This window comes from Paraniabella hibiscisoli, assembly GCF_022512515.1.
GTDB lineage: Bacteria > Bacteroidota > Bacteroidia > Chitinophagales > Chitinophagaceae > Niabella > Niabella hibiscisoli.
On sequence record NZ_JAKWBK010000002.1, the window covers coordinates 227,804 to 458,489 of the forward strand.

Annotated in this window: 242 protein-coding genes and 17 pseudogenes (2 of these 259 cut by a window edge); 39 read left to right on the forward strand and 220 right to left on the reverse strand. The window is 42.4% G+C overall.

Features of this window, described 5'->3' with window-relative positions:
- The 3 genes in view from MKP07_RS29715 to MKP07_RS29725 are tightly spaced (at most 10 nt apart) and all read right to left on the reverse strand, a layout consistent with a single transcriptional unit that may run on beyond the window.
- Positions 1 to 1,190, reverse strand: partial view of a protein-disulfide reductase DsbD family protein gene (locus tag MKP07_RS29715; RefSeq protein ID WP_449589536.1) — the 5' portion only. 304 nt of this gene lie to the left of the window's left edge; 1,190 of the gene's 1,494 nt are visible here — the first part of the coding sequence; it begins with the start codon at positions 1,188 to 1,190; its stop codon lies off the left edge, out of view.
- Entirely contained in the window at positions 1,099 to 1,728 is a 630-nt protein-coding gene (locus MKP07_RS29720) for a hypothetical protein (protein ID WP_240851587.1), read from the reverse strand. The genes MKP07_RS29715 and MKP07_RS29720 overlap by 92 nt, the downstream gene beginning before the upstream one ends.
- A 10-nt stretch (positions 1,729 to 1,738) precedes the next feature.
- Positions 1,739 to 2,191 (reverse strand): protein-disulfide reductase DsbD domain-containing protein, encoded by a 453-nt coding sequence (locus MKP07_RS29725; RefSeq protein WP_240851589.1) that lies wholly within the window; start codon positions 2,189 to 2,191, stop codon positions 1,739 to 1,741.
- A gap of 224 nt (positions 2,192 to 2,415) precedes the next feature.
- Between MKP07_RS29725 and MKP07_RS29730 the strand changes: the two genes are divergently transcribed.
- Complete coding sequence (locus tag MKP07_RS29730; RefSeq protein ID WP_240851592.1) at positions 2,416 to 2,877, forward strand: Lrp/AsnC family transcriptional regulator; 462 nt, start codon at positions 2,416 to 2,418, stop codon at positions 2,875 to 2,877.
- Positions 2,878 to 2,887: 10 nt separating this feature from the next.
- Here MKP07_RS29730 and MKP07_RS29735 read toward each other — a convergent pair whose 3' ends face one another.
- The 8 genes from MKP07_RS29735 to MKP07_RS29770 form a co-directional block, all read right to left on the reverse strand.
- Positions 2,888 to 4,534, reverse strand: a complete 1,647-nt coding sequence (locus MKP07_RS29735) for a trypsin-like peptidase domain-containing protein (RefSeq protein ID WP_240851594.1) — start codon at positions 4,532 to 4,534, stop codon at positions 2,888 to 2,890.
- 156 nt (positions 4,535 to 4,690) lie between these two features.
- Entirely contained in the window at positions 4,691 to 6,064 is a 1,374-nt protein-coding gene (locus MKP07_RS29740) for a redoxin domain-containing protein (RefSeq protein ID WP_240851596.1), read from the reverse strand.
- Positions 6,065 to 6,074: 10 nt separating this feature from the next.
- Positions 6,075 to 6,851, reverse strand: a complete 777-nt coding sequence (locus MKP07_RS29745) for a hypothetical protein (protein WP_240851599.1) — start codon at positions 6,849 to 6,851, stop codon at positions 6,075 to 6,077.
- 44 nt (positions 6,852 to 6,895) lie between these two features.
- Complete coding sequence (locus MKP07_RS29750; protein WP_240851600.1) at positions 6,896 to 7,594, reverse strand: PKD-like family lipoprotein; 699 nt, start codon at positions 7,592 to 7,594, stop codon at positions 6,896 to 6,898.
- Between the two features lie 17 nt (positions 7,595 to 7,611).
- Positions 7,612 to 8,328, reverse strand: a complete 717-nt coding sequence (locus tag MKP07_RS29755; protein ID WP_240851602.1) for a DUF4843 domain-containing protein — start codon at positions 8,326 to 8,328, stop codon at positions 7,612 to 7,614.
- A 27-nt stretch (positions 8,329 to 8,355) separates the two neighbouring features.
- Positions 8,356 to 8,694: a RagB/SusD family nutrient uptake outer membrane protein gene (locus tag MKP07_RS29760; protein ID WP_240851605.1), complete on the reverse strand. Its 339-nt coding sequence runs from the start codon at positions 8,692 to 8,694 to the stop codon at positions 8,356 to 8,358.
- The gene (locus MKP07_RS29765; protein ID WP_240851607.1) at positions 8,691 to 9,863 is read right to left on the reverse strand and encodes a RagB/SusD family nutrient uptake outer membrane protein; all 1,173 of its coding nucleotides are present in this window, start codon (positions 9,861 to 9,863) and stop codon (positions 8,691 to 8,693) included. The genes MKP07_RS29760 and MKP07_RS29765 overlap by 4 nt, the downstream gene beginning before the upstream one ends.
- 20 nt (positions 9,864 to 9,883) lie before the next feature.
- A complete protein-coding gene (locus MKP07_RS29770) occupies positions 9,884 to 11,392 on the reverse strand; it encodes a SusC/RagA family TonB-linked outer membrane protein (RefSeq protein ID WP_240851608.1) in 1,509 nt (502 codons plus the stop codon).
- Positions 11,393 to 11,461: 69 nt separating this feature from the next.
- Here MKP07_RS29770 and MKP07_RS29775 point away from each other — a divergent pair, with 69 nt between their 5' ends.
- Positions 11,462 to 11,611, forward strand: a complete 150-nt coding sequence (locus tag MKP07_RS29775; protein ID WP_240851609.1) for a hypothetical protein — start codon at positions 11,462 to 11,464, stop codon at positions 11,609 to 11,611.
- Between the two features lie 218 nt (positions 11,612 to 11,829).
- Here the strand turns inward: MKP07_RS29775 and MKP07_RS29780 are convergent, their stop codons facing one another.
- From MKP07_RS29780 to MKP07_RS29795, 4 genes are all read right to left on the reverse strand, one after another.
- On the reverse strand, positions 11,830 to 13,287 hold the full coding sequence (locus MKP07_RS29780) for a SusC/RagA family TonB-linked outer membrane protein (RefSeq protein WP_240851611.1): 1,458 nt from the start codon (positions 13,285 to 13,287) through the stop codon (positions 11,830 to 11,832).
- 608 nt (positions 13,288 to 13,895) lie between these two features.
- Complete coding sequence (locus MKP07_RS29785; RefSeq protein WP_240851613.1) at positions 13,896 to 15,035, reverse strand: FecR family protein; 1,140 nt, start codon at positions 15,033 to 15,035, stop codon at positions 13,896 to 13,898.
- Positions 15,036 to 15,156: 121 nt separating this feature from the next.
- Complete coding sequence (locus MKP07_RS29790) at positions 15,157 to 15,411, reverse strand: sigma-70 family RNA polymerase sigma factor (RefSeq protein ID WP_262920007.1); 255 nt, start codon at positions 15,409 to 15,411, stop codon at positions 15,157 to 15,159.
- A gap of 56 nt (positions 15,412 to 15,467) precedes the next feature.
- Complete coding sequence (locus MKP07_RS29795) at positions 15,468 to 15,758, reverse strand: RNA polymerase sigma factor (protein ID WP_240851616.1); 291 nt, start codon at positions 15,756 to 15,758, stop codon at positions 15,468 to 15,470.
- Between the two features lie 341 nt (positions 15,759 to 16,099).
- Here MKP07_RS29795 and MKP07_RS29800 point away from each other — a divergent pair, with 341 nt between their 5' ends.
- Both MKP07_RS29800 and MKP07_RS29805 read left to right on the forward strand, forming a co-directional pair.
- Complete coding sequence (locus MKP07_RS29800) at positions 16,100 to 18,763, forward strand: glycoside hydrolase family 2 protein (RefSeq protein ID WP_240851617.1); 2,664 nt, start codon at positions 16,100 to 16,102, stop codon at positions 18,761 to 18,763.
- Between the two features lie 10 nt (positions 18,764 to 18,773).
- Complete coding sequence (locus MKP07_RS29805) at positions 18,774 to 18,968, forward strand: hypothetical protein (protein ID WP_240851619.1); 195 nt, start codon at positions 18,774 to 18,776, stop codon at positions 18,966 to 18,968.
- A 114-nt stretch (positions 18,969 to 19,082) separates the two neighbouring features.
- Here MKP07_RS29805 and MKP07_RS29810 read toward each other — a convergent pair whose 3' ends face one another.
- The 7 genes and pseudogenes from MKP07_RS29810 to MKP07_RS43165 form a co-directional block, all read right to left on the reverse strand.
- Positions 19,083 to 19,499, reverse strand: coding sequence for a hypothetical protein (locus MKP07_RS29810; RefSeq protein WP_240851620.1), 417 nt, complete (start codon positions 19,497 to 19,499; stop codon positions 19,083 to 19,085).
- A gap of 152 nt (positions 19,500 to 19,651) precedes the next feature.
- A pseudogene (locus tag MKP07_RS43160) lies at positions 19,652 to 21,558 on the reverse strand (rhamnogalacturonan lyase).
- Between the two features lie 138 nt (positions 21,559 to 21,696).
- On the reverse strand, positions 21,697 to 22,221 hold the full coding sequence (locus MKP07_RS29820) for an FKBP-type peptidyl-prolyl cis-trans isomerase (RefSeq protein WP_240851623.1): 525 nt from the start codon (positions 22,219 to 22,221) through the stop codon (positions 21,697 to 21,699).
- Positions 22,218 to 22,352 carry a hypothetical protein gene (locus MKP07_RS40025; protein WP_262920008.1) on the reverse strand — a complete coding sequence of 45 codons (135 nt, stop codon included), beginning with the start codon at positions 22,350 to 22,352 and terminating at the stop codon, positions 22,218 to 22,220. The genes MKP07_RS29820 and MKP07_RS40025 overlap by 4 nt, the downstream gene beginning before the upstream one ends.
- A gap of 26 nt (positions 22,353 to 22,378) precedes the next feature.
- The gene (locus tag MKP07_RS29825) at positions 22,379 to 22,732 is read right to left on the reverse strand and encodes a hypothetical protein (RefSeq protein WP_240851625.1); all 354 of its coding nucleotides are present in this window, start codon (positions 22,730 to 22,732) and stop codon (positions 22,379 to 22,381) included.
- 23 nt (positions 22,733 to 22,755) lie between these two features.
- Positions 22,756 to 23,670 (reverse strand): DHH family phosphoesterase, encoded by a 915-nt coding sequence (locus MKP07_RS29830; protein ID WP_240851627.1) that lies wholly within the window; start codon positions 23,668 to 23,670, stop codon positions 22,756 to 22,758.
- Positions 23,601 to 23,813 (reverse strand): DHH family phosphoesterase, encoded by a 213-nt coding sequence (locus tag MKP07_RS43165; protein WP_394803723.1) that lies wholly within the window; start codon positions 23,811 to 23,813, stop codon positions 23,601 to 23,603. Before MKP07_RS43165 ends, MKP07_RS29830 begins: the two co-directional genes overlap by 70 nt.
- Positions 23,814 to 23,859: 46 nt before the next feature.
- On the opposite strand from MKP07_RS43165, the gene MKP07_RS29835 reads away from it, so the two are divergent.
- Positions 23,860 to 24,276 (forward strand): nucleoside-diphosphate kinase, encoded by a 417-nt coding sequence (locus tag MKP07_RS29835; protein WP_240851629.1) that lies wholly within the window; start codon positions 23,860 to 23,862, stop codon positions 24,274 to 24,276.
- A gap of 76 nt (positions 24,277 to 24,352) precedes the next feature.
- Here MKP07_RS29835 and MKP07_RS43170 read toward each other — a convergent pair.
- The 5 genes and pseudogenes from MKP07_RS43170 to MKP07_RS29865 all read right to left on the reverse strand — a co-directional run bounded on the left by MKP07_RS43170 (position 24,353) and on the right by MKP07_RS29865 (position 29,864).
- A pseudogene (locus tag MKP07_RS43170) lies at positions 24,353 to 26,208 on the reverse strand (phosphoenolpyruvate carboxykinase (GTP)).
- A gap of 229 nt (positions 26,209 to 26,437) precedes the next feature.
- Positions 26,438 to 27,217 (reverse strand): GLPGLI family protein, encoded by a 780-nt coding sequence (locus MKP07_RS29850; protein WP_240851633.1) that lies wholly within the window; start codon positions 27,215 to 27,217, stop codon positions 26,438 to 26,440.
- A 47-nt stretch (positions 27,218 to 27,264) separates the two neighbouring features.
- On the reverse strand, positions 27,265 to 28,572 hold the full coding sequence (locus MKP07_RS29855; RefSeq protein ID WP_317236158.1) for an outer membrane beta-barrel protein: 1,308 nt from the start codon (positions 28,570 to 28,572) through the stop codon (positions 27,265 to 27,267).
- A 354-nt stretch (positions 28,573 to 28,926) separates the two neighbouring features.
- Complete coding sequence (locus tag MKP07_RS29860; protein ID WP_240851635.1) at positions 28,927 to 29,460, reverse strand: hypothetical protein; 534 nt, start codon at positions 29,458 to 29,460, stop codon at positions 28,927 to 28,929.
- Positions 29,451 to 29,864, reverse strand: coding sequence for a hypothetical protein (locus MKP07_RS29865; RefSeq protein WP_240851637.1), 414 nt, complete (start codon positions 29,862 to 29,864; stop codon positions 29,451 to 29,453). Before MKP07_RS29865 ends, MKP07_RS29860 begins: the two co-directional genes overlap by 10 nt.
- Before the next feature lie 494 nt (positions 29,865 to 30,358).
- Here MKP07_RS29865 and MKP07_RS29870 point away from each other — a divergent pair.
- The 3 genes and pseudogenes from MKP07_RS29870 to MKP07_RS29885 all read left to right on the forward strand — a co-directional run bounded on the left by MKP07_RS29870 (position 30,359) and on the right by MKP07_RS29885 (position 33,114).
- Positions 30,359 to 31,860 (forward strand): annotated as a pseudogene (locus MKP07_RS29870) (sulfatase-like hydrolase/transferase).
- Positions 31,861 to 31,931: 71 nt separating this feature from the next.
- A complete protein-coding gene (locus MKP07_RS29880) occupies positions 31,932 to 32,534 on the forward strand; it encodes an HD domain-containing protein (RefSeq protein ID WP_240851639.1) in 603 nt (200 codons plus the stop codon).
- Positions 32,535 to 32,736: 202 nt separating this feature from the next.
- A complete protein-coding gene (locus MKP07_RS29885; RefSeq protein ID WP_240851640.1) occupies positions 32,737 to 33,114 on the forward strand; it encodes a hypothetical protein in 378 nt (125 codons plus the stop codon).
- A gap of 13 nt (positions 33,115 to 33,127) precedes the next feature.
- On the opposite strand, the gene MKP07_RS29890 is transcribed toward MKP07_RS29885, so the two are convergent.
- Complete coding sequence (locus MKP07_RS29890) at positions 33,128 to 33,682, reverse strand: SixA phosphatase family protein (RefSeq protein WP_240851643.1); 555 nt, start codon at positions 33,680 to 33,682, stop codon at positions 33,128 to 33,130.
- A gap of 442 nt (positions 33,683 to 34,124) precedes the next feature.
- Here MKP07_RS29890 and MKP07_RS29895 point away from each other — a divergent pair, with 442 nt between their 5' ends.
- The 6 genes from MKP07_RS29895 to MKP07_RS29920 all read left to right on the forward strand — a co-directional run bounded on the left by MKP07_RS29895 (position 34,125) and on the right by MKP07_RS29920 (position 40,421).
- On the forward strand, positions 34,125 to 34,577 hold the full coding sequence (locus MKP07_RS29895; RefSeq protein WP_240851645.1) for a hypothetical protein: 453 nt from the start codon (positions 34,125 to 34,127) through the stop codon (positions 34,575 to 34,577).
- 206 nt (positions 34,578 to 34,783) lie between these two features.
- The gene (locus MKP07_RS29900; protein ID WP_240851646.1) at positions 34,784 to 35,641 is read left to right on the forward strand and encodes an FG-GAP repeat domain-containing protein; all 858 of its coding nucleotides are present in this window, start codon (positions 34,784 to 34,786) and stop codon (positions 35,639 to 35,641) included.
- An 11-nt stretch (positions 35,642 to 35,652) separates the two neighbouring features.
- Positions 35,653 to 36,726, forward strand: a complete 1,074-nt coding sequence (locus MKP07_RS29905; protein WP_317236159.1) for an Ig-like domain-containing protein — start codon at positions 35,653 to 35,655, stop codon at positions 36,724 to 36,726.
- A gap of 176 nt (positions 36,727 to 36,902) precedes the next feature.
- A complete protein-coding gene (locus tag MKP07_RS29910) occupies positions 36,903 to 37,172 on the forward strand; it encodes a carboxypeptidase-like regulatory domain-containing protein (protein WP_240851648.1) in 270 nt (89 codons plus the stop codon).
- A gap of 68 nt (positions 37,173 to 37,240) precedes the next feature.
- On the forward strand, positions 37,241 to 39,256 hold the full coding sequence (locus MKP07_RS29915; RefSeq protein WP_240851650.1) for a TonB-dependent siderophore receptor: 2,016 nt from the start codon (positions 37,241 to 37,243) through the stop codon (positions 39,254 to 39,256).
- Positions 39,237 to 40,421: a PepSY-associated TM helix domain-containing protein gene (locus tag MKP07_RS29920; protein WP_240851652.1), complete on the forward strand. Its 1,185-nt coding sequence runs from the start codon at positions 39,237 to 39,239 to the stop codon at positions 40,419 to 40,421. Before MKP07_RS29915 ends, MKP07_RS29920 begins: the two co-directional genes overlap by 20 nt.
- Before the next feature lie 369 nt (positions 40,422 to 40,790).
- Here the strand turns inward: MKP07_RS29920 and MKP07_RS29925 are convergent, their stop codons facing one another.
- The 3 genes from MKP07_RS29925 to MKP07_RS29935 form a co-directional block, all read right to left on the reverse strand.
- Complete coding sequence (locus MKP07_RS29925; RefSeq protein ID WP_240851653.1) at positions 40,791 to 41,009, reverse strand: hypothetical protein; 219 nt, start codon at positions 41,007 to 41,009, stop codon at positions 40,791 to 40,793.
- A 197-nt stretch (positions 41,010 to 41,206) separates the two neighbouring features.
- A complete protein-coding gene (locus MKP07_RS29930) occupies positions 41,207 to 42,163 on the reverse strand; it encodes an FG-GAP repeat protein (RefSeq protein ID WP_240851655.1) in 957 nt (318 codons plus the stop codon).
- Entirely contained in the window at positions 42,112 to 42,399 is a 288-nt protein-coding gene (locus MKP07_RS29935; RefSeq protein WP_240851657.1) for an FG-GAP repeat protein, read from the reverse strand. The genes MKP07_RS29930 and MKP07_RS29935 overlap by 52 nt, the downstream gene beginning before the upstream one ends.
- A gap of 372 nt (positions 42,400 to 42,771) precedes the next feature.
- Here MKP07_RS29935 and MKP07_RS29940 point away from each other — a divergent pair, with 372 nt between their 5' ends.
- The gene (locus MKP07_RS29940) at positions 42,772 to 43,224 is read left to right on the forward strand and encodes a hypothetical protein (protein ID WP_240851659.1); all 453 of its coding nucleotides are present in this window, start codon (positions 42,772 to 42,774) and stop codon (positions 43,222 to 43,224) included.
- 87 nt (positions 43,225 to 43,311) lie between these two features.
- On the opposite strand, the gene MKP07_RS29945 is transcribed toward MKP07_RS29940, so the two are convergent.
- The 4 genes from MKP07_RS29945 to MKP07_RS29955 form a co-directional block, all read right to left on the reverse strand.
- A complete protein-coding gene (locus tag MKP07_RS29945) occupies positions 43,312 to 43,617 on the reverse strand; it encodes an alpha-L-rhamnosidase C-terminal domain-containing protein (protein ID WP_317236160.1) in 306 nt (101 codons plus the stop codon).
- 108 nt (positions 43,618 to 43,725) lie between these two features.
- Complete coding sequence (locus tag MKP07_RS40035) at positions 43,726 to 44,289, reverse strand: alpha-L-rhamnosidase-related protein (RefSeq protein ID WP_317236161.1); 564 nt, start codon at positions 44,287 to 44,289, stop codon at positions 43,726 to 43,728.
- Positions 44,267 to 45,652 carry a family 78 glycoside hydrolase catalytic domain gene (locus tag MKP07_RS41545; RefSeq protein WP_317236162.1) on the reverse strand — a complete coding sequence of 462 codons (1,386 nt, stop codon included), beginning with the start codon at positions 45,650 to 45,652 and terminating at the stop codon, positions 44,267 to 44,269. The genes MKP07_RS40035 and MKP07_RS41545 overlap by 23 nt, the downstream gene beginning before the upstream one ends.
- A 26-nt stretch (positions 45,653 to 45,678) precedes the next feature.
- Positions 45,679 to 46,170, reverse strand: coding sequence for a glycoside hydrolase family 78 protein (locus MKP07_RS29955; protein ID WP_240851661.1), 492 nt, complete (start codon positions 46,168 to 46,170; stop codon positions 45,679 to 45,681).
- An 865-nt stretch (positions 46,171 to 47,035) separates the two neighbouring features.
- Here MKP07_RS29955 and MKP07_RS29960 point away from each other — a divergent pair.
- Both MKP07_RS29960 and MKP07_RS29965 read left to right on the forward strand, forming a co-directional pair.
- Positions 47,036 to 47,791, forward strand: a complete 756-nt coding sequence (locus MKP07_RS29960) for a helix-turn-helix domain-containing protein (RefSeq protein ID WP_240851663.1) — start codon at positions 47,036 to 47,038, stop codon at positions 47,789 to 47,791.
- 34 nt (positions 47,792 to 47,825) lie between these two features.
- A complete protein-coding gene (locus MKP07_RS29965) occupies positions 47,826 to 48,983 on the forward strand; it encodes an FAD-dependent oxidoreductase (protein WP_394803724.1) in 1,158 nt (385 codons plus the stop codon).
- Between the two features lie 10 nt (positions 48,984 to 48,993).
- On the opposite strand, the gene MKP07_RS29970 is transcribed toward MKP07_RS29965, so the two are convergent.
- From MKP07_RS29970 to MKP07_RS29980, 3 genes are all read right to left on the reverse strand, one after another.
- A complete protein-coding gene (locus MKP07_RS29970; protein ID WP_240851666.1) occupies positions 48,994 to 49,344 on the reverse strand; it encodes a hypothetical protein in 351 nt (116 codons plus the stop codon).
- A gap of 233 nt (positions 49,345 to 49,577) precedes the next feature.
- The gene (locus MKP07_RS29975; RefSeq protein WP_240851667.1) at positions 49,578 to 51,131 is read right to left on the reverse strand and encodes a pectate lyase family protein; all 1,554 of its coding nucleotides are present in this window, start codon (positions 51,129 to 51,131) and stop codon (positions 49,578 to 49,580) included.
- 417 nt (positions 51,132 to 51,548) lie between these two features.
- Positions 51,549 to 54,374, reverse strand: a complete 2,826-nt coding sequence (locus MKP07_RS29980) for an FAD-binding and (Fe-S)-binding domain-containing protein (protein ID WP_240851669.1) — start codon at positions 54,372 to 54,374, stop codon at positions 51,549 to 51,551.
- Positions 54,375 to 54,586: 212 nt separating this feature from the next.
- Here MKP07_RS29980 and MKP07_RS29985 point away from each other — a divergent pair, with 212 nt between their 5' ends.
- Together MKP07_RS29985 and MKP07_RS29990 are read left to right on the forward strand one after the other, a co-directional pair.
- A complete protein-coding gene (locus tag MKP07_RS29985) occupies positions 54,587 to 54,817 on the forward strand; it encodes an NAD-dependent epimerase/dehydratase family protein (RefSeq protein ID WP_240851671.1) in 231 nt (76 codons plus the stop codon).
- Entirely contained in the window at positions 54,787 to 55,230 is a 444-nt protein-coding gene (locus MKP07_RS29990; protein ID WP_240851673.1) for a Rossmann-fold NAD(P)-binding domain-containing protein, read from the forward strand. Before MKP07_RS29985 ends, MKP07_RS29990 begins: the two co-directional genes overlap by 31 nt.
- 57 nt (positions 55,231 to 55,287) lie before the next feature.
- Here the strand turns inward: MKP07_RS29990 and MKP07_RS29995 are convergent, their stop codons facing one another.
- From MKP07_RS29995 to MKP07_RS30060, 13 genes and pseudogenes are all read right to left on the reverse strand, one after another.
- Positions 55,288 to 55,545: a hypothetical protein gene (locus tag MKP07_RS29995; RefSeq protein WP_240851675.1), complete on the reverse strand. Its 258-nt coding sequence runs from the start codon at positions 55,543 to 55,545 to the stop codon at positions 55,288 to 55,290.
- Positions 55,546 to 55,621: 76 nt separating this feature from the next.
- Positions 55,622 to 55,840 (reverse strand): hypothetical protein, encoded by a 219-nt coding sequence (locus MKP07_RS30000; protein WP_240851677.1) that lies wholly within the window; start codon positions 55,838 to 55,840, stop codon positions 55,622 to 55,624.
- Between the two features lie 259 nt (positions 55,841 to 56,099).
- Entirely contained in the window at positions 56,100 to 58,562 is a 2,463-nt protein-coding gene (locus MKP07_RS30005) for a hypothetical protein (protein WP_240851679.1), read from the reverse strand.
- A gap of 187 nt (positions 58,563 to 58,749) precedes the next feature.
- Positions 58,750 to 60,481: pseudogene (locus tag MKP07_RS43175) on the reverse strand (glycoside hydrolase domain-containing protein).
- Positions 60,482 to 60,916: 435 nt separating this feature from the next.
- Complete coding sequence (locus MKP07_RS41550) at positions 60,917 to 61,435, reverse strand: helix-turn-helix domain-containing protein (protein ID WP_317236141.1); 519 nt, start codon at positions 61,433 to 61,435, stop codon at positions 60,917 to 60,919.
- The gene (locus tag MKP07_RS41555) at positions 61,426 to 61,833 is read right to left on the reverse strand and encodes a hypothetical protein (protein WP_317236142.1); all 408 of its coding nucleotides are present in this window, start codon (positions 61,831 to 61,833) and stop codon (positions 61,426 to 61,428) included. Before MKP07_RS41555 ends, MKP07_RS41550 begins: the two co-directional genes overlap by 10 nt.
- Positions 61,834 to 61,888: 55 nt before the next feature.
- The gene (locus MKP07_RS30030; protein ID WP_240851687.1) at positions 61,889 to 62,632 is read right to left on the reverse strand and encodes an SDR family oxidoreductase; all 744 of its coding nucleotides are present in this window, start codon (positions 62,630 to 62,632) and stop codon (positions 61,889 to 61,891) included.
- Positions 62,633 to 62,747: 115 nt separating this feature from the next.
- Positions 62,748 to 63,104, reverse strand: coding sequence for a hypothetical protein (locus tag MKP07_RS30035; protein WP_240851689.1), 357 nt, complete (start codon positions 63,102 to 63,104; stop codon positions 62,748 to 62,750).
- A gap of 95 nt (positions 63,105 to 63,199) precedes the next feature.
- Complete coding sequence (locus MKP07_RS30040; protein WP_240851691.1) at positions 63,200 to 63,586, reverse strand: hypothetical protein; 387 nt, start codon at positions 63,584 to 63,586, stop codon at positions 63,200 to 63,202.
- Positions 63,587 to 63,724: 138 nt separating this feature from the next.
- Complete coding sequence (locus MKP07_RS30045) at positions 63,725 to 64,330, reverse strand: glutathione peroxidase (protein ID WP_240851692.1); 606 nt, start codon at positions 64,328 to 64,330, stop codon at positions 63,725 to 63,727.
- Between the two features lie 133 nt (positions 64,331 to 64,463).
- Entirely contained in the window at positions 64,464 to 65,186 is a 723-nt protein-coding gene (locus MKP07_RS30050) for a hypothetical protein (protein WP_240851694.1), read from the reverse strand.
- The gene (locus MKP07_RS30055) at positions 65,183 to 65,698 is read right to left on the reverse strand and encodes an ATP-binding protein (protein ID WP_240851696.1); all 516 of its coding nucleotides are present in this window, start codon (positions 65,696 to 65,698) and stop codon (positions 65,183 to 65,185) included. Before MKP07_RS30055 ends, MKP07_RS30050 begins: the two co-directional genes overlap by 4 nt.
- 101 nt (positions 65,699 to 65,799) lie before the next feature.
- Positions 65,800 to 66,435 carry an alpha-ketoglutarate-dependent dioxygenase AlkB family protein gene (locus MKP07_RS30060; RefSeq protein ID WP_240851699.1) on the reverse strand — a complete coding sequence of 212 codons (636 nt, stop codon included), beginning with the start codon at positions 66,433 to 66,435 and terminating at the stop codon, positions 65,800 to 65,802.
- Positions 66,436 to 66,584: 149 nt separating this feature from the next.
- Here MKP07_RS30060 and MKP07_RS30065 point away from each other — a divergent pair, with 149 nt between their 5' ends.
- A complete protein-coding gene (locus MKP07_RS30065; protein ID WP_240851701.1) occupies positions 66,585 to 67,055 on the forward strand; it encodes a MarR family winged helix-turn-helix transcriptional regulator in 471 nt (156 codons plus the stop codon).
- 336 nt (positions 67,056 to 67,391) lie between these two features.
- On the forward strand, positions 67,392 to 67,817 hold the full coding sequence (gene arr, locus MKP07_RS43180; protein ID WP_394803733.1) for an NAD(+)--rifampin ADP-ribosyltransferase: 426 nt from the start codon (positions 67,392 to 67,394) through the stop codon (positions 67,815 to 67,817).
- Positions 67,818 to 67,906: 89 nt separating this feature from the next.
- Here the strand turns inward: arr and MKP07_RS30075 are convergent, their stop codons facing one another.
- From MKP07_RS30075 to MKP07_RS30115, 9 genes are all read right to left on the reverse strand, one after another.
- A complete protein-coding gene (locus tag MKP07_RS30075) occupies positions 67,907 to 69,253 on the reverse strand; it encodes a hypothetical protein (protein WP_240851704.1) in 1,347 nt (448 codons plus the stop codon).
- Positions 69,254 to 69,961: 708 nt separating this feature from the next.
- Positions 69,962 to 71,467 (reverse strand): SusD/RagB family nutrient-binding outer membrane lipoprotein, encoded by a 1,506-nt coding sequence (locus MKP07_RS30080; RefSeq protein ID WP_240851705.1) that lies wholly within the window; start codon positions 71,465 to 71,467, stop codon positions 69,962 to 69,964.
- 32 nt (positions 71,468 to 71,499) lie between these two features.
- Positions 71,500 to 72,219, reverse strand: coding sequence for a hypothetical protein (locus MKP07_RS30085; protein ID WP_240851707.1), 720 nt, complete (start codon positions 72,217 to 72,219; stop codon positions 71,500 to 71,502).
- Positions 72,149 to 73,138, reverse strand: coding sequence for a TonB-dependent receptor domain-containing protein (locus MKP07_RS30090; RefSeq protein ID WP_240851972.1), 990 nt, complete (start codon positions 73,136 to 73,138; stop codon positions 72,149 to 72,151). Before MKP07_RS30090 ends, MKP07_RS30085 begins: the two co-directional genes overlap by 71 nt.
- The gene (locus MKP07_RS30095) at positions 73,117 to 73,671 is read right to left on the reverse strand and encodes a TonB-dependent receptor (RefSeq protein ID WP_240851710.1); all 555 of its coding nucleotides are present in this window, start codon (positions 73,669 to 73,671) and stop codon (positions 73,117 to 73,119) included. The genes MKP07_RS30090 and MKP07_RS30095 overlap by 22 nt, the downstream gene beginning before the upstream one ends.
- Positions 73,668 to 74,855, reverse strand: coding sequence for a TonB-dependent receptor plug domain-containing protein (locus MKP07_RS30100; RefSeq protein WP_240851711.1), 1,188 nt, complete (start codon positions 74,853 to 74,855; stop codon positions 73,668 to 73,670). The genes MKP07_RS30095 and MKP07_RS30100 overlap by 4 nt, the downstream gene beginning before the upstream one ends.
- Positions 74,856 to 74,940: 85 nt before the next feature.
- Positions 74,941 to 75,333, reverse strand: a complete 393-nt coding sequence (locus MKP07_RS30105) for a DUF4974 domain-containing protein (RefSeq protein ID WP_240851714.1) — start codon at positions 75,331 to 75,333, stop codon at positions 74,941 to 74,943.
- A 255-nt stretch (positions 75,334 to 75,588) separates the two neighbouring features.
- On the reverse strand, positions 75,589 to 75,960 hold the full coding sequence (locus MKP07_RS30110; protein ID WP_240851715.1) for a hypothetical protein: 372 nt from the start codon (positions 75,958 to 75,960) through the stop codon (positions 75,589 to 75,591).
- Positions 75,961 to 76,003: 43 nt separating this feature from the next.
- Complete coding sequence (locus MKP07_RS30115) at positions 76,004 to 76,534, reverse strand: sigma-70 family RNA polymerase sigma factor (protein ID WP_240851717.1); 531 nt, start codon at positions 76,532 to 76,534, stop codon at positions 76,004 to 76,006.
- A gap of 940 nt (positions 76,535 to 77,474) precedes the next feature.
- Here MKP07_RS30115 and MKP07_RS30120 point away from each other — a divergent pair.
- Complete coding sequence (locus MKP07_RS30120) at positions 77,475 to 77,729, forward strand: hypothetical protein (RefSeq protein WP_240851719.1); 255 nt, start codon at positions 77,475 to 77,477, stop codon at positions 77,727 to 77,729.
- Positions 77,730 to 78,412: 683 nt separating this feature from the next.
- Here MKP07_RS30120 and MKP07_RS30125 read toward each other — a convergent pair.
- A complete protein-coding gene (locus tag MKP07_RS30125; RefSeq protein ID WP_240851721.1) occupies positions 78,413 to 78,610 on the reverse strand; it encodes a SymE family type I addiction module toxin in 198 nt (65 codons plus the stop codon).
- Between the two features lie 200 nt (positions 78,611 to 78,810).
- Here MKP07_RS30125 and MKP07_RS30130 point away from each other — a divergent pair, with 200 nt between their 5' ends.
- The 6 genes from MKP07_RS30130 (at position 78,811) to MKP07_RS30155 (ending at position 82,949) form a co-directional block, all read left to right on the forward strand.
- On the forward strand, positions 78,811 to 79,221 hold the full coding sequence (locus MKP07_RS30130; RefSeq protein ID WP_262920052.1) for a helix-turn-helix domain-containing protein: 411 nt from the start codon (positions 78,811 to 78,813) through the stop codon (positions 79,219 to 79,221).
- A 256-nt stretch (positions 79,222 to 79,477) separates the two neighbouring features.
- A complete protein-coding gene (locus MKP07_RS30135; RefSeq protein ID WP_240851725.1) occupies positions 79,478 to 79,903 on the forward strand; it encodes an AAA family ATPase in 426 nt (141 codons plus the stop codon).
- A gap of 136 nt (positions 79,904 to 80,039) precedes the next feature.
- Positions 80,040 to 80,843 carry an ATP-dependent nuclease gene (locus MKP07_RS30140; RefSeq protein WP_240851727.1) on the forward strand — a complete coding sequence of 268 codons (804 nt, stop codon included), beginning with the start codon at positions 80,040 to 80,042 and terminating at the stop codon, positions 80,841 to 80,843.
- A gap of 11 nt (positions 80,844 to 80,854) precedes the next feature.
- Complete coding sequence (locus MKP07_RS30145) at positions 80,855 to 81,130, forward strand: hypothetical protein (RefSeq protein WP_240851728.1); 276 nt, start codon at positions 80,855 to 80,857, stop codon at positions 81,128 to 81,130.
- Between the two features lie 258 nt (positions 81,131 to 81,388).
- Positions 81,389 to 81,796 (forward strand): hypothetical protein, encoded by a 408-nt coding sequence (locus tag MKP07_RS30150; RefSeq protein WP_240851730.1) that lies wholly within the window; start codon positions 81,389 to 81,391, stop codon positions 81,794 to 81,796.
- 43 nt (positions 81,797 to 81,839) lie between these two features.
- Positions 81,840 to 82,949, forward strand: a complete 1,110-nt coding sequence (locus tag MKP07_RS30155; protein WP_240851731.1) for an AbiH family protein — start codon at positions 81,840 to 81,842, stop codon at positions 82,947 to 82,949.
- A gap of 830 nt (positions 82,950 to 83,779) precedes the next feature.
- On the opposite strand, the gene MKP07_RS30160 is transcribed toward MKP07_RS30155, so the two are convergent.
- Both MKP07_RS30160 and MKP07_RS30165 read right to left on the reverse strand, forming a co-directional pair.
- Positions 83,780 to 84,277 (reverse strand): hypothetical protein, encoded by a 498-nt coding sequence (locus tag MKP07_RS30160; RefSeq protein WP_240851732.1) that lies wholly within the window; start codon positions 84,275 to 84,277, stop codon positions 83,780 to 83,782.
- Between the two features lie 423 nt (positions 84,278 to 84,700).
- On the reverse strand, positions 84,701 to 86,077 hold the full coding sequence (locus MKP07_RS30165) for a hypothetical protein (protein WP_240851734.1): 1,377 nt from the start codon (positions 86,075 to 86,077) through the stop codon (positions 84,701 to 84,703).
- Between the two features lie 426 nt (positions 86,078 to 86,503).
- Between MKP07_RS30165 and MKP07_RS30170 the strand changes: the two genes are divergently transcribed.
- On the forward strand, positions 86,504 to 86,815 hold the full coding sequence (locus MKP07_RS30170) for a GIY-YIG nuclease family protein (protein ID WP_240851736.1): 312 nt from the start codon (positions 86,504 to 86,506) through the stop codon (positions 86,813 to 86,815).
- A 508-nt stretch (positions 86,816 to 87,323) separates the two neighbouring features.
- On the opposite strand, the gene MKP07_RS30175 is transcribed toward MKP07_RS30170, so the two are convergent.
- From MKP07_RS30175 to MKP07_RS30715, 112 genes and pseudogenes are all read right to left on the reverse strand, one after another.
- Positions 87,324 to 88,529 (reverse strand): acetate/propionate family kinase, encoded by a 1,206-nt coding sequence (locus MKP07_RS30175; protein WP_240851738.1) that lies wholly within the window; start codon positions 88,527 to 88,529, stop codon positions 87,324 to 87,326.
- A gap of 22 nt (positions 88,530 to 88,551) precedes the next feature.
- Positions 88,552 to 89,621: pseudogene (gene pta, locus MKP07_RS30185) on the reverse strand (phosphate acetyltransferase).
- Entirely contained in the window at positions 89,579 to 90,637 is a 1,059-nt protein-coding gene (locus tag MKP07_RS30190) for a phosphotransacetylase family protein (RefSeq protein WP_240851743.1), read from the reverse strand. Before MKP07_RS30190 ends, pta begins: the two are co-directional and overlap by 43 nt.
- Positions 90,638 to 90,666: 29 nt before the next feature.
- Positions 90,667 to 91,824, reverse strand: a complete 1,158-nt coding sequence (locus MKP07_RS30195) for an alpha-hydroxy acid oxidase (protein WP_240851745.1) — start codon at positions 91,822 to 91,824, stop codon at positions 90,667 to 90,669.
- Positions 91,825 to 92,006: 182 nt separating this feature from the next.
- Positions 92,007 to 92,903, reverse strand: coding sequence for a sugar phosphate isomerase/epimerase family protein (locus MKP07_RS30200; protein WP_240851747.1), 897 nt, complete (start codon positions 92,901 to 92,903; stop codon positions 92,007 to 92,009).
- Between the two features lie 95 nt (positions 92,904 to 92,998).
- Positions 92,999 to 93,256 carry a hypothetical protein gene (locus MKP07_RS30205; RefSeq protein WP_240851749.1) on the reverse strand — a complete coding sequence of 86 codons (258 nt, stop codon included), beginning with the start codon at positions 93,254 to 93,256 and terminating at the stop codon, positions 92,999 to 93,001.
- Positions 93,253 to 94,443 (reverse strand): alpha/beta hydrolase family protein, encoded by a 1,191-nt coding sequence (locus tag MKP07_RS30210; protein ID WP_240851751.1) that lies wholly within the window; start codon positions 94,441 to 94,443, stop codon positions 93,253 to 93,255. The genes MKP07_RS30205 and MKP07_RS30210 overlap by 4 nt, the downstream gene beginning before the upstream one ends.
- A 7-nt stretch (positions 94,444 to 94,450) precedes the next feature.
- Complete coding sequence (locus MKP07_RS30215; protein ID WP_240851753.1) at positions 94,451 to 94,957, reverse strand: hypothetical protein; 507 nt, start codon at positions 94,955 to 94,957, stop codon at positions 94,451 to 94,453.
- Positions 94,932 to 96,004 (reverse strand): annotated as a pseudogene (locus MKP07_RS43185) (sodium:solute symporter family transporter). Before MKP07_RS43185 ends, MKP07_RS30215 begins: the two are co-directional and overlap by 26 nt.
- 133 nt (positions 96,005 to 96,137) lie before the next feature.
- Complete coding sequence (locus MKP07_RS30230; RefSeq protein WP_240851759.1) at positions 96,138 to 96,518, reverse strand: hypothetical protein; 381 nt, start codon at positions 96,516 to 96,518, stop codon at positions 96,138 to 96,140.
- An 8-nt stretch (positions 96,519 to 96,526) separates the two neighbouring features.
- Entirely contained in the window at positions 96,527 to 97,264 is a 738-nt protein-coding gene (locus MKP07_RS30235) for a four-carbon acid sugar kinase family protein (RefSeq protein ID WP_240851760.1), read from the reverse strand.
- A gap of 79 nt (positions 97,265 to 97,343) precedes the next feature.
- Entirely contained in the window at positions 97,344 to 98,375 is a 1,032-nt protein-coding gene (gene pdxA / locus MKP07_RS30240; RefSeq protein WP_240851761.1) for a 4-hydroxythreonine-4-phosphate dehydrogenase PdxA, read from the reverse strand.
- 54 nt (positions 98,376 to 98,429) lie between these two features.
- A complete protein-coding gene (locus tag MKP07_RS30245) occupies positions 98,430 to 99,044 on the reverse strand; it encodes a dihydrodipicolinate synthase family protein (RefSeq protein ID WP_317236163.1) in 615 nt (204 codons plus the stop codon).
- Positions 99,029 to 99,283, reverse strand: a complete 255-nt coding sequence (locus MKP07_RS40050) for a dihydrodipicolinate synthase family protein (protein ID WP_262920009.1) — start codon at positions 99,281 to 99,283, stop codon at positions 99,029 to 99,031. Before MKP07_RS40050 ends, MKP07_RS30245 begins: the two co-directional genes overlap by 16 nt.
- A 55-nt stretch (positions 99,284 to 99,338) precedes the next feature.
- Positions 99,339 to 100,494 (reverse strand): annotated as a pseudogene (locus tag MKP07_RS43190) (iron-containing alcohol dehydrogenase).
- 161 nt (positions 100,495 to 100,655) lie between these two features.
- On the reverse strand, positions 100,656 to 101,474 hold the full coding sequence (locus MKP07_RS30265) for a dihydrodipicolinate synthase family protein (RefSeq protein ID WP_240851767.1): 819 nt from the start codon (positions 101,472 to 101,474) through the stop codon (positions 100,656 to 100,658).
- Positions 101,475 to 101,633: 159 nt separating this feature from the next.
- Positions 101,634 to 102,101, reverse strand: coding sequence for a sodium:solute symporter family transporter (locus MKP07_RS30270; RefSeq protein WP_240851769.1), 468 nt, complete (start codon positions 102,099 to 102,101; stop codon positions 101,634 to 101,636).
- Between the two features lie 32 nt (positions 102,102 to 102,133).
- Entirely contained in the window at positions 102,134 to 102,802 is a 669-nt protein-coding gene (locus MKP07_RS30275; RefSeq protein ID WP_240851771.1) for a sodium:solute symporter family transporter, read from the reverse strand.
- A 21-nt stretch (positions 102,803 to 102,823) separates the two neighbouring features.
- Positions 102,824 to 103,192: a sodium:solute symporter family transporter gene (locus MKP07_RS30280; protein ID WP_240851773.1), complete on the reverse strand. Its 369-nt coding sequence runs from the start codon at positions 103,190 to 103,192 to the stop codon at positions 102,824 to 102,826.
- Between the two features lie 182 nt (positions 103,193 to 103,374).
- A pseudogene (locus tag MKP07_RS43195) lies at positions 103,375 to 103,883 on the reverse strand (exo-alpha-sialidase).
- Entirely contained in the window at positions 103,883 to 105,130 is a 1,248-nt protein-coding gene (locus tag MKP07_RS30295) for a DUF3826 domain-containing protein (RefSeq protein WP_240851778.1), read from the reverse strand. Before MKP07_RS30295 ends, MKP07_RS43195 begins: the two are co-directional and overlap by 1 nt.
- A 50-nt stretch (positions 105,131 to 105,180) precedes the next feature.
- Positions 105,181 to 107,328 carry an alpha-L-rhamnosidase gene (locus MKP07_RS30300; RefSeq protein ID WP_240851780.1) on the reverse strand — a complete coding sequence of 716 codons (2,148 nt, stop codon included), beginning with the start codon at positions 107,326 to 107,328 and terminating at the stop codon, positions 105,181 to 105,183.
- Between the two features lie 187 nt (positions 107,329 to 107,515).
- Positions 107,516 to 107,929, reverse strand: a complete 414-nt coding sequence (locus MKP07_RS30305; protein ID WP_240851782.1) for a glycoside hydrolase family 78 protein — start codon at positions 107,927 to 107,929, stop codon at positions 107,516 to 107,518.
- Positions 107,930 to 108,303, reverse strand: a pseudogene (locus tag MKP07_RS30310) (PDDEXK nuclease domain-containing protein).
- The gene (locus tag MKP07_RS30315) at positions 108,294 to 108,719 is read right to left on the reverse strand and encodes a hypothetical protein (RefSeq protein ID WP_240851784.1); all 426 of its coding nucleotides are present in this window, start codon (positions 108,717 to 108,719) and stop codon (positions 108,294 to 108,296) included. Before MKP07_RS30315 ends, MKP07_RS30310 begins: the two are co-directional and overlap by 10 nt.
- An 8-nt stretch (positions 108,720 to 108,727) precedes the next feature.
- Positions 108,728 to 109,021, reverse strand: coding sequence for a DUF1016 N-terminal domain-containing protein (locus tag MKP07_RS30320; RefSeq protein ID WP_240851786.1), 294 nt, complete (start codon positions 109,019 to 109,021; stop codon positions 108,728 to 108,730).
- 5 nt (positions 109,022 to 109,026) lie between these two features.
- Positions 109,027 to 111,783: a glycoside hydrolase family 2 protein gene (locus tag MKP07_RS30325; RefSeq protein ID WP_240851788.1), complete on the reverse strand. Its 2,757-nt coding sequence runs from the start codon at positions 111,781 to 111,783 to the stop codon at positions 109,027 to 109,029.
- Positions 111,784 to 111,898: 115 nt separating this feature from the next.
- Positions 111,899 to 112,624: a sialate O-acetylesterase gene (locus MKP07_RS30330; protein ID WP_240851790.1), complete on the reverse strand. Its 726-nt coding sequence runs from the start codon at positions 112,622 to 112,624 to the stop codon at positions 111,899 to 111,901.
- Positions 112,621 to 112,884: a sialate O-acetylesterase gene (locus MKP07_RS30335; protein ID WP_240851793.1), complete on the reverse strand. Its 264-nt coding sequence runs from the start codon at positions 112,882 to 112,884 to the stop codon at positions 112,621 to 112,623. The genes MKP07_RS30330 and MKP07_RS30335 overlap by 4 nt, the downstream gene beginning before the upstream one ends.
- A gap of 88 nt (positions 112,885 to 112,972) precedes the next feature.
- Positions 112,973 to 113,344 (reverse strand): hypothetical protein, encoded by a 372-nt coding sequence (locus tag MKP07_RS30340; RefSeq protein WP_240851795.1) that lies wholly within the window; start codon positions 113,342 to 113,344, stop codon positions 112,973 to 112,975.
- 47 nt (positions 113,345 to 113,391) lie between these two features.
- Positions 113,392 to 114,924, reverse strand: coding sequence for an MGH1-like glycoside hydrolase domain-containing protein (locus MKP07_RS30345; protein WP_240851797.1), 1,533 nt, complete (start codon positions 114,922 to 114,924; stop codon positions 113,392 to 113,394).
- A gap of 3 nt (positions 114,925 to 114,927) precedes the next feature.
- Positions 114,928 to 116,412 (reverse strand): FGGY family carbohydrate kinase, encoded by a 1,485-nt coding sequence (locus MKP07_RS30350; RefSeq protein WP_240851800.1) that lies wholly within the window; start codon positions 116,410 to 116,412, stop codon positions 114,928 to 114,930.
- 43 nt (positions 116,413 to 116,455) lie between these two features.
- Positions 116,456 to 117,427: an ABC transporter permease gene (locus MKP07_RS30355; RefSeq protein WP_240851802.1), complete on the reverse strand. Its 972-nt coding sequence runs from the start codon at positions 117,425 to 117,427 to the stop codon at positions 116,456 to 116,458.
- A gap of 4 nt (positions 117,428 to 117,431) precedes the next feature.
- Complete coding sequence (locus tag MKP07_RS30360; protein ID WP_240851804.1) at positions 117,432 to 117,995, reverse strand: ATP-binding cassette domain-containing protein; 564 nt, start codon at positions 117,993 to 117,995, stop codon at positions 117,432 to 117,434.
- Positions 117,992 to 118,168, reverse strand: coding sequence for an ATP-binding cassette domain-containing protein (locus tag MKP07_RS30365; protein WP_240851806.1), 177 nt, complete (start codon positions 118,166 to 118,168; stop codon positions 117,992 to 117,994). The genes MKP07_RS30360 and MKP07_RS30365 overlap by 4 nt, the downstream gene beginning before the upstream one ends.
- Positions 118,165 to 118,752 (reverse strand): ATP-binding cassette domain-containing protein, encoded by a 588-nt coding sequence (locus tag MKP07_RS30370; RefSeq protein ID WP_262920011.1) that lies wholly within the window; start codon positions 118,750 to 118,752, stop codon positions 118,165 to 118,167. The genes MKP07_RS30365 and MKP07_RS30370 overlap by 4 nt, the downstream gene beginning before the upstream one ends.
- Positions 118,742 to 118,930, reverse strand: coding sequence for an ATP-binding cassette domain-containing protein (locus tag MKP07_RS40055; protein ID WP_262920012.1), 189 nt, complete (start codon positions 118,928 to 118,930; stop codon positions 118,742 to 118,744). The genes MKP07_RS30370 and MKP07_RS40055 overlap by 11 nt, the downstream gene beginning before the upstream one ends.
- Complete coding sequence (locus MKP07_RS30375) at positions 118,930 to 119,556, reverse strand: DUF2291 domain-containing protein (protein ID WP_240851808.1); 627 nt, start codon at positions 119,554 to 119,556, stop codon at positions 118,930 to 118,932. Before MKP07_RS30375 ends, MKP07_RS40055 begins: the two co-directional genes overlap by 1 nt.
- A 49-nt stretch (positions 119,557 to 119,605) precedes the next feature.
- Positions 119,606 to 120,543, reverse strand: a pseudogene (locus MKP07_RS43200) (substrate-binding domain-containing protein).
- A 45-nt stretch (positions 120,544 to 120,588) separates the two neighbouring features.
- Positions 120,589 to 121,374 carry a transketolase family protein gene (locus MKP07_RS30390; protein ID WP_240851814.1) on the reverse strand — a complete coding sequence of 262 codons (786 nt, stop codon included), beginning with the start codon at positions 121,372 to 121,374 and terminating at the stop codon, positions 120,589 to 120,591.
- Between the two features lies 1 nt (position 121,375).
- Positions 121,376 to 121,543 (reverse strand): hypothetical protein, encoded by a 168-nt coding sequence (locus MKP07_RS30395; RefSeq protein WP_240851817.1) that lies wholly within the window; start codon positions 121,541 to 121,543, stop codon positions 121,376 to 121,378.
- A 29-nt stretch (positions 121,544 to 121,572) separates the two neighbouring features.
- Positions 121,573 to 122,103, reverse strand: a complete 531-nt coding sequence (locus MKP07_RS40060; protein WP_317236165.1) for a transketolase — start codon at positions 122,101 to 122,103, stop codon at positions 121,573 to 121,575.
- A gap of 29 nt (positions 122,104 to 122,132) precedes the next feature.
- A complete protein-coding gene (locus tag MKP07_RS40065; RefSeq protein ID WP_262920013.1) occupies positions 122,133 to 122,396 on the reverse strand; it encodes a hypothetical protein in 264 nt (87 codons plus the stop codon).
- A 50-nt stretch (positions 122,397 to 122,446) separates the two neighbouring features.
- Positions 122,447 to 123,931 (reverse strand): L-fucose/L-arabinose isomerase family protein, encoded by a 1,485-nt coding sequence (locus tag MKP07_RS30405; protein ID WP_240851819.1) that lies wholly within the window; start codon positions 123,929 to 123,931, stop codon positions 122,447 to 122,449.
- Positions 123,867 to 125,699: an exo-alpha-sialidase gene (locus tag MKP07_RS30410; RefSeq protein WP_240851821.1), complete on the reverse strand. Its 1,833-nt coding sequence runs from the start codon at positions 125,697 to 125,699 to the stop codon at positions 123,867 to 123,869. The genes MKP07_RS30405 and MKP07_RS30410 overlap by 65 nt, the downstream gene beginning before the upstream one ends.
- A 65-nt stretch (positions 125,700 to 125,764) precedes the next feature.
- Positions 125,765 to 126,667 carry a glycoside hydrolase family 43 protein gene (locus tag MKP07_RS30415; RefSeq protein ID WP_240851823.1) on the reverse strand — a complete coding sequence of 301 codons (903 nt, stop codon included), beginning with the start codon at positions 126,665 to 126,667 and terminating at the stop codon, positions 125,765 to 125,767.
- Between the two features lie 62 nt (positions 126,668 to 126,729).
- The gene (locus MKP07_RS40070; RefSeq protein ID WP_262920014.1) at positions 126,730 to 127,563 is read right to left on the reverse strand and encodes a glycoside hydrolase family 140 protein; all 834 of its coding nucleotides are present in this window, start codon (positions 127,561 to 127,563) and stop codon (positions 126,730 to 126,732) included.
- Entirely contained in the window at positions 127,535 to 127,957 is a 423-nt protein-coding gene (locus tag MKP07_RS40075; RefSeq protein ID WP_262920015.1) for an apiosidase-like domain-containing protein, read from the reverse strand. The genes MKP07_RS40070 and MKP07_RS40075 overlap by 29 nt, the downstream gene beginning before the upstream one ends.
- 335 nt (positions 127,958 to 128,292) lie before the next feature.
- Positions 128,293 to 129,720, reverse strand: a complete 1,428-nt coding sequence (locus MKP07_RS30430) for a RagB/SusD family nutrient uptake outer membrane protein (RefSeq protein ID WP_240851824.1) — start codon at positions 129,718 to 129,720, stop codon at positions 128,293 to 128,295.
- Between the two features lie 31 nt (positions 129,721 to 129,751).
- On the reverse strand, positions 129,752 to 130,180 hold the full coding sequence (locus MKP07_RS30435) for a hypothetical protein (protein ID WP_240851826.1): 429 nt from the start codon (positions 130,178 to 130,180) through the stop codon (positions 129,752 to 129,754).
- Between the two features lie 44 nt (positions 130,181 to 130,224).
- The gene (locus MKP07_RS30440; protein WP_394803725.1) at positions 130,225 to 131,145 is read right to left on the reverse strand and encodes a SusC/RagA family TonB-linked outer membrane protein; all 921 of its coding nucleotides are present in this window, start codon (positions 131,143 to 131,145) and stop codon (positions 130,225 to 130,227) included.
- A gap of 97 nt (positions 131,146 to 131,242) precedes the next feature.
- Positions 131,243 to 132,928 (reverse strand): SusC/RagA family TonB-linked outer membrane protein, encoded by a 1,686-nt coding sequence (locus MKP07_RS30445; RefSeq protein ID WP_240851828.1) that lies wholly within the window; start codon positions 132,926 to 132,928, stop codon positions 131,243 to 131,245.
- A gap of 68 nt (positions 132,929 to 132,996) precedes the next feature.
- The gene (locus MKP07_RS40080) at positions 132,997 to 133,377 is read right to left on the reverse strand and encodes a substrate-binding domain-containing protein (RefSeq protein ID WP_317236167.1); all 381 of its coding nucleotides are present in this window, start codon (positions 133,375 to 133,377) and stop codon (positions 132,997 to 132,999) included.
- Positions 133,374 to 134,015, reverse strand: a complete 642-nt coding sequence (locus MKP07_RS40085) for a LacI family DNA-binding transcriptional regulator (protein ID WP_262920016.1) — start codon at positions 134,013 to 134,015, stop codon at positions 133,374 to 133,376. The genes MKP07_RS40080 and MKP07_RS40085 overlap by 4 nt, the downstream gene beginning before the upstream one ends.
- Positions 134,016 to 134,178: 163 nt before the next feature.
- Positions 134,179 to 135,936, reverse strand: coding sequence for a RagB/SusD family nutrient uptake outer membrane protein (locus MKP07_RS30455; protein ID WP_240851829.1), 1,758 nt, complete (start codon positions 135,934 to 135,936; stop codon positions 134,179 to 134,181).
- Between the two features lie 199 nt (positions 135,937 to 136,135).
- Positions 136,136 to 137,770, reverse strand: a complete 1,635-nt coding sequence (locus tag MKP07_RS30460) for a SusC/RagA family TonB-linked outer membrane protein (RefSeq protein ID WP_317236168.1) — start codon at positions 137,768 to 137,770, stop codon at positions 136,136 to 136,138.
- Positions 137,683 to 138,564, reverse strand: a complete 882-nt coding sequence (locus tag MKP07_RS30465) for a SusC/RagA family TonB-linked outer membrane protein (protein ID WP_240851831.1) — start codon at positions 138,562 to 138,564, stop codon at positions 137,683 to 137,685. The genes MKP07_RS30460 and MKP07_RS30465 overlap by 88 nt, the downstream gene beginning before the upstream one ends.
- 6 nt (positions 138,565 to 138,570) lie before the next feature.
- Positions 138,571 to 139,514 (reverse strand): annotated as a pseudogene (locus tag MKP07_RS30470) (carboxypeptidase-like regulatory domain-containing protein); the annotation flags it as partial.
- 160 nt (positions 139,515 to 139,674) lie between these two features.
- Positions 139,675 to 140,154, reverse strand: coding sequence for a FecR family protein (locus MKP07_RS30475; RefSeq protein WP_240851835.1), 480 nt, complete (start codon positions 140,152 to 140,154; stop codon positions 139,675 to 139,677).
- Between the two features lie 5 nt (positions 140,155 to 140,159).
- A complete protein-coding gene (locus MKP07_RS41560; RefSeq protein ID WP_240851836.1) occupies positions 140,160 to 140,300 on the reverse strand; it encodes a FecR family protein in 141 nt (46 codons plus the stop codon).
- The gene (locus MKP07_RS30485) at positions 140,297 to 140,734 is read right to left on the reverse strand and encodes a hypothetical protein (protein ID WP_240851838.1); all 438 of its coding nucleotides are present in this window, start codon (positions 140,732 to 140,734) and stop codon (positions 140,297 to 140,299) included. Before MKP07_RS30485 ends, MKP07_RS41560 begins: the two co-directional genes overlap by 4 nt.
- Positions 140,735 to 140,814: 80 nt before the next feature.
- Positions 140,815 to 141,051, reverse strand: coding sequence for a sigma-70 family RNA polymerase sigma factor (locus tag MKP07_RS43205; protein ID WP_394803734.1), 237 nt, complete (start codon positions 141,049 to 141,051; stop codon positions 140,815 to 140,817).
- 35 nt (positions 141,052 to 141,086) lie between these two features.
- A complete protein-coding gene (locus MKP07_RS30490; RefSeq protein WP_240851841.1) occupies positions 141,087 to 141,398 on the reverse strand; it encodes a sigma factor in 312 nt (103 codons plus the stop codon).
- Between the two features lie 128 nt (positions 141,399 to 141,526).
- Positions 141,527 to 143,596: a RagB/SusD family nutrient uptake outer membrane protein gene (locus tag MKP07_RS30495; RefSeq protein WP_240851843.1), complete on the reverse strand. Its 2,070-nt coding sequence runs from the start codon at positions 143,594 to 143,596 to the stop codon at positions 141,527 to 141,529.
- A 26-nt stretch (positions 143,597 to 143,622) separates the two neighbouring features.
- Entirely contained in the window at positions 143,623 to 145,521 is a 1,899-nt protein-coding gene (locus tag MKP07_RS40095) for a SusC/RagA family TonB-linked outer membrane protein (protein WP_317236143.1), read from the reverse strand.
- Positions 145,470 to 146,885 carry a SusC/RagA family TonB-linked outer membrane protein gene (locus tag MKP07_RS40100; RefSeq protein WP_262920018.1) on the reverse strand — a complete coding sequence of 472 codons (1,416 nt, stop codon included), beginning with the start codon at positions 146,883 to 146,885 and terminating at the stop codon, positions 145,470 to 145,472. Before MKP07_RS40100 ends, MKP07_RS40095 begins: the two co-directional genes overlap by 52 nt.
- 16 nt (positions 146,886 to 146,901) lie before the next feature.
- Positions 146,902 to 147,105: a hypothetical protein gene (locus tag MKP07_RS30505; protein ID WP_240851845.1), complete on the reverse strand. Its 204-nt coding sequence runs from the start codon at positions 147,103 to 147,105 to the stop codon at positions 146,902 to 146,904.
- Between the two features lie 144 nt (positions 147,106 to 147,249).
- Positions 147,250 to 148,329, reverse strand: a complete 1,080-nt coding sequence (locus MKP07_RS30510) for a FecR family protein (RefSeq protein ID WP_240851847.1) — start codon at positions 148,327 to 148,329, stop codon at positions 147,250 to 147,252.
- Positions 148,330 to 148,391: 62 nt separating this feature from the next.
- Positions 148,392 to 148,544, reverse strand: coding sequence for a sigma factor-like helix-turn-helix DNA-binding protein (locus MKP07_RS43210; RefSeq protein WP_394803726.1), 153 nt, complete (start codon positions 148,542 to 148,544; stop codon positions 148,392 to 148,394).
- Positions 148,496 to 148,954, reverse strand: coding sequence for a sigma factor (locus MKP07_RS30515; RefSeq protein ID WP_240851848.1), 459 nt, complete (start codon positions 148,952 to 148,954; stop codon positions 148,496 to 148,498). The genes MKP07_RS43210 and MKP07_RS30515 overlap by 49 nt, the downstream gene beginning before the upstream one ends.
- A 256-nt stretch (positions 148,955 to 149,210) precedes the next feature.
- Positions 149,211 to 150,983, reverse strand: coding sequence for a DUF6298 domain-containing protein (locus tag MKP07_RS30520; protein ID WP_317236169.1), 1,773 nt, complete (start codon positions 150,981 to 150,983; stop codon positions 149,211 to 149,213).
- Entirely contained in the window at positions 150,983 to 151,168 is a 186-nt protein-coding gene (locus tag MKP07_RS30525; RefSeq protein WP_240851850.1) for a hypothetical protein, read from the reverse strand. Before MKP07_RS30525 ends, MKP07_RS30520 begins: the two co-directional genes overlap by 1 nt.
- A gap of 29 nt (positions 151,169 to 151,197) precedes the next feature.
- A complete protein-coding gene (locus MKP07_RS30530) occupies positions 151,198 to 151,812 on the reverse strand; it encodes a hypothetical protein (protein ID WP_240851852.1) in 615 nt (204 codons plus the stop codon).
- A gap of 29 nt (positions 151,813 to 151,841) precedes the next feature.
- The gene (locus MKP07_RS30535) at positions 151,842 to 152,402 is read right to left on the reverse strand and encodes a hypothetical protein (RefSeq protein WP_240851854.1); all 561 of its coding nucleotides are present in this window, start codon (positions 152,400 to 152,402) and stop codon (positions 151,842 to 151,844) included.
- Positions 152,403 to 152,422: 20 nt separating this feature from the next.
- Positions 152,423 to 152,857, reverse strand: coding sequence for a hypothetical protein (locus MKP07_RS41565; protein WP_317236144.1), 435 nt, complete (start codon positions 152,855 to 152,857; stop codon positions 152,423 to 152,425).
- A 50-nt stretch (positions 152,858 to 152,907) separates the two neighbouring features.
- Positions 152,908 to 154,065 carry a pectate lyase family protein gene (locus MKP07_RS30540; RefSeq protein WP_317236145.1) on the reverse strand — a complete coding sequence of 386 codons (1,158 nt, stop codon included), beginning with the start codon at positions 154,063 to 154,065 and terminating at the stop codon, positions 152,908 to 152,910.
- A gap of 86 nt (positions 154,066 to 154,151) precedes the next feature.
- On the reverse strand, positions 154,152 to 155,792 hold the full coding sequence (locus MKP07_RS30545; RefSeq protein WP_240851978.1) for a polysaccharide lyase: 1,641 nt from the start codon (positions 155,790 to 155,792) through the stop codon (positions 154,152 to 154,154).
- A gap of 451 nt (positions 155,793 to 156,243) precedes the next feature.
- A complete protein-coding gene (locus MKP07_RS30550; RefSeq protein ID WP_240851979.1) occupies positions 156,244 to 157,068 on the reverse strand; it encodes a RagB/SusD family nutrient uptake outer membrane protein in 825 nt (274 codons plus the stop codon).
- 500 nt (positions 157,069 to 157,568) lie between these two features.
- Positions 157,569 to 158,222 (reverse strand): annotated as a pseudogene (locus MKP07_RS41570) (RagB/SusD family nutrient uptake outer membrane protein); the annotation flags it as partial.
- A gap of 48 nt (positions 158,223 to 158,270) precedes the next feature.
- Positions 158,271 to 158,684 (reverse strand): hypothetical protein, encoded by a 414-nt coding sequence (locus tag MKP07_RS30560; protein ID WP_240851856.1) that lies wholly within the window; start codon positions 158,682 to 158,684, stop codon positions 158,271 to 158,273.
- Positions 158,681 to 158,842, reverse strand: a complete 162-nt coding sequence (locus MKP07_RS30565; RefSeq protein WP_240851858.1) for a hypothetical protein — start codon at positions 158,840 to 158,842, stop codon at positions 158,681 to 158,683. Before MKP07_RS30565 ends, MKP07_RS30560 begins: the two co-directional genes overlap by 4 nt.
- Complete coding sequence (locus MKP07_RS30570) at positions 158,827 to 159,357, reverse strand: TonB-dependent receptor (RefSeq protein ID WP_240851859.1); 531 nt, start codon at positions 159,355 to 159,357, stop codon at positions 158,827 to 158,829. Before MKP07_RS30570 ends, MKP07_RS30565 begins: the two co-directional genes overlap by 16 nt.
- Positions 159,358 to 159,401: 44 nt before the next feature.
- On the reverse strand, positions 159,402 to 159,812 hold the full coding sequence (locus MKP07_RS30575) for a TonB-dependent receptor (RefSeq protein WP_240851862.1): 411 nt from the start codon (positions 159,810 to 159,812) through the stop codon (positions 159,402 to 159,404).
- Positions 159,809 to 160,900 carry a SusC/RagA family TonB-linked outer membrane protein gene (locus tag MKP07_RS30580; RefSeq protein ID WP_240851864.1) on the reverse strand — a complete coding sequence of 364 codons (1,092 nt, stop codon included), beginning with the start codon at positions 160,898 to 160,900 and terminating at the stop codon, positions 159,809 to 159,811. The genes MKP07_RS30575 and MKP07_RS30580 overlap by 4 nt, the downstream gene beginning before the upstream one ends.
- A gap of 63 nt (positions 160,901 to 160,963) precedes the next feature.
- Positions 160,964 to 161,056: pseudogene (locus MKP07_RS41575) on the reverse strand (hypothetical protein); the annotation flags it as partial.
- Positions 161,056 to 161,616 carry a carboxypeptidase-like regulatory domain-containing protein gene (locus MKP07_RS30590; protein WP_240851865.1) on the reverse strand — a complete coding sequence of 187 codons (561 nt, stop codon included), beginning with the start codon at positions 161,614 to 161,616 and terminating at the stop codon, positions 161,056 to 161,058. The pseudogene MKP07_RS41575 and the gene MKP07_RS30590, both read right to left, overlap by 1 nt.
- 1 nt (position 161,617) lies before the next feature.
- Positions 161,618 to 162,315, reverse strand: a pseudogene (locus MKP07_RS30600) (DUF3826 domain-containing protein).
- Positions 162,316 to 162,463: 148 nt separating this feature from the next.
- Complete coding sequence (locus tag MKP07_RS30605; RefSeq protein ID WP_240851870.1) at positions 162,464 to 162,670, reverse strand: hypothetical protein; 207 nt, start codon at positions 162,668 to 162,670, stop codon at positions 162,464 to 162,466.
- A complete protein-coding gene (locus tag MKP07_RS30610; RefSeq protein WP_240851872.1) occupies positions 162,640 to 163,248 on the reverse strand; it encodes a hypothetical protein in 609 nt (202 codons plus the stop codon). The genes MKP07_RS30605 and MKP07_RS30610 overlap by 31 nt, the downstream gene beginning before the upstream one ends.
- 205 nt (positions 163,249 to 163,453) lie before the next feature.
- Positions 163,454 to 164,716, reverse strand: coding sequence for a RagB/SusD family nutrient uptake outer membrane protein (locus tag MKP07_RS30615; protein ID WP_240851873.1), 1,263 nt, complete (start codon positions 164,714 to 164,716; stop codon positions 163,454 to 163,456).
- Between the two features lie 17 nt (positions 164,717 to 164,733).
- The gene (locus MKP07_RS30620; protein WP_240851875.1) at positions 164,734 to 165,336 is read right to left on the reverse strand and encodes a hypothetical protein; all 603 of its coding nucleotides are present in this window, start codon (positions 165,334 to 165,336) and stop codon (positions 164,734 to 164,736) included.
- 25 nt (positions 165,337 to 165,361) lie between these two features.
- Positions 165,362 to 166,279 (reverse strand): SusC/RagA family TonB-linked outer membrane protein, encoded by a 918-nt coding sequence (locus MKP07_RS30625; protein ID WP_240851877.1) that lies wholly within the window; start codon positions 166,277 to 166,279, stop codon positions 165,362 to 165,364.
- Positions 166,218 to 166,691 (reverse strand): TonB-dependent receptor domain-containing protein, encoded by a 474-nt coding sequence (locus tag MKP07_RS30630; RefSeq protein ID WP_240851879.1) that lies wholly within the window; start codon positions 166,689 to 166,691, stop codon positions 166,218 to 166,220. Before MKP07_RS30630 ends, MKP07_RS30625 begins: the two co-directional genes overlap by 62 nt.
- A gap of 11 nt (positions 166,692 to 166,702) precedes the next feature.
- A complete protein-coding gene (locus MKP07_RS40105) occupies positions 166,703 to 166,828 on the reverse strand; it encodes a hypothetical protein (protein WP_262920019.1) in 126 nt (41 codons plus the stop codon).
- A gap of 44 nt (positions 166,829 to 166,872) precedes the next feature.
- Entirely contained in the window at positions 166,873 to 167,634 is a 762-nt protein-coding gene (locus MKP07_RS30635) for a hypothetical protein (RefSeq protein WP_240851880.1), read from the reverse strand.
- Entirely contained in the window at positions 167,609 to 168,472 is an 864-nt protein-coding gene (locus MKP07_RS30640; RefSeq protein WP_240851881.1) for a TonB-dependent receptor plug domain-containing protein, read from the reverse strand. The genes MKP07_RS30635 and MKP07_RS30640 overlap by 26 nt, the downstream gene beginning before the upstream one ends.
- A gap of 680 nt (positions 168,473 to 169,152) precedes the next feature.
- Positions 169,153 to 169,995 carry a hypothetical protein gene (locus tag MKP07_RS30645; protein ID WP_240851882.1) on the reverse strand — a complete coding sequence of 281 codons (843 nt, stop codon included), beginning with the start codon at positions 169,993 to 169,995 and terminating at the stop codon, positions 169,153 to 169,155.
- A gap of 214 nt (positions 169,996 to 170,209) precedes the next feature.
- Positions 170,210 to 172,063 (reverse strand): RagB/SusD family nutrient uptake outer membrane protein, encoded by a 1,854-nt coding sequence (locus MKP07_RS30650; protein WP_240851883.1) that lies wholly within the window; start codon positions 172,061 to 172,063, stop codon positions 170,210 to 170,212.
- A gap of 30 nt (positions 172,064 to 172,093) precedes the next feature.
- Positions 172,094 to 172,510: a hypothetical protein gene (locus MKP07_RS30655; protein WP_240851884.1), complete on the reverse strand. Its 417-nt coding sequence runs from the start codon at positions 172,508 to 172,510 to the stop codon at positions 172,094 to 172,096.
- Positions 172,495 to 172,965: a hypothetical protein gene (locus MKP07_RS30660; RefSeq protein WP_240851885.1), complete on the reverse strand. Its 471-nt coding sequence runs from the start codon at positions 172,963 to 172,965 to the stop codon at positions 172,495 to 172,497. Before MKP07_RS30660 ends, MKP07_RS30655 begins: the two co-directional genes overlap by 16 nt.
- Positions 172,962 to 173,951, reverse strand: coding sequence for a SusC/RagA family TonB-linked outer membrane protein (locus MKP07_RS30665; RefSeq protein WP_240851886.1), 990 nt, complete (start codon positions 173,949 to 173,951; stop codon positions 172,962 to 172,964). Before MKP07_RS30665 ends, MKP07_RS30660 begins: the two co-directional genes overlap by 4 nt.
- 17 nt (positions 173,952 to 173,968) lie before the next feature.
- Positions 173,969 to 174,184, reverse strand: coding sequence for a hypothetical protein (locus MKP07_RS30670; protein WP_240851887.1), 216 nt, complete (start codon positions 174,182 to 174,184; stop codon positions 173,969 to 173,971).
- Positions 174,185 to 174,275: 91 nt separating this feature from the next.
- Positions 174,276 to 175,235: a carboxypeptidase-like regulatory domain-containing protein gene (locus tag MKP07_RS30675; protein ID WP_317236146.1), complete on the reverse strand. Its 960-nt coding sequence runs from the start codon at positions 175,233 to 175,235 to the stop codon at positions 174,276 to 174,278.
- Between the two features lie 658 nt (positions 175,236 to 175,893).
- On the reverse strand, positions 175,894 to 176,676 hold the full coding sequence (locus MKP07_RS30680; protein WP_240851889.1) for a hypothetical protein: 783 nt from the start codon (positions 176,674 to 176,676) through the stop codon (positions 175,894 to 175,896).
- Positions 176,677 to 176,879: 203 nt separating this feature from the next.
- A complete protein-coding gene (locus tag MKP07_RS30685; RefSeq protein WP_240851890.1) occupies positions 176,880 to 177,215 on the reverse strand; it encodes a hypothetical protein in 336 nt (111 codons plus the stop codon).
- Positions 177,166 to 178,311 (reverse strand): RagB/SusD family nutrient uptake outer membrane protein, encoded by a 1,146-nt coding sequence (locus tag MKP07_RS30690; RefSeq protein WP_240851891.1) that lies wholly within the window; start codon positions 178,309 to 178,311, stop codon positions 177,166 to 177,168. The genes MKP07_RS30685 and MKP07_RS30690 overlap by 50 nt, the downstream gene beginning before the upstream one ends.
- Positions 178,230 to 178,790 (reverse strand): hypothetical protein, encoded by a 561-nt coding sequence (locus tag MKP07_RS30695; RefSeq protein ID WP_240851892.1) that lies wholly within the window; start codon positions 178,788 to 178,790, stop codon positions 178,230 to 178,232. The genes MKP07_RS30690 and MKP07_RS30695 overlap by 82 nt, the downstream gene beginning before the upstream one ends.
- A gap of 33 nt (positions 178,791 to 178,823) precedes the next feature.
- The gene (locus MKP07_RS30700; RefSeq protein ID WP_240851893.1) at positions 178,824 to 179,447 is read right to left on the reverse strand and encodes a hypothetical protein; all 624 of its coding nucleotides are present in this window, start codon (positions 179,445 to 179,447) and stop codon (positions 178,824 to 178,826) included.
- 17 nt (positions 179,448 to 179,464) lie between these two features.
- Complete coding sequence (locus MKP07_RS30705) at positions 179,465 to 180,964, reverse strand: TonB-dependent receptor (protein WP_240851894.1); 1,500 nt, start codon at positions 180,962 to 180,964, stop codon at positions 179,465 to 179,467.
- The gene (locus MKP07_RS30710; protein WP_240851895.1) at positions 180,919 to 181,194 is read right to left on the reverse strand and encodes a hypothetical protein; all 276 of its coding nucleotides are present in this window, start codon (positions 181,192 to 181,194) and stop codon (positions 180,919 to 180,921) included. Before MKP07_RS30710 ends, MKP07_RS30705 begins: the two co-directional genes overlap by 46 nt.
- A complete protein-coding gene (locus MKP07_RS43215; RefSeq protein WP_394803735.1) occupies positions 181,119 to 181,454 on the reverse strand; it encodes a TonB-dependent receptor plug domain-containing protein in 336 nt (111 codons plus the stop codon). The genes MKP07_RS30710 and MKP07_RS43215 overlap by 76 nt, the downstream gene beginning before the upstream one ends.
- On the reverse strand, positions 181,445 to 181,933 hold the full coding sequence (locus MKP07_RS30715) for a carboxypeptidase-like regulatory domain-containing protein (RefSeq protein ID WP_240851896.1): 489 nt from the start codon (positions 181,931 to 181,933) through the stop codon (positions 181,445 to 181,447). Before MKP07_RS30715 ends, MKP07_RS43215 begins: the two co-directional genes overlap by 10 nt.
- A gap of 614 nt (positions 181,934 to 182,547) precedes the next feature.
- Between MKP07_RS30715 and MKP07_RS30720 the strand changes: the two genes are divergently transcribed.
- Positions 182,548 to 182,751, forward strand: coding sequence for a hypothetical protein (locus MKP07_RS30720; RefSeq protein WP_240851897.1), 204 nt, complete (start codon positions 182,548 to 182,550; stop codon positions 182,749 to 182,751).
- Positions 182,752 to 182,830: 79 nt separating this feature from the next.
- Here the strand turns inward: MKP07_RS30720 and MKP07_RS30725 are convergent, their stop codons facing one another.
- Together MKP07_RS30725 and MKP07_RS30730 are read right to left on the reverse strand one after the other, a co-directional pair.
- The gene (locus MKP07_RS30725; protein ID WP_240851898.1) at positions 182,831 to 183,967 is read right to left on the reverse strand and encodes a hypothetical protein; all 1,137 of its coding nucleotides are present in this window, start codon (positions 183,965 to 183,967) and stop codon (positions 182,831 to 182,833) included.
- 118 nt (positions 183,968 to 184,085) lie between these two features.
- On the reverse strand, positions 184,086 to 184,589 hold the full coding sequence (locus MKP07_RS30730; RefSeq protein ID WP_240851899.1) for a hypothetical protein: 504 nt from the start codon (positions 184,587 to 184,589) through the stop codon (positions 184,086 to 184,088).
- Between the two features lie 1,138 nt (positions 184,590 to 185,727).
- Here MKP07_RS30730 and MKP07_RS30735 point away from each other — a divergent pair.
- The 4 genes and pseudogenes from MKP07_RS30735 to MKP07_RS43220 all read left to right on the forward strand — a co-directional run.
- Positions 185,728 to 186,738, forward strand: coding sequence for a tetratricopeptide repeat protein (locus tag MKP07_RS30735; RefSeq protein WP_240851900.1), 1,011 nt, complete (start codon positions 185,728 to 185,730; stop codon positions 186,736 to 186,738).
- A 121-nt stretch (positions 186,739 to 186,859) separates the two neighbouring features.
- On the forward strand, positions 186,860 to 187,255 hold the full coding sequence (locus MKP07_RS30740) for a histidine kinase (protein ID WP_240851901.1): 396 nt from the start codon (positions 186,860 to 186,862) through the stop codon (positions 187,253 to 187,255).
- Positions 187,242 to 187,646, forward strand: coding sequence for a sensor histidine kinase (locus MKP07_RS30745; protein ID WP_240851902.1), 405 nt, complete (start codon positions 187,242 to 187,244; stop codon positions 187,644 to 187,646). Before MKP07_RS30740 ends, MKP07_RS30745 begins: the two co-directional genes overlap by 14 nt.
- Positions 187,643 to 188,311 (forward strand): annotated as a pseudogene (locus MKP07_RS43220) (LytR/AlgR family response regulator transcription factor); the annotation flags it as partial. The gene MKP07_RS30745 and the pseudogene MKP07_RS43220, both read left to right, overlap by 4 nt.
- Positions 188,312 to 188,395: 84 nt before the next feature.
- Here MKP07_RS43220 and MKP07_RS30750 read toward each other — a convergent pair.
- From MKP07_RS30750 to MKP07_RS30880, 31 genes and pseudogenes are all read right to left on the reverse strand, one after another.
- A complete protein-coding gene (locus MKP07_RS30750) occupies positions 188,396 to 190,822 on the reverse strand; it encodes a hybrid sensor histidine kinase/response regulator transcription factor (protein ID WP_317236170.1) in 2,427 nt (808 codons plus the stop codon).
- A gap of 20 nt (positions 190,823 to 190,842) precedes the next feature.
- Positions 190,843 to 192,405 (reverse strand): ligand-binding sensor domain-containing protein, encoded by a 1,563-nt coding sequence (locus MKP07_RS30755; RefSeq protein ID WP_240851903.1) that lies wholly within the window; start codon positions 192,403 to 192,405, stop codon positions 190,843 to 190,845.
- The gene (locus MKP07_RS30760; RefSeq protein ID WP_240851904.1) at positions 192,345 to 192,761 is read right to left on the reverse strand and encodes a two-component regulator propeller domain-containing protein; all 417 of its coding nucleotides are present in this window, start codon (positions 192,759 to 192,761) and stop codon (positions 192,345 to 192,347) included. The genes MKP07_RS30755 and MKP07_RS30760 overlap by 61 nt, the downstream gene beginning before the upstream one ends.
- A gap of 86 nt (positions 192,762 to 192,847) precedes the next feature.
- Entirely contained in the window at positions 192,848 to 193,900 is a 1,053-nt protein-coding gene (locus MKP07_RS30765; protein ID WP_240851905.1) for a sialidase family protein, read from the reverse strand.
- A 145-nt stretch (positions 193,901 to 194,045) separates the two neighbouring features.
- Entirely contained in the window at positions 194,046 to 195,701 is a 1,656-nt protein-coding gene (locus MKP07_RS30770) for a glycoside hydrolase family 2 TIM barrel-domain containing protein (protein ID WP_317236147.1), read from the reverse strand.
- A complete protein-coding gene (locus MKP07_RS30775; RefSeq protein ID WP_240851907.1) occupies positions 195,698 to 196,417 on the reverse strand; it encodes a sugar-binding domain-containing protein in 720 nt (239 codons plus the stop codon). The genes MKP07_RS30770 and MKP07_RS30775 overlap by 4 nt, the downstream gene beginning before the upstream one ends.
- A gap of 165 nt (positions 196,418 to 196,582) precedes the next feature.
- Positions 196,583 to 197,668, reverse strand: a complete 1,086-nt coding sequence (locus tag MKP07_RS30780) for a glycoside hydrolase family protein (protein ID WP_240851908.1) — start codon at positions 197,666 to 197,668, stop codon at positions 196,583 to 196,585.
- Between the two features lie 10 nt (positions 197,669 to 197,678).
- A complete protein-coding gene (locus MKP07_RS30785; protein WP_240851909.1) occupies positions 197,679 to 199,202 on the reverse strand; it encodes a family 78 glycoside hydrolase catalytic domain in 1,524 nt (507 codons plus the stop codon).
- Positions 199,175 to 199,321: a hypothetical protein gene (locus MKP07_RS30790; RefSeq protein ID WP_240851910.1), complete on the reverse strand. Its 147-nt coding sequence runs from the start codon at positions 199,319 to 199,321 to the stop codon at positions 199,175 to 199,177. The genes MKP07_RS30785 and MKP07_RS30790 overlap by 28 nt, the downstream gene beginning before the upstream one ends.
- Positions 199,322 to 199,326: 5 nt before the next feature.
- Complete coding sequence (locus MKP07_RS30795) at positions 199,327 to 199,878, reverse strand: alpha-L-rhamnosidase N-terminal domain-containing protein (RefSeq protein ID WP_240851911.1); 552 nt, start codon at positions 199,876 to 199,878, stop codon at positions 199,327 to 199,329.
- On the reverse strand, positions 199,859 to 200,206 hold the full coding sequence (locus tag MKP07_RS30800) for a glycoside hydrolase family 78 protein (protein WP_240851913.1): 348 nt from the start codon (positions 200,204 to 200,206) through the stop codon (positions 199,859 to 199,861). Before MKP07_RS30800 ends, MKP07_RS30795 begins: the two co-directional genes overlap by 20 nt.
- Positions 200,182 to 200,304 carry a glycoside hydrolase family 78 protein gene (locus MKP07_RS43890; protein ID WP_449589537.1) on the reverse strand — a complete coding sequence of 41 codons (123 nt, stop codon included), beginning with the start codon at positions 200,302 to 200,304 and terminating at the stop codon, positions 200,182 to 200,184. Before MKP07_RS43890 ends, MKP07_RS30800 begins: the two co-directional genes overlap by 25 nt.
- Before the next feature lie 92 nt (positions 200,305 to 200,396).
- Positions 200,397 to 201,563: a malectin domain-containing carbohydrate-binding protein gene (locus MKP07_RS30805; RefSeq protein WP_240851981.1), complete on the reverse strand. Its 1,167-nt coding sequence runs from the start codon at positions 201,561 to 201,563 to the stop codon at positions 200,397 to 200,399.
- A complete protein-coding gene (locus MKP07_RS30810) occupies positions 201,560 to 202,009 on the reverse strand; it encodes a DUF4982 domain-containing protein (protein ID WP_240851914.1) in 450 nt (149 codons plus the stop codon). The genes MKP07_RS30805 and MKP07_RS30810 overlap by 4 nt, the downstream gene beginning before the upstream one ends.
- Before the next feature lie 11 nt (positions 202,010 to 202,020).
- Positions 202,021 to 203,340, reverse strand: a complete 1,320-nt coding sequence (locus tag MKP07_RS30815) for a glycoside hydrolase family 2 protein (protein WP_240851915.1) — start codon at positions 203,338 to 203,340, stop codon at positions 202,021 to 202,023.
- A gap of 214 nt (positions 203,341 to 203,554) precedes the next feature.
- Complete coding sequence (locus tag MKP07_RS30820) at positions 203,555 to 203,884, reverse strand: hypothetical protein (protein ID WP_240851916.1); 330 nt, start codon at positions 203,882 to 203,884, stop codon at positions 203,555 to 203,557.
- A 63-nt stretch (positions 203,885 to 203,947) separates the two neighbouring features.
- Positions 203,948 to 204,208 (reverse strand): glycoside hydrolase family 95-like protein, encoded by a 261-nt coding sequence (locus MKP07_RS43225; protein ID WP_394803736.1) that lies wholly within the window; start codon positions 204,206 to 204,208, stop codon positions 203,948 to 203,950.
- Between the two features lie 54 nt (positions 204,209 to 204,262).
- A pseudogene (locus tag MKP07_RS43230) lies at positions 204,263 to 205,728 on the reverse strand (glycosyl hydrolase family 95 catalytic domain-containing protein); the annotation flags it as partial.
- A complete protein-coding gene (locus MKP07_RS30835; protein ID WP_240851919.1) occupies positions 205,664 to 206,773 on the reverse strand; it encodes a glycoside hydrolase N-terminal domain-containing protein in 1,110 nt (369 codons plus the stop codon). The pseudogene MKP07_RS43230 and the gene MKP07_RS30835, both read right to left, overlap by 65 nt.
- A gap of 4 nt (positions 206,774 to 206,777) precedes the next feature.
- Positions 206,778 to 207,425: a glycosyl hydrolase family 28 protein gene (locus MKP07_RS40115; protein WP_317236171.1), complete on the reverse strand. Its 648-nt coding sequence runs from the start codon at positions 207,423 to 207,425 to the stop codon at positions 206,778 to 206,780.
- Positions 207,365 to 208,162 (reverse strand): glycoside hydrolase family 28 protein, encoded by a 798-nt coding sequence (locus MKP07_RS41580; protein WP_317236148.1) that lies wholly within the window; start codon positions 208,160 to 208,162, stop codon positions 207,365 to 207,367. Before MKP07_RS41580 ends, MKP07_RS40115 begins: the two co-directional genes overlap by 61 nt.
- 825 nt (positions 208,163 to 208,987) lie before the next feature.
- Entirely contained in the window at positions 208,988 to 209,845 is an 858-nt protein-coding gene (locus MKP07_RS30845; RefSeq protein WP_240851920.1) for a hypothetical protein, read from the reverse strand.
- A 26-nt stretch (positions 209,846 to 209,871) separates the two neighbouring features.
- Positions 209,872 to 212,781: a Gfo/Idh/MocA family protein gene (locus MKP07_RS30850; RefSeq protein WP_240851921.1), complete on the reverse strand. Its 2,910-nt coding sequence runs from the start codon at positions 212,779 to 212,781 to the stop codon at positions 209,872 to 209,874.
- Between the two features lies 1 nt (position 212,782).
- Positions 212,783 to 213,808 carry an L-rhamnose/proton symporter RhaT gene (locus tag MKP07_RS30855; protein WP_240851922.1) on the reverse strand — a complete coding sequence of 342 codons (1,026 nt, stop codon included), beginning with the start codon at positions 213,806 to 213,808 and terminating at the stop codon, positions 212,783 to 212,785.
- A gap of 33 nt (positions 213,809 to 213,841) precedes the next feature.
- Complete coding sequence (locus MKP07_RS30860; RefSeq protein WP_240851924.1) at positions 213,842 to 214,693, reverse strand: amidohydrolase family protein; 852 nt, start codon at positions 214,691 to 214,693, stop codon at positions 213,842 to 213,844.
- Positions 214,694 to 214,737: 44 nt separating this feature from the next.
- Complete coding sequence (locus MKP07_RS40125; RefSeq protein ID WP_262920021.1) at positions 214,738 to 215,244, reverse strand: CoA transferase; 507 nt, start codon at positions 215,242 to 215,244, stop codon at positions 214,738 to 214,740.
- Entirely contained in the window at positions 215,223 to 215,687 is a 465-nt protein-coding gene (locus MKP07_RS40130) for a CoA transferase (RefSeq protein ID WP_262920022.1), read from the reverse strand. The genes MKP07_RS40125 and MKP07_RS40130 overlap by 22 nt, the downstream gene beginning before the upstream one ends.
- Positions 215,684 to 215,908: a CoA transferase gene (locus MKP07_RS40135; RefSeq protein ID WP_262920023.1), complete on the reverse strand. Its 225-nt coding sequence runs from the start codon at positions 215,906 to 215,908 to the stop codon at positions 215,684 to 215,686. The genes MKP07_RS40130 and MKP07_RS40135 overlap by 4 nt, the downstream gene beginning before the upstream one ends.
- A gap of 3 nt (positions 215,909 to 215,911) precedes the next feature.
- On the reverse strand, positions 215,912 to 217,048 hold the full coding sequence (locus MKP07_RS30870) for a CaiB/BaiF CoA transferase family protein (protein ID WP_240851926.1): 1,137 nt from the start codon (positions 217,046 to 217,048) through the stop codon (positions 215,912 to 215,914).
- Positions 217,048 to 218,532, reverse strand: a complete 1,485-nt coding sequence (locus MKP07_RS30875; protein ID WP_240851928.1) for an extracellular solute-binding protein — start codon at positions 218,530 to 218,532, stop codon at positions 217,048 to 217,050. The genes MKP07_RS30870 and MKP07_RS30875 overlap by 1 nt, the downstream gene beginning before the upstream one ends.
- Positions 218,472 to 218,657, reverse strand: coding sequence for a hotdog family protein (locus MKP07_RS30880; RefSeq protein WP_240851930.1), 186 nt, complete (start codon positions 218,655 to 218,657; stop codon positions 218,472 to 218,474). The genes MKP07_RS30875 and MKP07_RS30880 overlap by 61 nt, the downstream gene beginning before the upstream one ends.
- A gap of 197 nt (positions 218,658 to 218,854) precedes the next feature.
- Here MKP07_RS30880 and MKP07_RS30885 point away from each other — a divergent pair, with 197 nt between their 5' ends.
- The 5 genes from MKP07_RS30885 to MKP07_RS30905 all read left to right on the forward strand — a co-directional run bounded on the left by MKP07_RS30885 (position 218,855) and on the right by MKP07_RS30905 (position 223,149).
- A complete protein-coding gene (locus MKP07_RS30885) occupies positions 218,855 to 220,120 on the forward strand; it encodes a sterol desaturase family protein (RefSeq protein ID WP_240851931.1) in 1,266 nt (421 codons plus the stop codon).
- Positions 220,121 to 220,143: 23 nt separating this feature from the next.
- A complete protein-coding gene (locus MKP07_RS30890; protein WP_240851932.1) occupies positions 220,144 to 220,815 on the forward strand; it encodes a hypothetical protein in 672 nt (223 codons plus the stop codon).
- On the forward strand, positions 220,698 to 221,066 hold the full coding sequence (locus MKP07_RS30895) for an outer membrane protein (RefSeq protein WP_240851933.1): 369 nt from the start codon (positions 220,698 to 220,700) through the stop codon (positions 221,064 to 221,066). The genes MKP07_RS30890 and MKP07_RS30895 overlap by 118 nt, the downstream gene beginning before the upstream one ends.
- Before the next feature lie 1,101 nt (positions 221,067 to 222,167).
- Positions 222,168 to 222,722 carry a DUF4369 domain-containing protein gene (locus MKP07_RS30900; RefSeq protein WP_240851934.1) on the forward strand — a complete coding sequence of 185 codons (555 nt, stop codon included), beginning with the start codon at positions 222,168 to 222,170 and terminating at the stop codon, positions 222,720 to 222,722.
- 124 nt (positions 222,723 to 222,846) lie between these two features.
- Positions 222,847 to 223,149 (forward strand): peroxiredoxin family protein, encoded by a 303-nt coding sequence (locus MKP07_RS30905; protein WP_262920066.1) that lies wholly within the window; start codon positions 222,847 to 222,849, stop codon positions 223,147 to 223,149.
- A 188-nt stretch (positions 223,150 to 223,337) separates the two neighbouring features.
- On the opposite strand, the pseudogene MKP07_RS30910 reads toward MKP07_RS30905, so the two are convergent.
- The 12 genes and pseudogenes from MKP07_RS30910 to MKP07_RS30965 all read right to left on the reverse strand — a co-directional run.
- Positions 223,338 to 224,386, reverse strand: a pseudogene (locus MKP07_RS30910) (IS481 family transposase).
- 454 nt (positions 224,387 to 224,840) lie between these two features.
- Entirely contained in the window at positions 224,841 to 225,521 is a 681-nt protein-coding gene (locus MKP07_RS30915; protein ID WP_240851936.1) for a YdcF family protein, read from the reverse strand.
- A gap of 58 nt (positions 225,522 to 225,579) precedes the next feature.
- Positions 225,580 to 226,050, reverse strand: coding sequence for an MFS transporter (locus MKP07_RS30920; protein WP_240851937.1), 471 nt, complete (start codon positions 226,048 to 226,050; stop codon positions 225,580 to 225,582).
- The gene (locus MKP07_RS30925; RefSeq protein ID WP_240851938.1) at positions 226,044 to 227,162 is read right to left on the reverse strand and encodes a DHA2 family efflux MFS transporter permease subunit; all 1,119 of its coding nucleotides are present in this window, start codon (positions 227,160 to 227,162) and stop codon (positions 226,044 to 226,046) included. The genes MKP07_RS30920 and MKP07_RS30925 overlap by 7 nt, the downstream gene beginning before the upstream one ends.
- 220 nt (positions 227,163 to 227,382) lie before the next feature.
- Positions 227,383 to 227,820, reverse strand: coding sequence for an HlyD family secretion protein (locus tag MKP07_RS30930; protein WP_240851939.1), 438 nt, complete (start codon positions 227,818 to 227,820; stop codon positions 227,383 to 227,385).
- Positions 227,796 to 228,509 carry an HlyD family secretion protein gene (locus tag MKP07_RS30935; RefSeq protein ID WP_240851940.1) on the reverse strand — a complete coding sequence of 238 codons (714 nt, stop codon included), beginning with the start codon at positions 228,507 to 228,509 and terminating at the stop codon, positions 227,796 to 227,798. Before MKP07_RS30935 ends, MKP07_RS30930 begins: the two co-directional genes overlap by 25 nt.
- A gap of 18 nt (positions 228,510 to 228,527) precedes the next feature.
- Positions 228,528 to 228,758, reverse strand: a complete 231-nt coding sequence (locus MKP07_RS30940; RefSeq protein WP_240851941.1) for a TolC family protein — start codon at positions 228,756 to 228,758, stop codon at positions 228,528 to 228,530.
- Entirely contained in the window at positions 228,745 to 228,924 is a 180-nt protein-coding gene (locus tag MKP07_RS30945; RefSeq protein ID WP_240851942.1) for a hypothetical protein, read from the reverse strand. The genes MKP07_RS30940 and MKP07_RS30945 overlap by 14 nt, the downstream gene beginning before the upstream one ends.
- A gap of 2 nt (positions 228,925 to 228,926) precedes the next feature.
- Positions 228,927 to 229,256 carry a TolC family protein gene (locus MKP07_RS30950; protein WP_240851943.1) on the reverse strand — a complete coding sequence of 110 codons (330 nt, stop codon included), beginning with the start codon at positions 229,254 to 229,256 and terminating at the stop codon, positions 228,927 to 228,929.
- Between the two features lie 7 nt (positions 229,257 to 229,263).
- Positions 229,264 to 229,818: a TolC family protein gene (locus MKP07_RS30955; protein ID WP_240851944.1), complete on the reverse strand. Its 555-nt coding sequence runs from the start codon at positions 229,816 to 229,818 to the stop codon at positions 229,264 to 229,266.
- Positions 229,819 to 229,845: 27 nt separating this feature from the next.
- Positions 229,846 to 230,451 carry a TetR/AcrR family transcriptional regulator gene (locus MKP07_RS30960; RefSeq protein WP_317236172.1) on the reverse strand — a complete coding sequence of 202 codons (606 nt, stop codon included), beginning with the start codon at positions 230,449 to 230,451 and terminating at the stop codon, positions 229,846 to 229,848.
- 121 nt (positions 230,452 to 230,572) lie between these two features.
- A protein-coding gene (locus MKP07_RS30965; protein ID WP_240851946.1) for an amidohydrolase family protein crosses the window boundary here: on the reverse strand, positions 230,573 to 230,686 show its 3' portion. Its footprint extends 519 nt past the window's final position; 114 of the gene's 633 nt are visible here — the last part of the coding sequence; its start codon lies off the right edge, out of view; its stop codon occupies positions 230,573 to 230,575.

Genomic DNA, 230,686 nt, shown 5'->3' on the forward strand with positions numbered 1-230,686 from the left:
CGCTGCATCACTTTGGGATCACTCCAAACCTGTCCTTCCATTTTGCGGCAGTTTACACAGTTGATTCCGGTAAAATCCAGCATCAATGGTTTTTTTAACCGACGGGATACGGCAAGAGCTTCCTGGTAGTCGAAATAAGTTACCATACCGTTATTTACCACCACATCAGGTTCATTCTTTCGCATTTCCTCGTAATATTTTGCAGGCTTGGGCAAACCGACAGCCCCATGACTGCTGTTGTTATCCTGGGAAAAAGCCGCTGATGAAAGATTAAAGCCGGAAGGCAGGTCATCCGCATTAAAGTCTTGTGTACCCATTGGCGGTACAAATGCAGATATACCTTTCAGCGGTGCTCCCCATAATCCCGGTATCATGTAAACCGCAAAGATCAGCGAGGTCATAGCAAATAATAGCCTGGTTACGGAAAGATAAGGCAGGCCAAAATCATTCTTCGGCAGCTCATCATCGTGATGAAATTTTAATTTTCCCAGGAGGTAAATGCCGAGTAAAATAAAGATCACAATCCACGCTGCAATAAATATCTCCCTGTCCAATAGCCTCCATCCTCTTGCCAGGTCTGCATTAGAAAGAAATTTGAGCGCTAAGGCCAGCTCGATAAACCCGAGAGTCACTTTGATAGAATTCATCCAGCCGCCGGGTTTGCTTAAACTATTTAACCAGGATGGGAAAAAAGCAAACAAAGCAAACGGAATAGAAAGCGCCAGTGAAAAGCCGAAGAAACCAATCAGTGGACCAGCATATCCCCCTTTAAAAATAACCGGCAGCAAAAGCCCTAGTATGGGTCCGGTACAGCTGAACGATACCACTACCAAAACCAGCGCCATAAAAAATATGCCCAGGAAACTGGATGCGTTCGCCTTTGAATCTGCTTTGTTAGACCAGGAAGAAGGCAGCGTTATTTCAAATGCGCCCAGAAAGGAGATACCAAATACAACAAAGACAAGGAAGATAAAAAGATTGAAGATCCAGTTAGTGGAAATGTCATTTAAGGCTGTAGGTCCCCAGATCAGCGTGATCAGAAATCCTATAAATGTAAAAATAAATATGATGGATAAGGAATAGATAACTGCATTCTTTCTACCCTCCAGCTTTGTTTTGCTGCGCTTGGTAAAAAAGGATACGGTTACCGGTATCATTGAATAAACACAGGGTGTTAATAACGCCAGCAAGCCCCCACCGAAGGCTGTAAGGAATATCCATATTAAAAGAGCGATCGGCAATATTGTTGTCAGTTGTTGTATCAGCTTCCGGCTCTAAATAAAACCTGCCGGTTGCTTCACCCGGCAAATATTCCTGCCCGTTTTTATACAAATAATTGAGGTACACTTTAGTTGATAAACTATCTCCTGTTGCCAGATTTATTTTTTGCTGCCATTTTACGGAGTCCGTGTAAAAATGAACATCGGCGTTCACAGATGAGTCATGCTCTGATTGCATTTTTCCATGTTCTGTTACTGCTCCTGAATAGAACTTAGCAGCAGCAGTATCAAAGAGAATATTTGAATACAATACATCCGCATCACGCTGTTGCTTTGCATACAGCTTGATACCTGGGGCAAGGTGCACCACAACTGAAAGTACCACCTCCTTTTCGCTGGTTCTCTCCTTTTTATATTCAAAACGAATATCAGTGGTATCGGCAGCAGCGGCTGTTACTACCAGGCATAGCAGCCATACAATGAAACATGTAAATAATCCTTTCTTCATAAACAAAAACTTATTGTATAGCTATAGAAAATTTTTGGCTGGTGGGCGGCAAACATTCCCTGTCATTGCAGGTCATATAGTCAATACTGCCGGTTATATTTGTTTTTACTTTTCCTTTCAATTTTACTACCTGCACAAAATCAACCTTATTGGAAAACTGTTTTACATCCACGCCAAATATCTCTTCATGCTTTTTCTCCAATTTACCAACTTCGGTAGCTGTGCCCTGTATGGTAACCAAAGGATTTGCTGCAAACTTAATTTTGGTAGGTACGGGTCCACCGTCGGGTGTTGTTTGTGAATAAATATGCCAGCCTCCTTCGAGAGATGCAGTAAAATGGATTTCGTAGGTGGTAGCATTTATTTTCTTAGCGGTAAAGCTCCATTTGGCAGGTTGCTTTACTTGTGAATAACAAATGGTGACACTTACCAGTGCCAACATGGTAAATAGAAACTGTCTCATAATGCTTCGTTTTTGTTTGTATTTTATAAAAATGAACCCGCCTGGATGACAAATAATACAGTTCAAAGATCATTTACTTATACTTCGTATTAAATTTTATAGAAAATACCGGAATAATACATATTATTTGTATAATTATCCGGAAAATAAACCAATTTTGAAAGAGATTTTACCATTACTTGTAATTTTTTTCGGAATTCAGTTTTACTTTTAAATGAACATGTATGTTTGAAATAGACGAGTTGGATAAACAAATACTCAGATTGTTACAGGTAGATGCTTCTGTTACCCATCGCCAGGTTGCCCTTACATTAAGGCGCTCCATTACTACGATACATGACCGCATATCCAGATTAAAAGAGGAAGGAGTTATTCTCCGGTCGGTTGCAGTACTCGATCGCAAAAAGATAGGAAAAGGGCTCTTAACTTTCAGTCATGTATTGTTGAATCAACACACTATTGAAGTGTTAGAGCAATTTGAAAAGGCTGTAAAAAAATTTCCTGAAGTATTAGAGTGTTTCCAGATGACCGGCTCTTTTGACTTTCTTTTACGGGTATCCACGAGGGATATGGAAGAGTACCATGAATTTTACCGCTACAAGCTGGCTAAACTCCCCAATATCACCACGGTAAACAGCTATTTTGCTTTATCTGAAACCAAGAGCGTTACCGCCTACCCTATCTAAATCAACACCTTTATATATCGATAGTATTGATAAAAGAAATTAGTTCAGAAACATTAAGCGCCACCGTAGTTGTATGACTGAACCTTGCGATATTTATTCCTGCCAGGTTACCTGATGAATCAAACAAAGGACTACCACATTCATAAGAACGTATTCTGGCGTCATGCAATATCACATGTTGAAAACCATCCCTGCGTAAAGACTTGCCTCCCTCAAAACGATTCATGGGATGAGGCTGCTCCCTGAGTATGCGTGGTGCCAGCACCAGGGCAACTGCTAATGTATCTGCTTCTCTTCGAACAGAAAAATGCAGTTTATCGCCGGGATAATATTTCGTCATCTCACTATTGAAACCCTTTGCTCCGTTTACCGGTACCTGGTTAATACTAATAACACAGTCGCCCACTTTTAGCCCGGCCTTTTCTGCAACACCACCAGAATCTATTTTAGTGATAGTAGGGCAGCCATCCTGTTCCTGCAACCAGGCGTTGAAGCCACCAGAACTCAACCTGTTAGGTAGTTCATCTACCAGTAAGCCGCCAATACTACCTTTTGATGTTTTGCCAGGCAAGGCTGTATGTAAAAAACGGCCAGTGAAATCGCGATCGTCTGCGACCAATACTTTTAGGTTCTGAGCGATTAATGGCTGCGGAAACCTGTAATCAAAACTTAATGCTACCAGATCTTTGCGAGGATCGCGGCCAATAATTTTCAAGGATATTATCCTACCCGCAATTTGGATACGGGCAGAATCGCCCACCTCGCTGCTTTTACTGATGATCATTTGCTTCCCATTCTTTAATTGAAAAACGGTACCAAGGATCGTATCCCTCGAACTATACATTTTTACAACAGCTTCGCTCTTTGTTTTTACTAATGCTGGAACCGTGGGTTCCTTTATACTTGTGGCTCCGTTTGGCTGAAGACTGGTTTTGCCAGGCAGCAGTTGATCGGCTTTATCAGGAAGGCTGTCATAATTCTTAACAACCTGCAAGGCGGTAAAATACTTTGTGTAGATGTCGATGGGAACTTCGTAATTCGCTCCTTCCGGTTTGTCGATCCGTGAATGTAGCCCGATCAGCTTTCCCTGTACATCAAACAAGGGACCGCCCGAGTCACCGGTTTCCATAATGCAGGAACTTTCTACAAAACCCCATTCATTTAAAGTATTGAGGATACGTCCCCATCTCAGCATGGGAACCATCAGGTTCTGACTTTCGGGGTAAGAAATGCCAAAACAAGTTTGATCTTTAATAAGAGAAGCACTTGTACCCGTTTCAACATAAGGCCAGGGCCCTGTTTCTATCATCCGCATCATGGCCACATCTGGTCTGAGTGTCTGCCGGTCGGTAGCTATACGACCTAATGCCCTGGCCAAACCTGTTTTGCCGCACGGGAAACTTATTCTGTATAATAGTCCAGGCTTTACCGCGTGCGCCACTGTTAAAATAACACCATCAGCACTTACGACAACGGCGCTAAATTGGGCACTATTCTGGGCGCTCGTGGTAGAATCTATCCCATAAGCTCTTACGCATGCAGGATACACTTTACGATATACTTCTTTAACCTGCTGTTCAACAGACACATTACTGTTCTGCCCCAGGCTGAACAATGGAAGCAGCAACAACATCAGGATATTCTTTCTATAGCGCATACAATATTTTTAGTGTATAAATATTCATGGGCCAGTAAAAACCGACCCATGAAAAAAGCACCAACTATTTTAATAATATATCTTATCCCTTTTTAGCCCTTTCGATCATCTGAGTTAATTCCATCAGTATATAATCAGGATAAGGAGAAGAACCTGTTAAGAAGAAACGGGTTTTACCTTTTTATCGATCACAAATTTTGCAGGAATGCCTTTGATGCCAAACTTAGGGGCGATCTCATCATCATTTTTCTTATCATCAAACAACACATTAAAAGTGTACTTGTTTTTATCAATAAATTCGTTCACTTTTTTCTCATAGTCTTCATCACGCTCCCAGGTATCAACAAATAAGAATACTACGTCCGGATCTTTTTCATATTTAGTAACTGCTTTCTGCATACCCGGGAAGGATCGGATACAGGGACCACACCAGGTTGCCCAGAAGTCGAGCACTACTACTTTACCCAGCAGAGATTTAGAGTCTACAATTTCTCCTTTCAGGTTGCGCAGCTTAAAAGAAGGTGTCTCTTTTTCGGTGATGATTTGAGCCAGGTGATTTTTGATGTCATCATTCAGCTCAGCTTTCAGTCCATCAATGTAGCCATCAAAACCTGTACGCTGCCCTTTGTTCAACTTTAGGTACAATTCTTCCAAAGGCTTTTCATAACCAAATTGTCCGTCTTTATACAAAGTAGTGTATTGGTTAAAAGCTTCAAGATCGCGACCTACCTGTTGTAACGCTTTAGCATAGCCCGGTGCAAAATCTTTTGTTCTATCCGGCACAATCTTCCTGGCTTGCTCCAGGTAATCTAATGCTTCTTTATATTGACCACGTGCCAGTAATACCGCGGCATAGGTTTGAACATAACCCGGGTAACCCACTGCGGCAAATTTTGCTTTATTGCTTTGATCTGTTCCATTAATAAAGAACAATGCGTCCTCAATGCTTTTTTGTACGAGCGGCAAGGCGGCAGTAGTATCGCCTCCTTTCAGCAGTTCTTCAGCAACAGGAATATATCCTTGCGCGCGCCAGAATTTCTCCTGCATATTATCCAATAATTTTAACCCTTGTTCTTTCTTACCCTCTTTGACCAATTGCCTCGCCAGGGCTGCTGTTACGTAGTCGTATACAATACCATCGTTGGGAAACTTGTCCATTGGATATTTTTTCAGGATCGAATTATACAGTTTCTCTTTATCCTTTAAATCTTCCAGGTCATAGAATTTCGATATCTCTTTACTTCTTGCTATTTTACCTTTGGGATGTAGTTTAATAGCTCTTGCCTGTACCGCCTCAGCTTCTGTAGCAAGTTTTCGATAATTTAAAAAATTATAGTAGAGCTGCAAATCATCCTCGTTAGTAGCAACTTTCGCATCTGCTACTATGGTTTTTACCAATGAATCTTTTTGAGCTTCGGTTCCGGTTTCAAATATCTTCCCGAAAACCTGTCCTTTTGAATTGGCTCCATCCTGCGCCTGGCTGATGGAGGCCGCCAATAGTGAGAGTGCAAGAACAAAATTCTTTTTCATTTTTTTGTTTTTAATATTTATAAGCGAAATCGATTATCTTATTGAAACCATTAAATACATGGCTATAGTTACTGCCCAGATCTCCTACCGCCGATATATTGAAGAAGTATACTTTTCCAGAGCTGCCATTCCAGGTCGCAACTACGAGTCTCTGCTGACCAGTACCCGCGACTCCTTTCAGATAATCCATTTTAGTAACAGATTCTCCAGCGGGAAGATTGAATACCTCAGTGCTCGTGTTAGAAGTGGTTTCATATTTTAATAACCTGTTTCCAACGGCATAAAAAATATGTGGAGTAAGTGTAGAGGATGCAAGGGCCGTGGCATTCGCAATATCGGGCGCATTCATCGCTACTTTAGCTACTGTAACTACGGGATCGTCGGTTGCAGCTACCGTTCTGAACTGTAGCAGATAAGGAGTTGAACCTTCCCTCATTACAGCATTATACCGGTCTGTAACATTGGCCGAGTCAAGAAGCAATAAATCCATTCCAACATTATTCATATCGAAGACAGTGCTGGCAGCGGCGGGGAAAGCACCGAGAGCATTAGCTCCAACAGAATAGAAGCGTTTATACTTTTTATCGTATACAACAACCGGGTAGGTAGCTGCAAAAGTGCTACCACCGGCAACATAGGGAGCAATATCGTAGTCATAAACTCCGGCTGGGTTTACAATGGCTTCTCCCCATTTTTTACTACCCGGAAAACCACCCACCAGATTAGTATGTAGCTGCCCGTTATTGATGGCAATACCCATGCGCTGCCATGGATTAGCTCCGGACATATAGGCTGCCCAACCTATATAAGTAGGTTTTACTATGCGTGGTTTTACAAAAAGAAAAAACCTATATCAAACTTTTTTGTCAGGGTGAGACTGCTTAACTCAATTGCATCCGTCTCTGTTTGAATATAGATACGACGGTTGGGAGTAGAAAGATCATCCGTTACATCAAACCTGGTAGTTGTAATGGATACCGGCTTGCCCAACGGTGCAGCCGGATTTAGCAGCGAATAAAGATTATGCTCAACGCTATTATCTGGTAAGATCATTGAGAGATCAGCACCTGCGCCTTTTTCCTCCAGGAACATCCAGCCCTGGGCATATTTATTGGCTACTGTGATATCATACTGCCTTACTGCAGAGATACCCGTTTTGTTGTCCGTAACCTTTAAAGTCAACCTATAATTTTCACCAAGTACAAAAAGATCGCCGGTTACCCTGAACGCAAGATTAGGTGTTCTTGCGATGGTATCGCGAGGCATCGTGTAGTCGCTATTGGGAGAATTGTTATACATAAACCAGGCGTAGGAAAGATCGCTTGATGGAATAGTTTGACTAAGTACCGGGTTCAAGCGAAGTGTATCTCCCTGGTTGATGAAAATACGCTGTGCCGCAGCTGGGTCAGCAACGCTTATTTCATTGATCTTTTTATAGTCATAATTACCCTGATCTTTATAGCAGCCGGCACATGCAAGCAGCAACAGCAGTGTTATTGCATGAATATATTTTTGATAATCAGCTTTCATTTTTAGTAGTTTTTGGGTTAAAGGAAAACAACACGTTCGCCATTTTCATCAATCAATGGCCCGTTAGCCTGTTCGTAATTGTATAAAGCCAGCTTCATCGTTTGTACCACGAAGTTGATGTCCTGAGGAAAAACTACTGCAGGCCACGCAGCACTTCCGTAGGTTTGATTAATAAACTGATGCTTGGTTCTCGAGTAAGTTCCGAAATAAGTCGCCCATCGGGTATCCCAGCTTGACGGCTTTAATAACTGATCGTTGAGAGATATACGATAATGCTGCTTGTTATAGGGATTTATAGAATTCGACTTATCAATATAACCTGGTTTAAAATCTTCAGATTCGCCAATGGTTAAATAAGCATTAACCACGCTATCCTTTAGGCCGGGTTTGCGATAAATATATACTGGTAGCGACAGTTCATAAGTATTAGCGGGAATTACCAAGGGCCCGAACTGAAAATGATAGCCTCTTTTTGCTGTAGAGCTGTCGTCTATAATAATATTAAATATCCTGTCCCTGTCAACAGCTGAGCCCATAATACGTAGGGGTATAAAAAGCGTGTCGGTGACAACGCTGGCGGGCTCTGCAGTAAATGAGTAGTCAGCAGTAACGCCTTCCCTGAAATAAATACGCGCATCCTGCTCATATATTAGCGATTGATCTTCTTTACACGACGTTAATGATAATGCCAGTAAAACAGTATAAATAAATCTTTTTAAGTATGTCTTTTTCATTAAATAATATTTGTAGAATGAATAAGATTAGTTAACACCGAATTCGATTTCTCCAAGAGGAAGCGGGAATGTATATTTTGCCTGCGTCATTGGATTTCCTACTCCATCAGGGATAGTGGTAACATTTTTTCTTTTGTACCAGAACCACAATTGACCTTCTCCATATAATTCCTTCCGATATTCTTTTTGCAGCTCTGCGTCTAATAATGCAGGAGTATTCACTACATCGGTGCCTAAAGCGGGAATCAGCCGGGCTAACCTTACCACATTGAGATAACCTACGCCAGCTGCCACCGTTGGCGCAGCCTCAGCAGCTATATAATACATTTCAGGCAGGCGAACAATGGGCACCAGACGTTGCTTCACATTGGTAGTCCTGTCAGAATAATATTTTTGGAATAAACAATAGTCGTCGTAAACTGGTTCCAGATACTTCTGGCCGCGTCAGGGTTGCGTATATCTGTACCATATCCTACCAGGGATGTTTCATATATCGCTGAAAGTTTTGCCTTGGTAGAAAACAAGTCGTCTGCATCAGAGGTTGCCGTTTGGGAGCTTTTAAAATATTGATCAGCGGCTAACTTAAGATTAGATACACTTAGAGAGAAAATATGTTCCGGAGTAAACGTAAGATCTGAAGCTTCAGTCGTAGCGTCTACTGATAACGTGCCCGGATTAATAAACGAGAATCGCCTGCTATCGATTACTTCGTTAGCATATTTTAAAGCGTTTATTTTATCACCTTTATACAAATATAACCTGGCCAGGATAGCTTTGGCTGCCCAATAGTTAATATGATTTTGACGATATATCAACAATAGATCGGATGAAGTGGATCCCTGGTTTCCGGCAATTTGATCAATCCCAGGGTATACCGACAACAACTGCTCGGCTTCTTTGAGGTCTGCCTCGCATTTCGCCAAAACCTCCCCTGCTGATAATTTTGCCTGTGGTTCGATCTTGAACTGGTCCATATAAGGTATTGACCTGGTTGTGTCATTGGCTCCATTCAGGTAAGCTGGTGCAAACATGCGTAGTAAGTCAAAATGAACAGCCCCTCTTATTGCTAATGCTTCTCCTTTTACAATATTAAGCGCCGTACCTGCAAGAACGTTTCTTTGCGCTACATTCTTAAGTATATAGTTAGCTTGTGCAATAGCCCCATAATAGCCAGACCATATAGAATTAATTGAGCTGCGTACATTTTGCTGCGCGCTTACTTCTGAAGTGTAGGCATACCTGGCAGTTTGGCCGTACCAGGTATTAGTTTGGCCCGATTTGTTCTCGTAATTCTGCGCCAGTACGTCTATAAAACGGTAGGTACCCAAACCTCCGTAAGCACTCAGATCAGCCATTTTCTGATATGCGCCAAACAAGGCATCAAAGTATCCTTGTTGCGATGAAAACTGTTCATCCTCTGATACCCTGGTAGCAGGATTTACCTCCAGCCATTTTTTACAACCGGTCAAAACCTGTATAAGCAACACTACTATCAGCAGTCCGAACAGCTTTTGGGAAATATATTTAAAAGACATGGTAATAACTTGTTTTGATGTTAGAATGAGGTTTGAATCTGAAGACTAAATGTCTTGGCAAAAGGATAATCCAGGCCACGTTCTCTCCTGATGCTGGATAAACGGAATACATCGGAAGTAAAAAAGCTGATCCTCGTATTTTCCAATCCAAGCTTTTTATTCAATGCGTTTGAAAACCGGTAGTACATGGTCAGGTTTTCCAATGCCACCAGGTTATCATTTTGCACGAAACGAGAAGTGGTATAGGTAGGCTCAGTAATAGCAAAGCCTGCATAATCTATTAACCCCTTGAAGAAAGTTACATCGCCAGGTTTTTGCCAACGATCTTCATATACTCTCCGATCTACATTATAAAAAGCCACTGCCACATTTTCTACGCGTTCTACCAGTGTTTGGTTATACGCCTGTCCGCCATAACGGAACCGGAAGAATACGTTAAAGCCGATGCCATTCAATTCCAGGTTCGTACCAAATGTTCCTTCTATTTTAGGCCTGCTGTCTCCGATAATTACCTGGTCGCGCGGGTCATAAATATTACTAAGACGGCCATCTCGTTTTACAAAAATCTCGTAACCGGTAGCGGGGTCAATACCCAGTGAAGGCACAGCCCAGATGGCAGAAGTACTTTGACCTTCGGCATAGCGTGTGATCGGCCGGCTTGATTTAGCCGTGTCCGCTCTCGCATTCATAGCTGCGATGGTGCTGGAAACCTTTTCAATCTTGTTCTTTACAGAAAACAGGTTGGCAAATACCGAAAGGTTATTACGTTTTGCATTATTATTGATAATATTATATCGCAGATATAATTCCCAGCCACGGCCAATTACATCTCCCATGTTCTCAGCATAAGACGTGAATCCTGTAGATGGTGCGGTAGAAATGGTAGCTATGCTTCCCTGTGTTTTCTCAATAAAATAGTTACCGGTTATATCCAGTTTTTTGAATAAGGTGATATCTGCACCAAAGTTACTTTTAGCCGTCTTCTGCCAGGCCAGTGCATCGTTACCAAAACCGAGCAGGTAGGTACCGATCACTCCCCTATAATCACTGGATGTATAGTATTGGCTGGTAGAGATCGCCTTATAACTTTCGAAGTTTTGAGAACCGGTATAGCCAAACGAGTAACGCAATTTCAGGCGATCCACAAACTCCAGGTCTTTAATGAATTTTTCATTATGAATATTCCAACCGGCTCCTGTTGACCAGAATGGGGCAAAACGTCTCAGTGTACCAAACTGAGAAGAGCCATCCGTCCGGAATGAGAAATCTAATAAGAATCTGTTATCAAAGGAGTAACTCACATTGCTTAGCAGGCCAAACAATCTTGTCAGGCTTTCTGTACCAATGGGCTTGCTATCCTGCGGAAAGCGATTACCCAATACCAGTTGGTCTAAGCGTGGATTAGGAAAACCTTCTACCATGAAACTCTCGGTATTATATTTCGTTTGCTGCATGTTAGTACCCAAAGTCGCAAAGAACTGGTGCTGCCCGATCAGCTTATTCATGTCAGCCGTTATCATTCCTTCCATACTTTGTCTTTTCCCGTATCCTTTTGTATAGGAACCCTTTTCAAATGTGGGTCGCGATACAAACGAAGTATGTTGAGCAGGAAGAAAAATATCACTTTCATCTGCCTGGTACTGGTAAGCAAATCTACCGGTGAAGCGGAGCCACTGCGCAGCCTGCCATTGGGTAGAAAAATTATTAACCAGGTTTTGATACGTTTTTTTATCTACTATATTCAGTGAAGCATTATATAGCGGATTGGTTGCCCTGCCAACCGGCCAGCCATCCAGGTTATTGTACTGATCAAAGTTAGTAAGCCTGTTACCTGCATTATCTCTTATGTCTTCCAGGTATACTTTTAGGTTTCCTACGCTGTCGTAGGGTGTCCAGTAAGGATTTAACCGGGTGTATTGTGTAAATGAACCATAAGGCGAATTGTTGGCGGTATTAGCATTAATAGTCAGGTCGTTCCTGAATTGAAATTTTTAACCCTGTATGAGAGGAAGGTATTACCCGATAACAGTTGCCTGTCTGAGCCTTTCATTGCACCCGTAATACGGTTATAAGTAAGATTAATACCATATAATGCATCGTTAGCGCCGCCTTCTACATAAATGGCATGTTTGGTTCCGATACCTGTTTGCACCGGCTGCGAGATCCAGTCGGTATTCACGCCCTTTTCAATAGCAGCCAGCCTTTGGTTGTAAAAGAACCCCAGTTGCTCATCCCTAAAGTTCCAGTCGTAAAAAGAATAGGCATTGATCTTATTTTCCAGGTCAAATTTTTCTCTTGCGTTGAGCAGGTTATAGCTGGAAAGATCTGGTATTTCCGCCGATATGTTTCCGATATAAGAAACCCGCAGTTTACCTTCTTTGGGGCGTACGGTTTCTATTACGATAACACCATTGGCAGCCCTGGAACCATATATTGAGGTAGCCGCGGCATCTTTCAGGATATCTACCTTTGCAATGCGGTTCATATCAAGATCATTGATACGCTGCAGCGGTACTTCAAAGCCATCTAAAATAAAGAGCGGTGTATTGGCTCCATTAGCATAATCAAAAGGTACTGTTGAGCTACCTCCCAGATCAACCAGGCTATTGCCGCTGCGTAGCACTATGTCAGGTAAAACGTTAGGGTTAGAACCGAGGTTTAAATTCTCCATCAACTGAAAAGACGGGTCGAGTGATTGCAGCGCATTCAACACATTGGAGTTGCTTACGCGTGCGATATCTTCAGCTGTAAAGGAACTGGATGCCCCGGTAAAATTAGACTTGGGTCTTACGTATACACCGGTAACAACCGTTTCATTCACAGAGTTGGGACTGGTAGCTAATTTTATCTCATAAAATTCTGATTTTCTGACTGTAATTTCTTTTTCGACAAAACCCACATAGGTGATCACTAGTATTGTACCCGGGGCAGCGCTGATAGAAAATTCACCTTTTATGTCGGTTAGGGTTGCAATTTTGGATCCTTTCACCGTTACCGTAGCGCCTACTAAAGGCTCTCCCGAATCTTCACTTTTCACCAGCCCTTTTATTTCCACGAACTGTTGTACCGGGGGCGCTATCACTGCAGGCCTCATGCTGAAGAATGATGCGGGATCAGTTGTCTTTTCCGGCTTCCTGATAACGATGGTATTGCTTCCTGCAGGCATGCTATAAGACAGGCCCTGGTTACGAAACAAGTCCTGCAAAGCCTGCTTTAACGGCAGGTTTTTCCAATCCAGGTTCACTTTTTCGGTTCCCTGTAAGGTTTTGGTCGTGTACAAAAAGCCGTAACCGGTTTGCTGTTCGATTGATTTGATTACCTGTTCGAGGGAAGCGCCCCTTACCCTTAGGTTTACATTTTGGGAAATACCATTTGCTGATACCTGCAGGAAAACAGCTGTCAGCAATAGAATTGTCAATTTCATTCGTCGCAGAACTTTGAGCGTAATGTGACCTCTTAGACATACCGGAGCCCCGGCAATATCATGCCCATTACCGCGTGTTAGAAAAATCATACTTTTACAGTTGGTTTTTAATAAATAAGTAATCAGCCGTTATTTCATTTTTTAGAAACTAATCCCAGGCCGGTATGCTCGCAACATACCGGCTACATTTTTTAATTATATTATTAGCAGCTGCTTACTTCCATTACCATCCACCAGAGGGCGCATAGTTGATAAAAGACGGTGCTGTATATTTTATTTAATTGGGTACATCCGTATCAACGGATGGTTACAAACCAGTCAATTCTTTCTAAAACCCTCCCTATGAAATAGGGCTGGTTATCAAAATTTATGTATAAGCTTTTAAGGGTTTACCCGGCTTAAAGTTTAGTTGTGTCGTTTACAATTTGACGTTGCAAATATATTGCTTTTCTTTTAGTCCACCAAAAAGGTAGACAATTTATTTTTCTCCTGTAAATTTATGATCTTTTCCTGTAACGCCCGCCAGTGGCCGGTTACAGCCAACTACCTGTATACTAATAAGCCTGAATCAAAAAGCCATATATAATGCAGGCTTTACTTTTTTACGATCACTTTTTTCCCTTTTGTTCAAAATGAACAGCATGGGTTTCAGATAAAAGCGAGAGAATTTGCGAGAGGTTTACATTTCTCGATATAGATCCCATAAACGCTTCCCCGGTTGGCGCTCCTTCATACACCACATCTACATCATACCATTGTTCCAACTGACGCATTATTTGTTGAATACTGCTATTATCGAATACGAACTTATTATTCTTCCATGCTAACACATCATCCAGGTCAACATTGTTCGAGATCCTTATCTGTTCTTTCACGCTTGCTTGTTGCCCGGGCTTCAATAAACTGTTAGCACTTTTGCTGGAAAGTTTTACCGATCCTTTTATGAGGGTTACTTTAACTGGATCTGCACCCTGGTATGCATCTACATTAAATCCCGTACCCAGCACCCGGATCGTTACATCACCGGTTTGAACAATAAAAGGTTTCGCAGCGTTATGACTCACATCTAAATAAGCCTCGCCTCTCAATTGTACTTTTCTGTCGTTGCCGGTGAACGCTACCGGGAAGGTTATGGAAGATCCGGCATTTAACCAAACATGGGTACCGTCTGCCAGTATCATATCTATTACCTTACTCCCTCTCGGGTTATCCAGGGTGTTATAAACAGGCGCATGATCTGCCGTGGCTGCATCTGTTTCATATACTAACTGACCATTGGCATTTTTTATTAATTTTCCGTCCCCCTGTACGGCCAGTGTGCCAGACATTAAGCTGTCAAGCGATATGGTTTGACCGTCAGCCAGCCGCACTGTAGCTTTACTCCTTCCCGGGGCAGCTACATCTGTAATAGTTGCTGTTGCAGGAGTTGTATCCCCGTCATTAAAGAAATAAGCTGCTATTCCTATCGTGAGAATCAAAACTGCTGCGATACCCACCCAATACCTGCTGATTCTTTTCTGGTATGACCCGGGCATCCTGTCCGCATCTTTGCCGGAATGCTGCTTACCTTCTGTTTCTTCAATATGTGTGGCCTGCTCAAATACAGCTGCGGCCGATAAACTGCTGCTATTTTCAGGAAGTTGTTGTGTGTGCCAGTACTCTTTAAAAGCATGATACAGTTTCTCTGGTTCCTGTTCAGCGAGCATCAATATCTTATCCAGGTCTTCCCTGGAACAGGTATTGTTCATATACCTTTCCACCAATTCTATAAAATATGTATCCTTATTTTGATCCATTTGTGAAATGATAGCTGCCGCCTATCATAAATAACGAAAAAATAATCCGCTACTACTACCCGGTTTAAAAAAATTATTTTTCTTTTATCAGGTAAGCCAGCAACACTAAAAGACCCGCAAGGCCATAGTGCTTTTCGAGGTAGGACTTAATGAATTGCTTTGCTTCTACAATAGTATTGGCTACCGTATTTTTAGAAATACCGAGCGTATCTGCAATCTGACTATGAGAAAGGCCTTCTTCCCTGCTCAAATCAAACACTTTCCTCCTTCGGGCCGGAAGTAAATCAATAGCTTCGCGAAGTTTATTTTCGTATTCCTGCATCAGCAATGGGGCATCCGCATAAGATTGTGCAGGAATTTCTATTCGCTCCCATATAATATCTGCTACAGTTTTGTTCCTGACAGCAGCCCGAAAAAATCGATGCTCTTGTTGTAAGCTATCTTAAATAGGAATCCATCAAAGTTTTCGATACCACCTATCATATCTCTCGAAAGCCAGAGTTTGAGAAAGACATCCATAACCAGTTCTTCCGCCACTTCGTTAGACTTTACGAGATTTACTATAAAATTAAATAGACGTGGATGGTAACGATCGAACAAAACAGTAAACGCCTGCTGATCGCCCTGCGAAACCTGATTTTGTAATAGATAGTCTTGTTCGGTATTGTAGCCCACCCGTCTAAATTACAAATTCATTTAATAAAAAGTTAATAATGATAAAATTTTGCAGCGTAATAATAAAAACTCCCTCTGAATCAAATTTTATTATATAATATTTTTTGCAAATAAATCAAGCGCCTAATTTATTTTCAAAGCAGGACGGCTCAGGATACATCAGGATGGTAGAATTATTAACCTTATCTACTTTAGCCAACAGCGGCTATTTATTAATAACGATTGTTCGCTGTAGTTAGCGCCAAACCTAATCTTCACTAAAGAAGTACGGGCTGGTAGCATATTGAATTTTAGGTAGGCAAACTGCTTTGCCAAAGCTATACTATCACTTTTATTATCTTATGATGAATTGGAATATTCGTTGGGTTTTTATATTTTTTGTAGCATTATTTATCTGCCGGGCAAGCTTCGCCCAGGAAAAACAGGTTCGTTATCTCTCTGGTACCGGAAGCGACAATACAGTGGCCTGGGACTTTTATTGTACAGGAGGTAGAAATAGCGGTTACTGGACCACTATACCCGTTCCCTCTTGCTGGGAACAACAAGGATTTGGTACTTATAATTACGGACGTGATTATAAAACCTACGGAAAAAATTTTCGTTTTGCTGATGAGAAGGGAAAGTACCGCCATTCATTTAAAGTTCCGGCTTCGTGGAAGGGAAAAGAGATATTTATTGTTTTTGAGGGGAGCATGACGGACACCGAAGTGAAGATAAACGGAAAGCCGGCCGGAACAAAACACCAGGGTGCTTTTTACCGTTTCCGTTACAATATCTCCGACAAATTAAATTATGGGGCTAATAACCTGCTGGAGGCAGAGGTAAGTAAAATGTCTTCAACCGTATCTGTCAACAACGCGGAAAGACTTGCAGACTATTGGGTGTTTGGCGGCATCTTCAGGCCCGTGTACCTGGAAGCGGTTAATAAAACGCATATTGACTATGTAGGTATTGACGCGAAGGCGGATGGTAGTTTTAAAATGATGGCCTACCTGCAAAACCAGCAACAACCGGCAACAATTATTACTGAGATCAAGGATGCAAAAGGCATCACGGTTTCACGTATTACAGCACAGGCAAATAAAGGAGATTCTACTGTGCTTTTACAGGCGGCTGTAAAGAATCCAAAATTATGGACCAGTGAAACCCCGAATCTCTACACTGCACATATTTACCTGAAACAAAACAATCAAATCGTTTACCAGTTAAAGGAAAAATTTGGTTTCAGGACTATTGAAGTGAGAAAGGGCGATGGTATTTACGTGAACAATGTGCAGGTGAAAATGAAAGGGGTTAACCGTCATTGCTTTTGGCCCGAAACGGGACGTACATTAAATGATAGCCTGCAGCTATTAGATGTTCAGCTGATCAAAGAAATGAACATGAATGCGGTAAGGTGCTCACACTATCCGCCCGATAAAAAGTTCCTGGAACTTTGTGACTCACTGGGCCTTTACGTAATCAACGAATTAGCCGGATGGCAAAAAGCTTATAACACAGAAGCCGGTACTCCCTTAATCAAGGAGATGATCACCAGGGATCTGAATCACCCGTCTATTATTTTCTGGGCTAATGGAAATGAAGGTGGCACCAATAAAGCCCTGGATGCCGTCTTTACCCGTTGGGATTTTTCAGCGCGACCCGTTATTCACCCGCATCACCGGCCGGGTAATGATTTCAATGGCATCGACTGCAATCATTATGAAGATTACTATAGCACGCAAAGCATCCTGAACGATAGCCTTATTTATATGCCGACGGAGTTTTTGCATGCGCAGGACGATGGAGGCGCCGGATCAGCTATGTATGATTTCTGGGAGCTGCACTGGAACGCTAAAAGAAGCGGTGGTGGCTTTATCTGGGCTTTTGTAGATGAAGGTATTGTTCGTACAGATATGCGTAATATCATTGATGCCAATGGTTTGAATGCGAATGATGGCATACTGGGACCACATCGTGAAAAAGAAGGCAGCTTTTATGCATTGCGGGAGATATTCAGCCCGGTACGGGTATCGATGAAAGATATTCCTGCAAATTTCAAAGGCTCTATTGAGCTGGAGAATCGTTATCACTTTACCAATCTTAACGACTGCACTTACGAATGGGCACTGGTGAATTTCCGCAATACATTTGACATGGTGTTCACCGGGTATACGATAGAAAAAACAGGTCTTGCTAAAGCCCCATCTATCCGGCCTCATAATAAAGGAAATCTCCTATTAGATTTACCGGTCAATTTTCGCAACTATGATGCTTTGCTGCTAAAAGTAAAAGACCCGTTTGGCAAAGAATTATATCAATGGAGTTGGAATTTAAAATCCAACCGCGAACTACTATCGGGTATCTGGAATTTTGCACCACAGTCAACGAGTGCCGTTGAAGCAGATTCTCTCATTAGTTTATCTAACAACGGACTTGAAATAATCATTAACAAGAAAACCGGATTACTGGAGGGTATAAAAAATCCAAAAGCAGGTATGGACAACCTTTCATTTAAGAACGGGCCTGTTTTGTTGAATGGCAATAGCAGGGTCACCTCCGCTGTTATCAGGAACACGGATAAAGAGTCCTCCGCAACCTTCACCTGTGAAGGAGAAATGCGCTCCATTAAATGGACGATGCAGGCAAATGGCTGGGTGGCGCTGGACTATGAATATCATATAGAGGGAGCATACCCTTTTGCCGGTATTAGTTTTAGTTATCCTGAGAATTTTGTATTGTCTGCAAAATGGCTGGGCAAGGGCCCGTACCGGCAATGGAAAAACAGAACCCATGGAACGCCTGTTAATGTATGGCAGAATTTTTTCAATAATACGCACACAGGGTATTCGCCTGTAGTATACCCCGAGTTTAAAGGCTATTACAGCGATATTACCTGGATGGAGTTTAATACCGTAGAAGGCCGGTTTTATGTAGCCAGCGAGGAAGAAAATTTATCGGTACGGCTTTTCAACTTTTATGGCTTAAGTGGTGCAAAGCCTTTCCCCTTCTTTGCCTGCAGGTGATATATCTTTCTTGGATGCTATTCCGGCTATGGGTACCAAGCTGGCTTTAAATATCAGTCCTAATACAAAAGCCCTTGGGCCTCAAAGTGAAAACACGGTTTTTGATAAACCTGTTAAACGGCGCTTATATTTTTATTTTGGTTTACCTAAGATAAGCGATGCACAGGAACAGTATAGCCGGCCGGAAGTAGACAATGTGTTTTAAACTTTTGGATCGGTCGACCAAGAAAAAGTAACAGCGCTGTCACAACATTTGTAATATCAAATTAACTTACTGCGAGCAACCAATAGCGTCATTACCAAAACTTATCTGATCCAATTATGGTTTAAGAATGGAACGCTTTCTCAGGTATTCCACCGTTTCTGAGGAGCGCTTCTGCTCAAGGGCAACTTCTTTCAAATAGGCTTTTCTCATAAAAGGAACTTTTTCGAGTGATAATAATGTATCAGCTTTTACTTCAAAAATAGAATACCGGATAATTTTAAGATACTCCCAATAGTTGATCATGTTGCTCCTGAGGCGTATCGAACTCAGGGGTGAAACATATTTATAGTCCATCCATTTTCCAGACAATTCCTTCTCCTGTTCAGCAATATTTTTATCAATATATGAAAGATATTCAGGAGTCGATTTTATCTTGCTGACAGCCATTAGATATTGTTTCTTTCTTACTTCCTCACTTACTTTTATATAAACCTTGTTCTCTAGTTGATGTTTGGTTTCTAAAACCTGCATAATAGCTTCACCGATATCTGATTTAAAAACCGATTCCTGAGCGAGGAGCTGTGCCGGTAACTGACAACCTAAATAGAAAGCAAAGAGGCGAGCTGCTATTTTTTCATAGAGATTAGCTTTGAAATGTGTACTCGTTATAAAAATAATCTATTTCATTTTTTCGGAAAAACAATCTCCGGTTTTGGAGGCTGGCTCATTCCTGCTCCCATAAAAAAGCCCAAGTGTGGAGGCTGGTTATAACCTACATTCTGCCAAGCTATACTTAATCGATATTGCGGATTGTGCATCAATGTATAAAACCGGTGTTCTGTAGGTATAGGGGTTGAAAAAATACGAAGCTCTTTGTTATCCGCAGTGCGATAAATCACTTCCTCTCTCCAATCGCCCAAAATATCTGCCGATAAAACAGGGTTAGATTTTGTGCCGTTGTTGCTCCTGCACTGAAAGTCAGCGGTATTCAGTATCCTGGTGGTTTTAGCATTTGGGTAATCCCATTTATCGATAGTGGTGCCATTCAACAATTCGCTTAATACGTCGCCATCCCAGTAAATACCCATATTACAGGAAGGTATTCGATCTGCTATTTTGTTGCCTTTACAGTCAAACATACCTCTTATACCTGCTCCGGCCACCCAACATTCAAAACCAGGGTATCTGGGGTCTATGTCCAGCGCCAGTCCCCGTCCGGGACCCTCCCCGTCTTCGCCTGCTTTCACCGAAGCTTTCTTCCAATATATTTCACCGGTTGCCGCTGATCTGAAACTAGCTCCCGCATCGTCAAAACGCTCCTGTATACCGAATACTTCGAGACCCGGAATGGACGGATCAAGGTCTGATACATGCAATGCATCTCCATGTCCCAATCCTGTTGAATATAGACCCTTACCATTATCATCGAGACACATAGCACCAAAAACAATCTCGTCTTTACCGTCTCCATCTACATCTGCAACAGTAAGATTGTGATTTCCTTGTCCGGCATACTTTTTATTGCCCGGTGCATCGCTGTCGAAGGTCCATTTTTTTCAAGCTTACCTTTTTTAAGATCCCAGGCAGTGATAACAGATCGGGTATAATAGCCTCTCGACATAATAAGACTGGGATGCTTTCCATCCAGGTAGGCAATGGCTGCAAGAAAACGATCCATACGGTTTCCATAACCATCTCCCCAGATGGCTTTTAAGTCTGCTGTAGTTGGATTCAATGTGGATGCACGTGGAGGAATGAAATCTGTGGTGTGTATCAATTCACCCGTCAAACCATTAAATACAGAGAGGTATTCAGGTCCCGCCAATATATAGCCTTTGTCATTTCGCCAGTCTTTAGTGGCATCTCCTATAACCCTGCCCTTAGCATCTTTAGAGCCGTCTGCTGTTTTCATGGCTATTTCCGCTTTCCCGTCTCCATCCAGGTCGTACACCATAAACTGTGTATAGTGGGCGCCTTCTCTAATATTTTTCCCCAGGTTAATGGTCCATAACAACTGACCATTTAGTTTATAAGCCTGTATCAATGGTTCATCTGTAAATCCTGCATGGCTATTGTCATTACCCTTACCGGCAATATGAACAATGATCTCATACTCGCCATCCCCATCCAGGTCTCCTACAGAGCCGTCATTTGCTGCATACCCGGGTGGGATCTGAAGCGGAATAGAAAGGTATGGTTGGGTGGCATTTTTTAAAACAAAGTGTTCTTCTGATTTTGATTCGGTATTATGTTGTACGGTTCTAACAATATAGGTGCGTTCTGAAACAGTATCCTTCCAGTCATCCAGGAAGGATGTAACTTTTGTAAGAGGCTGTTGATTGAGCTTTACCGGCGATCCTGAAGTTTTTCTATAAACATTAAACCCGATAGCGTCCGGATCTGATGCGAGCCAACGCCAGGAAACCAAAACCTTTCCATTCCCATCAGGCACGGCAATAACACCCCGGTTCAGATTTTCCATTAATCGTTGAGACAGGGCTGTAAAGCCAATACTGCACAATAAAAATATTAACGCTATATGTTTCACCAAAATAGTTTTACACATGATCCGGAACGGCATGCTTTGCATTGCCGGAATGCAATCGACTTTATCCTTTAAAAATAGCAGATGTAGTCATCGGAACTGTCATGCTGCATCCTGTATTTAAGGCATTAAAAAAGCCACCGCTTTTGCGATGGCTTTAAAGTTTATTCCTTTTCTAAAGAATTAATGATTATGTCCGTCGTTAGGACCATGTGCCTGTGGAGTTGGCATCTGCGGAGCAGCTGGTTCTTTGTCGCTTACTTCTACAATCTCAACATCAAAGTACAATGGTTCGTATGGTTTGAAAACACCGCCATTACCTTCTTTACCATAAGCCAGGTAACCAGGAATTACGATGGTTCCTTTACCACCTTGTTTAAACTGTCTTAAACCATCTTCAAAACCTTTGATGAAAGGCTGTACACCTAATTGCACGGTGAATTGGTTCGCATCAAACGTACTGTCGTTGCTTACTTTTTTACCATTATATTTAACAGTAACAAATTTACCGTCAGCAACCTGTGCACCAGCACCTGCCTGGTCAATCTTAACAAAAGTTCCAACCGGAGTTTGAGAAGCAGTCCATTTTTTAGCAGCCAGGAAGTCCTGTACAGCTTTCACTTGTTTTGCTTTTTCACCAGATTTCTCTAAAGCAATTTCGTCAGCTTTTTGTTTTTCTTCCTGCTCTTTCATCATTTTTTTCATCATCTCTTCCTGCTCTTTTTCTGGCGGGGAGCGTCTTTTTCCATTTCTTTCTGATAGTCGGCCTGGGCTAAACTGTCATTTTTAAATACTTCCAATACTTTAAAAGTCAAAAGAATTTTATCACCTTTTTTCATGAATGGAGGTAACTGAGCTTCCTGTGCTAATCCTTTTTAATTAAAGAATCTACATATAAAACGGTAACAAGGCTATCACCTTTTTTCAGTTTTTTGAAAAACTCGTCAGGACCATATGCATTAGGCATGGCAGCATCCTGGATTTTAACAAACGCAGGTAACTTTCCATAAGTATCTGTCAACACAGTGTCTTTAGCACCTTCAATTTTTTGGATGACATGCATTTTTAAAACATCTCCTACTTTAGAGCTGTCTTTGCTTCCTCCGTCGATGATTTTATACTTTACACCGCTAGCGCTGGTTTGGTAGTCAGCATTATTACAGGCAGCAAACCCTATTGTTGCAAAAGCCAATGCTCCTAAAATTTGTGAACGTTTCATTTGTTGTTATTGTTAATTATAATTTACGATTTCTTTACGTCGGCAAGCAGCTGTTCGTTTTCCCGAATCACCTGTTTGAAGTATTCGACTGTTTGTGCTAAACCGTCTTTACTGTTTCCGCCAGACGCATTGTAATGGCCGCCTCCGTTAAAATATTTACGCGCAAATGTATTGCAATCGAAATGGCGTTTACTTCTAAAACTCCACTTGCGCTCCTCATCCCGGTCTATTACGAATCCTACTAATTCAATTCCTTTAACCGAAAGCGGGTAATTGACGAGGCCTTCTGTATCTCCTGTCTTGATTTCATATTTCAACAGATCCTGTTTGCTGATGGCAATCAGCGCTGTATTATATTCGTACAGGAATTCCATCCTGTTGCTCAGTACATGACCTATAAACCTCAGGCGATTCTCTAAAAAATTATCGAAAAGGCTGCTATGCACCAGTGAATGGTCAAAATCGGTCTCCATTAACCTGGCCACCATGCGGTGTACGGATGCGTGCGTTGAAGAGAACCTGAAAGATCCTGTATCTGTAACTACTCCGGCATACAGGCATTTGGCAATATTCGCATCAATCAGCTTATCATTGCCACTGGCTTCAATAAAATCGAATACCATTTCGCAGGTAGAGCTTTTGGTAATATCGCTGATACCGTAATTAAAACTGGCAGTGTCCGGCTGCTCATGATGATCAATCAACACTTTTACACAAGTAGCGCTGGCCAATAACGGAGCAAAATTCTTGGTACGATGAAATACATTGAAATCCAGGCAAAAGAGATAGTCTGCCTTATTCAAAAGTTCAGCAGAACGATCATGATGCTTTTCATAATTCAAAACTCCGTCACAGCCGGGCATCCAGTTCAGCCAGCTCGCCCAGTTGGTGGGGAAATAACCGCAACTTCGTGACCCAGTCTCTTCAAAAAGCCGCATAAACCCAATGCAGAACCCATGGCATCGCCATCGGGTTTTTGATGCATAGTAATGACAACCCTGGCAGGTTGCTTTATCAACGGGAATATGTCATGTATAGGCTTCATACAAAAGTGCCGCAAAAATAGGCAAATTAAGGTCATGAAGAAATATTAAGTTTCTTTACCTTTGCGACCCAAAAATGAATATATGAGTAACCGTACATTTACGATGATCAAACCTGATGCTATGGAAAATGGCCATGCAGGAGCTATTTTAGATCGCATCACTAAAGAAGGATTTAAACTGGTGGCGCTGAAACTAACCCAACTTTCTGCTGAGAAAGCCGGTGAGTTTTATGCTATACATAAAGAAAGGCCTTTCTTCGGTGAATTAGTAGCATTTATGAGCCGCGGGCCGATTATTGCTGCAATTTTAGAGAAAGACAATGCCGTAGCTGCTTTCCGTGACCTGATCGGAGCAACTAATCCTGCGAATGCAGCGGAAGGAACTATCCGTAAAACATTTGCTGAGTCCATCGAAGCAAACGCTATTCACGGAAGTGACAGCGATGAAAACGCTAAAATTGAAGGAGATTTCTTTTTCAACTTTTTTGAAAGAGTTTAATCGAACTGAATTTAAAAGATAAAAAGGAGCCCATGGTTTAAACCATGGGCTCCTTTTTTAATGCTGTTCAGTATTATTATGATTGCGCTGTTTTCCTTTGCTTTTTATTCGATCTCCAGAGATTAGACAATAAAAGTTCCCTTATAAAAGTCATTTCCTTAGGTAACCGGTCATATAATTTAAAGAATAGCTCGTCTTGCGAAGCAATCTCCTTAATCCAGAGATCCCTGTTGATGCTCATCACATTGTCAAAGTCATTTTCGGTGAAATCCTCCATGCCCCGCCAGTCGATATGTTCATACTTAGGCATCCATCCCAATGGCATTTCTACGCCCTTTGACTTACCCCGCGCTCTTTCCACTACCCATTTCAGCACCCGCATATTTTCTCCAAAGCCTGGCCACAAGAAAGAGCCGTCCTCTCCTTTTCTAAACCAATTCACAGAAAAGATGCGTGGAGGTTCCGGAATCTGCCTTCCAAAATTCAGCCAGTGCCCGAAATAATCGCCCATGTGATAACCGGAGAAGGGCAACATGGCAAAGGGATCCCTGCGTACCTCGCCGATATTTCCGAAAGCGGCGGCGGTCATTTCCGATCCCATGGTGGCAGCCATATAAACACCAAAAGACCAGTTAAAAGACTGCATGATTAATGGAACAACGGCATTTCGGCGACCACCAAATATAAAGGCTGAAACAGGAACACCTTTCGGGTCATCAAATTTTTCGTCAATAGAAGGACATTGAGCCGCAGGGGCCGTAAACCTTGCATTGGGATGTGCAGCCTTGGTTTCGCTGGCAGGTGTCCAGTCGTTGCCTTGCCAATCAATTGCATGCGGCGGAGGGGCGCCATCCATTCCTCCCACCATACATCGCCATCATCGGTAAGCGCCACATTCGTAAAAATGGTATTAGCGCTGATGGTCTCCATTGCATTGGGATTGGTTTTAAAATTAGTGCCCGGCGCAACACCAAAAAATCCTGCTTCCGGGTTAATGGCATGTAATCTCCCCTGCTCATCTGGTTTGATCCAGGCAATATCATCACCAACAGTGGTCACTTTCCAGCCTTCTTCAGTAAAAGCAGCCGGCGGGATCATCATAGCAAAATTTGTTTTGCCACAGGCAGAGGGAAATGCAGCGCAAACGTAATCCTTCTTCCCGTCAGGAGACTCTACACCCACAATCAGCATGTGTTCTGCCAGCCAGTTCTGTTCGCGGGCCAGCGTAGATGCTATGCGTAAGGCCAGGCATTTCTTGCCCAGCAAAGCATTACCACCATAGCCTGATCCATAGCTCCAGATTAGCCTTTCTTCCGGAAAGTGAACAATATATTTATCTTTCGGATCAGGAGAGCAGGGCCAGGGAACATCAGGTTGACCTTCGGCCAGTGGCATACCTACCGAATGCAAACAATACACAAATTCCCGGTTGCCCATGGCCTCCAAAGCCCGGGTACCCATCCTGGTCATGAGGTTCATATTTACCACGACATAAGGAGAATCGGTGATCTGTACTCCAAACTGGGATATCGGAGAGCCTATTGGTCCCATGCAAAAAGGAATGATATACATAGTACGTCCGCGCATACTGCCATCGAGCTTTGGTTCCAATATGGCTTTCATTTCGCGTGGCGCCATCCAGTTGTTAGTGGGTCCGGCATCGCCTGGTGCGAGAGAACATATATAAGTGCGGTCTTCTACCCTTGCAACATCAGATGGGTGAGAGCGGGCCAGGAACGAATTGGGTCTCTTTTCAGGATTTAAGCGGACAAAAGTACCGCTTTCTACCATTTCATTACATAAGCGATCATACTCTTCGTCTGACCCATTACACCAGTAAACCTGCGACGGTTTACAGAGTTCGGCCATTTTACTAACCCATTTTTTTAGTTCAGCATTAGTTAGGTTTATCGGCGTGTTAACATGCTTCATATAGCTTTCAAAATAAATTTAATGAAAGCTACAAATGTATACGCTTGCCAGACATAGGGTTGCGAACCGGCTTAAAGACTATTAAATGAAAAAATGATCCTATTAAAAAATATGCAATGAAAACCATTTATACAGACAAAATAGTTGTCTAGTAGTTGAAATTCTTGCCTATTTTGAATATTTTCCAAAAAATAGAAAAATCGATACAGCAATTCAACCGTAAGTAGAGCTACAGATCCATAAAGAATTGTACCCAGGCAGAAGTGAGGTTAAAATCTTTAAGCATTTTGGAAGTAACCACATTAAATTCTTTATTGTTGGTAAGAATATTCTTACCCTGAACCGGCAATTTCCATTTGTCTGGTGCAGTATCGAATCCCGTAATGCTGGTAGCAAAAATAGTGATATGCTGATGTGGGATCGCCAGACCTAAGATCATACCCGGCAGGCCATTAAAAGACTCAGGTCCACCCCTGGTTATTATTTCATCCGTATAAAAAGCCACCACATAAATGGAGTCGAAAAATAACGCATTGGCCCTGTGACATTGATATCCCGCAATTTCCCTGGTCTCATCCACTAACTTCCATTTGATATTTTTCAAAGAATCTTTTACAAAAAATGATTTTTCAAAAGCCTGTTTTACTGTTGTTACTTCTGCAGATTCGAAATTGCTATACACCTGGTTTTTATAGGCTACAGGAATTGCAAAAGTTTTCGAAAAGTCTATATCCGGGTTTACCGGTTGGTATAAACTATGTCCCTTATCGAAAAATAGATCAAAGCTATCCTTCCAGAACTGTGGCGCTGTACTTCGGTATTGCTGCATAAAAGTAGGTATCTGGTCTGCCGGTACCTGTTTGGTCTCGCCGAGGAAAATATTCATAGCAGCAAAAGTATTTACACTACGCTCATACCGTATCTTACCGCTATTGATAAATGCAGCGTACTGTGCATGTACCAGGAGTGAAGAAAATGAAAGAAGAATATAAAAAGCAATTTTTTTCATGACATTTGAATTTAATAATGAACCTTTTAATGAAAATCCGGCAATAATTATTGTTTAAGGTTATTAAACTTTGTAAAGCTCCAGGTAGCTCCAATCATAAAGAAGCGGCGTATAGTGGTGTAACGGTTTTCGGAGAAGAAGGTATTTGTAGCCGTTCTCTCGTAACCATTGTTCTGGTTCAGAATATCATTGCAGGACAGCTTCACGGTAAGCTGGTCGTTCTTTAAGAAATTCCTGCCGATCCACGCATTCCATATTGTACGGTTAAAGTCGTTGGCAAATGCCTGTGTTTTTTCCTGCCAGAGATAAACGGCATCAGTATGCAATTGAAACTTCTTCAGGAAATACACGTCCACCGATGGGTTAACTGTAGTAAAAAGATAATTATTCTTTATATCGGGCTGTAAAGATGATTTGTTTACCGTATACCCAACCTGGCCGAGCAGGTACACCGTGTAGCTTTTGAATTTTGTCTTATGCATTTCGACTGCAAAAGCAGAAGTATTGTAATTAAGTTTATTGATCTCGTTGTTAATAGGACTGTAAGAAGTTCCGCCGCTAAAATTAAGCCCCACACCTGTTTGTATATCCACGCCTTTAATTTTCTTGGAATAGTAGGTGTTTAAGTAATAACTATTGTTGTTATAACCATCCATATTTACAAACCGGTAGGTATAAGCGCCGGAAGGACTCACCAAAATAGATTGTGTAATAGGGTTAGAGGTAAGTGTGTAATTGAAGTTGGCTCCATAATACACATTCGTTACAATTTTGCTGGCGTAAAAATAACCGTTGACACTGTTATTGAAGCTATTGTCCAGGTCTGTATTGGTTACATAAGTAACTAACTGCGAATTATTATATCTGAATGGCATCAGCTGGTTGCGTGTGGGATTTACAGAAGAGCCGTTATAGCTTATATTAATGGCTTTGTAATTACTGAACTTGTAATTAAAGCTCGCGCTTGGGTACCAATTGGTGAAGGAACGGTTTAACTGTTGCAGGGTATAATCATCCCCTATGTCCATGTTCACCAGCTTTATGTTATTACCTATTTTAACTGTCATCTTCTTTAACGCATAGTTCAATGCTGCGCCAGCCTGGTTACCCCATACGCTTGCACTCATTTTAGTACTGAATGCCGTATCAATTACATTGCCCAACGGATTATCTGCCAGATTAAAAGATCGTTTATCGTCCTGGTTCTTATCATTATTTAATGTATAGTTCAGGATCAGTGATAATTTAGAGGTCAGCGGTTCGGTGTAATTCACATTCATACTTAATGTACGCCAGTCATCGTTCATACGTCTTCTCAAATGCAGCAGGGCAGAACTATCGGGATTATTATTGATGTCGAAGAAATTACTATTGGAACGACTCTCCCTTTTGAAGCATCATTAGAGAAATTATTTCTTGAATAAATAGAAATGGTCCTTCCGTATTTTTTCAGCTTTTTCTCCCAGGACAGGTTCACATTAAATGTATTGATATCATAGTCGCTAAAACCGGAGCGGTATTATCATACAAACGGGTGCTATCTCCCCTGAGATTATTGGTACGGCTTTTACTGGAATTTTTACTGTTGCTTACATTACCATCCGCAAAAACAGTAAAAGTGGAAGTTGTATCTGATTTTAGAATGTACTTAGCATTGGCTTTATGACTAACACTCGAATTATTGAAGTTGCTGTTAGCATTGCTCAGGATTAATCCGTAGGAAGATTATTCTGCGAATTAGTTACTTCCTCTCCTTCTACATCCAGGAGATTCAATTTGTAATTACCGTTGATGGATTCTTTATCGGTATTCCATTTTTTATCATAGTGTATACCTCCCGATATCGCTTTAGGTAAGCCCTTTCCCGAATAATTTTCACCTCCCTGGTCATCATCCCCGATCTTTTCCTTATCTGCAGAACCTAGCCCAGTTCTGCCGATATTGCTCACCGTTCCGTAAGCTGACATACGCCTTTTACCCTTGAAAAGATTGGCCACTCCCTGGGCATTGTAGCGGCCATTGGTACCCGCACCAGCTTCTGCTTTGCCAAAAAGGCCGTGATTTTTATCTTCCTTAATTTTAAGATTGATGGTTTTATCTCTAACACCATCCTCTATACCCGTAAAAGCCGCAGCATCCGATTTCTTATCAAACACCTGTACCTTATCGATCATATCAGCGCGCAGGTTCCTGGTTACCAATGTGGGATCATCACTAAAAAACTCCTCGCCATCTACCAGCACTTTTTTACTTTTTGTCCCTGCGCCGTAATATTGCCAAACTGATCAATCTGCAAACCCGGCAGTTCTCTCAGCAGATCTTCCACTGATGCATTGGGCTGAACCCTGAAGCTATCTGCCAGATATTCTGTTGTATCGCCTTTTATTTTGATGGCGGCCGCCTTCGAAGAAACGATTACCTGTTCCAACAGCTTTTCTTTAGGGATCAGGCTTACATTCTCCATCGTCAACACTCCTTTAGCACTCTTTTTCATATCCACCCTGTGAGAGTAGTCCACGTAGCGCGGATAGGTGAAGAACAAAACATATTGCGCCGTATCCGACAGGTTTTTAAAGGTAAATTTGCCATCCTTCTCCACACGGGTATCTTTCAGGATAAAAGAATCTTTTCCATTCAGCAATACCACACTTGCATTGTGCAGGTTAATACCCGAGCTGGTATCCTTAACCGTACCGGTAATAGTACCATTTTGGGCAAAAACAGACAGGCCAGCGCTTAAAAAAGCACGAAACTTAGAATAATGTATTTATATAGCATCAGGTAGGATATATTTTTTCGACAATACAGTTAATTTTTAACGCGCAAAATTAAATAATATCAGGAAGGCTTTCACCATCTGGTGAAATTTCTGTCACCTTATACAACCATTCATCAATATTTGATGGTAATTGCACTTTCCCTGATGTACATCGTTTAAGTGAAGTAAAAAGTTACAAATACAGCAAAATTCAATCGTTTGCACTTGTTTGCAGCATAAAAAGCAAAGGGTTTCCCATTACATTTGTTTTTTCTGTTCGCTTTTACAGCTGCCTCAGGCGACGATTCGGAGCGATACAACCTTATTTAATTGTAAAATGCCCTGCTATGTGTAAATTAAACATGCGCGTCCTTACGCTGTTGATGGTCCTGGTAATCTCTCAATATTCGTATAGCCAAAACCCGGCGAAACCACAAAATGTTATCCTTATTATTGCCGATGATATTGGTTACGGCGATTTGAGTTGTTATGGAGCTACAGCAATCCGTACACCCCATGTTGACCAGGTGGCCAAAAGAGGATTACTTTTTCGGATGCACATACAACGGCTTCCACCTGTACTCCTTCCCGCTATTCGCTTTTTACGGGTGAATATAACTGGCGTAAAAAAGGAACAGGAATAGCAACGGGCGATGCGGGGATGGTGATAAGACCAGAACAGTTCACCATGGCCGACATGTTCCGCCAAGCTAACTATACTACCGGCGCTATTGGCAAATGGCATCTCGGCCTGGGAGACAGGCAAGGTGACCAGGATTGGAACGGGTTTATTACACCGGGACCTGCAGATATCGGATTTGACTATTCCTTTTTGATGGCTGCGACCGGCGATCGCGTGCCCTGTGTTTGGGTAGAAAATCAAAGAGTGGCGAATTATGACCCTTCTGCACCTATTGCTGTAAGCTACAAAACGCCCTTCCCCGGCGAGCCACTGGGTAAAGACCATCCCGAATTGCTTACGAAGCTAAAGCCCTCTCTTAATCATGGACATAATCAGGCGATTGTAAACGGTATCTCCCGTATCGGGTATATGAAAGGCGGCGGCAAGGCATTGTGGCAGGATGAATTTATTGCAGATACAATTGCTTCGCGGGCAACCAGCTTTATTAAAAAACATACACAGCAACCATTCTTTCTGTATGTGGGCACTAATGACATTCATGTGCCCCGGTATCCGCATCCAAGATTTGCCGGTAAAAGCGGCATGGGGTTTCGTGGCGATGCTATTCTTCAGTTTGACTGGACCGTTGGCGAAATTGTAAAAGCTTTGAAAGATGCCGGCTTGTTCGACAATACCCTCATCGTTATCAGCAGCGATAACGGGCCCGTAGTAGACGACGGCTACCAGGATGAGGCTGAAGCATTATTGGGAAAGCATCAGCCCTGGGGATCATTGCATACCCGGAGTGGCAAGTACAGCAATTTTGAAGCGGGCACCAGGGTTCCGTTTATAGTAAGCTGGCCCTCACATGTTAAAAGCGGCCGATCCAATGCACTATTTACGCAGGTAGACCTTTTAGCCTCTTTTGCAGCACTGGTGGGCCAGAAGCCATTGCCTAAACAGGTCACCGACAGCCAGGATCAATTAATGACCTTGTTAGGCAATAATAAGAAAGGCCGGCAATATATTATTGAGTCATCAACATCTCTGGCTATTTCGGACGGTGAATGGAAATATATTGCACCCAATCAATCACCGGCTTTTTATGAATTAACAAAAACCCGATCGGGTAATGCGCCGGAGGATCAATTATATCACCTGAAAAAGATCTTGCAGAAACCAGGAACCTGGCTAAAGATCAGCCTGCAAAAGTTGCAGCATTTAAAGCCCTGCTGCAACAGGAAAAAGAAAAGGGATATATGAAAGATCGGTAGAACCAGAAAATTGAGCAGTTGCTGTGCAATCTATAATGTGTAGGCCTATCTTTACCGGCTATGGATCAGCAATCGATTTTAGAAGCCGTAAGAGCATTTGTTTGCCGCGAATTTTCGGGTGAAGGAACGGGACACGATTTTTTCCACCTGGAAAGAGTAGTGAAAACAGCAGTAAGGATCGCAAACCGGGAACATGCAGACCTGTTTTTAACGGAGCTGGCCGCCTGGTTACACGATGTGGGAGATCACAAACTCAACAATGGGGTTGACAAATCAGCAGAACAAATTACCGCCATTTTAAAGGAATTGAACGTTCCCGTAGATATAATAAGCAATGTAATCACTATTGTTTCGCAGGTTTCCTTCAGTAAAGGAAAAACGGCTGAAAGTATAGAAGCTAAAATTGTACAGGATGCAGACCGCCTGGATGCCATCGGTGCCATTGGACTGGCCAGGGTTTTTGCCTTTGGAGGCAGCAAGCAACGAGAGATATACAATCCTAAACATCCAGACCAGACTACCATTCAGCATTTTTATGATAAACTCCTGAAGCTAAAAGACCTCATGCATACAGAGACCGCCAGGCAGATTGCATTGGAGCGGCATGTTTACCTGGAGTCATTCTTAAAACGCTTTTATGATGAATGGAATGGTGAAGCCTGAGGTCCGCTTTTTTCCTCTTCTATAAATTTAAAATTACCTGCAACCAAAAACATCACCGGATAAATTTGAAGCTTATAAAACATGTAAACCTCGCAAACCAAGACGAAATAGTTTTTACGACATCAAGCGTATTATTGGGCTATCTGAAAGGCTCTCAAATAATAAAATGGTTTCTCCTATTTTCGCTTTATGATAGAAAAGCATGAAGTATATCCCCAAACCGGGAATGACCGTTGTTTATCTGCTGTTACTGGGTCTGGTATTGCTGCTGTTTATGGGCAGAAGCAAAATGTCTCTACGTTCTGAAATATTGCTGTCAGTTTATCCTGATTTCTATCAACACGTATCTAACTTTTCTATTTCCTACATGCTGTTTTCAATCGTTGGCTATATGTGGCTGATCATGGGTGTGAAATTGGGTAAGATAATGATCGCAGGTGTTCTCATAGTGCTTGCTAATTTTATATACGAGTTATTCCTTCCCTTTATCAATACCAAAGATATTGTTGATGCCTATTTTGGAATGGGGGTGTTATTCTGGGTTGTTTATTCCTGTACCCGGCAAGCAAATACGGTCTGAAAGAAAAGCCAGGTCAATAAGCTAAATGAACCAAATCAACCAGTTCCGTTCCTTTTAGAGAAAGAATCCACATATTGTCAAATTCAGTTTCCGGAAGATCTTTATATTCTTTTGTTTTAGTAAGCCTGTTTAAGATCAGCGGAACCGTATTGGAATGTCCTACAAATACCAGGGTTTTTCCTCTGTTACCGCTTACCAGCGATGCGATCGTGTCCATATACATCGGGTTATAATCTGTGATGGGTATGCCACTTTGTGCGCTTAATGCAGCTACCGTCTCCCTGGTTCTTTTGTAAGGTGTGCTGTATATAGCATCTATCTTGGTTTTCGACAATATTTTTGCCAAAGCCGCGGCCCTGCTTTTTCCAATAACTGATAAAGAAGGATCTTTTGACCCCTCATCAGCTTTTTCTGCGTGACGGATAATGAATACCCTGGTGATGGAATCTTTTTGAGCGGCAACATCCTTTTGATCAACTACTATAACAAGCAGGACAGTAAGCCATCTGGCAATAGTTTTAAATCGGCTCATAGCATATAAATAAAAGTGATGAGATCTGGTTTTCATAGCCGGGCTTCAAACACCATATTCTTTTTCCGGCTGTTACGAAGATAACTTTTATGGACACAATAATGTGCCGGATTAATAAATGCTAAAATAATCTGATACCGCGCCTCATTATGCAAGGTGCTTTACATTATATAGAACCAAAAGAAACCAACTACTGGAATCAATATTATTTACCGGCATAGCGCAACTGATTTTTTCCTTCAGATTTATCCCATTTAAATATTCCTCAGCATGGGTATAGCCGTCTTCTGCGGCGTAACAATTGTAAATCCCTGTTACTATCAAGGATAGAGTTAGGTAGCAGATCTGCTTTTCACCTTTCAAAAGCCGCTGCTCACCGGTAATACAAGGGCTATTCATCCTTTTGCTATTGACAGAAGGCTACCGGCAAGTGTATGTTTGTGAAACAAATCAACAAATAATACTACAAACACATACAATGAAAAATTTAATTTTATCTGCCGTTGTTCTTCTAACTGTAAGCTTTAGTGCCAATGCTTCAACAGTTGAACCTGTTGTTAACTCAAAAGCACAGGAAACCTTTACTACAACATTTAAGGCTGCGGAGAATGTGAAATGGAGCAGTGCAGGTTCTCATTATGAAGCCTATTTTGAAAGCGATGGCGTTAAAACCCGCGCTACCATCGATGCTAAAGGCAATTTATTGCAAACAATCCGCTACTATAAAGAAGATAATTTACCTGCCAGTGTCCTTTACAATTTAAAAAATAGCTACAAAGGAAAAACTATACATGGAGTAACCGAAGTAATCAATAAAAACGGAACCAATTACCGTATAGTTTTAAAAGATAATAAATATTACAGCCATATCAACGCCAACCAGGCAGGCGATACAGAGTTAGTTGCAAAATACACCAGGGGCGACAAGTAAGCCACTAAAAGGTGATCTATATATACAAAGAGGAGATTTTGTCTCCTCTTTCTTATTTTTCAGCATGTCGTCCGGGCTTTTTCGCTTACAATATTTATCTTCGAACCCAAGTTAAAATCAGCCTTTTAACTAATATTTTGCCCTTTATTAAACCGGCTTTCTAATGCTTATAGCGTTCTGACAGTCACCCTCAAACCTAAACATGTATGCAAACAACAAAACGCGTTGTACTACCTATTCTTCTGTGCGCAATCCTGCGGGGATCTAAAATGCTAAAATCATTGATACTTTTATGGCTACTGATCATGGGTGCTCCAATCCTATCAAAAGCCCAGGTGACTTTTTCCAGTCCTGGATTGCCCCCAGGTCTGGAATTTACCGGTGGTGGTCTTGGATCAGTTCAGGTAGCTGATCTAAACGGTGACGGCTATTCCGATATCATTTACAACACTTCAATCGGAGGAGGTATTACTTATCTACAAAACAACGCAGGAGCATCTTTTAGTACACCCGCCAGTAACCCATTTGGAGCTTTTTCAGGAGCCACGCCCGCGGGAGTAGTAATAACTAACGCTATCATAGCAGATTTCGACCGTGATGGCGACAACGACATCTGGATGCCGGTAGCAGGAGTATCGAACGACTTTTACCTTCGTAATGACGGAAGTATTTTTGTATCGATATCACTACCCTCAGGAATGGAATTTACTGGCGCGGGTGCAGGTAGCATAAAAGTAGCGGATATTAATCAGGATGGATACCCTGATATTATTTATAACGCAGCGGCAGCTGGCGCCATTACCTATCTACAGAATAACGGATGGGCTTCTTTCAGCACTCCTGCAGTAAATCCTTTTTCTGCATTCACCGCCGCTAGTCCTGCGGGAACACTGTTCAATCAAAGCTGCGACATAGCAGATTATGACGGAGATGGCGATCTGGATGTATGGGTTCGTTTATCTGGCGCAGGAAATGATGTGTATTTACGCAATGATGCAGGCACTTATGTTTCAGGATCAGTCCTCTCGGGCCAGGAGTTCAGCTTGGCCGGTACGGCGCTGTAGAAGTTGCTGACATTAATGGAGACGGGCTGGTTGATATCCTGTTTTTTGCTTCTGCAGGCGGCCCTGTAACCTACTTGCAAAATAATCTGGGTTCCTTTTCAACACCCGCTTCAGACCCTTTTCTAGCTTATTCTGGAGGTACTCCGTCGGGTACCGTTGCCGGTACTGCTATGAATGTAGCAGACTTCGATGGGGATGGCGACCTGGATATCTGGGGGCGTAACACAGGCACTTCTGCTGACTTTTACTCGGTAAACAGCGGCACTCCTCCGCGGCTTATCTCCAGTACACCGGTACGCAATGCTACCAATGTAATCAGAAGCACCAACATTGCATTGGTATTTTCGAAGCCAGTTTATGCAGGCACCGGGTCCTTTCAGATCAGGCGGATTTCGGACAATTCTATCCTTGAAACTATAGCAGCTAATGGAGCTGCCGTCTCAGGGTCTGGCACAACAACCATTGTGATAAACCCACTATCTACCTTATTAAGTACTACCACTTATTACCTGACGTTTAACCGAACAGCACTTGCAGATGCACAAGGAATCATCGCTGGTAGCCTAAGTACAAACGCACGTACACCTGCGTCCTCTCCTGATTTTCTAAGCTTCACCACATCAGCGGTACTGCCCGTAACCTTTGGCAATCTTGCAGCTGTATTGAGGAATGGAGAATTGCTTGTTGATTGGAGCACGCTGACGGAATCTTCTAACGATCATTTTGAAATAGAAGCTTCTCCTAATGGTCAATCATTTACTGTTATTGGGAAAACAAGCAGCAAAGCGGTCGGAGGTAATTCTTCTACAACCATCAGCTACAATTTTACCAGGGCTGTACCGGGCGGTCTCCTTGCTGCCGGCATATTTTTAGCAGCGTTGGCCGGGTTTAAGTTAAGGTCGAGACGCAAAAACCTTGTTTCTGTTATAATGATAGCTTTGGCTGCCATAGTTATATTCTCAGCCTGCAATAAGCAAAGCAAGGACCTGGTGAATAGCGACAACAAAATCTACATCCGTGTGGCACAGGTAGATAAAGATGGTACGAAAAGCTATAGTAAGGTGGTGACTGCGCAAAGCGAGTAATTCCACTTCCGTAAAGTATTGAAGCATTGTCTGAAAAGGCAATGCTTTTTTTGTTAAACCGGGGCTATACTTCTATTCCTTCAAAACTCAGTTTCAGATTTTCCGCATTTCGTAAATGATTATTTCCAGCGCTTAATACCTTCGGAAAATTTTTCACGAATCTTTAAATCATTTTGATGAAACTATCTGGGTTGGGGTGTCAATGGATTATGCTTTTTGTTTTAATGTTATTGGGTAGCGCCGCTTTAGCACAGTCGGGAACTATAAAAGGAAGGGTAACTACAAGCGACGACCAGCCGGCGCCTTATGTAACGATTACTGCTGTAGGATCGAGCCGTAATGTGATTACGGATGAGGCTGGCTTTTATACGCTTACAAAAGTTCCTGCCGGAGACTATGAACTGGAAGCTTCTTTTGTCGGATATGAAACCCTGAAAAAAATATAACAGTTGCAGCGAACCAGACAGTAGTAGCCGATTTTAAGATCACTATTTCCAATAGTCAGCTTCAGGAAGTGATTGTAACCAATTCTAAAAATAAATTTGTATATAAGTCGAGCGAATATGTGGCACGTATGCCGCTGAAAAACCTGGAAAACCCTCAGGTGTACAACGTTGTGGGTCGGGCTTTAATACAGGATCAGTTGATCATAGAACGTACAGATCTGTATAGGAATATTCCAGGCTCGGTACCCAATTTTTCTGCAGGAGGATCAATGGGGTTGAGTATGAGGGGGTTTTCTACTACAATCGGTATGAGAAACGGTATGGCCACCAGCGCCATAGTACCTTTAAATCCGGCGATACTGGAAAGAATTGAATCTATTAAAGGTCCGTCGGGCACTTTATTTGGAAGCAATCGCAATGTTACTTTTGGCGGAGTTTATAATTATGTTACCAAACGCCCTTATGAGGAATTTGGAGGAGAGATCAGCGTTGCAGGTGGCAGTTTTGAATTTGGTCGCGTAACGGCTGATATTAATACACCTATCAATAAAGAAAAAACAGCTTTATTTCGTATTAATGCTGCGGCACAATCAGAAGGCAGTTTCCAGGACCAGGGTTTTAATAAAAACTTTACCATTGCACCCACTTTTTCTTACCAGGTTAATGACCGTTTGAAACTGATTCTTGATATGGAAATGACTCGTGGCAACTATACTGTTGTTTCCTTTGGATTGGGCAACCTGGCCAATATCACTGCCCGGAATTTTAACGACCTGCCGCTGGATTATAAAAAATCCTATATCAACAATAGTATTGATGTAAATAACGGGATCAATAATATACAGGCGCAGGTGGAATATAAAATTTCCAATAAATGGAAGTCGCAAACCAATTACCTGTACTCTGTAGGCTATTATAAAAACCTTTACTGGACTGCTTTGAATATGACCACGGACTCGACCTTTACCCGTGTAGTAAGAAACCAAACGCCTGAAACTTTTGGAAATATAGAAGTACAGCAAAATTTTATAGGTGATTTCAAGATCGGATCAATTCGTAACAGACTGGTAGCAGGTATCGATTATAATCATAATTATAATGACCTGTATAGAGCCACTGTTAATTTTGATGTAGTTAATTTACGTCAGGCTGCAACACGCGGCATAAGCCGCCCGGCTGTTGACTCTATGTCATCGAGGCAGGGATTCTCTACTACCTCAACAGTAGCAAAAAACGCCAGCATTTACGCTTCTGATGTAGTAAATATTACGGATCATTTGCTGGCGATGCTAAGCCTGAGGGTTGACCGCTATTCCACTAAAGGCACATTTAATGTTTTAACCAGTTTGTATACCGGAGCATATGAGCAAACATCTTTGTCGCCTAAGTTTGGATTGGTGTACCAGGTTATTGCCAACAAACTATCGGTATTTGGTAATTATATGAACGGGTTTGTAAACCTCGCGCCGGTGACTCAGCCGGACAATACGATCCTGGTGCTGAAACCTCAGTACGGGAACCAGTTAGAGGGAGGCATTAAATTCGACCTGTTTAATACCAGATTAGCAGGAAGTGTGAGCGTGTATGACATCAGCGTTACCAACTCGATCCGCAAAGAAACAATTGAAGGCAGAGAATTCAACTTCCAGGATGGCACCCAGCGTAGCCGGGGTGTTGAAGCCGAAGTGATTGCCAATCCTATACTGGGTATGAACATTGTGGCGGGTTATGGATTTAACGAGAACAGGTACCGAAATGCCCCGGCAGCGCAGCAGGGTAAAAATGTAATCTTTAGCCCTAAAAATATCGGTAATCTTTGGGTAAGCTATTCGATCCTGGAAAGTAAAGCCAAAGGTTTAGGTTTTGGGGCTGGTGTTAATTATGTGGGAGATTCCTGGTTTGATGCTGCCAATAGTTTTAAAGTTCCCGGTTATACTTTAATCAGCGGCTCGGTATTTTATGATGTACAACGATACCGGTTTGCGCTAAAAGGCAATAATCTTACTAATGAGCGTTACTGGAATAATAACGGAACGCCGCAAAAACCATCCAATTTTATAGCTAGTGTCTCGTTCAAACTCTAAAGGAAAGTTTAAGAAAATCATTCAATGGTTTCATCTCTGGCTCGGGTTGATATCCGGGCTGGTGTTTTTCGTTATGGGTTTAACCGGTGCTATTTATGCCTATCAGCCTGAGTTATCCAAATTAATACAACCCTACCTTAGTGTAAAGGAAGAATCCCGTGCTTATCTGCCCATCTCTCAATTAAGTGAGATCGCTGCAAAGCAATTGCCCGGTAAAAAACCCACCAGGATCATTTACTATGCAAAAGATCGTGCAGTAACCGTACATTTTATTAAGCGGGGCGATCAGCCTTATTATTGGGCCGTATACCTGAATCCGTACAGTGGCGAGGTTTTAAAAACCAGCAATACGGAGACAGAGTTTTTCCGCTTTATATTGCGCGGACACATGTATTTATGGCTGCCCCAAAAAATCGGGCATGTGGTGGTGGCTACCTGCATGATCATTTTTACGGTCATTGTCATCTCCGGGCTTGTTCTTTGGTGGCCACGGAACAAAAATGCGCGAAAGAGCAGTTATACCATCAAATTAGGTACTTCTCCTAAAAGACTCAATTACGACCTGCATAAAGTACTGGGGTTTTATGCCAGCTGGGTACTCGTATTTATTATCGCAACAGGTATGGCATGGAGTTTTGAAAGCGTAATGAAAGCGGAGTACTGGTTATTCAGCGGAGGGAAAGAACGCCCCACTCCACCAAAATTCATTTCAGAGAACCAGGGTGATAGTACCTCGCGACCCGCATTAGACCAGATACTCTATACCGCTACACAAAGCTACCCAGGTATTGAGCACTACCAGGTAAGATTACCAGATTCTGACACGGCCTCTGTTCAGGTGATTATGTACCTGAAAGAAGGCAGGTTCGCACCGGCAGATAATCTATATTTCAATCAATACACAGCGGAACGTTTTACTGCTTCGAACTGGGGATTGTATAAGGATGCTAATGCCGGGGAAAAAGCCAACCGGATGACATATGATATACATACGGGCGGCATTGCAGGACTAGCAGGTCGTACACTTGTTTTTTTTACCGGTCTAATAGCTGCCTCGCTACCCATAACCGGGTTTTATATCTGGTGGGGTAAAAAGAAGAAGAAAAGAAAGCCAGCCAGAAAAATAAATATCCTCAAAAAGAAGCAGGAAGAATGTATGGTTTAGTCTCTTGAACACTATGCATTGTGTGTAGTTTGTTTTTTTACGAAGTAAGACTACTGTATTCCTCTATCACTGCTATTCCCCTTTTGAACAACCAAAGGTTAAAAGCTCGTTAAAGAAAACAGCAACAACAACTTTTTATTTTAGTCAGCGTTATTCATTATATAGTCGCAGCATAAAATTATTATAATAAAGATTTTCTCATAAGCAGTTAGTTTTGGTTTAAGCCCCACGTATCCACGCGGGGCTTTGTTTTTTGTACTCGTTGGATCAGTATGAAAGTATTTAGGTCGTACACAATTATCCGTCCATCATGAGTTAACAAAAAAATGTCACCACTTATAGGTGACGCGATACTTTAAATGCCCTCCTTTATTGATTTACCAAAACAACTTTACTATACGATTTACTACCATCCTTATCTACCTGGGCGATGCGGATATATGTTTTCTCTAAAGTGTTAGAGAACTGATAGTCATTTTGTTTAGAGCAGCTATATAATATTATACAAGCCACTGTTAATACGATAGCGCCCCTCAGTTTTTGCTTGACGCCCGGTAAAGCAAGTCCTAATACGGACAGAAGGCCCAAGCCTGCAATTGCAGTTAAACCTGAAGCATCAAGCGAAAAATCATATTTAATTTTAACAGCAGAACTGCCTCTTGGCGCCTTCGATACAACGGTTGCTACTTTCGTGAATTCTGTGCCATTTTGTGATATTTCAATATCAAAATGATCATTATTGGTTTCAGAGACTGTAGTCCATGATACGTTTAATTTTGAATCTTTTACAGATGCATGAACTGCATCCCATATAACGGCATTGCCTGAGCCGATTCGTAAACCTGCATTAGGCCCGATGAGGTAGTACCACCCACAGATGCAAGAGCTACGCCTACTAGTAAATGGCCTCCACTGAGCGCCACCGAACTTCCAAACCATTCACCTACTACACCTTGAAAGCGTTGCTGCTGTGTGTAAGTAGCACCGGATAAACTGAAAATATAGGCAGCTCCGGGACTGGAAATGCCGACGTCACCGCCCGCGCCAGATATAGCTACGTTAGAACCGCTCATAGATATGCTATAACCTAATCCTTCATTTTGGGTGCGGCTCGATGCAATAATCTTCTGCTGTTGACTCCAGGTACTACCCGTTGTAGTAAATACATAGGCGGCTCCACGATAACTATCATCGCCATAAGCCCCTACTATCAATGTATTACCCGACATTGTTACAGATTGTCCAAAGTTATCATCTGCAGCGCCATCGCTGGCTACCAGTTTTTGTGCCTGTGTCCAGGTGCCGCCCACTAGTCCAAATACATAAGCAGCTCCTCTTCTCGACTCATCACCGGCAGAACTCACTAATACCTGGGTTCCGTTGGTAGCAACAGATGATCCAAATACATCGTCTGCAGCCACATCAGCAGCTACAATTTTTTGTTGTTGCACCCAGGTACCGCCCGATAAATTATAGATGTAGGCGGCACCACGGTATAAATTAGCGTAGGGTGCTCCAATAACCAACCTGTTTCCACTTAGCGCCAAGGAGAAACCGAAAGCTTCACCTGTGGCAGCGGTTGTTAACTTTTGTAGCTGTACCCAATTACCACCTGAAAGACCGTATATGTATACCGCTCCACTATTGCCGGCTTTTCCATAAGCACCGACTACTATATAGGTACCGTTTGTTACAACACTTGCGCCGAGGTAGTCATCCACTGCCAGGTCACTGCTAACCAATTTCTGTTTAAAATTCCAGGAGCTACCATTTTTTCATAAACATATGCGGCTCCCCTCCAGGCATTGTCGCCATTAGCGCCGGCAACAGCAAGGTTGCCGCTTACACTGACAGATGTGCCCAGGAAGGCATCGGCTCTTTTATCATTTGCTGAAATATCTACCTGCTTAGTAAACTGTGCTTGCACGCTTATGCTCAACATCAGCGAGAAAGAAATAAGTAGTGTTTTGTACATCATTGTAAATTCTAGTTAAGGTTGTTAAAGAGGGTTGTATTAATTTGGCGTAAAAGATAAAGCAGGACTATTTAAGATACCTTTTTGGTTCGCGCTAAAAATAATATCATAGTGTAGGGCAATTTAGAGGCAGCAAAGAAAAGTTATATTCTAATTAGTTCCAAAAAACTATCCCTTTAACCGTTCTATTATCTATAGTAATCAGCATTATCAAACAATCCTTCCCAAAAAAATAATATAAATGCTTTTCGCCCCTCCAAAATTGCTGTTCACCGGCAATACCAATGCCGCTTATCCTTTTGCTATTGACTGAAGGCTACCGGCAGGTGTATGTTTGTGAAACAATTGATAATAACTACTACAACAAAAAATACAATGAAAAATTTAATCTTATCTGCCGCTGTTCTTTTAACTGTAAGCTTTAACGCTGCCGCTTCCACTGTTGAGCCGGTTGTAACTGAGAAAGCTCAAAAAACTTTTGTCACCATCTTTAAAGATGCTGATGCTGTAAAATGGAGCAATACCGGCGACAACTACGAAGCTTTTTTTGATAATGGTGGTGTTAAAACCCGTGCCACAATTGACGCGAAGGGAAACTTATTACAAACAATCCGTTACTATAAACAAGATAACCTCCCTGCTAATGTACTTTACAATCTGAAAAAAGACTATAAAGGTTGCGAAATACATGGCGTAACTGAAGTAAGCAACAACAACGGCATTAACTATCGTATTGTTTTAAAAGATAACAAACACTATACTCATATCAACGCTAACCAGGCTGGCGATACAGAATTAGTTGCAAAATATACCAGAGGCGATAAATAAGCAACCATCAAGGTTTCTATATAAACAAAGAGGAGATCCAGGTCTCCTCTTTGCACATTATGTCAGTACTGAAAAAAAGCCAGTTTGTTAGTTGGGGTTAGCAAAACCAATAACTTCAAACTGGTATTTTCCAGAGCCTAGTTCGGCTTCCACCCGATTGGCATGATCCACACTCTTTTTTAACCGGAGTTGACTATCACCTTTTAACCGAACGGATGCCACAGAAGTGGAAGGTATATATACTGTTGCCTGTGAATTAACAGGCACCGCTACAGTCACTATTAACTTTCCATTTTCTTTCTTCCAGGACGATTCAATTTTCCCGTTTATAGAATGGTAAATAGCTTTTACATAGTTAATACTGCTATCCGCAATTTCCGGACGGATGATGATTTTTTGAAACCTGCAGCAACAGGCTTGATACCAGCCATGTACTCAAACATCCATTCATTAACAGAACCAAATGAGTAATGATTGAATGAATTCATTCCCGCATTATTCTCAAAACCTTTCTCCTTTGATATAGCTGTTCCATCGCTCCCAGATACTGGTAGCTCCGTTTACTACTTCAAATCCCCAGGAAGGATATTCTTTCGATAATAACAGGTGATAAGCCAGTTTTGAGTGACCCGTTGATGAGAGCGCTGGCAGCAAAGGCTTTACCCCAAGAAATCCGGTAGCCAGTTTCCTGTCATTTTGAATAAGTAAACCTGAAAGATTCTTACCTGCGGCCTCCAATATATCTGGTGGCAATAATCCCATATAGATGGCGTTAGCGTAAGCGGTTTGAGTATGACCGTGAAAGCCACTCTCCTTACTGTACTCCACATAGCCAGTCACATCTCCATAAACTTCCTGGTTCACTTTAAAAGTACCGTTTTGCTCAGTGTAATGTTTCATAAACGCAGCCTGAATTTGCTGTAATTTTTGATGTAGTTCTTGTTCATCGGCTTTAGCACCGATAGCGGCGGCCATTTCTTCCATTAGCTTACTACAATAGAAATAGTAGATAGAAGCCAGCAGGTCTGGTGATGTTTTTTGCCTACCGATAACCAGTCTCCAAATCCACCTTTGGGTGAAATTTCTTCAAAAGCCCTCTCTTTAAATAAGTGATTGCCTTCCGTCTTTTTTCCAGGAAGCTCATAAAACGCTTCATGTCCGGCCAGTGCTTTTTGATAATACCGGTATCGCCATAAGCCTGGTACATTTCATAAGCACAGATAATACCTGCTTCCATCCAACCAGGCGAATAACTGTCAGTTGATCTTATAGCAGATACGCCTTCAGCAGTAAGCGGCATAGGTGCATAGATGGGGTAAGCTCCATTGGGAAATTGTGCATCATTCAGGTCCTGGAGCCACTTTACAAAGAAAGCAGAGATATCATTGTTATAGATTGCTGATCGGGTATACACCTGCGCGTCTCCGGTCCAGCCCAGGCGCTCGTCTCTTTGCGGACAATCTGTAGGTATATCAAAATAATTAGCCCTTTGGGTCCATACTATATTTTTATATAGTTGATTAACCATGGCATTATCTGTTTCCATGGTTCCCGCATCGGGCGTAGCCGAACTCAACACCAGGCCTTTAATCGTCTCGACAGTTGGCTGATATTTTAGCCCGGTAATTTCAACAAACTGAAATCCGTGATAGGTAAATTGAGGTATCCAGGTTTCATTTTGCGTATCACCCCTGACAATATAGGTGTCGGTAGCCCTCGCTCTTCTCAGATTCTCTATCATCAACCTGCCATCAGGATGTAACATTTCTCCATAACGAATAACAATGCTATCGCCGGCTTTGCCCTTTACATTTAAACGAACAATGCCTGAGAAGTTCTGGCCGAAGTCTACAATATATTTGTCTTTGCCGATCAGTGTAATTTTCTTTCCAGTAAGAGTATCAAAAACTTTTACGGGGTTTCCGGGGTATACCTGCATTTCCCTTTCGGCTTTATCAGCGTATGTTTGAACCGGCTGCCAGCCGTTCATGTTAAAACCCGATTTATTCCATCCTTTTATTTCGCGGCGCGCATCATAGGTCTCTCCGTTCAATATATCTGTTTCACGTAATGCACCTTCGCTTGCCTTCCACGAAGCATCCGTTGCTATTACTTCTTTCTCCCCATTATTGTATTCTACCCAAATGCTTGCTTTTAATAGTGGTGTATTCCCATAAAAGCCCCTTACCTGCGGGCTACCTACCAATAAAGCATAACCCAGATAACCGGCATACCATCCCGGAGAAAGAACTGCCCCGAATACATTATCACCTGCCTTAATGTTTTTTGAAATATCATACACCTGGTAATAGAGCCTCTTATTATAGTCTGTCCAGCCGGGCAGGAAATAGTCTGTTCCTATTCGCTGGCCATTGATATAAAATTCATTCAAGCCTAATGATGTAACATATAGCCTTGCTCTCCTGATCCCGGTTTTAAACCGCGCTTCTTTTCTTAAATAAGGCGCGGTGGCAGATGATACTCTTTATTAATATTCAAACTATCCAGCTCCAAACCTATCCATTCGGCCTTCCATTCCGATTTATCGAAAAGCCCGGTTTCCCAGGAAGCTACAGCGCTCCATTGGCCTGGGTTCTGATCTTTATCCCAACTTCTCACTTTCCAGTAATATACTCTTGCGGAGATAAGTGGCTTTCCCTTATAAGCCACCTGGTTGGTTTGACTTCCTGTGATCCTGCCACTATTCCAGATATCAGGAACTCCCTTATCTAGCAACGCCTGCGAAGAAGCTACCATAACCTGGTAGGCTGTTTGAACCTGGCTATACCGGGTAGAAACCAGCTCCCAACTGAGTTTAGGACTTTGGCCATCAATAAAGGGATTTATCTTGTAGTTACACCTGAGATGCACCGGCTTTATATCTGATAATGCCCATGCGGGAATGCATAATAGAAATGCAAAAAGAATAGAGACAGTCTGTTTCAAACCTTGTTGTTATTTTAATTTTTTCGAATACCCGACGGCTCTTCATATACAAAGTGTGTTTTTCGTTTCCAGGTTTTACACTGTTGCTGTGACAGTTTTTCGGATGTGATGCCGGAATGGCCGTGCAATTGTTTACTACCTTTAATGAAATTATAAACCGCTCCGTTAAGAGATAAGATATTGTTGTATACCCATCTGAAAAGAGTTTGCTTGTATTATCTCTTTTAGAAATGATATCTGACAAAAAGACCTCTGGTATATAATATTCAAAAATGCAGAAAAACTTTATACCCGTCAACCGATTATAGCTTTATCAGGTTGTCAAGGGAAACCATTTTTGCAAGCATCATCACAAGGCAGTAGCCCGTTTAGATCATTCAAATTTAGGGATATACTTTGATAGTTTAGCAGAAGTTTTTTTACATAACTCCTTCATATCCTTGTCATTTAAAATGGAGGCTGACTCCCCCATCGCAAAAATTGTTCGTACAGTTACTGCCTGTAATCCCGCATGAATAGCAACGGTATCCTGGCTGGCCAATCAAGAAAACGCACTCCATCCATTTTTTCTCTGCCGTCATCTCCTATTCTTTTTACGATCTGGTGTAATAATGTTCTAAGTAGGCATGTTGCTCCCGATTTTGAAGGCGACCTGGTCATTTTCTCTCAGCAATTACAGTAGCTGTTGGTCTTCGTATGAGTAATATTCAGGCATCTCCGGGACTTCGTACTAAGAAAAGTAAAGATAGGCAATGGAACCATTCAATTAACCAGGTCATAACAACCAATAAGAGTTACCCTACCCTGTATTTATCTTTGCTTTAAGTATAAAATAACCCAGATCATCTGTTACTAAAAAATAATAATGAATAACGACTTTGCCTTCCGATTGATTCAACCCGGTATATCCATTGCGTCATTTGTGGAAAGCTTTTGGGAGCTGCGGAATCTATCTGCGAACGATAAGGAAATTGTTGTTTTGCCTGACGGACGTGCAGATCTCACCTTTTTTCGTTCCGCAACCGACCCTTTCTGTATTGTAAGATCGGGTATTGAAACCTATCCCCAGCAAGCTTTACTAAAAGGTAAAACCGCTATGTTCGCAGTTAGTTTTAAACTGCTTGCTGTAGAGTATATCTTCGGTACTTCAATTGCAGGTATTCTGGACTATGCTGAGTTTTTGCCAACAGGTTTTTGGAATTTTAGTGAAACTGATCTGGAAAACTTTGACCTTTTTTGCCAGAAAGCCACGCAGCAAATACAATCACGGGTGCCTGCCGATATGGATTCGAGGAAAAAGGATTTGTTTGATTTAATTTATACCCGAAAGGGAGATATCTCCGTAAAAGAACTATCAGAAAGAGTGTATTGGAGCAGCCGGCAGATCAACCGCTATTTTAATGAACAATTCGGACTTTCCTTAAAAGCTTATTGTAATATTATCAGGTTCCGGGCTTCTTTCCATCATATTAAGGAAGGTAAACTGTTCCCTCAACAAAATTTTGCCGATCAGTCTCATTTTATCCGTGAAATAAAAAAACTTTCCGGGGTATCTCCCAAAGAATTAAGCCGAAACCAAAACGGCCGATTTATACAATTTTCTGCGCTTCCGCATGAGTAATTTGCGGTCTGTTTAAAAATAATAGATCATGTTAGTGAAGAATAAACAAATAGCTATTGTTGGCGGTGGCCCGGGTGGATTGACCTTGGCAAAATTGCTGCAATTAAAAGGATGCCAGGTAAAGGTATATGAAAGAGATATAGATAAAAATTCCCGGGTTCAGGGAGCTCCACTGGATCTACATGATGACTCCGGGCTGGCAGCTTTAACAAAAGCCGGGTTACTGGAAGTGTTTAAGACGAATTTTCTACCAGGTGCCGATAAGGAAAAAATAATGAATGAGCAGGCGGAGGTTTTTTACAGCGACCATGAAACCAAGCCAGACAGCAACTTCGGGCATGAACATTTCCGACCTGAAATAGACCGGGGCACTTTAAGAAGGATATTACTGGAATCTTTAGAACCAGGTACTGTAGTATGGAATAGTCATTTTATATCCATGAATTCACAGGATGAGGGATGGCAACTGGCATTTAAAGATGGTGGCAATGTGTACGCAGATATCGTCTTAGCAGCAGATGGCGCAAATTCCAGGGTACGACCTTATGTCACTGACATCAAAGCCTTTTACTCCGGCATTACCATGCTGGAAGGGAATATTGAGGATGCAAAAAATAATGCCCCCGTTATGTACTCTTTACTGAATAGAGGAAAAATAATGGCGTTCGGAAATGAGAAAGATATATTGATGGGGCAAAAAGGTAATGGAGAAATAGGGTTCTATATAAGCTTTAAAGCAGGTGAAAACTGGGCACGGGATAGTGGGTTAAACTTCTCCGATAAAGCTCAAATGCTGGAATGGTTTAAAAAAGAATATACGGATTGGAGTCCAGTATGGCATGAGCTTTTTGACAATACTTCTCTACCGTTTACGCCAAGGCCGATCTATTGTATGCCCCTGGATCAAGCCTGGGATTCTATATCTAATTTAACTATGCTGGGCGATGCGGCGCATGTGATGCCTCCCTTTGCCGGTGAAGGCGTTAATATGGCCATGCTGGATGCGCTTGAATTGAGTGAATGTATAGCATCGGACAAATTCAGCTCTTTAAAAGAAGCTATTTTATATTATGAAATCAATATGCGCAAGAGAGCAGCCGTTATGGCTAAGGAGTCGCTTGATAATGGTGAACGAATGCATAGCAAAGATGCGCTGGCTAATATGCTGGCCTTTTTAGTGGTCATTAATTAGCAACTGCTATTTACTTAACTGCTTCCACATTTTTCGCAGTTATATAAGTAGTACTGGAATCGTCTTTCCAAAAAGGTCCTCCTGCTTTTATTTTCTGACCCACTTCAAATCGCTTAAAAGTGCCTCCTGATTTTTGCAGGTTGATGATGCTAATCGTGACTATGTGAGGTTTTCCGTTTTTGTCGTTTACAGTAGCCATATAGCCATCTTTACCATTTTCAATTTTTACAATTTCACCCGTCACTTCCATTTCTTTTTGTTCTGCGGTTTGGGTAGAGGCAGTTACATTTTTCTGATTGTTACATGAAATAACTGCGCCTATTGCCACTAATAATCCTATCGATATAAAAAGATTCTTCATTATTATTTTTTCAAAGATATTGGTTCACTTAAAATCGTTGCATGTATTTCTGTTAATAAACAATTATGCTCTACGCTCGGCCGCTTTTTATCGATGAAACAAAAGAGCTACTTCCGGGGATATCTGAAACTACATCATCAATGGTTCTATCCGCCAAAAAAATCCTCCTGCCCTTTTAAAAGAAACAGGAGGAATCAGTATCATTTTAATGTGATGCAGAACGAAAGTAATGCCTAACTGATCGTATCGATATTGTTACCTAGATTACGGTAATTGATCTTTTGTTGCGGATTGGTTCCATTCAGGTATTCCTCTATATTGGTATAGCCATCTCCATCCGCATCCAGGGCGCCGTCTTTACCATTTTTAGGATCCAGGCCGTTTTTAGTTTCCCATTCGTCGGGCATACCATCGCCATCGCTGTCTACAGGGACTTTAGCCGCATTATAGGTAAAATTGGGATAGCCGCCCACTTCAGTAACATCTTTTATAATGCCTGTTGCGGTCATTGGTTTCCCGGTACGTACCATTTCTGTTACACGGGCATCAACCGCATCCCTTTTGGGTAAGGTAGCTCCGGCTTTGGCTAATACCGCTCCGAAAACATCGCCGGCCAGCTGATGTGGCGCCACCGGCCATCCTTCGAACGGGGTATTAACACGGGCCAGGTTTTGCTGGCTATTATCACCAGTTTTAACCCGATCCTTTGAACGCATTCCCAGCCAATTGTCATTAGTTACATCTTTGTTATCGTGCATGATATTGCCGGCAACATACCATTTACCAGGACGATTGGCAGCTTTAGGATACCAACCGCCTTCAGCCCAGGCGCTACCGGGAGAATACATGCTACGTTCTTCAATGCGTGCAAAAACATCGCGCATCCCCTCATTAGTAGCCGGACCGGGCTTAAAATAATTATTGATCAGGTTGACAGTTGAGGTTTCATCTCCGCCATCAATCGAGCGATGACGCCAGTTGAAAACCACGTTGTAGCGAAAGTCGAACATACCCGACATGCCTATTGATGGATTTCTGGCAGTATTGCTGGCAAAAAGATTGTGATGGAAGGTAGAAGGATTACCACCCCAGGTGCCGCCGAAAGCGTGTCCCTTTGCGTCGAGTGCTTCGCTGGAGATCGTCCACTGAATAGTGATGTTTTCTGCAGGGTCCTTGATCTGGGTTTTGCCATCTAAGGAAGGTCGCATGTGCCTGTACAGGGAAATATTTTCATCCATACCCCAGCTGGTGGAGCAATGATCGATAATAATATGATGATGAGGATTACCTCCGATATTATCATCACCTTGCCCGCCCACCGGTACGCCACGTCTAACCCGCAGATGCCTTATAATGACATTATGTGTATTAATGTTAAGTGTTCCCGCAATACAAATACCATCGCCAGGCGCTGACTGACCCGCAATGGTAATATCAGGATTATTGATATTAAGGTCTCCATTTACCTTTAAAGTACCCGCCACGCGAAATACAACAATACGAGGTCCCTGGGCTTCCAATGCGGCACGAAGACTTCCCGGTCCGCTATCATTTAAATTGGTCACTGCAATTACTTTACCGCCTCGTCCGCCGGTAGTAAACATGCCGCCACCCCAGGCACCGGGAAATGCGGGAATAGCCCCTTCAGGCAACCTGGGAGGGTGCGGCGGTATTTGGCCGGCTTCAGGATCACCAGCCTGGCTATTTGGCGTGTTTTGTGAATTAACATCAGGCTTCAGACATAAAAGCTGAACTAATGTAAGGAGGCAAACAATAGATTTTTTCATTAAAATTATAGTTGATTGAGTAACTGTGACTGCTGAATTTAAGCGATGGATTGTTCCAATAACTGTACATTTTGCAGGCTACGAAGTAAAACTATAAAACAGGAATGAATTGGGAAATCAGTGAGGTGTTATCGAGTAAAATAAATAGAATGGGAATAGCATTCAATAGCCGAAATAACGGGCAACTGTAAAAAAGAAAGTATTTGCCAAACGTAGTAACCCGAAATCCTATCACTCAACCCAAAAATTAAATAATTTAAAATGAAATATTTGGGAGTTTTATATTCTTTAAATATTTAGATAAAATGAAATTGATCCATTGCAGCCGCTGTCTAAATGAATCACTGCTATATTCCAGGCCAATGCATCTTGCCTATATTAAAATAAATTTAATTTAATCATCATAAACAATTTTAATTAAACACTTAAGCATTCATCAGCCAGGTTAAATATCGATTGATAGTTTTTATCCGTATTATCAGACATAGCGATCTCGCAGGTTTTTGATGAGGAATAGCAGCCATCCAGCTTCTTGTCTAAAACATCGGTTGCTTCCATGGCTGTCGCAGACTTCGTTAATTCCGGGAAAAGAAACCCACGGTCGCCCGCCATTCCGCAGCAGCCAGCGAATGTGGGGATGGTTACTTTGTGCGAAAAGAACTCGGCCACTTTTTTGAACTTGTCGTCAAGACCGGGTACTTTGTAAGAAGAACACACCGGATGCAGGACAATATGATTCTTTCGTTTTATGTTTCCCGCCCGGGGCAGAATATATTCATACAGGTAATCGATACTGTCAATGATCCGCATTTTATCGAATTTATCCCGGTTCTCTTCAGACAAGGCCGGCCGGCAATTCAACAGCGTATAAGTGCAGGACGTTATATCTAAAACCACCGGATACGCGCCTTCATTGGTATGTGCCCATAACTCGCTGATAGTAGCATTAACCATATGCTCATGCGCTCCGCTGAAACCTTTGGAGGAGTAGATCTGTCCGCAACAGTTTTTGCCGCTCTTGCCGGCAAGTATCACTCCTACTCCCACTTTATGCGATACGCTGATAAAACGATCCATGATACCGACCTGGGGATTCAGCTTGTCTCCCATTACCCTGGAAATACAACTAGCTAAATACACTACTTTAGTGGTAGCATCAATACCCGATACATCCGACAGACTGATTGACCGCGCACCGGTAAGCTGCGGTGACCAAAGAGGGAATGAGGGAGCCAGCTTCCTCATCAGTTTTGTTGCTTTGGTCATGGTGCCCGCGCCAAAAGTATGATTGACCGCTGTTCCGAAACGAACGGCTGTCTTTACCGTTTTTAAAACGACTCCAAAATTTTTGCTGGTCATTAAGGCCAGCTTGTTGTTCCATGCCGAGTGGTTTTCCTGGCGAAGCCGCTTCACGAGGTCGCCGGTATTAATATCCACCGGGCATACTGTTGCACATAAACCATCTACCGCACAGGTATCCAGCCCCTGGTACTGGTACTGATCCAGCAACTTCTTATAATCGTCCTTCCCTTCCTGCTTTAACTTCACCAGCTCGCGTCTAACCACGATACGCCGTCTTGGCGTCAAAGTCAGATCCCTGCTGGGACATTTATGTTCGCAAAAACCACATTCAATACATTTATCTACTTCGTTTTCTACCGAAGGCAGCTCTTTTAAGTGCCGGATATGTGCCTGTAAATCGGGGTTAATGATCACTCCGGGGTTTAAAATACTAGCAGGATCGACCAGGTTCTTTACCGTCTTCATGATATCATAGATGGCCCCGCCCCATTCAGTTTCTACAAAAGGCGCCATATTTCTACCTGTTCCATGTTCTGCTTTTAAGGCACCATCGTATTTATTAACCACCAGCTCAACGATTTCAGCCATAAACTGCTCATAACGCAGTACTTCGGCTTCGGTATTAAACGATTGGGTGACAACGAAGTGAATATTCCCATCTTTGGCATGTCCGAAAATGATTGCCTGGTGGTACCCAAATTTTCGAAACAAGCCTTGTAAATCAACGATAGCATCGCCCAGCATAGCAACCGGGAATGCCACATCTTCCAATATAACAGTAGTTCCGCTTTTTCTTACTGCTCCCACAGAGGGAAACATACCTTTTCTTACTTTCCATAAAAGCGCCTGCTGCCCGGGAATACTTGTAAAAGCCGGAACTTCCAAGAGTGAAAAGCTGCCGGCCTGATTTTGAAAATCAGCCAGGCATTCATTAAGAGCTTCCTTAGTAGGTGCTCCGTATTCCACTAAAAGCGCGGCGGCTTCTGCGGGTAAGTCTTTGATAATGGCAGGCAGGCCCGGTACATGTTCTACCGATCTGAGAGAAGCCCGATCCATTAACTCAATAGCTACGGCCCCGGTATCACTTATGGGAACTATGGCCTGGCAGGCCGTATATATATCCGAGAAATACAGGAGGCCGGTTGCTTTTTCCGGGTAATCCGGTATGGTCTGCATTACTGCTTCGGAGATAAAACCCAGCGTACCTTCGGCCCCCACGAGCAAATGCGCCATTATATCCAGCGGCTCGGTAAAATCTATAAAAGCATTTACAGAATAACCCACTGTATTTTTAGTGCGATACTTTTTCCTGATCTTATTATAAATCTCTTCATCACCCAATACCTGCTGCCGGATCGTAGTTAGTGTAGCAGACAATTGAGGACACTCTTTTATAAAACGGGCATAATCTTCTTTTAACTCTGTACTGTAAGTTTTACCGTCAGGAAGTGTGAAACGCAGGTACTTTACAGTGTGGTAGGAATTATTAGCTACCCCGCAACACATGCCGCTGGCGTTATTGGAAATGATACCGCCCATCATTGCAGCATTGATGCTCGCCGGATCTGGACCAATTTTACGGCCAAATTTCTTTAAATAAATATTAGCAACAGCACCTATTACGCCTGGTTGCACCCGGATATAGGCGCCTTCGTTTTCTACCACCGCTCTTCTCCAATACTGGCTCAGGTCGACCAGGATACCATCGGTTACCGATTGCCCTGAAAGACTGGTGCCACCGGTTCTGAAAACTACAGGAATATTCTGTTCATGCGCTAATTGAAACAAACGAGCCACTTCCTGCTCAGAAACAGGAAGTACCACGGCCCTGGGACGCAGGTTGTAGAAACCAGCATCTGAAGCATAGGCAACCAGGTCTATCAGGTTCATTTTTATGCGGTCCGAAGGAAAAATATCTGCCAGTAATATATCCAAGCTCATAATTACAAATAGTAAAAAGTATCAATAAGAAAGTTAAAACGCTGAAAGTTATTAACCGCCATCATCAAATGCCATCAAATTTCCGACATTTCGGCTAAATGTATGAAAATTTGAAAAAGAAAAGGTTGTATATGAACGGTCCTTGACAGGTAAAAGAAATTAGTTTGCCTTGTATAGATTGTGGATTCAGGCAGATGATGTAAATTAAGGTCATGAAAATAATCATAACAGGCGCTACCGGCATGGTTGGTGAAGGTGTATTGCTGGAATGCCTGAGCAACCCAATGGTCACGGAGGTACTTATCATTAACCGGAAGCATTATGATATAACGCATTCCAAACTAAAGGAACTTATTGTAAAAGATTTCACTGAGATCGGCAATTATCCGGATACTTTAAAACAATACGACGGATGTTTTTTCTGTGCGGCTCCAGTTCGGTAGGTGAAAACGAAGAAAGCTTTACCAGGAAGACCTATGATTTTGTAGTGCCATTTGCTACCACACTTTCAAAAATCAATCCGGCAATCATTTTTATTTATGTGTCGGGCAACCGCACTGACAGTACCGAGCAGGGTAAAGTAATGTGGGCAAGAGTAAAAGGTAGAACCGAAAATGCCTTACTTCAGTTACCATTTAAGGCACAATACAATTTTCGCCCGGCAATAATGAAAGCCACTAAGGGCCAGGTTAATGTAAAACTGATTTATAAAATAATGGGACCGATCATTGCTCCTTTTGTTGCCGCAAAAACCTTAAAACTTTCGAAGGTGGGCCGGGCAATGATCCACGCTGTATCCAAAGGTTACCCGAAATCTATTTTAGAAGTGGATGATATTTTAAAGCTGGCTGAATAAAAATAACCGAAATACACTCCCCTAGTGCTGGCAGTCTTAACCGTTGTAAGAGTTTTGTCAGGAAGGCACTTTTACAGAGCAGATATCGCTAGCCGGTGCATCAGAATAGAGCGGTATGATCTCCTCCAATGCAGCATAAGCGGTAAAATGTCGTGTAAAGCTGAGTGGATTGATCCGGGCTTCAACATAAAAATCGTCCACCTTAAATAACCGGTAAGTAATGTCTTGTTGCTGGCGTTCAGCAATCAATTTTCCTCTCCAAATGGCTTTGATCCTGGCTATCTCCGGGGCTTCTAAAAATTTCTTGATTGTCATGGCTGCTTGATCCGGGAAGCAATGTACGAAGCAAGACCATTATTATGACCGGCAATTATTAAGAACTTATGCACCCTTAAAACAAGGAGTAATTAAGAGAGACCGGTTCGGGCAGATAGGGACGCATAGCGTTCTGCTCATCTTCTATAGGCCTGAAGTCCCGGGCAAAACCCAATAATGGATTAATTTTAGCTTCTACGAAAAACGCATCAACTTTAAAAAGGCGGTAGGTGATCTGATCTTCTTTACGTTCAGCAATCAATTTGCCGCGCCAGATCGCTTTGATCTTACTCATCTCAGTTGCGTTAGTAAATTGCTCGAGGGTCATCGTTCGTCTTGAATTGGAGAGCAAAATACAAATCAAAAGAATTCGTTCAACTCTTTGTTACTCAGAACTTATTAACGATTGACGTTAAACTAAAAATGCAACGATAATATTAAAAAAGATAAGTAATTGATTACAAATTAATTGTCGATTCATAGACCAACACTCCTATTACCATGTTGATGCTTGATTTATTCCTAATTAGTTTTTAGAATATTGACCTTCCGGATCATACTGTCGCCCTCAGCATCTGTAACCGTGAATTCAAATGAGGCCAATCCCCCGCAGCAGGGTAAAAGGATACTTTGCCGGATTTTAGATCAGCTTTTCCATTTGTTGCAGACGCTATCTTAAATACCGGTTGATTCGTAAAGCCACGGGTAAGCGGTGACAGGTCAATAACGATCTCCTTTTCTGTTGTTACATAATGGGGTAAGGCCATCCATTGCAAATAGTCGTCCAGTTGGGTATAACCGTCCAGGTTTTTATCCTGGTTTGCATCTGAAAAGTCTCCGGCTGGTGAGTGTATGTTTAAATTAAAGGCCTGTTCCCACCAATCAGGAAGCCCGTCACCATCTGTATCCCAGTTTTGACTGCGTTTTACCTCGGGATAGTTTTCCCAACCACCCGCATCATCCTGGTGATCAATCAAACCTGCGAAGCCTGTCTTGCTGCCTTTGTAAGTAAAGGAGCTATCCATTGTTTCCTTTATGATCCTTTGATCGTGATCGTCTAATACCGGCTGTACACAACCTACGTCTGACAACACATTTTTATACGCGCTGTAAGCACTTTGCGTAGTAACAAATGAGGGAAAGAATGGCTTATCAACAAAAGTGGTGTATTTTACTGCTTCTCTTTTACTCCAGGTCTCATTGCGGCCCTTTTCCTGGTTGCTCGCATCAAAATATCCAGGCATTACGTTGCCAGCGAAATAGCACCTTTGTGTGCCTTTGCCCACCCCCTCATGGTCTAATGTAAAAGCATAAAATTTAGCCGATGAAGGGCCTGGCTTGTAATAGTTATTGACAAAGTTCACTTCTTTCGTGCCACCATCCGTAGTTCTGTGCCGCCAGTTATACACCACATTGTTAGTGATATCCATATAACCGGCATAAAAAGCATCGCCATCCAGTGCGCCACCCAGGCTCCAGTTGCGTCCGGCACAGTGGGCCAGCAGGTTGTGGTGATAGCTTCCAACAGACCCCGAAATAGTGCCCGCAAAACCGTGCTGTTTTCCGGCTTCATATTTATTATGACCTGCTGCATTCAGCGCTTCTGATATCAGCGTGCGCTGAAGCGTGATGTTGAGCGCACCCCTCGAGCTAAAGGCCTCGTCAATGGTCCAGCTGATTGAACAATGATCCATGATAGAATAATTGGCCCCGGTCAATCCCATACCATCAAAGGTTCTGCCAGCACCCAGTCTCACACGCAGGTTTCTTATGATACAATCATTACCTGTTGATCCGAAAGGAGCTCCTTTGATACAAATTCCCTTACCAGGCGCTGTTTGCCCGGCCACCGTTACATAGGGATCATTTAAGATCAGGCGGTCTTTTAATGTAATAATACCCGACACATCAAATACAATGGTTCGCGGGCCTTTTTCATTTTCGACAGCACAACGCAAACTACCCGGTGCATTATCATCGTTCAGGTTGGTAACATGTACTATTTTACCGCCTCGTCCTCCCCTGGCATATCTTCCATAACCTTCCGCACCCGGAAAAGCCAGTTGTGCGGGCCTGAAATACCACACATTACCTTTAGTTATTCCTGTGGACGAGACCTCGTCTACACGCCAGTAATAAGTATCTCCACTATAAAGGTCTCCCATATTGTAAATCGAATCAGTCTGCCGCCCCTTGTACAAAGCTGATTGCAAACCAGCAGCGGCAACCAATGCCGAGTCTTTACCAAAATATACATCATGCTGTTTTGTGCCAGGTGCAGCCTGCCAACGCAGGCTTATTTTACGTTCATCCATTTCTACATGCTCGTCAGCATTTAACGGGAATGCTGCGTTTGCCTGGCGGCTTGGATCGGGTGTATTCATCTCAAATCCATTAATGACAATATCCCTGATAACATTTGAAGAACGATCCATCGCTCTAAAGCTAAATGTGACATCTTCCCCGGATTTGACCCGGACGTTAATGTAAGCCCGTGCAGCATCTTTTGTTTTTAATGCCCGTACAGATGGTTGAACTTTGGTGAGTAAAACACCATCACGAAAAATGCCTATAGCGCTAAACCCGCTCTCCGAGCCGCTTAGCGGCAAGTTATGATAAGTAAGCAAACTATGCGTTCCCGGTGATAGTCCGGAGATACGCAGTTCTATTGCTGCTTCCGGATTCGCACTTTTCAGTGTCAACCCATCAGAAATGAGGCGTGCAAAATGAGGGGTCTGCATGCCTACCTTATACCATGCTGTCGAGAGACTTTCGTTTCCGGAGCCAGGTTTTGAAACTGTAACACTTATACCATTTATAGTTTTCTTATCCGCAGCGCCCGGTGCTAACTGCCATGAGGTATAGCCATTCTCATTGACCTCCCGCACCTTCCTGGAGGACTCGTCAAAATCGACCCTTATAACGGGATGCTGGGCATATACGCGGCTGGCAAATAATAATATGATAGCGATAATAATTACATTATATCTGCTGATTCGGTTAAGATCGAAGATCATAGAGAAATTGTGTTTGAATAATGCACTCGTTAATTTAATAAAACAGGAAATAACAAAATGACGATGCAATACTGTAAAAAACAGGAATAATTTTAACCAGTATTTAATAATGAGTGCCCTATAACCTTAATAACAAAAGCCGGATCTTGCTGTGAATCCGGCCCTCATCTTGTTTGATCTTATATAATTAATTCAACAGCCGCTTATATTTTTCTACCATTTGCTGAGCTGATTGTTGCGAGAGTTGTTCGATTGTAAAAGTTTGTAATGCTGCTTCCAGTTCTTTCAATTTGTTCGTTTCATTTTTCTCCCTGTAAGCTTTGCGTAGCAGATTTATTTTTTCAAAATCCTGGATGCCTTCGATTAGTTTCTCAAAGCGGATAGAAGAGAAAGGCCCAGGGTAAACCTGATATGTATCACCAGCCGGCCAGGCCGTAAAACGGCTATCAGTTAAAGGCGATCGGGGCCAGCTATTATAAGCCCAGCGAAGAAAGCCATCCATTTGTGTTGCTGCTGTATACCAGCCTGCCCAAACGGCTTCATCGGGTGGCGAAAAGGTAAACATATTGGGATACTTTTCGGTACAGCAGGTATACCAGGTACTGGTTTTCCCCGATTGCTGCCGATCTTTTAAAGCTGCATCAGGAAATTTCCATTTGGATGCAACACAATAATCGTAAATATCCTTTTCAATTTCGGGATGCCACTCTCCTGCAAGGGAGATCTTCCATTCCCGGTCAACAGTTTTCAGCAGATCAATAACAGATTGCATGGCTTTCATAGGCCGCTCATCCATTGCAATAGTGGTGATATTAAACCAACCCATCTTTTTAGGTGCGCCGTAAAATCAATTAGCATAGTTCTCCAGAACTCATTGTATTCAGGACTTCCGATGGCGCCTGTAAATACGGCATCTTTCTGTAAACCCTCATCAAAATAAGTAAAGGCTATTTTCCATGGCACCATACTATAGCAATTGATCCTTTCTCTTATACCGCAACTCATCACAAAGTTGATATACTTGTCAAAAAGGCTGTAGTCATACGTCCATGTACCGTTCTTCTTCTTTGTCCAACGTATCAAACCCGGGTAGTCATCATAGGTTTGATGCCCCCAGGGCTCATCCACAATACTTGCTGTAATGATCTTTTGACCTGCGTTTGCCAGCATGGTATAGTATTCGCGCATCTTATTAAAGTGTGCGTCGCTCCAGAGTTGCAGGCTATGCACTCTTGCTATAGCTGCAGGATGTTGCCAGTAATCCAGCTTAAATTTCCAATCTTTAGGGGCAGGTAAGGTCCTGTTTATGACTGTTACAACTATTTTCAACTGGTAGGTTTTGTCGGCCTTAACTGTTATTGTTCCGGAATACTTACCTGCCGGCTGTGTTTGGGGTATATGGAGGGTGAGCCAAACGGGTTGAGTCGTATTTTTTGAACATCAACAGCGCTAAGCTCTGTATTGATCATATCAGCAACCATCGAAGAATCAAAATCGGCCGGCTTTCTATAGCCGCAACCATTACGAAATTCATCAGTCATTACATACTGCACAAAGCCAGTTGAGATGTTTTCCTTTTTCAGCACTTCTCCCTTGCTACTTTTCAAATCGCTTGCTTTAACGGTAATGCTCCCAAGATCAATTTTGGCTGAAGTTACTATTTGGGTATGCAGTTTTTCATTTCTCCATCCTGATGCCTCCCAGGTATTATTGATAATAACAACTGAAGGAAGGTCTTTTGTAAACCTGGTACCGGAAGAAGCAAAACTTACCACTACATTGCCAGGCATGGCCTTCCATTTTTGAACGCGTTGCGCTTCTGTAAACTTAGGCGCTTTCTGTAATGCAAGGCTTATATCCTGCGAAAAAGCACTTATAGAAACCCCCAGAAGCGCCAGTAATAATTTCGTTTTTAGCATAGCAACTTTTAATATTAGTAAATAGTAACTGAGTGTCGAAAGGCAAATCCTTGTCTGGTATTTTGCATTCTCCACTACCGCCTCAATTATATCGTTATAACGAAATTAGCAGAAAAGCTAAGAACCTTATGTGCTCACACCTGCGCTATCGATTGCACAGCAATGTATTAATAGAAAAAATACACTAAAAAGATGGCTTCAATGCCCCAAGAAAATAATTATGAATTGCTGTAAAACCAGGATCCAAAGCGTTAAAAACCTGTTAATGCGTTTAAACGTTTAAACATTAATCCTATATTTGTGTCATCAATACACGACAATTAATTTTTTCTCATAAGCAGTTAGTTTTGGTTTAAAATCCTGTGTTTCTACACGGGATTTTTTTGTGCTGATTTCTTTGTGGAATATTCCAGAACCCTTTAAATACTACGGTGCTTAGTTGAACGATTGCCTGAATGCCAACGGGGAGATGCTGGTTTTATTTTTAAACAGCTTATTAAATGACTGGGGGTACTCAAAACCCAACTGATACGCAATCTGGCTTACAGACAAATTGGTGGTCGTTAGTATTTCCTTAGCCTTATCAATTAGTTTCTGATGAATATGTTGCTGAGCGTTTAAACCAGTTAGCTTACGCAGCACATCACTCAGGTAATTGGGCGACACATTTAACTGACCTGCCAGGAACTGAACCGAAGGAAGTCCTTTATGCAAACTATTATTGGTGTTAAAATGTTCATCCAACAAAGTATCCATTCGACTGAAAAGATCATTATGCTGCACTTTTTGAAACAAAAACTGCCGGTTATAAAAACGGTTGCTATAATTAAGTAGCAATTCTACCAGACTGATCATAACATCCTGGCTGAAATGATCGAAACGCTGGTTGAGTTCGTCGCCGATTTGTTGAAATAAACCAAAGACCACCTGCTGCTCAGCCTCCGTTAGCTGCAAAGCTTCGTTGGCGCTGTAAGAAAAAAGCCATAGTTCCTGATATTCTTTACCAAAGCGTAACCATTTAAGAAATCAGGATGGATCAACAAAGTAAAGCCTTCACAATTCCCATTTCGCTCCTCTCCCGCGATCAATTGATGCGGTGACATAAAAGATAACCCTCCATTTTGAAAATCGTAATAATCCTGCCCGTACCTGATTTTTCCGCTCAGTGCTTTTTTATATGAAATTTTATAAAAGTCCATTACCATTCCTTTCTCCAGGTCTGATACATCGCCCGAGATATCCTTATAATCATTCACGGTAATTAACGGATGTTTAGGCTCCGGCATTCCAAGCGCTTTGTTCAGAGCTGCAATAGCATGAAACACGTAAGGGGTATGAATTTTCTTTTTCACTTTACAAATGTAGCATTAACTTAAGCTGGTTATTTCAGCAAAACTTCATTACTAGTTACATGGGCTGCGCTGTAGGACGAATGATCATTTCATTTACATCCACTTCCTGCGGTTGATCGATCACGTAGGCTACTGCCCGCGCAATACTATCGGCAGAAATGGCCATACCCGCCAGCTGGCCGATCATCGGTTTAACTTTTTCATCGGTGATCGTGTGGGTCAGCTCAGATTCTGTAACACCTGGTGAAATAATAGTGGTTCGGATATTATAAGGTTTTACCTCCTGGCGAAGCCCCTCGCTGATAGCCCTGACCGCAAACTTAGTTCCGGAATAAACTGCGCTCGAAGGTGCAACCAGGTGGCCCGCTACTGAAGATACATTGATAAAATGACCGCTTTGTTGAGCGATAAAATGCGGCAGCACGGCACCAATGCCATATAAAACGCCTTTAACATTAATATCGATCATCTGCTCCCATTCATCATAATGCAAACTTTCCAGCATAGAAATTGGCATTACCCCCGCATTGTTGAACAGCACATCTATTTTCCCGAAAGACTGTAATGTTTGATCACTTAAAGCAGATACTTCTTTACGATTGCTTACATCGGTAGCAAAGGCAATGGCTCTTCCTCCATCCGCTACAATTTCTGATACTAGTTGATCGAGCTTCTCTTTGCGCCGGGCAGCCAAACTTAGTATAGCGCCCTGTTTAGCTAATAATTTTGCGGTAGCTAGCCCTATTCCGCTACTGGCCCCGGTAATGATGATCACCTTTCCTGAAATGTTGTTGTTCATTATTTAATTTTTGTTTCACAAAGCTGATGTGATTCACAAAATAAATAGTGTCCATTACAGGGAAAACTGTATCCAATTTAAAGAAAAGGCTCAGACAGCAAGGATGCGTATATGTTTATTTATTCAATAGAGACAGTTTGTAGGCAATAACACTGTTTTGATTGAAGGTTGGGATATAGATAGTATTAGTCTTAGGATTATAACCGAGATCAGCCGTATTCATTTTGCCTTGTACATCCTGTAATTTATGCAGTTCCCCGTTTGCTTTTATATAATAAATAATACCCGACCAGCAGGTGGCAATAAAATCGCCGTTTCCCAATTGCTCCAGTCCATCTCCCGGCTTTTCCAACCCTTTAGCAAGAACGGTTACCTGCTTGTTCTGATCCATTTTCAAAAAATCACCGCCAGCCAGCACGTAAAGATGTTTATTGATCCATTTTAATCCGTTAGCACCTTTTACATCCCGCATATACACTTCTTGCTTACCATTTTTGATGCGATGGATCTTATTCGTACGCGTATCGGAAACAAAAACAACTCCTTTTGTATCTACCGTAACATCATTTAAAAAACAGCGCTGTCGATTTCCAACTTATTCAAAATCTTTCCCGTTGGAATATCCACACTAACCAGTGCGGTAAGATCTGCTACAAAAAGCACATTTTTATAACGGGCCAGTCCTTTTGGAGCATCTAAACCTTCAACCCAAAGCTTATTTTTAACGGTTCCGTCCGTATTCAGAATCGCTATACCGCCCTTACCATCTTTTTTATTTCCTTCGCCATCTATCAGACTCACAAAAAGCTGGTTCTCTTTTTCACTATAAAGTACAGATTCTGGCACCGGCAGCTCCGGAGTTTCCCATATCTTGTTTAAGACCGATTGTGCTTTTACAGAGGTGAGCGTTAAGAAAAATGTTGTAGATAAGATAATTGATTTGGGGACAAACATTGTTTAAATTTTTATGGCCGTTGCTTAATATGGCGCAATAACAGGCTTTTCAGGAATGTAGAAGTTCCGAAGATATAGATACTAGCTTAAAACCGGTAACTTATCCTTATAATTTTTAGTTAGACGTATATACCTATATCAAAAATAGGCAGCTGCATTGGGTTCATTCGCGGTCTCAATCCAGTTAATAATTTCTGCATCCTCCGGATCTGTTTTAGGAGAGAAGTGCTTTACCAGCTTGCCATTTTCGTCGAGCAGGTATTTTTGAAAATTCCAGGTAACAGCAGAACTTTCAACACCATTCAGGTTCATATTTGTCAACCATTGATAAAGGGGAGCCTGGTTCTTTCCCTTTACCTCTACTTTTGCTGCCATCGGGAACGATACACCATAATTGCGCTGGCAAAACTCAGCAATATCCGCATTGCTACCCGGCTCCTGGAAGAGGAAGTCGTTAGAAGGAAATCCGACGATAACCAACCTGTCTCCATATTTTTTGTACAATCTTTCCAGGCCTTCATATTGCGGTGTTAATCCACATTTAGACGCAGTATTTACTACTATGATCTTTTTACCTTTAAAAGCTGCAAAATCAATAGTGGAGCCATTTAAGCCGGGAACCTTGAAATTATAAATGGAACCGGATTTCAAAGCAGCATTTTCTTTTACATTACCATTAGATCTAATGTAATAAACAAAACCACCGGCAACTGCCAGTATAAGAATGATGATGGTGAGGGTCATTTTTATTCGCATTAAATGATAAGGATTATAATAGCGACAGAGATAAACAAAATTAAACAATCGATCACAATCGTGCCTAATGTAATAACAGCGCCGCAAAGTCTTGACTTCCAAAACAAAATCTCAATGGTAGTTATTGTATCACAGCCCTCTTCTTCAAACTCATACGCAGGGTATGCTGCTCTTCAACCGTGAGTTTTATAGTTTGGCTAATTAAATGAGCAATATCTTTTCTGCGGTCGCTGCTTAGCAAAAGATGAATAAAACCAATGGTCATTTTTTGCTGCTCCCTGCCCAATGCCATAAACAATCTGGGCTCAACAGTATAAATGGCTTTCAAAACATTAACAAGGTCAGTCTTAATATCTTCCTCTTCTTCACTGAATTTGGGCAAAATGCCAGTTTTTTCAAAGCTTGTTACCAAAGTATCTGCCGCCTGGAGCCTGATAAAATCCTTTTGCTTATCTCCTACTAAGTCGTGTAAGCGATTCTGTAAGATCTTGAATACCGGTGAATGTTTAGATTGCATTTCAAAAAGGCTCAGACTTTGCTCCTTATCGTTTCCATTAAAATTGTCGAAAAAGGGCGACTCAACATAAACGCTATGATAGAAGCCTATTGCATTATTATTAAATGAGGTCAGCTCTTTAACTACTTCCTTTTGTTTACTATCTAAAAAATAAAAATAGAACTTGTCGCCAATTTTATGCACCCACCGTATAAATGTAGCTTTAAAAATTGTTTCCGTATCATCTTCAATTACTGGTACCAGGAATACTTCCTGCTGCGCCATCAAATGATCGTAACCAACGGGCTCTTTATTAATATAAATTTTATAATTCTTATCCTTATTCAAAAAAGAAACCAGCCAAACTCCTGTCCTAAAAAATTAATAAACCCGGGCGATGAGAACGAATAAGCAGTCACGTCAAACAACTCATAAAAACTAACTTTAGTACCTGTGCCCGGTTCTTTGGATATGCTTATATCATCAAACTCAAATTTATCCTTAGAGCTGCTTTTTACAGCAATGGAATACTCAAGGGCCTGGCCCGATTCCGGATCCCGGTAACAGGTTTTCCAACGGGCGAGACCGCTAAATGCTACAAAAGAAAAGCGCCCCTTACCTTTATTGCCTTTTAAGCGAGATGATGTTTTTTGAAAATCCACTCTTTTCATGGAGTCCATGAAACTGCCAAAGCTTTCATCAATGGTGGACCGGTTAATGCCTTCACCATTATCAGTAACTGATAAAGAGCTGATATAATCCAATTCATTTGTGTCGAAATCAATATGAACGGATGTGGCGCCGGCATCAAAACCATTCCATATAAATTCAGCTATTGCCTGCATGTAATCTGCAGTCAAACCGGCGGAATCGATACCTGTGTTGTTTACATTGACCTTTTTTCCATTGATATCGTTTTATTGAATGATGTCAAAAAAAGCTATGCCTCCGTGGGCTTTTGTCACTCCATTACCTTTCTAAAAGTCATGTTGATCCGGGCCCTCATTGGGATACCAGATTTAGCAATCCGGTGTTCCCAATCTTTTTGCAGATCGGGTTGCATTAATAATAAAGAGCCGTGCTGCAATAGAATAGCATGTTTTTTTGTATGATCCTGCTTATGGCGAAAATCAAATAATCTCTCCTGCCCTATGCTCAGCGACGCTATGGCCGTTTTTACACCAGGAAGCGTATCTCTGTCGGCATGCCAGGCAACAGAATCGTTACCATCCCGGTAATAGTTCAATAAAACACCCTGAAAGGATTCACCCGAAAAACGTTCTATACGCCCCTTCAGGTTATACAGTTCAGGTAGCCATTTTTGAGGCTGGATTTTACCATCAGCGTTTCGGGTATCTCCGTACCATGCGGAAAGCCTCGGTGTTACTACTTCCTTGTCGTACATTATTTCTTTATGTTGCTGCCAGGGAACTGTTTGCAGCAATAACCTCAGCAGGTCATTACCTTCTTCAGGGCTAATAAAAGCCGGTATATAAGACAATAAGTCCAGGGGTAACTCAAACTGATCGGTATCATCGAATAATTTTTGCTGCATGGTAGAAACACTATAATGCAAGGTATTTCTAAAACGCCACAATCACAAATATTTTAGCAATTATTTACTAAATAAATTAGCTATCCCTTTATTCATTCCTGTACCTCGGGTTTTCCTGTCAACCAAATAAAAGAAGAAATATAACTCTTTGTAATTACCTTTGCAACTAAGATAATTACAAAGTAAGATAAATGAAAGATCAGTCAATTACGTCCATACACCAACTCAGTCAGCTGTATGCTTACACCTCTTTACAAATGCATGAGTCGATTGCGGGGCAGGCAGGCCTTTCCGGTACCGATCAGAAATACCTGGGATTTTTTATTACCAAAGGTACCATGACGGCGGGTGAACTGGCTGTCCTGACGGGTCTTACTACCGGTGCCGTTACGGGTTTAATAGACCGCTTTGAAAAGAAAAAACTGGTAAAAAGACAGTTCGATAAAGAGGATCGGCGAAAAGTGCTGATTGTACCGGATACAAAAAAGATTACAGCGTTATTGGAGCCACTATATAAAACATTCAGTACCCTATCTGTACAACTTATTGCTTCTTTTTCCGACAGAGAACAGAAAACCCTGATTACTTATTTTGAAAAGGCAATTGACCTTATGACGACCACCCGGGAGGAACTTGGCGGGAAACAAAAACCGGGATTATAAAATCTAAATAATTATTTTATGGAATTCAGTCCTGACAATCCTGTTATTCAGCGCTGTATACAGGCCATGAGCGCAGAGGCAAAAGGTGAACCGGAGGAAGCCGGCAAATTATTGATGCAGGCATGGAAAGAAGCCACAACGGATTTTGAAAAATTTACAGCGGCACACCTGGTAGGCCGGTATCAGCAAAATCCCGACGAGCAGTTAGAATGGTTTAAAAAAGCACTGGAGCACGGTAAAAAGGCAGATGCGGTTTCTGTACAGGGGGCGTTATCTACCTTATACGGGGATATCGCCCGATGCTATGAGACATTGGGAGATGCGGACAGCGCCTGCATCCATAATGAACTGGCCATTTCTGTAAAGAATCAATTGAAGGACGAAGGTCCTTTTTATCACGGAACCAGGGCCAATTTAAAAACCGGAGATCTGCTGGTAGCCGGCGGCCAGTCCAATTACCAGGCAAATATCACCATGAATCATATTTATTTTACGGCGCTGATTAATGGTGCAGGACTAGCCGCAGCCCTGGCGAAAGGAGATGGTGCAGAGCGCATCTACATAGTAGAACCAACCGGTAGTTTTGAAGATGACCCCAATGTTACCGACAAGAAATTTCCCGGAAACCCTACCCGTTCTTATCGCAGCGAGGCACCGCTGAAAATTATTGGAGAAGTAACTGGCTGGGCTAAACTTACCCCGGAAGAAAAACGGAAATGGAATGAAAAGCTGGAAAACAATAAAGGAGAGATTATCAATTAAAAACAATAGCGTAGCTGAATGGAGCTACGCTATTGCTGTGCCGTATGGTTACCTGATCCCGAAAATAACCTTTGCTTTTTAGAATAAAACTATTGAATATGGGTGGTCACTACTTTAGAAAAAGAGGTATTCCCATCTTTATCAACCTGCGCAATTCGTATAAAGATCGACTGGTCGCCATTGCCAGTCAGCTCCCTACCTTTTTTGCTGCAGGAAGAAATGGTAAGCGAAAGGAAAAACATAAAGCATATGCCCAATGGAATCATTGTTTTTCTGCTTCGCAGGCTAAAGAATACAGCCCCACCTAATATTGTTAAAACGCCAAAGCCCGACAATGCAAGCGAACTACTTCTATCTATTGAAAACTGGTAATCTATACTCTGAGCGGAATTGCCGTTATTACTTTTTGACTCAACAGTTCCTAATTTAACAAAATCTACCCCATCCAGCGAGCCCTGTATTTCAAAATAATCATTGTTATGCTCCGAAACAGTGCTCCAGTTAACTAATAACTGATCATTTTTTTGGATTGCTTTTATAGCGTTAAATACTACCGGAAGAGCTACATTACTAAAGCTGGTGAGATTTATTATAGCTGTTGTTGAATTTACATCCCAGCCGGTTGCTGCTGTATTGATCCGGTTCATGATCTGCGTACGGGAGCCACTTAAAGAGCCTGTATACCTTGCATAGTTTTCATTCGTTCCTACCGCCCCTAAAGAAATGCAGTTAACTCCATTGGTTAGTCCCGGCGGAACGGTAGACTCCTGAGCAGAAGTAATTCCGGTTACTCTTCCGTCTAGTGTACCCAGGTTCCATCCTGTAGCCGGGTTAATGGTAGTATTGTTGTAATCTGTAGTAATACCGGTGATAAAAGTAACATCAGTTAAAGGCAGATTCGTATCATTGATCTGGGTAAAGGTTTTAGATGCCGATTTCGTTTGAAAAACCAATATGGGGTCACCACCTGCGCTCATTGAGAAAGCATTGGAGGGTGCGACAGAGCCTGCAAATTCTGAGGTAATAACCGATGTTACGTTAGCGGCAGTGCGCATATTGACGAGCATGCCACTTGTTGTTTGCGGTGAAACGACGCTTACTATAGCGCCCGGTAAAAGATCCTGACCAGTACTGTTACCAACAGTCCATTTCAAATAACCTTCTGTACCTGTTCCCCATCTCGTTGTACCATCAACGCCCATGTCGGTGAAATAAATCACTGTGCCCCTGCTAATACGGTTTAAAGTAACAAAGGAAAAACCAGCATCGGTTACATTTATCCTGTAGTAACCCACAAAACAAATATCACCAGGACTGAGTGTTGTTTGCGCTATAACGCTTGAAGATCCTAATACAGAGAAAATGGAGAGGCTTAATAAAAACAGCTTTACACGCCTCGCCTTTAAAAGGCTGGCTTTAAAATTTCTTTTAATCATTTATATGGCCGGGTTAGATTTTGGCTCGGTTTAGAGGGTTAACCCGACGCAAGATAAATGTTTTAACCTTATAAAAACGAACGGGTTAGAATTAATCAGGCTGTTATTTTTTAATAAACCTCTGGCATATCACCTTTTGTCACCTTTTAGGAACATTTTCAACTTACAACTAACCTAAGGACTCAATTTTTGCGTCCAGGCCCTTACCTGCCAAAAAGTTATCTTTACCCCTTCAGAACTAACATCAACAATAATGCTGTTCCTTATACGCCAGACTTCTTTGCCTTCCAGGATGGCAGGCATGCAAGCAAGGACATCGAGTTCGACTTTACGGCTAATCCTGTTGCAGGACTTACCACTATACTTGGCTATGGCATCTGGTGGGGGCGCAGGAAGAAGCCTTCGTCAGGCTCTCCGAAGAAGTCCTTGGACAGGCTGACATATAATTTCGGATCACCAAACCCTAAAAGCAGCCGCAACCTACCTTCATCGCGACCGAAGCGGGATTGGCTCTACGTAGAGATTTCTCACCGTCTGTACCGGCCGGGCGGGCGCTTCGCTCATTTCATGAACTCCTTTCCAGGGGGAGTCCTTCATACTAAAGGAGAAGCCTCTTCCTGGTCCAAACAATTAATGTGTTCATTCATTGCAGCATCAAAAAAAGAGGGTATCCTTTTAAGATACCCCTGGTTAAATTGCCTTTGCCGATTATTGTTTTTTATCCCACCATACTTTTGACAGGAACGAATCCCCATTGGTCATTCTACTTACGGCCTCCTGGAGATGGGCCTTGTTTAATTCAGCCTCTTCACTTGAATAAATGGCTCGACGTGGTATCCGGCCATTTGTAGAGCCAGGATTGGGTCCGGGGGTTAATATGGGGTAACCCGTACGTCTCCACTCTGCAAACGCTTCCATATTGCGGCCAAATAAACTGATCCATTTTTGGGTGGCTATTTTTTCCATCTTTTGCTCATCGGTCAACCCATTTAAATTGATGACAGATTGCTCATACGAGGCGGGTATAGTGCTCAGGTTGTAAGGAGGAAGTGCAAAAGCAGCTTTTACGCCATCCGTAAAATAAGTTTGCGCATTCGCACTGGTGGCACCCCAACCCAATAAAGCCGCCTCTGCTTTATAAAAACAGATATCTGAATAGGTCATCGCATAAACGGGTATTGGTGCAAACGTAAGGCTAAACCAGGTAGAAGTGTTGGCGGTAGAGTAATTAGCGCGTATTAATTGCGACAGCTCATTATCTGTTAAGGCCACTCCAATACCCCTGTAAGTAGCCACGCCATTTACAGTAACCGGCTGAGCCAGCAAGGGCAACCGTGGGTCGTTATAGCTCTTCAATACGTCCACCAGTGTGTTCGCCAGGTAGCGCAGGTCGGCACTACCGGTGGTTACCTGGCGCAGCACAGGATTTTGATTTTCGGCCTGGGCATTGTTAAAAGTAGGCACGGCAGCATTATCGCTGTTGGCGGCTATAAGTCCCAAGGGAGAAGTCATGGCTTCGGTTACAGTTTTCTGAGCTAAGGAAGCATTAGCATACCGCATCCTCATACCCAGCTTGAGTTTTAAAGAGTTCCCGAATTTTTTCCATTTATCAATATTACCATTATAGAAAAAATCTGAAGTGCCGTAAGATGGATCCCCGACAGTAAGCCGCGCCAGGGCTCCATCCAGCTTTGTTACTAATTCAGGATAGATATCCTCCTGCTTGTCAAATTTAGGGGTGCGGTTAATTTCTTTGTCACTGGTAGTTACATCCGAATAGGGAATATCGCCATACAGATCGGTTAGGCGCTGGTACAAATACACTTCATAGATCTCTGTTATAGCTAATTTGCTCCGGCCTTCCGGCGCCACTTCTTTACCGCTTAGCTCCTTTTTGATCTGGATGATATTACGCAACAGCGTAAAATGCTGCGTCCATACCTGGTTATCCGGACCTTCGAAATAACGGGACACCGGTACCACAGGACCACCAGCCCAATGCTGGATCCACGACCCGAATTTAGTGTTAGGTAACTCGCCTGATTCCTGGAATGTACCATCTCTCAGGATCCTCGCCATCAACAACCCCGGATCTACCGTGGTTACCGAGGTGGGGGGTGTATTTATATTTTCGAAGTCTTTGGTACAGGCGCTGAATGTAGCCATTGCAATAAGGCCCGCAGCGCATATATTTTGAATGATATTTCTTGTCATGTGTATATTTTTTATTGATCATCATTAAGATATCAGAAACCAACCGTGAGGTTAATGCCTATGGTTCTCATCATCGGTAAAGACGTAGACTCAATACCTATAGAGCTGTTATTTACGTTAAATGCAGAAGCTTCGGGAGAAAAGCCATCTGTATTTCGTTGAAAATAAAACAGGTTTCTTCCATATACACCCAATTTTAATGAGTTGATGATACGATGCGGCATTAAATTTTGTGGAAACGTATAAGACAGGCTAATCTCACGCATGGCAACATAGCTCATGTCATTAATCATTTCTTCCGATACCATTACCTCTTTATCACTCGCCACCATGTTCCAATAATCCTGGGCGGTTACCTGTTTGCTGTTTTGAACGCCGGTACTTACCCAGTTACCCGAGCCATCTTTTTGGGCCACCATACCATCCGCTATATAGGTACCGTCGCGTCCCGCTAAGGTCTTTTTGCTGGTACCATAAATGATTTGCTCGCGGCTCGACTGGGAGAAGATCACACCTCCCTGGCGCATATCCACCAATGCATATAAATTAAAGCCCTTGTATTTTAACGTGTTTCCAAAACCTCCCAACCAATCGGGCTGTGCATTTCCAAGATCTGTTTCCACACGGCCCGCCGTACGCAAAGGCAGCCCGGTAGCAGGATCAATTAACCGGTTTCCATTTTCATCTTTTATCCAGGCAAACTGAGTTCCAATGAGCTGGCCAAATGGTTTCCCTACCCTCAGCAACAACATTAATGCCCCTGTCGGTTGCCAATAAGAAACTTTCTACCCCCGGGTATAAAGATTCAACTTTATTCCGGTTCCTGTTAAAGTTAAAAACGGTAGTCCACTCAAAGCCCGATGCTGTTTTAACAGGCGTTGCTCCCAATACAAATTCGATTCCTTTATTACTGATTTCACCGGCATTGATGCGATTTTTTACATAAAGGCTCGACGGCGATATAGGCACATCCAGTATCTGGTTTTTAGTGCTTGCCTGGTAATAAGTAAAAGAGAAGGAAAGCCTGTTTTTTAAAAACCTCAGATCCGCACCGGCTTCGATAGAAGTGGTCAATTCATTCTTTAAGTTGGGATCAGGGATAATGTCGGTATACGAAGCCATTGGCACACCCCCATGTGTATATTGGTTGAGGCTATAAGCGCCCACCAGCTGGTAAGGATTTCCTGAATTACCGGCCTGCGCCCATGAAGCGCGTACCTTTGCGAAAGACAAGGCATCCGACTTCCAATTAAAAGCGTCGGTTAACACCAGGCTTGAACTAACAGAGGGATAAAAAAACGAATTATTCTCTTTAGATAAAGTGGATGACCAGTCGTTACGTGCCGAAAAATCTACAAACCAGTAATCATTATAACTAAACTGTCCCGAAAGGTATGCCGAATTAATTTCGGATTCTATCAGGTCGAATATATAAGTATTGGTGGTAGTATTATTAATAACAAACAGATCAGGCACAATAAACTGGTTGCCCGAATTACCCGTCATGCGCAGGTACCTGCTTTGATGGCTGGCTCCCAGGTTGGTGCTGAGCTTTATTTTGTCTGACAGGTCAAAATTAGAACTGGCAAGGATGTCGTAATTATCTTCGCGTGAGCGAATCACTTCTTCGCGAATATCTCCCTTCCTGTTTAAGCTCTGATACGTATTGATGGGCCTGTATCGAAAGCGCTGATCCGTAAAAAGTCCGTTCCGCCTGTAGCGGCTACTTTAAGCCAGGGTGCAAAATCATAACTTAACCGAAGCAAGCCTATAATACGGTCCCGGCGATCCTGGTTATGATTTTCATGAACCGTCCAGAATGGATTGGCCGTAGAACTGTTGGTGGCATAGGTTTTTTCTACACCTTCTGTGATACCCGAAAAACCTAATTGTTTGCTTATTTCCTGCGACGTCCATTTATATTGCGACATGATGTCGTTACCCAGGCTCCTGGGTTGACTTATAAACAAATAAGCGGGGTTATCGGCAGCATCAGACAAAGTGGGCCTGTTGTTTCCGTTTTGAGCAATATAATTCACTTTTGCATCCATGTGCAGCTGATCGGTGATTTTAGCCTGTGTACGCAAACTAAAATTATTCCTCTTCAATGTATTGGTTGGAATGTATCCTTTAACATCGGTGTTGCCATACGAAAAACGATAGTTTATTTTTTCATTACCGCCGTCTACACTCAAGTTGTTCACCCATTGCTTTTCGGTTTGAAAAAAGATTCATAAGTATCTGGCTTCGGCGTTAACTGCAATACATTTCCGTAAGCATCTTCGTAGGTTTGCCCCTCCATTTTGGGTCCCCAGCTGGCACGCGTGGTACGGTCTCGCCCGGCGCTCATTTTAGGCATACCGGTAAAACTATTTTTAATCGCATCACTCATTGAAACAATGGCGCCATCGCTTTTTCTAAAATGGGTAAAATTGCCATTCAATCCCTGGCCATACTCATTTTGAAAATCGGGCAACACCAGGCCATTACCCAGCGAAAAATCGGTGCTGTAGCTAACACGGGTTTTGCCGGCTTTTCCCGATTTGGTAGTGATGAGTATAACGCCGTTACTACCTCTTTGACCATACAAAGCCGCTGCGTTAGGCCCTTTTAATATCGACATTGTCTCAATATCCTCCGAATTAATATTGCTGATACCATCTCCATAATCGGTACCACCCACCTGGTTAGGAGCCGAAATATTCTGGTTATCGATGGGTACACCATCCACTACGTAAAGCGGTTGGCTGTTACCAATAAGTGAGTTGTTACCACGAATAACCACTTTTGAAGAACCGCCCGCACCCGAGGCCGCCCTGCTTACCTGCACACCAGCCACCTTTCCGGAGAGTGCATTAGCCACGTTGGCTTCCTTACCCTGTGTAAGCTCACTGCCTTTTAACTCAGCAACGGTGTAGCCCAAGCCCTTTTTCTCCCTTTTAATACCCAGGGCCGTTACAACTACTTCCTGCAAACTCTCCGATGCAGTTTCCATACTAATATTGATGGCCAGCTTATCGCGGCCAGAGATATTATAGTCTGACAGCTCCCTGGTTTTAAACCCGATAGACGATACAGTGATCTGGTACCCCTCGCCTGCAGGAACCTCGCTAAAAGAAAAAGTACCATCTGTAGCTGTAACTGTTGTCTTCTTAAAGTTGTTACTGGGATTATTAAGCCCCACGGTTGCCGACGAGATAGGCTTACCCCCTTCGTCGCGCACCACCCCGTTAATGGCTGCGTACTGTTGCGCATAGGCTACCTGGGAGCCAGCAACCAGAAAAACCAGCAGCGCAAAACGCAGCGACCGGTTTACTGGGGTACCGATCCTGCTTTTTAGCAGAAACATCATGCGCAGGTAATGTTTGGAGAGTTGATAATTGTGCATAAATTATGGATTAAATAAGTAAATCATTCTTCATTTTGTACCGTTATAGTAATGTTGTGAAGCTGTTGTATGTCTGACAATATTTTCAGATATACGGGGAAGTATTTTCGTACACACCACTGTAATATTTATTTTCTATAGCTTCCCTGTCAAACTGCAGTTGGAGCTTGTAATTATGGCTGATAATATTGAGTATATCCTTCAAAGCCATATTTTTGAATATCAGTTTATTTTGTTTTTCCTGGTAAAAGCCTTTTCTGTTGAATGCAGAAGAGTTGGTTCTCGACTCGGCCAAAATCTGCAGCGCTTCGTGATTGATGGTCACTTCTTCATTAGGCACGAATTTCATATTTAAAGCAGGTGAGCCGGGCTTATCGCTAACACCCTCCACCTGAATGCGCCCTTCGTATAATTTTACTTTGGTAACCGATGAATGCAGTTCGTCCACACTAAAAACAGTGCCCAAAGCGGTAGTCATTAACCCGGCTGTATGTACCTAAATGGTTTTGACCGATCTTTGGCAACTGTGAATGTTGCTTTTCCTTTTAAATAGATATCGCGCTTAGCTAATGCAGCAAAGCCATCAGCAAATTTCACCTCCGAACCTGGATAGAGTTCAATTTTCGAACCATCCGGAACAGCTACCAGCATAGGCAGGTTACCCGAATTGATATAATATAAATTGCCTTTCGGCTCTGGCTTCTGTGCTGCTTTTTTTGAGGGGTCGTTGCTTTTAAAGGGGCTGCTGTAGCGGCAGCGGTTCTTTGTGCCGGGCAGTAACGGGAGCAGTTGGCGCGGGCTTTTTCCAATAGTCAAAAATACCCCAACCTAACAGCCCGGTCAGTATTAATAAGGCGGCATATTTTGATATAGCATAAACCAGGCGCTGCCGGTTCGCCCTTTCCATTTTCGTTAGGAGCAGTTGCCTGATGCTATCCCGGCGCTCAAAGGGCGTATCTTCTTCCGTATGGTGCCATTCCGTTTCCGGAAGCCAGTCATTTAAATCTATCAGGTTATTGTCCAAAGCATGCCGGACAGCCTCAACTTCTTCGGCATTCGCTTCCCCCGAAAGGTAACGGTCAATAACTTCTTTCGTAATGTGCATATATAACATTACGATTCAAAAGCGCGTATCCCCCAAAAGAAAATTAAAAAACTTGTAGCATTAGTATTATCAGCAGTAAAGCCTTTTTAATAGACTTGAGGGCAAGGGCAATATGATTCTCCACCGTTTTGGAAGATATGGAAAGCTGATCGGCAATTTGTTTATGGGATAAGTTGGAATAGCGGCTCAGCATAAACACCTGCTTCCGCTTTTCGGGTAGCTGCCCAATTACCAACTGTAGTTTCAGCTCCAGTTGCTTCGCCTGGTAATCGTCGTAGGGTGAAGATGGCTGCACCTGGAACTTTCCCGCCTGAAGCAGTTTTTTACGGTTATACTCTTCTTTTACCAGGTCGAGCATTGTTGTTCTGGCAATACAGAATATCTGTGATTCGAGGCTTGCCTCTACTGTTTTTTCGGTTATATTTTTCCAAAGTTTAATGAAAGTGCGCTGCACCGTTTCCTCCGCCAAATACGAAGACTGGGTTTTCCTAAAAGCATAGTTGTACACTTTAGTGCTCCACTCATCAAAGTATTGCTCAAACTCCCAAATATTAAGCGGCCCGTTAATTCCCATTGCATTATTTTGGACTACCTAAAAATAAGGAAACTAAATAAATCAATACCATTTTACATCAGGGCTGTTTTTTTGCTGAAAGGCTTCGCTCCTCCTGGGTTTATGCGGGGGCTAGCCGAGCGAGATTCGGCTTCATGATCGTCATCCCGACCGAACGTAGTAAAACGAAGTGAGCGGAGGATCTCACGCTACGAAGTGGGATTCGACTTTGCGTAGGGATTTCTCGACTCGTTCTCCGAAGGAGTTTTTCGAACCAGCGTCACTCGCTCGAAACGACAGGCATGGGGGCGTCCCCGACCGAATACAGTGCAACGGAATGAGCGGAGGGATCCCATGCTACGAAGCGGTATAAGCAGCACTGTCATGCTGAGCTTGCCGAAGCATTGAGCGTGGGCTTTCGATTACAATTGTTTAAATAATGCGGGCCGCCGCCTGTCCCCACGCTCTCAACCAAGACGCAACAGTGCAGCGCCAGGCTACTGCGGGGTACGCTTCGCTCCCGTGCTACGCACTGGCTCCCGTTGGTCGCCGCCCTCCGTATCCTTGCCCGAATGCGAAACAGGCGGACCTGCCGTGACATATCCCTTCAAATAAGCGTTAAGCACGCCTTACCTTCCCAAAACTTTATATTAACCACATGTTTTGATTTAACCAGCTCATTCCAGATATTTGCCTACTATATACTTATGAAACTTCCTCCCGACATAAACAAAATATTTCTCGACACAATAAGTGGCGACATACCTGTTTTGGAATTTGAGCGGTGGGTCTACAGCAACAAGCAACTCGAAACCATATTAAGCGCAGAAGATTATTTAGATTTGATTTCGTACGGTTACAAATCCAATGATTCAAAACCGGGCTGCTCAGGCTTTTAAAAAAGCACATAGATATCGGTGAACTTGAAACACAGCGTATTCATAAATTGCTTACAAAAGCATTGAAACGAGATCGCGATTTGCCGAAAACTTTGGTTAGTTTCTACGATTTATACTGCAAAGGTTACTACTTCTTCGATGGGTTAGGAATGACCTATGGCTTAACGATGGAAATTCCCGGAGTCAACAATTATGTAGAGACATGGGAAGATCTGGACGAAAAGCAGCTAGATATTTTGTTGAATAGTTTTTATCCCGGCCTTGAAATAGAAATAAAGAAGGTAATTAGCTGGTTGGATAAAGGGAAATTATTTTAACGGGTATCACAGACCAATATAACCACTTTGAGTACATAGACAACAGATCCGACTCAGAACAACTTCTCAGGATGCATACACCTGATGATGATAATTCAAGCATTAATCCGGAAAACCCACCTTCCGATAAAAGCCCGAAACCTTGGTGGAAATTTTGGTAAGCAATTATCCTGCAGCCACACATCAACAAAATAATGAATAGGATCGAAACGTCCGCCTTGCAAGCGAAAAGGAAAATTAAGCACAATGGCAATTTTCCCACATGACTGTGATGTAAACGAAATGCCAACCGACCTTGAAAAAATTGCGTAAAGAAGGCCATTGAAGTAAACCGTTAAGAAGCCGCCATTGTTTGAGCCCGCAGGGTCTATCTAATTATTTTCAGCTGGGGAGCGAGTTTGGCGGGTTTAGGTTTACAAAATGGGCTTTAGCAAATTTTTTCACAGTCTTGACCTTTTTTGTTACTTTTTTGCGTCAAGGCAAAAAAGTAAGAAACTAAAATATTGGTAACAAACCCGCTCCCTACCGGTCATCAATAAATGCCTCTTAGAGCAACCGCTATGCCATAACAAATAACCCACCGGCCAGCGGTGGGTTAAACTATAAAGGCCGGTGTTTTTCACGGGTAGCCTTCATAGGTAGCTATTTAATATAAAAACTTATACAATTGCAATGTTGTGCTGCTATAGCTGCGCCTGCAGTTCCGCATAGGTTTGTGCCCCGGCAACGGTGATGGTCAACCGGCCGGGGCCGCAGGTAATTTCCACCACCGGGCCAATACCAAAGCCGCACTCCTGCAGCCACTGGCCAGCCAGGCGTATTACCGGATGCGGCTGGCTGCGCGATTTAAAAGGAACATAACACGGGCTGCATACACTCATGCGCCTGGTGATGAGACGGCGTTTTTGTTGGGTGGCCATAGGTTTGTTTTTTGCTACTACAAAACAACACCATTACGCATGCGTAGCCTACCGCGGCCACTTGTACTTTACGCCAATGCGCTTTTAATTTACTCACCTTTACATCAATAAAATTGCTACTAATATTATAAATTTGCCCTATGACTACAACACTTAACGCTATGCCTACCAACCATAAAATACACGAGGGCCGCAACATAAAACGTTTTAGAGAAATGCTGGGTATAAAACAAGACGCCCTGGCCTTTGACCTCAACATGAGCCAGCAAGCCGTATCGCAGATAGAGCAAAAAGAAACCATTGATGCCGCCCTGCTTCAACAAATTGCCGATATATTAAAACTGCCTGTAGAAGCCATTCAGAATTTTGATGAGGAACAGGCGGTGAATGTGATTGCAAATACATTCTCTTTAGATAACGGTTCTATTTTTAATGCTCACAACACAAATCCAGTGTTCAATCCTGTCGAAGCTGTTTTGAAATTACATGAAGAGAAGATTGCTTTGTATGAAAGGATGTTGAAGGAAAAGGATGAGATGATGGCGGAACTAAAGAACTTGATTAATAAATAATCGGTGTCGAACTCTACTATTTTTCGTTTTCATCAACATCGAAATGAATTATAGTCCTTTAGTATTGAACATGCAATCTAAACTTGTATGTAATAACGTAGATTTCTGATAAGTTTAAATACTTTATATTCTATGTTGTGTCAGAATATGAGATTATCAACGTAATACGCTTCTTTACTATGGCATTAGTTAAAAAATGAATAAGCTATTCGCTGAACTATAAGCTCTACATAACTTACCTTTTTCAACAAAACAAATGAGATTAGAAACAATTGCTATCAAAAACTTCAAATCGATCACGTCCTTGGATCTCAAGTTTTCTGACAACCTTTATTGTTTAGTTGGAGAAAATGAAATAGGGAAAAGCAATATTTTACAAGCTATTAGCCAAATAGGAAAAAAGGCATTTAAAGGTAGTTTTACTGATGCCAAATATAATAATTTACTAAAAGGTGCTACTATTTCGGCTACTTTCATACTTGTTGAAGAAGAAATAAAATCTCTCGCTGGCATTGTAAACAAAATAAACGGACATAATAGTGCATTCGATATAACAAAGCTGAAAAAGTTGAAGATGATCGTCAAAAAGATCCCTCGAACTTCAACAGCTATTCGTTGCTTTTCGCAGAAGGATCTTTTGATATCCAAACCTTATCAGATGTTGGTTACAGGGAGAGGGTAATTGAAAAGATTGATAAACTTATTCCTGAGGTTGGATATTTCCAGGGCGAAGATTTTCTTCTAAAAAGCTTTAATCTTGAGACCTTTTTAGCTGATCAGAACAATCCCGCCCTAGAAGCTTTCAAAAAATATTTCACTTGGGTGGACTAACAGATTTTTCAAAATTTAAAGACTTGTCGACTGAAGATCTTGTTCAAGAACGTGAAAATGTAAGTGAAAAGGTAAATGTCCTGTTGGATAGATATTATGGATCAGAGCTAGGCGTTAAAATGAAAATAGAATCACATAATGGAGAGTTTTCCTTGCTTTTTAAAGACAAATCAAATAAAATAGATTTATTAACTGAAAGAAGTAGTGGGTTCCAGTATTTTTTCACTTTCCTTATTAACAAATTATATGCGAAACATTTCGGAAAAGAACATTCTATTTATCTGCTAGATGAACCAGCTCTTTCACTTCATCCTAAAAACCAAAAGAGGTTTGTAAAGCTTTTAGAAGACGTCGCAGAAGATAATCTAGTAATATACACTACACATTCCCCGTTCTGTATAAATAGATTAAAACCAACTCGGGTTTGGGTCGTAGAGCGTGCTCTGGTTGGAGGCACAACCATTAATCACAAGTCTTATCGTGATAACTGGCGACCGTTAAGGTCATCTTTAGGCATTGATATAGCAGATAGTTTTTTTTATTCAGACAAAACATTATTGGTTGAAGGACCTGAGGATAGAATATATATTGGCGCTTTAATAAATTATTTTGTAAATCGAGGTAAAATTAAAATACATTCAGATCTTTTTTCCATTATTGATTCTGGCTCAATTGCAAATATGCCCGCCATGGTCCAAATACTTTTAGATGAGGGCAGACCGATTTTTATCTTAATAGATAATGATGAGCCGAAAATTCAAAAGCGCCTAATCGAAAAAGAAAAAAATTAAATCGCAGCGATTTGTTTAAAGTCTGTACCATAACGGATATTTTCGAAGGTGCTATCACTATCGAGGATCTATTACCCAAAGAATTGTATATACAAGCCGTACAAAACTATCTAACATTCCTCACAGAAGAAAATACTTTAAAAATCAAAAATGATCTGGCCAGTGCTAATTTTAGTTCAATCGAAGATTCTAAAAGATATGCTGCTATTGCAGCGATAGTTGTAGAGCATTATGAGAATTTTGACGGTGAGGATTTAAATAAAAAAGTACCAATATCGAAGCTTTGAATTGCCCATGAGTTTGAAAAACTCTTAGAAAAAAGTGGAATCGAAGAAAAAGATGAACAAAATTGCTTCAATTTAGTAGAAGTTGTTGTAAAGCAACTTAAACTAAACATCTAGAACACGCTTCTTTCGCTTGGAAGTACTAAAGCAAATAAAATTCTATTTTTATTATTGCTTGCTTAGTCATTTTATTAGATCCTAGTTAAAGATTGAAATTATGACAGACAGAAACAAATTATTAACAACACTTAATTTGCAAAAGTGGAAACGATTTTAGCCATTTGTACAATTATTGGTACCATCATAGCAATTTTTCAATTCAGCAAACAACGGTCACAACCCAACGAGTTAAGGGACACTTTGCTAGCTACCTATTTGACTTCGCAGAAACTTATCTTGAAACTGATTGAGGATCTAAAAAACTATGCGGTAATAAACAATGCCCACAATGAATTCTTTACTGGAACTATAACAATTCAAGGCTATATTCAATACCTAGAAGAAATGTACTCAAAGGAGCTCTCGGATCAATTATTTAGTGAACTTAAAGCCATGACCCTAACAGATAGTAACATGCAGCTGATGCAGAGCAACCTGGATAAACAAATATCAAGCTTTAACCAATCGCAGGCATATTTCGATACATCTTTTCGTCTGCGACAGAAGTGATTATTCAATTTCATTACAGCTGCTTACCTTTTAATAATATTACATGAACAAGCTAGTTTTAATTGGGAACGGATTTGACCTTGCCCATGGCATTAAAACATCTTACAAGGATTTTATTTACAACTATTTCAGGCAAATTATTCTTAATTGCATACAAACTCACTCTCCGTTTAATAAAGATCATATTGAAATCAATATAAAGAACATTGAAACAATAATAGCTTATAGTTATAGGCTTCCATTTTCTGACGGTATCAGCGATGACGCATTAATGCAGATTTTATCGAATGAAAAAGTATTTCGTATTGGTCATGAAGACTTCTTCAATACATTTTCCTGCACAATCAAAAACTCACTTGTAAACCTTGCGATACAAAGTATTACTGAAGTAAAATGGGTGGACATAGAGGAAATCTATTATGACCAGTTGCTTCTAGGAGCCGAGACAATAGGAAAATCATCTTCAGCTAAGACAATAAACGAGCATCTTTCATTCATTATAATCGAATTAGAAAAATATCTTTTAGGCCTTAAAACACCCCGACCCAATGAGGAAATCGTCAAGCATCTTGCTAAGCCTTTTGCCGAAAACAATTTTAAAGAAAAAGTAGACTTAAGGAGCTGCAAATGGACATTGCTTTTAAACTTCAATTATACTCAGACGCTAAAGCCTTACAGAGAAGCCCTATCATCTATTGCACCGGATACTTACGCGGAAATAATTAATATTCATGGAGAGTTAAATAATAAAAACAATCCTATAATATTCGGCTTCGGAGACGAAATGGATGAGCGATATAAAATTTTAGAAAAGCAAAAAGACAATGCATTTCTGGACTATATGAAATCATTCGGATACTTCCGTACCAACAATTACAGACGTCTAACCCGATTTCTTGAACAAGAGCATTTTCAAGTTGAAATCATGGGGCATTCTTGTGGGCTATCAGACCGAGTAATGCTTAACATGATCTTCGAACATCCTAATTGCAAATCCATAAAAGTAAACTATCATCGTTGGGCAGACGGCTACGAAGGCACTAATTATAAAACACTCACCCAAAATATTTCCAGACATTTCAATAAAAAGACGTTGATGAGGGATTTAGTTGTAGATTACGACTTGTCATGTGAACTGCCACAGTCTTCTTAGTTTTTATATCTTAACAACTCTGCTGCTGCTTCGAAAATTAAAATCCTCATCCTCTCCCATTAAAAATTCGCGCAAACAATCTGGATTTAAACATCGGTGTATATCAGCCTCACAATTGGTGTGGTTCCATTCTATAATAATTTCGGTACGACCGCCACAGGTAGGGCAAGTGCTCGGCTGTTCGCAATAGAGATAAATGGAATAAAAATCGATCATTTTTAGCGGCAAAATTATCTTGTCTGCCAACCAAAGTCAACGTATTTTAAGTCACATTGCCCCAAAACACCCAAAATTTCGCTTACCCTCCACTCTCCTTCGCCCGCGTAGCAGTTTGCTTCGGCGTCGTGGTCAACACCATCGGCTGAGGGTAAAATACCTTCGCTGGTTATTTGTAAAGCTTCGGCAGCAGGATGGTGAGCTTCGCTGTCGGGACGGGTACCATCGCGCGCGCGGGTTTCAGGTAAGTCAGTTAGAGTGATAGCTTCGCCGGAGGAGAAAAAGCTTTGTAGCCGAAGGGTAACGCCCTAACAACTCTGGTCGTCACCCCTCTGGCAAAGGTAAACATCGGGAACACCTGGGACAACATCGCGCCGGCGCAGGTCTTAATACCGGCAACATTGCAAAATGCGCTGCTCGCCCGGCTTTCTCTCAGGACAGCGAAGCTGAGGGCCGGATCGGAGAAGCTAAAGGCTGTTGCTGCAAAGGTAATCCGTCAATTTACTCAGCTTGAAGCCAGACCCCCACCCTTTTAGGTACCCCCAACACCTAAAAAAGCTCCGAGAACGGAGCTTTACTGTATGCCTAAGCAACATCAACCATGAGAAACAGCGTTATTCAGCAGCAGGTGTTTCAGGCGCTACGGGTGCTGGCGCGGCCGCTCCGGCAAAGCGCTGGCGCAATTGCTCATGAACGGTTTTGCTACCCGCCACCCCTGTACCGGCCGCCGCTCCAAAAATTTTGTAGATGGTGAGCGCGCTGGCATAAGCTTCGCTGCCCGCCAGCAATTGAGTATCCGCCAGCTTTTCGGCTGTTTGCTGCACCAATAAAACCAATTCATCCAGTGCATGATAAAGATCCAGGTCTGTTTTTAGATCCTGGGGCTTAATAAACCCAGGTAAAATGTCGGGATTGTTTACAGCTGCCTGTATCGCATCTTCAGTAAATACTTTGTTACTCACGCTAATCTTAGGCAGGCTCATTCTTTCACCAGGCGTAAGGCCCACTAAAAATGGCAGGGCCTCTTGTATGCCTGCAATAGCGTTTTTCACAGTTTGTACAGCTTCGGGGGTAAGTGTGGCGTTCACACGGTTAATAGTCGTGTTACTCATTTTAATTGATTTTTATTTTAGAAAATGGGTTAACATTTCTGGCGCTTTAAGCGGGTTCATTTGGTTATATAATGGGTCAGGTTAACGGTCCATTTTTCAATTCAGTTATTAGTACTAATTTATATACTTTATTTATTTAAAACAAAAAGTTTTTATATAAAAATTAGTTAATGCGTGGGAAGCCCCCGCCCGACTGAACGTCGTTCGGGCAGGCTTCGGCAAGCTCAGGGTGACATCAATTGTCGGCTCAGCTGCGGTGTCCTTATGAGCTTGTCAGAAGGAATCTCCGAAGGAGTTCTTCGAATCTGCGTCACTCCCCTGAACGTTCGGGGAAAACAAGCGCTTTTCCTGCTCGTCAATTATACCTGTTCACCGGCATAATAAACTCACCGGATATATCTACCGATTTGTTTTTGCAGTTGGTTACATCTCCCCTGTTCCAGATGGTGCCACTGAAGCTGCCGGACACGATCCCCCGTTTTCATTGGTGTATTCGGTTAAAGTGAGTGCGCCGGTAGATGATCTTCCACTTTTACAGCTATTGCCATCTTTCAGCAGCTCATCATCTACACAATTGTAGCTATCGAGACCTGTGGTTTTCATATAAACGGCATACACATGCCCCTGTGGTGCGGCCGTGGTAGCAAATGGCAGGGTGCCTACCTGTGGCCGATCGGTATTAATCGTCATCGTTTTTTGATCACCGCCATGCGTAAAAGTGATACCGAGTTCACCGGCATCATCTACAAATATCATGGCTGCATTACCGGTTGACTGAACCGGGGCTCCGGGCTTTATGATCTCCCCTTCTGTAAACGTAGAGGTAACGCCATCTACCGTAAACCGGGCAAAATATTTATCGGTAATAGTAATGGTGCTCAGCAGGATGAGCTTGGTAGTTCTCCCGGCATTGGTAGCTTCTATATCCACCGACACGGTTACGGTATTAGGGTTAGGCACTTTGTCGGGAGCCGTATAAACAGCTTTAGAGCCCGATGCTTTTAAACTGCCCGATGCAGGCGACAATCTCCATTGCTTAAAGCTGAGCCGGTAGTGGTTGTTTTGCTCCAGCAATGTGCCCAGGTCGGTGATCTGGGGCAGCGGCGCCAGGTCGTCATCTGCGGTGTTTTTGGGGTACAGCGGCTTTAATGGCGCGAGGCCTTCGGCATCTTCCTGTGCCGTGCCCTTGCTTTTGGCAAAGCCATTTACGTAGAGTTGTACCTGTCCTTTGGTTTTTACAACGGCCTTTTCGGGCGAGAGCCTGAAATCGATCAGCTTACCCGTAACCCAATCGCTGAAATGGGTAGTTGATACCGACAGCGTTTGGGCGGTTTCATCGGTAACGGTATTGCGACAGCCCAGCCAGCTGCCATCGCTTTTTTGTGTAGTGATCCAGCTAAGGCCCGGTTGCAGGCCCTGCCCATATTTCATGGTGATAGTAACCGGCTTGGCAAAGCTTGTTCCTTCGGGTGTTAACCGGTAGCCATTGCCCGCGCCCAGCGGCGCTTCGTTGCTAATAGGTTGTATACCGATAGTGGTATTGGCAGCTAATGCCCCGGCGGGAATATCAATCGTAATCTGTCCGTCTGGCGATTGCACACGCCCGCCGCCAGCGCCCACTTGCTGGGTATACGCACTACCTTTTGCCGTTCCTTTAGGCGTAATAGCAAGGGCTACCTGCGAAAGATCAATAGGTGTTTCCTCAGCATCGGGTGTGTCTGTTTTTTGACAGGACATTGCCATGCCTAACAGTAGCAAAGCGAGGTAGAGATAGCTGGTACGGAGGGATCTGTTGGTCATGATGTTGGGTTTTATTCAATTGATCAGTATAAAAGTTTAGGGTACAAATATGGAGAGTTGGGTGTTGGTGGCCTATCCTTTAAAAGGGGGATTTTTGGGGGCCTTCGACCAGCTCTCCAAGGAGTCCTTTGGACAGGGTGACCCTTCGACATCCCGATAGCTATCGGGACAGGGTGACATTTCGGACGAGATAGGCAGCATTGTCATGGTGAGCTTGTCCGAAGCGCGCGGGCTCCGTCGTCGAAAGCCCTCCCCGGACTGACCGTCGTTTGGCAGGCTTCGTTAGCCCAATAGCTATCGAGACAGGGTGACCCTTCGGCAAGCTCAGGGTGACATTCGGGGTGAGATTGGCAGCGTTGTCATGCTGAGCTTAACGAAGCAGAGCGCGGGCATTGAGTATTAGCCTTTCAATCGTAATTTTACTTTATGAAGCGCTACTATGTTTATATACTAAAGTGTGCTGACGGCTCCTATTACACAGGCGTTACTGGTAACCTTGAACAACGACTACGTATTCATGAAAGCGGTGAGAATATTGGTTGTTACACCTATTCGAGAAGGCCTTTGACACTTTCTTATTATGATTACTTCCACGATGTCGGAAAAGCTATTGCTTTTGAAAAGCAGGTTAAGGGTTGGTCGAGACGTAAGAAGGAAGCGCTAATGCAATCTGATTGGGATAAGCTCAAGCTGTTTTCGAGGAACTACACGCAATACGGCAAACCCGATTTGGACTGATCTTCGGGAAACCCCCGCCCGACTGAACGTCGTTCGGGCGGGCTTCGTCATCCCGATAGCTATTGGGACAGGGTGAGATTTGGGACGAGATGCGCAGCGCTGTCATGCTGAGCCTGACGAAGCAGAACGCGGGCATTACGTCTTCGAAAGCCCCCGCCCGACTGAACGTCGTTCGGGCAGGCTTCGTCATCCCGATAGCTATTGGGACAGGGTGACATTTGGGACGAGATGCGCAGCGCTGTCATGCTGAGCCTGACGAAGCAGAGCGTGGCATTACGTCTTCGAAAGCCCCCGCCCGACTGAACGTCGTTCGGGCAGGCTTCGTCATCCCGATAGCTATTGGGACAGGGTGAGATTTGGGACGAGATGCGCAGCGCTGTCATGCTGAGCCCGCCCGGATGGCCGGTTCGGACGGGCCTGACGAAGCAGAGCGTGACATTACGTCTTCGAAAGCCCTTCGGCATCCCGATAGCTATCGGGACAGGGTGACATTTAACAGTAGAATCGGCTACTTTACCACTTCCCAGGTTTGCAGCGCTATCTCTAACTCCTCGTTTGTAGGTACAACCAGTATTTTCACCCTGCTATTTTCTGCCTGTATTTCCACCGGTTGTTTAGGATGATTTTTTGAAATGTTGGCTTCTTCACTTAGGATAATACCCAATGCTGATAGGTTCTGGCATGCAAGCTGCCTGGTAAGGGCATCGTTCTCCCCGATACCAGCCGTGAAAATAATAGCGTCCACACCATTTAATACAGCCGTGTATGCCCCAATATACTTTTTAATTCGATGCGTATACATTTCATAGCAAAGAATGGCATTTCTATCTCCTGCATGGTATAACTTGCTCACATCCCTGGCATCATTACTACCTGCAATACCCAGCATGCCGCTTTGCTTATTTAAAATATTCTTTACCTCATCTAACGGCATATTCATTTCTTCCGCCATGTGAAAAATAATGGAGGGATCAATATCTCCGCTACGGGTACCCATAATAAGTCCTGCCAGCGGACCAAATCCCATACTGGTTTCTACGCTCTCCCCTTTTTCATTAATGGCACACATGCTCGCACCATTGCCCAGGTGTATAGTAATGGCCTTTAGATCAGTTTTATTTAAATACTTTGATGCCTGCTCATATACATATTTATGACTGGTGCCATGAAAGCCATAGGCACGTATCCTGTCTTCCCGGTAAAACTTTTCGGGTATGGCGTAACGAAAGGCTTTCTCAGGAATGGTATGATGAAAAGCAGTATCAAACACCGCAACCTGCGTGGCATTAGGAAATGCTTTTTCTGCCGCATTAATGCCTATAAGATTGGCGGGGTTATGCAGGGGAGCTAAGGGTATCAGCTCTTCTATAGCTTTCTTTACCTCGTCGGTTATTACCTGGGTTTGAGTGTATGCTTCTGCTCCATGCACCACTCTATGACCAATAGCTTTGATATCCTCTCTTTCCCGTATAACACCGGTTTCATCACCAACAAGCAGGTCTGATATGGCGTTAAAGGCTACAGTATGATCGGGCAGATCAATGTTGATTTCTTTTTTATACTCTTTCTCGTCTTTGGTCCAGGAATGAACAATATTGCTCCCGTCCATTCCTATACGCTCGGCCAATCCCTTAGCCAAAACATTTCCTGTTTCTACGTTAATGAGCTGGTACTTTAAAGATGAGCTACCAGCATTAATTACCAATATTTCCATTGAACCCTTTTGAGTATTTTATCTAGTTATTGCCCGACTGAATGGCCGTGATCACCACGGTATTGTAAATATCATCTACAGTAGCACCGCGGCTCAGATCGTTAATAGGTTTATTTAACCCCTGCAGCATGGGTCCCACTGCCAAAGCACCGGTTTCCCGTTGCACTGCTTTGTAAGTATTATTGCCGGTATTCAGATCAGGGAATATCACACATTGGCCTGTCCGGCTACCAGAGAGTTGGGCATTTTACTGCGCCCTACAACCGGATCTACGGCTGCATCATATTGTATAGGCCCCTCAACTAAAAGGTCGGGTCTTTTTTCTTTAACGATCCCTGTGGCCGTTCTTACCTTCTCTACTTCTGCACCGCTGCCCGATGCGCCCGAAGAGTAAGAAAGCATGGCCACTTTTGGAGTAGTGATACCAAATGCTTTTGCTGAATCGGCCGAAGACATGGCTATTTCGGCCAGTTGCTCAGCAGTTGGATTAGGAACGATGGCACAGTCGCCATAAACCAGTACCCTGTCGTGCAGCAGCATGAAAAATATAGAAGAAACTGTATTGAACCCGGGACGCGTCTTCACAAACTGTAACGCCGGCTTGATCGTATGGGCTGTTGTATTTACAGCACCGGACACCATTCCATCTGCCTCGCCCTTATACACCATCATCGTTCCGTAGTAGGAAACATCTAGCATCAAATCCTCTGCAGCGGCCAGCTCCAGCCCTTTTGATTTGCGAAGCTCATATAAGGTATTGCTGTATTCTCCATATTTCTCACTATTCTCCGGATCTGTAATTTTGATCCTTTCATCATCCCAATATAAACCCAGCTGGTTCACTTTTGCTTTTATAGCTTCCGGGTTACCCAGCACCGTCAGGTATACAATTTTATCTTTGGCCAGGTTAGATGCAGCCGTTAATATACGGTCGTCCGTTCCTTCGGGCAATACGATATGTCGCTGTAATTTCTTCGCTGTCACCAGCATATTATACTGGAACATGCGCGGCGTGATACTTTCTGTTTTTACCGAGTTGATCTTCTCACTCAACGCCTCTGCATCCACCGCTCCTTCAAAAGATCCAGGCATAATTTGATCTTATACTGGTTGGCCGGGTATATGCGTGTTTTGATATTGGCCACCTTATTCGCCGTTTCAAAAGTACCGGTTGGTACCGCCAATACAGGCAAAGGTTTCTGGGTACCATCCATCAGGTTCACAATGGAACGCTCCGGTAAAATACCAGCCGACAAAACAATACCCGCTACGTTGGGATACTTTGGCGATATATTAGCTAACATGGTGCCTACGATCAGGTCTCCCCGATCGCCCGGTATCACGCATACACAATCTTCCTGCATGCGGGGCAGGTAATTGGCCAGCTGCATGCCACCAATGATTGAACTCTTTGCTACATTCTCCAGTTTATCGGCTCCAAATAAAATATGAGCCTTTAAATGATCGGCAATCTCCTGCATGGAAGGTTTGGTGAGCTCTTCTTCGTTGGGAATAACGGACACCACGATCTCATTACGCAGGTGCTTATCTATCTTTTCTTTTACTTCCTTTACATCTTTGGTGCATCGGCTTACAAATAAGCCGATAATGTTTAAATCCTTTGCCAGGAAAGAATGCACTTCGGCTATTACATTATGTACCAGGTTGGCTACCGTTGCGTAGCTATCCTTCGTAACCAGTAGTACCGGCATGGCCAAACTCTGCGCCACAGAGGCATTAAAATCCGCTTCAAATACCGATCCTTCTTCTTTAAAGTCGCTACCTTCTACTAATACAAAGTCAAACTGCTCTTCCAGCTTTTTATACTTATTGATGATGGTTTCATACACTTCGTTCAGCTTGCCTTGATTCTCCATTTCGCTAAGCTCCGACCTGGTAAATGCATAAGCATCGTCATACTCCATATTTATCTTGAAATGCGTGAGTATGGTATCAATATGATTGTCTTTAGGCTCATGGCTGTCGATCAGCGGTTTGAAATACGCCACTTTAGTGGTAGTGCGCTGCAACATCTGCATCAGTCCCAGGCTGATCAATAATTTTCCGCTCTGCGCAGTGGGCGTTATTATATAAACGGAACGGTTCATTATATTTTTTTGCAGTTATGGCGACAGTTCTATGGAATCAGCGTAGCAGGAAAATCATGTATGGATTCGCAACACACCTGCTCCATTACCTGTTTGAGCTGAACCTTTAACATCGCTATGGTATGATCGCCACCTTCTTTTCCCAGAGCGCCTACACCGTACATAAACGGGCGGCCCATAAAAGTGAAATCAGCACCGCAGGCCAATGCGCGGCCAATATCCGGACCCGAACGGAGTCCGCTGTCGATCATTACCTTGTATTTAGATTTGAATTTATCTGCCAGGCCTTTTAACGGTTTGATGGTTGACTCCCCGGCTTCGATCTGGCGACCGCCATGATTAGAAACAATGATACCATCTACACCGATATTCGCACAAATAGTAGCATCTTCTTCGCTAACCACGCCCTTGATCACTAATTTGCCCTTCCATTTGTCGCGGATAGCCTGCACTTTCTCGGCATCTACCCTTCCGGTAAATGTAGCGTTCATGAATTTACCCAGCTGCTTCATATCCATCCCCTTCTTCATGTAAGGCTTCAGCGTTGCAAAAGAAGGAATGCCGGCGCGTAAGGTTTCAATACCCCAGGTTGGGCACATGGCCGCCTGTATAAAGTTATTGATCGTTTGTTTGGGCGGCATGGAAAGCCCTGCTTTAATCTCCCGGTAACGCAACCCGAAAGAAGGCACATCAATCAGTACTACCAGTACCTCACAATTAACCGCTTCTAACCGGCGTAACAGGTCATCACGCAGCCCATTATCAGTGGGGTGATATAACTGGAACCAGAATTTACTTTCGGTAAGCTCGGCAATACGCTCAATGCTACTGGTTGATACGGTACTTAATATATAAGGTACATTATGTTTTAATGCAGCTTTAGCCAGAATTTCCGGGGCATTAGGCCACATCAGTCCCTGCAAACCTACGGGAGCAATACCAAAAGGAGCATCATAGGTATGCCCGAACAACTCCGTTCGCATATCAACACCGTTATGCTTTTTTAAATACTGCGGCATCAGGAAAACGTTCTTAAAATCTTCTTCGTTTCTCCACACATTGAGTTCATCGTTGCAACCGCCTTCCAGGTAATCAAAAGCGAACTTGGGAATTCTCTTCTTTGCTTTAATTTTCAGGTCTGCTACAGACGGATATTTGGTATTGTATTGTAACAAATTTGTGCTCATAATAATAGATCGGGCAAATTTAACTTTTATAAAACCCACAAGATTACTAAACTAATCATTTTTTTGTGTCCTGTACCGTCCGGTGCCGCAATAATATTACTTTATGAGCCTCTATCCGTCACATTAATATCATGTTTAAAGCAAACATTTACAGGAAGTCCGTTTATTCACTTAAATGCGGCTTATTTCGTTGATTTTTGTTCCTGTTCCGGCTGAAATACCTTTTTCAGGTAAGCCACGTTGGCTCCGTAATTGTATTTTACATTCGTAGGTTGACTTGCATCGCGACTACGCTCTACCACCAGCCAGCCTTTCCATTTCATTTTATCCAGCATTTTCTTTACCTTATATAAGTCAATCTGGCGGTCATTCTCCAGCCATACACTATCCTTATTAGTGGCATGAATCATGGCAATATTTTTTGCACCCAGGGTTTTCATTTCACGATACAGGTCCCTTCCGCCTTTTAAAGGATTTGAAAAGTTGAAGTAAATCTTTATTGCCGGGGAGCCAATGTCCTTAAGCAGCCGTTTTTCCTGTGCCGCGGAAAGCGCCGTTTCTATGGCTATAACTACACCTGCTTCTTTGGCCATTTTTCCTACAACTTTTAAACGACTGATAACGGAATCCCTGACACTGGTGCTGGACGCAATATCGCATTGAACACCCATTGGAAGAAATGCCGTTTTGATGCTCATCAATTGCATTGTTTTGATACAATCGGATACAGATTGCAAGTATTCTTCCCTGCCGCAGAACGATTGTGCATAATATCCTGTCATTGCCAGCGAGAAAAGCTCAATGTCATTATCTTTTGCTGCTTTTAAATATTGCTGCCGGGAAGAATCTGCCAATAACTTGTTGTCGAAAGTGGAGCGGTTACCTAAACCTCCCATATCTACCTCCAGGCCATCAGCCTTCAATTCTTTGGCGAGGGCCACCGCACTCAGTTTCTGCCGTTTCAATAACATCAGGTCTATTAAACCAATCTTGTAACGACTTTTTTGTGCCGCTGCCGGCAGCGTTAATAATGCGATGATCCCGGTTAACAAGAACAGCTTTCCAATTTGTTGCTTCATATTTAAATAAAAGAGGTCCTTGTCGGCAATGCTAAACTAGGACCGATGATGAAAAAAATTATGATCATAAACAGGTATGAGTATGAGTATACCCATTATTTCGTGGCTGCCTGGAAAACTGTCTCCAGGTTAGCAAAACCTTTTACTGCATGTGCCGGTAGTTTTTCACCTTTATCCCCAAATACATACATATCGGTCATTTTTTCAATGGTAATGCCAGACTCGTCTATTTGTCCATTCTTTTCGACAGCGGCCAGGTTCAGGTTCAGGTTTTTTGCCATGAACCGGTACACCGCTGTTCTTTTATTAATGCCAAAGTCGTGTTTCTCCTCTGGCAGATGCACGTTCGTCACATTGTCTTTTTACCATACCAGTCATACATTTTTTGCAGGTAGGGAAAATCATGTTCCGGCATTCTGTCCGTCCAGTCTCCACCATCAGACACCAGTAATTGTGGATTGGGTGCCGCCATAGCCGCCAGCTCCAGGTTATCAGTTCCGCCACCACACGTAAATACCGGCATGCCGCTTTCGCAGGGACAACCACCATACATATAAGACGATACAGAAACCACAGGAGCAGATACTTTAATACGTTCATCAATAGCCGACATTAAAACCGTATGGCTACCTCCACCCGAACCGCCGGTAATACCAACACGCGCAGGATCTACTTCTTTTAAACTCAACAGGTAATCCAGGATGCGTATGGCACCCAATGTTTGTATGGTTTGAGAAAGGCTTTTACGATGATCGGCATATTCGAATTGCAAACCAGATTCGCCCCAACCAAACAGATCGTAGCTGATGGTGATAGCACCCATTTGGGCTAAGGCCGCACAACGTATCTGGCAATCTGCGCGAAAACGATGGTCGGCCCAATGTCCATCGGGGTTTAGAATAACGGGCACTTTACCCTTTATTTTTGCCGGGCGATAAATAGAACCATTAACCCAAACGCCTTTTAATATTTCGATGGCAATATTCTCTACTGTATAACCATCATGTTTTCTTTTAGGTGTGATAATGGGTTGACTGATGGGATAGGCCGGCAATTTATCCAATTGCAATGCTTCCATGATACAGGGGCGTAACATTTTCTTACGCGATTCCCATTCTGTCAGATTTTTATATTGTGCAGCAATTCTATCCAGCTCGGCCCACCCTTCAGCCACCGGCCAGCGATAGTATTCAAACTCACTTACTTTGTACTTCTTATTCCCATCGGGTTTTACCTTCAGATCGAAAGGCGCCAATACATTTTTTAGGGTTTCATCAACATCCGTACGGTAACGCCATTTAGCATATTTCAGGTTCTTACCCGCTACCAACTTATCATCAGCCCTAACTGTAACCCCATAATGTTGTTCAATATCCTTCAACACTTCTTTTAAAGGGAGCTCATACGCTCCATCGCTGTTATTAGATTGTGCATAGGATGTGAAAGTACAGATGAGGAGAATTACACCAGGTATAAGTGTGCGGACCACAGTGGTGGACAGGCGCAGTGCCACTCTCATATATTTAAGAGATAACTTCATAATTATTTTATTTTTCAATTGCGTCCAATTTCCTGTTCTTTTTCCAGTTACTGAATAATAGATTAGGAGCTATATCCGGCTTGGGAAAGAAAAGGCTGGCTGTATATCCAACACCAATCAACACCAGGTGGCTATATACCCCCAGCATCAATTTGTTATGTGTAAAATTATAAGATCCCAAATCGAGCAGCAACTTAGGCTCTTTTAAACCGATAGGCGTAGATGTTAAAAAAGCATAAGCAGTGAACAGGATACAGGTAATGATACCAATATTAACGCCCTGACGGTTGGCACGTGCACTAAAGAGCCCGAGCAGGAATATCCCAACAATCCCCCCGAAAATATTGCGTATATCGTAAAAATAATACCCAATACGCCCTCGTCTCCAGACAATATATACAACGCGCCAATACCCACCGTCAACAAACCAGATATGACTACAAATAGCTTGCTCGCTTTTAAGTACTGCTGATCTGTTTTGCCCGGGGCTAATTTTTGTAATAATCTTCCACACCCACTGCTGCCAAAGAATTCAAATCAGCGCTGAGGCTGCAAATGGCTGCCGACAATAAGGCAGCTATAATAAATCCAATAATGCCAGGAGGCAGCTGGGTCATGATGAAATGTGGGAAAGCCGCTTCCGCCTTCATACCATCGGGTGCACCGTTCTGTTTGTAATACACAAACAAAGCCGTTCCGATCAGCATAAACATGGTCCAGATAGGTACGGTTAAAGAGATCCCCAGGAAGGAAGCCTTAATGGCATCTTTATCTGATTTTGCGGTAAGATACCTTTGTACTACTGTTTGATCCGTTGCGTATTTTTGAATGGCGTAGAAAGCCCCGTTGATGATCATTACAATCAGCGTGAGCTGCTTAAAATCAAATTCGTAAGGACCGAAACCGGTACGATTATTTTCAGTGGCAATTCTTATTGCTTCAGGAATGCCGCCTTTTATGGAACTGAGCAGTACGGTTAAGCAAACAATACCACTAAAAAACAACATGAATCCCTGGAATACATCGAGCCAGATCACCGCCTGGATACCTCCTTTTAAATTAACAATAATGAGTATAACACCTACAATAGCCAATACAACAAAAGGGTTGATGTCAATCATTTCCTTAATAGCTATCGCCACCAGGAAAAGCACGGTGCCCATGCCTGCAAACTGCCTGATCATAAAAGAGAGGGAACTGTAATACCGCGCGAAGCTTCCAAATCTTTTTCGAAATACTCATAAGTGCTCAACCCTATCGATTTTCTGAATAGGGGCACAATAAACCATATACATCCCAGGAGCACTATTGGAACCATTAGCCCCTGTACCAGTAAAATCCAGTTGCTGGTATAACCTTGTGCAGGATAACCTAAAAATGTAACGCTGCTGATCAATGTGGCCAGCAGGGACAAGCCTAATGCCCAGGAAGGTATATTTCCCTTAGATAAGAAAAAATTTTGGGTGGAGGTTTGTTTTTTTGAGAATTTGAATCCAAGGAATACGGTTATTCCCAGTACCAACGTGATAATGGCATAATCAATAAAGTGCAATCGGGTCATGTGGTTATTTATTTTTGTTGGTTCCTTACCAACTTTGATGTACTACCTGATGGATTGTTCCAATACTTTTTCTTTGGAAAGGAATGATCCAATATCAGCAATCCCTATATAAAACAATCTGCGGGGCTGTACCCTACACATCTTCGTATAACTTATACTGTTGCCTGATTGGCTCCGGCAGATTATAGCTACCCGGTTTAACAGTAACCAGCATATTGCCTGCCCTCATTTGCACCACACCCCGGTCCCATTCATATACCGGTTTAAAACAGTTGATACCAAAAGCCTGGAAGATGGCAGCTGCCGTAGATCCTCCCTCGATTAACAGCTCGTCTATTCCGAACCGATCAGCAAGCGCCTTTACGTGTTCAGCCATTTTAAGGCGAAGTTTTACAGCTTCAAAGGCAGACGGATTGACGGTTTCATCAAATGCAACAATCAAGCGCTGATGCTCTTGTAGAATTTGTATAGCTTTACCAGACCATATATCTAATCCGCTATCTTCATTTAACATACTGCTATCTATATAAGCAGTATAGCTACTTCAAAATACCTGATCAGCTCCACGCTTTTGGCGAAAGAAGTGCCGCTTACATATACATGTGCGTTGCTTAATAAGGGTTGACCTGTATTTGTATTCTTGCTATACCTGCGCTTCAGCAATGCATCAAAGAAATCTCCTGAACCGGCAGCGATGCAGGATGCGTTTACTTCAGCAGCCCAGCGATCTACCTCTTCCGTTGTAGCAGCTGATGCAATATTTAGCCCGTCCTCTAATTCTTCACCCTTCTCCAATATTTTTGCCGGGCTACCCAACATATCAACGACACCGGAAGAAAGAATAGCGAATTCCGGATCCTTGGCAAAGCTGGTTTCGCTGATTTTAATGCCATCGATAAAATACTGGCCGTTCCTGATTGTTCTACCTAAGGATGGGTTAGCTGGCAAGATTAAAGCTTTATTCACGCCCAGCAGCTCCATCTGCACATTCAATTCATCAGCTACATATCCCCTTAAAACGGAGTCGATCTTTTTAAATAACAAATGAGGCTTCTGCGAGGCCGCCGCTATAGTAGCTGACTTTACAGCCCGTAATGCCTCGTCCTTTTTCATCGATCGGCTGTCGCTTGAAATAATATATACATCGGCATCACCCTGCAGCGATCCGTCGAGGCAAAGGGATGCCTTCAGGCCGTATCCCAGGCTAATGCCTGCGAGCTCGGCAGCCCCTGTAAAATCATCTGCAATAACTACAATCATGAAAACGAGTGATGAATGATGAGTAATGAATGGCGAATAATAAATGATGAGTGCTTACTGATTACTCATTTCTAATTATTCATTTCTGGTTGCTGGCCAATTGCACGGCACTTTCTATCGCCAATACCATTGCATCCGGACTTGCAATGCCTTTACCAGCAATTTCAAAAGCTGTTCCGTGATCAACTGATGTTCTTATAATTGGCAAACCCAGGGTAATGTTTACGCCTTTTACACTTTCCATCTGCTGCTTCTCTGAGTTCCACTTAAAGCCGGCCAATTTGAAAGGAATATGTCCCTGATCGTGGTACATGGCAACCACACCGCCATAAGCACCTGTTGCTGCTTTGGCAAACATGGTATCGGGAGGCACAGGACCTTCTACATCATAACCACGGCTACGCGCTTCTTCAACAGCCGGGAGGATTTCCTGGTCATCTTCGGTACCAAAAAGCCCACTGTCGCCGGCGTGCGGATTTAAACCAGCCACCCCAATTTTCAAATTGGTCTTGCCAAGACTTGTCAGCCCCTTACGCAGCAATTCTATTACTTCCACTATACGATCCTTTTTCACCAGGTCGCAGGCTTGCCGTAGTGATACGTGTGTGCTTACGTGAATGACATTGATATGATCCTCCACCAGCAACATGGCATATTTTTTTGTATTGGTGTAGTGCGCATAAATTTCGGTATGACCAGCAAAATGATGACCGGCTTCATTGATCGATTTTTTATTGATGGGACCGGTAACCGTTGCAGCTACCTCACCGGCCAACGCCAGTTGTATCACTTTTTCCACCGACCTGAAACTGGCTTCCCCGCACATGGCATCTATTTTACCATATTCTAATTTAGAAGCATCCACGTTTTTAAGATCAACCACATCGATCGTACCGAAAACAAAACCCGCATCAGCTGGTTTTTCAATACGATTTACTTTTACGTTCAAGTTTAACTCGGCAATGATCTTTTCAAACACGCCGGCATCGCCCGCAATCAGCGGCCTGCATATTTCATAAACTTTTTTATCTTTTAAAGCTTTTACTGCAATCTCAGGACCAATACTGGCCGGATCGCCCATTGTAATAGCTATTATGGGTAAAGTATTCATTATTTCTAGTTGAAATTAATTTGCTGTAAATGTTGAATTAATTGCGCTGCCTGCTCATTGCTCTGTTGCTGCAAAGGAGGCATCACTACCGCCTGGCAAAGCCCGCGCTGCTGCATTAGTACTTTCAAAGCCCAAAGGCTCGCCCAGGGTTCTGCCCGACTGGTACAGATTGCCTCCGGTGTCGCTATGTTGCTGCATTTCGTAAGCCAGTTCCTTATTTCCGGCCTCAACAGCCTCCAGCATTTTTTGATAGATACCCGGGAACACATTACCGGTACTGGGGATCAGACCATCGCTGCCACCCAGTAATGCATCTGCCGACCTGGCTGCCCATCCGAGGAAGTGACCAAAATCGGTACGGTCTTTCCAAAGCGCCAGCGATTGCTGCAACCTTTCGTCGCTACGTTCCGAATCTTTGGTGGCGACGATGTTGGGATGATGACTCAATTCATCAATAATCGACAACGGAATGCTCATATGAGTAGTAGCCGGTATATTGTAAATGATCAGCGGCACTTTTATTGCATTGGCCAGATCTTCAAAGTATTTTTTCATCTGGCTTTCAGTCAATACATAATAGGAAGGCAAAGTAGCAGCTACTGCATCTACCCCCTGGTCTGCACAGTAATTTGCAAAGTCAATGGATTCGTTGATTATATTGGAAGAAATTCCTGCATAGAGAACGGAACCTGTTTTTTATATTTCGCGGCTGCCAGTACATAGTCTTTCTTTTGTTGTAATGAAAGCGAAGGCGCTTCTCCTGTAGTGCCTAAAATAAATGGCGATGCCTGGTGTGCATAAAAGTTATTGAAAATGCGTTCAACCGCAGGCTCGTCAATAGCAAATATTGAATTAAGTGGCGTTACAGCGGGTACAATTACTCCTTTAAATTTGTTTTCTATACTCATTGATCATGTTTTATTTGTTTCGTGCCGACACGAAACAAGGCCTGGTTTCATACTTTTATCCCATTGCTGCTTTATAAATCGCTATGGCATCCTGCTCTGAGATATCTCTTGGATTATTTTTTAGTAAACGCTGTACTTTCATAGCATCTGTGGCCATTTGAGGAATAGCACCCTCCGGCACATTCACTTCTTTTAATGTAAGCGGGATACCACATGCTTTAATGATGGCTTTGATACGCTCAACTCCGGCAGCGGCTGTAGCTGCATCATCCGCCTGCCTTTCACATCCCAGTGCTATAGCCACTTCTGCATATTTTTTGTTGCCGAAGGAATATTATATTCCATCACATAAGGCAATAGCAAAGCATTCGATAAACCGTGAGCCAAATGAAACATACTGCCTAACGGATAAGAAAGTGCGTGTACACCTGCCGTATTCACCGGTCCGAGGCAAAAGCCACCCAACAAACTACCCATAGCTACTTTCTCCCTGGCTTCCACATTATCTCCCTGCTTCACGGCTGTTTCGATATGAGCCGCAATTAACCGCATGCCTTCGTAAGCCATCATATCGATAAATGGCTGTGCAAATTTATTGGTATACGCTTCCATGCAATGCGTTAATGCATCAATGCCGGTTGCTGCTGTAATTGCCGGGGGCACGGAAATGGTCAATAAAGGATCTACATAAACAATATCGGGGACCAGGTAAGGACTAATGATCCCTTTTTTCTGATTATCTGCATCATCTACCAGTATGGCATTAGGCGAAGCCTCGCTTCCTGTACCAGATGTAGCAGGCACACAGATCAGTTTCTTTTTCCTGCCTTTTAGTAAACCAATACCTACATAGTCTCTTAACTGCTGTTCATTATCCAGTTGCGCTGCAACCAGCTTGGCAATATCAATACGCTACCACCACCAATGCCGATAACCACATCCGGATTAAATGCCTGTACTTTTTGCATCAGCTTTTCAAAGTCACTGAATGTAGGTTCCTGTACAATGCTGGTATCCGTTTGCACCGCAACGCCTGCGCTTTTTAATTGCTTTATAAATCCCTCAATTGTATTCTGCAGCGGGACAATGGTTACTATAAATACTTTAGATGGCAGCAAGGCCTGTACTTCCGCAGCCAATTGATCTAAACTCCCATTGGCAAAGACCAGTTTGCCCGGGAAAAATATTTTTAAGTTGTTCGTCAATTCCACTTTTATAATAGTTCTTTTAATCTTTAACTTATGCAAGGTTCTTTGCCGATACCGGTTCTATATTCAACCGTTCGCACCAGCCTAAAAACTTATCATGTAAGGCATCTACTTCTTTTTCTGATCCGGTGTTAAATGTAAAGCGTATGCACGACTGATCGTTCTTACCGGCAGGCCTCTTTTTGTAAAAAATATTTAGCGCTCATAGGGTAAGCAATGTGTATCATGGGATCGACAGCGGTCAACTCCTGCTGTAGCCATTGTACATCCGCCTGCTTATCAGGATTGTTGGCATTTTCTACCATCCACACCAGCAGTTCCGGATAAAAGTTACCTGATATAGAAGACATACCTACCGCACCATGCTGCATGCTATACATGGCGTTAGGCGTATGCGCATCATAAAACTCCAATTTATTAGGCAGTTCTTCCAGGATATCCAGCTTTGCTTTTACGTTCTCATGTGTTATAGAAGTATCCTTATGATATATCAAACGATCGGCCTGTAACAATTTCCGGAACACATCAGCTTCAATGATTCGCTTATAGGGAGCAGGACATTCATACATACCCAAGGGAATATCACCCGTAAGCGAAAACATTTTTTCAAAATTTTGCAACAACACATCGTTGCTATCTTCTACTTTAGCATAATGTCCTGTGATCAATATTACCGCGTCTACGCCGGTATCATAAATGCGTTTAGTAAAATCGGCTTTATCTTCAATGGTTAATCCAAATGAACCAGTTGCCACGATTGGAACACGGCCATTTACATAACTCACAATATGCTGCGTCAGTTGTAATCTTTCAGCTTCGCTGATACTGAACATCTCGCTGCTCAGGCAATTGGCAAAAATTCCTTTTACACCTGCCTGGAGATAAAAGTCTAAAAGTGTATTTACCGCATCGAAATCTATATTAGCTTTCAGATCGAAAGGCGTGATCATTACTGGCACAAATTTTCCGGCAATCGTTTGCATCGCTTTTTGGGTTAAAGTTGAAAATTTTTATCCATAAACTCATGTAGGAAACCATTATTGTAATGGAAGATTTTGCTATATAATACATCATTACAAAATAACATTTCCCCACTATTACCAGAACTTATTTGAAAGGTCGTGAACATTGATAGACTAATTTTAGGACATGGCTTTCTCCTTTCTGAAAGCCGTTAACAGCACTCCTGTAAAGAAAATAGTTATAGTACCTATTACGATAACCATATTGATATGAAGCACAGATTTAAATGAATCATAAGCCGGTGGCAACTGTGGTGAGAATGTAAGCCATAGAATCACCAATATACCTACTATTACAGCAACAATGGCTTGACCGCTCTTTGTTTTTTTGCTCATAATACCCAGCAAAAAGAGTCCTAACATGCCACCGGCAAAAATGCCCGACAATTGCCACCAGATATCCAGCACGCTTTTAATGCCCAACATAGCCAGCCCGGTGCCTAGTCCTATTACACCAAAAATGACGGTACTAATATAGAGAAGCTTTAATTCGGCCTTGCCCGCCAGACCGGGTTTAAAATAACGCTGATAGATATCTTTCGTAAATACGGTAGCGCAGGCATTCATACCCGAACTTATTGTGCTCATGCCAGCAGAAAGAATAGCCGCTATAATCAATCCTAAAAAACTTTAGGTATTTTATGCACCATAAAATGCGGCATTACTTTATCGCCATAGTCAGCCGGTTGTAAAGTTGCCGCGAGTACATTCACCTGATCACTAGTCGCTCCTGCCCCGAGCTTTTCCAATGCAACGGTATGCTTTAAACCCTCTATTAACTCAGGGTTTAACTGGTAGTAGGAAAACAGAGCTGAGCCAATTATAAAAAACAACAAGGACGCAGGTACATACATGGCCACGCAAAGCCAGATTGATTTTTTTGCCTGGGAAGTATCTGTTGCAGTATGATAGCGCTGTACATAATTCTGGTCCATACCAAAATTATTAAGATTGATGAAGAACCCATACAGGAATACTACCCAAAAACCGGATGTAGTAAAATCCAGCCGCATGGTACCCAGGCTAAATTTATTTTGCGCCATGCCTATTTCATAGGCTTTTTCTATACCACCGGGAATTTCCCTTACAATCAGATACAATATCAATAAAGCGCCGAGCGTTTTTAAAATTCCCTGCACCACTTCTGTCCAGATCACCGCTTCCATTCCACCCATAACCGTATAAACGATAATGCAAACACCCATAACAATCATGATAGATGCCATGGAGAAGCCTAGAGCGCCTGCAGGCTCAATGCCATTCCGAAAAAACTGACCCCATACGGGCAAACTGGGTCAACACAAAGCATATCACTGCATAAGTTCGCGCCCAGGGTCCGAAACGATGTTCCAGGTGGGTGTAGGCTGAAACTTCACCGGTGCTGCGATAAAAGAAACAAAATATTTAGCAGCAAAAAATGCAGCGAAAGGCATGGAAATACTGAACACGAAGGAGTTCCAGTTACTGCCAAAAGCTTTACCAGGCACTCCCAGGAATGTATTACTACTTAAGAAGGTGGCATAAATGGACAGGCCTATCGCCCAACCCGGAATACGGCCAGAGGCTTTGGTGAACTGGTCTGCATTTTTATTCTTTCGCGAGAAATAAAAACCAATCCATACCATGCCTATAAGATATAGTACGATTATGCAAACATCGATAAGTGGTATATTTTTCACATCTGTATTTTATATGACAAGATTCAATCTGATAAAGCAATCCCCGACATTAGTAGATAACAGCGCTATTGCCAAACTTAACCCCAAAGACGCCAGAGTGCAAAGGAAAACTACCCTATTTCTTCAAATGCGTTGCGCCTTTGCGAAAAAAGAAATGCATACCTGCCAACTCCGGTATTCCATTAATCATCTGTAACCACGCCTTTACCCACCTTTATCTTCCCCGGCCATTTCTGGTTTTTGATTTCGGTAAGTTTTAACTTAGACGGATCGATCTTTACATATTTGATCCGCTGCCTTCTCCAGGTATATACCACGTGCACCATTCCATCTTTACTTTGGATGATCGACGGGTAAGAATACTGGCTGATGGGCGAATCTTCTAAAACCAACGCTGCATACCATTTTTTGCCATCTTTTGATACGGAAATATTTAAAGGCGTACGCGGTCCTTTACCTTTCACCCATGATGAATCGGGTAACACATGATTGTATACCAGCAAATGCCTTCCATCTTTTAAAGTTACTGCATCCGTACCCGAATTGTTATTGGCATATCCAGCGTCGTCATTTCGGACCAGGTTTTACCGCCGTCTTTACTCCAACTTTGGTAAAGCACTGTATTCCGCGTACGTCCTAAAGTTTGCAGATCTCCATTTTTATATTTCAAAATAGAAGGCTGAATAGCCATTATTTTTTTACCATCGTTAATGGGATCCGACTTAGTCCAGGTTTTCCCCAGTCCTTTGTATATTCAAAATGGACTTTCCAGCCGTCTTTTTCAGTACTTGAAGGACAAACTAATACTCCGTTAATTAACTCCGGTTTATTTTTTACCGGTCCAAGATAGCCTGCTGGTAAAGCTTCGCGCTGGCTCCAGGTATGGCCGTTATCGGTAGAACGCTTCAGCCAGCCCGTCCAGCCCGCTACATTAGGCCCGATTTTATAAAACAGGATCAGTTCACCACCAGGCACCTGGTATAAAACGGGATTGTAACAGGCATAACGCAAAGTATCGTTCAAAACACCATTGGCAGCCATGGCAGGTTTCGACCACTTACCCTTTTTAAGATGGCTCGTATAAATACAAACATCTTTATGCCCTTCCTTTGTTCCGCCAAACCAGGCAGCTATCAACCCTTCCGGCGTCTCTGCTATGGTTGCCGAATGGCTGGATGGGAAACTCGCGGTATCAAAAATAAACTCATCAGTTACAATACCCTGCTTCCAGCGAACTTTTTGTGCACCAGATGATATGGCCAGTAACAATAAACAAAAAGAGATAAAACTGATCTTCATTGAAATATTATTTTTTTCCTGAGCTGCTTTTTCAGCGTTTCTTTTATTCACGTAATCCTTGAACAATTGCTTCCAGCTACGTCCATTACTGTTGAGGTATTGTTCGCATTTGGTTTTATAGATCTCAAAAATAGCCGAGATCTCTTTCATGCTTTTATAATCAATAGCCTGCTCCCTTGCCTGTTTCAGATTTTTAAGGATTTCCGTACGTTCCTTATCGGTAAGATCAGGAACGATAGCTTCATAGCCTTTCAAAGTAAAAGCCACTTTACCAATAGTGTATTGATCTAATACGGCTTCTACCTGCTCAGGAGTTAACGCTGCGTTTAAGGTAGTCATCAGGTTTTCGTGAACCGATTTAGGCTTTTGCGAGCAATAAATCACCTCCCAATCCAGATTGCTTAATGTATTACCTGTACCCGGGTTAATGCCTCCCGGATTATCTTTCACAGGATGTTCGTTATGCCAATCTCTAACTGCAGTAAGGTGCTGGGTAATGGCTGTTTGAACTTTTTGTTTTTTACCCTCATCAGATAATTTCAGGTCATTCACCCATTCACTGGCTTTCTTTTGTAATTCCTGGTTATCTGCAGACGCTTGTGCAATAGCCTGGCCTGATGTCATCGCAATAGATAACACTATTAAGCAGATACTTTTTTAAGGTTGATCATATATGCTTTTTATAAAGATTAATTAGTAAACTCATAACTACCACTGCCGATACGTAATGTAGCTGTCCCATTTTCCCATTTGAGTAAGGAGACGCCTTCCAGGTTGGTGATCGCCTTTCCATTTTCTTTTACAGATGCAGCACTGGTTGCCGGCATGTGAATAACTGCAGTGCTATTTGCGGGTACTTCTATTTGCCATTTTATTTGACTTCCTTCCTTTTTCCATTGGCTTTTAATATCACCGGAAGCCGACTGGTAGGTTGCTTCCACATTGTTAAGCTGATTTACAAAAGACGGTTTCATTTCAATTTCTTTAAACCCGGGCGCTGTGGCTTTTATACCACCCAGGTCTTCGAACATCCAGATCAGTAAATCGCCCAACAGCATAATATGATTTTGCGAGTTCATTTGCGGGTTGGCTGTATTTCCATTCCATAACTCCCAAATGGTAGTAGCGCCATTTTCAATCATATAACCCCAACTTGGATAGGTTTTATTAGATGCCAGGGTAAAAGCAGCATCGGCTTTTCCATATTGTGTTAGTCCACGCATCAGCCACTGCGTACCAATGACGCCTGTGCTGATATGCATATTATCATACTGAAGCTTTTTAACGATGTTGGCAAATACCTGCTGACTTTTGCCTTCGGGTATCATACCAAAATATAATGGCAACAGGTTGGCTGTAACGGTACCATTATCATATTGACTGGTTTGTTCCCTGAAAAACTTCTTATTGAAAGCGATTTTAATATTACTTCTCAATGCAGTGAAATCAGTGACATCATGCTCGTTACCAGATATTTTTGCAAATCGTTCCATGATACCTAAAAGACGATAATAGTAAGCAGTGGCTAATAGCTGACCGTTGGTGGTACGGGTACTATCCTGTGAGCGGATCATTTTTAAGTCTTCAGGCGGCACACACCAGTCGCCATACTTGTCCTTGGTTACAATGAAGCCTTTCATGTACTTAGTCTTCATGTAATTCAACCATTTCTTCATGGATGGATAATGCTTCTTGATGCTTTGCTCGTCGCCAAATTGCTGGTTCAACATATCTGCCACCAAAATATAGGTACCCGGCCAGGTTACATTATCACTGTAATAGTTCCAGTATGCCGGTGCTACATCCGGAATGGCTCCTTCTGCAGTTTGAGATTCTTCGATGTCATCCAACCATTTTGCATAGAGTGAGGCATTATTAAACAGGAAGCTTTCTCCGTAAGCACCCTGCGCACGATCACCTAACCAGGGTTGACGTTCGTTACGCTGCGGACAATCAACCGGCATGCCTTTATAGTTAGAAGCTATTCCCCACCAGGCATTTTTAACTATATTATTGATCACTTCATTTGAAGTTTTCAGTGTACCGGCGGTTGTCATTTGATCATATACCAGGTGCCCTTCAAAATCGCTAACCGTAGGCGTTCCGGGCCATCCGGTTATTTCCACATAACGAAAGCCGTGGTAGACAAAAGTTGGCTGCCAGGTTTCTTCGCCTTCACCCTTTAATGTGTATATATCTGTAACACGGGCATCACGCAGGTTGGCAATATACAGTTGCCCGTCTGGCTGCAGGCTTTCTGCAAACTTCATTTTTACCTGCTCACCTTTTTTACCTTTTACTTTCAACTGTAGCCACCCCGAAAAATTCTGGCCCATATCGAGGATATATACATTATCCTTTAGTTTATTAATTGACACAGGAGCCAGCTTTTGCATTACTTTCATTTGCTTGGTTGGTTGTGGCGTTACCTTACCTGGAGGCGCTGCTACTAATAAGGCCTTTAACCATTTACCATCGTTATACCCCACTTCTGACCAACCGCTCAATTCCTTCGTAGCATCATATTCTTCACCGTCATACTCGTTGTTGGTGGTTATAGGTCCATCTGCGGTAAACTTCCAGCTGGCATCAGAAATAATAGTTTGGGTGGACCCATCATCATAAATAAGATCCATTTGAAATAATAGTTTAGGAAAACCAAAAGTATTGATTTTTTGAGGCTTATAATTCTGCCTCATGGTAAAGAAACGGCCGTTACCCAGCACAACACCAATAGCATTCTTACCCGATTGAATATGCTCTGTTACATCAAATGTATTGCTCAAAACCGACTTCCGGTAATCCGTAGGTGCTGGAGCTAATACCTGGTCACCCATTTTTTACCATTAATACTCAGTTCATACATACCAAGGCCAACAATATTCACAAAAGCCTTTTTTAGTTTTTTTACAGATGAAAACTCCTTGCGGTAATAGCGGGCAGATAGACGCGACCACTGGGTAACGCTATCCCATGGGAACGCTTTGTCGTAGCCAATCCACTTAGCCTTCCAGTCTCCCTTATTTACAAAACCCAGTGTAAAAACATCGGCTTGCTCCAGGCTTCTTCTCCTCTATTGGTAACAGCTTTTATTTTAACATAGTAATACCGGTTAGATTTCAATGCAGTTCCTTTATAAGGAATTAGCAGTGCATTGTCGCTGCTTACTTTTCCTGAAGACCAGACATCTCCCACATTTTTTTCCAGGTTAGCTTTAGAAGTAGCTACCAGTATTTCATAAGCTACCTGCTTAACGGCTCTTTTACCAGAGCTGATCTGCCAACTGAATCGAGGCGTTGCAGTAGCTATACCTATGGGATGCGATTGCTGCTCTACCAGTATATTCTTTATTTCTAAATCTTGTGCACCAACCTCGTTTTGCAAAACGAAAAGGAATGCAACGAAAAATAGAAAAGCGTATTTAAAATTGTGTTTCATTTATAATAATTCTTTTAATGCCTTGGGATCAGGTAAAATACCTTTATACTTTGCAGGAAGCTCTTTGCTGGTTTTATAGGTAGCAACGCCCATAGATTTAGTAAAATCACGAAAGGAAAACTCCACGACTTTATCGGTTTTGCTCTTACAAAGAATAATACCTATCGAAGGATTTTCATGTGGTTGCTTTACCAGGTCGTCCAAGGCAGATAAATAGAAATTCATTTTGCCCAGGTACTCAGGTTTAAACCTTCCTTTTTTTAATTCGAATTGCAATTTTCTATTAAAAAAAGTAAGTCAATGAAAAACTCCTCATCATCAATTATAAGTCTGTTTTGATTGCCAATAAATGCAAAATCATTCCCTATTGACAATATGATTTTTTTATATTACGAACTATAGCATCTTCTAATTCGCGCTCATCTACAAGATCAGGATCTTCGATATTGATAAAATCCAGTAAGTATTCGTCTTTGAAAATTTGCAATGCCTGTTCTTGCCTGGTTTTACTTGTAATCGTCTTTGAGAAATTGTTAAGAACTTTACCATTCTTTTTATAGAGTTCACTTCTAATAAGACGCAGGAGCGTATCTACTGATAAAAATTCATTTGCTGTTTTTGTAATGTAAAATATACGTTCATCAACTGTTTTTGTCTTTATTAATATTTCATAATGATGGGTGAAGCCAATAGAATAAAAATCCTTTCTGAATTCGTCCGTTGACAACGGACTAAATTCCTTGGCCTTAGAAGTATTCTTTTTTGTTACTGACTTTGCCGATTTTTTCAATTCGTCCGTTAGTAACGGACGAATTGAAAAAAGAATTCCCACTCAGTATAGAATACGCGCATTTTCTTCAAACTGGTAGTAGAAAAGCCCCTTAAACCGGGAAGCTCTTTTTGAAGATCAGCAGCGATTTTATCCAATACACCAGATCCCCGTGTCTCAGTTTTAGATTTCTCTACAATCAATTTACCAACTGAAAAATATAACATCAACAGCTCTCTATTAGCCAATGCCGCAGCCCGATACCTGCTGGTCAGGATCATGGACTTTAATTCCTTTATGGTTTGTTTGTATTGGGATAACATAGGTTTTATTTATCTCCAAATTTAAACCATAAAACGATTTTCAGCGCCCGTGTAGGATCTTTTTCATAGTCATAATAAATATTGTCCAAACCCATAGGACCGGTAGTTTCACGGGTTTGCGTCCTGGAACCGATGGAAGGGATCGCATTCATAAATGAAATATCGCCTTTAGGAAACCAGGGCTCATAGTTATGCCACTGATCCGTTTTCCATTTAGCACTATATAAGCGCAGGAACAGGTCTTCAGTCTCTGTCGCTATGGCAAAACGCTGACCATCGGTATTAATAAAACCACCATAGAAATTGGCATGATAGCCTTTAAACTCGGGATAGTCCCATTGCTCACCAGTCTCGGTGTTATTATACTTTTTGCTCCATACACCGAACGCACCTCCTTTCAACCTATTCTTCCAAACACGGTAGGGACCTTTGCCCATATAGGTTACAGAACGCATCTTGGTCTCGGGAAGATCAAAATTAATCCCCAGCATTTTAGTATGCAATGAATCGGGAAAGTAGTTTACTTTTAATTGTACCCAGCCATTACGATGAATAATCCATTTCAACGTATTAAAGCTTTTCTTTTTATCAAAAGCTGAACTGATTACCAGATTTTTATTTTCATCATATCGGTAAGAAATATCTGCGAAATTATTAACACCCTCCTGCAATACCGGGCCATTTGATAAAGGAACAATACCTTTAGCGTTACGCACCTGCTTTAATAAGCCATTGGTTTTATCAAACAATAATTCAACATCGTTGACCTTCACTTCATAACTGTCACCCTTTTCATTAATCTGTACATCCTGTTCATCCCCACCCGATGCCACTAATTCTTTTGCTTTTTGTGCGGGACTACTAATGGTAAAGCTCCAGGTAAATATTTCCTGCTGATATTGATCCCTTATTGTGATATATAAAACGTCATAAGAATTCCAGTCAGCAGGCAACGGTATTTGTAGTTGCCCTTTTCCACCAGGAACAATATCAGGTGCCTGAATTGAGCCATCTAATACTTTCTCGTCCTTCACACCAATACGCTTTAATTTCCATGTATAAGTGCAGGTGTTCGCATTCGCAAATTGATAACGGTTTTCTATGTTAAACCTGCCGTCGAAACCATTTGCAATTTCTCTGCGTTCCAGGTATATCGGGCTCCACACTTCTTTTATGGTGAAAAAGCTACCTTCTTTTTCATGATGTGGGCCCACAATACCATCAGCTCCACGATGCTTATCTGTATCGAGTGAATCCTTTTTGTCCTTTCTTACCACGCCCTGGTCTGCAAAATCCCAGAGAAAACCTCCGGCACTCAGCGGGTTGCTCCACATTTTATTCCAGTAATCTTCCAGCCCCGCGCCATGGCCACCGTCAAACCAACCGTGCAAAAATTCAGTAGGCATCACTATTTCACGACCGTTTTCAAAATTGCCTACCCCATAATTGTATTGGCGGTAATGCTGGGTTTCAATACCGTTGTTTAACTGCCAGGGATGAATAACCACGCGGTTCTGTAAATCATACTGACCAAATAATTTATCCAATTCGGGATTACTTCCCCCTTCATTGCCATTGGCCCAAATAACAATTGAAGGATGATTACGATCATGCGCTACCATTTCTTTCACTCGTAATGAGCCTGTAGGTGTATCATACTGACCGTGCCAACCGGCTAATTCATCAATCACATAAAGTCCGAGAGAATCGCAAACATCCAGGAAATGTCCATCTGGTGGGTAATGGCTCATACGCACCGCGTTCATATTCATTTCCTTGATCAGCAATACATCTTCCACGCTATTTTTATAGCTGGTGGTTCTGCCACTTTCGGGTCTGAAAGAATGCCGGTTCACCCCTTTAAACTTCATCTTCATCCCATTTACATAAATTCCATCTCTTTGCCTAACTTCAACTGTTCTAAAGCCAAATTTCTTCTCAACCGTGTGCAAGATTTTGCCTCCGCTGGATACAGTATAGACCGCTTTATACAAATTCGGAAACTCACTGCTCCATAAAGCAGGTGCCTTTACGGTGAGCGCATACTCCTGTGTATTACCGGCAGCTGATTCCCTTTCGGCCACCAACTGGCCCTTCTTATTAAAAATTTTAATGCCAAGCATGTTTTGCTTACCATGTATAGTAGCTCTTGTACGGAAGTTACCATCCGCCCTGGCGTCGATACTGATATCGTCGATAAAAGATTGAGGCAATATCTCTAGCCATACAGGACGAAAAATACCTCCAAAGATCCAATAGTCCGCCTCACGTTCAGCCGCGTTGACGCTCTTATTGGAAGAATGCTTATCTACCTTTACTTCCAGTACATTCTGTTTTCCATAGTTCAATAGTTTTGAGATATCATATTTAAAAGCATAAAAAGCACCCTGGTGCTCGGCCCCGGCTGACCGGCCATTGATCTTTACTTCAGCATCGGTCATCACACCTTCAAAGACAATGTTGATCACTTTTCCCTTCCATGATGCGGGAACATTGAATTGCTTCTTATATAATCCGGATTCTTTTCCCCTTACACTGTCTTTTGCAAAACCATAGTCATACTTGCCAAAGCCCTGCAACTCCCAGCAAGAAGGTACACCTATTGTAGTCCACTTACCCGAATTCATTCCTGAGGTACAATAAAAGTCCCACTGTACCATGTCATCGTTACCTCTGCCACTCAGATACTGCACTTCTGTTTGCTGTGCCTGTACCTGTGCCGCGATCATCAAAAGAAAAATGTATAAAAATTTACGCATCATTATTCTCAACTCCTTGTTTCTATTAATTAACTACCTCCGATTGTACCTGTTTCATCTTACTACTGTGAAACGATTTTCTACACTTATCTAGCACCTTTAATATCCGATATCATATCTACTGAACTTTAAATTGATCCCGCAATGTATTGTCCGTTCTGAAAGGCAAAGCAGGCAATCCTTCCATGTTAAACAAATTGGGTTTAGCATCCTCTCTCCAGCCAAAACGAACGGAGCGCGGATTTTTTACACCCATAGCATTTACCCAAACTTTGTTATTTTTAATAACTGCCGACGCGGGATGATAATTACCTTTTTCATCTGCTACTTCGAAATGGCTCAGTGGAGCGCCATCCATACTTTTTAAACCCTTGCCTTTATGATCAAAATCGAGAACATAGGACTGGCCGCTCTTTACTGCGGATTTGAATAAAGGTCCCATTGCAGGGTGGTCATCAATCTGATAGGTTTTACTTAATGCTGATGCAGCGAGCCTTTGGCCTACATCCCACTTATTCACCGGATGAAGATCTGCAGGGTCTTCAATCAAATCGGTAGTTGCGATCATTATAGTATTCGGTATTTTAAGCGCTGCGGCTTGGGCTTCCCAAAACTCGGGTTCACTGTAGACTGTGTAAGGCCGGTCCTTCGATTTGGAGTAATAGTAAGGTGCTATCTGCACATAATAAAATGGCAGCCGGTTATTTCCCCATTTAGTCCTCCAATAATTGATCAGCGATTTCATTTTATAAGTATACTCCAGCCGCTCCTGCAAAAAACAATTATTCTCACCCTGGTACCATAAAAAGCCTTTTAGCGAAAAAGGGATCAGTGGTTCAATCATGGCTGTATAAAACTTAGCCGACGCATCTTTGATTCTATGGGTAGAGTCTTTTTATTATTGAAAAAGTCCTCTTTCAACATAGCTTCTTCGGGCATCCAGGGCTCTATCCCGCTTCCCGGAATAGCTGCGGAAATAACGCCTACCGGAACTTGTAATTTCTTATATAACTCTTTTGCAAAAAAATACCCGACAGCAGAAAAGCTACCCAGTGATGGCGCTGTTGCTTCATACCACCCACTATGCATAGAATCGGGGCTCATCTTTTTCTTTCTACCAAGAAAATGCGCAACGCTTTATTACTAGCTTCGGCTACTTCGTTAACCGGCCAGTTAGCACCAGCCGGCGGCTTCAACTTGCCAGCTTGCGCATTGCAAATTCCATATTCGATTGCCCCGAACATAGCCATACTTCACCAACCAGGATATGATCTAATTGCATTTGTTCTGAGCCTGCTTTAATATAAACAGATGCTTCGCTGAAAGAAGCCGTAAGCGGATCTAAATAAAGTTTCCAGGCACCTTTATTATCAGCAATTGCTTTTTTACGCTGACCCTTAAATTCTACAACCACTTCCTGTCCTACATTCGCCCAGCCCCATATTGCTACAGGCAAGCCTTGTTGCAATACCATATTATGCCCTAATATTTTAGGAAGCACTAATTTGGCATTACTGTTTAAAGCCAGGAACAGGAATAAAAATATAGGTAAAAAACGTTTCATAATAATTTTAGAAATCAACTAATTAAACGGCGCAAGTTAAAACATGCCTATAAAGTACCTGTGACTTTTGACAGTTTTTTTGAGCTGGCGACCAACTTACCATCTGCCCAAACAGACAAGCCCTTACCCTTACCGTATTTCTTACCGGCTTTGTCCCAGATAATAGTAACTATTTTTCCATGATATAAAACATTATCTAATGCAAACCAGTCCCACTTTCCTGCGGGCAGCAAAGGATTTACTTCGATAATATTATCCGCCCTTGGACGTAAACCTACAAGACCACTAATCACCAGATCATTAAAAGTTGAGTGATTGTAGTAACGTCCTCTTGTATCGTCTGTTAACCATTGGCCAGTTTTTTCATCCATATACTCACCGATGTAAGGTTTTCCATTCCTGTGCTGAGACTGCGCATATTTTTGTAACTGTGTGTAATAGTCATTTTTCGAGACGTAAGACTGCTTATAATTATTCAATAAATTAGCCATGGCCGTTAATGTTTGTGCACTCGCAAAAGGCCACACGGCACCGTCCCACTCACATTTACAACAACCATGGGTTCTAAAGCCCGGATGACTTCTATCGGCGGTAGTGATACCTACAGGTGCATTAAAATGCTTAGGATCCATCAGTTTTCTCCAGGCAACACTATATTTCGCATCCGGCAGGTTAAAATACCAGGGAATAAACCCAATTTCTTCCATCACCTGTGCTAAGGTATCACCCTGTTCTTTCCTGACTTCGAAAAAATTGCTTTTCACATTCCATAACTTTTGCTGCGCATCCACTTTAATGCTATCTGCTTTCCTTGAATATAAACCAGCACCGGTAGGATCGCCCGCTAATTTCGCTATAGCCGACAAGGCCATGGCATTGCCATACATATAGCCATTAATAGACGGCCGGGGATTCTTTTCTTTACGTCCACCACTGATCGTCTCTTCCATGGCATCCCGCACATCAAACTGCCAGAAAATCCCTCCGGGCTTACGCTTCTCAGCCTCCCATCCAGCGTAATCAGCCGTCAGGTCGGGATAATAATCTTTTATGAATGTTACATCACCGTTTACCAGGTAGCGATTGTAGATCGCATCCATATTCCAGCTGCTATAAGCCCTCAGTTTTTTCAATGGTTTTCCTTCGTTACCCCGATACCAAATACGAAGATTATCATTCAAGTATTGTTGATCGTGCAACCAACGGGATTCATAAATATGATGCCCCAACCCGCTGCTGATCAGATTATATTTATCTGCATAAGAACGCTGTACCAAAAACTCCGTTAACGCATAGCCTTGCTCTGTTTTACGGATATGCTTTCTCAATGTCCACCAACGGAAATAAAATATCTCTTCAAAGTTCTTATCAGGCGTTTCCAGGAGAGGAATATTTTGCTGCATCCATTGCCAGGACTCATTATTTGGAATGGCCTGAACAATAGGCTCATCTTCCATGGTATTAAAACGATCTGCATAATGTTTGAAATTTTCAAACTTCAATACTGCTGGTTGCGAAAAGCCTGCAGTCACCGCCAAAACACCAGCCAGGAGTAGCATGCGCTCTTTAATAAACTTCATTGTTTAGTTTTTATTATCAACAGCCTGTAACCAGCCCTGGTACCAATCAGTTACCTTAGCTGCTTCAACAGATTGTCCCAGTATAACTTTATCGCTCTTTAAATTTCTTAATGCATCAATTCCGTTATATATGCCTTGTTGCATTCCGGCCATATATGCGGCACCTAATGCCGATACATCCGGCATTGAGCTTCTCGATACCGGTTTGGCCAATACGTCTGTCAGCAACTGCATCACAAATTCATTCGCCGTTAAGCCGCCATTAGTCATTAACTGTTTTAACGATATCCCGGTATCCTTTTCCATTGCCGCGATCACATCTTTGATCTGGTAAGGAATAGACTCTAAGGCTGCACGTACTATATGATTTTTATTAGTGCCGAATGTCATCCCTGTTATAGACGCTTTTCTATTCATTTCCCAGTGGGGAGACCCCAATCCGCTAAACGCCGGTACCAGGTAAACACCTCCGTTATCTGAGACGGCATTCGCCATCCCTGTCGTTGCTTTCACGTCGTCAAAAAGCCCCAATTCATTTTTCAACCATTCGATAGTGCCGCCACAGGTAACAATCACTCCTTCCAGCGCATAATCAACCCTACCGGGAACGCTCCAGCAAATTGTTGTTACCATTCCATTTTGAGAAGCAACCGGCTTGTTGCCTATATTCATTATGATACTGGAACCCGTGCCTAATGTGGCTTTGGCAGTGCCTGTATCAAAACAACCTTCCCCAAACGCCGCCGCATGAGAATCGCCGATCAAACCAGTAATAGCAACGGGGTTGGATAACAAATCATTAATAGTAGTTTCTCCGAAATATGCCGAAGAAGATTTTACTTCCGGCAGCTGCAGGTTACCTAAACCATAAACATCCAGCAGTTCGGTATCCCACTGCAAACTTTGAATATTGAAAAACAAAGTACGGGATGCATTGGTATGGTCTGTTGCATAACTTTTACCAGCCGTTAATTTATATAATAACCAGGTATCAATAGTTCCAAAGAATGCTTTTCCTGCGGCCACGGCTTCTTTTATTGATGTATTATTTTCAACCAGCCATACTAATTTAGTAGCCGAAAAATAAGGATCAATCACCAACCCTGTTTTTGAGGCAATCAAATTACCTAACCCACGTTGCGCCAGATTTTCACATATTTTTACAGAACGCTTACATTGCCATACAATAGCAGGATGTAAAGGAGAACCTGATTCATCCCAGAGCACGAAAGTCTCTCTTTGATTGGAAATACCGATTGCAATAATCTGTTCTTTTGAAAGTCCTTTGATCTCCAGATCATTCAAGCAATTGCTAACGGCAGCAACAACATTATTGTAGATAGCTTCCGGATCCTGCTCTACAAAACCTTCCCCAAAATAATGAGTTTGCAAAGGAACCGATCCCCGGGCGATCGCCTGGCCATCCGCATCAAATACCAATGCTTTGGTGCCGCTGGTGCCCTGATCTATGGAGAGAATGAAGTTCATTTAAAGTTTAAGATTTAATATTCAAAATTGGGCATTCCGATCATCAGTCCTTCTTATCAATTTTATCAATCACCACTGCCAACAGAATTACTCCGCCCTTCACCACCTGTTGCCAAAAGGGTGATACATTCAATAGTACCAACCCATTATTTAAAACACCTATTATAATAGCTCCCATAACTGTACCCCAGATAGTACCACGACCGCCACTCAGAGATGTTCCTCCAATCACCACAGCAGCAATAGCATCCAGCTCGTAACTATTACCCGCATTAGGCTGAGCTGAATCCAGGCGGGAGGTTACTATAATCCCACCAATCGCGGCCATAGCTCCTGCCAAAGCATACACGATCATTTTGATATTGGAAATTTTTATTCCGGAAAATTTTGCCGCAGTTTCGTTGCCTCCGATCGCATAGATATAACGCCCCAGCCGGGTTTGACGGGTAATGAAAACGGCGAACAATACAACCACCAGTGCGATCCACACGGGAACAGGTATACCCAACAAAGAACCTGAGCCGATAAAAGTAAATTTTGCCCCCAGGTTACTGATGGGCTGACCTTTAGTATACAACATAGTGAAACCACGGGCAATGGTTAACATTGCCAGTGTAGCCACGAAAGGAGGCACATTAAATTTGGTTATTACAAAACCATTAAACCAGCCCAATAGTCCGCCGATAATAATGGCAGCTACTATTACCCCTAACACGGTAAAGCCTATATAGGTATCCGTAGCAGCTATCGGAATTCCATTTTTCAATAAACCAGCGGCCACCGCACCACAGAGCGCCAGTATAGAGCCAACGGACAAATCAATACCCGCAGTCAATACAACCAGTGTCATACCAGTAGCTATGCAGATATTTACCGCGGTTTGCCTGAGCACATTTAATCCATTATCGGCAGTAAAAAATTTATCCGTAAGTATCGACAATATGATGCATAACAATACCAATGCGATCAAAGACTGCAGACTTTTAATTCTTTGCTTATAATTAATGGTAGGCATCGGCTTAATTTTTATGGATAGCTTTGGTTAATAAACTGGCTTCAGTAGCATCGGCTATAGAAATATCTGCCGTTATTTCCCCTTCACACATCACCAGTACCCGGTTGGCCAGGGCCAGTATCTCAGGTATTTCTGAAGAAACAACAACAACACCTACACCACTTGCAGCCAGATCTTTGATCAATTTATAAATTTCTGATTTGGCACCTACATCGATACCTCTTGTTGGCTCATCCAGTAATAACACTTTTGGATTTTTAGCCAGCCATTTTGCAATAACAATTTTTTGCTGGTTGCCGCCACTCAGGTTTTTGGATAAGGTATTTTGCGAAGCCGTTTTTATATTTAACTGGTTAATATAATCTTTTGCCAACGCAGACTCCTTACGAGCGTTTAAGAATAACCCGTTTTCCTCCAACTGCTTCAATACGGTTACGCTAATATTTTTCTTGACGCCCAAACCCAGGCAAAGCCCCTGCAATTTCCTGTCTTCCGGAACCAACATAACGCCCGATGCGATTGCCCTTGCAGGTGAATTGATCCTTTTAGATTGGCCTTCCACTATCATTTCCCGGAGCCCAGCTTAGGATGCAGTCCGAAAATAGTTTCGATCAATTCGGTTCGTCCGGCACCCATTAAACCATAAAGCCCGAGTATCTCACCTTTGTGCAAAGTAAATGAAGCATTTTTCACCAGCAATGTGTTGGTGTCTTCTGCGTTTTTCAGATTGATGTTCTTCACTTCAAGCAATGGTTCATTGAAAATAGCATCCGATATATTTTTTCAATCACGATCTTTCTTCCCGCCATTTTCTCTACCAATTCATCCTGAGTAATGTCAGCTATATTTCCTGAAGTAATGGTAGCCCCATCCCTTAATACAGTATAAGTGTCCGCTTTCTGAAATAACTCCTTTAGCTTGTGTGAGATATAAACAATAATTTTTCCTTCGGCTTTTAGTTCATCAATAATCTCAAAAAGATTATCCACCTCTTTATCGGTAATAGCAGAAGTAGGTTCATCCATAATGATTACTTCGGCATTGGTGTGCAAAGCTTTTGCAATTTCTACCAATTGCTGCTGTCCCACTTTCAACTTAGAGATGAGTGTATCAGCATTGATATCCAGGTTGACTTTTTGGAGCAACTGTGCGGTATGTTTACGCATAGCAGTTTTATCCAGGATACCTAATGAATTGGTGATCTCTCTGCCTAAAAAATATTCTCGGCTATGCTCAAATGAGGTACAAGGTTCAGCTCCTGGTGAATAATTGCTATACCTGCATCTTCTGCATCTTTGGTTGAATTGAACTGCACTATTCCCCAAAAATAATATCGCCGCTGTATTGGGTATGCACACCTGACAGTATCTTCATCAGGGTAGATTTACCCGCTCCATTCTCCCCTACAATGGCATTCACCTTACCCGGATATAATTCCAGGTTCACATTATTTAAAGCCGTGACGCCGACGAACTTTTTGGTTATGTTTTTCGCTATCAACATCAGTGAACAATTTTTACGCTTAAGGGAATCAATTCTATGTCATCAAAATGGATATGCTCTTTGTTTAATTCAATAGCTCCGATAAACTCAATGGAGTCGCCGGTCTTTAAACCCGGTTTAAATGATGGAACTATTTTATGCCGAACCATCTTATTTAATTCTTCGGAAATACTGTTTAGATCGCTGGTGTTGGGAAACTCTTTTAATTCTACGAGACCCGAAGCATCTCTTAACGCATTTCCGTAAACGAACTCGGTAAGGAGACTGGCCTTAAAAGGCGCATCCCCATTAATCATTACGGCGACATCGTCCACCCCTACTTTATCTATTTTTGCAGTTCCTTTTACTAATGCATACCTGTAATTACCAATTGCTAATGCATTGGTATATTTATCAAATGCCCCAGCCCCATCCTTTTCTATAGACGTCTTTAGTGTATTTATATCTACCGCCGTTTGCATGCGGGCCGGCAGTTTTTCTTTCCAGAGATTAGCTACGTAGACAGCAGCATCAAATTTTTCCCCGGTTGTAGCTTTTACATCGCTCAGTTTTTTTATGTAGATCGAGTTATACCCCAACAACACAATAGCCACCAGTATAATCGCGTATTTTAAAAATTTATTCATTGGCATTGTTTTAAAAGTTCAGCAATCAACTCTTATTTCTTTCCGTAGGCTACATAATCCTGCACATTTTTTTGGTAACCATTTCCACAGCTACCGGTATTTTTTGCGGAAAGTCTCTTTTACCTTTTATATACTCATCAGCAAACACTGCCGCCGTTTGCGCCATTACCAATGGGAACTGCATACCCGTTGCATATACTTTATTATCATTAATGGCAGCAATTACGTCATCGGCTCCATCAAACCCAAATACTTTTACTTTATCGGCCTTTCCGGCGGAAAGCAATGCCTGGTAAGCACCCATCGCCATGGCGTCGTTGCCACAAAATACACCATCAATATTCGGATGTGCCTGCAGAATAGACTCCATTACTTCCATCGCCTTGTTACGATCAAAATCTGCACTTTGCTGAGCCACCATTTTCAGGTTTTTATAATTATCGACTACACTATGAAAGCCTTTAGATCTGGCCCAGGTATTATTGTCCCCCACTAATCCCAATAGCTCCACGTAGTTGCCTGTTTTATTCAGCTGTTGTACAAAATATTTACCAATGGCCACAGAGCCAGAGTAACTATCTGAAAGTATTTGTGAAGTAGCAGCATCCAGGGAATTGATCTCCCTGTCCATGCAAAAACAGGTATGTCGGCGGCTTTAGCCTTTTTTACATTTGCGACCGAACCATCTGCATCTGTAGGATTAAAAAGGATGGCATTAAATCCTTCCACTATAATATTATCGAAATGATCGCTTTCTAAAGCCGAGTTATTTTGCGAATCGAATAATTTAGTTTCATAACCCAACTCTTTGGCTTTGGCTGCCGCCTGTTCTCCCAGGAAAACAAACCAGGGATTATTTAAGGTAGATATGACAATCGCTATCTTCTTTTGTTTGCCTCCAGGTTCTTTACCTTTACATTGTACCAGCAGCAGTCCGATGGCCAGAAATAAAAGTCCGTTGTAAAAAGCTTTTTCATATTGCGGCAATTATTGAATCGTTTATAAAAAGAACAGTCTGTTGCGAACATTTTTTTACCGCAACAACTCTTTTGCGGCCGTAGCAATCCCACTCGTGCTAATCCCATAGTGTTCCAGAATTTCGCCCTGCGATCCCGTAACAGTATACTCATCTGGTATACCCATTATTTTAAAAGGCTTACTGATTCCATGCTGTAATAAATAGCTGGCACAAGCTTCGCCTAATCCGCCATAAATACTGTGCTCTTCTACTGTAAGAATAGCTTTACAGCTACCGGCCTTTTCAGCGAGCAGATCGGTATCCAGTGGTTTGATGGTATGCATACTCACCACCGTAGCTGAAATATTCTCCTCTTTTAGAAGTCTTGCAGCTTCCAACGCAGGATACACTGTTTCTCCGCAAGCGATGATCAATACATCGTCACCTTCTGTTATCACCCGGCCTTTACCGAAGGCAAAAGTTTCGCCGGTTGAGTCTTTTAAAGGTGGCATGGGCTTTTTGCCAAAACGTAAATATATCGGTTCCTCTGTTTGGGCAGCGAGTTCGATAGCTTGCTCCGTTTCCCAGTTATCAGCCGGGGCCACAACCGTAATGTTATTAATGGCTCTTAATGCAGCATAATCATGCAGGCTATGATGGGTACTCCCCAAAGCTCCATAGCTTACACCCGCGCTAATGCCAATTACATTAACCGGGTTATTACTATAAGCCACATCATTTTTGATCTGTTCTAACGCACGTGCCGTGAGGAAGCAGGCCGGTGAAGTAGCAAACACCTTCTTTCCACAGGAAGCCAGTCCGGCAGCTACTCCAACCAGATTCTGTTCGGCTATCCCCACTTCAACTATCTGGTCGGGGTTTTTTACCGAAAGGCACTAATTTGCCTGAACCGCGACTATCACTGGTTACAGCAATGATATTTGGATCCGTCTCCGCCAGTCGCTGCAGTGTTTCTGAGTACACATCCAGGTTGGCTTTATAAGGTAAAGTGTTGATTTGTTCTGCCATTGTTCAATTATATAAATGAAAGTCAAAACTTAAATTGCTAATAATGCTTCATCCAGTTCTTTAATTGCCAGCTCGTACTCATCGGCTGAAGGAACGCCATGGTGCCATTTCAACACATTCTCCATATAACTCACTCCCTTACCCTTGGTAGTATGTGCAATAACAACGCTGGGCTTCCCTGCTTCAAAGGGAAGGTCCTGCAATGTCGATTTCAACACTTCCACATCATTACCATCAATTTCGCGCACGGCCCAGCCGAAAGCTTTCCATTTCTCATCCAGCGGATCTGTATTACATACGTCTGCCGTAGCTGCCGTGATCTGTAAAGAATTTTTATCTACAATAGCGCAAAGATTATCCAGCTTATAATGGGCCGCTGTAAGGGCCGCTTCCCAATTGCTACCTTCGGGCATTTCCCCATCACCCAACAACGTATATACCTTATAATCTTTTTTGTCCAACTTACCGGCTATTGCCGTACCAACAGCAATAGGTAAACCATGTCCGAGGGCGCCTGTATTTTGCTCTACCCCATTAACCTTGCGTGTAGGATGGCCGATATAATGAGATTGGTACTGACAGAGTGTGTTTAACTCTTCCTCAGCAAAAAACCCTTATCAGCTAATACTACAAATAACGCTTCTACTGTATGCCCTTTGCTCTGGATATACCGATCCCTGTCGGGCGATCCAAAGTTTTCAGGAGATACATTCATGATCTCATTGTACAAAACGCTAAGGATATCCGTACAGGACAAGCTACCACCGGTATGCCCTGCTTTAGCTTTTACAATGTATTTGAGTATCTTTTTTCTGTACGCAACCGATTTCTCCTTTAGTTCTTTTGTTGTCATATCAAACTGTTGTTTAAAGTTGAAAGTTTGATGTTCAAAGTTTAAGATTCTTAACTATGTAAATAGGTATCCCAGCCCAGGTAGTTTTCCATCGCTTCTTTTAGGATGCCTGCTGTTTTGCTGGCATTCATTACTACGTGATGCTCAAAACCGTTACGGCATACATGTTTCATCAAACCCTGCAGATCGTCTATTTGTGCTACGGCGCGGTTACCGAAGGTTTTTAATTCATCGTTGGTTAATTCACCTTCGCCTACATAAGCTTTGATCACGCCTTTGCAGTCATCTGTACTAATACGCCCGTAGGTAAGCGGCATGGCCGGTGTACGACCATCCAAAGCGCCGTATGTATTTTCTGTACCCACTGTTGTACCCAAAATAGGCGCGGTGCTGATACTGATATCGGGCAGGAAGGACTTAGCCCAGTTACCACAATGGAATAACACACACTTGGTATCATCATCAGCATAATTATTATTCCAGTCTACCAGAGCGCTGGGAGAACCACTGGCAAGCTGCATCGCATACATGCTTAAAGTACCCGTTACATCTACTTCACAGGCGCTTGGTAGCATGTTCTCACTCATCATACTCATGCTGGTACATACATTACATCCATAATTTTGTTGTATGGAAGTCCAGCATTGAATAGCTGTACAGTCTAAGGCGTTGGCCTCCATAAAATCGGCCAGTACCACATCCAGTTTTGCTATCTGCACCAACTTATCGCCGGGTGTTTTCCCTACTGAAGTATAGGCATGAATTTTATCCAGCTTATCTTTTACTGACTGATCATTAGCCGTAAGCTTGTTGGCATTACCCAATATTTCAGATAGGTCTACTGTTGTAACCGAAATGCCATTACGCTGTAATATTTTCTCGCTATACCGAACCGTATTAAAGGCTGTTGGTCTCGCTCCTACTGCACCAATCCGCACTTTGCGCAAACCTTTCACCACGCGACACACACCTACAAATTCCAGCAGGTCTTTTTTAAAGGTTTCATCCTGCAGCCTGCTTACATGCTTAGTGGTTAATGTATACTTAATACCGTATTGATACAGATTATTGCAAACCGAAATTTTGCCACACCAGGCATCTCTCCGGTTAACTACATCAAGTTTATTCAAATCATCGGAATATGCCTGAATCAAAACTGGTACGTTTAACTCTGCCAGCTTCAATGTTTCTGCAATACCTTTCTCATCGCCAAAATTGGGCAATACCACCAGTACCCCATCTATTGCATCCCTGTGTTCTTTGAACAAGGCTGCACATTTCTGCGCTTCCGCAAATGTTTCCACACCACCCAGCTTTGAATCTGCATCGCTAAGCATGATGGGCGTAATATTAAACTCTTTTAAAAAGTCGAGCACTTCGATACGGGCCTCTGCAACCAGCTTATCCGGGAAAAAATCCCTGTTGCCGATAATGACGCCCAGCGTGGCATTTTTTGTGATGACATAGTTTCTATAGTTTCGAGTATTTGAAATAGCTGATATTATAAACTGCCTCCTTATCTTTTTCTCCTGCATTAGGCAAATCATACATCTGATCTGTAGGTGTATCCGCATTGGGAAAACGTCTTACCCCACCTGTTCTAAAACTCACATGGTGTACTTTATGTATCGGAGCAAATATGATATTATTGTTGGGCTTGCTGCCGTTGATGGAAACAGTATATAGCCTTGTAGCGGTGTTGAGTTCAATAATAAAATTGTAGGTTTTACCTGCTTCATAGGTTGCCAACGCTTTATCGCGATAACCAGCTTTAGTTATAATACTACCGGTAGAGTCGAAGGACAAACGCAGACAGGGTGTATTGCGGGCATCCTGTACTTCTATGTCCAGGCGGCCATTTGCTGTTTGCTGAGGAGTAACACTAAATTCTATTTTCACCTGGCTGGCTTCAGGAACTACACGTTCTGCTTTAGCGAGGTCGAATGGATCAAGATCTTTTAAAGATAAAACCTTCTTACCCGTCTCTTTCACAATAGAAACAGGTGCCCATAACGGGCTATACAAGTTCCAGCTGTTTAGTTCTTCACCATCTTTCAGCGAAGAAAACTGGTCATCCACATTTCCATCTACCTGGCTCTGAACAGGCATAGGTATTTTGGCTACCCACATATCTTCTTTATTGACACTGTAAGTAACCCAGTTATTTTTTCCCGGAGGTGTTCCGTTCATTTCCTGGATGCCACGCACATATTGCGGTCCATAGGATTTATAGTTACCGCCATAACGCATGGAAGTGATCTCTCCATTTACTAAAAACAGGTTTTTATAGTTCAGTCCATCATCACTTACCGATAATGCCAAAGGCCATCTGAATTCACTCGGATTGTACACGGTCATGTATTTTCCATCGATCGTTTTCTGTCCCCATATTTTTGCATTGGAGTTTACAAAACCCGGCGCTCTTAAAGGATTGTAGAGCCATGTTTTTCCATTATCAGCAGACATACTGGTTAAAGCATTCTTCCAAAAACCAATTACACGGCCATTCGGCAAATGATAGTAACTAAACGCCTTTACTTCTTTCTGCAGTGGAATCAACGGATCATTTCTGTCAGCTTCTTCTACCCATTGCTGCATCTGTAAGGGTTGTGCCAGCAACTCATCGCAGGCTGCAACAAAACCCTTGTCTTTTGATTTTTTATAAAAAGGATAATTCGTATTCTTCTCGTTAAAATCGTGATTGTACCTAATAAAATAAATCGGACCTAAACTACCATCCTTATTAATTTCGCGTACCACACGTCCAACGCCATTACCATCATTAGGATCATCTTTGGCATAAAGGGCAATACCATAATAGCCAAGGGCCAACAGTTTGTTATTTTTAGCCGTATAGAAACCCATACGTTGATGCATCACTGCGTCTATATCCTTTGCAACAGCCGTATCTTCTTTCTTTTTAAATCCATTGGGCAGGCGATAAACGGGAAACAAGTCGACCGGCTTTGACCAGTTATACCCATCTTTTGATGTGAACAAATAAGTAGCGCCCGGTGCTATGTGCTCGCCAACCGGGTTGCTCAAAAAGTGCATATAAAAAGTATTGTTCCAGTAAGCCAGCATGGGCTGGTGATTATAAGTCCAGTTCATACCGCCCGCCCACTCAGGATGCTCCCGGTTGGCCCTGAACACCTGGATATTGTGCACCCCCACTACAGGTGTTAGTTGCCCATGATGATAGTCCACGTTGGATAAAGTCGGGCCGATATACCGTGCAGTATCCTGTTGCGCAAAGGCTGTTAATGCACCAATACTTAGTAAATATGTAAAAAGAGTTTTCATTTGTTTTTGTTTAGTGTTCATAGATGATGGCGAACCATGAACTACAAACTATTAACCATAATCTATTACTTATCACCCTGAACCTGCTTTACCAGCTGCTTCACTACTTTCTTTTTCACAGGTACAATAGTGCCATGTTTATGTCCCTCCGGTATACTGATCTTACTATTCGCATTTTCGAAATGGATGAAGTCTTTAGTTGCCACTGCCTCATAGGTTTTCTTACGATAAGAGTCAAAATAAATCAGCCATTCCTTTTTTAGTCTCACCGTATTCGGACCTTCTGTGAAATTCTCTGTAAAAGGTTTGGAAATATTTTTCCAGGGACCCATTGGCGAGCTGCCAAAAGCTACTTTAACATTCCTTTCCGGCCTGGTGTTGTCTTTTAGAATCAAGACATAGTCATTGGCTTTTCTTTTAACAATTTGCGCATCAATTACACTAAATTTCGGATCCAGGAATAATTGAGCCGGCGTGAACGTTTGAAAGTCCTTGGTGGTAGTAGCATACAACCGATGATTATTACTATCTGGTTCAATCCCTCTTTCAAAGCGGCCAGGTATTGTCGTTGCCCAAACGATGATATATTGGTTTTGCACATCGTCATAAAACAACTCGGGAGCCCATACATTTACAGCACCAGGCTCATGCTCCATTACCGGAACGTGTTTTTGAGCCGTCCAGTGAATTAGATCTTTTGAAGAAGCAGTGCCAAATCCCTTGTCTTTTTGCCAGCTGCTTGTCCACACCAGGTGAAAAACGCCGTCGGGTCCCTGTACCATTGACGGATCACGCATTACCTTTTGTGTTCCCACTTCAGGTTTCAAAAACACGGTGTCAAAATCTTTCCAGTGATATCCGTCATAGCTATACAACATCCGCAAGCCGGCATCAGCGGGCTCATGAAATGAGGTGAATAAGTATGCCTTATTAGAACAGGATACAAACGCGAATGCTATCGCAATCAATATGGCTATATTTTTTCAAATCGTTTGTTTTTGCATGCCAGACCAGTTAATCCGGCATGTAGTTATTTCTTTAATACCAACACCCAGTCATTACCATTCTTTGGCAGGCCCGGCGGATCAAAACTCACAATACCTGTTTTTGCTTTTAAACTAATGGACTGCGTACTACCATCGATGGGACTAAACCACCGGGCGGAAGTTAGTTTAAAACCCAGTTTTGCAGTATTCACTTTAAATGTTCTACCTGTGTAAGTATATGCCAATGCATAGGCTGGTCCTTTTGTTGCTATGATGTAGTTATACCTTTTCTGTGTATTATCTGCAATGATTTCCTGGGCAGGTTTACGGTCAAAATAGCTGTAAGACAAAATCAGATCTTTCAGGTATTTCATCTGTAAGGCTCCCGGCGCATTGATGGTTTCTTTCCAGTTATTGAATACTCCAAAGTTTGCATCCGCGTCTCCCATTTTATTAAACTGCATGATGGCATTCTCGCCATAGGTAAATCCTGCACTTCCCGCAAAAACGCTCCAATAGCCATAGCGGCGTACTTCAGCAGCCGTCCACCGGGGTTGCAGGCTGTCGTGCAAGCCATAGGGTATATTTTCATACGAAGGTTCGCCATCCAATACAGGCTTAGCTGGCTTCATATTGTAATCTGTAACGACAAATTTCCAGTTGTCTTCTCCATGACGGTGTTTCTCTTTCCTTGAAGTGTCCTGTGCATAAGAACGGTGCCCGCTCTGGAACATATTAAAATCAAGCCATTTTTTATTATGAAACCAATCGGTAGAAGAATAACGTCCTCTTGGATGATAGGTCATTAAATGAGCCGGATCGTATTTTTTAATAGTGGTGCCTATCGCCTCACACATCCATTTTAGCGTCTCCTTCAATATCTCCGCCATTTAGCCAGATGATATTTGTATTATTTTTATAACGCTCAGCCAGGAACTTTGCATAAACGGCAGCATTTACTGCATTTACCGATTTGTCTTTGGCTGCCGATCCCCAAACCGGAACCAGGGCCATATAAATGCCACGCTTTTCGGCCTCTTTTACAACAAAGTCTACATGATCCCAAAAATCATACGCTGCTTTATCGCCGAATGTTGCACCGGTTGTCGTTAGCGGCTTGCCGATATCTCCATCTTCAAGTGCTTTATTTCCGTATACATTTTTTGCTCCCAGCGTATGCAGTACCATCACCTGCACTACATTAAAACCCTGTTGCTGACGGGCATCCAGGTATTGCAATACTTCCTCCCTGCTGCATTTGATAAATAGCAACCATCCCGTATCTCCCAACCAAAAGAAAGGCTTTCCATCAGCCGTTTGAAAAAGCGCTGATTTTGAGAAATTTTCAGCGGCTGCATGGACTGTGCCACTCCATCATTCAGGAAAAAACAAATTAAAAACAGCAACACAAAGAGTCGTTTCATAAAACAAGCAAATATGAATTCGTAAATTAAAAGTCATGCCAGTACCAGATACCGGTATTCGGCGTTTCTAAGGTAAAGCAGATGGGGAGAGAAATTGTATATCTAACAATTATTTCCATCATCTTGGAAAATTATTCCATCTCCCCTTGCTGCTCAACGAATTATTCCCATTTCTTTCCGGAATTAGTAGCCGGCATTCTGGGTAATCTGGCTATTTTGTAACCGTACGATATCCGGAACAGGCAATACCAGTTTTTCCTGCGTAACCGGCTTATTTTTAGCTGTAAGCACAGTAATTGCCCTACCTGATCGTTTTAATGAAAACCATCTTTTGAACTCGCCGGCCAGCTCCATGCGGGCTTCGTGCTCCAGGGCCAATGCAACAGTACCATATTTCGCCACCGGATAGCCAGCCGTGCCCCATAATGGCAACCCAACCCTGCTTCTCAGCTGGTTCATGTATTGAGCATCACCAGTGGCTTCAGTTAACATTAGCAGTACATCTGCGAAGCGATAAACCATAAAGTCATTATTGGCTAATAAGGTCGTTCCATTAATAGCAGCATTCGGATGCGCCCATTTCTGGAAATACTTTTGCTGCAGGAAGGTATTGCCGCTCTGGTAGCCCAGAGATATAGTTATATCTCTCCTGGGATCACCCGACTCGTATTCGTTATACAGGTCATCTGTAACCTGGTTCATCCCTACACCCGAAAAGCCCAGGGCATTTACATTCGGAAAAAAGAATTGCTGATAAGGGCTGTGCGTACCGGTACTGGCATTAGCGGCATACTGGATCTCAAAAACAGCTTCTTTCGTGTTTTTAACGGTGGGTCCCCAAACACCGGCGAATGTGGGCTGCAAAGCATATTGCCCGCTGTTGTAAACTTCGAGCAAAGCTGCTGCTGCAGCCGGCTTATCGCCCAACGTCAGGTACACTTCACCTAATACCGTTTGCGCTGCTCCCCTTGTTGGACGGCCGATCAATTTTACATTGGCAGAAACGGGTAGATTATCCACAGCAAATTGCAGATCGGTTTTTACCAGGCTATACACTTCTGCCTCAGATGATCTTAAAATGCTGTAAGCCTCCTGCGCTGAAACAGCTTTAGTTACCAAAGGAACACCTCCCCATAAACGGGCCATGTTAAAATAATAAAGCCCCCTTAAAAAACGCATCTCGGCCTCGGCTGTCTTTTTGTATTCAACATCCAGCTGGGTAGCAGTCTGAAGTTTATCCAATACTGTGTTCACCGCAAATAAAGAACCGTAAAACTGTCTCCAGAAAGCATATACCATGGTATTAGGCGTTTGGATAGCATAGTCCCTGAAAGCATGTTTATCAGCCTGAGCCCCGGCAATAATGTACAAAGTAGCATTATCACCCATTAGCTCTCCTGTATAGGATATGGGGCCTTCCGGAGCATACACTCCATACAAAGTGTTCATGGCGGCAGTGATACCCGACTCAAAATCGGCTTCGGTTTTATAAAAATTATTGGTATTGGCGTTGGAGATCGGGGCCAGATCGGTAAATGACTTTCCACAACTGACAAAAAGAACCACCAATAAGGATATTAAAATTTCATGGAGATCATATATTCTTTTCATGTGTTAATTTTTTAAACGTTGCTAACATTTTTTAGAATGAAGTTTTCAAACCAAAAGTGATTACCAGCGGTAACGGATACGAACCATAATCTACACCCAACATAGAGCCGGTAGGTAAAGATGAACTGGAAACACCCGTGTTAGCCGCCGATGTTCCGGCACTATAATTAGTAGCTTTATAAGTAGTATTTTCAGGATCATACCCGGTGTATTTGCTGAACAACTTTACATTATCTGCGTTTACATACACTCTTAAATTATTGAATGGCGTTTTGTGTAATACGCTTTGCGGGATATTATAGGAAAGCGTGATATTCTTTACCCTTAGAAATGAAGCATCTTCTACCCATAAGGTAGAAAAGCCTTGTTGAAACGGCCGCCTGTTGGCAGAAGGTCTTGGGTTAACGCCATCACCCGGGTTTTGCTCCGATTCCCAGAAATTAGCAGCTCCCGCATACATACCTCTTCCACTATTCCAGAATCCGAGAAACCGGTAATTCTGGTTTACAATTTCTCCCCGTAACGCCCCTGCAGCAATACGGATAGTTCCACTCCCTTGTAACCAAACCGGTTGGTAATACCTGCAATAAATTTAGCCTGGTTATTACCTAAAATGGTTCTGTCATCGGTGGTAATTTTTCCGTCTCCGTTTACATCTACAATAATAGGATCGCCCGGTCTTGTAGATGCCTCGTGCGGACTATTCTGTATTTCCGTTGTGTTATTATAAACGCCGTTAAAAACATAGCCATAAAAATCAGAAATAGGCGAGCCCACTGCTGTACGCACGGTTGTCTCCCAATCAGTATAATAAATGGGTGCATTGCCTGATCCGAGTTGAAGCACTTTATTCCGGTTCAGGCTGAAGTTCACATCTGTTGACCAGGTAAACTCACGTTGTATATTTTTTGATGATACCAGTATTTCCAAACCGGTGTTACGCATTTTACCAATATTCGTTAACTGGCTCGAAAAGCCCGTGATATCGGGTATGGGCACATTCAACAACATGTCTTGTGTAATAGAACGATATACCTCGATGGTGGCCGAAAGCCTGTTTTTTAAAACAGCGATATCAATGCCCAGGTTCAGCTGGTTGGTTTTCTCCCAACGAAGACCGGCGTTATCGAGGGTAATAGGTTTTAATCCAGCTATGATATTTCCATTCGATACATAGTTAACGCCACCTAACAAGCCAATAGCACCATAGTTAGGTATCTGGTTGTTACCCACACTACCATAACTTGCTTTCAGCTTTAACAGGTTCAACCCATTTACTTCTTTTAAGAAGTTCTCATCAGATACTACCCAACCCGCAGAAACCGAAGGAAAATATCCCCATTGATTGTCCCTGCTGAACCTGGAGCTACCATCGCGGCGTATACTGGCGGATAAAAAATATTTGTTCCTGAAATTATAATTCAACCTACCCAGGTAACTCTGTATAGCCCATTCAGTAGCGGTTGAAGTTCCGCCTGTAACGGTACCGGCATTAATGGTTTGTACCAGGTCGTTAGGGAAATTAGCTGCTGTTAGCGACTGGAATTCCGTACGTTCTTTCTGGAGAGGTATAGCCCGCTAAAACATTGAAGTTATGTTCCGCTACAGAAAAATCATACGTAGCGGTATTTTCCCAAAGCCAGTTCAACTTATTTCCGGCACTGGCAGTTGCGGTTGAAGTAGCCAGGTCCTGGTTATATCCATATCCCTGGTTTTTGAACCGGTAGAAATTATAAGAATTATTAGACACATTGGCGCTCAGGCTTGATTTAAACTTCAGCCCTTCGATAATATTATATTCCACATACCCTAGTGCAAAAGTGTTGTAGGCTTTATTCTTTTTATCAGTGAATCTTGTAGTAGCATAGGGATGCCACAGATTTACCGGATTATATTGCAGGTAACGGTTCCAGATAGAATTAGGATCTACAATACCCAGGTTGCCGTTTTCATTATATAAAGGAAAAATAGGATCACTCTGTAAAGCCAGACTGATGACGTCGCTCTTACCATCGATACCATCCGTTCTGTCGTGAATACCGGTTAAACTCAGGTTTAATCCAACAGTTATTTTATCTGAAACCTTTTGACGGATGTTGGACCTTAAAGCTAACCGGCGGTAATAGTTCTGGTCTAACACCGCATCCTGGTTTAGCAAGCCTGCGGAAAACAGGTATTGGGTTTTATCGGTACCACCCGATACAGACAGTTGCGCATTCGCCATGGGAGCTGTTCTAAACATCACATCCTGCCAATTGGTACCTGCGCCAAACTGCTCAGGACTGTTGATAAACTCTTCGGGTATTTTGTATAAGGTTGAGGTACCCCTGGCGCTATTAGGATCTGTGGCTTTATTAACGGCCGGATTCAGATCAACCCAGGCATTATTTTTTGCAGCTACAAAATAGCGGATCCATTGCTGTGCATCCATCATATCGATCTGACGCGTTACCTTTTGAATACCATATTCAAAACCAGCACTAACAATAGCTTTACCTGGTTTACCTAGTTTAGTAGTAACCATTACCACACCATTCGCACCTCTCGATCCATAGATAGACGCCGAAGACGCGTCTTTTAATATTTCCACTGACTGAATATCCTGGGGATTGATCATGTTCATATTGAAATCTTCTAACGGAACCCCATCCACTACGAATAAGGGATTCGTACCTGCTGTAATTGAACTGATACCCCTGATTTGTATTACGGGCGCTACGCCTGGCGCTCCCTGCGATTGCGATATATTGACACCGGGAACCGTGCCCGTCAGGGACTGTACCACATTACTAAACGACCGGTCTTTAAACTGGTCATAATTAACGGACGCAACCGACCCTGTGATTGACTTTTTCCGCTGGGTACCATAACCTATAACGACCACCTCGTTAAGATTACCTGCACTACTGCTTAATGAAACAATAAGATTGGTTTGCGTACCAATATTGATTTCCCTGGTAACGTATCCTGCATAGCTCACCGTTAGCACAGTACTGGTATTGGATACGTTGAATTCAAATTTTCCTTCCGGGGAAACAGGGATATGCTGCGTGGTTCCCTGTATAACAATGTTGGCTCCTGCCAGAGGCTGACCGCTGGTTTCATCGAGCACCTGGCCGGTAACAGACCGTTGTTGCCCGGTAGCTACTAGACTGCCAAAACACAGCAACAACAGTAATGCCTTTCTAAAAACGTGTAGAGGTTTCATATGCTTTACAATTATTAATGACAAAACACCGGATAATTTGTAAACGTTTACATTATCCTTCAAAAAAATCAACGGGTACCGCAGGACTTTCTTACCATCAGCTCCGGCTTTATAATAAAGCTGGTAGGAGGCGCCTGGGGATTAGCCAGTCTTTTATACAATAATTCGGCGGCCTGCTGCCCCATTTCATAACCGAATTGCTTTACAGCTGTTAATGCAGGATTCAAAGAAGTTGCCCAATACACATCATCGAACCCTACGATGGCCATTTCTTTGGGAATTTTTATTTTGTGCCCATGTAACACTTCCAAAGCGCCCAGTGTAAGCAGGTTATTCGCTGTAAAAATGGCTGTGGGCCTGCTTTTCAGAGACAGTATTTTTTGGGTAAGCTCTACCCCACTCTCGTAATCCGATTTTTTACTATAGATTAAGGTAGGATCAATCTTTATTTTATTTTTTTCAGCGCCTTTTTATAACCAGCCATCCTTTCATGGGTAGTAGGTATTTCCAGGTCGCCTGCAATATGAGCGATACGTTGATGGCCAAGATTGATCAAGTGAGTGGTAGCCATAATAGCACCCAATTCGTTGTCGGTCTTTACTACATCCGCCTTCAAACTTTTCAATCCTCTGTCGATACAAACCACCGGAATGCCGTCCTCTATTAATTGCTCAACTTTTTGCTCCGTTGCGGGAGTAGTAGCCACTATAAGCCCGTCAACAGATTCACTTCTCAGTATATCAATATATAACTCTTCTTTAGAGGGATCCTGTGAAAAATTGCCGATGATCACCGTTGTATTTTGACTATACGCATATTCCTCCACCCCTCTTATAATGTCCACATAATAAGGATTCCTGATATCGGGAATGAGCAACCCCACCAGGCGGCGACGTGCCGTTGTGGCGCGGAGGCGTTGTGCCACTCTATTGGGCCTGTATCCTAACTCTTTGATCGCTTTTTGTACGGCTAAGGCCGTCTCAGCTTTCACTTTGGGATCAGCATTAATTACCCTGGACACAGTGGCAATAGATACAGCGGCATGACGCGCTACTTCCTTTAAACCGGATGAAATAGTTTTTGGCATGAGAAACAATCGTTGAAAAATGTAAACGTTACCAAATATAACTCATACTATCACTTTTTCCAAATAAGTATTGCTATTGTTGAATATTTTTTTAACCGTTCAAGACCAGAAAAGAATGGCTCCCACTGCTATGCAGGAGCCGCTCTTTTTACCCCAACCGCGCTTAGTATCCTGCGTTCTGTCCAAATTCTGCCGCATTGGTAATGGCATCCAGGAACATTTGTGGAATAGGTCTTAATGCGTGGAATGGTTGAATCAGGGGAATATCCTTGTTGTAAGCTTTTACATAATCATACAGCTTACCTGTCCTTTTCAAATCAAACCAACGTATATGCTCACCACAAAACTCCCTGGCTTTTTCTTCCAGTACAAAATCAATCGTCATCTGTGCTTCTGTAACAACCATATCGCTCTCCCTCCCGGCTACTGCGGCTCGTTTGCGAATGATATTTATCATTTCGGCAGCTCTTGCTTTTGATCCGCCTGACATCATTATTTCACATTCTGCAACTATAAAGTACATTTCAGGCAGCCTCATCACTATAACATCCTTGCTACCAAAATTAGAATTAGGGGCCGGCAAATTCGGATCATCAAATTTGGTCAGCGCAGGAAAGCAAATATTGAACCTGGCATTGGTAGATACCCTGTCACCCGTATAAATATCATCAATATCTACCACCGCATAAGGCCTTGTTCTCTTATCGGCTATTTTTTGCTTAGTATACATTAGCGCGGTTTCACCAGCATTAATACGCGTACCCACCATACTGGCTGGTTTTTCGAACGCAGCGAGATCATCGGCTGTCCAGGCATAGTTACTATTGTTTTGGTTGTAGGTTTCTCTGAACCAGGCGCGGTACCTGCTGTCTACCTGTTCATTATACAATTCAAGCAACCGGCGTGTAGGCATCATACACATAGCCCCCGACCTTGCATTATTGTCATTACCATAAACAAGGCTTTGTACAACACCAGCTTTAGCAGAATACTTGGCCTTAAACCACATGTGCAGGCGGTTGGGGTTATTAGGCTGTGGGTTTAAAGAGGGAACAGTAGAGTGGGTTACAACAAACATCGCTTCCTTATTGACCTTATTGGCCGCAGGCGCAAATACCTCTGCAGGCGTAGCGTACAACGATACTTTTAAAGAAGCCGGGTTATTAATAACATAGGTAGCTGCATCTTTTGCTACCTGATAGTACTTGTCTTTTTCGGCCTGCGAAGTTTCATAGGCCACCCGGGTTAACGCCACCCTCGCTTTCAAACCATAAGCCGCTTTAAGCGTAGCCCGGCCTATGTCAGTTGCGGGTACAGGATCTACCGGAAGATTAGCGATAGCCGCATCCAGGTCCTGGAGCATTAAATCGTAAAAAGCAGACACAGGGCTGCGCTGAGCAGTAAGCACAGCCGTTTTTGTTTCCTGTGTACGCAGATCAACGCCTCCGTAAAATTCCACTATATGCCAGTAAGAATACGCTCTTAGGAAATGCAATTCACCCTTGCGTGCTTTCTTTTGATCTGCCGAATTAAAGGGTACAGCATCGATCCGCTCGATTCCTGCATTACAATAATTAATGATCTCGTACAGGCGGTTCCAGGTATTTCTAAGCTGCCCGGTTCCCGAAGTAAGTTCTTCGTATTTGGTCATTTGTCGTCCATAACCACTATTGGCAATATTGATCCAAAGATCAGTACCACCCTCCGTTAGCATTACCAGGTCTTCACGGCCATAAAACTGGCCGCCATAATTAACGTAAGCGGAATTAACCAGGGCATTCATTCCTTCCTGGGCAGCAAACACCACATCGGCTGTTGTACCGCCGGGATTAAACTCCTTTAAACTGCAGGAAAATAACATCACTGAGCAATACAGTGGAATCAGTTTTTTATGAGGAATATATTGAATCCAATTTTTCATCTGTATATTTTTTAATTGTTTTTGATGGTCAGCTGCCCGCCTGACCCGACGGGCAGGAAATTTGCCAGGTAATCATTCTTTTGGATTGGAAGATTTTTTATGGCTCGTTTCATATCACTATTTTGAAAGCTTATCAATGCAATCTGAAACAGGATCATCAGACCGTTTATATCATTACTTTATAACAGCTTTAAAACTGTTATAGACTTACATTGAGACCCAGCACAAACTGGCGTTGCAGGGGCGACTTGGCAGAACCTCCTCTTTCGGGATCATAATCTCTTACAAAATGGCTCCGTGCATGGGTAAGCAGGTTATTACCGGATGCATAAACTCTCAGATCGGACATACCCCAACGACTAACTGTTTGAGCGGGAAAAGTATAACCTACCGATACTGTTTTTAGTTTGATGTAAGAGGCATCAACATAGTTCAATGAAAGATATCCCCTGTAGTTATAAAAATTGGTATTATCCGGTCGTGGAAAATCATTGGATGGATTTTCGGGTGTCCAGTAATCCAGGTATGCCGGTGCATTACCTTTACCAGAGGGATCATAAGCGCCCGTAAAATCATAGGTCATCATGTGGCCCCACCTGCTAATGATGTATACCGTCAGGTCGATGTTTTTAACACGGAACGTATTGTTTAAACCGGCCGTCCAACGTGGAGAAGTGGTACCAATGTACTGCACATCGTTGATCTCATCAATCACAAAGTCGCCATTAAGATCAGCCAGCTTGATATCTCCCGGTTTAAAAGGCTGTGTTTTAGCCGCATCTTTAAAGTACGTGGCTGCTTCAGCCGCTTCGTCTGTTTGCCAGATTCCGAGTCTTTTAAAGGTATAAAACGACTTTAGCGGACGGCCAATCAAAAGGCTTTCAGTCTCACGGGTTACTGCACCTATAATGTCGCGACCATCTATGAGGTCGAGAATTTTTTCCGTATTGCGTGCGAATGTGATATTCGTCTGCCAGTTAAAATTCTGTTTCCTGATATTGACAGTGGTCAGATTTAGTTCGATACCCTTATTGCTGGTAGATCCTATATTCTGATAGATCTGGAAAGGCGTATTATTACCGCTCCCCATTGAAGTAGGTAATGTGCGGGGTAAAAGAATGTCGGTCGTTTTAGTATTGTAGTAATCTACACTACCCATTATTCTGTTATCGAAGAAACCGAAATCAATGCCGACATTAGTTGAAGCAGATTTTTCCCATCCAAGGTCTACATTTCCAAGGAACGGGTTATATACATAGTAAGTGTATCCTCTATCCTGGAAAGCGGAATTAGTCAAGGCATTTAAATATGACTGGGTACCGTATTCACTGATACCTGAATTACCCGTCATACCCCAGCTTGCACGTAATTTTAATTCATTTAAATTTTTTGTACTTCCAAACCACCCCTCGTCTATTACGCGCCAGGCCAAAGCCGCCGATGGAAACGCAGCCCATTTATTCCCTTCTGCCAACCGGGAAGCTCCATCCCACCGGTTAGAAACGGTAAGCAGGTATTTGCCCAGGTAGTTGTAATTCAATCTTGCGGCATAAGAAAAGGTTTGGCTCTGTATATAACCCGAACGTATCACATAAGATTCTTTCGCGTTGGCAGCAAGATTATGCCAGAGCTGACTGGGTATTAACTGGCCAGCGCCTTCACTGTAAGAACTCCTGAATTTAGATTGTGTCCAGGAAGTCAATCCCGTAAAAGTAAAAGAATGGTCTCCCAGTTTTTTGGTGTAGTTTAAAATATTATCCCAGGTAATAAAACTTTTTCGGTTGCTAACACAGATGCAATAGCCCCCGTATTTAAATCTGCCCTGTCGATAGATTGAGCACCCTGGAAGTCGTTGCTGCGGCGGAAGGAAAAGTTGGTACCCAGGTTGGAGCGCAGTGACAATCCTTTTAAAGGTCGCAATTCTGCATAACCATTGGCAAAGACATTAGTAGTTAAACGCTGGTATTTTGCGGTATATTCACTGGCTTCATCCGCCAAAGGGCTTACTTTGCCAGCTGTTCCCAGCGGATAAAGGATCACCCTGCCACTGTCATCATATGCCCGTCCCAGTGGCTCGTTAGTAGCCGCACGCCATAACACATTTTCAGCCCGCTCATACCCGTTATAATGGGTAAGATTGAGTGATGCTCCAGCCTTGAAAATATTGCTGAAATTGTGATCAATAACGGTGCGGATATTATACTTATCCAGCAAGTCGTCTTTAAGCGATCCCTTTTCACGATAATACCCTGCAGACAACAGACCCGTTGTTTTTTCGGTACCACCGGACATACTTACCTGGTGGTTTTGTACGATACCTGTATGTATTACTTCATCTACCCAGTTGATCCATTGATTATTTTGCAGAGCAGTCCATTCTTCAGGGGTAAATAGCGTCTGATCATCTGATGGTGTTTTCCACTGACCAGCAGTTTTAGCGGCTTCACGGCGCAGATTTATATAATCATCACCCATGCGCATTTTAGGATATTGCGCCCATCCATTCATGCCGACATAACCGTTGTAAGATATCTTGGCCTTGCCTGATTTGGCTCTTTTAGTTGTTACGATAATAACACCGTTCGCTCCCTGCGATCCATATATAGCGGTAGAGGATGCATCTTTCATTACATCGATCGATTCAATTTCCTGCGGAGGAATATCCGTAATATTTCCCCCTGTACCCCATCTATAATTATTAATGGATTATTCGCTATAAGATTGCCATATTCATCCTTGGCGGTAGATAAAGATCTTTTGCCGCGAATATTCATGGTAACACCCGATGTGGCTTTTCCTGAGTTACGTACGATATCCAATCCCGGTACCTGTCCCTGCAAGGCTTCCATAGCATTATGCGCAGGAGAACGGACTATATCATCTGCTTTTACACTTGATACCGCGCCGGTCAGGTCCTTTCTTTTAGTAGTACCATACCCTATCACTACCACTTCATCCATCTTATTTTCAGCAGCATAAAGCGTTACCTGCGAATAGTTGTTATCCTTTACTGAAACATCGATGGTACTATAACCCACAATAGAGAAAGTCAATATCGCATTTTCATCTTTTACTGTAATTTTATAGCTTCCATCATCGCCACTTAACACCCCATTGGTGGTGCCTTTTTCAGCCACGCTTACCCCGGCCAAAGGATTACCAGCCGGATCCGTTATTTTACCTTCGACCGATATGCTGATTGTTTCTCCTGGTTTGCCGATAATAACGACCAGGCCTTTGTTTATTTTTTTGTAGGAAAATGTCGTGGCCTTTAACATATTTTGCATCACATAATCGAGTGTTGCATTCCTGGCAAACAGGTCCAGCTTAACATTGCTCTGCTTTAGCTCAGTATTATAAACAAAACGGTATTTGTAATCCTTCTCCAGCTTCTCAATGATCTGCGGTATGGAAAGGCTTTTCACATCCAGGTTGATCCTTTGTTGCGAAGCAGCATCAAAAGCGATGGCCTGGAATGATGAAAGTAAAATAATAAAAACAACAAGCTTCATTAATAACAAGTATTTTACAAGCGATTGAGATAGGCACAAGCGTCCCTTGCAAGCATATTTTTTCATATATTGCAAATAGTTTAAGATAAATAAATAGCTGGTTTCAACAGCTTTTTGTCTTTTTCAGGGCGAAAGATGGTTGCAACATTTTTCGCTCTTTTTATACTGTTTCGTTAGATTTCCTGTTTGATCATGATGGCTTTATTTTATTAATGTGAGCAATACGTTAGTAGATAACTACTTTATCTTTCTGAATACGGTAGTTAAAATTTCCTATCATTTTTAGAGATTCCAAAACATCTTCGAGCGAATCATTCTCAAATGTGCCCCGATACAATACTGATGGATGCTGAACCTTCTTTAGTTCAATAGTTATATTATACCATCGTTCTAGCACGGGAATGATATCACTCAACGCTTCCTGCTCAAATACCAGCCGGTTATGCGTCCATTCGGTTTCCATAACCAAAGAGTCTATTTTCCCCTCATTTAATTTCAACAGCTCTATTTCTGGTAAGCGGGTTGCATGCAGCTGCTTTGATAATGTTTGAGCCGCCGCATTCCGAACGATCATTTTTTCGTTAGGCGCTAATAAGAGCGTTTTATTACTGTTCTTTTTAAGCAGCACTTCTATTGAACCCCTTAACAAAGTAGTTTGTGTATTTTGTTCGTTGCCATAAGCCCGCACGTTAAATGCGGTACCCAATACTTTTATATCGATATTATCGGTATGAACAATGAATGGCTTTTTTTATCTTTTACCACATCGAAATAAGCTTCGCCGGTCAGGTATACTTCCCGTATATGATTGCCAAAATCCTTACCGTAAGAGAGCTTTGAATCTGCGTTCACCCATACTTTAGTTCCATCCGGCAGCACCAGGTTGGTCTTGGATCCTTTCTTTGTAACAACAATATTATCAGCATGTTCTGTTTGCTGAGCCATCTGCATCCTATAAAAAAAGTGCCTGCTATTATTAAAACAACTGAAGCCGCTACAGCAAAATAAGCGCGGATGTACTTGCGCTTTTTAACTATAGGAACGGGCTCCGACGCTTTGATTTTTGCCCGTATTCTATCCAGCCCATTATTTAGTGCTCCTCCCTGGAGTTGATCGGTATAAATAAGTGAACTTCCCAACACCTCGCTCATGCCTTCAGCCAATAATGCGTCGGATGTATCCTTCTTTATCAGCTCCGATAGTTCAAGCTGCTCCTCCAGTGTTATTTCACCGGATTCCTTTTTTATTAGTAAATCTATCAGCCTGTCGTTAAGCACTTGTAACATATTGCGTTATTTATATAGACGCAATCTATTGGAGGATACCCCCAAACGAAAACTGCTATTTTCAAAAAAATAATGGGATATCAGGAAGCGCTTGTTTTGTATTCCGCTATCATACGGTTAATAACAACTGCTAATTTTTTTACAGCGATGCTCATTTGATTTTCGACCGTTTTTATTGATATTTCCAATAACTGAGCGACTTCTGCATATTTTAGTCCATCCTCCTTGATTAGCTTGAAAATAAGCCGGCACCTGTCAGGCAGTTCGTTAATAGCCGCGTTAATTTCTGATAAGGTTTCTTTATTGATGAGCTTCAGTTCGTGATTACTTAATTCATAGGTTAAGGTTTCACCTACATCGCTGAGAGCAGTATTTTTTGCAGCTCTTTATATCCCCTGCTTCGTGTATAGCTAATAACTGCATGCTTAGCCGAAATATACAGGTAGTGTGACACATTTTTGATGGTTGGTAATGTCTTACGGTTCTGCCAGAGATTAAACAAAACATCACCGCATAGCTCTTCTGCCACATGGCTATCTTTTAACATAGAAGAGGTATACGAGATCAATGCAGGGTAATATATCCTGAAAAGCTCTTCAAAAGCCTGTTCATCGCTATTGTGGGCTATAGCATGGATCAGATATGGCAATCGTTGATGATACATCTGCTAAAACAAATATAGCCATAGTAAAACGGAAATGGTAACGTTTTCATTGATTTTATCATTCAGTACAAAATAAAAAGCCCGCATTGTAAAATCAACGCGGACTTAGTTATCAGAGTAGAAATATTTTAATACCCGTTATTTCCGAAATCATCGGCATTATTGATCTGGTTTAAAAAACCAAATGGAATAGGACGGTTATAATGTCTTTCTTTAATGAAGTTAACGAAGGCTGTTCTGTTATACTTTTGCAGGCGGCTCTCAAATGCTTTATTGCGTTTTAGTATTGCCCATCGATTGTATTCACCACAAAGTTCTCTCGCATATTCATCAAACACATCGTCCATAGTGGCAACACTTAGCTGCATGCCTGTACCAAAATTAAAATCAGCCGGGTTTCGACAGGCACGCTGGCGCAACTTATTTAAATAAGCGGCAGCGGCAGCTCCATCACTGTTAATATGCATCGCAGCTTCTGCAGCAATTAAATATACTTCAGCCATACGCATGATCATAATATTTCCCAGCTTCTGCTGAAAGTTAGCACCCAGCCATCCTCCGTCAAAATTGTGGTTAAACTTCATCATTGCCGGAAACAGGTTAGCCAGACTGTTAGGTACCAATCCATTCCCTGCTACTACCGCTTTGTAAGTGCTTCCTGTAGCGTCTGAAGGATCAAAAAGATCATCAATATTAACCGTTACATACCTGCGGGCCTTTTTATCGTCAGCCGTAAGCGGATCCTTACTTAAATAAACGAAAAATCTGTCTTCATCGGCAGCCAACGGATAAGGATGTACATTGGCATTGGCCGGAGCTGTCAAGGCGGAAGTGGCACCTGAATAATCTCCTTTATTCCACACTTTAGGAATATACTGCCAGGTGGCATTTTGAGAAGCATTTCTTGCATCTACATCTGTATAAGGATAGATCTTCTCGCCTATATGCGACGCATCAATACCGAACTTGGTGCAAATGGCTGTGTTGAGCGTGATAGTGGCGTCAGCATACTTTACATTGGCAGGCGCCGGAACACCGGCTCCGCTCCCGTTGCTGGAAATAGCCTGAACACCAGAGTAATTGGCAAATGCAGTGACAAAAGTATTCTCCCAACGCTTATCATATTTTGCATTGAAACAATTGATGAGATATTTTGTAGGACCGATGAACTGTTGATTCAAGCGACCATAATAGGCATTACTGGTATTAGAATTAACGCTTCGCCCCAACAGGTTACCCGTTACAATACCCACACCTACTGCATCATCCAGTTTAGGATAGTAATGCAGGTAAATATTGGGCTTCCCGTTGCCCGTAAAATAATCATAGGAAGCATTGTAGGGATTAAGCCCGTATGCGGTGAATAACACTTCTGTATTTGTTCTGTTATTGGCGGCGGCAAATACTTTTGAAAAGTCGTCATACATAGCTGCGCCGTAAGCGCCCATATTATTGATCAGGCTATCTGCAACTTCTTTGGCACGTACCCAATAAGTTTTACCGCCTTCGCTTAATCCTTCTCCCGCGCCCTGCGCATATACACGGGCCAACAATCCCAATGCAGATTTTTTGGTTGCCCTTGCCGCGTTACCATCCAATGGAGTAACCCCCAGATCGTTAAAAGCATCCCGCAGATCAGCAATGATTTGTGCGTAAACTTCTGATACCTTATTGCGCGTTGGCGATAGTGTACGTTCGGCGCCGGATGTGGTCAACAAAGGCAAATCTCCAAACTGCGTAACCAATACCGAGTAATAATATCCACGGAGTAGCTTGGTTTCACCTACCAGCGTTTTTATATTGGCTGCATTAGCATCTGCATCGGTGAGTTGCGCAGAAAGATCGATGGTTTTATTACAGGCATAAATAGAGCCCCATGCCAAATCCCATACATTTTTTACTACGCCTGAGCTTGAGGTAAATTGCTCATAAGCCAACAGGTCTCTATACTGGTTGTGGTTATTAAATGGAAACGTCCACAGATCTGTACCGGCTTCGGATACGATGCCATAAGGCATTCCTATAAGGGAACCCCACAAACCAGAGTAACAGTTAGATTGAAAACTTTTCCATCCGGCGAAATTGTGGATCGTATCTTCTTCCGATAATGAAACGGGGTTATATTCTTTCAAACTACAGGAAATAAAGGCCAGGAGTAACCCTGCCGTATATAGCTTTCTCTTTATATTGATTTTCATATGTAATCTTTTAAATTACTTAGTAATTAAAATGTAATGTTCAGGCCCAATACTACTTGTTTGGTTAATGGATACTCCAGGCTGCCATTCATTTCAGGGTCATACTCCTTTAAAAAATGGCTTCTGGCAATGACTAAAGGGTTGGTAATAGTTCCATACAAACGGAGCTTATCAATGGAGGCTTTCTTAGAGATATTCGCTGGCAATGTATAACCCAGGGTTATGTTCTTTATCTTTAAGAAAGATCCGTCCACGTAATTAAGGCCGCTAAATCCAAGAAACTGGCTGGCGCCATAATTATAGTTCATTACCGGAAAATCATTTGACGGATTGGTGGGAGTCCAGTAATTGAACGAAGCCGGGAATGTTCTGGAAGGGCTTGCGTTCACAGCAAAAGCATTAGGTTGGTACCACCCCATCAGGCTGTAATTGATCATTTGGCCCCATCTCATATAAGTGTAGATACCCAGGTCAAAACTTTTGTATTTGAAGGTATTCTGAAAACCAAGGGACCAGCTGGGCACATTACTTCCCAGTACCTGGTAGTCATTGTTGCTGTAAGTATATTTGGAATTGGCCGCTGTGAGCGAAGGATCAAATTTCTGCGCCTCTGCAAGATTCATGTAATAGTACCTTTTAGTTATATTGGCACCTGTTCCAGTTTCTTTCATATACACACCTTCCCCTAACCTGGTCATTCCCGGAACATTTACTTTTAACGTGCCAGGGATAGCTCCGAATACCGCGGCATCTGCTTCTTCTCCAATTTGCCAAACACCATCCAGTTTATAATTCCAAAATGTTTTAACGGGCTGCCCCAACACCAGTGTGTACACATCATTAGGTATAAAATTAGATGTACCGCCTATCAGGTTGACGATCTTTTCTTTATTGGTAGAAAAGGTTACAGCGGAGGTCCATTCAAAATCATTGGTAACAATATTACGGGTGTTAAGCGCCAACTCAAAACCTGTATTCATTGTTTCGCACAAATTAATATTACTGGCGTAGGAAACACCCGGTGTGTAAGCGCCATATATAATAGGCGTATTTACTTTATAGATCACGTCCTTGGTTTTGGTTCTGTAGTAATCGAACGATAAGTCGATACGACTATTTAAAAAACTGGCATCCATTCCATAATTTGTATTGTATGACTTTTCCCATCCAAGCAAGGGATTTGCAATCAGCGCAGAATTACGGAAGATGGGAGTAGTTACACCTCCTAAAGACATATTTGCATTTTCTACTACTGCTACAGAACTGTAAGGATCGATTTTAGCAGAGCCGGTAATACCCCATCCGATACGAAACTTCAGGTTATCCAACCAATCTTTGGTAGCGGCCATAAATTTCTCGTCAGACACTCTCCAACCAACCGATGCAGCGGGAAAATTATCCCATTGATGATCTTTATCCAGAACCGAAGATCCATCCCGGCGCACCGATGCAGAGAACAGGTATTTGCCTAAGTACGAATAGTTAATTCTTCCTAACAAACCAAATGTCCTGGACATATTGTAGGATGAGGTAGCAACCGTATTAGTAGGATCATTTTTAAAATTGTGCCACTTAAAGTTATTGGATAGCACATTGTTTTGGGTCATGTTGGTATTAGAGTTCTGATTATCATAATAAGAGCTAACTGCTGTTACTGTAACATCGTGGTCACCGGCTATCTTTAAATTATAGGTAAGTATGTTTTCCCACTGATAGCCAATAAAACGGTTTTGCTGGATCTGTGCCTTTGTAACATTCGCATTATTATAAGTGTATGCAACCGAACCTTTACCATCAAACCTGTAGCCATTAGAATAGGCCAGTGTTGCCCCGGCGCGGGATAAAATACTCAAACCTTTCAATGGCTTGATTTCTATATATGGATTGAGAAATATCCTGAAATTATTATCCAGGTTAGCGTACACACCCCTGGCTGATAATCCAACAACAGATTATACACGTTATTACCCAAATCAGGGTTTAAGGTACCATCAGCTTTGTAAGGTCTTGCTAATGGATCTGTAGTGATCAGGTTCTCCAGCTTATCCTGCGCTTTGTTTCGAATAACGTAAGAAGACTGCAGGTTGGCGCCCACATTGATCCACTTTCTCATTTTGTGATCGATGCGCATACTGGTAGTCAGCAGCTTGTAGTCATCGCCACTGTATTGGCTTTGCTCATTGGTATAGTTAACAGATAAATAGGCTTTTGTCTTTTCGGTTCCACCTGAAATACCCACACTATAGTTTTGCGTAGCCGCATTTTTGCGAAGCAACAAACCGGCCCAGTCGGTAAACTGTCCCTCTTTATAGGTAGCATACCTTGAACCGAAAATGATGGAATCGTTTGCCGGAGACTGCCACAATGCATTAGTGGTTTCCCATTTACTGGTAGTTGTATTCCACAGATAACTATAGGCATCACGTTTGGTTTGCAAATAGCTATCGCCGTGGCGCATGGTAGGAGTAACAGACCAGCCATTATAACCATAATAAGAATTCACATCAATATTAACCTTGCCGGCTTTACCACTTTTGGTTGTAATTATGATCACCCCATTCGAACCAGCAGAACCATAAGCAGCGGTAGATGATGCATCTTTCAACACTTCGATCGACTCAATATCATAAGGATTCAATGTAGCATAATCGCCGGGTAAACCGTTAATGATGAATAGAGGATTCCCGCTTGCTGTAAAAGACCTTGTGCCTCTTAGTTGGATATTTACCCCGGCTCCAGCCTGCCCGGAAGGACGGGTAATATCTAAACCGGCTACTCTTCCCTGTAAAGACTCCATGGGATTGGGTCCGGGACGAGCCGTAATCTCTTCGCTTTTTACAGATACTACTGCGCCGGTCAGGTCTCTTCTTTTGGTAGAACCGTAACCAATTACCACCACTTCGTCCATTTTAGAATCGCTGGCTTTCAGGGTTATTTTAAGATCAGTTTCATTACCTACAATCGCTTCCTGGTCAATATAGCCAACATTTGAAAAAATTAAAACATCCCCGGAATCGGCATCGATAGAAAACTGTCCCGCAGCATTAGTCACCGTTCCAACTTGTCTGCCTTTTACGGTTACGGATACATTTTCGAGTGGACTACCATTTTGATCCGCTACAGTTCCTTTAATTGTTTTTAGCTGGCTTTGCACCAACTCCTCTGCAGCAGAAAGCACTACTTTATTTTTATCAATTACTTTCCATGCCACTTTGGTTCCCTGGAAAACCTTGGACAATACGGCATCCAGTGAGGCATTCACTGCACTGATATAAACAGGCCTGTTCAACTCCAGCTGATTACTGCTATAAAAAAGAATAGGATGATTGCTTCTCTATCTGCTTAAACAGATTCAACACGGTGGTTTCCTGGGCCCGGATATTAATAACGGACTGGCCGTAATTGGCGGCAGAAACATGAAGCGCGAGGAAAAGCATAAAGCACATTAATTTCATAACAAGCAGGGGTTTCCGGAGGCTATAACGCCCCGAAAGAGTAGATTTTTGCATACCTTTGAATTGGTTTTTTATTTAAAATGGCATTTAAGACGGCAAGTTTGTCTTAAAGCTGTTTACCGGGGAGAATGTTGGCGCATTCTCCTTTTTAGTTGAGTTTCTTATCGCTTCTTTTTCATCTGCAATCGTTTTTAAGAATTATTGAATAATCAGTTGGTCATCTTTCAATTCATAATCGATGGGGTTCGATAAGTCCAGTATCTCCAGTATCTGCTGAAGATTATCGTTTTTAAATGCTCCTGTGTATTTCTTATCCCTGGCTTTATCTGACTTGAAATAAACGTTGATTCCAAACACACGCTCAAGGTCTTTGATAATTATATGTAATGGCTGATCTACGAATACTAATTTATCTTCCATCCAGGCTGTTTCTACGATATCATTTTTTAACGGCTTGATCTTGGTAACCGATATCTTGAAATCGTCTGCGGAAGAAGCGCCTTGTTTTATATCAGGTACTGACACAGATACTTTTTGAGAAGGCTCCAGCGTAAGTTTGTTTTTAGGTTTATTGGTAAGATACATTTCAATCTTTCCCTGCAATAGCGTGGCTTCCCATGTTGCATCCGAATAATTCTTCACATTAAACCGGGTACCCAGTACTCTTATGGTTGCTTTTGCCGTGTGCACTATAAAGGGCTTATCAGCATTATGCGCAACATCGAAAAAAGCTTCACCCGTAAGTACCACATCCCGGCTGGTAGTATTGAAATCCTGGCCATACTCCAGGTGGCTGTTTGCATTAAGGTATACCAGCGTACCATCAGGAAGTGTCAACTTGGATTTACCGTTTGTAGCTGCTGTATTTGTTTGTGCGGCTGCTTTATCTGAAGTCCGGCTTTCCCGGTCAGAAAACAGGGTTGTTCTTACAATAAGGATCATTACAAATAATGATGCGGCCACAGCAGCAAATTTTAGTAAGACCAGCCTGGGTTTTCGTTTAGAAATTAGTATTTCATCATGGGCATTAGCTATGTTATTATGCTCCTGCCCGGCGTATAACATTTTAACATACTGCGCAGCAAACGCCTGATCCGTTATATCCTTTGTAGCCGATTCATTAATACCGGGGAACTGATCCAGCACATCGTCTAATCTTTGAAAATCAGGATATAGTTTCAGTAGTCGTTCTAACTCCTGCAACTGCCCAAAATCAGCGCTACCCGACATTTTGAGGGCCATTAAACTATATAATTTATCCTGCAGTTCCTTATTCATGATGACAGCGTCTATTCTTATAGACAAGAATAAGAACCACTACCGTGAATGGATCAAAAGAATTATTTTGAAGAATTATAATAGCTGTCAACAATCATCTTCAGCTTCTTTAATGCAAGCTTCATATGAGTTTCTATGGTATTTTGAGAAATATCCATAACCTCTTTTACCTGCGCATAGCTAAGACCGTACTCTTTAATAAGACGAAAAACCATCTGGCATTTGGGGGTAGCTGATTTACCGCATTGGCTATCAGTTGTTGTATCTCTGAACAGGTATATTCCGATTCGGTAAAGCTATAAACGGCATCCTGTTCAGTAACCTGCTCTGTTAAAAGGTTATTACGATGAGTGGCACTTTTTAAATAATTCAGACAGGCATTTTGGGTGGCTTTAAAAAGATAGAGCTTAAGGTCCTGCACCATGTCCATTTTTTCGCGCATAATCCAAAGTTTCAGTAGAACGTCTGAAACGATCTCATCAGCTATTTCAGTATTACCCAGCAAATTAAAAGCGAACCGGCGTAATAACGGATGAAAATAATAATATAGCTTCTTATAGGCAACTTCATCAGATGCCTTGCTAACGCTGGTTTGGAGCGATGTTATCAGTTGACTATCTATCAATTTCTGCGTTTTGCTGCTAAAACAATACCAACTTAGAAATTGCCGCTGAGCTTAACATTTTGTACCGTAATAATAATGGCAAACAAATACAAATGGCTTCAGCAACATCGTTAGGTTTTATCTGCCACCGTTACCTGCGGCAGATATCAGAAATTGAAAGTAGTTTTTTTATTTTTAGAACCTGCGACGATAGTAATTTTTTACATTATTATAAGCAATAGTTACATTAACAACAGAATGAGATTTAGCCTTACCATTATTTTTTTAACCATAGCATGACACCTTGCTTAGGGAGCTCAATTGTAACAGCTTTGCCAGCGGTAACTGTTTTTGTCCCCGGCAGCAATGCTCCTGAAGCCATGTCAATAAAATTAATGGCGTAGTTACCTGTATAGCTCGAAAGATCGATTGTAACAGACTGCTTATCATTAGCCATAGCAATGACACCTTCTTTGCCGGCCAGCATATAATTTTCTGATGCTTTTGAAGGCTGCATACCCGCCGCCGCTTTAAGAAAGTCGGAATCTATATTTTTAGGTAATACCGGCATCGAGCCTCCAGCGATAAAGATAGCCCACCCAAAACGATCGGCGCCTTCTGCAGAGTACATAACACCTTTATCAGGATACTTTAACCGATACTCTTTTACTGCCCGGTACACCTGATCGAAAGAAGTTCCTTTTGATTTCATCTGGCGAGCCCATTGACGGGGTGCCAGGTTTTTCCCACCTTCAGGGGCATAAGGCTCCCCATTGGTCTGGTAATACCAGTATCTTATATCAATCAGATCTACTGCAGGGGCATATTTAGGGTTTTTCAGAATGGCATCCTGCACATCCTTGGTAGTGCTCAGACCCGTAATCTGTTTTGACTGGTTTTTCTTTTCCCAGTCAGCGATAGTTTGTAACCAGAACTCGACAAAATGTAAGGGCCCTGTAAACTCTTCGCTGGTGAGTTGTATTACTGAGCTATTATTTTTAAAGTTGTTCAGGCACTGTTCTATATACTGCTGATGCAACTTTCTGCGAACCGGGTTAGAAACATCATAAAACTGTTCTGCATAAAAAATACGTTTTTCACCGGCATAATTAACCGGCTCTACAAATCCGGTGTTATTGATATTATTAGCAGTACGCCATGGAAAATCGGCATAATGAGCGCCCGCTTCTATAATATTATGTTGAAAGTAATGCTGATGAATGAGTGATAAATGATTTTGCTCAGCCAGGTTGGCAAATTGCGCCAACCGGCTCCAGTACCAGGTATTGTACTTCGTTAAATCGTATTTACTTAAACCATCCCAGGCCGTATCTTTTCCGCTTCTGGCAAAAGGCAACTCATAGAAAGGCGGCCACACTTCACCGGTCATCCGTCGTATTCTCTCATGATCATCGCGCCTGCGGTCGTACCAAAGTGCGTAGTGCTGTTCGACAGCCACCGTATTCCCCTGCTTCATATTTTGAACTACGTCTTCTATCTCGTCCGTTAATCCCGGTCCCACTCTTCCGGGAACAAAGCGGGTAAGAGCAGGCTTCTGTTTAGCTTGTTCTAACTGCCTGGCTTCCACTCCACCAGTCCACCAGGGTACTCCTTCCCTTCTGCCGGCAATTAGTTCTTTGGAGTCTTTATAAATGAGCCATCCGTTTTTTATTTCCAATCCTTTGTTGCTAACTAGTATTTTTTCTGTAGCTGCAGGCTGTATGATTACGGCTCCGCCAGACTCTGTACTGATTGGATTCCGTTTTGCTGCCAGTACGATCCACTCGGGCATTGTTATCTTCGGCTTCGAAGCTTCGGCTGTTAACTCCTGTGCAGCAGCCACACTGGGGCTGCTGGATGCTTCTGATCCTATATCCAATATGGCGGCCCGTTTCTCAAAATTCTTTCCCAATCGTTGCGCTAACTGCAGGTAATAAAAACTCCTTGGACTAACATGATTATTAGACTCTGCCCAAAAACCTTTTCCGGCAAACTCGCTCCAGGCTCCGTAAGACCAGTTTTGTGCAGTGGGTGGTTTATCACATTCAATTAAAGAAGCCGTACAATTCCATAAAAACTATTGGCAGCTGACCAACCGGTGCCACGTCCATCCTGACCGCGATTGCCTAACCTGATAGCATTACCATCGACCTCCATTATATCCAACAAGATACCCGAAGCCCAACGGCCGATAGCGCCACTAAAACTGTAGGGTCTTTCAGCAACACATTGCACGAAAGCGTTTGGGCCAGGAGCTGCATGACCTACACCGTAATCATGATACCCATTGGCTGCAAAGCATCGCTGGAAAAGGGTTTGCTGTCCACGTGTAAAAAAGTATACCGCCGCTGCCCGCCAATTTCTGATACAGGCTGGGTAGAAATACAGTCTTCTACGGTAATACGCTTCGCGGTTTCATTAATAAAAACAGCAGAGCCAGCAAAATGCTTAAAGGACAACTGCCGAACCCAAGCATCTTCTACATTAGTAAAAGTAACAGCCATCCATCTGTGCTCCTCGTCTTTGGGGTTGGAGCGGTCAAAGTCTGATACAAGGGTCAGGTTTTCGATCCCAACATTATAAATGCGGCCAGGCCAGCTATATTTTGCTACTGTTGCGCCGCCGTAGTTTTGATCCAACGAAGTTGTTAAAGGTACATCAACAGTAATCTTTCTGCCGGTGATGGCAACGATGGTACGATCAAAATAAAGATCTACATCTCCCTGCTTCCAGCCAAGAGCAGAAACACCTCCTCCAAAATCATCCGTACCCAGTGCTGTTATCCATTCCTGTGTAGACGGTCTTTTTACCTGAACCCGATCGCCGACTTGAAAATCCTTCGGATCAGCTACCTCAAAAGATGAAGCACCAACCGGCACATATTTTTGTGTGATTGCTTTTTCGCTATCTACTTTCTTATCATCTTTTCCAAAAACCTCACCAGCCCATCCCTGTCAACACCTTTACCGGTAATAATAGTTTGCCCCTGCGCGCCAAAGCCACGCAATACTATACCTGATGCGGTGATCTTCAATTGTCCGGCAACTTCATAGTTACCTTTTGAAAGCAATACCACGCCCCTGAAGCCATTGGCCTCCGGCGACATGGCCGCTATTTTATCAAGGGCATTTTGAATGGTAGCAGTAGCATCTCCTTTTACCAAGGGTACTACCACTTTTACGGGCACAGTGGGTATATCTTCTTCAGAAGCTTTGTAACCACAATAAGAAAAGTCGGGTACCCGGTCTCCGGTTACAGTATCCGCATTGTAAACAATCTTTCCCCTCTCCACTACAACCGGCAGGATGGGTTTGGGAGGTTTAGGCTTTTGTGCATAAACCACACTACCTGACCCAAAAATCGTAGCGACCATCATACATTTGCCAGCAATGGTCTTGCTTGTTTCAAAAACAGAAATCTTTGAAATGGCTGTAACTTTAAAAAGACGATTAAGAATTGACTGAAGCACTGTTACCAGTTTTACGATGATTAATACTTGCTGATTCCCTTTGCCGGTTTCACTGTTGCAATGTCTACTAAACTATTCAAATAATTTTCAATATTGCTATACCCGTTTTTCGCTATCAGTTTAGCATCACCACCATCTTTTGGATTTAGTTTATTTTTCTTTTCATAATCATCCGGTATCCCGTCATTATCACTATCTGTATAAGGACTTCCTTTGTATACCGGGTATCCGCCTACCTGCGATGGATGCGTAATGATACCTTGTTTATAAGAGTCATCTGGTAATCTTCTTTTAATAAATCTACCGCGATAAGCCTGTGCATCGGGAGCATTATACACTTTACCTGTTTTAACCGTTTCTACAATACGTTTGTCTACTGCATCGCGTACCGGCAAAATAGCACCCACATTTTTCAGTACATAATCGTAGGCATCTTGAGTCGGCACTACCGTCACCTGTCCAAATTGTACAGGTTTATCACTGCGAATAGAAGCCAGTAACTCTTTTACGTTTTTTGACTCGGCTGTACTCCACCGTCCCAGTTGTCAGCCGTTACTTTTGCATTGCCTTCTATATAATTGCCGGCTACATAGGCCTTACCAAAAGTATTCCTGTTAGCTGTATCACGTCCTGACTCAGGTTTTAAAATGCGATAACTGATCGGTTCACCGGCGGGTGTGATAGGTCCGGGTTTATAATAGTTATTAATAAAGTTGTAGAAAGAGCGATGATCGCCTCCATCTGCGGTTCGGTTCCACCAATTAAACACTACGTTGTTCACAAAGTTAAAATCGCCATCCATACCTACAGATGGATTTCGACTGATATTATTAGCCCAGAGGTTTCTGGTAAACATGGTATTATGTCCACCAATGGTACTACCAAAAGCATGATTATATGTATCTAATGCTTCAGAAAAGATAGAATTTTGTATGGTAACGTTTACAGTCGGCAGCTTTAAAGCTTTGCCATCGCGATCATAAACATGTCGATACATACTCATATTCTCGTCCAGGCCCCAGCTTGCAGAAACGTGGTCGATGATAATATTACCCACACCATTACCTCCTAATCCATCATCTCTTCTTGTTACTTCAGTAGCACCTCTTCGAAAACGCATAAAACGGATGATGACATCATGTGTATCTATTAGTACCGATTCGCCGGCCACGCAAACACCATCACCCGGCGCACTTTGTCCGGCGATGGTAACATAAGGCGCTCTAATACTAACAGGGCTTTTTAGCTGTATGATACCTGAAACATTAAATACGATGATCCTTGCGCCGCCTTCTTCACAGGCCCATCGAAAACTGCCCGGACCGCTGTCATTCAGGTTGGTTACCACCAGCACCTTACCACCACGACCACCGAAGCTGAATTTGCCGCCACCTTCCGCACCCGGAAAAGCCGCTATAGTTGCCTGCGGCAGATCAGAAGGTTTGGCTGCCCAAGGGATGTAAGGCTTTCCTGCTTTTGCTTCTGCCTCCACTATTTTCTGAGCTGCATTCCAACGTTCATTAGAGGCCTTTCTGTAAGCAGCAGAAGCCGCTTCAGCAGAGTCTTCCACCGATTTTGGAATAACAGGATACTGTGCAAAGGATGAGTTAGACAATATAGTAAATGAAGCCAGCAATACCGGCAAGCAAAAGGATCGTTTCACAAAAAATCGTTTTATAAATTATCAATAGAAAACTAAACTATTAAAAAAAGGCGCGAAACCATTTAAATGTTCCGCGCCTGATTAGACTATTTTTTAGCGACAGCAGGTACCACGTTAGCTACGTTTACCAGGCTGTTCAGGTATTCTTCGATATTGGTATAGCCATTGCCTGATTTAGCTAATTTAGAAGCGTCTGCTGCATCATTTGGGTTCAGACCTTTCTTTCTTTCATAATCATCCGGCATACCGTCATTATCGCTATCCTTATAAGGTGTTCCTTTGTACTCAGGATAACCGCCTACTTGATTGATATCTGTAATAATACCCTGCTTGTAAGAATCGATAGGCAAACGTCTGTGCTCAAACTGCGTTTCGGGCAATTTTACGCCCGCAATAGGTTTCACCACACCGGTACGCGCCTGCTCCACGATACGAGTATCAACCGGGTCCCTCTTGGGTAATGTTGCACCTGCGTTGCTGAACACATAGGTTTTTGCAGCATCTGCACTGAGCGTTGTCAGCTTAGGCATGATCAAAGGCTTGTCCTGTTTCATATATCCCAGGTGCTCGCCTACGCCATCCTCTTCTTCAATCTGTACACCGCCGGCCCAGTTGTCCTGTGTAATTTTAGGATACCCCTCCATCACATTGCCGTTCACGTAAGCACGTCCGTAAACTTTATAGCTTAATTTGCTGCGACCACTTTCCGGCTTTAAGATGCGATGCCCTACATTATTTTTCGGCGTTGCAGGTCCCGGTTTAAAATAGTTATTAATGATATTGAACTGTGCCCTGTAATCTCCGCCATCGATAGAACGATGTACCCAGTTGTACACAACATTGTTTACGAAGTTGAAAACGCCGTTCCATCCTACTGATGGATTACGCCCTGCATTGTTGGCCCAGAGGTTGCGCATAAAGCTACAGTTCTCTCCTCCTAAAGTGCTGCCAAAAGCATGGTTCCAGGTATCTAATGCTTCAGCAAAAATGGAGTTTTGAATGGTGATGTTTACGGTACCAAATTTATCTTCGATCTTTCCGGTGCTGTCATTATACATGTGGCGATACATACTCATGTTCTCATCCAATCCCCAGGTAGCCGACACGTGATCGATCATGATATTACCTACCGGATTACCACCAATGGCATCATCTCTTCTGCCCACCCAGGTATCACCCCGGCGGAAACGCATATAGCGAACAATTACATCGTGGGTATTGATCCAAACAGTTTCACCGGCAATACAAACACCATCACCGGGCGCAGATTGGCCGGCAATAGTAATATAAGGCGCCCTGATAATAAGCGGAGATTTTAGTTTGATGATACCGGCTACATTAAATACAACCGTTCTTGCACCACCCTGCTCGCATGCCCAACGAAAGCTGCCCGGACCATCATCATTCAAATTGGTTACAACGATCACTTTTCCGCCACGTCCGCCGCGTACAAATTTACCACCACCTTCTGCGCCTGGAAAAGCAGGAATGTCGGCATAAGGTAATTCATCAAAACGTGAAGCCCAGGGAATATACGGTCTTCCTTCAGTAGCTTCTTTTTTAATAATCGGGTAGGCTATCGCCCACATAGAGTCAGAATGCACGTCAGCCGCTTTCATAATAGCAGCAGAACGCTCCTGGTCTTCTTTCGGGATCTTAGGATACTGAGCCAGGGCAACAGAAGTTGCACCAGCCATTAAAAAACCTAACAGTACTTTTTTATTCATGTGTTTATTCTCTATTTTTTTAATGGTCACATGCCTGCCTATTGGCAGACTGGGAATGCCTGAATAATCATTACGAACGGTTTGATAACAACTCATGGGCATTTCATAATAACAAATCACTTTATAATTCGATGATAACCTAAACTTTGACGATTCCCCTGTTTAAATCCTTCGCGATAAGTAAATAATCCCTTCCATTATGGCAAAGCTTATAAAAACAGGTTGGCTGCATATATAGCAAGCGTTTACGGAATAAAATTAGAATGTATACCAGTCGTTTGCAATGCAATGATTCACTAAGCAACTGTAATATTTTACTGATACCGGAAAGATTTGGGAAAATAATACAGGTTTCCAACCGGTATAAAATTACTTCTAGCAGATTCTACAAAGAAAAGGTCATCGCTCGTTTTGCGATGACCTTTTTGACAGTATTAAAAATAAGTCAGTTTTATTGTCTGTAATCGAATGTTCCCTGTACGCCTGAATAATCTAACCAACCAACTGTTTGTTGTAACCATGGGTTATTCCCCAGCAATCCACCCGGAAGGCCCGATAAATAGTAATTAGGACGGAACAAAATAGTGGTATTGACATTATTAACCCTGTCCCAGGCCTGATCTAAAGGCGTCATCACAAACTTAGCTCTAACAAGTGCTTTTAATTTTGCTATTTCAGTCTCAAAATTAGCAGCATCAGGATCAATCAAAATATTCCGGTCAGCAGCAGTTAAAGGATTGGTAGCCGCAGGACTATAGGTGATGCTTTGCCAATAATAGCCATTGCGCTGCGTTCCGTTTACCGGAGTAAGTCCTAATTTCTGAACAGTATTATAAGGAGCGATATTGTCGTACAACAACCAGCGCTGCATGTCCCAAAAACGCTTACCCTCATAAGCCAATTCAACTCTGCGCTCGTACAAACAAGCTTCCAATGCAGCGTACTTACTTGCCGGTGTTCCGATACCATAGTTGTTTGCTGAAGCAGAAGAGGGATACACCCGGGCGCGTATTTTACTTAAGTAGGTAACCGCATTACCGATCTCGTTTTTTGCTGCATAGCACTCAGCAATGTTCAGCAATAATTCTGCATAACGATACTCGAAAATATCAGTTCCGGAAAAAGCAAATACGGTGCTATCAGCTGCCGGATTCGACATTTTACGTACCAGGCCCGGACTATTGGTTTGATTATTATTATGGAATGTACCGGAAGCCGCTGTGGCGCTGGTTTTCCATCTGTAAAACCAGGTAGACTTATTAGCATTTGTAGCAATGCCCCATTTAGCGCCGGAGAAAGCAAAAGTTCTATAGAACCGGGGATCTCTTTTTCAAAAAAGAATGTATCAACATACCCGTTTGCCGTAGTAGGGCGGGAACCATCGACCATAGGAAACAAATCCAGCATCTCTTTAGGCGCAGCCAAACCTCCGCCTCCTTTATAATCTGTAGGTCTTACAGAATTTTCCCAACCATTATTAATACCGATAGTATTGGTATTAGTACTGGATAACAGCTGAACAATCAGCGCCTCTTTATTGAATGCATTATCATTCTTGAATGTCATTTCCGACCAGTCTTTTGCATTAGCCCCATAAAGGCCATAGCCGGCAGCTGTTAATTTACTCTCCGCATCCAGGCTTGCGTCAAGAGCTTTTTGCCACTTATCACTGCCAGTGTTGTCCCAATCTGTATTAAATAAAGGGCTGGCAGCAGTAAGCAAAACCCGGCTTTTCATTGCTAAAGCCCCTGCAGCTGTAAGTCTTCCATAATTAGCGGCGTCCCACTGCATCGGCAACAACGCCGCAGCTTCATCGAGGTCCTTTATAATTTGTGCAAAGCACTCCGAAGATGTAGCACGTGGCAACCTGATCGATTCATCTGTAAGACTTGCGTCCTGCACCGTAGTTACGATCGGTACTCCTCCATATACACGAACCAGATCAAAATACTGTAATGCTCTTAAGAAATACATTTGTCCCTTTGCCGTTTTTTTGAATTCCTCGGTTATATTCTGTCCATATTCGTCAATCTTTTGTATCAGAAAATTCGCGAAGCGGATACGGGTATAAGGATTATTGGGAGCGCCCGATGTAGCCAAAGCCGTACCAATATAACCGTCGGCCTGCGCTGCAGTTTGTAAGTTTACATTAGGATTGATATAGTTACTTACAGTACCACCTATCTCGTCAGTCATTCTAGATCTGCTATCATTATATTGTCCCACAACCTGTTGCAGCGGACTTCTATAAGCTGAGAAATAGAAATTATACATCCTATCAACATATGCTCCTGTAAGAGTTTGGTTTTCGAATACAGCCTCCTCCCCGTACTTATCGTATGGCTTCATTTCTTCCAGGAATTTCTTGCTACATCCTGTTGTAATTAGCAGGATTGTAGAAGCAACCAGAAATAATACTTGCTTTTTCATAATTATCTTTAATAATAAAAATTAGAATTATTTTTTAGAACCCTAAGTTTACCCCGAGCGCCCAGGTACGTAAGGTTGGATAGGGGTTCTCGGGTCATCGTACATATTGCGGTATTTATTAGGATAAGGATTGTAAAAATCCCAAAGATTCATGCCTGAAAGAAACACCCTGGCATTAGCAATCTTTGCTTTCTCCACCCAGGATTTTGGCAACGCGTACCCAATACTTAAACTACGAACAAACATGCGGAAAGTTGGCAGCAAAAAGAAATCTGAGTTGGTTCCTCTGAAATCGTCAGAATAAGCAATATTGGGATACTTACCATTTGGGTTACTTGCCGAATCGTACATATCATTCATATAAATAGGCGGTGACCACATTGCGTTCGTGCTGCCGGTACCCTGTTTAATATAATCTAATACTGTAGCTCCTCCCCATGATGTGGTAATAAGAGCCATCAAAGAAACCCCTTCCACTGAAGATTAAGATTTGTATTAACGGAATAAGTCATCCCTGATCTCAGCTTCACCAGATCCTGTCCATCATCAGCAATCACTCCATTTGGGCCTGCTATGGTTTTATTATTGGCATCCAATTGTCCGGCTACATCCTCGTACACCAGCATTCCTTTTTCAAACCAGATTTATTGCTGATATCAAAAAATTTAGGAGCCGCTCCGGCTACACCAGAGTTGTTGGCATTCGCAGTCAAATAAGCCCAATAATTATCTATATCAGCATCTGTACGTAAAATACCATCACCACCTGAAGTTCCTTTCCAGGTAGTATAGCCCCATGTTGGGAATATGGTAGAATTACCTACATCTCTCCTTCTTTCCATTATACCCGGGTAACTAAATGGCTGATCAATATACTTGGTAACCTTATTATTACCAATTCCAAAGTTCATTCCTACTGAATAGCTAAAATCTTTTATGTTATCTTTCCAGGTAGCTGATATTTCAGTTCCCCAGAAATTAAACGAACTATAGTTTTGTTCAGCAAAAGCCCCTCCAACAGATATAGGAACATTGATAGCTCCAGCCATATCCGTTAGTACGTCTGTACTGCTATTATAGTAACCGTCTAATGTCACCGATAAACGCCTGTTCAAAAAGCCCATATCAATTCCCAAGTTTCTTTGTGTAGTTCTATCCCATTTGATGTTAGGATTAGGCGTTACTTCGGGTGTAATACCCGGAGCAAATGTACCTCCCCAGACGTAGAACCTGCCGGACCAAAACCCATACCAGTACTGGGTAGTATACTATACAGTTGCAACCACTTCCACGGTTTTACATTGTCATTACCGGTAAGAGCATAAGAGGCGCGGATCTTTAAGTAATTCATCCAGGAAACATTGTCTTTAAACCAATCCTCATCTGAGATCACCCAACCTGCAGATACCCCTGGGAAGAAGCCCCAATAGTTAGCAGGTGCAAATCTTGTAGAAGCATCGGTACGAAAAACAAACTGCAATAAATACCGGCTTTTATAATCATAGCTTAAACGACCCAGATAAGAAAGTGTACCACTTTCATTGCGATAAGTAATTGAATTTTGAGGATCAATAGTACCTAACGTACTCACGGAAGTACCGTTGTATACTCCCGGAGCCGGGTTCGTCCATAACTGCGTTCTTTTTCTGAACCGTTGATCACCTTCTCCACACTACCCATCGCAGCAATATTATGATCACCAAACTTACGATCGTAGGTAATAAAGAAGTTGGTTTGCTGGTTTTTCGTTGTTAAGTTATCATACGACACTCTGGATCCGGATCTGTTTAATACAGCAGCATCCCATATAGTGTTATCAGTGAATAAGTGATTATTGAGTTTGTTCCCTTGCTGATTTCTTACCAGTGACATGGGCAACATTACCTGCTCTGTCTTCCCGGAGCTTTGCGTTAAACCATAATTAAACTTAACCGCAAGACCTTTAACAAAAGGTATTTCATAGTTTAAAGAAAAGTTAGCATTGTAATTAAAATTCTCGTCCGACTGTTTAGAACCATTGTTCAGTAATGCATAATAGTTCCAATTGCTTAGAGAGTTGTTTCCCGATACATTACCTAATCTGTGTGGTCCTAAGGGAGGTGATACATATTGATCGACCCCGTTTATATTGTATACCCACGGAATATACTTAGGCATGTGCAATAAAATACTATAATCGTTTTGTTCATTACACCACCACCCGGCATAACCGTCTGTGATATTAACCTTGGTAAACGATTTTTCGAGATTGGTATTAGCCGCTGCAATAGTAGCTCCTAAACGCAAACCGTTTAACACTTTGATATCAGTACCTGCTCTGTAAGTCCAACGGTCGAAATCCTGAGAACCTAGATTGGCTCCTTGCGTATAATAAGATGCACCTGCAAAATAAGTAGCTCTTTCTGAACCGCCGCTTACATCCAGCGAGTGTTGCATCGCATTAGCAGCCCTCCAGTCATTAGCTAACCAATCATAATTTAAAGAATCCATCGTTGCCAGTTCTGCATCAGAAAACAACTGATCAACCGTCCAGCCTAATGCTTTACCAAACCTGTTTGCATAGGTTCCAAATTCGCGGGCGTTCATTACTTTACCATGGCTCACTGCGTTATTGGTTTCAAATTTACCATTGTAGGAAATACGTGGAGCTCCGGCCTTACCTCTCTTTGTTTTTACCACAATGGCTCCCTGGGATGCCCGGGATCCGTAAATGGCGGCACTCGCATCGCGTAAAACAGTAATACTTTCTACCTCCGATAAATCTAATTGATTAAATCTTTCCAGGCTGGAGAGACCCGTTTGAGGATCTACCTGTATTACATCATCGATAATAATTAAAGGGTTGGTCCCCCGCCATCTTTACCCCAGTTGAACTGTTGCCTGATGTTGAGGTTAGGCATAGACCCAGGCCTGGTACTACCGCCAGTTACATTTACACCGGGTATCTGACCTCTTAATGCTTCAGTGATAGAAGCTACAGGCATATCCGTTAACTTTTTAAGATCCACATTTACAACAGAGCCGGTGATATCTCTCGCTCTTTGCGTACCATATCCCACTACCACTACATCATCCAGGCTGTTTTCCACGCGCTTCATTGCAATATTCATCGCGCCTTCCAGCTTCACCGCAACTTCGCCAAACTCATAGTTCACATGCGAGTATTGAATAACTGCGCCATTTGCGGGCACATTCAAGGTGAAAATACCCTGATCATTGGTTACGGCTGTTTGCGGGCCATCTTTTACCTTTATGGTAACGCCCGCTATCGGCGCTTGCGTGGAGTCGTCCACCACTGTTCCTGTAACAGTCCTGGTTTGCGCCGCTGCCGTCATCGCTAAAAACAGGGGCAGCACAAACAGGCAAGCAAATCGTAAAACATGCTTCACGTTCATATCAATTTTCGTTTAATAAGAAATGTATAGAATAACAGAGATTATTTTTTTGAGCCTTCGTCCTTTCATACCAACCTTCCCGCTCTTTCTTCAGGTCGTAGCCTCTTGAAGCCAGGTAGTTATTGATACGTCCTTTATATTTTCCAAACCAGCCATGTTTAGCATCGCTTGATCCGGCGGCCATTGCATGCTCACGGGCTTCTACCAGTGCATCGTAAATGTATTTTTTTCTTCTTCCTTTAAAGATGGGATCATATCCAGATGTGCCTTGTAGGTTATTGGCAACACGTTATAGGTAAGGCCGTCTTTTACTTTTTCAATCTGTTGTGCATTCAGGTCTTTGGAAAGCGATTGAACAAATTTTTTGTTCAGGTTTGTTCTATTTTCTTCCGATGCGTCCGTTACTTTTTTCAGCTCGGATTCGGCAGCTGTTTTTTCCAGGTTTTTAGCTTTAATCGCGGCCGTTGCTGCTGTTTTATCTTCATCTATTTTTTTGATATCGGCGTACTCCTGCGCGATCTGATCCCGTACCCTGTAAAATTTTACTGAATCAACTATTTCCAGCGGTGCTACGATCTTGTAAGCACGCTCCTTTATTACATTCAGGTAATCATCGCCACCAGCACTTTGAGACCGGGCGTTTAACGCTGAAAACAGCGTCAACAGGGATAGAACAGATACGTTTGAAACTCTAGCCATTGCAATCGTTTTATTAGACGATAAAATTAGAATGCTGTGCCATGGCCAACAATGCAAGGTTTCACTAAGAAAATGGAAAATTTTACTAAAAGAAAAAAGCCACCCCTAATTGGAGCAGCTTTAACAATATGTTTAAAAATGTTATCGGTTACAATTCGTATTTAATGCTTACGTCAATAAAGGGCCTATCGCCTGTAGCACTGAGTTGGTTAATTAATACCAATCCGTACTTACCTTCGGGCGTTAAAAAAGGAATCACCTGGTTAACGGCTGCATTTGAAGTAGTAGCAGCTAAATTGGGATTTCGTCCCCTAACATATGCATTTAGTGTTGCACCCGTTGTATAACTACGCAAAAAATTAGTATTCTGACCGCTCTGAGGATTGGCGAATCGGGTAGCCCGTTTAGTCCAGGATGAAATATTAAAGACTGTGAAAGGTAAAGGTGACGCGCTAAGCGAATAAAAACGGAGTGCATTGGTGCCTGTTCCCCCACTCTGTAAATACCCAAATCAATTTTGTCGGAATTTGCTGCTCCTGTCTGATAGTTGAAAGTTTCGCCCGTGTTTAATGAGATGTAAGAATTTGCAGACCCGTTGGCACTGTCAACGTCCGGAAAATAAATTTTTCGGTTTACGATATGCATAATTTTGTTATTCACGTTGATGGTGATTGTTTTGTAGCCATCTCCCAAATAGACGCCCTGCTTATCATAGGCCCATATCCTGAAAGTATTAGCGCCGTCTTTTAAATTACCAAATCCGTTAGCACCAACCACGCCCTTAATCACGCCTGAATAAGTGTGCCGGTTTGATTCATCCAGATTAATGCGCAGGTTGGGTAAAGCGGCCCCTAATTGAAATAACGCTACCTGGTACATTTCCTTGGTGGGTGAATTGATTGTAAAATCGAAGTAGATACTATCGCCCCTCATTCAACGTCTGGTTTTCGGTAACACTATAAGGACTATTCTGATGTAAGTCTAGTGTTACATCAAACATGTTAAATATATTGGGTGCTGTTTTTTTACAAGAGGTAAAAAATGCTGATACTGTTAACAGCAACACCAGAGAAATACAAAGTTTATTTTGCTTTATCATTACTTAAAATTTCGTTTGTTTTCAATAATTAATTTGCTGCTATCTCAGAGGGTCAAAATTTCCTCCATCCCACCCAATAGTCTGTTCTAACAAAGGACTGGAATACAGAAAGAAATTGGATAGCGAGTAGAAATAATATTCCGGGAGCACGTTAAAACCGCCCGTACCACCTGGCTGCACTACGCCATAAATAAAATATTTCTGCAGGGTATCCTTATTATTTAAGTTTAATTGATCTCTGTACATCGTTCCGGTAACAGGATCTACCACTCGTTCTAACTGCGCTTTTAAAGCATTCCTTTGGGCATCGTTAGTACCGCTCAGCATCACAATAGGGCTTGTTAAGTTACCTGATAATAAATGATAACGGCGTGTTCTTCTTAAATCTTCGGTACGCTTGCCTTCAAAAGCAAACTCCACCTGTCTTTCGTTTAATATTAAATCACGCATCTGTTCCACAGATGTTACTAAGTTTAAACCATAATCATTTGTTCCTGCGATAATACCAGCCCTTAGCCTGATGCGTTTCACCATCTCTTTTGCTACACCCATATTTCCTATTTCGTTAGCGGCATCTGCGTAGTTCAGCATTACCTCCGCCAAACGCAACTCAATCCAATCCATTCCACTGCCGCCAAAGTCATTGGAATAAGGAACTGCAGCATTTGCCAGTTCAGGTGTTGTAAACTTTTTACAGTATACACCTCTGCTGCCCGTTTCACCAATAGCGTTGTTATACGTCCACTGCCTGCGGTTGGTAGTACTTCCGAGGTTCCAGATGCTGCCATTATAAGCAATAGTCGCTTCAAACCGGGGATCTCTGTCTTTCCAGAAAAGAATAGGGTCATATCCGCTACCCGCAGCGGTAATGGGCGTACCATCCTTCATGGTGTACGCATTTACCAGGTTAACACTGGCGTAATAATTATCGGCAGGCGAACCGCCAGCAGACAATGGCCTGCTACGGGACTCCACATTGTGCCCGCGCTTGGCGACAGAGGGTGAGTAAGAACGTACAATGATCGCCTCAGTGTTGGCTGCTCCCTCTGTCCGAAAAATGCTTTCATAGCTTGGCATCAAGCTTTTGCCATCTGCTATAGCAATATCATAGGCTGCTTTACATGCATCAAAAGCAGCCTGCCAGCGGCTCGCGTCATAAGGGTGAGCTGAGTTGTCAATTGGGTTAAACTGTGGACTGGCCCACAATAGCAATGCCTTTCCTTTTAGCGCTGCGGCTGCTGTTCGGGTTAATTTCCCCCTTTCCGTACCGTCAGTCCAGGTTACTCCCTGTAAATTCGCCATCGCAGAGTCACAATCTTTTACAATCTGTACAAACATCTCCTGGCGCTCGCCCGGCCAGACAATGTAAGGTTGTCGGGATTTTGAGGTTCCAGCACGAGCGGCATTCCTCCGTAAATTTTCGTGAGGTCTAAATAGGCCATCGCACGAAGTGCATAGTACTGCCCCAAAAATCTCCTTTTACTTTCAAAAGGGATGGTTCCCTCCGGAATATATTTAATTCCATTGTTGCACCTGGCTATATCAAAATATACATTGTCCCCATAGTTGGCACCCTGGTATTTAAAGCCAACATAACGCACATCGTTAGCCGCTAGGCTTCCATTTACCCCTATCGTTTTACGGGCATTTGCATTGGTGGCTGACCAGTAATTTTCATCACTAGCAAAATGAATTTCCCTATTAGTTCCGGAAGGGAATAGTTCGTATGCAAACTGCGGCATAATTACATCATAAGCTTCATTCAAATGATATTGAATGGCTCCCTCGTTACTCCAAATAGCGCCATCGATACCACCCCTATCTCTTAATTGAAAGAATTCATCTCCTTTTTTACCACAACCTGATAACAACGCACCAACCATTAAAACCGCTGATATTCTTGTATATAATTTCTTGTTCATTGCTTGAATATTTACTTGTGTACGATTATAATCCCAGGCTCAAACCAACAGAGATGGTTCGGATAGTAGGGTAATCAAATACGTAAGACTGATAAGGATCTTTATACGGTAAAGGATTTTTAAGTACCCATAAATTATTACCTGTTAGTAACAGGCGCGCAGATGTGAGGCCAATACGCGACATGATTGATTGAGGAAGCGAGTAGCTTAGTGTCATATCGTTTACTCTAACCATAGTACCATCTACAGCCCAAAAATCTGAGTCCTGGTTAAAGAACTGCGAATCAAACCTTGGGAATTTGCCGTTAGGATTCTCAGGAGTCCATCTGTCATTCATAAAAGCCGGCAGGTTGGAAACTGTGGAGGCGGCCTCTCTTGCTTTGGAATCATAGAAAACTTTTCCGCCGAAACGTCCGGCAATATTGGCTCTTAACTGAATGGCCTTGTAAGTTAGACCTAGTTGTAATCCCATTGCAAATTTAGGATCGATCCTGTCAAATAAAGGCACTTTATCTCTTTCAGTAATCACACCATCACCATTTGTATCCTCAAAATATAACCATCCCAATTGCGGCGATACATTATTGATCAGGTAGTTAGGATTCTTTGCCATGAAATCATCCAACTGCTCCTGCGTTCTGAAAATACCCAGCGATCGATAGCCCCAGTTGCCGCTGGTGTATTTCCTGGGATCAGTGCCAAATCCTACCTGCCAGTCGGGTGGCGAAGTTTCAAATAACTGGAATGGATTATAAAGCATCCTGGTAGTAACTGAATTACCAAAGCCGAAGTTGGTACTTACATTCAATTTCAGATCTTTTGCAAGGTTAGCTCTGTATCCAATGGTAAATTCACTACCCCAGTTGTACCTTTCCATGTAGTTAACCACGGGAGCTGCAAAGCCCGGCGAATGCGGGAAATGAAGCGTCTGCACCTTTGTCAAACATATCGTAGCCATGGTTTTGAAAAACATCAATGTTGAATGTAATCTTATCGCGCCACATGGCCATTTCCAAACCGGCGTTAAAAGTCCTTTTGCTCTCCCAGGAAATATCCGGGTTAGGAATACGATCCGGGTTGAGGCCGCCCTGCAGTGTATTGTTATACAAATAGCCGGAAACATCTACCCTGTAACGCTCCTTCCATAGCCACGCATCTATTGAGCTGTTACCCACTATACCGTAACTGGCCCGTAATTTCAAAAAATTGATAAATTCTACATTGTCTTTAAAAAAGTTTTCCTTACTTACCACCCATCCTGCTCCTACGCTGGGAAAAACACCCCAAACCTTTCCCAAGGCAAAATTGGACGACGCATCTAAACGCGTAACAGCCTCCAGTGAGTATTTACCCATATAGTCGTAATTCAGGCGACCAAAAAAGATCTTCTTACACCTACTGTAATCCCTCTCGAAGGAGTAATGGTGGACTGATCAAAAGCCCAGTAGTCATCTAAACCGGGCAGTATCTGGTTAATCCACCGAACACCCACCGACTCGCTGTTATTTTCCGATTGCTCGGCACCGAGTAAAACAGTCAGATTATGGTTAGTAGCAATTGTTTTCTTATACTGTAAAGTAAAAAGCCCTGATAGCTGTTAGATCTGCTCAAACTAGGTTCATACAAAGAGTTTCCGGCTGCATTAATAACAGTACTACTTATCACACTATCCCTTGGTATAATATTGCCGGGACCAAAGCCTGCAAAGTTATATAGTGTATAAGGCGGACGATAGGTGGTATTGCTACCGTTATCGGATGCCTGGGATATCTGAAACCTGGCAGTAAGTCCCTCAAGAAAACCCGAAAAGTCGTAAGAAATAGCGGTGTTGATGCGGTAGCCCGCCGTTTTATCCTCACGGTAGTAGCCCGACCCAATCGCTGCCAAAGGATTGGGATTAGAGCCTCCGAGATTAACATAATTTCCATTAAAATCAATCGGTATCCAACGCGGTACCTGAACCATTGCTTCGATAAAAGCCTGATCCTCGTTGGCGGTCGGATTACCGCTATAGCGGACGCGGTGATCTACGTTAAAATTGACATCAGCTTTAAGGCCCCTGGCGATAGTAGCCACAACACCCGCTCTGAATCCGTATTTATCCTGTTTGATACCTGCGTAGTTCCCATTTTCGTTCTGATAGTTACCGCCCACAAAATAAGTAACCTTATCACTACCACCCGACATACTTACATTATGCCGGTGCATTGAAGCCGGCTTCCAAAGCTGATCTAACCAGGTGGGATTGTTTGATGTTTTTAGATAAGCCAGGTCAGATTCGGAAAAAAGAGCTGGCATTAGCATTGCCGATTTTGAAACCATCATTAAGCATAATCGCATGCTCATAAGCGGTCATCATCTCGGGTAACCTGGTAGCATCAGATATACCCATATAGCCATTATAAGAAAACCGGGGCTTGCCGGGTCTGCCTCTCTTGGTAGTTAATAAAACAACCCCATTAGCCCCTGAAGCACCATAAATTGCTGCTGAGCCGGCATCTTTTAATACAACGATATCTTCTACCATGGCAGGATCAATATTGTCAAAAGCATCTTTTGTTACCGTAATACCATCAATTATATATAGGGGCTCGGTGGTTACACCTAATAGCTGCGCCTGATCCGAACTGGCTGAACTTCGAATATTTAAACTAATCCCGGCCCCAGGGCGACCAGAAGCCTGGCTAACGCTCAATCCCGCGATCCTACCTCTCAAAGCCCCGGCTATATTGGGCGAGGGCACATCCTGTATTTCCTGTCCTTTAATAGTTGCTACTGCCCCTGTCAAACCCGACCGCTTTGCAGTACCATAGCCGATCACAACAACATCGTCCATACTTACATTAAGCTTCTTCGCCCTGATCACTAAAGGACCTTCAGCTGGTATACTAGTAGTCCCAATCTCATAACCAACATGAGAATATTCTAAGGTTCCTCCTGTAGTAGGGACGTTTATAGTAAAGCTTCCTTTAGCATCCGTCACGGCGCTCTGCGGACCGCCTTTCACACGGATCGTTACTCCGGCTACCGGTTCATCGGAGGCGTCATCCAAAACGCTACCGTTAATTGATCTGGTTTGTGCATTCACATTACCGCTAAAGAGCGCTAATAACACAAGCAGACACGTAAATTTCAAAATGTGCTTGAAATACATATGGCTTTCGTTTAAAAAAAATATATACAGTTAATAAGTCAATTGTTTGGCGTAATCGTTTCTACCTGGCATTACTCCTCCATCAGGATATACACACTTTCTTAAAACAACCCTGTTTTAAAGTCAGTATATCATTTATATAACCACCCGAACACATGATCCACAGATCATCAACCAGTGATAAAATTTATGACGGTAAAAATTTTGTTTGACAAAAGCAGTTTAAAAAACAAGCATAAGTCAATCGTTTACTATTCAAAAGTAGGTCGTTAAGAAACCATTAACAATGTAAGCTTTCACTAAGAAAATGGAAGATTTTACTATTTATGTAAACGATTTCAATGAGGTAGAGATTTCCAGGGGCAGTAAAGAAGAAGAAGAACCCGCTAACAATAAATATGCATAAAAAATCCCCTGTAGAAACAGGGGACGCTTTGTAAACGATTGACCGAATAATCCTGGTACCGAAAATTGAAACATGTTACCAACTTTGTAGTACTCAGTGCTTATATAAAGGAGTCGAATCTGAAATTGAAGTGCGGTGGTGTGCACTGTTTTGCTGAACCACCAATTGCTGGCCTTTGTACCTGCACATTAATTCTGTATCCTCCACACCAGTTGTAAATATTGATTAAAACGATAATCACCTGTCATAGCCTGTATTAATATAACGCCATACTTTCCCTCAGGTGTTTTAAAATAAATATATTGTCCGGCAGCCAGGGGCAGACTATTAGAAGCAGCCATATTTGCCGGCACCATAGTGAGGTTGATGGTTTGCTTTTTTGCCTCCGCTTCAATTTTAGCACTGGTACTAAACTTTTTACGATATCGGTAATGCTTCCACCGGTGACCTGTTTGGAAAACAATGTGCCCCGCTTAACCCAGCTGCTGATATCGTAATGTGCAAACGGTAATGGACTTGCTGACAAGGAATACAGATAGTTACGATTTGCCAAAGTATATGTAGTAACACCATCTTTTACTTCCACTTTTGTCGTATCTCTTTTTGTAAACAGTCCTAAATCGATTGTTGCTGAATGTGGCCCGCCGGTAGTATAACTATAAAGCTGACCATCAGAAAGCGACAGATAGCAAGGCTCCTCCCCTGTTACTGAATCAGGCGTAAAAAGCCTTCGGTTAGTAAAGTATTGCATATCAGAATTTACATAAATCGTAAACTTCAAACCGCCATCGCCCAGGTAGACTCCGTTGGCATCGTTAGCCCAGATCCGGTAAGATGTAGTACTGCCAGAGCCAAGGTCCTGCGCATAAAATTTAAACCGTCCTGAGTAAACCCTGCGATTCATACCTCCTGTAACTGGAATTCTTTGCGAAGGAAGCCCACCACCGGTTTTATAAAGCGCCACCTGGTACATATCAGCTTCCGGCGACTCGATCGTATAATCGATAATCGCTGAATCCTTAGGGCCGATATTGATAACACCGTCCGGGCCAATCGCATAAGGCTCACTCTTATTCACGGTTAGCTTTACCTTGAACATATTGAGCACATTTGGTACGTGTGGTACCCCGCCGCTAAATACTTTGGCTCACCCAATTCGCCTTTTTTACAGCCAGCTATACCCAGGCCCCCTACTAATATAGCACTTGCAAGAATATAATTAAGTTTCATTTTAATTTTTTTTGGTTGATTAATCAAGTGGATCAAATGTGCCCCGGGCCAGCCGATTGTTTGCTCGAGCAACGGGGTTGAGTTTAAAAACTGGTTGCTAAGGGGAAGAAATAATATTCTTCCGGCATGGCAAAGGGGCCATTACCTGAAGGCGGGTTCCATAAATAGGACGTATTAAAATACACCTGGATTGAGGCCTTATTATAGATATTCAACGTATCCCTTCTCAACGCATTCGGATCAATACCCATACTATTGGGTCCAATAGGCTTTTCCAACGAATCTCTTAAAGCAAGTACCTTAAACTGCATCTGCTGCATCTGAGCCAGCTGGCCCTGCAGTTTATGCGTACGACGGGTTCTGCGCAAATCATCGTGACGCTTTCCTTCAAAAGCCATTTCTACCATGCGCTCATTCATGATCAGTTCCCGCATCTCGTCTTTATTAGTAGCCAGCGCCAGTCCATAATCTGCCGTGCCGGCTACAACGCCTGCTCTAACCCGCAGCTGCCTTACCATATCTTTAGCGGTACCTAAATCACCCGTTTCATTAGCCGTTTCAGCAAGGATCAGCATCAATTCTGCCAACCTTATTTCTATCCAATCAAGGCCGTTGCCACCTACATCGTTAGCCGAGCCTACAGAGGTTCTCGCCAAAGCCGGTACCGAAAACCGTTTCACATAGAAGGGTTTAGCCGATTCATTCTGCCCGTCTACCTTGGCCTGGAAATAAGTCCACTGCTTGCGGTTAGTTTTGCCGCTTAAAGGCCATGTAGCACCGTTAAAAACAATAGTAGCATCAAAACGCGGATCCCTGTTGGCATAGAAAAGAGCCTCATCATATGGATAGGTGGTACTGGCAGCATCTTTAGGACGGCCATCTTTCATCAGGTAAGCATCAACCATTTGTTTACTGGGGTTGTACCAATCCTGAGGGCTACCGCCTTCCGAGCTTGGACGACTATCTGTTTCTACCGCATGAAATTTTCTATACTGGGTGGATGAATAAGATCTCACCAGTATAGCTTCCGTATTCGCCTTTCCTTCCGTTTGGAAAATAGTTGCATAATTGGGCATCAGCTTATACCCGGCATTAGTAGCCATCGTGTAAGCTTCCTGTGCCGCTTTGTGAGCAGCCTGCCATCTTTCAGGATGATAGGTATGCTTTCCGTCATTTTCGGGGTTGAACAAAGGGCTGGCCCACCATAACAATGCTCTTGCTTTCAAAGCAGCTACTGCCGATTGATTAAAACGGCCCCGGTCGGTTGCATCGTTGCCACCGGTTTGTGTATTCCAGGGTACATCCTTCAGGTTAGAGATGGCCGAGTCATAATCACGAACGATAGACGTAAACATCACACTTGCTTTTTCGCGACCTGCAAGATCTAGCCTTCCCGGACTCTGAGGCTCCAGCACCAGGGGCATGCCACCATATATTTGGGTAAGTCCCATATAGCCCATTCCTCTCAGGGCATAAAACTGTCCCAGCAAGCGTTTCTTACCTGCATCAGGTATAATACTGCCTGGCACATTTTTGATGCCCAGGTTAGCTTTAGCCAAATCAAAATACCTGTTTTCACCGTAGTTGGCTCCTGCATATTTCTGGGCCACATAGCGGCATTCATCTGGCAGCAGAAACCCGGAAAAATTGAAATATTTTTTACCAAATCCCTCCGTAGCAGACCAATAGTTTTCATCACTTACCAAATGCATCTGGTAGTTATTGGTACGATATTGATAAGTAAACTGAGGCATAATAAACTGGTAGGTATCGATCAGCAGGTATTGTACCGAAGCTTCGTCGTTCCAGATATTTGCATCCACCGACATGGGATCCTGGAAGGTTACCAGGTCGCGTGTCTTCTGGCAAGCAGGCAAATACAATGCAAGCAGTATTACCCAAAGCAGGCTGTTTCTTTTTAATGATCTATTTTTCATATCACTTATTTTTAAGTTTCTCAATCGTTGTTAAAAACCAATATTTAAACCAAGGGAAAGGTTACGCAAAGTGGGATAATCATAGATATAGGAACTATCCGGGTCTTTGTATTTTAAAGGATTTCTGATTACCCACAGGTTGTTCGCAGCAACTGATGTCCGCAAACTTTTGATACCGATCTTCTTTACAAAATTTGCAGGTACCGCATAGCTCAGTGTCATATCATTAACGCGGATCGTAGTACCATCTACCGCCCAGAAATCTGATTCCATACTGATCGAGGGATCATCATACCTAGGGAATTTAGCATCCGGATTTTCTACTGACCAGGTATCGTTCCAGTAGTTCGGTACATTCTTTAAAGCGGTGGCCACACTTCTCCGGGACTTACTGTCGTAAAACACTTTACCGCCAATATTAGCTCCGATGTTTACGCGAAAGTCCACTGCCTTGTAACCCAGTCCCAGTTGCAAACCAGTAGAGAGCCGGGGCGCAGTACCTTTTTGAAAAGCATCGTTCTATCCCTATCGGTAATAATACCATTGCCATCTATATCTTTATATTTTAACCAGCCTGGCTCGGGCACTTTCGTAAACATGGTATAGCCTGGATTTGCAGACATAAATTCATCTACTTCTTCCTGACTACGGAACATGCCATCCACGATCATACCATAGTTGCCTCCGTTGTAAATATTCGGATCCAATCCAAACGTGAAGGCACCCCAATCTTCAGCATATTGATCTTCCCATAACTGGAACCTGTTATAAAACATTTGTGCTATAATAGAACGGCCAAAACCGAAGTTGGTACCTGCCTTAAATCTAAGATCCTTACCCAGGTTGGCATTATATCCAAAAGAAAACTCTGTACCCCAGCGATACATGGTACGATTATTCACCACCGCGCCATAAAGCCGGCATACATCGGGAAGTTCTGATCATTGCCCTTATCAAATACATCGTAGTTTTTAGTAGTGAACGCTTCAAAACCAACGGTAAGATGATTATTAAATAAGGTTAGGTCTGCTCCAAAATTGAAAGTGCGGTTTTTCTCCCAGGTAATATTGGGGTTAGGATATATCTCGGGTCTTAAACCAGCCAGGTTCTGTTCATTAAACAGATAGGAACCCACATTGATCTTATAGCGCTCGCGCCATAGATTGGCGTTGATGCGGTCCTCACCGGTTATACCAATGTTAGCCCTCAATCTCGCATAATTAATAAAAGATGGTGCATGGTTTTTGAAGAATGGCTCGGAACTTACTACCCAGCTGGCACCCACTCTTGGAAACACGCCCCACATTTTGGGAACGGCAAAATTGGAAGATGCATCCAGCCTGGCTGTACCCTCTAACGTATATTTACCAGCGTAGGTATAGTTAAAATTGCCAAAGAAAGAACGCTTACCGCTACGGGTCACAGATGGTGTATTAGCCGTAGGCAGTGGATTAAAGGCCCAGAAATAAGGCTGATCGGCTATTTGCTGGTTAGAATAATAATAGCCGATGCCAGCGCTTTTGCTTCTTGACTCCTCACCGCCTGCCATAATATTGAAATCGTGACGGCCAATACTACGCGAATAAGTAAGTGTTAAGAACATCCTGAATGACTGACCCTGATCCTGCGAAAGAGAAAGCCTTGAGTTATCACCACCGTTAATAATAATGGGATTACCAATAACAGAATCGCGGTACATTAAAAGATTGCTACCGGTACGGGCAAAATTGTACACTTCAAATTGCGGACGATACTCATCTGTTTTATTGGCTGAGGCGTTAGTGGCAGCCTGCAACCTCATACTTAGTCCTTTAAATAATCCTTTATTGGGTGCATATACCAACGAGGCATTCAGGCCATAGGCCTTACTCTGGCGATCGTTATACATACCGGAGCTGGTAACGGCTATCGGGTTAAAGTTGGCTGTAGGCCCCCGGTATACACTACATATTTGTCACCGAATTGTATAGGCGTCCAGCGTGGCACCTGTATCAAAGTTTCCAAAAAGTTCTGGTCATTCTCACTCCAGCCGTTCTCACTATAACGAACATTATTATCTATGTTAAAATTCAACTCCGCTCTTAAACTGCTGGTAAGCTTGGCTGTGAGGCCGGCTCGCAATGTATACTTATCTGCTTTTTGACCAGCATAGTTCGCGTTTTGATTTTGATAACTGGCACCCGCAAAAAAGTTACATTCTCGCTACCGCCACTCATATTAAGGCCATGCCGTTGCATGATAGCCGGCTGCCAGATAGTTTCAAACCAACTCGGGTATTGGTTGTTTTTAAGTACTCCAGGTCAGCATCCGAAAACTGCAAGCCTGCGGACGTACCATTAATCCGATAAGTTTCATTTAATAATTTAGCGTGCTCGTACGCCGATAGCATTTCCGGTTTGCGTACCGCATCCTGGAAACCGAATTGTCCTGTATAGGAAAGCCTCGGAGCACCCGCTTTACCTTTCTTAGTAGTAATTAATATTACCCCCTTGGCACCGGCAGCTCCATAAATAGCCGCAGAAGCATCCTTTAAAATACTGATATCTTCCACCATAGCGGGATCCAGGTTATCAAAAGTACTCTTGCCCACCACCATATTGTCAACAATATACAAGGGCTCCGATGTAGCTCCTCCAACTTCCGAAGAGGAATAAGCCCCCTTACATTTAAAGAAATACTTGCCCGGCCGGCCCGAAAACTGATCCACACTCAAACCGGCTACGCGACCACGTAATGCAGCCGCTATATTGGCTACCGGCACGTCTTGTATATCTTCGGGATTAACCGTAGCAATAGCACCGGTGATCTTACTTCTTTTCTGGGCACCATATCCAACTACAACGATCTGGTCCATCGAGAGGTCCATCTTTTTCATGGTAACCATCATCGTTCCTGATTCAGGTACTTCAGCATCCAGGTTCTCATAACCTACATAAGAAAACTGGAGTTGTACTTTACCCGCCGGCAGCTTTAAAGTAAAACGACCATTTTTATCGGTGGTACCGGCAGATACACCGCCCTTTACATTAACGGTAACGCCCTCCAGTGGCGAGTTCGCGGAATCTGACATAACGGTTCCGACCACGTCTCTGGACTGCGACCATACATGTGTATGACACAACACCATGAACACGAAGAGGCACGCAAATTTTGAAATGTGCTTAAAGAACATATGGCTTTTTGTTTTTAAAAGTGAAAGTTTGGTTTTAGTTTATACGTGATGATTGCAATCGGGATCATTTTGTAAACAATTAGTATTGCTATCGGGGCAATATTAATCGTCATTTAAACACTTAATAAAAAAGGCACAAAATTGCAAGGGTGAAGAATGACATTGATCTGGCAAGGATCTGTTACTTTATATCTTCTTTTTGCAATCGTTTACATCACAAACATAGAGCAGGTTGCACGCGACATGGTTCATTTTTTGACATATTCTGTTCGTTTTTTGACACTTTTTTACTGAATCCGGTATTTGCAACCCGGGTGTCAAATTTTCAACCTGTTGTGTATGTGTTTAAACCCATTTTATGAGCTATAAGTAGATTTGAACAGATATTATAACCTTAATAATAAAGTTGATTATTGGCTGTCGTTTAACGCAAAAAGCCTCCTGTGAAAACAGGAGGCGTACTTGTAACGATTGACTAGAGAGTTGCCACTATTATTGGCAATATTTTTATATTATGGATACTATTTGTTTTGTAACAACTGATGACCGGCAGGCGATTCTTATAATAAACGAAGTAAACACCTAATACCGGAAACAATCAGGAACGGTCCTTTGCATCCATCAACTTCATCTACCTTATTCATCTATAAATTTATCGTCAGTTGACAATCTTATATGAAACCTGGGTATACCGGTGATCGCGGTAATCTACCGCTAGAGCATGTACAAATATGACCCCGTATTTTTCCTCAGGTGTTTTAAAGTATATTAGCTGATTAGCCGCCAGTGCCGTCGTAATATTCTTTAAATTGATCGTTTTCGTTTTGGCCGCCGCAAGGATCTTAGCACCTGTATTTAAATTGTTATTAAAGTCTGCAATGGAACCGGTAGCGGGTGCTGAAAACAATGTGGCTCTTTTGGTCCATGAACTGATATCATAATGTCCAAAGGGCAACGGGTCTGAACTCAGCGAATAAAAATAGTTGTTAACTGTTACCGAAGTAACTGCACCGGAAGCGTTGCGAACCGTGTCTTTTCTCGTAAAGCTTCCTAAATCGATGGTGGCAGAATGCGAAGCTGCTGTAGTATAACTATATAACTTGCCATCGCTAATGGAAAGGTAGCATTCATCGGTTTTATCCATCGAGTCGGCAACATAAATTCGGCGATTGGTGAAGAATAGCAAATCCGGCGTAACGGTAATACTAATCAATTTACCTCCATCTCCCAGGTATACCCCATCTTTGTCATAAGCCCAGATGCGATAAGAAGTAGTACCTGCACCCAGGTCTTTTGCATACAGCTTAAACTTACCAGAGAATGTTCTGCGTTGCGCCGCATCAGTAATAGGTATTTTCAGAGCAGGCGAAGTAGCTCCTGTTTTGTATAGGGCAATCTGGTACATGTCTGCATCCGGAGACTCAATGGTATAATCCAGCAAAACCGAGTCTGTAGCCGAAATCTCTTTTTCAGTTCCTCTCCTATGGCATAGGGTTCCGATTGATGTAAGGTTAGCTTTGCCTTAAACATATTGAATACATTCGGGAATTCCTTCTTGCATCCCACAAAAACGCCTAACATGGTAAACGCTATAACCGGAGATAATATATTTTTCAGTTTCATATAAACTATTTTAATAGTGAACTAAAGCGGATCAAATGTTCCTCCATCCCATCCAATGGTTTGCTCCAGCAATGGAGATGAATTGAGAAAGATGGTATTCAACGGAAAGAAATAATAGCTCTGCGGCATTGCGAAGTTTCCGTTATTAGCTACCGGGTTAAAAATATAAGGTGTAACGAAATACTTTTCTATTGAGGCCCGGTTATAGATATCCAATGTATCGCGACGCAACAGCGAAGTATCGATTCCCAGGTTGTTGGGACCAATACGTTTCTCCAACGAATCACGCAAGTTGGCAGGGCTCGCTTTAAAAGTCATCGGCACCATCTGCGTTATGGTTCCCTGTAACAGGTGCATGGCGCGTTCTTCTTAAATCATCATTGCGTTTGCCTTCAAAAGACAACTCTACCATACGTTCATTTATGATGAGCTCCCGCATCAGATCTTTATTAGTTGCCAGCGCCAGGCCATAATCCGCTGTACCCTGAACGATCCCGGCCCTTACCCTTAGCTGGCGGATCATATCTTTTGCTATGGTTAAATTGCCCGACTCATTAGCTGCTTCCGCGTAGTCCAGCAAGAGCTCAGCAAAACGAAATTCAATCCAATCCATACCGCTGCCGCCCAGGTCATTAGCTGTACCTACGGCAGCTCTAGCCAGGTTAGGCGTTGCAAACTTTCTTACATAAAAAGGTTTAGACGATTCATTGCCTCCATCTACCCTCGCGCCAGCATAAGTCCATTGTCTGCGCGTAGGCTTAGCGCTCAGGGGCCAGGTACAACCGTTAAATGCAATAGAGGCATCGAAACGTGGATCGCGATTGGCATACATCAGCACTTCATCATAAGGGTACTGAGTGCTTGCATTCTCTTTGGGTCGTCCATCCTTCATAACATAAGCATCCAGCATTATTTTAGTCGGATTATAAACATCGCTGGGAGATCCCCCTTCGGAACCAGGACGCACACGGGCTTCAACACCATGGAATTTTTTTAACTGTAATGAAGAGTAAGAGCGCACCATCATAGCCTCCGTGTTACCGTTACCTTCTACCTGGAAAATGGTTGCATAGTTGGGCATTAATTTATAACCCGCAGCCATAGCCCTTGTATAAGCATCCTGTGAAGCCTGGAAGGCTACCTGCCAGCGGCTCTCATCATAAGTACTATGCCCCGGTGGATTAAACAGAGGGCTGGCCCACCATAATAATGCTTTTGCTTTTGCTTTAAGGGCTGCAGCTGTTGCCTGGCCAATCTTTCCTCTTTCTGTAGCATCACTGGTCCACTTGGCCTTACCCTGTAAATTGGATATCGAAGAGTCGAAGTCTCTTACGATCTGCTCAAACATTACTTTGGCTTTCTGCCTTCCGCTTAGGTTAAGGTTATCGGGATTTTGCGGCTCCAGCACCAACGGCATGCCGCCATATATTTTTGTAAGGCCCAGGTAAGCCATCCCCTCAGTGCATAAAATTGTCCTAAAAGAAGTTTCTTGGAGGCATCTGTAATACCCGTACTTGGCGGTAGGTTTTTGATCGCAAGGTTACATTTGGCGATGTCAAAATAACGGTTATCACCGAAATTATTACCGCTGGATCTGAATCCCGCATACTGCACCTCATCAGGTAATATAAAGCTATTCAGGTTGAACAACTTTTTACCGGTAACATCGTTGCCGGAATAAAAGTTTTCATCGCTTGCCAGGTGATACCCAAAATTATTAGCTGTAAACTCATAAGGAAAGTTCGGCATAATGAACTGGTAAGCATCGTTCAGCAGGTACTGTACCGCAGCTTCCTGGTTCCATATTTCGGGGTCAATTCCCAAAGGATCTCTCCTGGAAACAAAGTCGTGTGTATTTCTGCATCCTGCCAGCGCAATCAATGCAAAAGCACTGCCTAAAAGGATCGATTTTTTATTGAAAAAGCATTTCATCTTAATATGTTTAATTATTAAAACCGTTTGATATTATAATCCCAGGTTGATACCGATAGAAGTAGTTCTGATCGTGGGATAATCGAGGTAGCTGAATGTATCCGGATCCTTGTACTTTAAAGGATTAACGATCGTCCATAAATTGTTGGCGGAGAAAACAAGCCGCGCTGTGCTCAAACCTATCCTCCGTATAGTTTTGGGTGCGAGCGAATAACCTATAGTTAAATCATTTACCCGGATGGTGGTACCATTCACCGCCCAGAAGTCTGAGTTGGTTCTTATATAAGGATCATCATATCTCGGAAATTTGGCATCGGTATTTTCAGGAGTCCAGGTATCAGTCCAAAATGCTGGAACATTCTTGGTAATACTGGCCTGAGTGCTCCTGGTATCTGCATCGTAAAATACTTTGCCACCCAGGTTGACGCCGATGTTCAGGCGAACATCAACAGTTTTATAGATAAACCCTAACTGTATACCAGTTACCAGCCATGGATTAGTACGATCGAATAAGAAAGTCTGGTCCCTGTCTGTTATAACTCCATCGCCATCTATGTCTTCAAAATAAAGCCAGCCCGGCTGCGGAACACTACCGTTCAATGTATACTTGGGATTCTTAGCTAAAAATGCATCAACCTCTTCCTGGCTACGGAACATGCCTTTGTATCTGAGGCCTATATTAGAGCTGTTAAACTTGCGGGGTCTGTACCAAAGCTGGTTTGCGCTAAAGACACAGCATCCTGCCACAGATCGTAGCGGTTGTAGAAAGTACGCTCCATTACCGAACTACCAAAACCAAAGTTCATACGTGCTGTAAATCTTATATCCTGGCTGAAACGGGCGTTATACCCGATACTGTATTCTGTGCCCCATGTGTGGCGTATACGCCAGTTCAAAACCGGAGCAGCGAAACCTGCGAACATAGGGAAGTTCAGATCATTGCCTTTATCAAATACATCGTAAGCACGGTCCTGGAATGCATCAAAACTAAATGTTAGCTTGTCTTTAAAAAATGACAGATCAAAGCCAAAGTTCATCGTTGCTTTCTTCTCCCAGGTAATATCAGGGTTAGGAAATACATCAGGTCTTACACCCGGTACATAAGTCTCTCCATATAAATAAGAACCTATATTGATCTTGTAACGCTCAAACCAGAAGGTGCTTCCCACGCGGTCATCACCCGTTAAACCATAGTTGGCTCTTAATTTAAGATAATTAATGAAGTTGACGTTTTCTTTGAAGAAAGGTTCCTTACTTACTTCCCAACCGGCACCCAATCTTGGGAAGAAGCCCCACATATTTTCAGTAGCAAAGTTGGAGGAGGCATCCATACGGGCAGTTCCCTCCAGCGTGTATTTACTGTTAAGTGTGTAGATAAAATTTCCAAAGAAAGAACGTTTCCCTGACTCAGCTGCTTTAGGAGTTTCTACCTGCGGAGAGGGGTCAAAAGCCCAGTAATATGGGTTATCCCTGATCTGCTGGTTAACATACAGGTATCCCATCCCACTGCTGCTGGCTTCCGATTGCTCACCACCCACCAACACGCTGAAGTCGTGGTTACCAATAGAGCGTGCATATTGCAGGGTTCCAAATATGCGGTAGTCGCTGCTTTCATCAGAACGTTGTAACAAGCGGGCATTGCCTCCTCCAAATCTCTCCACACGACGGGTAACCGTATCGGTAAACAAAGCTCCGTTATTACCGGCACGCTTAAACTCAGCAACCAGGTACATAGGGCGGTATTCTTCAAACTTGGTAGCCCTTGCGGTGCTGGATGCCTGTACCCGGGCGATCAGTCCTTTCAACGGCCCGCCTTCAGGCGCGTAGGTAAGACTACCATTGAGTCCATATCCCCTCCTCTTCTGATCGTTGTAAAAACCTGAAGCGATTACCGCCAAAGGGTTATTAAAGTTGTTACTACCTGCGGTGTAGTTCACAAACTCTTCACCTATTTTAATAGGCGTCCATTTAGGCACCACAATTACGTTTTGCAGAAAAGTTTTGTCGTTGTCAGCCAATCCGTTTTTACTGTAATTAATATTATTATCTATGTTCACATTGATCTCGGCTTTCAACCCCTTATATAGTTTGGCAGAAACGCCCGCTCGAAATGTAAACCGGTCAACTTTCAAACCTGCGTAGTTACCATTCTGGTTTTGATAGCCACCCCCCATAAAAAGGTCATGCGGTCGGTACCTCCTGAAATATTAATATTATGCCGCTGCATAATGGCAGCCTGCCAGAGCTCATCGAACCAACTCTTATAGTTCATATTTTTAAGTACTTCCAGGTCTTCTTCATCAAAAAAGTTGCCGTTCGTGGTATTGGTTAATTTATAGCTTTCGTTAAGCAGTTTGGCATGATCGTAGGCAGAAAGCATTTCCGGAATCTTAATAGCATCCATATGTCCAACGAATCCGTTGTAAGTGATCCTGGGCGGACCCGCTTTTCCCTTTTAGTGGTAATCAAAACCACACCTTTTGCACCGGCAGCACCGTAGATGGCAGCCGAAGCGTCTTTCAAAATACTAATATCCTCCACCATGGAAGGATCCAGGTTGTCAAAGGTGGCTTTGTTGACGATCATGTTATCAACCACGTACAAAGGCTCGGCAGTACCGCCGGTTAGCGAATTGGCCTGGGCATCTCTGATATTCAGCGTAATGCGGCTCCCGGTCTGCCGGAAACCTGGGTAACACCCAAACCTGCCACACGCCCTCTTAAAGCCGCAGCAATATTGGCTACCGGAATATCCTGAACTTCTTCGGGGTCTACCTTAGCTACAGCACCCGTTAACTTTGATCGTTTCTGGGTTCCATATCCCACCACCACGATCTCATCCATTTTAAGATCCAGCTTTTTCATAGAAATCGAGATCTCTCCTGATTCAGGCACTTCAACATCTCCCCGCTCATACCCCACATAAGAGTAGACCAGGATCGTTTTTCCTAAAGGCGCATTTAAAGTAAACCGGCCGTTTTTATCGGTTGTAACGGACGACACTCCGCCTTTTACACTAATAGTAACTCCCTCCAGCGGAGCATTGGCTGAATCCGAAACCACAACACCTGTAATGCTCTTTGTTTGTCCTATCGCCTGGTTATGGCAGAGAGCAATAAGCAACAACAGGCACGTAAATTTCAAAATATGCTTGAAATACATATGGCTTTTATTTTTAAGTGAAAGTTTAGTTCATCGTTTATTTTAACCTCATCATGAAAACGATTTCATTTTTTGAAATCATCAGCTCTCTTATTAATTGTCATTTAAACACTTAATAAACGAACCCTGACAAAATGAGCAGTAAAAAATAAGCAGCAATCCTTCTTAAATGGATTTGTATGTCTTTTCCTTTTATTGCAACCGTTTACATGTCACAAACTTAATTTTCAGGGTAAAAAAAGAGGTTTGAATTTTATCGCAATAGGTTCAATTTTTGACACCTGGTATAAATAACTGATAATCAAAAAGTAAACGTTTACATTTTTAAGCAAATGGAATTCTATCAACCTTAAGGGAGTCCCCAAACAGAGCTTATTGTTTAGTGGGCTATTCTCATCATCTCTCGCGCGGGCATAAAAAAGCCCTCTATGAAAATAGCGGGCGTACTTGTAACGATTAACCAGATTGGTTGATTTTAGTAAGCTATCAACATGATTAAGAAAAAATTAAACGGTTAGTCAGGGGCCATACTTATATAATTTCAAAATTTTTATTGCGCAAACTTAAACAGAGCCTGGAAAAAGAAGGCCCGGTTTTTGGCTTATAGGGTTCAATTATTGATACCTGGTATAAATGAACACCATGCAGGTTTTAAAAGCCAGAATAAGCATTATGATAGCCAGGAAATGATCTTAATACATTTTCTGGTGGCCCATAAAAAGGGAAGTGGTAACCCGGCCTTGAAAGACCCGGAGACCACATTCCCGCTTCTAAACAAATCGTTGATATACTATTTCTGAATGACCTTTACCGATTCAGAATACTTTGAAGTTCCATCATGATCCACCTGAGCTATTCTTATAAAAAGAGGCTTTCCGCTTACCTCAGCCGCCAGGTCACTACTTTTTGGCATCCGGTAACCGCGATAGCACAACCGGCAAGCACAACTATCATCCATATCTGCAGCCTGCGACGAAAGCTTAAAATTGACCCTCCCATTAATAACAGGCTGATGCCCAGGCTAATGCCGGAAACAGGCAGGGTCCATTCATATTCCAACCTGCTATCAGAATTTCCATTTGCAGCCCTGGAACGCACCTCCCCTATTTTTGTAAAATGTGCTCCGTCGGTTGAAGCTTCAATTACAAACAAGCTATTGTTCTTTTCTGACAAAGCAGACCATTGCACATCCAGCTGACCGTTATGGATAGTAGCCGTGAGCTCACCGAATAATACAGGTAGCGACTGCGAGAAATTGATCGTATAAGTTGCCGGCGTCAGGTCGGGCGTACCGTTGGCATCTACTGTTACATAACCAAAGCTGGTGGAAGAAGTGCCGGCAGGTGTGCCTGCGGTAGGGCGTATAACCATTAATGCGGGGTCATAATTACTGATAACCTGGCCCGCTGTAACCACTACATTATTATATACCAGCTGAAAGGAATTCGTAGGCAATGTGGTGATTTGTATGGATTCTCCCGTACCTGACCAACTTCCCTGGGTCGATTGCTGTTCAGGATCGCTTCCCTGTAAAGGACTTAAAGCAGTAAAACTCACCGACGCTGGAGCGCCTGTTACAGTGCTTGTTACGGCATAGGTTTCAGGGCGGGCATTAATGCCTAGAAGGTTGTTGGGGTGGTCTGTATTGGTTGAGCTGTTGGTAATGGTTATCTGACCGGCTTTCCCGTTCACTGTACCATCGCTGATAAGATCCGTATTGCGTTTTTCACCAATATACACATAGCTGGCGGGTAAGTTAACAATACCTACGCTGAATGTTCCTGAACCTGCATAAGCAATGGTGTAAGTACCATCAGCATTTACATTAGTGGTGGTTCCCGGAACTATATTGCCCGCCCCATCGTATAAAGCTACCTGCAAGCCACCAACATTAGTGCCTGTACCATTTATGGCGCCATCTTTCAACCCGTTGCCATCGTCTAAAACAGTACCGGAATAAATTATCGGGCAGGCTTTTAAACTGGCAGTAAAAATAGTATAATCATCTGAAGCCAATGATGGCCCCGCTGAAAAGGCTGAAACTGCATCTGGAGGTTACCCGAATTGGGAATTGTTACAGGCAAATGCAGTACCAGGGTTTTCCTGGTAGCAGTTGGATCAGAAATTACAAAATTTACTGGTACAGCGCGGCTGCTCCTCCGTTTATAGACCCGGTTGCTCCGTTGGAAAAAGTGATGGTACCGGTAAGGCCGCTGCCATCTGTTGTAGCAAGCGTTGCATATACCGTTCCTCCATAGCTGATAACGAAATTAGCCCTGTCACCGTCCTCAATATCATTATTGCTACCATTAAAAGCAGTGAAAACCAATGTAAAAATGGCACCGTTGCCTTTTAAATTTACCCCGGTAACTGATTGTGAGAAAGTTTGCGTTTCATTATTGTCGCTAAAATAAGTACTGCCGCCACTGAGCACTGTACCAGCTCCGGTCCCTAGCCAGCCGTTGATATTCGAGCCGGATACAGTAACGGCGCTGCTAGCCCCTGAGCAAAATTGATATTCTGGGTTCTTTCCGAAGTTGCGCAGGTTTGAGCGAAGGACACCTGCGAGGAAAGCGCCATTAACAGGATGAATATTTTTAAGATTGAAGGCCGGAAGATTTTTGTCGGAATCTCCCATTTTTTCTTGTTAAAATAGGTCGAACTCATTTTTTTCATTTCCATAAAATTTCAATTGTGATAAGATATATTTTAAAACTTAGATCTGATCCCGGGCAATTACGCCATCATCCTTTTCCAGGGGCTTTTAAAACATATTCATCACTGACAGCTACGGATACCCGCAAACTGCCACTGCTACAACGCTATGGTTTCTGAAAGAAGAGTTTAAGACTTTAAAAATTAACTACATCAATACTATGTATTATCATTTTAAAATTTCGGTGCAAAAGAAACATATACAAATCAAAACTTCTATCGCCTTTTTTTAAAAGTGCCAGATTGTTTTGCAAACCAGCCGAAATATTTTTTGAAGGTTACCAGCTATAAGGTGATTTTTGAAAAACGGGTTTGGATCTTTTTCATTACCGCTAATTATCTCTTAAGCCTGAGCATTAAAAAAATGCCCAACAATAGATAAAATACTAACCAGGAATAAATAAAAAACTGAATCATTACGTTTTGGTTTTATGCTACACTTTTGTATGGCAGATTTGCCGGATCATGTAACGCAGAAGTGGCGCAAAGCCAGGGCGATGCTGCAACTTTAAAAAAGCGCTACTGATTAATATACATTGCGTATTAAAATAATCTACGAAATAACTATGATCGCATTAATCATTGCGTTACTGTTTCACGAAACGCCAGGATAATTTTCTAAACCCTGCTTATTTATTGTTGCCGCCAAATGGCTTCAATTGTTCGTTGGTGAATTAGGGCTACAAAAGAGCATTACCACAAAATAATCTTCAGGTGGCCATAAGTTTTGTACAAAATGCAGTATCAAATTATTTACCTGTACAAAAATTTGAATGCAATCCAAATTCTCTACTTTTACATTATCTTCTAAAATTTACTTTTCGAAATTCAAAACCAACAACTTCGTTACAGCATCAATTGAACTGCCAGGCAAGCAAGTGTCATCTATTGTATATCCGTTTTAACAGATAACCTGCGTTTAACGGCTGATGGAATTACCGATGCTGCACGATATTGAAACGTAAAGAAAACTAAAGCCGGAATAAATGTTGTACAAAGGATGTTCATCCAGCTTGTTTCGCCAATCCGGCGCCGGCATTACATGTATTTGCCTGCTGTATATGCTATCCTGTACTGTTAAAGACAGTAGCCCTAAAAATTTCCAGCTTCAGGACTCAGCAAAAACGACTATTAAAAACCTGCTGAAACGGGCTTATTTTTACCAGGAAAAGCATGCAGACAGCGTTCTTTACTTTGCCGATTCATCTCAAAATCTTGCAAGGTCTCTTAAAGACACCAATGGCATTATTTCGGCATCCTACGTAAAAGCCCATGCATTGTCCAATTCGGGTAAATTTGAAAAAGCGATCGACGAGGTAAAAAAAGCTATCCAACTCACAGAGCAATCGGGGAATAAAGATCAGTACTTACCGGTATTATATACCATGGGCGGAATATATGCTCAAATGGATATTATAGACTCTGCTACCTTTTACTTTCTGGAAGCATACAAAAATATTGACAGCAGTACACGCATTACTGATATTGCGGCACTCACCAATAGCCTGGGATTTATGATGGGAGCACAGGGCAACAAGCGTTTAGCCGCCAGGTACCTCGGGGAAAGTCTTCATGCTGTTGAGCAACTGAAGGACACTGTTAAAATACTTTATACCCTTAAAAATCTCATTTCTTATTTTCCCCTGGAGAATAGCGGGGATTCTCTACGGCGCCATGAGCACATGAGCAAATTTCTTCACATCTTTAATCAAACTCCGTCAACAGTATTGAATGCGGTCATTTATGGCTCAGCGGGTTTTTGTTATGAACAACTGGAACAACCTGATAGCGCATTATTTTTTTACCGCAGGGCTATCAAAGCTTCATCGATAGATGGTAACATCCTTTTTCAAAAAGACCATCTATATAATATAGCCGAAATTTATATGAGCCGTGGCCAATACGATAGCGCCCTGCATTTTATGACTATTAGCGCCCAGCAGGATGATGGCGAAACACCCTTGGGAACACAGTACCGGTATTTTTCCATTATGAGCCGTTTGTACGAAAAACAGCAGCAATGGACAAAATCTATATCTGCATTAAAAAAAGCAGTCACATTGATAGCCTGATCAATAAGCGGGAGAAAAGCGACCAACTGCTGAAACATGAGCAGGAAATCACCAGGCTCAAGGCAGAAAAGCAACTGATAGAAAAAGAAAAAGCATTGCCTTACAAAGAAACAGGGTACTGATGCTAAGTTTACTACTTGGGATTGGCGCACTGACTGTTATTGGCCTGCTATGGGTTCAAAAGGAGAAACGCAGGCAGCTCAAACAGCAAAAGCAATCAGCCATTCGCGAAGCGCAGGAAAAAGAAAATAAACTTTACAACGATTTGGTACAGCAGGAAATGGTAGCCTTATTTGCTAAGCTCAATCCCCATTTTATATTTAATGCGCTCAACCCGCTGACCGTTTTTATACTTAAAAACCAAAATAAAGAAGCCCTGGTGTATCTTAACCAGGTGGCTCTTTTAATGCGGGGCTTTATTAATTTAAGCCAGATACAATTTGCTACTATAAACGATGTGCTTACTTTTTTAAGACATTATGTGGCGGTACAACAGCATCGTTTTGACTTCTTTTGAATACCGCGAGGATATGGATCCCGCCATGGATATACATGAATACCTGATACCGGCATTAATGCTGCAGCCGATTATTGAAAATGCTATAGAACATGGTGTTACCCATATCGGGCAAAAAGGTTCAATTGATCTCCGCATAAGCCTTGATCCGCCCGGAAGAGAGGAAAAGACCATTGAAATCAAGGTTACAAATGATGGTCCATCCCTGGACAAGAATCTGTTAATACTCAATAATCACGCCCTTTCTATTATACAGGAACAGCTATTTACCATCAGGAAAAAATATGGAACGGGTACTTTAACTCTTCAAAATAACATAAACCGTTCTGGTGTTAACTGTACCATAAGCTTACCCGCTATTACCTTAGACGTATTTAAAAAAACAAGATGAAAGCAATCATTATTGATGATGAAGCTTCGGCAAGAAGTGTATTGCACCTTTTAATAAAGGAACATATACCTGAGGTAGCAGTAGTTGCTGAAGCAGGAAGTTATGAGACAGCCCTGGAAGTGCTGCAAACCACCGCTTCGGATATCCTGTTCCTGGATATTGACCTTGGTGCGCACTCAGGCTTTGATGTATTGGACAAATTAGGTAGCAGAACCTCCAGCCATTCCATCATCTTTGTTACTTCATACAGCGAGCACGCCGTAAGGGCTTTCAGGTATGCGGCTGTCGATTATTTACTAAAGCCCATAGATCCCGAAGAACTGATCAACAGCGTTGAAAAGGTTAAAAGTAAGGCAGCCCTGTTTAGCATGCAACAGCTTCGGTTATTAAAAGAAGAGTTGCTGGCGATACAAACTCAAAATAATGCACGTCGAAATGTGATCGTAAAAGGTTATAACGGATCTGCATTGATACCAACAGAGGAGATTCTCTATTGCAAAGGAGATGGCAGTTATACTAAAATTGTTAAAAAAGATGGATCAACCGTTACTGCGAGCAGACCATTAATCCATTTTGAAGAACAGCTCGTTGGCATTGCTCATTTTGTAAGGGTCCACAAGTCTTATATCGCCAATATGAATGAAGTGAAATTTATCAGCAAAAAGAGGATTCACAAATATGTTTCAACAACGGCATCTGCATTCCCATTACTAACTATAAAGATGTTTGGGACCTATTGGAATGATCGGCTATTTTTTGCCTTTCAAATAATCGGTTGGGGAGACACCGAAGCGTTCTTTAAAACAGGTGCTGAAATACTTCGGATTATTGAATCCGCTGTTATAGGCAGCCTCGGATATATTAACCATACAAGAATCGAGATAGGCTTTGGCTTTATCCAGTCTCCGGTCTTTTACAAATTCAACCGGAGTAATGCCTGTGAGGCTTTTGAATTTCTTATAAAAAGTAGTCCGGCCCATACTCATAGATCCCGCTACCAGCTCAATATTGAAATTATAATCGCCCATTTTGTCCTCTACCACTTTGATCACTTCTTTTAGAAACTGTTCATCCTTTTCAGTCACAACCGGTTTTTCTACTGATTCAGCTGGTTCGGCTTTTACTGCCGGGGCAACCGGTTGGGCTTTTATCGTTTTTGGAGGTGATGCCGGGGGCCGGCTACCTAATATTCCGAACAAACGGGCTCTTTGTTTCAGCAAACTATTAATTGACGCAAAAAGGAGGTCGCTGTTGAACGGTTTGGTGATATAAAAATCGGCTCCATACTTCAATCCTTCGATCTGGCTTTCTACAGATGATTTTGCGGTTAACAGTACAACAGGGATATGACTTGTATGTATGTTGCTTTTTAACCGGTCCAGCATTTCTATCCCATTCATTTCCGGCATCATCACATCGCTGACAATCAGGTCTGGTTGCAGTTCTTGTGCAATGGCGTATCCTTCCAGTCCATTGATAGCGGTGCTTACATTGTAGTACTCTTTTAGCTGCTGCGTTAAAAATATCCGCAGCTCTTCATTATCCTCCACCAATAATACCTGTGGCAATTGGTATTCCCCAGCCTGTTCAATTACTGGTTCGCCGGGTTGGGCATCTATTGCATGTATAAGCCCGAAAGATTTGGCTTTGTTTTCCTCATCTTCATTGCCAGGATTTGCAGTCTTTATATTTTTCAGTGAAAACTTTACCGTAAGCCCGCCAAACTCATTATTAAAGGCTTCGATATGCCCACCATGTAGTGTAACCAGCTCTTTCGCCAGTGCTAGTCCTATTCCCACTCCCTTCATCTGCCGGTTATCCGTATATGCACCGCTGTGAAAAAGTTCGAAAATATCCGCCAGCTGATCTTTCTTTACACCAGGCCCCTGATCTTCCACCGCTACTACAATACTTTCTTCATCCGAAATAATATTCAGGTAAATAGATTTGCCCGGAGGTGTGAATTTAAATGCATTCGCCAGGAGATTATAGATCACTGTCGCAATTTTTTCTCCATCGATATGAGCTGTTAGTTTCGATTGATCGCTTCTGATTTGAAAGACAATCGCCTTCTCAGATTGCTCTGTTTTAAAATGTGCAGCAGTATCGTGCGCCAGTTGAACCAGGTCTACACCCGAGCGATTGAGCTGTAGCTTATCTGACTGCACTTTCCGAAAATCCAGGAGCTGATTAATAAAATGCACCATCCGGTTCGCATTTTTATTAATTACAGATAAATAGCCCTGCCCTTCGGGTGAAAGATTTTCCTTTTTCGACAACTGCTCCAAGGGATTAACAATAAGCGTCAATGGGGTGCGGAGCTCGTGGGAAATATTAGTGAAGAAGTTGAGCTTCATTTCTGAAAGCTGTTGCTCGATGATCACCTTATTTCTCAGCCGGATCATAGTGGTAATAGTACGGCGTATGAGTTCGATAATAACTATAGCAATTATTGCATAAATGCAATAAGCCCACCAGGTCTTCCAGAAAGGCGGCTTAATAGTAATGGAAAGTTTTCTATATGTACTTTCGGTATAGTCCTCGCCCTCTCCTTTTACTTCAAATGTATACTTACCTGGCGAAAGATTGGTGAAAACAGCTCTCCCGGAAACATCCCTGCTCCATTTATCATTCAATCCTGCAAGCCTGAAACTGTACTCATGCACATTTCTCCTGTAGTCGGGTATCATATAATTAATAGCAATGGTATTCTGATCATGCTGCAGTATTAATGCATCCATGTAATTGACATCCTTATCTGCTATACTATTTTCTGCACCCGGATCTATTTCTACATTATTGACCTGCAGTGAGGTAAGCAACATTCCTGATGGCTTGAGTGCCCTTTGCAAATGAGCCGGGTTAAATGTTATCAGTCCCTGCGAAGTGCCAAAAACCAGGTTGCCCTGCGCATCTTTAGCGCAGGTACCTTCAGAAAACCCAACGGCAGGTAAGCCATCATAAGAGTCATAATTTATAATATGCTTATCCTTCGAATGCAAACAAGAAAGTCCTCCCTCAGTAGTTACCCAGACATTACCCATTTTATCTTCTACACCATTGAGCACATAATCGTTTGCCAAACCCTGCCGGGTTCCAAAAGATTCAAAGCTTAGACCAGCATTTACGGTTTTTGTAACAAGTGAAAATCCTCCACCTGCTGTAGTTACCCACATTTTACCTTTGGCGGCAGGAATTAAATACAATACATCATTATCAGGCAATCCTTCATTTTGAGCCTGTTTACGGTATATTTTAACTTTATAATGATTGTTACTGTGTAGATGTACGGGTTGCAAAGTAAGTAGTCCCCCGTAGTAGCTACCCATATCAGACCGTCTTTATCCATGGATAAATGTCGTATTTGTCCAAACGTGTTCACCGGATATTTGGGAAGGCTTACCGGAACCCGTTGAAAATGGCAAACACCATTTTGTTCACTTACCCGCATTAAACCAGCATCATAAGATCCTACCCAGATATTATGTAACCGGTCTTCGAGGATAGAATAAATACGAAATCCTTTCTTTTTATCCGCCACGGTAGGGTAATACTGCAATTGGTAGCGGGTACGTTCGAGGTCCTGGGGTATCGCTTTATAAAGACCATCATTCTTTGTTCCAATCCAGATATTACCCCTGCTATCTTCTGTGATGGTATAGGCGACAATCGAAAAATCTTTTAGCAATTTATTATTAAAAGTTACAGGCTGATTTATACCATTCTTTTGCACGGTCAGTTGTCCGCCTTGTGTAGAGGCCCATCGCCTGTTTAACCTGTCGAAATATACCGCTCTTACTTCAAGATCAGGGAAATGTGTAGACTCGCCAATATTTTCAAGCTGAAATATATTTCTCTGGATAATCAACTTGGTAACGCCCCTGAATTCTGAGCCCACCCATAATACCCCACTGTCGTAAAAAATACGGTAAACCGAATTGAATGATTTATTAGAGAAACCGTCTACCGGCAAAGCAGGAACCATCTTATCTTCCCGCTCGTTATAATACACTAACTCTCCATTGGAAAAGGTGATCCATACGGTTTTATTAAAATCCTGGAACGCCGTAAACCTGTTATTGACATTACGTTTGCTGGTTGCACCGGATGCATAAAAGCTAAAATGATCCTGTCCTTTTCTAAACAGCAAAATACCCTTATCAACTGCTTCTATCCACAGATTACCGTTCGCGTCTTCAAACATATTCCCCATTGCATAGGGCGTTTGGCGAGTGGCATAAGTCAAACCTTTATCCCTGTATTCGCAAGTGACTAGTTTACCGGAATTGGTGGCCATGTAAACCAGGCCTGAGAACTTCGAACAATGTACAGACTCTATCGTTTCTCCTGCAAATGCCGAGAGGTAAAGTTTGTTCTGCTTTTTAATATATACCCCTACCGATCCATTATGCGAGGTGAAATAGAGGTAGTTGGTATTTTCTGAAACCTTGGTAAAATTCCTGCGTCCCTGGCCTATTTGCCCCGGCGCTTCTCTTTGTAATGGCCTGAACCATCTTTTACAAATTTTGAAATCCCCCGGTGTTACTGATCCAGATATTTTGTTCTTCATCTTTATGAATAAAAAAATATGGTTGGAGTCCAGCGTATGCTCTTGCGGAGCAGTAGCGCTGTATTGCAAAATATTTTCTCGGGTGATGTTTCTTAGCGGTACACAAAGAGCTCCTTCATCTACGGTGATCAGCCATATCCGATCATCTGTAATAGCAGAGATGCCATGCACCTGAACCTTCTTTGCCAAGGCCAGGTTAATCGTTTCACTAACCGGCATAAAGGTTTCCTTATGCTTATCAAAACAGTACAGGTATTTATCATAAGTAATGATCCATAAAAACCCTTATGATCGTCTACCACCTGGCGTACCCTGTCGTTATGAATACGCTGGCTACCCAATGCAGAAGTTTTGAAAGACTTGAAAGTTTTGCCATCAAAACGGTTGATGCCATTCCAGGTACCGAACCACATAAAACCATCATCATCTTTAAACATGGTGGAAACCATGCGATGCGAAAGGCCATCTTCCGAAGTGAAGTATTCCGTTTTATATTTCACCTGCGCCATGCCATTCCCTGTCAGCATACCACAGATGATGAACAAAATATATTTTCTAAAAAGCAATGGCATTAGTCGGGTTTATTCCTTGTCTGACGATCCCGTTAATAACTATGACTTACGTGGAACTCCTATTTCTCTGTACTCTTTACCAACGGTATTTTATCAGCAGGCCATTTACCATTTTTAATAGGATAGGTTACTAACTTATCGGGATCAATAACCACATGTTTGATCCGCTCTCTATGCCAGGTATAAACAATATGTACCAGACCATCTTTGGTTTGAATAATGGAAGGATAAGAATATTGTTTTTCGGCTTCATCTATATAATCCAATACCAGTGCAGCTTCCCAGTTCTTTCCATCTTTACTCACAGCCAGGTTAATAACGCCTCTACCTTTATGTCCCATTTTAGGTTGATTGCGGGTAGCATGATTGTATATAAGCAGTTGGCGACCATCTTTCAGGGTCACAGCGTCCAGTCCCGAATTGTTATTAGGCAGACTGGTCATTTTCATTTCCGACCAGGTTAATCCCTCATCGGTTGACCAGTTTTCAGCAATCAATTCATTGTCTTTATTTGATGTACGGCTCAGCATTTGTATGCTTCCGTCTTTATAAGTAAGCAGTGTAGGCTGAATGGCCCTTATCTTCTTGCCATCGTTCAATGGCCCTATCAAGTTCCAGGTTTTACCTCCATCTATACTACGTTCCACATGTATGCGCCAACCATTTTCTTCTGAACTCGAACCAGAGAGAATCACACCATCTTTTAATTGTATAGGCTTATTCTTTATAGGTCCTAAAATCGGGGCCTCCAGCTTTTGAGCCGCACTCCAGGTATGACCGTTATCTGTAGAGGTTTTATATTCACCCCACCATTCTTTCGGGCTGGGACCCACTTTGTAATACAATGTCAAAACGCCACCCGCAGGCTGAAACAGCACTGGATTCCAGGTGGGTAATCTTGTACCGTTGGGTTGTATTCCATTTGCAACACTCACCGGCTCCAGCCATTTGCCCTCCCTGGTTTTACGCGAAATCCGGATCTCCACATCGGGATGACGTTCGTAAGTTCCACCAAAGAAAGTGCAAAGCAACTCTCCATTCGTCAACTCCAATATAGTAGCTGAATGGCAGGAAGGGAAATCAGCTTTTTTATAAAGAAACTCCTCCAACACAATACCTGCACGGTGTTTAGGCGGTTGCGGCTCTCGTACTGTAAAGCTATTATTAGCTAAACTGGCGTAGCCAGCTGCTAAGGTAGCGCCTACAAGTAAACCTGCGAATATTTTTTCATGAATGACTTTTAGTTAGGAGTTAAATTTATTTTACGGTTATCAAAGTAGTTGCAGGTAGCAGTCCATCAGCACTTAAGGTAACTTTCAACTGACCCGGCTTCACCCCTTTGATCATTGCGAGCAATAACCCTTTGTATATATGATGCTGTGCATCTTTAAGCGAGTTCGTATCTGCAGGATTTCCATTATCCATTCCCTCAACTATACCAGCGCCTTGTATGTTTATTTTTACTAACTGATCAGCGCCCGGAACCAGGTTACCAGCTTTATCTACTACCCTGGCGGTGACAAAAGACAGCTCATTTTTTTTGCTGTCAATAGTTTTATTTTCAACCAAAAGTTCTAACCGGTAAGCAGCCCCGGCTGTTTTAATTACCCTGGTTAGTACCTGCTTTTTATTTTTGTAAGACACGGCTTTTAACTCACCAGATTCATAAGGTACACGCCACATCACATGAAAAGCTGTATCTATTTTTGTTTTTCTTCCCAACGACTTTCCGTTTAGGAAAAGTTCTACTTCATCCGCATTATTATAATAAGCTTTCACATCTACTAACTGGCCCTGCTTCCAGTTCCAATGGGGGTAAAGGTGTAGTACCGTTTTATTAGTCCACTCGCTCTGGTACATGTAATATACATCTTTAGGAAAGCCTGCCATATCTATAATACCGTAATAAGAACTACGAGCAGGATAAGGATAAGGTACCGGCTCTCCCAGGAAATCGAAGCCACTCCATACAAAAAGCCCGGACATGTATTTATAACGTTTTACCTGCCACCAGTTGTTTTCGTGGGTTACACCCCAATAAGCCGCCACATTATCATAAGCAGAAACCGTATAATCAGGGTTACCATTTTCTACATATTTAAACTGTGAAGATGATGGCCATAAACGAAGAGAGTCAGATGGCATATCATAGTGCCCCCGGCTCGCCAGTCCTGATACATTTTCGGAGGCGATCACTTTTACACCTGGATAATTTTTCTGAAAATCTTTATAGGAATCGATCTTATAGTTTAAACCAACCATGTCCAGTGCACCAGACTGATAAATGTAATTTTTGGATGGGTCACTTTCACTTAATGCACAAAGAACAGGTCGTGTGGTATCAATATCTTTTACTATTTTAACTAATTCCCGGGTTATTGTGATCCCTGTTGAATCGAACTGCTCACGTATTTCATTTCCGATACTCCACATAATAATGGAGGGGTGATTGCGGTCGCGCTTTACCATGTGCTCCAGGTCTCGTTGATGCCACTCGGGAAAATCGCTGAAATAATCAAACTTGTTCTTCTTTTTAGCCCACATATCAAAGCTCTCATCCATCACCAGGAAGCCCATTTCATCGCAAAGATCCAACAACCTCGCTGCAGGAGGATTATGTGCCATGCGAATGGCGTTAACACCCATTTCTTTTAATATTCTTAATTGTCTACGAGCAGCAGATTCGTTATAAGCAGCTCCTAACGCGCCCAGGTCGTGATGCTGGCAAACACCCAGTATTTTCAGATATTCGCCATTGAGAGAAAATCCATCATTAACATCGAAATTAAAATAGCGAATACCAAATACAGATGTATACTCATCTACCCATTTACTATCCTGGTAAACCTTTGTAACCATTTTATACAAGTAAGGTCGATCCACAGACCATAAAAGTGGTTGATCAACTGTCATTGCCTGGTAATATTTGTCATTTTTTTAGTTGATGCATCTGACTCACTTACCTTCCTGCCCTGCGCATCATAAATAGCCGAAATAAATTTCAAAGTACCTTTACCCTCCTGCTTTATGTCATGCTCAACTGATACAGTTGCACGCGTCTTACTCACATCGGGTGTAGTTATAAAAGAGCCCCAATGTTTGAAGGCCGTTTTATTGGTAACTACTAATCTTACATCCCTGTAAATTCCAGATCCCGTGTACCAGCGTGAATTGGGCTGTTGCGAATTATCGACCCGCACAGCTACCGTGTTCAGTTGACCGGCTGGTTTCAGCCAACGACTTAACTCATAACGAAAGGCAGTATAGCCGTAAGGCCATTTGCCCAGGTACTGCCCGTTGATCCATACTTCGCTATTTCTATGAACACCGTCAAACTCTATATATACTTTCTTCCCTGCACTGTTGGTAGTAAAGCTTTTGCGGTACCAACCAATGCCTCCGGGCAAGGCACCTCCTGCATTGCGGGCAGGATGTGTTGAATCGAACTTCCCTTCAATGCTCCAGTCGTGTGGGAGATCCAGTTTTCTCCAATTTTTTGAATCAATACCTGTTTTAGCATAACTGCTGTCATCACCCAAAGTAAATAACCATCCTTTATTAAAGTCTGTTATCTGCCGGGGCTTTGCGCCTGGCTTAGCAATGGCATCAGGCTTATCAGCATGAAACAAAATCGAACCAACCTTATATATTTAATCATAATCACAAATGAATTTTGAACCCTTTCCTTGTCTTTACTACGCTCTTTTCGCTAATGCAGTTTATAAAAAGCACATTTATTTACCATATTAAATCCCTGCAGCTTTCTTTACACCGACCTTTTAATATAGCATTATTTAAAATTTAATACGGCTACTCCCCTTATCTGCTGAAGTAGCAACCGCTATGCCCCTGTTATCTTTTGCATCCACCGCACAATAGAAATGATATACCACACCCTTATGCTTTAGCACGAAAGATTTGTGTGCATATTTCTTATCAATATCAATCGTTGAGTTCACCAGATCATCCCCGTTCCAGTCTGTCCAATTGATGAGATCGTAAGAGCAGGCAAACCGGTTGAAAGTCTCTGTTTCTCTTCCTTTCCAAAAGGCACCGAAATAGAACATCACCCAAACATTACCTATCTGTTGTATTTGCGGATCGCCCGTAATACCTCTTGAATGATGAACTACGGGCTCGCGTTGATATCTCTTCCAGCTGACCATATCATTGGAAACAGCCATACCTATGCGTTCATACCAGCGGGTGGGCTTATTATTGGGTAAAGAATCTCCCACCGCATTATAGTACATAATAAATTGATGGCCCGTTTGACCAACCTTGTCTTCCACGACGTAACTCTTGAACAGTTTATTGCGGTTCTCCCACCAACGTACATCTTTGTCAGATGAGGACAGCACGGGGTGATCCAGGCGCTGCCATTCAAATGCCTGTGTAGGCTTTTTAGTGGTATAAGCCATTCCTATTGAAAGCGGTTCCGGTTCATAACCTGATGAAGAGCCCCCGAAATAAGACATCCAATATTTAGCCTGATATTTGTTTAACTGATAGCTCCCACCCCATTTAGTATCTACCAATGCATTGTAGCCTGCTTTCTGGTTTTGGTCCCAACCCTCTTTTGTAAAAGACATCTGCCTTCCCAGGTTTTTCCAGTTCAGCAGGTCTTTGCTGCTGGCCAGCCAGGTCTCATACCCTTTACCGTCAAAAGCTATATAGCTCATGTACCAGGTGTTGCCGGCTTTATAAACGGTAGGGCAATCTATTTTCTTGCCGGTATCCGGCGGTAATAGCACCAGGCCATACTTATACGGCGTCTTTACCTCTTCGTATATTTTTGCATCTCCGCCTGCGGAACTACAGCGGGTTGCTGCGCCTGCAGCAGACCGGTTATAGTTAAACAAATCAACCCTATTATGCAATGCTTCATTTTTATTGTTTTACAGAGAATTCATAAGCGCCTGAGCCAATCTTTACAGGCTGCTTCTTATATTCAGCAGGGAAGTAAATAGTAGCTTTTGTATTGGGAGGGATTGCTACTCCTAATTTGAACACGTTTCCTTCTATTTTCCAGTTTACGGAAATCAAACCGTTTACAGAATGATAGGTGGCTTTTGCTTCTTTAATATCTCCTGCCGGCTGAGGTTTTATTTCTATATCTTTAAAACCAATCGAACCCGGCGCCTGACCAATACCACATAAGCCAGTGTAAAACCATTCCATTAAATGACCTAACATAAAATGATTATTGGAGACAGTGGGCAAGGCCTGCCAGGACTCTGTTAATGCAGTTGCACCTTTTGCCAGCTGGTACCCATAACCGGGTATATCACTACGGCTGTTCATATCGTAGATCAGGTCTGACCGGCCGGCGGCTTCCAATGCTTTCAATACATATCTGTAACCAATATCACCTGCTGTTAAACGATTGTCTTTGTTGCGAATGTCTTCTACCAGGTGCGCTAATACCGCATCATAATGTTGAGGCTCTACCAACTGCATAAATAATGGGATCGCGTTTGAGGTCTGGCTGCCCGAACCATATTGTTTTGTAGCTGCATTAAAGTATTTTTTATTAAAGGCTTCTTTAATATCCAGTGCGATCTTTTGATACATTTTTGCATCTTCTTTATTGCCCAATGCCGTTGCTATCTGTTCTAACAAATGCGCATCATAATAATAGTAAGCGGTAGCAGTTAAACCCATGGGCGTTAATTGTGAGAAGCCTTGCCTGTCAGGTCCCAGGTCATACCAATCGCTTAACCCGTGCATCAGGATAAAGCTACTATCTTTTGATTGCAGGTACTTGAAGTAACGCTGCATAGCGGTATAGTTTTCCGTCAGCAGACGTTTATCTCCCGTCCATTGGTACATATACCAGGGAAAGATAATAGAAGTACTTCCCCACTCGGGAGAATCCCTGAAATAGCCATCGGCAAAGTGCATTTCTGTAAATTCAGGTACAGTAGCCGGTACTAATCCATCAGTTAATTGTTGCGTGCGTATATCACGCATTATTTTATGTGCGAAGGAAACGATATCGTAGTTGTGCTGTATGGCGTTACCCATCAAATGCACCTGCTCCTGCCATCCCAGTTTTTCGCGATGCGGACAGTCGGTAAATACACTGGTAAAGTTGCTGTTCAGCGCCCACTGAATCAGTTGATGCGTTTTATTAAACAAATCATTGGAACTGCGGAAGCTCCCGTTAACAGCAGTACTGTTGCGTAAATGCCATCCTTCTATTTTTTGAAGCACTGGATACTCTTTATAGGCAGATCCTTTAGGCTCTGCACCTACAACCTGTAAATATCTAAATCCATAATAGGAAAAACGGGGATTCCATTTTTCAATGCCATCACCTTTTAAGATATAAGTATATACATGCGGAGAACCTGTATGTTTTTGATTGGCAGTACCACTATCGGTTAAAAGCTCAGCAGGTATAATACGCACTGTATCACCCTTTTTCCCTGAACTTCTATATAGGGAATTCCTGAAAAATTCTGCCCCAGGTCATAAATCCATACACCTGGTCTTAATTTGTTTTGAGTAACCGGCGTAAAACGTTGCATAACTTTTACGGGCATACCAACTGCGCTACCAACTCCGGCCCAGTTGTTGTGATTGCATTTTTCCATGCTGCATCATTAAAGCCCATTTTATCCCAACCTTTCTTTTCCAGGTTGGCATCGTAATCTTCTCCACCATAAATGCTTGAGAAATAGATGGGTGAAGGTGCCGTTTTCCAGGAAGCATCAGAAACAATATTTTCTGCTGTGCCATCTATGTATTCTACCAATACACGGGCAATCATTTTGGGGTAACCGTAAGCGCCTGTCATCTTACGATACCGTTCTCCGGGAATATAATAAAAACCATTACCCAGCATTACACCCAAAGCATTCGTGCCATTGCGCAATCTGTCCGTAATATCAAATGTTACATATTGCGCCTGTTTGGCATACTGTGTCCATCCCGGGTCTAAGAAATTATCGCCGATTTTGCTGCCATTGATGCTCATTTCAAAATGGCCGAGGCCGGAAATAAATACAGTAGCTGCTTTTACCTCCTTATTTATGCTGATATCCTTTCTGAATAAGGGCAGCAGATCAGGCCGCTTCCCCCCCACTCTTTTTACCGCTACCGTGCATTAACGGAACATATTTATTGCTATCCGGCAATTCGCTATAAGCAATCCATCGGGCACCTTTCCAGTCTTCTGCATTCCAAAGACCGGTTCGCCAGGATGCAGGTCTGCTAAAAGCAGATTGATTCCCTTTCTGGTCCCAAACCATTATTTTCCAATAATACTTTGTTGCGGGCTTAATGTGAATATCTTTTGGTAATACCTGTTGATTATCGCTGGCGCTTAGTTTTTTAGAGTCCCAGATATTAGCTTTATCATTCACCAGTAATGCGCTGTCATCAGCCACTAGTATCCTGTAAGCAGCCTGCATCGTATTTTTTCGAAAGCCTGTATTTCCCAGCTTAACAAAGGTTGAGCAGTTTCAATACCAATAGGATTCACTGTATACTCGCAGCGGGGATCCACCACGCGTAAAGAAACCAACTGGGCGTTGAGTTGACCAATGCTCCAGATAAAAATATAATTAAACCATATTGCTTCATAGTCGCATTATTAACTGCTTATTGTATATCAATATTGGAAACGACTAATCCGTTTGCATTTTTTGTGATCAACTTCACTTTATAGCTTCCGGCGTTGATCATGCTTCCAGTATTAATAGTAATATAATTCCATTTACCCGGCCTGGTTGTTTTAAACACTACAGCTTCATCCACCATTTTATTACTGCTTACATCGAATAATTGCAAAGAACCTGTTATATCCTGTTCTGCCGGACTATTATACTTAACAGTTATAGAATAGACGTCGGCTACACCGGTGGCTATCGGCCAGGTTATTTCTGCAGAGTCATTATTTTTTACTACGGTGCGCTCTCCACCCGAAACAACCTCTTTAGCTACGTTGTTATTCGTAGCAGCAACATTAGCCTTATAAGAAGTAGTCGGTTTCAGGTCGTATGCTGGTTGCATGCCGGTAGCAGGTAAGATACCAATCATTCCTAGTTTTTTCTGATCTATTAACACCTGCGCTCCCGTTTTAAATCGTTTACGATATATGTCATACCGCTCCCCTCCGTTCTCATCACTAATAATCGAATCACTTAGCTGTTCAAAATCTTTTAATATTAATGTATTCCCTTTCTCAACTGCCAGATACACATCAATCGTATCAGTCGCGGTAAATTGCAGCTTTGTTTCATCCGCCCGCGACAAACTGATCCATTCGGCACCAAATAATGCCGGGGCCAGCTTGTATATACTGTTAGTTCTATTGGTGAAAAGCTTGTCCCCTTCATCCAGCCAGGCTTTATAGACACATCCATCACATTTCAGATCCGTGATCGTTTCAAACGCAGGCACTGGTTTTACAGTTTTATTAACAGCAGCTATAGCAATAGCGGAAATAATGGCCTGTCCGGATTTTGTATTGGGAAACGAAACTCTTAATATACCATCAGACACTTTTGCCGTAAAGGTCTTTTTAAGCGCTCTATTAGCACCCGCTTCCTTCCATATATCCAGGTCTTTAATAACAGTTTGATTGTTGATGGCTACATCAAACAAACGCATTCCCGACGCTTCAACCGATCCGCCGATACCCAGCCAGGGTTCAGCAAAATATAATTCAACTTCATAATTACCGTTAGGTAGCGGGAACTGGTAATAGAGTTGATCAAGTCCATACCGGAATGATTGAAATAGCGCCCAATCTTTCGTTCCTTTTATAGCTGCATTGGTTCTACGCTGGCTGGCAAAAAAGCCGGCATATTATCGAAGGCACTGGTCCACGAAGAAGAACCCCAATATTTACGGCCTGCATTTTGCGGCAATGCCCTGTCAGCCTCCCATTTATTTCCCCATTCATCCATGTAATCGCCGCCGCCACTATTAACCCGGTAAACATAATTCAAACCGGGTTTAGGTTTTAGCAGTACGGTTCCTGCTGGTTTTAAGGAAGCGATTCCAGGTGCTTCAGGCAAGTGATTCAGTAACACCGTGTCCCTGGCTACCGGCCTGCCGTTGGTATAGCCCACTGCATACAAAACATTATACTGAACATTGGCTTTGTTAAAAATAAAATGGGTCCCGAATCCACCGTGTTGCTGCTTACCTAAAGAAATTTTGCCAAAATCATTAAAGAGTTCTACCTCGTCGCAATTTGAATAAACCATGATAGAATCCTTTAAACCAGGCTGCGTCCAGCGATTAGGCCAGGTATGTGACGCGATATAAACCATCGGTTCTTTTTTGGCAGACACATAATTACTACGGAACATGTAAAAAATGTCAGTGGGCTCTTCCCAGGAGTCAGCATACCTTTATAATTCACCGGACCGATCCTATCCAGTTCTCTTAAACCTTCCCCTCCCTGCACCCTGCCTGGATTATCGTGCGAGGTCAACAGCCAGAAGAAATGGCCGGCCACACTGTCTTTAACAGACTCTGCCAGTCGAACCTTCTTTTCCATCAGCTGGGTAAACCGGTCTTCACTAACAGGACCGTTTTGCTTGTAGCCACCTTCTGTATGAAGGTCCAGCGTACGCCATGCTCCGTACTCTCCCACCAAGATCTGCTTTTTTAAATCTTCACCGTAAGTATCCGGGTTGCCACCGTAGGTGCCCGTCCAGTTTTGCGGCACATCCCAGTCGGTGCCTTCTCCTCCATTACAGGTAGTCACCAACCTTTGAGCAGCTGAAGTAGGATCCAGCTCGCGGATGAGTTCGGTGCATTCTTTGGCAAAAGCTTCCGGTATTTTGCTTTCATTTTGTAAACCCCAAAGCACCACCGAAGGGTCATTTCTTCTTTCAACAACCCATTCTTTAAGCAGTTGTTTGAAGTTGGCCTTAAATTCGGGTGTGTCATACCAAACATGTGCAGATAACTGAGTCCACCACAAAATACCTTTCTGATTAAATAACTGCCCATATAACAGGTTGTGTGGTTGATGCCCGTCACGAAAGGCATTAAAGCCTGCCGCTTCCAGCCATTTAACCCTCGCTACCACCTGCTCTTTTGAAAAAGCATGGCTTTGACCTATCAAATGCTCATATTCGGCTACACCATTAATGAAAACAGGTTTCCCGTTCAGGTAAAACTGGTTGGTTGCGGTTTTCCAGTTAATGGTTCTAAATCCGAAATCTGTTTCCAGCCGGTCAATCTCTTTGCCTCCCGCTTTTATTATAGATACGATCTTATACAGATAAGGCTCTTCCACCGACCATAGATTTACTTTACCAACATTGATATTCTTAGTTAACAACTCCGTCTTCGCTGTTGACTGAAGATCCTTCCGCTCGGTAACAGAACGAATAGTTACACCATTTTTATCGACGAGGTTATGAACAACGGTAAAAGATTTTTGCTGCGCACTATAATTTTTAACAGTGGTATTAATATTCAGCAGTGCTGTATTGTTCTCTATTTCAGCCCAGGCATGCACACCAAAGGGTTCAATTCTCAGATCATTGGTTATGATTAACTGAACTGGTCTGAAAATGCCCATCGGTTGTGAACCTTCGCTAAAGCCGCGTTCATCACTACAACCACCACAAACCCAGGGTAAGTCTTTGATAAACGATGGATGCCAGGCACGAACAGCCAGTATATTATCTGTGCCGTCGGTTTTTATAAAGTTGGTTACATCGATGGTAAAAGTAGTTCGACCGCCGGAATGTTCTCCTACTTTTTTTCGTTCAGGTAAACAGTAGCATAAGATCCTACTCCTTCGAAAAAAGGAAGAAACATTTGTCTTTTTTTGCCTGTTTTATTTTGACTATTTTTCGATACCAGGCATCGCCATGTTTGTTACCATGCAGTAATCGACGATAGCCGTGATAGTCGTCCCAATTGTGTGGAACCGTTACCTGTTTCCATTGGCGATCATCGAATTTGTATTCAAATGCTGGTGCAATAGGGTTTTCATCGTTGCCCGCAATAGTACGCCAATTGGCATTCAGGTCAATAGCTATTCTTTTGGCCAAGGGTTGTGACATAGCAACACTACCCAACAAACAGTTTCCAATAGTCAGCAGTATAACTGTCAGCATTGCCATGCGACGTTTGTAAACAGACACGCCATTTATACAAGCTGCCGAAAAAAAGTTAATTCTTTATTGTTGCTGAAGTGAACCATTAAATTGATACGTTCTGTTTTGTTCTGTTGAAAGATTGATCGTTTGACCTTTATAGCGCAGCTTTAACGGTTGGCCTGCTAGTGATTTCACAGTAACCGCCTGCAGTGCTCCTTTGTTCCATTTTATGGAAAGCTCAAAACCACCCCGCGCCTTTAATCCTTTGGCCTCCCCATCCGGCAATGCAGAAGGCAGAGCAGGTAGGATATCTACATATTGAGTATGACTTTGTAACAACATTTCGCCGATACCAGCAGCGCCTCCAAAGTTCCCATCAATCTGGAATGGCGGATGTGCATCAAACAAATTGGGATAGCTTCCCGCGCCACCTTTTACCGGGCTCAATAACATTTGTATCAGCTTATAAGTGTGATCACCATCTAAAAATCTTGCCCACAGGTTGATCTTCCAACCCAGGCTCCAACCCGTAGCGGCGTCTCCACGGTATAGTAGTGATTGTTTTGCAGCTTTTATTATCTCCGGAGTTTGCTCCCAGTTGATCTCGCTACCCGGATACACCGCCCATAAATGAGACACATGGCGATGCTTATCAGTTGTATCATCAACATCCTGCATCCACTCCTGTAACTGTCCGTAACGGCCAATAGCATTGGGTGCGATCTGGCTATATTGCGTCTCCAGCTTTTTCCTGAAGGGATCGTCTACTTTCAAAATATTTCCGGCGTCTATTACAGACTTAAATAAATTCCGGATGATCTGGTGATCCATAGTTGGACCAGCTACTAAGCCACCATGTTCGGGTGAGTTAGAGGGCGTACTGATCAGATATCCTGTCTTGGGATCCTTCACCAGAAAAGCGCTAAAGAATTCAGCAGCGCTCTTCATCAGCGGGTAAGCCGTGTCTTTTAAGAACCGCGTGCTTTGCGTGTAGAGATAATGTTGCCATAAATGATCACAAAGCCAGGCTCCCCGGTAACCCAGATCCCATGGTTAGATGCATTAATAGCCGCAGTGCCTCTCCATAGATCTGTATTGTGATGCAGTACCCATCCCGGCGCATTGTAATATTGCTTTGCCGTCTCCCTTCCCGAAACTGACAATTCGCGGACCATTTCAAATAAAGGTTGTTGTGTAGCCGATAAATTCAGGAGATCCGAAGGCCAGTAATTCATTTCAGCATTGATATTAGTCGTGTATTTACTACCCCATGGCGGAGAAAGCAAGTCATTCCATATACCCTGCAAATTAGCCGGACGAGTGCCGGGCCGCGAGCTGCTGATTAACAGGTAGCGACCGTATTGCAGGTATAAAGCCACAAAATCAGGGTCACTATTATTTAATGCGAACCCGTTCAGGCGTTTGTCCGTAGTAAGGTTCGAATACTCACCGCCGTTATTTCCCAAAATAATCGAGAATGTATTAAAGTAGCTTTGATACTCTTTAACATGCACCTCTTCAACCTGCTGCCAGGTCTTATTCTTCAACTTATTGAGGCTTGCTGAGGCCAACTGAAATGGGTTGGCACTTATGTCTTTAAAGTTTTTATAATTGGTGTTGGCGGTAAGCCAGGCGGTTACTTCGTCTGCACCGGTTATTACCAACTTGTTGTCTTTAACCAAAACAGATCCGCCTGTTGCGCGAATGCTCAAATAACTTACACCATTTAAAGCGCCGTCTTTAACCTTTACTTCCAGGCTAAGGGTATTACCATCTATTCTTTTTATACTATTAGACTTATGAGGACTGCTCAACTCTGCTATAAAGCTGATGCTCTTTTTTATTGGATGTGAAGTGAACACCCAGCGCCTGATCTACAGCACTGGATATATAAGATCGTTGGTATTGAATGCCATTGTATGAATAGCTCGTGGTGGCAACTGCCCGGGAGATATCCAGCTCTCGTTTATAATCTTTTACAGCAGACTCCTCTATATCAAACACAAAATTCAAATCACCAAAAGGCTGATAAGCCGCCTGGTACTGCCCTACAGCAGGAACATCTATATCCTGTATAAAATATTTCCATTGACCATTGAGCGACAACTTTTGTTGTGCATTTTCATTTACCGGGTATACGCCTATGTGATTGGACACGTCTTTATAGCCCATAATCCCTCCTTTACTCGTAAAATTAATTACCAATATGGAGATAGTATTTTTACCGGTTTTTAAGGCTGAAGCCGGTATTACATAATTACGCGCATCTGCATTCGCCTGCGAGCCAATGAGGGTTCCGTTGATATAAGTATAATCCTGATCTGCAACTTTATTAATGTCGAGCTTCAAATCCTTCCCTATCCATTTCGCAGGCAGATCGAACTGGTAACGAAACCAAACGGCGCCATCCATCCCCTCAAAGCCCTGTGTTTCCCAACCTTCATAATGTGGGACTGCCATCGTTTTCCAGGACGCATCGTTGTAGCCCGGTTGCGAAGGATTATTTTTTAACTGCAGAATCGACAGTATTTTTTTCAACCATGCATCACGGTTTCCTTCGTTGGATTTGAGTCCCATAAACTCCTTGCCGGCAAGTTCTTCCGCCTGCTTTTGTTTTCCCGCAAACAATAATCCTCTTATCGTGTCAAGGTATTTATAAGCACCCTGTTTGTTGTAATTACGCGGATAGCCGGTCCACAGTGTTTCTTCATTAAACTGGATACGGTCATTCTTTACACCGCCGAACACCATAGCTCCGATGCGCCCATTACCAATGGGCAATGCTTCTACCCATTTGGTGGCAGGTTTGTCATACCATAGCTTCAAGTCCTGGGCATTGATAGTTCCAGCATCCATTACAAGGGCCAGGCAAACCAAAAATTTTAAAAAAGATATTTTAGCAGGCATATTTCTAATTGCGTTTAACTTCTTTGGTATCCACTTCCTTTCCTACCAGTATTAACTCGTTGGTAAAAAGATTATTTTGTAAATTGATATCCTTTGTATCCGCGCCGGTTATTTCCAGGTATTTTTTGGTTTCACCAAAAGGCCAGCTGTTTTGAAGTAAAGCTCCTTTGGTATTGTTGAGTGTAATAACCGATTTATCTGCTAACGGTTTAGCAGTTTCAAAACCATTCACAAGTAAACGTTCTACATTATCTGTCTTCAATGAGCTCCCCACTGTGGTATTCACCCGTACATTATGCAATTGAATGTCTTTGGCATTCCTGATGGTAATACCCCGTTGCGCCTCAAACACTACATCATGCAAACTAATTTCACTCACAGGCATTTCCTCTATACCGTTAATATACATCGCTTCATTCGTATAAGCCGTGATATTGCTCAGGCGTATGTTCCTGAATTTAGGTGTGCGCTCCGTAACAGGTTCAGGCGAAGACTTTCCATATTCCATATCCATCACAATAGCCTGGTCTTTTATATTTTTCATGATGATATTATCAACGCGAATATCCTCAACCACACCACCGCGACCTCTCATTGTTTTAAGCCGAATACCTCTATCAGTACCATCAAATATGCAGTTGCTGATAGTAATCTTTTTACATCACCGCTCATTTCACTACCGATCACCACACCACCATGACCGCTCAACATGGTACAATTGGTGATTGAATAATTTTCAGCAGGTCTGGCTTTGGCACGGCCCGGCTGGTCTTTACCTGATTTAATGGTGATACAATCATCTCCTACACTAATGAAACAATCACTAATGCGTACGTTGCTGCAACTTTCGGGATTAATGCCATCTGTATTAGGCGCCAAACGCTGCGGGTTTATTACCGTTACAGCATGAATGGTTACGTTATCGCAAAACTCCGGGTTGATGGTCCAGAAAGGAGAATTACGAAAAGTAACGCCCTGTATCAGGATATTTTTGCTATTCATAAACTGCACTAATGGCGGGCGCAGGAACCCTCTCTTCATCTGTTTAGGATCGTCGGGCAATAAGATATCTTTATTTAAACGATCAAATTCATATTGCCATTTAGACCTCGGTTGATCAGCTTTATAGCCCTCTACAAAATCCCACCATTTTTTCCCGTGGCCGTCGATGATGCCCCTTCCGGTGATAGCAATGTTTTCTACATTATTAGCGTAAAATAATGGTGAAAAGCTAGTAACATCTACCCCTTCGTAACGGCTTTCTACCATGGGCAGGTAATCATCAAAATCATTGCTAAAATGTAGTTCAGCACCAGCGTCAATAAAAAGAGTAATATTACTTTTGAAATGTATCGGGCCGGTAAGATATTTTCCTGCAGGGAAATACACCGTACCGCCTCCCGCTTTCGCAGCAGCATCTATCGCTTTTTTATAGCCTGTGTAGCTTTGGCACTGCTATCTTTTTTGCGCCAAACTTCGTAACATCATAATACTGTTGGGCGACTGCACTAACACCTATGCAACAAACTATCAAAAACAAAAAAGAACGGATAATACCGGGGCAAGACCTCTTCATACTATAGAATCGTTTAACTAAATTTCTTTTAATTTGATTACGCTAACAACGTATAATAATGTTAGGTTCAAAACGTTGTGCGAAACGCAATAAAGATACCAGCCATTCCTTTAAAATTAATGGCGATATTTATTTTCAGCTTGTACTTTTTTACTATTTGTGATTGAAGGCCCGGCCAACTTTTCATCTGTTAATTATATGTCGCTCCTACGGAGCTTTATAAGTCAATTTATAACTCCTTCTACCCATATGTAAGTACTGACGGACTTAAGATTTACGAATCCCCCCAACACAGGCTTCAGTATAACTGTAGAGTCAACAAAGTGCCTTGCTTTCTGTTAATCATATGTCGCTTCTACGGAGTTTAAAACAAAGCACACCTCTTATTCTACCATGTTGCTGATCTTATGGTATTGTGCTACTAATGACATAACTGCCATATATTTTTTCTAAATCGATATATGAAAATGAGGGGGCTGAATAACGTCCTCGGGAGATCGATCTAAATTATACGAACCATGTTTTCAATAACATTCGGTCCTGGGAGGACCTGGCATTGGTAACACAGCTCTTAATAGTCCAACAACGAGTCCTGTAAAGACGACATATTAACACAGCAGCTCAGCTTCCAGGCATCTTTATTCAAACAGCCAGTCTACCTGCTTCCTGTTGCCGCTTTCGTATAAACCAGCATCGTAAATGCGCAAAGGTGAATCTCCATCTACAAAACCCAGTATCAACGCTACTCCTTTCGCCAGCTTCAATGTATTATTACCCGGCTTAAACTCGTAGGTATGTACATGTAATTGTGGCATGCCCGGAATAATCATAGCATTAGCAATTTTAGTATCTGCCTGCCCGTATTCGTTTGCTGTAGCATTGGTCTCCAGTTCCGGTTGCTTCAGATAGGTGGTATCTACAGTAAAGGCCGCTTTCTGAGGTTTTAAAAATCCCACCAATATCTTCACAGGTCGCTGGTTAGTAAATGAAATTTGAGTTCCGTTCGCGATTTGTTGTTTAAAAGATGTTTTCAAACCTTTCAATCCCTTTAGCTCTCCCGCAAATGATTTTACCGCAAAGCTGGTATCCGTAAAAGGTTGTGCGAGGCTATCGATAGTATAATACCGGCTATCGGCGGCCAATTTAACTCCTGCATTTTTCAGCAATACTACTTGTTGTGCTGCGCCGGGCTTCACCTCTTTCAAGGAATCAATTTTATGTTGAAATACAGATAGCTCTTTTTCAAAAACGGGTAATACATCATGCCAGTTTTTATATTTTCCACCCTGCCCGGTTAGCGGAATCTTTCTGGCGCCTGTTTGCATACTGTTGGCATATAGATAAGTTCCCTTAGTTAACGCAGTAAGCTCCTTATACCATCTCACGCTTTCTTTGAGTAATGGTAAGGCTTTATCCAGATCTTTTATGTCGCTAGAATACTTATACCGTAAGACCAGCAAGGCAGCTTCTGCTTTAAAAGCAAAATGATAGGCCATAGCGCGATAGCTATATGCGTCATTCTTTAATCGCTCAAACTCATCCGTATCTTTTTCACTAGTTTCACTGCATCAATGGCCGCAACTGCTCTGTCCCCATGTGCTTTTACCTCCTTAATGATCTGAACTGGAGTCTCTCCTGTATGCTGTTTGCCGTTCCATTCTTTGTCTGCATACTCGGCCAATGACTCGCCTTCAGGACTTTCCGCCTCGTATAACAAAGTAAAGAGGCCAAAACGATAAGGGTTGATCAGCTGTGTCATCAACATGCCCAGGTTTAATGTCTGACGATTACCATCTGTAATACCAAAACGCCTTAATAGCTTGGGCGAAATCTCTCCCATTTCTTCGTAAGATCTTAAAATATGGCCGCCATCAGCCTGAGATACGCCAAACTGATCGGCCAGGTTGCGATTCCAATAAGTAACTTCAGCAGAACGCTCTCTTTTGGCTTTCCAGGCATAACGGCTCCAGGCTTTATACCAAAGCCAGTCACGCTCGATCTGTAAAAGCCTTGCGCCGCCTTTTACACTATCAGCAGCATAAGGCCAGTCCCAGTAAGAAGCCTGTGGATATAGATGAAGGCCATTGCCGCCCATCACTTCGTGCATGCCAATTACAGAACGCTGGATAAAATCAGCCGAGCCATAACGGAAGGGTTCCAGGTTGGCCAGTATATGCACATTCTCTATCTGAACCGAACCCAGCTTACTTAGCTTCTGGTGCAGCTCAGCCCAGGCCCCACGCGGCCGGTCGTAGGTAAGCGCTTCTCCGTTAAATTTAGCTTCAGTATATAAATTTTTATAAAGTGGCAAAGCCGCCTGCATCACTGCCGGTGCATCGGTGTCGTGCGCGCGCAGTACGATCGGAGGTTCTTCAGTTTTCCCTAAAGCTTTTAAACCATCCTTTACACCGGGTATAATTGTTTTGGTAAACCAATTGATATCATCCTGTCCCACCCCTTCCATGGCTTCACCCAGACACACCATTAGTCCTACATTGGGATATTTTTCTACGAAAGCTGCAATAGATTTTTGGGTATAATCTGCAATAACAGGAATAATGGGTCTTTCCCGCTCCTGTGTTTTAATACCATGCTTCTCGGCAAAGGGTTTTGAAACAATGATATTATAAAACATCTGGATCACCCAAATACCACGTTTATCAGCTTCTGCTGTGAGGAAACCAAAAATCTCCTCATTCATTTTAAAAGTTGCATCATCCACCTCAACCGCATAAGGATAATCTTTCAATTTAACCAGTGAAGCAAAAGGATGACCATTCCAAAGGTAGAGCGAGTTCATACGGTTGTTTACCATCGAATCCAACACCTGTATCCATAACTTTTTATCGTATAGCCATGGAAATGTTTGGGGTGTATAAGGATACTCGTAAACGGTGCGACCTGGTAAATAGTAAGGCTTTTGTAACCCGATACACTCGCCACGCAATACCATTTCAGGTGCATCCTGTAAGTTCAGAGAAGCTGGCAATTTTTTCAACTCAGATGATTGGTCCGCCAGCTCTAAACAGCCATATAATATACCTGAAGCATCAGCACCCGATATATGGGTTATATTTTTTGAAGACTGAATGGAAAATCCTTCTTTTTTAAGATCGCTATTAAAATTTGCGTCAATAAAAATCGTTGTTTGATTAGCCGGAACCTTCTTACCTGCGGTTGCCACAACAGAAACCATGTATCCGATCTGCTGCAGTTTACTTTTCAATAAGTCTACCCCGTATACAACCCTCTGTTGCTTTTGAAGGGGATTAACAATCACTACTTTTTCTGCTATAGCTGCTGAAGAGGTATTGGCCCAAATAAGGAATACCAACAGCCAGGTCATTTTACTCATTCGCCCGAATCTGTTATTATGTTCAAAAAAATCATCTGTTATCACGCCACCTTTGCCGTTGCTGTTATAAGCTGCTTCAACGCAGATCATTGTTTCCAGCGCATCGTCAATACTATTTTCAGGTTTATTAATGATACCTGCTTTTGCCAACTGCATCTGCTGCATGGTGCCGATAAATGCATGAGGGAACCAGGTTCCTTCTATTACTTTTGTTTGCCACTGCGCCTTCCCTCCTTCTTCAGCAATGATATATTCAAAACTATCAGCCACACCGTGTGGATAATTGATCAATGCACCGAAGGTTATTTTAATCGCTCCCTGAGTGCCTTCAATTTTCACATACGACTCCTGTTTCTGATAGCTGTAATTATGATTATGATTCGTATGAATTACGGCACGAACCATATCGCCGTAGTCCATTATAATATTAGACTTAACCGAAGCCAGTTGGGTTGCTTCAGGATGCTTAAAAGTTCGGGCATATACTTTTGAAGGGGTGCCTAAAAAAGAACGGATCAGATCTACATAGTGGATACTATGATAGTTGATCTCCATTCTTTCTTTGGAAAATAAGAACTCCCATAAATTCCAGGGCGTATGCACATTTACATACACTTCCAGGTCTGTTATGGGTCCTATCTTCCCATCGGCAATCATTTTTCTCGCTTCCAGCATATAAGGTGCAAAGCGCATCTGGAAATTGACTCCCGCCAACAGGTGTTTCTTTTTAGCAAGCGCATGAATGGCTTTTGCCTCTTCGAGACTTTCACCATAAGGCTTTTGTATCAGTATGGTTGCACCCTCAGGTAACAATTCTAATACGGGGATAATCTCCGATGCAGGCAAAGCAAAATCATATACCACATCCGTACCATGGGCTGCCACCATTTCTTCCAGGTTCTCATAAACTTTTTCAATGCCAAATTTCTCAGCCAGAGCTTGCGCCTTCTGCTTATTACGGTTTACTATGCCGGCAACCTTAAAGCCTGCTATCTGGTACGCTGGTAAATGAGCATCGGCTACTATACCGCCGGCTCCAATAATACAAATCGGTGCTCCCGCTTTATCATTAGTCATATCAGGTTCCTCCCAGGTAATTACCGTAAGTAAGCACTACTACGGCTAATAAAAGAATAAATAGGGCAAAGCCAAGTGCTTTGCGCGTTACAGCCCTCGTAGCTTTCCACTCCTTCAAAATAACACCAACGAGTGAGCTAAAAAACACAAGCATGATCATGTGTATGGCCCAGCTTGAAAATTCATATTTTCCCAATCTTACATGTCCTAATCCATAAAAGAAAAACTGACCATACCAAAGCATGCCTGTAATCAAAGCCATCAGGTAATTAGTTCCCAATCCACTTTGTTTGGTGGATGCATATTCAGAAAGGGTTTTATTTTTAAGATGTAACCACAATGTATAAACTAATGTGGTAACAAATGCTCCTGTATTGGAAAACAGGTATACTACATTTACCTGAAAATCGCCGGCTCCATAATTGGCTGCTATGTCTGATATAGGTTTGCCTGCATTGATGGCAAAACCATAAAAAGCTGATAGCACACCTGCCAGCAGACAAAGCGGTAATCCTTTTTTAAAGGAAAAACCAGCCTGGTTTTGCGCAACGTCTTTTTCCTTTAAACGACCGGCGAGGCCACAAAACGCAATACCCGCTGCACCCAGGATCACACCGGTTAAGATCCACTGCCCTCCCGTACCACTTAACGCTTCGCCCAATGTACCGGCCATCATTGGTGGAACCAGGGTTCCTAAAACGCAGGATATACCTACGGATATGGCATAAGTTAAAGAAAAGCCTATATGTTTAATGGCCATGCCAAAAGCAGTTCCACCAACACCATAAGCCATACCCAGCAGGAAAGAATTACGCATAGCTTCACCTGGAGCATCGGATAACACTTTACCCAAAGATGGAATAGTAAGCCATGCTACCAGGATGGGTAACAGCAGCCAGCAAACCGATGCCTGCGCCAGCCAGTAAGTTTGCCAGCTCCAGCCTTTTACTTTCTTCTCGGGAGTATAGCATAAGGATGCCGAAGCAGCTCCAACTCCATGAAAAAATATACCGCCAAATAGTTGCATGCCTGAGGTAGTTTGTAGAACCGGGGCTCTCGTTTAAAGGTTAAGGTTATAAAATGCTACTGCGTTCTCGCTGAAAATCCTGTTTCTTGTATGTTCGTCTGAAACCAATTCTTCGATCACCTGTTTATATACCGACCAGGTTTTTACATACGAACCGCCTAATAAGGATACCGGCCAGTCGCCACCCAGGAAACAACGATCGGTGCCAAATTCAGTCAATACGAAATCGATATAGGGTTTAATACCTTCTACCGTAAAGTTTTCTTTTCCGGCTGTAGTTCCCAGGCCCGATATCTTAGCGTAAAATTGAGAATTTGTTGCAGCTTCTTTCATGAGGTTACCCCATTCCCCGAATCTTTCTCCTGCCTGTATAGGTGGCTGATTAAGATGGTCGAATACCATTTTAAGATCGGGAACTTTTGCAGCAACTTCGAGCGCTGCCTGAATATGGGCAGTCTTTACACCTACTACATCAAAAGGAAGATGACGTGCTGATAATAATTGCAGGCTTTCGATAACAGCATGCTGTAGCAGCCAACGGTCATCAGCCTCATCATGAATTAAATGCCGCACACCCTTAAAATATTTTTCTTCCGATACCACCGATTGCAATAACTGCTCTGTTTTCGAAGGATTTAAAAGCGGCAACCAACCTACAACACCTTTGATCCAGTCATGCTTCACGGCAGCCTCTATCATCAATGCCGTATCATCCAGGGTATTATCAGCCTGCACAATTATTCCGCCTTCTACCGAAGCGGTTAAACGAAGTTCTTCGAGATCTTCGAGACTGTAATTTTTATTGAGTAAATCCGGTGCAGCTTTCAACCAGTCATAGGCAGACCGTTCCAGATTCCAGATATGTACATGCGTATCGATTATCATAATGGACTTTCAATCTTTGAATACCGATACCAGGCCATTATAGCTTATTTGGCATCAATAATTTCGGGTTTTACACCGATTTCAAATTTAAGGTCAATTTCGTTATTATGTTCTCCCAAACCCGGCGCTCCGGTACTTCCGGACAGATACTGAGTATCTATGGTAATAGGCGACCTGGTTGTTTTAATGGAAATACCATTAGTCGTTTTAACAACTACTTCCATATTTAAAGCCTGGTAGCCTTCCTCTTTTGTCAACTGCTCGTAATCCAATACCCTGGAACACCAGATACCGGCCGGTTCGAGTATATCTAACCAATAAGACGTCGTATTGTTGAGAAGATGGCGGGCCAGTGCCGATTTTATTTCATCTCTTTTATCAAACCAGTCTGCTTTTTCGCTATAAATGGCCAGTTCGTCACATCCTGTCAATATGCCCAGCTGAATAATATCGGCCATAGCCAAAGCAATAAAATCATCCTTTGTTTGATAAATACCGTAGGGTGCGGCAACATAAGCATGTCCGCTATTTACTGCGCTTCGTTGAGGCAATTGCCCCCGTCATTATAATAACAGGTTAATACTTCAAACTGGAAGTCCAAAGCGCTTTCCAGCATACTCACTTCAATGCTTCCGCCTTCACCCGTAACACCTTTTTGATATAAAAGCGCCAGTATACCCTGAGCCAGGTGCGCCCCTGCCAGCATATCCACTACAGAAACGCCCATAGGTGTGGGATTAGCAGTACTACTATTATTCAGCCAGGCAAGGCCCGAAATAGATTGTAATAATAAATCCTGTCCCGGCAGTTTTTTCCATTCTCCTTCGTCTCCATAGCCAGTTATGCTCGCATAAACTATCGAAGGATTGATTTCCTTCACACTTTCATAATCAAAGCCCAGCCGCTCCATAACGCCCGGACGAAAATTATGCATCACCACATCCGCCTTTTTAATCAGCTCTTTAATTCTGAATACATCGTCAGGATTCTTCAAATCGGCGGCGTAGCTTTTTTATTACGGTTGATTGCATGAAAAATAGAAGACTCTCCGTCTATCATCACATCCGAAACATAGAGCTCCCTGCAAATATCGCCGGTACCCGGTTTCTCAATCTTTATTACTTCCGCACCAAAATCTGCCAGGCATAAAGACGCCGAAGGACCAGATAAGAACTGGCTGAAGTCTACAACTAATATATCCTGTAGCAGTTTCATTATTTATAAAAGTTCTTCCTTTATTTTTTGGGTATGTTGTCCTAATAAGGGGGCTGGTTTATTTGAAAACAGGCGCCTGCCATTAATCTTTATAGGGCACCGCGTTGTGAGATAACTCTCTTCACTATTCACCACCACACTGTTTTCCATCTGAACGCTTTTATACAGATCCGTTTTCCGAAGCGCATTCCAGTCATTTATTTCGGACGCCCATAATCCCGCTGCTTTCAAACGCTCCAGCCAGTAGGCATTATTTTGGGTAAGCAGTTTAGCCGCTATGATAGATTTTATTTCATCTCGTTTTGCAAAAACATCTGCCTGCGAATATTGTTCCAACTCAGCTATAAACAACACTTCTCTCAACTGGGGAATGCTCATCATTGCCAGTGCGATATGACCATCTGCTGTTTTATAAATGCCATACGGTGCACCCAGTAAAGGATTTCCGTTACTTACGGCGCTTCTTTTGATTCCTTGTTTACTGTGGTAATGCGTAGTAAATAGCTCAAACTGAAGGCTGATGGCTGATTCCAATAAGCTTAATTCTACATAAGCGCCTAACCCGGTCTTCTGTCTTCTGATCAAAGCGGCCAATATGCCCTGCACTGTATGAATACCGCAAATACTGTCAACAACAGATAAACCAAAAGGCATTGGTCCGTCTCCATGATCGCCTGTGGTGTAGGCAAGGCCTGAGAGCGATTGTATCAGCAAATCCTGTCCCGGTTTACTTTTCCAGGGTCCTTTTTTACCATAGCCGGTTATTTCGGCATATACAATACGCTCGTTTATTTTCTGCACATCGGTGTAAGAAAGGCCTATTTTCTCCATAACACCCGGCCTGAAATTATGCGTGAGCACATCTGCTTTCCCGATCAGCTTTTTCACCAGGTCAAGATCATCGGGGTTCTTTAGATCCGCTGTAAAACTCTCCTTATTTCGATTGATGGCGTGAAAGTTTAAAGCATCCTCTCCTACCCAAAGGTTTTTTATCGACAATTTCCGGCACGGATCTCCACCTCCGGGTCGTTCTATTTTTATAACCCGCGCACCCAGATCAGCCAAACGTAAACCGGCCGATGGACCTGACAGGTATTGGCTAAACTCTAAAACAATTAAACCTTTTAAGGGCAACAACATCAGGCAAATACTTTTGATAAATTTTTCTCTAAAGACTCAGCATATATTTCGTTGAGCTTGGTTAAAACAGCTTCTGCATTCTTTTGCTTTCCCAGCATAAACTCCTGTATATAAAAACCGGCTTCATCCTGGAAGTGCAGGTACCCGTGGTAGCGGGGACGTAAATACCCATTCTCCATTACCGGTAACACATTATTAAAAAAGTTATTGGTAACCTGGTTATTGCGTTCATTATTCCAGGCCGCCAGATAACCCGGCTGTCCTTCATTTAAGGTATAACCATTGATCTGAAACTGCGGCGAACAGGCCATTTCAACAAAAGCTACCGCTTCCTGCTGGTGTTTGGAAAAAGCAGAAACGGAAAGTCCTGTGCCTCCAATGGTCGTTCTTAATTTTACTCCATTATAGTTTACCACGTCAGTGTAAGTAAGGACATTTTTTGCATAGCCCTCACGACTGTAGTTGGTATACCCGTAGGCGAAAGGACAGTACCAATATTGATCTGAGCCAGACATAGCTTCTGCAACTTTTATCGGGTTCTTTTCAAACATGCTACGATCAACTGCGGCATATAGCTCATACATGGCATGTAAAGCCGCTGTACCGGTAGCATTGTCAATTACTTCCTCAGCTCCCGTAAACGGGGACTTGCCCAGGGCGATGCAAAAAGTATAAAAGTTCATCAACAGATCAATCGGTATTGCCGGAACAGCCACCCGCCCTTGTTTTGCAAGACCGATCACATCCAGCCATGTTTGCGGTACCGCTACATTGGCGTAATCGAAAAGATCTTTCCTGTAACTGGCTGCAGGCGTTGCGGCATCAATAGCTAATGCCCACTGATGCCCGCCATAAAAATAACTGGGATGAGATGCGCCAACACTGTTCTCCGACTGATCGAGTAAATAAGCCTGGGGTAAATGCTCATCCAATGCCAACACACAACCGGTCGCGGCTGCTGTTCCTACCCAGGGATGATCAATAATCAACAGGTCATATTCCTCCGTGAGTTTCTCTATCGGAAAATCAGCAAACTGCTGAAGACTGCGCTTATGCCATTGAATCTCAACATTGGGATGCAACTCTGTAAACCGCTGAGATGCGGCTTGTAAAGGTGTTATCCCCCTGCTATGGTTCCAGGTAATTCCTTTTAAAACAATATCAGCCATTTGCCTCCTTTTTTCAACCAATAATAAATGCTCACAAACCATCACTAACTCATCGTTTTGATTGAACACTTCCAACGCTTCAGAAACAATGCCATAGCCTGGCTTTTTATGATCCCGTTTGTCTTTTATGGTAACCTTTGCCTTAATCGTATCATTAATAAAAACCGGTCGGATAAACCGAAGTTTTTCATAACCATAAGTCATTGCCACTTCATTAATTAACCCAGCAGTTAAACCAACACCAATGCTAAAAATTAAAGTACCATGTGCAATCCGCCTTTTAAAAGGTTGTGTTTTACACCATTCTTCATCCATATGATGGGGTAAAAATCTCCTGACTGGCCTGCATGCAATACTATATCTGCATCGGTAATCGTTCTGCCTGTAGTAGACCTGGAATTTCCTATCTCAAATTCCTCATAATATATTTTAACGCTCATATTGCAAGCCTTTTATCGTTGATCGAAAATAGATTAAGGCCCGAGGTTAAAAAATGGGTTGTTTCACTAATATGATGGAAGATTTTCCTAGTAAATCCGGAATGGATTGAGAGAGAAATCAGGCGTAAAAACGACTGTCTGACAGCTAAGAAATCATCTAAAATCCGAAAAAGATTGATAATTTTACTGAGCTTGTTATGGAAACTTATGGTAAAATATTATTGATTGCGATGCCTGCTTTCCTGGGCCTGGTGTTGCTTGAAAAATGGTATGCCTGGCGTAAAGGAAACGACAATGTCAGAACTACGGATATGATCAGTAGTCTGCTTAGCGGTGTCACTAATGTAACTAAAGACGTGCTGGGCCTGAGTATTGTTATTTATGGCTATGGATGGATGGTGGAGCGGCTTGCGGTATATTATGTGCAGGCCACCTGGCTCACCTACCTGATCGCCTTTCTTGCCCTCGACTTTTCGGGATATGTAGTGCACCGCATACAACACACTTACAACTTTTTCTGGAACGGACACCTTGTTCATCACAGCAGTGAGGAGTTTAACCTTGCCTGTGCGCTGCGGCAAAGCATTTCAGGCATCGTTAAGATATTTGCCGTTTTCCTGCTTCCTGCAGCCTTGCTGGGAGTTCCCGAAAAAGTGATCGCGGTGGTGGCACCTTTGCACCTGTTCGCTCAATTCTGGTACCATACTGTCCATATCGATAAAATGGGGTTCCTGGAAAAAATTATTGTAACGCCCTCTCATCATCGGGTGCACCATGCTATCAACCCGGAGTACCTGGATAAAAACTATTCGCAGATCTTCATTTTCTGGGACAAATGGTTTGGCACCTTCCAGGAGGAGTTGCCGGATAAACCACCCGTATATGGCATTACCCGGCCGGTACAAACCTGGAACCCGATCAAGATCAATTTTCAGCATTTGTGGTTGTTAATAAAGGATGCCTGGCATACGCAGAACTGGAAAGACAAATGGAGAATATGGCTGATGCCAACGGGCTGGAGGCCGGCAGATGTGGCGGAGAAATATCCCGTTTATAAAATAGAAGATGTGTATCAATTTAACAAATATGAAACAGGTCTAAACCCTTTAATGAAAGCGTGGCTATGGATTCAACTAGCGGCCCTCTTACTTTTTCTTTCTTATTTGTTTGGGAATATTACTCCAATAGGAGCACCGGGCATTTTTATTTACGGATTATTCATCTTCTTGTTTGTATACGCTTTTGCCGAATTAATAGATCATAACCCGTATGCCTGGGTTTGGGAAATGCTCAAATTGCTCTGCGGGTCTTTGATCCTTTTATATAGTGATCAATGGTTTCAATCAGCCATAATCCCGGATTATGTAAAAATCATCGTCGCCGGCTACCTGTTATTATCTGCAATAGTTAGTTTTTATTTTTCTTTGAGCTTCAGAAAGGCGACAATACCAATAAATAACTAATATTGCTATTGTAAATTACTCAAGTGAAACTAAGAAAAACAATAACAGCCATGCTAACCATGGCACTGTCTGCGGGTATCATCAATGATTCGCTCGCTCAGTCTTTCCCTAACCCAATCAGCAATAACTTAAGCATAACAGCAGGAGCTGAATATCAAAAAACAAATTTCAGATGGTCGATTGCGGGTAATGAAGAGGGCAAGGATCCCAATATCCTGTCTGAACTTATTTATAACCCCATACATTCAGCAGGCTTCAATATTGCTGCGGCATATAAGCCCTATCAGAAGCTTTTATTAACCGCCAGCTTTAGCCGGCTACAAACCTACAAAGGAAGCGCTACTGACATAGACTATAATGGAGATAACCGAACCGATTATACACCTCCTTCTGTTGGAGACACCCTATTTAACAGTAATAAGGGCAATATGCTGCAATATGCGATATCGTTAAGCTACCCCTTACTTGAAAACCACTTACTTGAAATTAATGCCGGAGCCGGCTATCAATTCTCGAAAGAACTATTCTACCTGCGTGATGAGGAGATGCCCGACCTGAATACGACCTACGATGCGAAATGGAGGTCCGCCCGGATCTTTGTCAACGGAACATTAAAGTTTACCCCCGGTTATATCTCGCACCAGAAGTCTCTTTTCAACCAGGAGTTTATGATGCGGTTGCCAACTGGAATATAAAGGAAGAATTTCAACAACCGGTTAGTTTTACCCATACGGCTAATAGTAGTGGCTGGAACTACCAGGCAATTTTGGGATACAAATTCAGTAGCCATTTCAACGTTCAGGGAGAATGGCGCTACTCTAACTGGGAAACTACCAAGGGTATTGACAGGTTATTCCTGAAAAATGGCCAGACACCGGAAACACAAATGAATGGTGCATTCAGGAAAGCCAATGGCTGGAGATTAAGCGCTACCTACACTTTTTAAAGCAAATAGCTATCGGGTACTATCATACAACAGGCGCTATTTAAAGGGCATATTAACAATTTACTTTTCATAACTACCATCAAAGAGATTGTAAATACAAAAAAATTGTGCTTTGGTACCAAATGACTTTACCATGAAAATATTTTTCTCTTTTATCGACAATAGTTTGTACGACTAAACTCAATGCTCAACATCAACTCATTAAAAAATGGGAAACTACCGACTCAATCCGATCCGGGAATCAGTACTTCTTGTTCCAGGTAAAAATGAGCTATATATTTAATTGATAGATGGCAATAGCAATGAGAAAGACGGTAAAGGCGGTGTAGCATTATCAACAAAAACGGTACAGTAAAACAGCTCAATTGGGTAAAGGAACTGAACGTACTAAGGGTATGGGGATTTTCAAAAATAAATTATATATAGCAGATCTCACCGAAGTAGTGATCGTTAATACTAAAAGGGCGGCATTGATTAAAAAGTGCCTATACCGGAAACTGTTTTTTCAATGATATTGCTGTTGACGGAAAAGGCATTGTATACGTTTCAGATACCCAGAAAACAAAATTTACCGGCTTATCAATGATGTTCCCGAATTATATCTCAACAGTGTCAACAGCGCCAACGGACTTACCATTTGCAGAAACTGATTTGTATATACTTGCCGGAAAAGAACTCTGGAAGCTGGATAAGAACAAGAATAAAACAATCATTGCATCAGGCTTGGAGTAGGGAGGTGATGGCCTGATGTTAGCGACCAAGCTTCCCAAGGATGTTATTCAAAAAGTTTTCTTTTTGTTGTAGAATATTTAGTAGAACAAATGGTTTCAACTTTTTTTGATTATCCACTTCTTGATTTACTTAACACAACTAAAAACTCGTCTTACAGTTTTTTAAATATGGATGCAAAAATCTAGTTTGCAAAAAAAATTATAAAATATTATGTATTTTTCATAGAAATAAGTTTATAAAAATATACTTGTATATATTTAATTGCTTAAACTTTAAAGAGTAAAATATGAACACCAGTTGTTAACTAAGAATTTACCGTAGTTAGTATACACCTATTAAAATATACCTTAAATAGTAAAAGCTATACATATGAATAAATCCATATTCCTTGCTATCTTGAATGTATTGATGTCTATTAATATTTCTGGGCAGATTAGCAACACTTTTTTTGAAATAAGAGGAATTGTAAATGGATTTAAAGACAGTACGTCAATCTATCTTGGAGACACAGACTCAACATTGATTATTGATGGCAAATTTCATTTTAGTGGTACTATCCAAGAGAAAGCCAAACAGTTGACCTTACATACAAAGGGGTATAGTGATTATAAAATATTTTGGGTTGAAGATACGATTATTACATTTATAGCTGAAATAGGCAAATTTAGAAGTGCAATTATCATAGGATCAAAAACGCAAGACTTGCAGGAAACCTTGCAAAAAAAAGTTGATTTGTCTGGAAACGAAACCTATGAATATATAAGTTTTATTAAAAATCACGCTAATTCTATCATAAGTGCACAACTACTGGATACCTACGCAGCGACTTGGGAAATGGATAGCGTATTACTGCTTTTCGAGAAATTATCTGATGATATAAAAACTCATCTTATGGTAAAAATCTTCAAGAATTTTTCAGCCTAAATCAAAACGTGAAAGTTGGCAACAAATATATAGATTTTGGGCAACCTAATGCCCGAAATGAACATCAACAGCTATCTAAATTTAAAGGAAAAATTGTATTGCTTGAGTTTTGGGGTCCTGGTGTTTGCCCTGTAGGAAAGGGCACGTGGAATTAATTGCAATTTATAATGAGTACAATCAAAAAGGTTTTGAAATTCTTGAGGTTGCAGCAGACACTAATAGAGATGAATGGCTTCAGGCAATAAAAGAAGATAAAATTCCGTGGGAAAATGTTAGTGATCTCAGGGGAGTTAGAAATAAAGCTGTGTTAATTTATGGAGTCAAACAATATCCATCAAATTTTTTAATTAACAGAGAAGGTATTATAGTTGCAACAGATTTATGGGGCGATGAACTACGAAAGAAATTAAAGGATTTGCTGAAATAGCATTCTTAGGAACAGTATTTTCATATCCCCAAGTAATCACATCAAAATTCTCCAATGGAGCAGCTAACCAGAATAATTTAAAGAAAGAACTCTCGATCTTGCTATGAAATTACTTGTAATAGTTAGTACTTGATCGTACAGTCAGGGGCTAATTTTTAAATTTTCAAAAGGGATACAGATTAAATTAATTAGGCTGCTGGACTCACTTGATCCAGCAGTTTTTGTTTGGCTAAGGTAAGCGATTCTTTAAAAGTTTGCAGTGGAGTTTTACCAAAGCAAAATCTGCCACTGTGAGGTCGCTCATTGTTGTAATGGTCCAGCCACTCGTCCAGATCATTTTGTAAAGTTTGAAGATCCTGGTAGAGCTTTCTTCGGAAGGCGATTGCATAGAACTCATCCTGCATGGTACGGTGTAAGCGTTCGCAAATTCCATTACTTTGGGGATGGCGCACTTTCGTTTTGCTGTGATCTATACCTTCAATCTGTAGATATAATTCATACTCATGATTTTCGGGTCTTCCGTTAAACTCAGTTCCTCTATCAGTAAGTATTCTGAGCATTGGTATTTCATGTTCGTCAAAGAATGGAAGAACTTTATCATTGAGAATATCTGCCGATGTAATAGCATGTTTGCTTGTATAAAGCTTAGCAAAAGCTACCCGGCTATAGGTGTCAATGAAGGTTTGTTGATAAATCCTACCTACACCTTTAATTGTGCCAACATAATAGGTGTCCTGGGAACCTAGATAACCAGGATGCTCCGTTTCAATTTCCCCATGGGCTTCTTGCTTTTCTTTTTCCGTTCCATCGCTATAACCTGGGCTTCCGTAAGGATCAAACCGTCCTGAGCTACGCGAGCCTCCAGAGCCTTGAGACGTTTTTCAAAAATCTCCAGATCATGCCGTTGCCACACACAACGAACGCCAGCTGCTGAAATAAAAATACCCTGCTTGCGAAGTTCATTGGAAGCTCTGGATTGGCCATAGGCTGGAAAATCGAATGCCATTTTAACAACAGCATTCTCAACTGCTGGGTCTACACGATTTTTGGGAATGGGTTTACGGCGACTTATTTCTCTGAGAGCCTCTTCTCCTCCAGTCTCATAGAGTTGTTTAAGACGGTAAAAACTGTCACGGCTAGTACCCATTAATTTACAGGCACGAGTCACATTGTTCAATTGTTCGGCTAAATTGAGTAAGCCAACTCTGGATTTGATTAACTTAGTTGCAGAATTCATAATCTGACTTTTGGGGGTTATTAATTTAGTTTGTCGTTACTCTAAATTAACCCCAACTGTCAGATTAAGTCTTAACTTCTACAAATTACTTGAATGGCAAAATTTCTATAACTACAAACGCCCTCATGCATCATTGAATGGTAAAACCCCAAACGAAAAACTTCTTGAACTGGAACACCTGATACCTATTCAACCAGATGTAACAACAAAGTATTGGGAAAAGGAAGTCGAAATAATACCAAGAAACAGCAAAATGTACTACAGAAATCGATAGGCATTTTGTCTCACATGTCTTGAAATATCACACTTCAAATTCTAATATCCCTTTTTAATTTTTACTACCAACTATTCATACGACTACCGCATTTTCTTATATTAAATTTTAACAAACTTCTCGTAATAAAAAATATTTGCCGGTAAGACCAAACGTAATCTATACCCATTAGACCTCACCTTATAACGGAGCTGCTTTCAAACCCTTCCTGTTCTCCCAGGGAATAAATGCACCCAAAGTACCACGAAGTCTTCTCAGCTTGCTTTCCCGGTCAACGATAGACCTGAATGTAGCTTCGTAGGCAGACGAGGGGTTGATTTCAAGCTCTACGTCATTAATTTTTCTGATCGTATCAACAATAAATGGCACATCCCCAATAGGAGTAGCGAAGCGACGTTTAATAAACCTGCTCATCATCAAAGATTGAAAGGGATCAGTAGCCAGCGCAATTGTTTTGAAACCCAGCTTTCGCGCCATTTCGTAGGAATAATATATATTCTCTGTGCTATGCTCTGCCTGTGTTTCAAAAAATATATTCGATGCAGGTATACCCAACTGTTCTGCATATAAACCCATAATACGGGCCTCATAATAAGGCGAGTATACGGCACTTCCTGAAAAAATAACATTCCGCACTATTCCCTCCTTATACAGGAAATCTGCCCAAAGCACCCTGCCTTTCATTATAGAATCCCATTTATTATTATAAAATGGAACGCCTGGTACAATCGCAACATCAAAACTTTTACTGCTGTCAGTTACTTCCCTGTAAAGTCTGGCCGGCCGCTCGCGATACACATAGGTTTTACAACCCGATAAAATAGTTAAAGCAAGAATAGCCAGAAATGCAAAACGATACATAGAAATGTAAAATAATACATTTCTATGTATCGTTCGAATTAGAAAAATTCTAATACATTTAGTGCATTGCAGCACTCATATCTATCGCCTCTTTATCTTTTCGCTTTCTGACCATGAGAATAAAAGGTATACATATCAAAAAGAGCACACCCAGGTAGAGAAATACATCCATATAAGAAAGCACTGCGGCTTGTTTGGTAACCGTGAAATCCAGGGCCTTATAAGCCGAATTCAAAGCTACATCCGGAGACATACCCTTGGCAATAAAACCCTGCTTTAATGCCATTACCCTTTGCTGCACATCCAGGTCATTAACATCCAGTTTGGAAATAAGATCATTCCTGTAAGACATGTTCTTATTGCTCATAAAAGTTGTAATTGCGGCTACACCAAATGATCCTCCTAGCTGCCGCATCATGCCGGTAAAAGCGGCCCCCTGTCCGATCTGCTGTCCTTTCAGGGTTGACAACGCCATAGTGGTAATAGGTATAAAAAGTAAACTCAGTCCTACACCACGCACGATCAGCATCCAGAAAAAGCTGTCCTTGCCAGTATCGGGCGTAATGATCTTATATCCCCAGAAACTATACACAAAAACAGGAACAAGCCTACAGCCACCATATACTGCTGAGATACCCCTTTTGATATTAAACGGCCTACAACCGGCATCATAAATGCCGTGGCCAATGTTGCAGGGATCATCAGCAAACCAGATTGCAAGGCAGTCCACCCTAACAAACTCTGGGTATACAATGGTATAATAAAGGTAGACCCATACAACCCAAAGCCTAAAATAAATGACATACCGGTACCAATCCGGAGATTTCCGTTCTTTAATACTCTTAACTCTACAATAGGGTTTTTATAGGTAAGCTCCCGCCATATAAAAAAGAATAAACCAAATACTGCCAATGCAGTGAAAATGGAGATTACAGGGCTTGTGAACCAATCCTCCTCGTGTCCGCGTTCCAGGATAAATTGCAGGGAACCCACCGTGACAGTTAATAAGAATATACCCAACCAGTCAATTTCCCTGGTTGACGTTTTAGCTGCATATTTAGGACTTTTTATAAACTGAAGGGTTAGCAGTATTGCTATAATTCCCAAAGGGATATTTATATAAAATATATAGGGCCAGCTAAAATTATCGACGATGTAACCACCCAGGGGTGGACCTAAAGTAGGTCCAACAATTACACCCAGGCCATAAATAGCCTGGGCCATGCCCCGTTTTTCAGCCGGGTATGACTCGGTGATAATAGTCTGCGAAGTAACCAGTAAGGCACCCCCACCTACACCTTGCAAAAACCTGAACGCTACCAGTTCCCAGATGTTTGTAGCATTACCACATAAGAAAGAACAGACTGTAAATAATGCTATGGAGAACGCAAAATAATTTCGTCTTCCAAATTGTTGCGAAAGCCAGCTGGTCATGGGAACAATGATAACATTACCAATCGCATAGGCTGTAATTACCCATCCTACTTCAGACAAAGTGGCGCCCATATTCCCTTTCATGTCATTCAGCGCCACATTTACGATTGTCGTATCCACAATTTCCAGCAACGCACAAACAATGGCCGTGAGGGTTACTATAAACCGGCGAAAGCCATATTCCACCAGCGAATTTTGATCTTCCATTTTATTATTATTTCAGCAGCTGCTAACCAGATCCTAACCTGCCAACTCGCTCATTAAACGGGGTCGTTTGATTCTCAATCGTTCTTCGAACCTCTATTTCATCCGTATTATCACTTGTATCCACTTTATCGGGTCACAACTTGATTATACTACACTGAACCATATTATTAACACGCTGCCATTCACCATTAACTATTCACCATTAACTATCGATCACTCACTAGTTCAGATGCACATCCACCACTACATTCAGCCCCGGACGCAGCTTTTGAATCAGCGAGTCTTTGGTATCTGTAAACTCAATTTTTACGGGCAGACGTTGTACTACTTTTACAAAATTGCCACTGGCATTATCGGGAGGCAGCAATGCAAAGCGCGCACCGGTTGCCGGAGAAAAAGAGGTTAGTTTTGCCTCAAACTCGTGTTTTGGAAATGCATCTACCGTTACCGATACCTTCTGCCCTTCCACCATTTTAGAGATCTGCGTTTCTTTAAAGTTGGCCACCACCCATTTATCATTGTTTAAAACGATATTAAACAGCTGAGCTCCTGCCTGGATAAACTGCCCTACCTGTACCGGCACTTTCGACACCACTCCACTTTCCGCAGCAACAATTACCGTATAACTCAGGTTCAGCCGGGCATTCTCAATTTCCACTTCTTTCTGCCTGATGCTCGACCGGGCAATAACAGACTGCTCTGAGCTGGCAGATACCTGGCTTTTACTACATTGGTTTGAGCGGCTGCCTGATTACGCTGGGCTACTAATATCTCTAACTGCTTATCTGCAGATTGCTTGGCGGCTAGTGCCTGCTCGTATTGCTGTTGTGTAATAGAATGATCTTTTACCAGGTTTTCATAACGTTTCAAGTCTTCTGTAGTACGCCAGATGTTTACCTTGGCTGCTTCTATTTGGGCATTAGCTGTAGCAACAGCAGCGTTGGCAGTACCTACGTTTTTATTGGTTGCTGACGTGCTGGCTTCTGCAGAAGAAAGATTACTCCTGGCTGTTCCTAAAGCCGCTTCCGCCTGTTGCAGCGCCATCGCTAAATCTCTTTTATCCAATATGATCAAAGTATCGCCTTTATTTACAAACTGGTTGTCGCGAACACGAACCTCGTTAATATAGCCTGATATTTTTGAAATAACCGGACTCAGGTTGGCTTCTACCTGCGCATCATCGGTCTCCTCATGGCTTTGACCATGGATATACCCTGATATGCCAAAGTAAGCTCCCAGCACTATCATAACGCCAAGAATAATAAAAAATATAGGGCTTCTCTTTTTAGCAGCAGGCGCCTTTGCCGGTGCCGTTTCGTTTGCTTCTGTAACTGTATTATTTGCCATCTTTAATGAATTAATATTTTATTGATAAAGTACTCCTGTTGTTTCTAATAACTTTCTATAAGCCAGCGCTGCATCAGCCTTGGCATTTAAAACATTGATCTTGGTAGACAATAACGCCACGTTCGCATCCAGCAACTCTGTAATAGTCACCAGGCTATTGTCAAACTTATTTTTAGTGATCCGGTAATTCTCTTCAGCCTGGCGTTCAGACTTCTCGTACACCTCTATTTTCTTTTTAGCAACTTGCATTTTGATAATCCCTGTTAATCTCCAGCTTTATTCCATCCATCAACAATTCTTTTGAAGCTGAAAGCTGTGTTTCCCTGGCCCGGGACTGCTTTAATACCGCGTTGCTCTTCCATAAATTTGCGAGGTTATATTGTATACCCACACCCGCATTCACGGCATTAGTCACGGTTAAAAAATTAGGAATATTCGCAGCCACATATCCCCGGTAAGCGCCAATGTGGGTAAGTTCTCTGCTTTAGCCGATTTAGTAGACAATTCAGCAGCTCTTTGTTGAAAGCCTAATGCCTGCACATCTTTCCTGTTTTGCAATGCCTGTTGCTGATAGTCAGAAAAAGTTTTGATGTCCACCTGCATATTCACAAATGAAGAATCAACTTCCAGAATGGTCTGCTCTGGCAAGCCCAGCAACAGATTCATATTCATGTTAGCTATATTGTAATTATTTTCTGCCTCCAGCAACTGAAGCTCAATATCAGAAGTTTGCAGCTGAGCCTTCAAACGATCATTACGTGCAATAATTCCATTGTTTTCTTTGTTGAGAAAATCCGCGTCTCTCTTTTTGAGAAGCTCCCAGGTTTTCTTTCAATACATTTACTACCTGCGAAACCTTAAAAAGATTTACATAGGCCTGGCTGATATTGTAAGCAATTTCATTTTTATCGCTACCGGCGCTCAACTTAGCAGCATCCAATAAATACTTAGCCGATTGTATACCGTACTTAATACGTCCCCCGGCAAATAACGGCAACGAGAAATTCGCAATACCATACATAGCCTGGTTTACCTTAGGTGCAGCTGAAGACCCTTGCGATTGACCGTCTTCGCCTGAAGATTGCTGACCTGTTTTAAGATTAATATTAGCATTCGTTAGTCTCAGATAACTACCACTCACTTTCAGATCGGGCAATTGCCGGTTCTTTGCTTCGTCGATTGCCGCGGTAGCTTCTATTATTTTCGCGTCATCAATCTTTAAATTTTTGCTGTTGGCGATACCCAATTCAAGGGCTTCCTGGAGCGTTAAGCCCCTTTTGTCCTGTGCATTGATATCTGCATAAGACAATAGCGCTGCTGAAAAAACAATAGCGCTTTAGCTGTTCGATTCATATCCTAAAATGTTTCTTGTAATTGATTTTAAATGTTCTTTTACTTTTTCGAAATAAACATCCCTGATCCATTCTTCGGTAACCTTTATACCATAGTGCGTGGCATATAAATGTTTATTCAATAATGATTGCATGATAGTTCCCGTGATCGTAGTAATAAATAAAACAGGATCGACTTTATTTTTGAAAGCTCCTGAAGCATATCCTTCAGACAGCACTGTTGCGAAAAACTGCGCATAAGACTCCTTGGACTTACTTAAAAACCTGATTACGCTTTTATTCTTATTAGTAGCCTGCTCGGCCAGTATTACTTTGTAAAAAGATTTATTGTTCTTAACACGGTCGATATAGCCCGTGAGCGCCTTTTCTATTTTTTCGATAGTAGTAAGCTCATTGCTTTCCGCAATCTCTTTCACAGAAGCCAATCCAACACTCATGCGCATTTTGAACAATTCTTCCATCAATTTCTCCTTCGACCCAAAATAATAGGAGATCATAGCTATATTAATCCCCGCTGCTTTAGAAATGTCTCTTACCGATGTAGCATCAAACCCTTTTTCAGAAAACAGCCCTTCAGCCTTCTCCAGTATATGTTCTTTTTTGTCATTGCGGGTACAAAATTAAACAAACGTTTAAACTAATCAAACATTTGTTTAATTTTATTTTTAATAAAAAAGGAAATATTGACATTGATCAACATTTCCTTTACACTTAATTAATTCCGTATCGATGCTTATACCTGTCGTATAGCTGCTGCTGCTTATTATCCAGGTTAATTTTCCGGCCCTGTATAAAAGCTTCTGTCACAACACTGCTTCGCATGTC

Coding starts and splice junctions, on each gene's coding strand:
- MKP07_RS29720 (WP_240851587.1), bottom strand. CDS start 1,728: ATGAAGAAAGGATTATTTACATGTTTCATTGTATGGCTGCTATGCCTG.
- MKP07_RS29725 (WP_240851589.1), bottom strand. CDS start 2,191: ATGAGACAGTTTCTATTTACCATGTTGGCACTGGTAAGTGTCACCATT.
- MKP07_RS29730 (WP_240851592.1), top strand. CDS start 2,416: ATGTTTGAAATAGACGAGTTGGATAAACAAATACTCAGATTGTTACAG.
- MKP07_RS29735 (WP_240851594.1), bottom strand. CDS start 4,534: ATGCGCTATAGAAAGAATATCCTGATGTTGTTGCTGCTTCCATTGTTC.
- MKP07_RS29740 (WP_240851596.1), bottom strand. CDS start 6,064: ATGAAAAAGAATTTTGTTCTTGCACTCTCACTATTGGCGGCCTCCATC.
- MKP07_RS29745 (WP_240851599.1), bottom strand. CDS start 6,851: ATGTCCGGAGCTAATCCATGGCAGCGCATGGGTATTGCCATCAATAAC.
- MKP07_RS29750 (WP_240851600.1), bottom strand. CDS start 7,594: ATGAAAGCTGATTATCAAAAATATATTCATGCAATAACACTGCTGTTG.
- MKP07_RS29755 (WP_240851602.1), bottom strand. CDS start 8,328: ATGAAAAAGACATACTTAAAAAGATTTATTTATACTGTTTTACTGGCA.
- MKP07_RS29765 (WP_240851607.1), bottom strand. CDS start 9,863: ATGTCTTTTAAATATATTTCCCAAAAGCTGTTCGGACTGCTGATAGTA.
- MKP07_RS29770 (WP_240851608.1), bottom strand. CDS start 11,392: ATGGAAGGAATGATAACGGCTGACATGAATAAGCTGATCGGGCAGCAC.
- MKP07_RS29775 (WP_240851609.1), top strand. CDS start 11,462: ATGTTGAGCAGGAAGAAAAATATCACTTTCATCTGCCTGGTACTGGTA.
- MKP07_RS29780 (WP_240851611.1), bottom strand. CDS start 13,287: ATGAAATTGACAATTCTATTGCTGACAGCTGTTTTCCTGCAGGTATCA.
- MKP07_RS29785 (WP_240851613.1), bottom strand. CDS start 15,035: ATGAACAATACCTGTTCCAGGGAAGACCTGGATAAGATATTGATGCTC.
- MKP07_RS29800 (WP_240851617.1), top strand. CDS start 16,100: ATGATGAATTGGAATATTCGTTGGGTTTTTATATTTTTTGTAGCATTA.
- MKP07_RS29810 (WP_240851620.1), bottom strand. CDS start 19,499: ATGCAGGTTTTAGAAACCAAACATCAACTAGAGAACAAGGTTTATATA.
- MKP07_RS29820 (WP_240851623.1), bottom strand. CDS start 22,221: ATGATGAAAAAAATGATGAAAGAGCAGGAAGAAAAACAAAAAGCTGAC.
- MKP07_RS40025 (WP_262920008.1), bottom strand. CDS start 22,352: ATGAAAAAAGGTGATAAAATTCTTTTGACTTTTAAAGTATTGGAAGTA.
- MKP07_RS29825 (WP_240851625.1), bottom strand. CDS start 22,732: ATGAAACGTTCACAAATTTTAGGAGCATTGGCTTTTGCAACAATAGGG.
- MKP07_RS29830 (WP_240851627.1), bottom strand. CDS start 23,670: ATGCGGCTTTTTGAAGAGACTGGGTCACGAAGTTGCGGTTATTTCCCC.
- MKP07_RS43165 (WP_394803723.1), bottom strand. CDS start 23,813: ATGACCTTAATTTGCCTATTTTTGCGGCACTTTTGTATGAAGCCTATA.
- MKP07_RS29835 (WP_240851629.1), top strand. CDS start 23,860: ATGAGTAACCGTACATTTACGATGATCAAACCTGATGCTATGGAAAAT.
- MKP07_RS29850 (WP_240851633.1), bottom strand. CDS start 27,217: ATGAAAAAAATTGCTTTTTATATTCTTCTTTCATTTTCTTCACTCCTG.
- MKP07_RS29880 (WP_240851639.1), top strand. CDS start 31,932: ATGGATCAGCAATCGATTTTAGAAGCCGTAAGAGCATTTGTTTGCCGC.
- MKP07_RS29885 (WP_240851640.1), top strand. CDS start 32,737: ATGAAGTATATCCCCAAACCGGGAATGACCGTTGTTTATCTGCTGTTA.
- MKP07_RS29890 (WP_240851643.1), bottom strand. CDS start 33,682: ATGAAAACCAGATCTCATCACTTTTATTTATATGCTATGAGCCGATTT.
- MKP07_RS29895 (WP_240851645.1), top strand. CDS start 34,125: ATGAAAAATTTAATTTTATCTGCCGTTGTTCTTCTAACTGTAAGCTTT.
- MKP07_RS29900 (WP_240851646.1), top strand. CDS start 34,784: ATGCAAACAACAAAACGCGTTGTACTACCTATTCTTCTGTGCGCAATC.
- MKP07_RS29910 (WP_240851648.1), top strand. CDS start 36,903: ATGAAACTATCTGGGTTGGGGTGTCAATGGATTATGCTTTTTGTTTTA.
- MKP07_RS29935 (WP_240851657.1), bottom strand. CDS start 42,399: ATGATGTACAAAACACTACTTATTTCTTTCTCGCTGATGTTGAGCATA.
- MKP07_RS29940 (WP_240851659.1), top strand. CDS start 42,772: ATGAAAAATTTAATCTTATCTGCCGCTGTTCTTTTAACTGTAAGCTTT.
- MKP07_RS29960 (WP_240851663.1), top strand. CDS start 47,036: ATGAATAACGACTTTGCCTTCCGATTGATTCAACCCGGTATATCCATT.
- MKP07_RS29970 (WP_240851666.1), bottom strand. CDS start 49,344: ATGAAGAATCTTTTTATATCGATAGGATTATTAGTGGCAATAGGCGCA.
- MKP07_RS29975 (WP_240851667.1), bottom strand. CDS start 51,131: ATGAAAAAATCTATTGTTTGCCTCCTTACATTAGTTCAGCTTTTATGT.
- MKP07_RS29980 (WP_240851669.1), bottom strand. CDS start 54,374: ATGAGCTTGGATATATTACTGGCAGATATTTTTCCTTCGGACCGCATA.
- MKP07_RS29985 (WP_240851671.1), top strand. CDS start 54,587: ATGAAAATAATCATAACAGGCGCTACCGGCATGGTTGGTGAAGGTGTA.
- MKP07_RS29990 (WP_240851673.1), top strand. CDS start 54,787: ATGTTTTTTCTGTGCGGCTCCAGTTCGGTAGGTGAAAACGAAGAAAGC.
- MKP07_RS29995 (WP_240851675.1), bottom strand. CDS start 55,545: ATGACAATCAAGAAATTTTTAGAAGCCCCGGAGATAGCCAGGATCAAA.
- MKP07_RS30000 (WP_240851677.1), bottom strand. CDS start 55,840: ATGAGTAAGATCAAAGCGATCTGGCGCGGCAAATTGATTGCTGAACGT.
- MKP07_RS30005 (WP_240851679.1), bottom strand. CDS start 58,562: ATGATCTTCGATCTTAACCGAATCAGCAGATATAATGTAATTATTATC.
- MKP07_RS30030 (WP_240851687.1), bottom strand. CDS start 62,632: ATGAACAACAACATTTCAGGAAAGGTGATCATCATTACCGGGGCCAGT.
- MKP07_RS30035 (WP_240851689.1), bottom strand. CDS start 63,104: ATGCGGGATGTAAAAGGTGCTAACGGATTAAAATGGATCAATAAACAT.
- MKP07_RS30040 (WP_240851691.1), bottom strand. CDS start 63,586: ATGTTTGTCCCCAAATCAATTATCTTATCTACAACATTTTTCTTAACG.
- MKP07_RS30045 (WP_240851692.1), bottom strand. CDS start 64,330: ATGACCCTCACCATCATCATTCTTATACTGGCAGTTGCCGGTGGTTTT.
- MKP07_RS30065 (WP_240851701.1), top strand. CDS start 66,585: ATGAAAGATCAGTCAATTACGTCCATACACCAACTCAGTCAGCTGTAT.
- MKP07_RS30075 (WP_240851704.1), bottom strand. CDS start 69,253: ATGATTAAAAGAAATTTTAAAGCCAGCCTTTTAAAGGCGAGGCGTGTA.
- MKP07_RS30080 (WP_240851705.1), bottom strand. CDS start 71,467: ATGACAAGAAATATCATTCAAAATATATGCGCTGCGGGCCTTATTGCA.
- MKP07_RS30085 (WP_240851707.1), bottom strand. CDS start 72,219: ATGTTGTTGCTGAGGGTAGGGAAACCATTTGGCCAGCTCATTGGAACT.
- MKP07_RS30100 (WP_240851711.1), bottom strand. CDS start 74,855: ATGCACAATTATCAACTCTCCAAACATTACCTGCGCATGATGTTTCTG.
- MKP07_RS30105 (WP_240851714.1), bottom strand. CDS start 75,333: ATGACTACCGCTTTGGGCACTGTTTTTAGTGTGGACGAACTGCATTCA.
- MKP07_RS30110 (WP_240851715.1), bottom strand. CDS start 75,960: ATGCACATTACGAAAGAAGTTATTGACCGTTACCTTTCGGGGGAAGCG.
- MKP07_RS30115 (WP_240851717.1), bottom strand. CDS start 76,534: ATGGGAATTAACGGGCCGCTTAATATTTGGGAGTTTGAGCAATACTTT.
- MKP07_RS30125 (WP_240851721.1), bottom strand. CDS start 78,610: ATGAGTGTATGCAGCCCGTGTTATGTTCCTTTTAAATCGCGCAGCCAG.
- MKP07_RS30130 (WP_262920052.1), top strand. CDS start 78,811: ATGCCTACCAACCATAAAATACACGAGGGCCGCAACATAAAACGTTTT.
- MKP07_RS30135 (WP_240851725.1), top strand. CDS start 79,478: ATGAGATTAGAAACAATTGCTATCAAAAACTTCAAATCGATCACGTCC.
- MKP07_RS30155 (WP_240851731.1), top strand. CDS start 81,840: ATGAACAAGCTAGTTTTAATTGGGAACGGATTTGACCTTGCCCATGGC.
- MKP07_RS30160 (WP_240851732.1), bottom strand. CDS start 84,277: ATGAGTAACACGACTATTAACCGTGTGAACGCCACACTTACCCCCGAA.
- MKP07_RS30165 (WP_240851734.1), bottom strand. CDS start 86,077: ATGACCAACAGATCCCTCCGTACCAGCTATCTCTACCTCGCTTTGCTA.
- MKP07_RS30170 (WP_240851736.1), top strand. CDS start 86,504: ATGAAGCGCTACTATGTTTATATACTAAAGTGTGCTGACGGCTCCTAT.
- MKP07_RS30175 (WP_240851738.1), bottom strand. CDS start 88,529: ATGGAAATATTGGTAATTAATGCTGGTAGCTCATCTTTAAAGTACCAG.
- MKP07_RS30190 (WP_240851743.1), bottom strand. CDS start 90,637: ATGAACCGTTCCGTTTATATAATAACGCCCACTGCGCAGAGCGGAAAA.
- MKP07_RS30195 (WP_240851745.1), bottom strand. CDS start 91,824: ATGAGCACAAATTTGTTACAATACAATACCAAATATCCGTCTGTAGCA.
- MKP07_RS30200 (WP_240851747.1), bottom strand. CDS start 92,903: ATGAAGCAACAAATTGGAAAGCTGTTCTTGTTAACCGGGATCATCGCA.
- MKP07_RS30210 (WP_240851751.1), bottom strand. CDS start 94,443: ATGAAGTTATCTCTTAAATATATGAGAGTGGCACTGCGCCTGTCCACC.
- MKP07_RS30230 (WP_240851759.1), bottom strand. CDS start 96,518: ATGTTAAATGAAGATAGCGGATTAGATATATGGTCTGGTAAAGCTATA.
- MKP07_RS30235 (WP_240851760.1), bottom strand. CDS start 97,264: ATGATTGTAGTTATTGCAGATGATTTTACAGGGGCTGCCGAGCTCGCA.
- pdxA (WP_240851761.1), bottom strand. CDS start 98,375: ATGAATACTTTACCCATAATAGCTATTACAATGGGCGATCCGGCCAGT.
- MKP07_RS40050 (WP_262920009.1), bottom strand. CDS start 99,283: ATGAGTATAGAAAACAAATTTAAAGGAGTAATTGTACCCGCTGTAACG.
- MKP07_RS30265 (WP_240851767.1), bottom strand. CDS start 101,474: ATGCAAACGATTGCCGGAAAATTTGTGCCAGTAATGATCACGCCTTTC.
- MKP07_RS30270 (WP_240851769.1), bottom strand. CDS start 102,101: ATGAGCACAATAAGTTCGGGTATGAATGCCTGCGCTACCGTATTTACG.
- MKP07_RS30300 (WP_240851780.1), bottom strand. CDS start 107,328: ATGGGTGACCAGGTATTAGCTCCAGCACCTACGGATTACCGGAAGTCG.
- MKP07_RS30305 (WP_240851782.1), bottom strand. CDS start 107,929: ATGAAACACAATTTTAAATACGCTTTTCTATTTTTCGTTGCATTCCTT.
- MKP07_RS30320 (WP_240851786.1), bottom strand. CDS start 109,021: ATGTTATCCCAATACAAACAAACCATAAAGGAATTAAAGTCCATGATC.
- MKP07_RS30325 (WP_240851788.1), bottom strand. CDS start 111,783: ATGATGCGTAAATTTTTATACATTTTTCTTTTGATGATCGCGGCACAG.
- MKP07_RS30330 (WP_240851790.1), bottom strand. CDS start 112,624: ATGATTGAACCACTGATCCCTTTTTCGCTAAAAGGCTTTTTATGGTAC.
- MKP07_RS30335 (WP_240851793.1), bottom strand. CDS start 112,884: ATGAGCCCCGATTCTATGCATAGTGGGTGGTATGAAGCAACAGCGCCA.
- MKP07_RS30340 (WP_240851795.1), bottom strand. CDS start 113,344: ATGAAACGTTTTTTACCTATATTTTTATTCCTGTTCCTGGCTTTAAAC.
- MKP07_RS30345 (WP_240851797.1), bottom strand. CDS start 114,924: ATGAAGTTTATTAAAGAGCGCATGCTACTCCTGGCTGGTGTTTTGGCG.
- MKP07_RS30350 (WP_240851800.1), bottom strand. CDS start 116,412: ATGAACTTCATTCTCTCCATAGATCAGGGCACCAGCGGCACCAAAGCA.
- MKP07_RS30355 (WP_240851802.1), bottom strand. CDS start 117,427: ATGCCTACCATTAATTATAAGCAAAGAATTAAAAGTCTGCAGTCTTTG.
- MKP07_RS30360 (WP_240851804.1), bottom strand. CDS start 117,995: ATGATAGTGGAAGGCCAATCTAAAAGGATCAATTCACCTGCAAGGGCA.
- MKP07_RS40055 (WP_262920012.1), bottom strand. CDS start 118,930: ATGTTGATAGCGAAAAACATAACCAAAAAGTTCGTCGGCGTCACGGCT.
- MKP07_RS30375 (WP_240851808.1), bottom strand. CDS start 119,556: ATGAATAAATTTTTAAAATACGCGATTATACTGGTGGCTATTGTGTTG.
- MKP07_RS30395 (WP_240851817.1), bottom strand. CDS start 121,543: ATGGCAGAACAAATCAACACTTTACCTTATAAAGCCAACCTGGATGTG.
- MKP07_RS40065 (WP_262920013.1), bottom strand. CDS start 122,396: ATGACAACAAAAGAACTAAAGGAGAAATCGGTTGCGTACAGAAAAAAG.
- MKP07_RS30405 (WP_240851819.1), bottom strand. CDS start 123,931: ATGCAGGAGAAAAAGATAAGGAGGCAGTTTATAATATCAGCTATTTCA.
- MKP07_RS30410 (WP_240851821.1), bottom strand. CDS start 125,699: ATGAAAACTCTTTTTACATATTTACTAAGTATTGGTGCATTAACAGCC.
- MKP07_RS30430 (WP_240851824.1), bottom strand. CDS start 129,720: ATGAAAAGAATATATGATCTCCATGAAATTTTAATATCCTTATTGGTG.
- MKP07_RS30435 (WP_240851826.1), bottom strand. CDS start 130,180: ATGTATGCGGGAGCTGCTAATTTCTGGGAATCGGAGCAAAACCCGGGT.
- MKP07_RS30445 (WP_240851828.1), bottom strand. CDS start 132,928: ATGAAACCTCTACACGTTTTTAGAAAGGCATTACTGTTGTTGCTGTGT.
- MKP07_RS40085 (WP_262920016.1), bottom strand. CDS start 134,015: ATGCCAAAAACTATTTCATCCGGTTTAAAGGAAGTAGCGCGTCATGCC.
- MKP07_RS30455 (WP_240851829.1), bottom strand. CDS start 135,936: ATGAAAAATTGGATTCAATATATTCCTCATAAAAAACTGATTCCACTG.
- MKP07_RS30465 (WP_240851831.1), bottom strand. CDS start 138,564: ATGAAAGATGCATCCTCTACCGCTATATATGGATCGCAGGGAGCGAAC.
- MKP07_RS30485 (WP_240851838.1), bottom strand. CDS start 140,734: ATGTTACAAGTGCTTAACGACAGGCTGATAGATTTACTAATAAAAAAG.
- MKP07_RS30490 (WP_240851841.1), bottom strand. CDS start 141,398: ATGTATCATCAACGATTGCCATATCTGATCCATGCTATAGCCCACAAT.
- MKP07_RS30495 (WP_240851843.1), bottom strand. CDS start 143,596: ATGAAAATCAATATAAAGAGAAAGCTATATACGGCAGGGTTACTCCTG.
- MKP07_RS30505 (WP_240851845.1), bottom strand. CDS start 147,105: ATGCAAAAATCTACTCTTTCGGGGCGTTATAGCCTCCGGAAACCCCTG.
- MKP07_RS30510 (WP_240851847.1), bottom strand. CDS start 148,329: ATGAATAAGGAACTGCAGGATAAATTATATAGTTTAATGGCCCTCAAA.
- MKP07_RS43210 (WP_394803726.1), bottom strand. CDS start 148,544: ATGGTTTTTCGTCTTATTAAAGAGTACGGTCTTAGCTATGCGCAGGTA.
- MKP07_RS30545 (WP_240851978.1), bottom strand. CDS start 155,792: ATGAATAAAAAAGTACTGTTAGGTTTTTTAATGGCTGGTGCAACTTCT.
- MKP07_RS30590 (WP_240851865.1), bottom strand. CDS start 161,616: ATGAACGTGAAGCATGTTTTACGATTTGCTTGCCTGTTTGTGCTGCCC.
- MKP07_RS30610 (WP_240851872.1), bottom strand. CDS start 163,248: ATGAGGGGCGATAGTATCTACTTCGATTTTACAATCAATTCACCCACC.
- MKP07_RS30615 (WP_240851873.1), bottom strand. CDS start 164,716: ATGGCGAATTTACAGGGAGTAACCTGGACTGACGGTACGGAAAGGGGG.
- MKP07_RS30620 (WP_240851875.1), bottom strand. CDS start 165,336: ATGAACAAGAAATTATATACAAGAATATCAGCGGTTTTAATGGTTGGT.
- MKP07_RS30630 (WP_240851879.1), bottom strand. CDS start 166,691: ATGGGTAAATACTCACTGGAGGCTGTTACGCGTTTAGATGCGTCGTCC.
- MKP07_RS30635 (WP_240851880.1), bottom strand. CDS start 167,634: ATGCCAGCTCTTTTTTCCGAATCTGACCTGGCTTATCTAAAAACATCA.
- MKP07_RS30645 (WP_240851882.1), bottom strand. CDS start 169,995: ATGTTCAAGGTAAAGCTAACCGTGAATAAGAGTGAGCCTTATGCGATT.
- MKP07_RS30650 (WP_240851883.1), bottom strand. CDS start 172,063: ATGAAAAATAGATCATTAAAAAGAAACAGCCTGCTTTGGGTAATACTG.
- MKP07_RS30665 (WP_240851886.1), bottom strand. CDS start 173,951: ATGTATAACGATCGCCAGAGTAAGGCCTATGGCCTGAATGCCTCGTTG.
- MKP07_RS30675 (WP_317236146.1), bottom strand. CDS start 175,235: ATGTTCTTTAAGCACATTTCAAAATTTGCGTGCCTCTTCGTGTTCATG.
- MKP07_RS30685 (WP_240851890.1), bottom strand. CDS start 177,215: ATGCACCTGTTACAGGGAACCATAACGCAGATGGTGCCGATGACTTTT.
- MKP07_RS30690 (WP_240851891.1), bottom strand. CDS start 178,311: ATGGCTTACCTGGGCCTTACAAAAATATATGGCGGCATGCCGTTGGTG.
- MKP07_RS30695 (WP_240851892.1), bottom strand. CDS start 178,790: ATGAAATGCTTTTTCAATAAAAAATCGATCCTTTTAGGCAGTGCTTTT.
- MKP07_RS30700 (WP_240851893.1), bottom strand. CDS start 179,447: ATGTTCCGTAGCCAGGAAGAGGTTGATGCATTTTTAGCTAAGAATCCC.
- MKP07_RS30705 (WP_240851894.1), bottom strand. CDS start 180,964: ATGGGGGGTGGCTATCAAAACCAGAATGGTAACTACGCAGGTTTGAAA.
- MKP07_RS30710 (WP_240851895.1), bottom strand. CDS start 181,194: ATGGATGCTATTAAGATTCCGGAAATGCTTTCTGCCTACGATCATGCC.
- MKP07_RS30730 (WP_240851899.1), bottom strand. CDS start 184,589: ATGGGAGATTCCGACAAAAATCTTCCGGCCTTCAATCTTAAAAATATT.
- MKP07_RS30735 (WP_240851900.1), top strand. CDS start 185,728: ATGCTATCCTGTACTGTTAAAGACAGTAGCCCTAAAAATTTCCAGCTT.
- MKP07_RS30740 (WP_240851901.1), top strand. CDS start 186,860: ATGCTAAGTTTACTACTTGGGATTGGCGCACTGACTGTTATTGGCCTG.
- MKP07_RS30750 (WP_317236170.1), bottom strand. CDS start 190,822: ATGTGGGTAACTACAGCAGGTGGAGGATTTTCACTTGTTACAAAAACC.
- MKP07_RS30770 (WP_317236147.1), bottom strand. CDS start 195,701: ATGACAGTTGATCAACCACTTTTATGGTCTGTGGATCGACCTTACTTG.
- MKP07_RS30790 (WP_240851910.1), bottom strand. CDS start 199,321: ATGCAACGTTTTACGCCGGTTACTCAAAACAAATTAAGACCAGGTGTA.
- MKP07_RS30800 (WP_240851913.1), bottom strand. CDS start 200,206: ATGCAGGCTGCTTACAGGATACTAGTGGCTGATGACAGCGCATTACTG.
- MKP07_RS30810 (WP_240851914.1), bottom strand. CDS start 202,009: ATGGTTTATTCAAATTGCGACGAGGTAGAACTCTTTAATGATTTTGGC.
- MKP07_RS30815 (WP_240851915.1), bottom strand. CDS start 203,340: ATGGGCATTTTCAGACCAGTTCAGTTAATCATAACCAATGATCTGAGA.
- MKP07_RS30820 (WP_240851916.1), bottom strand. CDS start 203,884: ATGCTGACAGTTATACTGCTGACTATTGGAAACTGTTTGTTGGGTAGT.
- MKP07_RS43225 (WP_394803736.1), bottom strand. CDS start 204,208: ATGTTGTTACAAAGTCATACTCAATATGTAGATATCCTACCTGCTCTG.
- MKP07_RS30835 (WP_240851919.1), bottom strand. CDS start 206,773: ATGCCTGCTAAAATATCTTTTTTAAAATTTTTGGTTTGCCTGGCCCTT.
- MKP07_RS30845 (WP_240851920.1), bottom strand. CDS start 209,845: ATGGCCTATCATTTTGCTTTTAAAGCAGAAGCTGCCTTGCTGGTCTTA.
- MKP07_RS30850 (WP_240851921.1), bottom strand. CDS start 212,781: ATGACTAATGATAAAGCGGGAGCACCGATTTGTATTATTGGAGCCGGC.
- MKP07_RS30855 (WP_240851922.1), bottom strand. CDS start 213,808: ATGCAACTATTTGGCGGTATATTTTTTCATGGAGTTGGAGCTGCTTCG.
- MKP07_RS30860 (WP_240851924.1), bottom strand. CDS start 214,693: ATGATAATCGATACGCATGTACATATCTGGAATCTGGAACGGTCTGCC.
- MKP07_RS40135 (WP_262920023.1), bottom strand. CDS start 215,908: ATGAAACTGCTACAGGATATATTAGTTGTAGACTTCAGCCAGTTCTTA.
- MKP07_RS30870 (WP_240851926.1), bottom strand. CDS start 217,048: ATGTTGTTGCCCTTAAAAGGTTTAATTGTTTTAGAGTTTAGCCAATAC.
- MKP07_RS30875 (WP_240851928.1), bottom strand. CDS start 218,532: ATGGATGAAGAATGGTGTAAAACACAACCTTTTAAAAGGCGGATTGCA.
- MKP07_RS30880 (WP_240851930.1), bottom strand. CDS start 218,657: ATGAGCGTTAAAATATATTATGAGGAATTTGAGATAGGAAATTCCAGG.
- MKP07_RS30885 (WP_240851931.1), top strand. CDS start 218,855: ATGGAAACTTATGGTAAAATATTATTGATTGCGATGCCTGCTTTCCTG.
- MKP07_RS30895 (WP_240851933.1), top strand. CDS start 220,698: ATGGAGGTCCGCCCGGATCTTTGTCAACGGAACATTAAAGTTTACCCC.
- MKP07_RS30900 (WP_240851934.1), top strand. CDS start 222,168: ATGAATAAATCCATATTCCTTGCTATCTTGAATGTATTGATGTCTATT.
- MKP07_RS30915 (WP_240851936.1), bottom strand. CDS start 225,521: ATGTATCGTTTTGCATTTCTGGCTATTCTTGCTTTAACTATTTTATCG.
- MKP07_RS30920 (WP_240851937.1), bottom strand. CDS start 226,050: ATGCTGATCGTGCGTGGTGTAGGACTGAGTTTACTTTTTATACCTATT.
- MKP07_RS30925 (WP_240851938.1), bottom strand. CDS start 227,162: ATGGAAGATCAAAATTCGCTGGTGGAATATGGCTTTCGCCGGTTTATA.
- MKP07_RS30935 (WP_240851940.1), bottom strand. CDS start 228,509: ATGGCAAATAATACAGTTACAGAAGCAAACGAAACGGCACCGGCAAAG.
- MKP07_RS30940 (WP_240851941.1), bottom strand. CDS start 228,758: ATGCAAGTTGCTAAAAAGAAAATAGAGGTGTACGAGAAGTCTGAACGC.